174 protein-coding genes and 2 pseudogenes (2 of these 176 only partly in view) are annotated in these 230,686 nt (G+C 49.4%); 122 read left to right on the top strand and 54 right to left on the bottom strand.

What is annotated here, in order from left to right; all coding sequences use genetic code 11:
- Nucleotides 1–2,979, top strand: the 3' portion of a protein-coding gene (locus AC50Y5_RS18470) for a glycoside hydrolase family 9 protein (protein WP_494862750.1). 369 nt of this gene lie to the left of the window's left edge; only the last 2,979 of its 3,348 coding nucleotides appear in the window; the start codon falls outside the window, past its left edge; it ends in the stop codon at nt 2,977–2,979.
- 211 nt (nt 2,980–3,190) lie between these two features.
- Here the strand turns inward: AC50Y5_RS18470 and AC50Y5_RS18465 are convergent, their stop codons facing one another.
- From AC50Y5_RS18465 to AC50Y5_RS18445, 5 genes are all read right to left on the bottom strand, one after another.
- Nucleotides 3,191–4,297 (bottom strand): GerAB/ArcD/ProY family transporter, encoded by a 1,107-nt coding sequence (locus AC50Y5_RS18465; protein WP_056033320.1) that lies wholly within the window; start codon nt 4,295–4,297, stop codon nt 3,191–3,193.
- Nucleotides 4,298–4,325: 28 nt separating this feature from the next.
- Nucleotides 4,326–4,559 (bottom strand): hypothetical protein, encoded by a 234-nt coding sequence (locus AC50Y5_RS18460; RefSeq protein ID WP_056033322.1) that lies wholly within the window; start codon nt 4,557–4,559, stop codon nt 4,326–4,328.
- Nucleotides 4,560–4,573: 14 nt separating this feature from the next.
- Nucleotides 4,574–5,746: a Ger(x)C family spore germination protein gene (locus AC50Y5_RS18455; RefSeq protein WP_494862747.1), complete on the bottom strand. Its 1,173-nt coding sequence runs from the start codon at nt 5,744–5,746 to the stop codon at nt 4,574–4,576.
- A 30-nt stretch (nt 5,747–5,776) separates the two neighbouring features.
- On the bottom strand, nt 5,777–7,291 hold the full coding sequence (locus AC50Y5_RS18450; RefSeq protein ID WP_056033327.1) for a spore germination protein: 1,515 nt from the start codon (nt 7,289–7,291) through the stop codon (nt 5,777–5,779).
- A gap of 275 nt (nt 7,292–7,566) precedes the next feature.
- Nucleotides 7,567–8,271: a MerR family transcriptional regulator gene (locus AC50Y5_RS18445; protein ID WP_494862745.1), complete on the bottom strand. Its 705-nt coding sequence runs from the start codon at nt 8,269–8,271 to the stop codon at nt 7,567–7,569.
- 171 nt (nt 8,272–8,442) lie between these two features.
- On the opposite strand from AC50Y5_RS18445, the gene AC50Y5_RS18440 reads away from it, so the two are divergent.
- Nucleotides 8,443–9,171, top strand: coding sequence for a bleomycin resistance protein (locus AC50Y5_RS18440; protein WP_494862742.1), 729 nt, complete (start codon nt 8,443–8,445; stop codon nt 9,169–9,171).
- 72 nt (nt 9,172–9,243) lie between these two features.
- On the opposite strand, the gene AC50Y5_RS18435 is transcribed toward AC50Y5_RS18440, so the two are convergent.
- From AC50Y5_RS18435 to AC50Y5_RS18415, 5 genes are all read right to left on the bottom strand, one after another.
- On the bottom strand, nt 9,244–9,483 hold the full coding sequence (locus tag AC50Y5_RS18435; RefSeq protein WP_162241887.1) for a helix-turn-helix domain-containing protein: 240 nt from the start codon (nt 9,481–9,483) through the stop codon (nt 9,244–9,246).
- 192 nt (nt 9,484–9,675) lie between these two features.
- The gene (locus AC50Y5_RS18430) at nt 9,676–10,767 is read right to left on the bottom strand and encodes a protein kinase family protein (RefSeq protein ID WP_056033336.1); all 1,092 of its coding nucleotides are present in this window, start codon (nt 10,765–10,767) and stop codon (nt 9,676–9,678) included.
- A gap of 5 nt (nt 10,768–10,772) precedes the next feature.
- On the bottom strand, nt 10,773–12,029 hold the full coding sequence (locus AC50Y5_RS18425) for a glycosyltransferase family 4 protein (protein WP_063892530.1): 1,257 nt from the start codon (nt 12,027–12,029) through the stop codon (nt 10,773–10,775).
- 17 nt (nt 12,030–12,046) lie between these two features.
- Nucleotides 12,047–12,985, bottom strand: coding sequence for an NAD-dependent epimerase/dehydratase family protein (locus AC50Y5_RS18420; RefSeq protein ID WP_056033338.1), 939 nt, complete (start codon nt 12,983–12,985; stop codon nt 12,047–12,049).
- Nucleotides 12,982–14,265, bottom strand: coding sequence for a UDP-glucose dehydrogenase family protein (locus tag AC50Y5_RS18415; protein ID WP_494862734.1), 1,284 nt, complete (start codon nt 14,263–14,265; stop codon nt 12,982–12,984). Before AC50Y5_RS18415 ends, AC50Y5_RS18420 begins: the two co-directional genes overlap by 4 nt.
- 216 nt (nt 14,266–14,481) lie before the next feature.
- Between AC50Y5_RS18415 and AC50Y5_RS18410 the strand changes: the two genes are divergently transcribed.
- Nucleotides 14,482–15,294, top strand: coding sequence for a UTP--glucose-1-phosphate uridylyltransferase (locus AC50Y5_RS18410; protein ID WP_494862732.1), 813 nt, complete (start codon nt 14,482–14,484; stop codon nt 15,292–15,294).
- A 146-nt stretch (nt 15,295–15,440) separates the two neighbouring features.
- Here the strand turns inward: AC50Y5_RS18410 and AC50Y5_RS18405 are convergent, their stop codons facing one another.
- Complete coding sequence (locus AC50Y5_RS18405) at nt 15,441–15,773, bottom strand: hypothetical protein (protein ID WP_494862730.1); 333 nt, start codon at nt 15,771–15,773, stop codon at nt 15,441–15,443.
- Between the two features lie 234 nt (nt 15,774–16,007).
- Between AC50Y5_RS18405 and AC50Y5_RS18400 the strand changes: the two genes are divergently transcribed.
- From AC50Y5_RS18400 to AC50Y5_RS18360, 9 genes are all read left to right on the top strand, one after another.
- Nucleotides 16,008–17,573, top strand: a complete 1,566-nt coding sequence (locus AC50Y5_RS18400; protein WP_494862728.1) for a response regulator transcription factor — start codon at nt 16,008–16,010, stop codon at nt 17,571–17,573.
- A 14-nt stretch (nt 17,574–17,587) separates the two neighbouring features.
- Entirely contained in the window at nt 17,588–19,336 is a 1,749-nt protein-coding gene (locus tag AC50Y5_RS18395) for a sensor histidine kinase (protein ID WP_494862726.1), read from the top strand.
- A 123-nt stretch (nt 19,337–19,459) separates the two neighbouring features.
- Complete coding sequence (locus AC50Y5_RS18390) at nt 19,460–21,151, top strand: ABC transporter substrate-binding protein (RefSeq protein ID WP_056033352.1); 1,692 nt, start codon at nt 19,460–19,462, stop codon at nt 21,149–21,151.
- Nucleotides 21,152–21,351: 200 nt separating this feature from the next.
- On the top strand, nt 21,352–22,224 hold the full coding sequence (locus AC50Y5_RS18385) for an ABC transporter permease (protein ID WP_494862901.1): 873 nt from the start codon (nt 21,352–21,354) through the stop codon (nt 22,222–22,224).
- Between the two features lie 23 nt (nt 22,225–22,247).
- Nucleotides 22,248–23,174 carry a carbohydrate ABC transporter permease gene (locus tag AC50Y5_RS18380; RefSeq protein ID WP_056033355.1) on the top strand — a complete coding sequence of 309 codons (927 nt, stop codon included), beginning with the start codon at nt 22,248–22,250 and terminating at the stop codon, nt 23,172–23,174.
- A 179-nt stretch (nt 23,175–23,353) separates the two neighbouring features.
- Nucleotides 23,354–23,698, top strand: a complete 345-nt coding sequence (locus tag AC50Y5_RS18375; RefSeq protein WP_235533115.1) for an ArsR/SmtB family transcription factor — start codon at nt 23,354–23,356, stop codon at nt 23,696–23,698.
- A complete protein-coding gene (locus tag AC50Y5_RS18370) occupies nt 23,695–25,095 on the top strand; it encodes an arsenic transporter (protein ID WP_494862722.1) in 1,401 nt (466 codons plus the stop codon). Before AC50Y5_RS18375 ends, AC50Y5_RS18370 begins: the two co-directional genes overlap by 4 nt.
- Before the next feature lie 16 nt (nt 25,096–25,111).
- Nucleotides 25,112–25,537, top strand: coding sequence for an arsenate reductase (thioredoxin) (arsC, locus tag AC50Y5_RS18365; RefSeq protein WP_494862720.1), 426 nt, complete (start codon nt 25,112–25,114; stop codon nt 25,535–25,537).
- A gap of 38 nt (nt 25,538–25,575) precedes the next feature.
- Nucleotides 25,576–26,241, top strand: coding sequence for an oxidoreductase (locus AC50Y5_RS18360; protein WP_494862718.1), 666 nt, complete (start codon nt 25,576–25,578; stop codon nt 26,239–26,241).
- 12 nt (nt 26,242–26,253) lie between these two features.
- Here the strand turns inward: AC50Y5_RS18360 and AC50Y5_RS18355 are convergent, their stop codons facing one another.
- Nucleotides 26,254–27,273, bottom strand: coding sequence for an HD-GYP domain-containing protein (locus tag AC50Y5_RS18355; RefSeq protein WP_494862716.1), 1,020 nt, complete (start codon nt 27,271–27,273; stop codon nt 26,254–26,256).
- A 370-nt stretch (nt 27,274–27,643) separates the two neighbouring features.
- Between AC50Y5_RS18355 and AC50Y5_RS18350 the strand changes: the two genes are divergently transcribed.
- The 12 genes from AC50Y5_RS18350 (at nt 27,644) to AC50Y5_RS18295 (ending at nt 46,453) form a co-directional block, all read left to right on the top strand.
- Entirely contained in the window at nt 27,644–29,197 is a 1,554-nt protein-coding gene (locus AC50Y5_RS18350) for a response regulator (protein ID WP_494862714.1), read from the top strand.
- Nucleotides 29,198–29,208: 11 nt separating this feature from the next.
- A complete protein-coding gene (locus AC50Y5_RS18345; protein ID WP_494862712.1) occupies nt 29,209–30,939 on the top strand; it encodes a sensor histidine kinase in 1,731 nt (576 codons plus the stop codon).
- Nucleotides 30,940–31,064: 125 nt separating this feature from the next.
- Nucleotides 31,065–32,771 carry an ABC transporter substrate-binding protein gene (locus AC50Y5_RS18340; RefSeq protein WP_494862710.1) on the top strand — a complete coding sequence of 569 codons (1,707 nt, stop codon included), beginning with the start codon at nt 31,065–31,067 and terminating at the stop codon, nt 32,769–32,771.
- The gene (locus AC50Y5_RS18335; RefSeq protein WP_494862709.1) at nt 32,765–33,721 is read left to right on the top strand and encodes an ABC transporter permease; all 957 of its coding nucleotides are present in this window, start codon (nt 32,765–32,767) and stop codon (nt 33,719–33,721) included. The genes AC50Y5_RS18340 and AC50Y5_RS18335 overlap by 7 nt, the downstream gene beginning before the upstream one ends.
- Nucleotides 33,722–33,736: 15 nt before the next feature.
- The gene (locus AC50Y5_RS18330) at nt 33,737–34,657 is read left to right on the top strand and encodes a carbohydrate ABC transporter permease (protein WP_494862707.1); all 921 of its coding nucleotides are present in this window, start codon (nt 33,737–33,739) and stop codon (nt 34,655–34,657) included.
- A gap of 127 nt (nt 34,658–34,784) precedes the next feature.
- A complete protein-coding gene (gene xynC, locus AC50Y5_RS18325; protein ID WP_494862705.1) occupies nt 34,785–36,467 on the top strand; it encodes a glucuronoarabinoxylan endo-1,4-beta-xylanase XynC in 1,683 nt (560 codons plus the stop codon).
- A 148-nt stretch (nt 36,468–36,615) separates the two neighbouring features.
- Nucleotides 36,616–37,509 carry an ABC transporter permease gene (locus tag AC50Y5_RS18320; protein WP_056033390.1) on the top strand — a complete coding sequence of 298 codons (894 nt, stop codon included), beginning with the start codon at nt 36,616–36,618 and terminating at the stop codon, nt 37,507–37,509.
- A 6-nt stretch (nt 37,510–37,515) separates the two neighbouring features.
- Entirely contained in the window at nt 37,516–38,412 is an 897-nt protein-coding gene (locus AC50Y5_RS18315; RefSeq protein WP_494862702.1) for a carbohydrate ABC transporter permease, read from the top strand.
- 69 nt (nt 38,413–38,481) lie between these two features.
- A complete protein-coding gene (locus AC50Y5_RS18310; RefSeq protein WP_235533116.1) occupies nt 38,482–40,143 on the top strand; it encodes a type 2 periplasmic-binding domain-containing protein in 1,662 nt (553 codons plus the stop codon).
- 94 nt (nt 40,144–40,237) lie between these two features.
- Nucleotides 40,238–42,031, top strand: coding sequence for a cache domain-containing sensor histidine kinase (locus AC50Y5_RS18305; RefSeq protein WP_056033398.1), 1,794 nt, complete (start codon nt 40,238–40,240; stop codon nt 42,029–42,031).
- Nucleotides 42,028–43,641, top strand: a complete 1,614-nt coding sequence (locus tag AC50Y5_RS18300; protein ID WP_235533117.1) for a response regulator — start codon at nt 42,028–42,030, stop codon at nt 43,639–43,641. The genes AC50Y5_RS18305 and AC50Y5_RS18300 overlap by 4 nt, the downstream gene beginning before the upstream one ends.
- Complete coding sequence (locus AC50Y5_RS18295) at nt 43,631–46,453, top strand: DUF8487 domain-containing protein (protein ID WP_494862699.1); 2,823 nt, start codon at nt 43,631–43,633, stop codon at nt 46,451–46,453. Before AC50Y5_RS18300 ends, AC50Y5_RS18295 begins: the two co-directional genes overlap by 11 nt.
- Before the next feature lie 65 nt (nt 46,454–46,518).
- Here the strand turns inward: AC50Y5_RS18295 and AC50Y5_RS18290 are convergent, their stop codons facing one another.
- On the bottom strand, nt 46,519–47,127 hold the full coding sequence (locus AC50Y5_RS18290) for a TetR/AcrR family transcriptional regulator (RefSeq protein ID WP_494862698.1): 609 nt from the start codon (nt 47,125–47,127) through the stop codon (nt 46,519–46,521).
- 131 nt (nt 47,128–47,258) lie between these two features.
- On the opposite strand from AC50Y5_RS18290, the gene AC50Y5_RS18285 reads away from it, so the two are divergent.
- From AC50Y5_RS18285 to AC50Y5_RS18230, 12 genes and pseudogenes are all read left to right on the top strand, one after another.
- Nucleotides 47,259–47,834: a cysteine hydrolase family protein gene (locus tag AC50Y5_RS18285; RefSeq protein ID WP_494862696.1), complete on the top strand. Its 576-nt coding sequence runs from the start codon at nt 47,259–47,261 to the stop codon at nt 47,832–47,834.
- A 202-nt stretch (nt 47,835–48,036) separates the two neighbouring features.
- A complete protein-coding gene (locus tag AC50Y5_RS18280; protein ID WP_494862694.1) occupies nt 48,037–48,801 on the top strand; it encodes an AAC(3) family N-acetyltransferase in 765 nt (254 codons plus the stop codon).
- 283 nt (nt 48,802–49,084) lie between these two features.
- Entirely contained in the window at nt 49,085–50,797 is a 1,713-nt protein-coding gene (locus AC50Y5_RS18275; protein WP_494862692.1) for a histidine kinase N-terminal 7TM domain-containing diguanylate cyclase, read from the top strand.
- A gap of 482 nt (nt 50,798–51,279) precedes the next feature.
- The gene (locus AC50Y5_RS18270) at nt 51,280–52,470 is read left to right on the top strand and encodes a cytochrome P450 family protein (RefSeq protein WP_494862690.1); all 1,191 of its coding nucleotides are present in this window, start codon (nt 51,280–51,282) and stop codon (nt 52,468–52,470) included.
- Nucleotides 52,471–52,536: 66 nt separating this feature from the next.
- A pseudogene (locus AC50Y5_RS18265) lies at nt 52,537–52,623 on the top strand (VOC family protein); the annotation flags it as partial.
- A 204-nt stretch (nt 52,624–52,827) separates the two neighbouring features.
- The gene (locus AC50Y5_RS18260; RefSeq protein WP_494862688.1) at nt 52,828–54,630 is read left to right on the top strand and encodes a sensor histidine kinase; all 1,803 of its coding nucleotides are present in this window, start codon (nt 52,828–52,830) and stop codon (nt 54,628–54,630) included.
- Nucleotides 54,623–56,230: a response regulator transcription factor gene (locus AC50Y5_RS18255; protein ID WP_494862685.1), complete on the top strand. Its 1,608-nt coding sequence runs from the start codon at nt 54,623–54,625 to the stop codon at nt 56,228–56,230. The genes AC50Y5_RS18260 and AC50Y5_RS18255 overlap by 8 nt, the downstream gene beginning before the upstream one ends.
- Before the next feature lie 110 nt (nt 56,231–56,340).
- Nucleotides 56,341–57,786 (top strand): carbohydrate ABC transporter substrate-binding protein, encoded by a 1,446-nt coding sequence (locus AC50Y5_RS18250; RefSeq protein WP_494862681.1) that lies wholly within the window; start codon nt 56,341–56,343, stop codon nt 57,784–57,786.
- A gap of 384 nt (nt 57,787–58,170) precedes the next feature.
- Nucleotides 58,171–60,309, top strand: a complete 2,139-nt coding sequence (locus AC50Y5_RS18245; RefSeq protein ID WP_494862678.1) for a discoidin domain-containing protein — start codon at nt 58,171–58,173, stop codon at nt 60,307–60,309.
- A 243-nt stretch (nt 60,310–60,552) separates the two neighbouring features.
- The gene (locus AC50Y5_RS18240; protein WP_056033524.1) at nt 60,553–61,437 is read left to right on the top strand and encodes a carbohydrate ABC transporter permease; all 885 of its coding nucleotides are present in this window, start codon (nt 60,553–60,555) and stop codon (nt 61,435–61,437) included.
- Between the two features lies 1 nt (nt 61,438).
- A complete protein-coding gene (locus tag AC50Y5_RS18235; RefSeq protein ID WP_494862676.1) occupies nt 61,439–62,278 on the top strand; it encodes a carbohydrate ABC transporter permease in 840 nt (279 codons plus the stop codon).
- A gap of 78 nt (nt 62,279–62,356) precedes the next feature.
- Nucleotides 62,357–63,439: a peptidylprolyl isomerase gene (locus AC50Y5_RS18230; RefSeq protein ID WP_494862671.1), complete on the top strand. Its 1,083-nt coding sequence runs from the start codon at nt 62,357–62,359 to the stop codon at nt 63,437–63,439.
- 971 nt (nt 63,440–64,410) lie between these two features.
- Here the strand turns inward: AC50Y5_RS18230 and AC50Y5_RS18225 are convergent.
- Together AC50Y5_RS18225 and AC50Y5_RS18220 are read right to left on the bottom strand one after the other, a co-directional pair.
- A complete protein-coding gene (locus AC50Y5_RS18225; protein ID WP_494862667.1) occupies nt 64,411–65,268 on the bottom strand; it encodes an SDR family oxidoreductase in 858 nt (285 codons plus the stop codon).
- A gap of 157 nt (nt 65,269–65,425) precedes the next feature.
- On the bottom strand, nt 65,426–65,842 hold the full coding sequence (locus AC50Y5_RS18220) for an Rrf2 family transcriptional regulator (RefSeq protein ID WP_056033431.1): 417 nt from the start codon (nt 65,840–65,842) through the stop codon (nt 65,426–65,428).
- A gap of 210 nt (nt 65,843–66,052) precedes the next feature.
- Between AC50Y5_RS18220 and AC50Y5_RS18215 the strand changes: the two genes are divergently transcribed.
- From AC50Y5_RS18215 to AC50Y5_RS18180, 8 genes are all read left to right on the top strand, one after another.
- A complete protein-coding gene (locus AC50Y5_RS18215) occupies nt 66,053–67,219 on the top strand; it encodes a TerD family protein (protein WP_494862665.1) in 1,167 nt (388 codons plus the stop codon).
- Between the two features lie 475 nt (nt 67,220–67,694).
- Nucleotides 67,695–68,582, top strand: a complete 888-nt coding sequence (locus AC50Y5_RS18210; RefSeq protein ID WP_056033439.1) for a carbohydrate ABC transporter permease — start codon at nt 67,695–67,697, stop codon at nt 68,580–68,582.
- Between the two features lie 18 nt (nt 68,583–68,600).
- The gene (locus AC50Y5_RS18205) at nt 68,601–69,458 is read left to right on the top strand and encodes a carbohydrate ABC transporter permease (protein WP_494862662.1); all 858 of its coding nucleotides are present in this window, start codon (nt 68,601–68,603) and stop codon (nt 69,456–69,458) included.
- Nucleotides 69,459–69,514: 56 nt separating this feature from the next.
- On the top strand, nt 69,515–70,789 hold the full coding sequence (locus AC50Y5_RS18200; RefSeq protein ID WP_494862660.1) for an ABC transporter substrate-binding protein: 1,275 nt from the start codon (nt 69,515–69,517) through the stop codon (nt 70,787–70,789).
- Nucleotides 70,790–70,825: 36 nt separating this feature from the next.
- Complete coding sequence (locus AC50Y5_RS18195) at nt 70,826–72,427, top strand: glycoside hydrolase family 43 protein (protein WP_494862899.1); 1,602 nt, start codon at nt 70,826–70,828, stop codon at nt 72,425–72,427.
- Between the two features lie 37 nt (nt 72,428–72,464).
- Entirely contained in the window at nt 72,465–73,487 is a 1,023-nt protein-coding gene (locus AC50Y5_RS18190; RefSeq protein ID WP_494862658.1) for an NAD(P)-dependent alcohol dehydrogenase, read from the top strand.
- Nucleotides 73,488–73,539: 52 nt separating this feature from the next.
- Nucleotides 73,540–75,339 (top strand): sensor histidine kinase, encoded by a 1,800-nt coding sequence (locus tag AC50Y5_RS18185; RefSeq protein ID WP_494862656.1) that lies wholly within the window; start codon nt 73,540–73,542, stop codon nt 75,337–75,339.
- Complete coding sequence (locus AC50Y5_RS18180) at nt 75,314–76,084, top strand: response regulator transcription factor (protein ID WP_494862654.1); 771 nt, start codon at nt 75,314–75,316, stop codon at nt 76,082–76,084. Before AC50Y5_RS18185 ends, AC50Y5_RS18180 begins: the two co-directional genes overlap by 26 nt.
- 74 nt (nt 76,085–76,158) lie before the next feature.
- On the opposite strand, the gene AC50Y5_RS18175 is transcribed toward AC50Y5_RS18180, so the two are convergent.
- The 3 genes from AC50Y5_RS18175 to AC50Y5_RS18165 all read right to left on the bottom strand — a co-directional run bounded on the left by AC50Y5_RS18175 (nt 76,159) and on the right by AC50Y5_RS18165 (nt 79,561).
- On the bottom strand, nt 76,159–77,013 hold the full coding sequence (locus AC50Y5_RS18175; RefSeq protein WP_494862652.1) for an alpha/beta fold hydrolase: 855 nt from the start codon (nt 77,011–77,013) through the stop codon (nt 76,159–76,161).
- Between the two features lie 291 nt (nt 77,014–77,304).
- The gene (locus tag AC50Y5_RS18170) at nt 77,305–77,925 is read right to left on the bottom strand and encodes a TetR/AcrR family transcriptional regulator (RefSeq protein ID WP_494862650.1); all 621 of its coding nucleotides are present in this window, start codon (nt 77,923–77,925) and stop codon (nt 77,305–77,307) included.
- A 172-nt stretch (nt 77,926–78,097) separates the two neighbouring features.
- Nucleotides 78,098–79,561, bottom strand: a complete 1,464-nt coding sequence (locus AC50Y5_RS18165) for a DHA2 family efflux MFS transporter permease subunit (protein WP_056033463.1) — start codon at nt 79,559–79,561, stop codon at nt 78,098–78,100.
- Between the two features lie 285 nt (nt 79,562–79,846).
- Between AC50Y5_RS18165 and AC50Y5_RS18160 the strand changes: the two genes are divergently transcribed.
- The 9 genes from AC50Y5_RS18160 to AC50Y5_RS18120 all read left to right on the top strand — a co-directional run bounded on the left by AC50Y5_RS18160 (nt 79,847) and on the right by AC50Y5_RS18120 (nt 92,410).
- Nucleotides 79,847–80,737, top strand: coding sequence for a carbohydrate ABC transporter permease (locus AC50Y5_RS18160; RefSeq protein ID WP_494862647.1), 891 nt, complete (start codon nt 79,847–79,849; stop codon nt 80,735–80,737).
- A 15-nt stretch (nt 80,738–80,752) separates the two neighbouring features.
- Nucleotides 80,753–81,589, top strand: a complete 837-nt coding sequence (locus AC50Y5_RS18155; RefSeq protein WP_494862645.1) for a carbohydrate ABC transporter permease — start codon at nt 80,753–80,755, stop codon at nt 81,587–81,589.
- A gap of 32 nt (nt 81,590–81,621) precedes the next feature.
- Entirely contained in the window at nt 81,622–83,394 is a 1,773-nt protein-coding gene (locus AC50Y5_RS18150; RefSeq protein WP_494862643.1) for a sensor histidine kinase, read from the top strand.
- Nucleotides 83,391–85,016, top strand: a complete 1,626-nt coding sequence (locus AC50Y5_RS18145) for a helix-turn-helix domain-containing protein (protein ID WP_494862641.1) — start codon at nt 83,391–83,393, stop codon at nt 85,014–85,016. Before AC50Y5_RS18150 ends, AC50Y5_RS18145 begins: the two co-directional genes overlap by 4 nt.
- 143 nt (nt 85,017–85,159) lie before the next feature.
- Nucleotides 85,160–86,575, top strand: a complete 1,416-nt coding sequence (locus AC50Y5_RS18140; protein ID WP_494862639.1) for an ABC transporter substrate-binding protein — start codon at nt 85,160–85,162, stop codon at nt 86,573–86,575.
- A 77-nt stretch (nt 86,576–86,652) separates the two neighbouring features.
- The gene (locus tag AC50Y5_RS18135; RefSeq protein WP_494862637.1) at nt 86,653–88,650 is read left to right on the top strand and encodes a heparinase II/III family protein; all 1,998 of its coding nucleotides are present in this window, start codon (nt 86,653–86,655) and stop codon (nt 88,648–88,650) included.
- A 19-nt stretch (nt 88,651–88,669) separates the two neighbouring features.
- Entirely contained in the window at nt 88,670–91,078 is a 2,409-nt protein-coding gene (locus AC50Y5_RS18130) for a hypothetical protein (protein ID WP_494862635.1), read from the top strand.
- A 51-nt stretch (nt 91,079–91,129) separates the two neighbouring features.
- Nucleotides 91,130–91,444, top strand: coding sequence for a cupin domain-containing protein (locus AC50Y5_RS18125; RefSeq protein WP_056033534.1), 315 nt, complete (start codon nt 91,130–91,132; stop codon nt 91,442–91,444).
- Between the two features lie 180 nt (nt 91,445–91,624).
- Nucleotides 91,625–92,410, top strand: a complete 786-nt coding sequence (locus tag AC50Y5_RS18120; protein ID WP_494862633.1) for a hypothetical protein — start codon at nt 91,625–91,627, stop codon at nt 92,408–92,410.
- Nucleotides 92,411–92,557: 147 nt separating this feature from the next.
- On the opposite strand, the gene AC50Y5_RS18115 is transcribed toward AC50Y5_RS18120, so the two are convergent.
- A complete protein-coding gene (locus AC50Y5_RS18115) occupies nt 92,558–94,576 on the bottom strand; it encodes a methyl-accepting chemotaxis protein (RefSeq protein WP_494862631.1) in 2,019 nt (672 codons plus the stop codon).
- A 225-nt stretch (nt 94,577–94,801) separates the two neighbouring features.
- Between AC50Y5_RS18115 and AC50Y5_RS18110 the strand changes: the two genes are divergently transcribed.
- A complete protein-coding gene (locus AC50Y5_RS18110; RefSeq protein WP_494862629.1) occupies nt 94,802–95,566 on the top strand; it encodes an HAD-IIB family hydrolase in 765 nt (254 codons plus the stop codon).
- Nucleotides 95,556–95,714 carry a hypothetical protein gene (locus tag AC50Y5_RS18105; RefSeq protein ID WP_494862627.1) on the top strand — a complete coding sequence of 53 codons (159 nt, stop codon included), beginning with the start codon at nt 95,556–95,558 and terminating at the stop codon, nt 95,712–95,714. The genes AC50Y5_RS18110 and AC50Y5_RS18105 overlap by 11 nt, the downstream gene beginning before the upstream one ends.
- Nucleotides 95,715–95,725: 11 nt before the next feature.
- Here the strand turns inward: AC50Y5_RS18105 and msrA are convergent, their stop codons facing one another.
- A complete protein-coding gene (gene msrA / locus AC50Y5_RS18100; RefSeq protein WP_494862896.1) occupies nt 95,726–96,241 on the bottom strand; it encodes a peptide-methionine (S)-S-oxide reductase MsrA in 516 nt (171 codons plus the stop codon).
- A gap of 103 nt (nt 96,242–96,344) precedes the next feature.
- On the bottom strand, nt 96,345–97,595 hold the full coding sequence (locus tag AC50Y5_RS18095) for an MFS transporter (RefSeq protein ID WP_494862625.1): 1,251 nt from the start codon (nt 97,593–97,595) through the stop codon (nt 96,345–96,347).
- Between the two features lie 126 nt (nt 97,596–97,721).
- Between AC50Y5_RS18095 and AC50Y5_RS18090 the strand changes: the two genes are divergently transcribed.
- Complete coding sequence (locus tag AC50Y5_RS18090) at nt 97,722–99,527, top strand: ABC transporter substrate-binding protein (RefSeq protein ID WP_494862623.1); 1,806 nt, start codon at nt 97,722–97,724, stop codon at nt 99,525–99,527.
- Nucleotides 99,528–99,609: 82 nt separating this feature from the next.
- Here AC50Y5_RS18090 and AC50Y5_RS18085 read toward each other — a convergent pair whose 3' ends face one another.
- Complete coding sequence (locus tag AC50Y5_RS18085; protein ID WP_056033489.1) at nt 99,610–100,215, bottom strand: TetR/AcrR family transcriptional regulator; 606 nt, start codon at nt 100,213–100,215, stop codon at nt 99,610–99,612.
- 179 nt (nt 100,216–100,394) lie between these two features.
- On the opposite strand from AC50Y5_RS18085, the gene AC50Y5_RS18080 reads away from it, so the two are divergent.
- On the top strand, nt 100,395–101,153 hold the full coding sequence (locus AC50Y5_RS18080; RefSeq protein WP_494862620.1) for an SDR family oxidoreductase: 759 nt from the start codon (nt 100,395–100,397) through the stop codon (nt 101,151–101,153).
- A 111-nt stretch (nt 101,154–101,264) separates the two neighbouring features.
- Here the strand turns inward: AC50Y5_RS18080 and AC50Y5_RS18075 are convergent, their stop codons facing one another.
- A complete protein-coding gene (locus AC50Y5_RS18075) occupies nt 101,265–102,422 on the bottom strand; it encodes an S-layer homology domain-containing protein (RefSeq protein ID WP_494862618.1) in 1,158 nt (385 codons plus the stop codon).
- Nucleotides 102,423–102,667: 245 nt separating this feature from the next.
- On the opposite strand from AC50Y5_RS18075, the gene AC50Y5_RS18070 reads away from it, so the two are divergent.
- On the top strand, nt 102,668–103,075 hold the full coding sequence (locus AC50Y5_RS18070; RefSeq protein WP_494862616.1) for a MerR family transcriptional regulator: 408 nt from the start codon (nt 102,668–102,670) through the stop codon (nt 103,073–103,075).
- Between the two features lie 568 nt (nt 103,076–103,643).
- Here AC50Y5_RS18070 and AC50Y5_RS18065 read toward each other — a convergent pair.
- From AC50Y5_RS18065 to AC50Y5_RS18010, 12 genes and pseudogenes are all read right to left on the bottom strand, one after another.
- On the bottom strand, nt 103,644–104,546 hold the full coding sequence (locus tag AC50Y5_RS18065) for an ABC transporter permease (RefSeq protein ID WP_494862614.1): 903 nt from the start codon (nt 104,544–104,546) through the stop codon (nt 103,644–103,646).
- Nucleotides 104,536–105,249, bottom strand: a pseudogene (locus AC50Y5_RS18060) (response regulator transcription factor). The gene AC50Y5_RS18065 and the pseudogene AC50Y5_RS18060 overlap by 11 nt, the downstream one beginning before the upstream one ends.
- A gap of 170 nt (nt 105,250–105,419) precedes the next feature.
- The gene (locus AC50Y5_RS18055; protein WP_494862612.1) at nt 105,420–105,758 is read right to left on the bottom strand and encodes a L,D-transpeptidase; all 339 of its coding nucleotides are present in this window, start codon (nt 105,756–105,758) and stop codon (nt 105,420–105,422) included.
- 27 nt (nt 105,759–105,785) lie between these two features.
- Entirely contained in the window at nt 105,786–106,058 is a 273-nt protein-coding gene (locus tag AC50Y5_RS18050; protein ID WP_494862610.1) for a CPCC family cysteine-rich protein, read from the bottom strand.
- Nucleotides 106,059–106,165: 107 nt separating this feature from the next.
- Entirely contained in the window at nt 106,166–107,479 is a 1,314-nt protein-coding gene (gene uraA / locus AC50Y5_RS18045) for a uracil permease (RefSeq protein WP_494862608.1), read from the bottom strand.
- A 309-nt stretch (nt 107,480–107,788) separates the two neighbouring features.
- Nucleotides 107,789–110,632 (bottom strand): Ig-like domain-containing protein, encoded by a 2,844-nt coding sequence (locus AC50Y5_RS18040; protein ID WP_494862606.1) that lies wholly within the window; start codon nt 110,630–110,632, stop codon nt 107,789–107,791.
- A gap of 163 nt (nt 110,633–110,795) precedes the next feature.
- Nucleotides 110,796–112,730: an S-layer homology domain-containing protein gene (locus AC50Y5_RS18035; RefSeq protein WP_056033563.1), complete on the bottom strand. Its 1,935-nt coding sequence runs from the start codon at nt 112,728–112,730 to the stop codon at nt 110,796–110,798.
- A gap of 71 nt (nt 112,731–112,801) precedes the next feature.
- Nucleotides 112,802–114,142, bottom strand: coding sequence for an Ig-like domain-containing protein (locus AC50Y5_RS18030; RefSeq protein WP_494862604.1), 1,341 nt, complete (start codon nt 114,140–114,142; stop codon nt 112,802–112,804).
- 115 nt (nt 114,143–114,257) lie between these two features.
- Complete coding sequence (locus AC50Y5_RS18025) at nt 114,258–116,204, bottom strand: S-layer homology domain-containing protein (protein WP_494862602.1); 1,947 nt, start codon at nt 116,202–116,204, stop codon at nt 114,258–114,260.
- 72 nt (nt 116,205–116,276) lie between these two features.
- Nucleotides 116,277–117,611 (bottom strand): Ig-like domain-containing protein, encoded by a 1,335-nt coding sequence (locus AC50Y5_RS18020; RefSeq protein WP_494862600.1) that lies wholly within the window; start codon nt 117,609–117,611, stop codon nt 116,277–116,279.
- Between the two features lie 202 nt (nt 117,612–117,813).
- A complete protein-coding gene (locus AC50Y5_RS18015) occupies nt 117,814–118,569 on the bottom strand; it encodes an exodeoxyribonuclease III (RefSeq protein WP_494862598.1) in 756 nt (251 codons plus the stop codon).
- A gap of 57 nt (nt 118,570–118,626) precedes the next feature.
- Entirely contained in the window at nt 118,627–119,424 is a 798-nt protein-coding gene (locus tag AC50Y5_RS18010) for a metallophosphoesterase (protein ID WP_494862596.1), read from the bottom strand.
- Nucleotides 119,425–119,593: 169 nt separating this feature from the next.
- On the opposite strand from AC50Y5_RS18010, the gene AC50Y5_RS18005 reads away from it, so the two are divergent.
- From AC50Y5_RS18005 to AC50Y5_RS17955, 11 genes are all read left to right on the top strand, one after another.
- The gene (locus AC50Y5_RS18005; RefSeq protein ID WP_494862594.1) at nt 119,594–120,406 is read left to right on the top strand and encodes an undecaprenyl-diphosphate phosphatase; all 813 of its coding nucleotides are present in this window, start codon (nt 119,594–119,596) and stop codon (nt 120,404–120,406) included.
- Between the two features lie 667 nt (nt 120,407–121,073).
- Entirely contained in the window at nt 121,074–122,090 is a 1,017-nt protein-coding gene (locus tag AC50Y5_RS18000; RefSeq protein WP_494862592.1) for an ABC transporter ATP-binding protein, read from the top strand.
- A complete protein-coding gene (locus AC50Y5_RS17995; RefSeq protein WP_056033583.1) occupies nt 122,077–123,015 on the top strand; it encodes an ABC transporter ATP-binding protein in 939 nt (312 codons plus the stop codon). Before AC50Y5_RS18000 ends, AC50Y5_RS17995 begins: the two co-directional genes overlap by 14 nt.
- A 2-nt stretch (nt 123,016–123,017) precedes the next feature.
- Complete coding sequence (gene opp4B, locus AC50Y5_RS17990) at nt 123,018–123,980, top strand: oligopeptide ABC transporter permease (RefSeq protein ID WP_056033585.1); 963 nt, start codon at nt 123,018–123,020, stop codon at nt 123,978–123,980.
- A 21-nt stretch (nt 123,981–124,001) separates the two neighbouring features.
- The gene (locus tag AC50Y5_RS17985) at nt 124,002–124,892 is read left to right on the top strand and encodes an ABC transporter permease (RefSeq protein WP_056033588.1); all 891 of its coding nucleotides are present in this window, start codon (nt 124,002–124,004) and stop codon (nt 124,890–124,892) included.
- A gap of 20 nt (nt 124,893–124,912) precedes the next feature.
- On the top strand, nt 124,913–126,757 hold the full coding sequence (locus AC50Y5_RS17980) for an oligopeptide ABC transporter substrate-binding protein (protein ID WP_494862589.1): 1,845 nt from the start codon (nt 124,913–124,915) through the stop codon (nt 126,755–126,757).
- 325 nt (nt 126,758–127,082) lie between these two features.
- Nucleotides 127,083–127,601 carry a DinB family protein gene (locus AC50Y5_RS17975; protein ID WP_494862587.1) on the top strand — a complete coding sequence of 173 codons (519 nt, stop codon included), beginning with the start codon at nt 127,083–127,085 and terminating at the stop codon, nt 127,599–127,601.
- Nucleotides 127,602–127,632: 31 nt separating this feature from the next.
- Nucleotides 127,633–129,078 (top strand): DEAD/DEAH box helicase, encoded by a 1,446-nt coding sequence (locus tag AC50Y5_RS17970; protein ID WP_494862585.1) that lies wholly within the window; start codon nt 127,633–127,635, stop codon nt 129,076–129,078.
- A 209-nt stretch (nt 129,079–129,287) separates the two neighbouring features.
- Nucleotides 129,288–129,875 (top strand): TetR/AcrR family transcriptional regulator, encoded by a 588-nt coding sequence (locus AC50Y5_RS17965; RefSeq protein ID WP_494862584.1) that lies wholly within the window; start codon nt 129,288–129,290, stop codon nt 129,873–129,875.
- A gap of 240 nt (nt 129,876–130,115) precedes the next feature.
- On the top strand, nt 130,116–130,859 hold the full coding sequence (locus AC50Y5_RS17960) for an SDR family oxidoreductase (RefSeq protein ID WP_494862582.1): 744 nt from the start codon (nt 130,116–130,118) through the stop codon (nt 130,857–130,859).
- Nucleotides 130,860–130,917: 58 nt separating this feature from the next.
- Complete coding sequence (locus AC50Y5_RS17955; protein ID WP_494862581.1) at nt 130,918–131,754, top strand: GNAT family N-acetyltransferase; 837 nt, start codon at nt 130,918–130,920, stop codon at nt 131,752–131,754.
- A gap of 123 nt (nt 131,755–131,877) precedes the next feature.
- Here AC50Y5_RS17955 and AC50Y5_RS17950 read toward each other — a convergent pair whose 3' ends face one another.
- Nucleotides 131,878–134,271 carry a transglutaminase domain-containing protein gene (locus AC50Y5_RS17950; protein WP_494862579.1) on the bottom strand — a complete coding sequence of 798 codons (2,394 nt, stop codon included), beginning with the start codon at nt 134,269–134,271 and terminating at the stop codon, nt 131,878–131,880.
- Nucleotides 134,272–134,611: 340 nt separating this feature from the next.
- On the opposite strand from AC50Y5_RS17950, the gene AC50Y5_RS17945 reads away from it, so the two are divergent.
- Both AC50Y5_RS17945 and AC50Y5_RS17940 read left to right on the top strand, forming a co-directional pair.
- Complete coding sequence (locus AC50Y5_RS17945) at nt 134,612–141,076, top strand: immunoglobulin-like domain-containing protein (RefSeq protein WP_494862577.1); 6,465 nt, start codon at nt 134,612–134,614, stop codon at nt 141,074–141,076.
- A 252-nt stretch (nt 141,077–141,328) separates the two neighbouring features.
- A complete protein-coding gene (locus AC50Y5_RS17940) occupies nt 141,329–141,826 on the top strand; it encodes a DinB family protein (RefSeq protein WP_494862575.1) in 498 nt (165 codons plus the stop codon).
- A gap of 74 nt (nt 141,827–141,900) precedes the next feature.
- Here AC50Y5_RS17940 and ybaK read toward each other — a convergent pair whose 3' ends face one another.
- Both ybaK and AC50Y5_RS17930 read right to left on the bottom strand, forming a co-directional pair.
- On the bottom strand, nt 141,901–142,374 hold the full coding sequence (gene ybaK / locus AC50Y5_RS17935; protein ID WP_494862573.1) for a Cys-tRNA(Pro) deacylase: 474 nt from the start codon (nt 142,372–142,374) through the stop codon (nt 141,901–141,903).
- Entirely contained in the window at nt 142,365–143,087 is a 723-nt protein-coding gene (locus AC50Y5_RS17930; protein WP_494862571.1) for a MerR family DNA-binding transcriptional regulator, read from the bottom strand. Before AC50Y5_RS17930 ends, ybaK begins: the two co-directional genes overlap by 10 nt.
- A gap of 150 nt (nt 143,088–143,237) precedes the next feature.
- Between AC50Y5_RS17930 and AC50Y5_RS17925 the strand changes: the two genes are divergently transcribed.
- Nucleotides 143,238–144,107, top strand: a complete 870-nt coding sequence (locus tag AC50Y5_RS17925; RefSeq protein WP_494862569.1) for an alpha/beta fold hydrolase — start codon at nt 143,238–143,240, stop codon at nt 144,105–144,107.
- Nucleotides 144,108–144,116: 9 nt separating this feature from the next.
- On the opposite strand, the gene AC50Y5_RS17920 is transcribed toward AC50Y5_RS17925, so the two are convergent.
- The 4 genes from AC50Y5_RS17920 to AC50Y5_RS17905 form a co-directional block, all read right to left on the bottom strand.
- Nucleotides 144,117–147,257 (bottom strand): hybrid sensor histidine kinase/response regulator, encoded by a 3,141-nt coding sequence (locus AC50Y5_RS17920; protein WP_494862567.1) that lies wholly within the window; start codon nt 147,255–147,257, stop codon nt 144,117–144,119.
- 163 nt (nt 147,258–147,420) lie between these two features.
- Nucleotides 147,421–148,548, bottom strand: coding sequence for a sugar ABC transporter substrate-binding protein (locus AC50Y5_RS17915; RefSeq protein ID WP_056033623.1), 1,128 nt, complete (start codon nt 148,546–148,548; stop codon nt 147,421–147,423).
- Nucleotides 148,517–150,175 (bottom strand): response regulator transcription factor, encoded by a 1,659-nt coding sequence (locus AC50Y5_RS17910; protein WP_494862564.1) that lies wholly within the window; start codon nt 150,173–150,175, stop codon nt 148,517–148,519. The genes AC50Y5_RS17915 and AC50Y5_RS17910 overlap by 32 nt, the downstream gene beginning before the upstream one ends.
- Complete coding sequence (locus AC50Y5_RS17905; protein WP_494862562.1) at nt 150,153–151,982, bottom strand: sensor histidine kinase; 1,830 nt, start codon at nt 151,980–151,982, stop codon at nt 150,153–150,155. The genes AC50Y5_RS17910 and AC50Y5_RS17905 overlap by 23 nt, the downstream gene beginning before the upstream one ends.
- A 276-nt stretch (nt 151,983–152,258) precedes the next feature.
- On the opposite strand from AC50Y5_RS17905, the gene AC50Y5_RS17900 reads away from it, so the two are divergent.
- The 5 genes from AC50Y5_RS17900 (at nt 152,259) to AC50Y5_RS17880 (ending at nt 158,201) form a co-directional block, all read left to right on the top strand.
- Nucleotides 152,259–153,308, top strand: coding sequence for an ABC transporter substrate-binding protein (locus tag AC50Y5_RS17900; RefSeq protein WP_056033628.1), 1,050 nt, complete (start codon nt 152,259–152,261; stop codon nt 153,306–153,308).
- Nucleotides 153,309–153,434: 126 nt separating this feature from the next.
- Nucleotides 153,435–154,955, top strand: a complete 1,521-nt coding sequence (locus AC50Y5_RS17895) for a sugar ABC transporter ATP-binding protein (protein ID WP_494862560.1) — start codon at nt 153,435–153,437, stop codon at nt 154,953–154,955.
- Nucleotides 154,956–154,961: 6 nt separating this feature from the next.
- Nucleotides 154,962–155,990 (top strand): ABC transporter permease, encoded by a 1,029-nt coding sequence (locus AC50Y5_RS17890; protein WP_056033633.1) that lies wholly within the window; start codon nt 154,962–154,964, stop codon nt 155,988–155,990.
- Nucleotides 155,983–156,948, top strand: coding sequence for a galactofuranose ABC transporter, permease protein YjfF (yjfF, locus tag AC50Y5_RS17885; RefSeq protein ID WP_056033636.1), 966 nt, complete (start codon nt 155,983–155,985; stop codon nt 156,946–156,948). Before AC50Y5_RS17890 ends, yjfF begins: the two co-directional genes overlap by 8 nt.
- Nucleotides 156,949–157,115: 167 nt before the next feature.
- Nucleotides 157,116–158,201: an ABC transporter substrate-binding protein gene (locus AC50Y5_RS17880; protein ID WP_494862551.1), complete on the top strand. Its 1,086-nt coding sequence runs from the start codon at nt 157,116–157,118 to the stop codon at nt 158,199–158,201.
- Nucleotides 158,202–158,274: 73 nt separating this feature from the next.
- Here AC50Y5_RS17880 and AC50Y5_RS17875 read toward each other — a convergent pair whose 3' ends face one another.
- Nucleotides 158,275–158,688: a chemotaxis protein CheW gene (locus AC50Y5_RS17875; protein WP_056033639.1), complete on the bottom strand. Its 414-nt coding sequence runs from the start codon at nt 158,686–158,688 to the stop codon at nt 158,275–158,277.
- A 226-nt stretch (nt 158,689–158,914) separates the two neighbouring features.
- Here AC50Y5_RS17875 and AC50Y5_RS17870 point away from each other — a divergent pair, with 226 nt between their 5' ends.
- A complete protein-coding gene (locus AC50Y5_RS17870) occupies nt 158,915–159,556 on the top strand; it encodes an NAD(P)-dependent oxidoreductase (RefSeq protein WP_056033642.1) in 642 nt (213 codons plus the stop codon).
- A gap of 156 nt (nt 159,557–159,712) precedes the next feature.
- Here AC50Y5_RS17870 and AC50Y5_RS17865 read toward each other — a convergent pair whose 3' ends face one another.
- The 3 genes from AC50Y5_RS17865 to AC50Y5_RS17855 form a co-directional block, all read right to left on the bottom strand.
- Nucleotides 159,713–162,616 carry an S-layer homology domain-containing protein gene (locus tag AC50Y5_RS17865; RefSeq protein WP_494862548.1) on the bottom strand — a complete coding sequence of 968 codons (2,904 nt, stop codon included), beginning with the start codon at nt 162,614–162,616 and terminating at the stop codon, nt 159,713–159,715.
- 126 nt (nt 162,617–162,742) lie between these two features.
- Nucleotides 162,743–162,979 carry a hypothetical protein gene (locus AC50Y5_RS17860; protein ID WP_056033648.1) on the bottom strand — a complete coding sequence of 79 codons (237 nt, stop codon included), beginning with the start codon at nt 162,977–162,979 and terminating at the stop codon, nt 162,743–162,745.
- A gap of 111 nt (nt 162,980–163,090) precedes the next feature.
- Entirely contained in the window at nt 163,091–163,975 is an 885-nt protein-coding gene (locus AC50Y5_RS17855) for a YihY/virulence factor BrkB family protein (RefSeq protein WP_494862545.1), read from the bottom strand.
- Nucleotides 163,976–164,303: 328 nt separating this feature from the next.
- Between AC50Y5_RS17855 and AC50Y5_RS17850 the strand changes: the two genes are divergently transcribed.
- Entirely contained in the window at nt 164,304–164,528 is a 225-nt protein-coding gene (locus AC50Y5_RS17850; protein ID WP_056033654.1) for a hypothetical protein, read from the top strand.
- A 92-nt stretch (nt 164,529–164,620) separates the two neighbouring features.
- On the opposite strand, the gene AC50Y5_RS17845 is transcribed toward AC50Y5_RS17850, so the two are convergent.
- Nucleotides 164,621–165,982, bottom strand: coding sequence for an LLM class flavin-dependent oxidoreductase (locus AC50Y5_RS17845; protein WP_494862543.1), 1,362 nt, complete (start codon nt 165,980–165,982; stop codon nt 164,621–164,623).
- Nucleotides 165,983–166,125: 143 nt separating this feature from the next.
- Entirely contained in the window at nt 166,126–167,022 is an 897-nt protein-coding gene (locus AC50Y5_RS17840) for a LysR family transcriptional regulator (protein ID WP_056033665.1), read from the bottom strand.
- 154 nt (nt 167,023–167,176) lie between these two features.
- Here AC50Y5_RS17840 and AC50Y5_RS17835 point away from each other — a divergent pair, with 154 nt between their 5' ends.
- From AC50Y5_RS17835 to AC50Y5_RS17735, 21 genes are all read left to right on the top strand, one after another.
- Nucleotides 167,177–167,836, top strand: a complete 660-nt coding sequence (locus AC50Y5_RS17835; RefSeq protein WP_056033667.1) for a carboxymuconolactone decarboxylase family protein — start codon at nt 167,177–167,179, stop codon at nt 167,834–167,836.
- Between the two features lie 68 nt (nt 167,837–167,904).
- A complete protein-coding gene (locus AC50Y5_RS17830; protein ID WP_494862540.1) occupies nt 167,905–169,098 on the top strand; it encodes an amidohydrolase in 1,194 nt (397 codons plus the stop codon).
- Between the two features lie 28 nt (nt 169,099–169,126).
- Nucleotides 169,127–170,734, top strand: coding sequence for an ABC transporter substrate-binding protein (locus tag AC50Y5_RS17825; RefSeq protein ID WP_494862538.1), 1,608 nt, complete (start codon nt 169,127–169,129; stop codon nt 170,732–170,734).
- Between the two features lie 99 nt (nt 170,735–170,833).
- Nucleotides 170,834–171,781 (top strand): ABC transporter permease, encoded by a 948-nt coding sequence (locus AC50Y5_RS17820; protein WP_494862536.1) that lies wholly within the window; start codon nt 170,834–170,836, stop codon nt 171,779–171,781.
- Nucleotides 171,782–171,802: 21 nt separating this feature from the next.
- A complete protein-coding gene (locus AC50Y5_RS17815; RefSeq protein ID WP_494862532.1) occupies nt 171,803–172,705 on the top strand; it encodes an ABC transporter permease in 903 nt (300 codons plus the stop codon).
- Between the two features lie 47 nt (nt 172,706–172,752).
- Nucleotides 172,753–173,856 carry an ABC transporter ATP-binding protein gene (locus AC50Y5_RS17810; protein ID WP_494862530.1) on the top strand — a complete coding sequence of 368 codons (1,104 nt, stop codon included), beginning with the start codon at nt 172,753–172,755 and terminating at the stop codon, nt 173,854–173,856.
- A complete protein-coding gene (locus AC50Y5_RS17805; RefSeq protein WP_056033682.1) occupies nt 173,840–174,829 on the top strand; it encodes an ABC transporter ATP-binding protein in 990 nt (329 codons plus the stop codon). Before AC50Y5_RS17810 ends, AC50Y5_RS17805 begins: the two co-directional genes overlap by 17 nt.
- A 49-nt stretch (nt 174,830–174,878) precedes the next feature.
- Nucleotides 174,879–176,249: an LLM class flavin-dependent oxidoreductase gene (locus AC50Y5_RS17800; protein ID WP_056033685.1), complete on the top strand. Its 1,371-nt coding sequence runs from the start codon at nt 174,879–174,881 to the stop codon at nt 176,247–176,249.
- A gap of 20 nt (nt 176,250–176,269) precedes the next feature.
- A complete protein-coding gene (locus tag AC50Y5_RS17795; RefSeq protein WP_494862527.1) occupies nt 176,270–177,490 on the top strand; it encodes an acyl-CoA dehydrogenase family protein in 1,221 nt (406 codons plus the stop codon).
- 206 nt (nt 177,491–177,696) lie between these two features.
- Nucleotides 177,697–179,442 carry a sensor histidine kinase gene (locus AC50Y5_RS17790; protein WP_494862524.1) on the top strand — a complete coding sequence of 582 codons (1,746 nt, stop codon included), beginning with the start codon at nt 177,697–177,699 and terminating at the stop codon, nt 179,440–179,442.
- Nucleotides 179,439–181,067, top strand: a complete 1,629-nt coding sequence (locus AC50Y5_RS17785) for a response regulator transcription factor (protein ID WP_056033692.1) — start codon at nt 179,439–179,441, stop codon at nt 181,065–181,067. Before AC50Y5_RS17790 ends, AC50Y5_RS17785 begins: the two co-directional genes overlap by 4 nt.
- A gap of 207 nt (nt 181,068–181,274) precedes the next feature.
- Nucleotides 181,275–183,425, top strand: coding sequence for an ABC transporter transmembrane domain-containing protein (locus AC50Y5_RS17780; protein ID WP_494862522.1), 2,151 nt, complete (start codon nt 181,275–181,277; stop codon nt 183,423–183,425).
- Nucleotides 183,426–183,474: 49 nt separating this feature from the next.
- Nucleotides 183,475–183,993 (top strand): hypothetical protein, encoded by a 519-nt coding sequence (locus AC50Y5_RS17775; protein WP_494862517.1) that lies wholly within the window; start codon nt 183,475–183,477, stop codon nt 183,991–183,993.
- A gap of 143 nt (nt 183,994–184,136) precedes the next feature.
- On the top strand, nt 184,137–184,664 hold the full coding sequence (locus AC50Y5_RS17770; RefSeq protein WP_056033700.1) for a hypothetical protein: 528 nt from the start codon (nt 184,137–184,139) through the stop codon (nt 184,662–184,664).
- Between the two features lie 803 nt (nt 184,665–185,467).
- On the top strand, nt 185,468–186,337 hold the full coding sequence (locus AC50Y5_RS17765; RefSeq protein WP_056033917.1) for an ABC transporter permease: 870 nt from the start codon (nt 185,468–185,470) through the stop codon (nt 186,335–186,337).
- Nucleotides 186,338–186,349: 12 nt separating this feature from the next.
- Nucleotides 186,350–187,243 (top strand): carbohydrate ABC transporter permease, encoded by an 894-nt coding sequence (locus AC50Y5_RS17760; RefSeq protein ID WP_056033703.1) that lies wholly within the window; start codon nt 186,350–186,352, stop codon nt 187,241–187,243.
- A 76-nt stretch (nt 187,244–187,319) separates the two neighbouring features.
- Nucleotides 187,320–188,855 (top strand): ABC transporter substrate-binding protein, encoded by a 1,536-nt coding sequence (locus AC50Y5_RS17755; protein ID WP_056033706.1) that lies wholly within the window; start codon nt 187,320–187,322, stop codon nt 188,853–188,855.
- A gap of 24 nt (nt 188,856–188,879) precedes the next feature.
- On the top strand, nt 188,880–189,749 hold the full coding sequence (locus AC50Y5_RS17750) for a sugar phosphate isomerase/epimerase family protein (RefSeq protein ID WP_494862514.1): 870 nt from the start codon (nt 188,880–188,882) through the stop codon (nt 189,747–189,749).
- Between the two features lie 113 nt (nt 189,750–189,862).
- Nucleotides 189,863–190,954: a Gfo/Idh/MocA family protein gene (locus tag AC50Y5_RS17745; protein WP_494862512.1), complete on the top strand. Its 1,092-nt coding sequence runs from the start codon at nt 189,863–189,865 to the stop codon at nt 190,952–190,954.
- 177 nt (nt 190,955–191,131) lie between these two features.
- A complete protein-coding gene (locus AC50Y5_RS17740; RefSeq protein WP_494862510.1) occupies nt 191,132–193,108 on the top strand; it encodes an AraC family transcriptional regulator in 1,977 nt (658 codons plus the stop codon).
- Between the two features lie 266 nt (nt 193,109–193,374).
- Nucleotides 193,375–197,121 carry an S-layer homology domain-containing protein gene (locus AC50Y5_RS17735; RefSeq protein ID WP_494862508.1) on the top strand — a complete coding sequence of 1,249 codons (3,747 nt, stop codon included), beginning with the start codon at nt 193,375–193,377 and terminating at the stop codon, nt 197,119–197,121.
- A gap of 89 nt (nt 197,122–197,210) precedes the next feature.
- Here the strand turns inward: AC50Y5_RS17735 and AC50Y5_RS17730 are convergent, their stop codons facing one another.
- The gene (locus AC50Y5_RS17730; RefSeq protein WP_494862506.1) at nt 197,211–198,941 is read right to left on the bottom strand and encodes a methyl-accepting chemotaxis protein; all 1,731 of its coding nucleotides are present in this window, start codon (nt 198,939–198,941) and stop codon (nt 197,211–197,213) included.
- 415 nt (nt 198,942–199,356) lie between these two features.
- Between AC50Y5_RS17730 and AC50Y5_RS17725 the strand changes: the two genes are divergently transcribed.
- On the top strand, nt 199,357–199,914 hold the full coding sequence (locus AC50Y5_RS17725; RefSeq protein ID WP_494862504.1) for a stalk domain-containing protein: 558 nt from the start codon (nt 199,357–199,359) through the stop codon (nt 199,912–199,914).
- 132 nt (nt 199,915–200,046) lie between these two features.
- On the opposite strand, the gene AC50Y5_RS17720 is transcribed toward AC50Y5_RS17725, so the two are convergent.
- The 3 genes from AC50Y5_RS17720 to AC50Y5_RS17710 form a co-directional block, all read right to left on the bottom strand.
- Nucleotides 200,047–201,099, bottom strand: a complete 1,053-nt coding sequence (locus tag AC50Y5_RS17720; protein WP_235533120.1) for a hypothetical protein — start codon at nt 201,097–201,099, stop codon at nt 200,047–200,049.
- 72 nt (nt 201,100–201,171) lie between these two features.
- The gene (locus AC50Y5_RS17715) at nt 201,172–202,227 is read right to left on the bottom strand and encodes a hypothetical protein (protein ID WP_494862501.1); all 1,056 of its coding nucleotides are present in this window, start codon (nt 202,225–202,227) and stop codon (nt 201,172–201,174) included.
- Nucleotides 202,228–202,254: 27 nt separating this feature from the next.
- Nucleotides 202,255–204,069 (bottom strand): HSP90 family protein, encoded by a 1,815-nt coding sequence (locus AC50Y5_RS17710; protein ID WP_494862499.1) that lies wholly within the window; start codon nt 204,067–204,069, stop codon nt 202,255–202,257.
- Between the two features lie 1,054 nt (nt 204,070–205,123).
- Here AC50Y5_RS17710 and AC50Y5_RS17705 point away from each other — a divergent pair.
- From AC50Y5_RS17705 to AC50Y5_RS17620, 18 genes are all read left to right on the top strand, one after another.
- Nucleotides 205,124–205,570 (top strand): hypothetical protein, encoded by a 447-nt coding sequence (locus AC50Y5_RS17705; protein ID WP_494862497.1) that lies wholly within the window; start codon nt 205,124–205,126, stop codon nt 205,568–205,570.
- A 365-nt stretch (nt 205,571–205,935) separates the two neighbouring features.
- A complete protein-coding gene (locus tag AC50Y5_RS17700) occupies nt 205,936–206,688 on the top strand; it encodes a YveK family protein (protein ID WP_494862495.1) in 753 nt (250 codons plus the stop codon).
- Nucleotides 206,669–207,346, top strand: a complete 678-nt coding sequence (locus tag AC50Y5_RS17695) for a CpsD/CapB family tyrosine-protein kinase (RefSeq protein ID WP_056033748.1) — start codon at nt 206,669–206,671, stop codon at nt 207,344–207,346. Before AC50Y5_RS17700 ends, AC50Y5_RS17695 begins: the two co-directional genes overlap by 20 nt.
- Nucleotides 207,347–207,955: 609 nt before the next feature.
- Nucleotides 207,956–208,873, top strand: coding sequence for a UTP--glucose-1-phosphate uridylyltransferase GalU (gene galU, locus AC50Y5_RS17690; RefSeq protein ID WP_056033922.1), 918 nt, complete (start codon nt 207,956–207,958; stop codon nt 208,871–208,873).
- On the top strand, nt 208,870–209,535 hold the full coding sequence (locus tag AC50Y5_RS17685) for a sugar transferase (protein WP_494862493.1): 666 nt from the start codon (nt 208,870–208,872) through the stop codon (nt 209,533–209,535). Before galU ends, AC50Y5_RS17685 begins: the two co-directional genes overlap by 4 nt.
- A 199-nt stretch (nt 209,536–209,734) precedes the next feature.
- Complete coding sequence (locus AC50Y5_RS17680) at nt 209,735–210,874, top strand: glycosyltransferase family 4 protein (RefSeq protein WP_046233572.1); 1,140 nt, start codon at nt 209,735–209,737, stop codon at nt 210,872–210,874.
- A 4-nt stretch (nt 210,875–210,878) separates the two neighbouring features.
- Complete coding sequence (locus tag AC50Y5_RS17675; RefSeq protein ID WP_056033755.1) at nt 210,879–212,378, top strand: O-antigen ligase family protein; 1,500 nt, start codon at nt 210,879–210,881, stop codon at nt 212,376–212,378.
- Complete coding sequence (locus AC50Y5_RS17670; RefSeq protein WP_081418744.1) at nt 212,375–213,535, top strand: glycosyltransferase; 1,161 nt, start codon at nt 212,375–212,377, stop codon at nt 213,533–213,535. Before AC50Y5_RS17675 ends, AC50Y5_RS17670 begins: the two co-directional genes overlap by 4 nt.
- Entirely contained in the window at nt 213,528–214,829 is a 1,302-nt protein-coding gene (locus tag AC50Y5_RS17665; RefSeq protein WP_494862490.1) for a glycosyltransferase, read from the top strand. Before AC50Y5_RS17670 ends, AC50Y5_RS17665 begins: the two co-directional genes overlap by 8 nt.
- A 35-nt stretch (nt 214,830–214,864) precedes the next feature.
- The gene (murB, locus tag AC50Y5_RS17660) at nt 214,865–215,740 is read left to right on the top strand and encodes a UDP-N-acetylmuramate dehydrogenase (RefSeq protein ID WP_494862488.1); all 876 of its coding nucleotides are present in this window, start codon (nt 214,865–214,867) and stop codon (nt 215,738–215,740) included.
- Nucleotides 215,741–215,940: 200 nt separating this feature from the next.
- Entirely contained in the window at nt 215,941–217,278 is a 1,338-nt protein-coding gene (locus AC50Y5_RS17655; RefSeq protein ID WP_056033766.1) for a UDP-N-acetylglucosamine 1-carboxyvinyltransferase, read from the top strand.
- 1 nt (nt 217,279) lies between these two features.
- Nucleotides 217,280–218,587 carry an oligosaccharide flippase family protein gene (locus AC50Y5_RS17650; protein WP_494862485.1) on the top strand — a complete coding sequence of 436 codons (1,308 nt, stop codon included), beginning with the start codon at nt 217,280–217,282 and terminating at the stop codon, nt 218,585–218,587.
- A gap of 27 nt (nt 218,588–218,614) precedes the next feature.
- The gene (locus AC50Y5_RS17645; RefSeq protein WP_056033773.1) at nt 218,615–219,604 is read left to right on the top strand and encodes a glycosyltransferase; all 990 of its coding nucleotides are present in this window, start codon (nt 218,615–218,617) and stop codon (nt 219,602–219,604) included.
- A 325-nt stretch (nt 219,605–219,929) separates the two neighbouring features.
- The gene (locus AC50Y5_RS17640; protein WP_056033776.1) at nt 219,930–221,363 is read left to right on the top strand and encodes a sugar phosphate nucleotidyltransferase; all 1,434 of its coding nucleotides are present in this window, start codon (nt 219,930–219,932) and stop codon (nt 221,361–221,363) included.
- 13 nt (nt 221,364–221,376) lie between these two features.
- Nucleotides 221,377–223,131, top strand: coding sequence for a phospho-sugar mutase (locus AC50Y5_RS17635; protein ID WP_056033778.1), 1,755 nt, complete (start codon nt 221,377–221,379; stop codon nt 223,129–223,131).
- Nucleotides 223,132–223,169: 38 nt separating this feature from the next.
- On the top strand, nt 223,170–224,501 hold the full coding sequence (locus AC50Y5_RS17630) for a UDP-glucose dehydrogenase family protein (RefSeq protein WP_056033781.1): 1,332 nt from the start codon (nt 223,170–223,172) through the stop codon (nt 224,499–224,501).
- Between the two features lie 235 nt (nt 224,502–224,736).
- Nucleotides 224,737–226,866, top strand: coding sequence for an S-layer homology domain-containing protein (locus tag AC50Y5_RS17625; RefSeq protein ID WP_155973035.1), 2,130 nt, complete (start codon nt 224,737–224,739; stop codon nt 226,864–226,866).
- Between the two features lie 97 nt (nt 226,867–226,963).
- Nucleotides 226,964–228,046 (top strand): hypothetical protein, encoded by a 1,083-nt coding sequence (locus AC50Y5_RS17620; RefSeq protein WP_494862481.1) that lies wholly within the window; start codon nt 226,964–226,966, stop codon nt 228,044–228,046.
- 10 nt (nt 228,047–228,056) lie between these two features.
- On the opposite strand, the gene AC50Y5_RS17615 is transcribed toward AC50Y5_RS17620, so the two are convergent.
- Both AC50Y5_RS17615 and AC50Y5_RS17610 read right to left on the bottom strand, forming a co-directional pair.
- Nucleotides 228,057–228,425 (bottom strand): helix-turn-helix domain-containing protein, encoded by a 369-nt coding sequence (locus tag AC50Y5_RS17615; RefSeq protein ID WP_056033790.1) that lies wholly within the window; start codon nt 228,423–228,425, stop codon nt 228,057–228,059.
- Nucleotides 228,426–228,831: 406 nt separating this feature from the next.
- Nucleotides 228,832–229,086 (bottom strand): GlsB/YeaQ/YmgE family stress response membrane protein, encoded by a 255-nt coding sequence (locus AC50Y5_RS17610; protein WP_056033793.1) that lies wholly within the window; start codon nt 229,084–229,086, stop codon nt 228,832–228,834.
- 246 nt (nt 229,087–229,332) lie between these two features.
- On the opposite strand from AC50Y5_RS17610, the gene AC50Y5_RS17605 reads away from it, so the two are divergent.
- The 3 genes from AC50Y5_RS17605 to AC50Y5_RS17595 form a co-directional block, all read left to right on the top strand.
- The gene (locus tag AC50Y5_RS17605; protein ID WP_056033796.1) at nt 229,333–229,716 is read left to right on the top strand and encodes a hypothetical protein; all 384 of its coding nucleotides are present in this window, start codon (nt 229,333–229,335) and stop codon (nt 229,714–229,716) included.
- 409 nt (nt 229,717–230,125) lie between these two features.
- Nucleotides 230,126–230,554 (top strand): SRPBCC family protein, encoded by a 429-nt coding sequence (locus tag AC50Y5_RS17600; protein WP_056033799.1) that lies wholly within the window; start codon nt 230,126–230,128, stop codon nt 230,552–230,554.
- Nucleotides 230,538–230,686, top strand: partial view of an ArsR/SmtB family transcription factor gene (locus AC50Y5_RS17595; protein WP_494862477.1) — the 5' portion only. The gene runs 259 nt beyond the window's last position; 149 of the gene's 408 nt are visible here — the first part of the coding sequence; its start codon is at nt 230,538–230,540; its stop codon lies off the right edge, out of view. Before AC50Y5_RS17600 ends, AC50Y5_RS17595 begins: the two co-directional genes overlap by 17 nt.

The following is a 230,686-nucleotide window of genomic DNA, read 5'->3' as shown; positions in this document are numbered from 1 at the left end:
AATGCAGGCGGAGAGTCCTTCCTCCTTGGCTTTAAAGACAGAGTATTCGAAAGGGCTGCTGGCGAAGAAATTACCACTACAGTAAACATTAGCAGCTATGCCAGCATTACGACGAACTGGACCCATGTGAAGATACCGTTAAAGGATCTCATCCAGGTCTCGCAAGGAATTGACCCTTCTTCGATAGATACGTTATCTATCAAGAACAATGGTTTTCAACCTTTAAAGGTGTGGCTCAATGATATTAGGGTTACGTCTCCCGATAAGGAGAAAGAGTATGCACCTATTAAGGTCAATCAAGTGGGGTATCCTGTAAATGGCGTAAAGCAGGCGCTTGTGACAGGGTTTGAGGATGTTCTCACGGTCGATGAGGGGACTCCATTTAGCGTTATTAACGCGGGCAATCATTCCACAACCTACTCCGGAACGCTTGTCCTCACCGAAAACTATGATGCCATAGACAGTGGAGAGCGAATTTTCACGGCTGACTTTACTAATTTAACGGTACCGGGAAAATATTATGTGGCGCTGCAGGGACTTCAGAATTCTCCTGAATTCTCCATTGGCAATCCGAATGATATTTATGGGCCGTTTCTAGTTGACGTATCCAGATATTTTTATTACCAGCGGACAGGCATTAATATTACCAGCCCGTACACTCAAAATTATCAGAGAACGGACTTTACGCCAGACACCGCGGTCCCTCTAATGTCCAACCCTTCCATCAAGAAAGATGTTTCCAAGGGCTGGTATGATGCGGGCGATAAAGGCAAGTACGTAAACGCTGGAGCCAAAGCATTGTCCGATCTGTTCTGGGCCTATGAAATCATGCCGGAGAAATTTACCGACAGCCAATTTAATATTCCGGAGAGCGGAAACGGCATTCCTGATATTTTGGATGAGGCACGGTGGGAACTGGAATGGATGCTCAAAATGCAGGATGCAGCAAGCGGCGGTTTTTATGCGCGTGTAACTTATCAAGATGATGACAATTTACTGAACCGAGAAATTATTGATAAAGATACGGTAAGTCCACGGACAAATATCAAAACGACCTCAGATACGGCTACTGCGGCCGGCGCATTGGCACATGCCTATCTGATTTATCAAAATATCGATCCGACTTTTGCTCAGCAATGTTTAGATGCGGCAATAGCAGCATGGGGGTATTTGGAGGCGCACCCGGAGCTGATCAAAACGCCTAACACCGGCAGATGGCCTTACGATGTGACGGACGACTCGGCTAACCGACTTTGGGCTGCAGGCTCCCTGTATCGGTCGACCGGCGTTGCCAAATACAACGATTATTTTGTTGCAAACTACACGGAAATGGGACAGTTTTTCGAGCATCCCCTTGATTTCGCCAGCGGTTGGGAAAATACGTGGAATACGGGCTTCTTCAGCTATATGAAGGCTGCTAATAAAAATGCTGGAGTCGTAAGCTGGTATACGACCAAATTCCAGCAATGGTTCAATGATAAAGTGAACAGATACAACGAAAGCGCCTGGAAAAGTATCGTAAAAGACGGCAACTATTATTGGGGAATCACAATGCAGTATGCTGATACGCCGATGGAAATGATCATTGGCACCAAATTGCTGGGAACCTTCGAGACCAACCGCGCGATTATTAATGATATTACTTATAGCCAGTTAGGCTGGATCCTTGGCCAGAATCCGGTAGGCGTATCTTTCGTATCGGGGTATGGCGATAACAGCGTTAAGTATCCATTCAGCATTATGTTCAGAACAGATGGCTTGCCGGGGGTGCCGAAGGGGTATTTGGTCGGAGGACCGAATAGATACTCCAACGATGAGACGGTAGGGAATCAGATTTCGAGATTTGCAGCGAAAAACTATCACGATAACTTCCAAGAGTGGACGACAAACGAGCATACCGTCTATTGGAATTCGGGGCTGGTGTTTGTTGCTGCATTCGCAACGGGAAGCGGCAGCAGCTCGGTTATCAGTCCAACGACCGCTGCCTTTGACAAAAATACCGCCATGCAGGCGAACATCCCGGTGACGCTGACGCTGAACGGCAACACGCTCACCAGCATTAAGAACGGTACGGCGTCCCTCGTTGCGGGCACGGACTACATCGTTTCAGGCAGCACGGTCACTCTGCAAAAAAGCTATCTCGCTCAGCAAGCCATAGGAACGACGAATCTCACTTTCCTGTTTAACGCCGGTTCCTCTGCTTCGCTATCCATCGCAGTGAGTGATTCGTCGGTTAGCAACTCGGCTATCAGCCCGACGACAGCTAACTTCGACAAGAATACCGCCATACAGGCGAATATTCCGGTGACGCTGACGTTGAACGGCAACACGCTTGCTAGTATTAAGAATGGCACAGCTACCCTGATTGCCGGTACAGACTATACTGTATCGGGCACGACGGTGACGATTCAGAAGGCTTATCTAGCCGCCCAACCGGTGGGAACAACGACACTGACGTTCAACTTCAGCGCGGGAGCGAATGCGGCTCTAACGGTATCCGTGATAAATACCACCTCCAGCGGCAGCGGGGCCATCAAGGTGCAGCAGTATAATTCCACCGTTACAGCAACGAGCAATACGCTGAACCCGCGGATCAAGCTGACGAACACCGGCACTTCCGCTATCAATTTGTCGGACGTGAAGCTGCGTTATTATTATACGATCGATGGGGAGATCGCTCAGAACTTTTTCTGTGACTGGTCGCATGTTGGCAGCAGCAATGTAACGGGCACCTTCGTCAAGTTGGCGACTCCCCTGACCGGGGCCGACCACTATCTGGAGATTGGCTTTACGAGCGGAGCCGGAAGCTTGGCTGCGGGAGCCAGCATTGAGATTCAGCTGCGCGTGTCCAAATCCGATTGGTCGAATTACTCGCAGACGGGGGATTACTCCTTCGACCCGACCCATACGGCTTACGCTGATTGGAGCAAAACGACCGGCTACATCGCAGGTGCTCTCCAATGGGGAACGGAGCCGTGAACGGCGTAGGGCTAGGATATCTCTGGATGAAATGAATCGTGCAAAAGATGAAGATATTCTCCGCTTATTTAAATAGCCTCTCGGCATTCCCCGAGGCTAAATTCCTCCTACTTCTGTAGGGGGAATTTTTATTAAAACCGCAACTTGAATTGGAAAAAGCAATTCAAATTTAATGAGATATAGGTTCTATTGCCAAGAAATGCTGATCCTCTCATTTGGTTGGCGTCTTTTGAAAGCCAAGCATTTTCTTCAGCAGATGAATGGCAACCACGAGCAGCAAAGGAATTGTAAATCCGGTCAACTTCCAAATTGGAAGAATCACCGTGATGTGCTCGGTCAATTTTGCTTCGCTTCTTTGTAAAAGAAAAGCACTTATCATATTGATAAAAGTCAAAGGTAATATAAACACGTTCTCATCCTTTAATTTACATATACGTACAACTAAATGATTTAATATGAAAATTATAATGCAAGCCTTCATGTAGGAACCTACGATTAAAGCTATCCCAACAATGAATTCGACCCGTTGAATAGGTTGTAGATCAATCATTCGTGCAACCTCTACCATCGAATACTTTCTTTCCCCGGCCAAGGGTCCGAAAACAAGAATGGTTGCTATAGCGACCGCAATCAATAGGATGATGCTGATGCCAAACACAATAACCAGTTTTTTATGTAAATTCCGGGTCGGCTGACGAACAAAAGGCAGGAGTAGGGCGAGTAAAACCGGTTCTGCGTGGGTGAAACCATATGAAAGGTAGGCGCCATGTAATACAGGTTTTATTCCGTCAGGAAGAATAGGAAAAAGAAATTCTGTGTGATAATTAGGAATAGAAAACAACAAAGTCAAGACGATGAACAGCATCATGATAAAGATGAGAATGGTAAACATTCTACTCATGACTTCAATTCCTGCTCGTACTGTTATGGCCACTGTGGTGAAGATAAAGATATCAAATATGTACTGAGGAGTTTGCCTCATTAAAGAACTGTTAACATATTTACCTACTTCATGTACGATATCAGTACTCATTTCAAATAAGAGCGAAATAAACGGGATCACAATCACAATGGTGGGCCAGGTTCCCAAAACAGCTTGACTGTATTCACTAAATGATTTTCCGGGATATTCCTTATCCAAGTAAAGAACAAGCAGCAATTGAATCATGGCAACCGTGCCGGAGATCAGCAGAGATATCCACACACCGTTATGGGCGAATCCAATTAACGGACCGGGAAGGTTTACAATAACTGAGCCAGTCAAATAAACAAAAAACAATACGATCAATTGATCTTGACTAATGGTTTGTTTATTCATAAAGATTATGCTGCTCCTTTTCTGAATCTTAGTCTAAATACTCAACAATATGATGAGCCCAATCTTTATACAGCCATGATGCGATGTCATGAAGAAACGGCATTCCAAACCCTCCAACATACTCAACACAAAGATAAATAGAGACAAAAACGATCACGCCATATGCGACCTTGTCGCGCAGCACCATATTCTTTATTTTGGAAAGATTATAGAACGTCATTAACAAATAACTCGAAATCACAACAATCATTTTTTCAGCCATCCGTTCTTGCTCCCTCACTGCTGGTCTATGGAAAGCGGTTTTGGTATTGCAGTTCCGCTATTCTTTATTTCAACTTTTACTTTAATGTCGATTTGAGTATGAGCGAAACGCTCTCCCCAATTCTTCTTCCACCGTTTCCATAGGGCTGGATATTTACGATATATCCGATCTCCTAAACCAATTAGGTCTAATTCCTTTTTTTTCATTCGATTGAAAGTTTTTCTTAAAGCTTGTTCAACTGTCCGAGCCACGGCTTCGGTAATTTTTTTTTCATCTTCCGGTGTTTTTAATGTCATGCACCTCATCTCTCCAATAGCTCCTGACAACTGAACGACTACTTGAAGCTTGACTGCTTCACCTTCAATTTGTGGTTTTAGTTTGGAGTGGAAAGATAATATTTCCAGAGAATTATTGCTTGCATCGCTCGAATCGTTTTGAGTTTCGCACGGCACGCGGATAATTCCACTCTTGAACTTATTATTTAACATATGTATCATTTGCGAATCTTGAGGAGAAACGATTCCCTTCCATTTTCCCTTTTGTAAGACTGCCATTCCGGTGGCCACCAGATGCTCTCCTTTATCTCCGCCTTTAGTGATGTAAGGAGCTAACGAAATCCCCGTCTGGCTGCGTAGACCGATGAATAGTTCAAGTAACGAAGTGTTGGTCGTTTTGTAATTGTGCTGATCGGATTTTTTTGTAACTTGCCACAATTGTTGACTTACTGTTTTTTCGATTAAAGGCTTCATTTTTAAATATTGCGATGCTTTCCCGTGGGCAATAAAAAACGAAGAACTAAGTCTAGCCTCATGATCCCGGTAAAAGAAATCCAAAACCTCACCGATAGGATATAGTTGTACTAACTGATCTTCTACAATGATAGTCCGCAAATGGCTCCATTGTGCTTTGCGTCCAATTTGAAGGATAATATCACGAATCCCATCAAACATCGTATTACTCTTAGTTTGCACATTGATATAAGAAACATCTCCGCTTTGCTTTCCTTGTGAACCGCCGGAAAGTCCCGGCTTGTATATTTGCACAGTAAGCTCAATCATTCCTTTATCGGCCTTGTCGATGGCAAGGCCTAGGATTAAGGACCGATCCGTAAGTTCTGTCTTGTCCCAGCAACCCGGCAGCAATAGTAAGCAGACCATCATACAGGCGGCAAATGCGGTTTTTCGCATAAAAGAGCCTTCTCTCAAAAAAATTGCCTTTTATTTTTTAGATCCGAATAGCTTATTGCGCGGTGAACGCAGTAAAATTTTTAACGGCGCACGAATGAGTGTATCCAGTAATTGCTTAGGTTGAAGAGGAGCTAGAGGGGTTAGATACGGCTGCCCAAGGGATCTGAGACTTGTTAAATGCAGCAAGATCCAGAGAAAACCTATCATCAGACCGAATCCACCCAGGAATGTGCTTAAAATCATGAGCGGAATCTTTATAATTCTTAAAGCAGTAGCCATGTTATATTGAGGAATGGCAAATGAAGCAATTCCGGTTAAGGAAACGACCACGACCATCGATGGAGAGGCAATACCTGCAGATATGGCTGCTTCACCAATAACGAGAGCGCCAACAATACTTATAGTGGAGCCAATCTGTCTTGGCAATCGCGCTCCAGCTTCCCGAAGAAGTTCAAAGAAGAATTCCATTATCGCGGCTTCATAAAATGCAGGGAAAGGAATGCCCTCACGCGCATTCATAAGGGCAAGTAAAAGGACGGTAGGAATCAATTCTGGATGAAAAGTCGTTAAAGCAATATATATGCTGGGCAAGCTTAAAGCAATAAAAAATGCAATTATCCTCATTATGCGAACTAAGGAGGCAATTATACTTCTTTGGTAAAAGTCTTCCGAGGATTGATACATTTCTGTAAAAAGTCCCGGACATAGTAAAATCGAACCTGTGCCTTCGACGAGCACGATGATTTTACCATCCAACAAAGCTGCAGTAGCGGTATCCGGCCGTTCTGTATAGCGGTATTGAGGGAATGGGGAATAAGTCGAATCCTCAATCCACTCTTCAATAAAAGAGGTGTCAAGAACATTAATTTTCTTCATTCTCGAAATTCGCTCTTTTAACTCAGCTAAGACATCCAAGTTAACTGCATTTATCAAATAAGCGATATTGACTTCAGTTTTGGTTTCTACCCCAAGCGTGAACTTTTCTAATTTAAAATTAGGGGTTTTTAACCGCTGCCTTAACATACCGATATTCTTTTGCAAATTTTCAACTGTACTCTCACGTGGACCATGAACTACGGATTCTGCACTCGGTTCGCTTACTTGCCTGGTTGTTAGTGAAGCAACTTTGTAAGACAAAGCTTGATTCCAGCCATTAAAGAAGATAACAAGATGCCCTGTAACAATATCATCACTAGCTTCTATTAAATCGTTTACAAGCTTGGAGGATTGCGAGGAAACACCGTGGTTGCTGAAAAAGCGAATTACATCTTCAGGAGTGACAGAAATGGCAGGGCCTACTTCGTGGGGGACAAGGTCCTGAAGCGATGCTTTCATATAATTTAATGCTTTATTTTCAAATAACGAATCGAAATAAACGGAAAATGCTGTGGATTGGAGCTCTGGTCCAAAGTGCCACTGAAAGACGGACAAGTCTTCGCAGTATTCAAAATGAGTTTCGAGCCATTTTAAATTAGATTCCAATACGGGTGAAATCGGTTGGATATCCGTTTCTGAGCGGGTACTGGCAAAGCTCGTTTGGTTCATGCTGTTATCCTCCAGAAGTAAGAACTATGCTTTAATGGTTTTCAATTCTAATAAGATTTATTCATGCTTCGCAGTTTTTTATTCACAATGAGTATCACAACACATTCAGTTTCGCGATAGATCATGTCATTATATTGCGAATTTTAAAAAAGTGAGGATTTTCTTTCATTACATGACAATTCCTACAACATGACATTATTTTGGGGCTGCCTTCGGGCAGCCTCATTTGATTTTGATTTGGAGCAGGAAACAGATAACGTTAAAAGGATTTTTACCTACTGTTCTTCCATATTTGACACAACATCAAGAAGATTATGCAAATAAGCGATACCGCGCATCTGTTCCACCAATGCATTATCAATGTATTGAAGAGACTCGAGGGCAATTTGCTTAACTTGAGCAATGTTTTTTTTATCAAGACCTGACAATACTTCACGAACAATATCCAAGGAGTAAGCTACTTTTTGAACCGTTCGGATGATAAGCACCTTGCGAATATCAGAAGGGCTATATATACGGAATCCACTCTCCTTTTGGCGCTCGGGCCTAATTAACCCTTCCTTTTCCCAATGCCGAATTGCGGAAGCAGATACATTCGCTTCTTTAGCTACATCTCCAATCGTAAACGAATTTTTATTACGGTACTTTGGGAAATCTGTCCACTCTTTTAAATCAAGCATCTCAACTGTTCTTTGTACGGTTTCCTTTTCTGCATGAAGGTTTACTTGTGCCTTGTTAATTATCCATAAAGCATCAAGTTTTTCCCCATTTACGATGCGTGGCATAACCTCTCGAATTACATTCATTCCAAAACCAGCGTACATCGCACGTATACATTGAAAATAAGCCTCATGTTCCTTTGTATAATTGCGATACCCATTTGACATTCTCTCGACTTTAGGAATAAGTCCCCAAGCTTCATAATGCCTTAATGCACTCGTGCTTATCTTCAATTTCTTTGCTATCTCAATACCTTTCAACTCGATTCCCTTCTTTCAACCTGCAATTAATAGTTAAACCACATGACGGCTTTTTCTCTAAAATCAGTATAATACATGGATAAATCTAAATGAACATTAGCATTTGCAATAATGTTGTACGATAAGGGGGTAATTGGGTTAATAAGTCCTATAAACCAGGAGGTTGATCACTTGTCAACAAAACGCTTCGGAACCGCGATCCCGATTTTACCCAGCAGATCTATTGACGAGCAGTTGGATTTCTACCAAGCGCTAGGCTTCGAAGTGACCTATCGTCAAGCCAAACCAAACCTATACGCTTGCGTCCGCCACAGTATCGTGGAACTGCATTTCTTTGTACTCAAGCAATTGAATCCAGCAAATTCTTATAGCTTGTGCTACGTCCACATTCCTGACGTGGATGCCGTGTATAAGGAATTCAGCGAAAATTTAAAAAAAGCGTACCGGAAAATCCCCACCAAGGGATATCCCAGAATTTCTAAACCGAGCAACCTGATGGAAGATCGCAGATTCCATATCATCGATCCTGCCGGTAACCGCTTGTTGATTGGAACTAAGCATGCCTCCCCAAGGCTAATCGTGGAAGAGACCTCCAAATTTGCAAGCGCGTTCGAAACCTCATACCGATTGATGTACGCCAAAGACGAACCAGCGGCTGCGGCCAAAGTGCTGGATCTTGTTCTTCCAAAAGCCGAAGAAGCATCGGCAACGCTTCGATATAGAGCGTATGTATTACGTGCCGATATCGCCCTCTCCATGGATGAACGGGCTATTGTAAATACTTTCGTCCAAGAAGCAGACCGGATGTCGTTATCCGATACAGTACTTGGAGATGCGACGGAAGAATACGAAAAACTAAAGGAACTTAGAGCGTACTTGGAAGGTAGGGACAATTGCTAAGAGGAGGCGGAGGCGATTAGCCGCCAGTTTCATTCCAATCTAAGGGCAGCACTTAATCCGTTAAGTTGAGTATTAGCCGCGCCGCTGGCGCTTTCGGTACTGGAGAGGCGAGCAGCCATTCGTACTTTTGAACAGCTTGTGAAAATTCGCCACTGGATCTATTCCAACACAAGCAGCAACCTCAATAATTTTGAGGTCCGTCTCACGCAGCAGCCGTTGGGCCTCGCGAATACGCACCAATTGGACGTACTCCGAGAAACCGAAGCCTGTGCATTGCTTAAACTTTCGACTAAGGTAATATTGGCTGAACAACCGTAACGCTTGCGCTAAAGTAAAAGAAAGCTGCAGGTAATGAAACGATTGAAGGGGGATATCGAAAGGAGTATGAAGACGTTGCAGGAGAGAGGCCTCGTTATAAGCTAAGGCTTGCCTGAAAACGCCAGAGCAAGCCTGAAAGAAGCTTTGTGCTTAAGGCTAAAATTGACTAAGCCTGCTTAAGATTGCTTACGACTGTTTGACAATGCTGTCCCACGATGCAAGCATTTGCTGGCGCTCTCGATCAGACGTAATTAATGATTTTAGCTTCTGTATCGTTTGGGGAGCATTCCATTCCGTCCGCTTATTGAAGTATTTGCTGGATAAGCCATAGAAAAGATGAGGGAATAACAGATCCGCATAGATGACGCTGCATTCCTCCGCGCTTAGAGGATGAACCTCACGATAAGCCCGCAGCATGGATATGGCTTTAGCCGAGCTCCATCCATGCTTCTTCATCACCTTGTTGAATATTTTGCGAATATCTCTTGCAGGCAAGTCAAAGGTTAAGGAATCCATATCGATAATGGCAAGCCCTTGCCGGGTCTTAATCAAGTTAGCTGCTGCAAAATCCTGATGGCAAAGGTTTTTTTGCACGGCTACTTTATTAACCCAGTTGGTGTATGGGCTGCTTTGAATCAAATGCAGGGCAGCTTTTCCTTGGTCAATAAATTTGTCCACATGCAGAAGAAACAGCCTCTCAAATTCGCTGCTACTACTACTTCTAATGCTGCTGCTCTTACCGCTTCTACTTCTCTTACTGCTTTTCATGTTTTTAATGCTAATCCTATTGCTATTGCTACTGCTGAGAGCCATTCCCTTGAACCGCTCTAATTGATCGAGATGCTTCGCATAGCCCCGCCCCCAGCTTCCAAGATGCTCCCTTTCATCCGTTGTATAGGCGGATTGAAAACCTCGGGAAGCCATATGAAACTTCCCAAGCTCCTTCATAATGAGAAGGAGATCTCCCGTTACATAGGAGGGCGATACGCCTTCCGCTGCGTCTGATAAGACGTAGCAGCTGCCGCTGCTGTCCTCCGCATAATCGTTTCCATCCGTGGTAGCTACCATGCGAGGGATAGGCGCACCATTTTTCTGCAAATGTCTAATCGCTTGAAGGAGGAAGAGGAGCCGTTGCTTGGAGACGGGCGCCTTCTTCAAAATTTTAGTTCCCGCGCTTGTCGCAAGGCTCCAGGTCGCCTTCTTGCCTTTATCCGAGATGAGCTTAATGCTCTTCACTTGAAGCGGATATTGGGACATCAGTCCAGTTATCGTTTGCATAATCGTTACCTGCCCCTTTGCTGAGTTCGTTTGATGCTAGAGCGGCGCTTGAGTTTTTTGCGAAGAGGCCGCGTGAATCGGCTTTTAAGTTTGGTTATAGTAAGATTTGATAATGGGGTAGGCTCGCTTCTGTAAGCGTCCATGTAAATTTTATTTAAACGATCTGCAACATGCTTGAATGTGAAAAATCCTTCGACCATTTCCCTGCCTCTGAATGCCATCGTCCTGGCTTCATCCCTATAAGTAAGCATATAGTTAATGGCATCGGCAAATGAGTCTGCGCTGGTATAGGTTCGAACAATATAGCCATTGCGCTTATGTTGAACGACTTCGGCATTGCCGCCACGATCGGTTGTAATGACAGGGATTCCGGCGGCCATCGCTTCATAATGCACACGAGCTAGCGGTTCCTGCCATTGGGAGCTGCAAACAAATACGTCGCCCATGGAAAAATAATTTTGGATTTCGTCAGCTTGAACGAATTTGGTGAAGATGACTCTGCTGCGATAAGGCTCAGCCAGCTTCAGTAACCATTGTCCATAGTCATCAATAGTGTTATCACTGAACCATTTGCCGCCGACAATAACAAGGACCGCATCCGGATGCTCATCAAGGACACGGTCCATTGCCTGAATGAGCAGGTGAGGTCCTTTCTTGACGCTGAGCCGTCCAACAAACAAAATAACTTTCTTGTTCTGGACGCCATATCTTTCCCGCATTTGATTGCGTAATTGCAAGCCGCGGGAGGTCCAAATGGGATGGTAAGAATTAGGGTCAATTCCGGAGAAAATCGGTTCGGTTTTATCCTCTGCAGCGGGAACGCGCCTAGTAATCGTTGATTTAATATATTTGCTTACCGTCGTTATTTTGTGTACATATTCCACGCAAAGCTCGGCGTCAATATCGGATATTTTGTTGGGCTCAAACATTTCGTTATGCAGGCTGACGACAAAACGGCTAGTCGGGGAGGCTTCCTTATAAATAACGACGTTTTTAGGACGATTAAATACATGAACGACATCATAGGCGTGCTCCCTCAATGAACCCGCAACATCTTCAACGTAGCTATCTCTAGGAAAGCGGATATATTTAATATCACCACGCGTCTCCCTGTCTGGCAGCGCAGCATCGGTAATGGAGTAGATCGTTAATTGATGGTTCTGTGATAAAAAGGGAGATACTCCGTCCATCATAATTTGGATGGCTCCCCCTCTCACAGCGGGAGAAGGGAGCTTTTCCGTACATATGAATGCCAGTCTCATAAGGAGACAGCCTCCTGTCATTTATAAAAATCGATAAAATATTCGAGCTCCTTGGCTAAGCCGGCCTCCAAGCTGATTTTGGGCTCGTATTGCAATAGCCGTTTGGCTTTGGATATATCGGCCCAAGTGTGCATGGGCTCGCCGTGCATGCTGCCGCTAGGGGTAATTACCGGTTTTTTTCCAGTCAAAGTCTCCAGGGCTCGAATAACCTGTATGATAGCTGCCCGTTCTTTACCGCCGATGTTAATGGTTTCTCCTACGACATGGGGGGCGTCAGCTACAGCAGCGATAGCTTCTACGCAATCACTGATATACGTGAAATCCCGGGTTTGCGAGCCGTCGCCAAATAAAGTAATCGGATCATTCGCCAGCAGCTGTTTAATAAAACGATGAAACGCCATATCTGAGCGTTGACGAGGCCCATATACAGTGAAAAAGCGTAAAATAACGACGGGAACATTTTTGCTATAAACTCGGCATAAATGCTCGCCTGTTAGCTTGCTGACACCGTAGGGGGCGAGAGGAGCAAGCGGCGTGTCCTCAGATACTTGACCCGTCGTCTCTCCATAGACGGAAGAGGTGGACGCGAATACAAATTTTTTAATCGATGATTGACGGCAAGCTTCAAGGAGCTGCTGAGTAGCAAGAATGTTAGATTCGACGTAGCTGCTGAAATCAGCTCCCCAGCTGGAGCGAACGCCCGGTATGCCAGCCAAATGATAAATGATATCCACATCGTTAAGCAGTGTTTTCCAGTCCAAATGAAGCATATTGGCGGTAATCATGTTGAATCGCGGGTGATGAAGAAAGCTGTCCATGTTTTTAGTGCCAATCAGGTGCAATTCTTCACGAACGAATGCGTCAACGCCGATCACTTCATGCTCACCGCTTGCCAGCAAATATTCGCATAAATGAGATCCGATGAAGCCGGCAGCGCCAGTTACGAGGATTTTCATGGGCGACCAACTCCGATGTAAGCAAAGCCTTGCAATTCCAGATTTTTTTTGTCCAAAACATTTCGTCCGTCTACAATAACAGGCTGCCTCATTAACGTTTTGACCTTATGCCAATCGGCTTCCAGAAAGGAGTTCCAAGCTGTGGCGACTACCAGCACATCCGCTTGCTCCACGGCAACATAAGGACTGGAGCACCAAATAACGGAGGGAAGCTCGGGCGTTGCAAGCGGGTCGTAAGCATATACCGTATATCCTCTGTGCGTCAGCTTCTTCATTAAAGCGATGGATTGGGAATAGCGAATATCGTCTGTGTTTTCTTTAAAGGTTGCCCCCCATACGGCAATTCGCGGTTTTTCGGACCCTTCGCCTAAAGCATGGGTTATTTTATTCAGGTAAATGTCTATTTGTGAACGATTGATTTTCTTGACAGCCTGCAGCAGATCAAGCTTAACGCCTTTAGAGGCCGCCACAAAATCAAGGGCATTCACATCTTTAGGAAAGCACGAGCCGCCGTAGCCGAGGCCGGCTTGCAGAAATCTGCCTCCGATCCGTTCATCAAGACCAATGCCCTGCGATACCTCCGTAATGTCGGCACTGTAGGCCTCGCAAATCCGAGATATTTCATTAATGAAGGAAATTTTAGTGGCGAGGAAAGCATTGGATGCGTATTTGATCAGCTCGGCCTCCATTCGGTTCGTTAGCAAAAACGTGGTTTGAAGGGAAGCATACATTTCCTGGACCTTCATTGCAGGTTCTTTTCTCTTAGCGCCAATCACGATACGATCAGGGTGAACGGTATCCTCGATAGCGGTTCCTTCCCTAAGAAATTCAGGGTTCGAGACGATATCAAATAAGTCGGGGCGAGTCCCGTGCTGCTGGAGCTCCTCTTCAACCCAATCAGCCGTGCCGGGTGGCACGGTACTTTTCATAATAATAATTTTGTGCGTATGAATCGTTTCCGCAATAGCGGTGATGACATGCTTTACATATTTCATATCGGCGCTGCCATCCTTCGCTGAAGGGGTCCCAACTGCAATCATAATGACAGGACAATGAGCCATATGCTTTTTGCTGTCCGTATCAAAAAAAAGCGTTCCCCGCTGCTGATTGTCCGTAATCAGCTTGGCCAGCCCAGGCTCATAAATCGGAATAATCCCTTTCCGCAGCTTCGCAATTTTATCCGTATCAACATCCGTACAAAATACGGTATGACCCATATCTGCCAGAACAGCCGCTGTTGTCAAACCAACGTAGCCTGCTCCTACAACACAAATTTCCATTCCTATCGCTCCTCTCGAATTTACTACTACTACTAAAATATTGATTTTTGTTAAGAATGGTCACGGCTGCTGCATCTATTAAATCAAGCGGGGGGTCTATTGAAATGGGTTACCGCATTTGCCTTATTTTCATAGAGGACAAGCTTCAAAATCGATTTTCGCTAATATGCTGTTACTATATATTGGATGAAATTCCAATGGGAGTGGGTGATATTAGTGGTATTTAAAGCGATTATTCCTGCGGCGGGATACGGGACTCGCAACTTGCCGATTACTAAAGCGATTCCAAAGGAAATGTTCCCTATTAACAGCCGCCCTGTCATTGACTATATTGTTCAGGAAGCGATCGATGCCGGGATCAAAGAAATTTTAATTATTCTCTCGCGCAATAAGACAGAGATTATGGATTATTTTGATCGCTCCATTGAGCTGGAATGGTTTTTAAACACACATCAGAAAAGCAATATGCTTCAAGGAATTGAGCCGCCGAAGGTCAGTTTTCAATATGTAAGACAGCCGCAGGCTCTAGGGCTTGGCCAAGCTGTTCAGTTGGGACAAACATTCGCAGGGGACGATCCGTTTGTTGTTTTGCTGCCGGATCAGCTTTGCTTGAGGCAACCCCCTCCGCTGCGCAAAATGATTAAGCTGTACGAGCAGTTCAAGCACCCGGTTATCGGACTGCAGTCGGTGGAGAGGGAGCTGCTGCAAAACTATGGGGTCATTTCTGGAAAGCAGATTCAAGCCGGGGTATATCGACTTAATTCTATTGTCGAGAAACCCAAAATGAACCCGCCATCCCATATTGCGGTCATGGGCAGATATATTTTGACATCTAAAATATTTGCCGCTCTTGATCAATTGAATGCCGAAAGCGGGGTGGAGCTTCAGCTAACGGATGCGCTGAACGTTCTGTGCCAGCAGGATGAAGCGTATGGCTATGTTTTTAAGGAGAAATGGTATGATACTAGTATTGAAAGCGAGTATATTAATGCCCAGCGTTGTGCATACAGAATGAATAAGCAGACTTAAAGGAATGGGGAAGAACCTTCAAACGACGATGAAGCTCGTTTAAGGTTCTCTTTGCTCTCTTTTTTTCTGTTTTTTTGCGTAGACAAAAAGAGTCGCCTTCAGAAGAAGGCGACAGTCGGTACTTAGTACGTGAATGGTTTAGCTGCTTACTCGTAATCGTCGTCCGAGTTTCTATCGAATTGCTCAGCCCGTTTGCAGTTATCATGCGAGCGGTGATGTTGACCATGCGAACGATGGCCATGTGAACGATGACCATGTGAACGATGACCATGGCAATTGTCATGTGAACGATCCCCGCCCGTGCGGTTACCACGGGAACGATTGCCACCAGTGCGATTGCCACCAGTGCGATTGCCACCAGTGCGATTGCCGCCTGTACGGCTACCTCCCGTACGGCTGCCGCCAGTGCGATTGCCGCCCGTACGGTTACCACCTCTATGATTGCCGCAAGAGCAGGAGGATGAATTGAAGTTTGACATATGCAAACCCCCTTTCTCGTATATGCTACAATATATGACCGCAATCTATTATTTGTAACGAGGCATTTGATTGTTTTCATAGTCTACATACAGGAGCCGAACTCGAAAGCGGACTTTTGAAGCATACCGGGAGAAAGAGAACTTAAGACACGTGTTCTCAAGCAATGGACTAGTATCTTAAGCATGGTATCATAGGATAAAACGGACGGCTGCACATTAGGAGGAGGATCAGCTATGTATAAGGTGTTAATTGTGGATGACGAAATATTTGTGCGAAAGGGTCTGATCAATTTAATGAATTGGGCCGCAATGCAATTCGAAATATGCGGAGAAGCAGAGAACGGGAAGCAAGCGATTAAGCTAATTGAACGACTGAATCCTGATCTGGTTATTGTTGATATCAGAATGCCTATGCTGGATGGTCTCGAACTGATCAAGCATGTGAAGGAGGAGGGGGATCACCAGCCGTTATTTATTATTATAAGCGGCCATCATGATTTCACTTATGCGCAGCAAGCCTTGCGCTACAATGTGTCGGATTATATTTTGAAGCCAGTTGACAAGAAAGAGCTGGGTTCCACTTTGAAAAAGGTGGAAAATACACTGAATCAAATGCAGCTTTTGTCATATACAGGAGAAAAACCGCTTGCTCAGACCATAATCGCAACTTTGCTGCAGACAGAGCCCAACGAGCAGGTTATTCAGCAGATTTCCCATATATTGAAGCTTCCAGCCTCCTCTCCTTATACGTATGTAATTGCAGAAATACAGGATATGCAGACGTCGGGATCATTCGATTATTTACCGGCCATGCAGACAGCGCTTCAGCGGTATATGCAGCGCGAAGGGACGCTTCCGCTCGTTCATGTGCGCGAGAACAATCAGTATGGACTTATTGTCCCACAAGCATGGCTAATGCAATTGGGCGATAACGAGAATACGGCTTATGCATGGCTGCTGGATATGCTGGAGAAAGAGCTGGGAACTACGATAAGTTTATTCATCGGAAGCAGGGAGGAGCATCTTAAGCGCATTGACCAATCTGGGAGCAGCGCGGGCCAATGCTTGAATTACCGTTTTGCTGCAGGCTCGCGCGGTATTATAATGGCATCCGAGATGCTCCCGCTGTCCTTATATTATTTTGACGTAGATGAAGAATTGCACAGCAAATTGATTACCGAGATGGAAGAGAATGTGCGTGAGGGCTATGAGGCTGTCATCCATACTATTTTTAATCAATTTCAGGAATTGCGTTTTGCTCCAGACGCAGTCGCCAATACCATCAGACGGAGCATTATTGCGGTCATAAACACCATCAGACAATTTGAAGGGGACGAGAAGGAGCTGCTGCTGCTGAATGAACTGCTGGATTGGCCAAACAAATACCGCAACCTGAATCAGCTTCGGCATATATGCTTGCGTTTTATAGAAGAATCGGCTGGCTATATTGCCGCAAAGCGAAGTGAAAAAGGAAAGGGCAGCATTGAAAAAATAAAAAAATATATTGATGCTAATTTTACGGAAAATATAAATCTGAAAGGAATCGCAGCAAAATTTTATATGAATCCTGTTTATCTCGGCCAGCTCTTTCGCAAAAGCTATGGCATGTATTTTAATGAGTATTTGCTTTCACTGCGCATTGAAGAAGCCAAGCGGCTGCTGCGGCAAACGAACAACCGTATGTATAAAATCGCAGAGCTGGTTGGATTTCCGAATTCAGATTACTTTGCAACACAATTTGAAAAATTGGAAAAGATGACTCCGACAGATTATCGCAATAAGATCATTGGCAGAAAATAAGGAGGCTATGCGGGGTGTTCAAATTTAGTCTGCATCATTTGAAGCTGCGAAACAAGCTGATTTTCATCTATATCGTCTGCGTATTTATCCCCATTGTGCTGACGAACATTATGTTTTACAACGTCATGACCAATAAAATTAAAAATCAGAAAAAAGCAGACGCAGATCTGGCGATTACGCAGTTGAAAAAAGAACTTGGCGTTGCCATTGATGATGCGGCAGGCATTACCTATTTGTATTCCATTGATAAATCGCTCATCCATCATCTGAATACAGAATATAAAACCTACGATCAATATATCGAGTCGCTCGCGTCGATTTCCAACATTTTCAATCGTTCTGACAAGGAATATAAAATGTTGAGCTCGGCTGTAATCATGAGTGACAATCCGACTATTTTAGTCTCTGGCAATATAGTCAGACTTGATGAAGCAATCCTGGCCAGCGACTGGTATCAGCATGTGGAATATTACAACAATACGTATCCGTTTTTACATGTAACGCCGGACAAAATCAGTGTCATCCAGAAAATATCAGATCAGCGTTATCAAGCCTACGAGCATATGATAAAGATTGATCTAAACATGGAGTACATTGCTCAATTAATAGCATTGTCCAGCTTTGAGGGTGATATTTATATTTTGGACCCAAGCGGTCAGGTTCGCTACAGCCATCTGGTTAACGGGCAGTTGGGCGGCCAGCTAACAGCAGGCGGTGGATTAACGGTCAATGAGATTAATAAGCCGGATAAACCAATTGTCATCCAAAAGCAATATCATGACAGACGCTATATGGAAGGCTGGACGTTATATGGTGTAATGGATGAAAAGAAGATGCTGTATGAGGTGCGGCAGTCAGGCCAATTTATTCTGTGGTTCGCAATCATAAATTTCCTTGTCCCTACCCTCATCATTATGATGGTATCCCGTTCCATCCATACACGAATAAAAGATATTTTAGTGCACATGAAGTCAGTGAGGAATAAAACGATTGGAAGAATCCCCTATAATCGGGAAAGGGATGAGATAGGCGAGCTTGCTGTTGAATTTAATCGGATGAGCGAGCGAATAGAAAATTTAATTAATGATGTTTATGTAGCGGATATTCAAAAAAAAGAGCTGGAAATACGTCAAAGACAGGCACAGCTTCATGCGCTGCACAGCCAAATCAATCCTCATTTTTTGTTTAATGCACTGGAAACGGTCCGTATGCGAAGCCTGATGAAGGGAGAATCAGAAACGGCCAACACCATCCATAATATGGCTAAAATATTTCGCAAGTCGATTTCGTGGAAGCGCAGCTTCGTTACGATACGTGATGAACTGGAATTGATTGAAAGCTTCTTGGAAATCCAAAAGTATCGGTTTGACAATAAGCTTCAGTTTCAAATTGCTGTTGAACAATCCTTATTGGAATACGAAATACCGAAGATGACTTTGTTGCCATTCGTAGAAAATGCCAGCATTCACGGCATTGAAAGCAGTCCCGGAATAGGCTTTATTACCATTCAAATTGGACAAGATAAGGGACGAATATTATTTGTTATTGCCGACAATGGCGGCGGCATGAGCGAAGAAAAATTGGAGGAGCTGCATCATTACTTTTCCGAGGATGTTACAATGGGCGATTCAGTAGGCATGAAAAATGTGTTAACACGTTTGAAACTTTGCTACGGCGATGCGTTTGATTATACGATTAACAGTCATGCGGGGAAAGGCACACGTATTATGTTGCGCTTGCCAATGGGAAATGCAAGTCATTAAATCAGCCTATTAGATCCTTTACTTTACGAAGAATATTCTAAGGTTTGCGGTGTAACATTGCGCCCTCATTTCTTTTATAATGAAAGTGCTTACATTTATTGTGGCAAGAAAGGGGACAAAGTTATGATCAACAAGAAATGGCTAAAGACAAGTATGGCAATTATAATGGCTTCGGCAATGCTTATTGCAGGCTGCAGTAATGATGGAGAAAAGAACGCTGGAAACAAGGAGGCAGGTAAGGCGGAGGGCTCCGAAGTAAGTACAGAGCCGGTGACCTTTACTTACTTTGGCTTCGGTTCGAACAAGGATGTGCTTGCCAGCGACACGACCATTGGCAAGGTGCTTCAACAACAAACAGGTGTAGACTGGAAGATGGAATTTGTCGTCGGCGATGCGAGCACAAAATCTGGCGTTATGATTGCCGGAGGAGAATATCCCGACGTCATATCACCAGTTGCGGAGCTTGAAAAGCTGATTGATGCAGGAGCGCTTATTCCGCTAAATGATTTAATCGAGGAGCATGCCCCGAACATTAAGCGGGTATATGGCGATTACATGGATAAAATCAAGAGCGAGGACGGAAATATTTATATTCTTCCATATACCGCCAATGTCAACGGATATTTGACTGAGCCGGACGTTGGGCAAGGCGCTTTCTGGATTCAGCGCCGCGTATTGAAGGAATTTGGCTACCCAGAAGTGAAGACACTCGATCAATATTTTGAGCTGATTGAGAAATATCAAGCCAAATATCCTACGATGGACGGTAAAAGTACAATCGGATTCATAACATCCGCTGGTGTGTCAGGTGATTTCTACTCGATTACGAACGTGCCTATGCATTTAGCCGGATATCCAAACGACGGCAACGTAATGGTTGATATGAACACCCATGAAGCTAAAGTTTATGCAGCCTCGGATTACGAGAAGAAATGGCTGACTGCCTTGAACGATATAAACAGCAAAGGCTTGCTTGATCCAGAGACCTTTACAGCTAACAAGGACCAGTATCTTGCAAAGCTTACTTCCGGTCGTGTACTTGGATATTTCAACTATGGGTGGCAGACAGGAGATGCTACTAACAACCTTAAAGCTGCTGGCAATGACGATCTTCGTTATGTAGGGCTCCCAATCGTTTTCGACGAAAGTATTAAAGATGCTTACATCGATCCGCCTGCATTTGTCAACAATCGCGGGATCGGGATTTCCGTTAGTGCAAAGGACCCTGTCCGTATTATTAAATATTGGGACAACCTGTTGACCGAAGAAAATCAGAAGCTGGTTCAATGGGGGCAAGAAGGTGAAACCTATTCCGTGAATGAAGAAGGCCGCTTCGTAATGGATAAGGAACAGCTTGCCAATCGTAATGACAATGAGTTTAAACGTTCCTACGGATGGGCGTATTTTGATTATGAATGGCCGCGTTATGGCAGCAACTCTATATTTGAGGATGGCAATTCCTACACTGTAGGCAATCAGCCCGAAGTAGCGGCCGCGAATTATACAGAAGGTGATCTGTTATTGCTTGATGCCTATCATGTGGAAACCTTCTCCAAAATGTTTGCGCAGCCGATAGAACGACCATGGTATCCTGCGTGGAGTATTTTGAAAGAGCAAGGCTCTCCCGAACAGATTTTCAATCAAAAATCCGAAGATTTGCAAAAGAAATACTATCCGAAACTGGTGTTTGCATCTAAGTCAGCTTATGAATCCATCTGGAATGAGTATGTGAAAGAATTTGGCAAGCTGGACGTTGCTGGCTTTGAAGCATTTATTACAAACAAGGTGAAGGAACGTGTTGCAGGTAATTGGTAAGCTTGAATAGGTATCGAATATGAGATGAGGCTAGGAAAAGGTGGGGTTAACTCCGCCTTTTTATTCCAAAATTTTGTATTATTAGAAATTTATATATAAAGGAGACATCTGGAGTGGGGAAACAGACTGAGCTAATTGTAGCAACGGCTACTGGCCACTTGCACAAAACAAACTTATTGAAAAGACTATCCAAGCAGAAAATGCTAATGCTGATGTCTTTGCCATTTTTAGCTTGGGTCATTTTATTCAAGTACGTTCCGCTTTGGGGCTGGACGATCGCTTTTCAAAAGTTCAAGCCGGCTAAGGATATTTTTGATCAAACCTGGGTAGGGCTTGATAACTTCACGTTTTTATTTAAAGAAGAGGCCTTTTATCTCGTACTGCGCAACACGATTGTTATGAGTTCCATTAATCTCGTATTAGGATTTTTAACAGCCATTGTATTAGCACTGCTGCTTAATGAGCTGCGCAGCGTTTATTTCAAAAGAACGGTGCAAACGATTAGCTATTTACCCCATTTTATTTCCTGGGTTGTTGCGGCAAACATTGTGCAAACCGCACTTTCTCCCGAAGGTATTGTCAACATCCTGCTGCTGAAGCTGCAGTTGATTGACCAGCCTATTCTCTGGTTAGGTAAAGGAGAATATTTCTGGGGCATTCTTGGGATATCTGAAATTTGGAAAAATGTAGGCTGGAACACCATCATCTATCTCGCTGCCATTTTAACGATTGACCCTGCGCAATATGAAGCGGCAGAAATGGATGGAGCATCACGTTTTCAGCGTATTTGGCATATTACGCTTCCTGGCATGAGACCGGTTATTGTCATTTTATTAATTATGAATCTTGGATTTATTCTTGAATCCGGATTTGAGCCGCAATACTTGCTCGGCAATAGCATGAACGTGGACTATTCAGAAAATCTTGATATATTCGTTTTGAAATATGGCATGCAGATGAATAACTATGGTTTGGCAACTGCAGCCGGTATGTTTAAAACGGTTGTCAGCTTTATCTTTCTGATCGCAGCGAACCATATTGCGAAACGGTTGGGTCAAAGCAGGCTCTACTAATCATGTGCAAGGAGGCGATCACTATGAGTCAAGCCAAATCAACTCGTAAAGCATACTTTTCTTCCCCAGATAAAATATTCGATGTGTGCAATATCATTTTTATGCTATTGCTGATCGTTGTAACGCTGTATCCTTTTTTGAATATGTTTGCTCTTTCATTTAATGATGCCAATGATTCCATACGTGGGAATATCTATATTTGGCCTCGTGATTGGACGCTGCGAAATTATGAATACATCTTCAATGAGTCCTCTATTTTTCATGCGACCTTTATTTCTGTAGCGCGCACGATAGTGGGGACGGTAGTCTCTGTGTTTTGTACAGCGATGCTAGCCTATACAATCAGTCGCCCTGAATATGTTTTCAAAAAGTTTGTGACGATCATTTTTATTTTTACGATGTATTTTAGCGGAGGTTTAATTCCGAACTACTTGCTGACGAAAGAGCTGGACTTGCTGAACACCTTTTGGGTATATATTATTCCCGGAATTATCGGTGTGTTTAACATGATTGTCATTCGTTCCTTTATAGAAGGCTTGCCCGAAGGAATTATGGAGTCGGCAAGAATGGATGGCGCTGGGGACTTTACGACGTTTATGCGAATTGTTCTGCCACTTACAGTACCAGCCCTCGCGACGGTTTCGCTATTTGTAGCGGTTTATCAATGGAACTCCTGGTTTGATGTTTTTCTATATAATTCTTCCAGTATTAATCTAAGCACACTGCAATATGAACTGATGAAGGTACTCTCAACGTCAAGCACCACTACCAGCACGGGCGGATCAGCAGCTGATGCCTTTGCCAATGCGCAGGGCAATGTAACGATGGTGACACCGACTTCCATTCGAGCAACGATGACGATTGTTGCCAGTCTGCCGATTATTATCGTTTACCCATTTCTGCAAAAGTATTTTGTACAAGGGATGACAGTTGGCGGTGTGAAGGGATAACGGAAGATTTTTGACTGCAAGCCAAGTGAAATCAGGCATTCACGCCTGATTTCACTTGGCTGTTCTTTTTTTTCCGACTTTACAAAAGCTTAACATATTCGCCATTGATTATATAAGTGTTTGATTATATGATTACGCCATGAGGATTAGTTAATTAGACATATAGGGAGGTGCCGCATATGGAACAAAATATGGAACAAAAAATTCATCAGATGGCGGAAGCCTATAAATTGTTAGCGGATAAAACACGGTTAACCATCATTGCTTTGTTGAAAGAACGGGAGCTTTGTGTCTGTGATATAACCGAAATGATTGGGATGTCACAGCCGAACGCCAGCCAGCACCTTCGAAAGCTGAAAGCAGCAGGGCTGCTGAGTGAAAAGAAAAAGGGGCAGTGGGTCTATTATTCTTTAAACCCGGAAGCGGAAGCCTACGTACAATGTGTTTATGAATATTTACCTACCATGAAAGCACAAATAGCAGGCTTGAAAAATAACAGCTGCGGCATTCAGGGGGAGACATGACTGTCATTGCCGTTGTCATTTTTCTGCTCACCCTTGTATTTGTCATTTGGCAACCGAAGGGATTAAGCATTGGCTGGTCGGCAACGGCCGGAGCGGTGCTTGCACTTCTCATGGGAGTGGTGAGCTTCGCTGATGTTGGCGCGGTTGCAGGGCTTGTATGGAATGCTACCCTTGCCTTTGTAGCAATCATTTTAATTTCGCTGATTTTAGACGAAATTGGTCTTTTTGAATGGGCAGCGCTGCATATGGCCCGTCTCGCAAAAGGGAATGGCAAGCTTATGTTTGTGTATGTCATTTTGCTTGGAGCTGCTGTAGCTGCATTTTTTGCAAACGACGGTGCCGCATTAATTATTACCCCGATCGTGCTTTCCATGGTGAGGGCTTTGAAATTTGAACATAAAATGATTTTGCCTTTTATTATGGCGAGCGGGTTTATTGCAGACACTGCTTCTTTGCCTCTAGTTGTGAGTAATTTAGTTAATATCGTATCTGCCGATTATTTTGGAATCGGGTTTGCAGAGTATGCCAGCCGTATGATCGTTCCGGGCTTCTTCTCCATTATTGCAAGCTTAATCATGCTCTACCTGTTGTTTAGAAACAGCATACCGAAAAATTACGAGCTAGCTCAATTAAAGAAGCCAGTTGATGCCATCAAGGATAAGAGACTATTCAAGCTTTCCTGGATCATTTTAGCTGTATTACTGTTGGCGTATTTCGGCAGCGAATTCTTCTCCATTCCGGTTTCGATTGTAGCGGGTATAGCTGCTGGCGGATTTCTTATTGCAGCCCGCAACAGTCCAATCATTCATACGAAAAAGCTGATAAAGGAAGCTCCATGGACGGTCGTCATTTTCTCCTTGGGCATGTATGTTGTCGTATATGGCTTGCGAAATGCGGGACTGACGGATGCCCTTGGAAGTGTGCTTCAAACGGTTGCGGATAAGGGATTGTTTATGGCCACGGTGGGAATGGGCTTCATTGCCGCGATATTGTCTTCCTTAATGAATAATATGCCGACAGTCATGATTGACGCGTTAGCTATAAATGGAACCCAAACGGAAGGGATGCTCCGTGAAGCATTGATTTACGCTAATGTGATTGGCTCTGATTTAGGTCCGAAGATTACACCGATTGGTTCACTCGCCACTCTTCTATGGCTTCATGTGCTTTCGCGCAAAGAAGTGAAAATTAGCTGGGGGTACTATTTTAAGATCGGTATTTTATTAACGGTACCAACCCTATTTATTACGCTTGCGGGGTTGTCTGCATGGCTATATTTCATCTACACAGTAAACCTTAACATCTGGATTTCCACTGTTTTGGTAGCTGCCGTCATCGTGTTGCTTACAGCGGTCTTGATGAAATGGCTGGGTAAAAAAGCAAGCCATCCATATTGAAAAAGGGGATTAGAAAATGGGGAAAAAACCACTTATTTATTTTTTGTGCACAGGGAACTCTTGCAGAAGCCAAATGGCCGATGGTTTTTTGAAATTAGTGGGCGGGGATAAATATGAAGTGAAAAGCGCGGGGCTTGAAGCACATGGCTTAAATCCGGGTGCCGTTCAAGTGATGAAAGAAGCGGGTGTCGATATTAGCAGCCATACGTCCGATGTCATTGACCCTGGAATTCTAAATCATGCTGATTATGTCATTACTCTTTGTGGGCACGCAGACGAGCATTGTCCTGTCGTTTCCAATCCGAACGTGACCAAATGGCACTGGGGCTTTGATGATCCGGCAAAAGCAGCAGGAACAGAGGAAGAGATCATCGCTCAGTTCCGTATCGTTCGCGATTCAATTAAACAACGCATTGAACATTTCGTTCAAGAAGGCAAGTAATCGGTTTGATTGATCTTGAAAAAAAGGGGGGCAGTCAAATGAACAGAACAGCTGTAGTGGCGGGAGCCACAGGCTTAATTGGCAAAGAGCTGGTTCAATTGTTGCTTAACGATGTGGCATATAGGGCCGTAACGATTCTTGTTCGGCGGCCAACGGGCATGGTGCATCCAAAGCTCGTAGAGCAAATCATCGATTTTGACCAATTGCAGCAAGCTGATGTACAGATGGGCGGTGCAGATGTGTTTTGCACACTCGGTACCACAATCAAGAAGGCTGGGAGTCAGGATGCTTTTCGAAAAGTAGACTATCAATACCCGCTATCGCTTGGACAATTGGCGAGCAGGCAAGGAGCAAGACAGCTATTGCTTGTATCTGCAATCGGGGCAAATCCATCATCGCGAGCCTTCTATAATCGTGTGAAGGGGGAAGTGGAAGAAGCGCTGAGCAGTCTCAAGCTTCCGGTTTTGCATATACTCCGTCCTTCGCTGCTGCTTGGAGAGCGGGAGGAATTCCGGTTCGGGGAACGAATCGCCGCATCGTTGTCGGTCTTGCTTTCTCCATTGTTTTCGGGACCGCTCAGAAAATATGCTCCTGTGCAGGCCAGTACTGTTGCCAAAGCCATGATTTTTGCAGCGAAAAGCAATCAGGCAGGCATTCATATTCATGAGAATGAGCATATCGTAAAGCTAAAGCAGGAAAAATAAAACAGCTGCGGTCTAGGACGTTATTTTCAGGTCCGAGACTGCAGCTGTTTCTTTATTTAAGGGTTGCTCTATGGTTGGCTTAGCAGAATGCTTGGATAATAGTTTCGGACCTTCCCGCTTCCAGATGTTCATAAAGGCTTTGACTACATCGGGATCAAATTGGGTTCCAGCATTTTTCCGAATTTCCTCTATCGCAAACTCAACATCGAGCTCGCCTCTGTACACCCTCTTAGAGGTCATGGCATCGAACGTATCAGCAACAGCCATAATTCTAGCTGCAATCGGAATTTCGCTCTGTCCAATGCGGCTCGGATAGCCGCGGCCGTCAAATCTTTCATGATGATGAAGAATCATATCCAAAATGCCGGAGCGTTTAAGATGGGAAATATGACTTAGCATTTCATAACCCGTATTAGGATGCTCCTTAATAATTTCAAATTCTCCGTCCGTTAATCGGGATGGTTTGAGGAGAATATGCTCGGGTACACCGATCTTCCCAATATCGTGAAGAATTCCGCCAATATAAATGCGTTCGCATGCCAGCTTGGACATCTTCATTTCTTCAGCAATTTTCCTCGAGTAATAAGCCACGTTATCGGAGTGATCAGCCGTATAATGATCCCTTGAATCCAAGGCTTTAGCTAGTGTAAAGGTGAGCTGAAGCATATTTTGCTTCTGTCTATTGTAATACAAAATCATAAACGAAATAGAAGAGGAGGTTAAGAAATACGTAACGACTAAAGTGAAGACTCTCAAGAGGAATTCATCTTGAATGAGAAATGCCGGCTGCCGCTCCAAATAAACTCTAAAGAAAACGATAAGAACGACGAGCACGCTACGAATCCAGGCTTCCTTCCAAAAAGAAAGGCCTACCAGTAAGCTGAGCATTAAATAAGCAAACTGAAACAATATGTAATTTTCGAAACAAAAGTCGGCCGCAATGACAGCAAGAAATGCGATTCCGAATAAGAAGCGGCTTGTATATTTACTAAGAATAAAGGTTTCCGCTTGATGAGCGATGTAATTTTTCATAGGACTGAGGACCTCTGCAATCATTCGATTCATTTCTAAATTATGTATTTAAATAAATTAAATTATATCACATTCTAAAGCGCGACCTCCATATAAATTACTAGCGTTGCTTAAAAGAGCCTCTTGGAAGTTGTTTTTCTAATTGGATAAAATATGTAAATGTGTTAACATGAGTATGGTGTTGGGCAAGGCGCCCGCATTCACTTCGTCAACCATTTGTACCATTGCTATATACTGTGCCTCACTAAAACTCCCAAATCCGCGCATATCCGCAAAGATTATTTAGGGGGTTTTTTATCATTTTGATTTATTTGATAGCGCTTACAAATGAGAGGGCTTCTATTTTTAATGAAGGAAGGGATAATGGACAATGCTCAAAGTACTGCTGACAGACGATGAGGTGTTTGTTCGGAAAGGGCTGATGGAACTCATCCCATGGGAAGAAATGAAGTTCATTGTAGTAGGGGAGGCAAACAATGGCAAGGAAGCGCTGGAAATGATTGAGGATTTGGAGCCGGATTTAGTCATTACGGACATACGCATGCCGCTCGTGGATGGGCTTGACCTGATCCGAAGTGTGAAGGAGAATACCCAGCTTGACCCGGTCTTCATCATCATTAGCGGCTATAACGACTTTAAATATGCGCAGCAGGCTCTGCGCTATGGGGTACATGACTATATTATGAAGCCTATTGATGAAGAGGAAATAACGGCAGTTTTACGGAAGCTGACCTACAGCATCGGAGAGCGAAAAAAGGCTTTGCTGGCCGGAGACAAACAGGCAGGCAACCCCATTCTAGAAGCGCTGATGCAGGGAGCTTTGAATAGAAAGGAGGCGGAGCAATATTCTTCGATGCTGGGCATGCCAGAAGGGGCAAGCATGATGTATGTCTTGGTCGACGTTTATGCCGCTCCGCAGGAGCAGCTGGCCGATATGAGGACATTTCAGGAAGCACTGCACTCTCTTGAGGAGCAAAGAGGAGATATTCCCGTCATCGAGCTGCAGCCGGGCAAGTTTGGGCTGCTGTTAAACGTGGACTGGATGCATAACAGAGCTGGCGGAATCGGGCCGTTTCTGGAAAGGCTTCGCACAGCCCTTTCCCGTCGCCTGAGCGTCGACATCGGCATTTATGCGGGCAATTCCGTCGATCATGTAGCAGAGCTTCGCCGTTCCTTTCTGGAGGCTAGCGAAGCGGCCCGGCACAAGTATGCCGAACGCGGCGTAATTTGGTACGCAAAAATTAATAATAGGCCTTTGTATGTTTTTGATATTAGTCCAGACATTTCAAACAAGCTGATCTTGCAGCTGGAAGAAGGGAGCAGGGAAGCATACCGCCAAACGGCGGAGGGCATGTTTCGATTGTTCCGTGAGCAGCGTTTCACTCCGCAAGCCGTAACAGGGTCTCTCTCCCGATGCATCACCGGAATTATAGCCGTAATTAAGGAAATGGACGGCAGCGAGGAGGAAGTTCGGCGGCTAAAGGAACTGGCTGAACGGGAACACGGCAATTGGAGCTTACAGCTGTTGGAGGAGCATTTCATGCTGGCGCTTGCGGAAGCGGAGGAGTACATTGCGTTGCTGCGTCAGGAGTGGTCCAGGAGCAGCATCAAGCAGATTAAAAACTATATTGACGCCCATTATAGCGAAAATATCAGTCTTAAATGCATCGCAGCAAGGTTTTATATGAATGCCTTGTATCTAGGCCGGCTTTTTCGTAAAAACTATGGCGTTTATTTTAATGAATATGTATTGGAGCTTCGGGTAAAGGAAGCTAAAAAGCTGCTTCGGCAGACTGACCTGCGCATGTACGAAATTGCCGCCAGAGTCGGCTTTCAGAATGCGGATTATTTTGTCACCCAGTTCGAGAAGCTGGAAAAACGATCTCCGACAGAATATCGCAATATGCTGAATATTAAAGAATAGAGGTTGCCCCAATGATGAAATTCAATTTGAACTACATGAAACTGCGCGACAAGCTGCTGCTTATGTACATACTGTCGGTATTTATCCCTATCGTTGTCACTAATGTGGTGTTCTATAACGTGACCACAGTCAATATTCGCAGCCAAAAAAACCGGGATGCGGACATGGCGTTAAACAATCTCAAAAACGATTTGCGCGTAACGATTGACCAAGGCGTTGGTTTGTCCTATTCCCTATATGCTGATCCCATCTTTAACAAAACAGTTGCCAGACGTTTTTCCAGTCAGATGGATTACATTAATACTTATCAGTCTTATCTGAGTGGGGCGTTTTCTGATCAAAACGTACAAGGTGTCCGCTGGTATCAGGTGTATACAGATAACCCCACTGTTTTGTCTTCAGGCTATATTGATCGCTTGACCGAAACGCTTCGGCAGTCCGACTGGTATATCCAGTCTAAGTCCTCTTCCGCTCTTTATCCGGCTTTTGTTTATTCGGACAACAAACTCAGCCTCATTCAACAGTTAAACAATTACCACACCGGCGGTATTGAGCAGCTGGTGAAAATCGATTTGAACATGGACTTGCTCGCCCAAAAATTCGGGAGCAGCGCCTTTGGCGGCAAGGTTTATTTGGTCGACCCTGAGGGACGGGTGTGCTTTGGCAATGAACGGGGAGGACAATGGCAGCAGGCAAACGTCCGGTTTGAGGACATTGCGCTTCCAAGAAATTCCCGTTTGTTCGAAGCCTCTTACGATGGGATTAGTTATTTGGAGGGGTGGACGCTGCAAGGCGTAATAAATGAGGAGGTCTTTCTTAGAGAGGTCCGCCATTCGCGTTCCATTGTCATTTGGCTCGCATGCATTAATTTTGTGCTGCCCTCTATCATTATTGCTGTAATGTCGAGGTCTCTGCATGTACGGCTGGTGCAGATTTTAAAGCATATGAAGAAGGTGAAAACGCAAACCTTTCAGACGATTCCCTACGAAGATGCCAGAGACGAAATCGGCCAGCTAACGATGGAATTCAATCGAATGATGGAAACTATTAATAATTTAATTAATGAGGTTTATATTGCGGATATCCAAAAGAAGGATCTGGAGCTGAAGCAGCAGCAGGCGCAGCTTCATGCCTTGCACAGCCAGATCAATCCCCATTTTCTATTTAACGCCTTGGAATCTGTCCGCATGAGGAGCGTCATCAAGGGGGAGCGGGAAACAGCAAAAATCATCCATCATATGGCTCAAATGTTCCGCCAGTCCATCTCTTGGAGCCGAAAATACGTGACGGTGCGTGAGGAATTGGAGCTGATAGGCAGCTTTCTGGAAATTCAGCAATACCGCTTTGGCGGCAAGCTGGACTACAGCATAGTAGCAGATCCGACAGCACTTAACCGTCGAATTCCAAAGATGGTCATTTTGCCTTTTGTGGAGAATGCCAGTATCCATGGAATTGAATCGAGTCCCGACAAAGGCATCATTGCGATCTCTGTCACCGAGCGGGAGGACAAGCTTCATATCAGATTAGACGACAATGGTATCGGCATGTCCCAGGCCAAGCTCGATGAGCTGTTTCAGTATTTGGAGGAAAATGACGATATAGGCGAGCGAGTTGGCATGAAAAACGCCTATTACCGTCTAAAGCTGTGTTACCAGAATCGTTTTGACTTCGCCATTCGTGCGGGTGAAGGGACGGGAACGCGAATAGAAATCACTCTGCCGCTTGAAGCTGGGCAGCCATAACAGATTGAAAAGGATCGGTATGATTTTCAAAGAAGAAGGTATGCTTTGTCGGGTAATCAAGAAAGCGTTTTCTTGATATATTGAAAGGGCTTACAAATTTGTCAATGGAAGGGGAATTAGTTGAAATGTCCAAAAGCAAGGCAGTAATCGCTGGATTGGTTATTTTATTGGCGGCGACTTTTGGAGGATGCAGCAAGGCAGATAACGATATGCCTAACAGCGCCTCTAATAGCAAGTCCACATCCGATCCTTCCGCAGCAAGCGGAGAGGACCATACGGCGGCGACCTTTACGTATTATCATTTTTCGACAGGCAAGAAGGATACTCTGGCGAGTGAAACGGTCATCGGAAAAGAATTGCAGAAGCAAACCGGTGTCGACTGGAAGCTGGAATACGTCGTAGGCGACAGCACAACCAAAGCTGGAGTCATGATTGCCAGCGGAGATTATCCAGATGTGATTAGCTCTAGTGGCGAAATGGCGAAGCTGATGGACGCTGGAGCCTACATCCCGCTCGATGATTTGATTGAGGAGTATGGGCCCAACATCAAACGCGTATACGGACCTTACCTCGATAAGATGCGGCAGGAGGACGGGAAAGTTTACACCTTGCCGTATACGGCCAATCAGGGCGAGTATATCGGCAGTCCCAATATTGGCGGGGGAGCCTTCTGGATCCAGCGTTCGGTGCTGAAGGAGTTCAACTATCCGAAGATCACCACATTGGATGAATATTTTGATCTAATCAAGCAATACAGGGAGAAACATCCGACAATCGATGGCGCGGATACGATCGGATTCGTTTCCCTTGCCGGCGTCGCGAATAACTTCTTTACGCTGCAAAATCCTGCGATGCATCTTGCGGGATATCCTAACGACGGCAGTGTCATGGTCGATATGGAAACCCATGAGGCCAAGGTTGTGGCAGGAACCGACTATCAGAAAAGATGGATTCAGAAGCTGAACGAAGTGAACGCTGAAAAATTGTTTGATCCAGAATCTTTTACAATGAATAAGGATCAATACTTGGCCAAGCTGACCTCAGGACGTGTACTTGGCTACTTTAACTATGGATGGCAGGTGGGGGATGCTTCCAAAAACCTGTTGGCGGCTGGCATTGACGAGAAGCGTTATGCTCCGCTTCCGATTGTATTCGACAAAGGCATAAAAGATCAGTACATGGATCCGCCAGGATTTGTCGCCAACTACGCGGTCGGCATTTCCATCAAAGCCAAAGATCCCATTCGCATCATTAAATACTTCGATCATTTGCTGAAGGAAGAAAATCAAATCCTCGTTCAATGGGGGATCAAGGATCAAACCTATAGTGTAGATGACAATGGCCGTTTTTATTACGCGAGCGATGAGCAGCGCAAATACCATGATGATCTTGAGCTCAGTCGTACTTTTGGTTTTACCTACTTCGGAACAGACTGGCCGCGTTATGGCGGGGAGTCCACCCTATCAGACGGCAATGCCTTTAGCCCCGGCAATCAGCCAGAGGTAGCCTATGCCTCGTATACCGAAGGCGATAAAACGATTCTGAACGCTTATGGCGTCGAGACGTTCAGCGAGATGTTTTCCAAACCCGAAGCACGTCCATGGTTCCCGGCATGGTCCATCGCGCTGGAGCAAGGTTCTCCTGAACAAATTTTCACAATGAAGTCCGATGACCTGCAAAGAAGATATTTGCCTGCTCTGGTTATGGAGGTACCGTCCAATTTCGACAAGCTGTGGGAGGAGTATATCAGCGAGCTGAACAAGCTGGGCAAGAACACCTATGAGAATAGGATTACCAAGATTGTAAAAGATCGCGTTGCAGGCAAATGGTGAGTAGAGCTAAGCGAGGTGTTGATAGACCAGATAAAAATAAAATAAAGCTGTTTTATCATCGCCTTATTCAGCAGAAAACGCTAGCGTTTATGTGTATTCCGTTCGTCCTCTGGGCTTTTATTTTTAAATATTTACCGCTTTGGGGCTGGACTATGGCCTTTCAAAACTTCAAGCCGGCAAAATCCTTCGGGGAACAGGAATGGGTAGGATGGCATCATTTCAACCTCTTATTCGCGGACAGTACCTTCTATCGTGTGCTGCGAAATACTCTGGTGATGAGCTCTATCAAATTAGTACTGGGCTTCATTACGGCGATTACATTGGCTCTTCTGCTGAATGAGCTGAAAAATATTATTTTTAAACGGTTCGTTCAGACCGTCAGCTATTTGCCGCATTTTATTTCTTGGGTAGTGGCGTCAAGCATTGTTCTGACGGTTTTATCTCCGGATGGCATCATTAATTTGCTGCTGAAGAAGCTCCAACTCATGGATAGCCCGGTGCTGTGGATGGGCAAGGGGGAGTATTTCTGGGGAATTCTCGGGGCGACTGAGGTTTGGAAAGAGGTGGGCTGGAGCACGATTATTTATTTGGCCGCCATTAGTGCGATCGATCCTTCCCAATATGAAGCAGCTGAAATGGATGGAGCGGGTAGGCTTCAGCGCATAGTCAGCATAACGCTTCCCGGAATGAAGCCCGTAATCATCATTCTGCTAATCATGAACATGGGAAATATTCTTGAAGCTGGATTTGAGCCGCAATATTTGCTGGGCAACGGAATGAACATGGATTATTCGGAGAATCTCGACATATTCGTGCTGAAGTATGGGATGGGGACAGGCAACTTCTCCTTAGGAACGGCGGCCGGCATATTCAAAACGGTAGTCAGCTTCATCTTCCTTTTCTCCGCTAACTTTATTGCCAAGAAAATGGGGGAAAGCAGATTATTTTAAAAGGGGAGCTACGCCATGCAAAAAGGAAAAACGTCCCGTTTGCGCACTTCCAGCTTTGGGGACCGAGTGTTTGATAGCTGCAACATCCTATTTATGATAGGGCTGATGATTGTCACGATTTACCCGTTCGTCAATATGATTGCCGTTTCCTTTAATGATGCTAACGACGCCATTAGGGGCGGGATTTATTTATGGCCACGGGAATGGACGATGGATAATTACAAGTATATTTTCGGAGAATCCGACGTTTATCACGCTACGCTCATATCGGCGCTGCGTACGATTATTGGAACTGTGGTGGCCGTATTTTGCACAGCGATGCTCTCCTATACCGTCAGCCGACAGGGATTCGTGCTGCGCAAGTTTGTTACGATGTTTTTCGTGTTTACGATGTACTTCAGCGGAGGTTTGATTCCCGGTTATTTGCTTATTCGGGATTTGGGCCTGATTAACTCCTTTTGGGTTTATATTGTTCCGGGCGTGATTGGGGTGTTCAACATGATCGTCATCCGTTCTTTCATTGAAGGTCTGCCGGAAGGCATTCTTGAATCGGCACGGATCGACGGTGCAGGAGAATTCACTACTTTCGTCCGCGTCGTATTGCCGCTGACCGTTCCAGTCATGGCTACCGTATCGCTGTTTGTAGCGGTAGGGCAATGGAACTCCTGGTTTGATGTGTTTCTGTACAATTCCTCCAATATCCAATTAAGCACGCTGCAGTACGAACTGATGAAAATTTTGCAAACATCCACGACGGCGGCCACGGCCACGGCTGGGGATATCTATCAAGCGGCGGGCGACAGCGGAACGATGGTGACGCCGACTTCGATCCGGGCTACTATGACGATCATTGCCAGCATTCCCATTCTGATGGTCTATCCGTTCCTGCAGAAATATTTTGTTCAAGGGATGACCCTCGGCGGTGTTAAGGGCTGAATGATACGGATAATGACTGCTTAAGGCAAAATGCAGCTTCATAGCTGAAAAAGGGGGTGGTCAGACGGTTGTTTAAACAGCCAGAGAAGTTTATAGGAAAAATTAATATTATAAGGAGATGAAAACAATGATCTCAAGTCTGAAAAAATCAATGTTTGTCTTATTGGCATGTTTAACTGTGCTTCCGTTAGTATTAACCGTGCCAGCTCCTCCTAAGGTTTCAGCAGCAAGTGATGCAGTCATTAATTTATCGGCAGAAAAACAATTGATACGAGGCTTTGGAGGAATTAACCACCCGGCTTGGATTGGGGACCTGACAGCGGCCCAAAGAGAAACCGCATTTGGCAATGGACAAAATCAGTTGGGCTTTTCTGTTCTAAGAATCTTTGTAGACGGTGATAGCAATAATTGGTACAGAGAAGTGCCGACTGCCAAACGTGCGATAGAGCAAGGCGCACTCGTCTTTGCTTCGCCATGGAATCCTCCTAGCAGTATGATCGAGACCTTCAATAAAAATGGTGATACTGCAGCCAAACGGCTTAAATACGATAAGTACGCTGCGTATGCGCAGCATCTTAATGATTTTGTCACGTACATGAAAAATAACGGTGTGAACCTGTATGCGATTTCGGTCCAAAATGAGCCAGACTACGCGCATGACTGGACATGGTGGACCCCACAAGAGATGCTTCGCTTTATGAAAGAAAATGCGGGATCCATTCAAAATACGAAGGTCATGGCACCGGAGTCCTTTCAATACCTGAAAAATATGTCAGACCCTATTCTGAATGATCCGCAGGCTCTTGCCAATATGGACATTCTTGGTGCTCATCTTTATGGTACAAGCGTTAACAATTTCGCTTATCCTCTGTTCAAACAAAAAGGAGCGGGCAAAGAGCTCTGGATGACGGAAGTATACTATCCAAATAGTAACAACAACTCGGCGGATCTCTGGCCCGAGGCATTGGATGTTTCCCATCATATTCACAGTGCTATGGTTGAAGGAGATTTCCAAGCCTATGTATGGTGGTATATCCGCAGACAATACGGCCCGATGAAAGAGGACGGCACGATCAGCAAACGCGGTTATAACATGGCTCATTTTTCCAAATTCGTTCGTCCTGGCTATGTAAGGGTTGATGCATCGAAGAGCCCTGAAACAAACGTGTTCACCTCTGCATATAAAGGCGACAACAAGGTGGTTATTGTTGCCATCAACAAAGGCACCTCGGCAGTCAATCAGAAATTTGTCCTGCAGAACGGGAATGCATCGACGGTATCTTCATGGGTAACAGACAGCACTAGAAATCTTGCAGCCGGATCGTCGATTAATGTGTCGGCCGGTTCCTTTACAGGCCAGCTTCCGGCCCAGAGTGTTACAACCTTTGTAGCTGAATTAGGAAGCGGTGGAGGCAGCGGCAGCGGTACCACTTATGAAGCCGAGACGGGTACAACATTGACCAGCTCCGCAGTAGAAACTATCAATACAGGCTATAGCGGCAGCGGATATGTCAACTTTAATGCTGCAACCGATGCAGCCATTCAGTGGAACAGCATCTATGCTGCGGTAACGGGAACTAAAAATGTAAAGTTCCGGTATGCGCTGGAGTCAGGGATGAGAAATTTGGATATTTATGTTAATGGAACGAAAGTAATCAGCAATGCTGCCTTTACAGCGACAGGCGGCTGGACAACCTGGGGCGAGAAAACGATCCAGGTATCCATGAGCAGCGGGAACAATATTTTAAAAGTTGTAACGACGGGTACAGAGGGACCGAATATGGATAGTGTAAATGTTTCGGCTCAGTAGTAATAATTGCAAAAAGGCTTCGTCTCCTTTACATGGGGCGAAGCCTTTTCGTTATGAATTCTAATCAGAACGATAGATATCCAATCGCTGTTGCGTAGGAGTGCTCCGAATTTACCTTTATGATAGAAAGACCAAGGAGGGATGCAGATTGTACGCAAAGCTTTATAAGTATCGATGGCAATATTTAATGATTTTACCGGGCGTGGTCCTGCTGCTGCTTTTCAACTATATCCCTATGGTAGGGATACAGGTTGCATTCCGGGATTTCCAAATCGGAACATCCATATGGAATAGTGCTTGGGTTGGTTTAGATAATTTTTCCTTTATTCAAGACCCCCAGTTTTTGACCGTAGTCAAAAATACACTCTATATATCGGTGTTGAAGTTTGTATTCGGCTTTCCGGCGCCTATTCTGCTGGCTCTGCTGATTAATGAAGTGACCCGGCCAGTGTTCAAGCGCTTCGTTCAATCGGTCAGCTACCTGCCCCACTTCTTCTCATGGATTGTAGTAGCCTACATTCTTCAATCCTTTTTGACGCTCGACAGCGGCCTGGTCAACCAGTTTATCAATCAAGCGGGTGGGGACTCCATCTTCTTCTTGGGCTCGACGGAATGGTTCCGGCCGATGGTAGTGTTAAGCGGCTTGTGGAAAGAAACAGGCTGGAATACGATTCTTTATTTGGCAGCGATTACGACGATTGACCCGCAGCTCTATGAATCCGCCAAGGTAGAGGGCGCAGGCAAGCTATCCCAAATTCGCCACATTACGATTCCAGGCATGCTGCCGACGATCTCGATCGTCCTGATCTTGAGTATTCCAAGCTTGATTACCGTGGGCATGGATCAAATTTATCCGCTCATGAATTCGGCTAACCAGGAAGTGGCCGACGTGCTGGATACGTATATTTTACGCAGCGGCCTGCAGCAAGGCTACTTTGGCATGGCAACTGCGGTTGGTTTGCTCTCCTCGATTATCAGTCTGATTTTAGTTGTGGGGACGAATCAGTTTTCAAGAAAAATAAACGGCGAAGGATTATGGTGATGGCGTATGAAGATGAGCAAAGGTGAAAATATTGCCCAATACGTCATCGTAGCGCTGCTCGGCCTGCTGTGTGTATCCGTGCTTTATCCGTTTTTGTATATGCTCGCCATATCTTTGAATGACGGGGCGGATGCTGCCAAGGGCGGGGTTTACTTATGGCCGCGGAATTTCACCCTCATTAATTATGAGATCGTGCTTGGCAATGAGATTATTCGGAATTCTTATCTGATCACGATTGGCAGGACCGTCATTGGAACGGTTGGCGGACTGCTCGTTACGCTGCTTGTGGCGTATGGATTGTCCTATCGCGGACTTCCTTTTAGAGGCACCATTCTCGGCTATATTCTGATTACGATGCTGTTCAGCGGCGGCTTGGTTCCGTACTACATTCAGCTCAACAATCTGGGCTTGATTAATTCGTTCTGGGTATACGTTCTGCCGGGCCTCTTCTCTGTCTGGAACATGTTCGTCATGCTGAAATTTATTCAGGGCATACCGGAGGCGCTGGTGGAATCCGCTGAACTAGATGGAGCTGGACCGCTGCGGATTTTAATGCAGATGATTATTCCGCTATCCAAACCGATGCTGGCTGCACTAGGCTTGTTCACGGCAGTCGGCCATTGGAATGATTGGTTCGCGGGCGCCTTCTTCGTTACGAAGCAGGAATTGATTCCCGTTCAAACCTTCCTGCAGCAGCTCCTAGCTGCTTCGGATTTGTCTGCCGTACTCGGCTCCAACACGAATCAGGAGGCGCTGGCGAGAAGCTCGCAGCTGCAAAATATTACGCTGATGTCGATTAAAATGGCGGTTGTAATGGTCAGTGCAATTCCTATTCTTTGTGTTTATCCGTTTTTGCAAAAATACTTTGTCAAAGGAGTTCTTGTGGGCTCGGTCAAAGGCTGATTATTCGGGTATTAGAGCAACATTTATATACCGATTTGAAGTACAATCTTGTATAGGGGGAGTATGACAGTGAAATCTAAAAAGCGTTTCTTAACGGCATTAACCGTTGCCGTATCGCTGACCGTAATGGCGGGTTGTTCGAATTCTACAAACAATCAGCCAAGCAGCACCGATACAGGCAGCGCGGCAGCTGGCGGTTCAACCTCGTTCAATCTGTGGCTGGGATGGACGGCAACAACGAATAATGACAGCTTGGTCCAGAAGTATTGGCGCGAGAAAGAGCCGGGTGTTGATGTTAAGCTGGAGACGACACAGGGCGATGCAATGACAGCGCTTAATTTGAAAATTAACACAGGCGGCTTTGAGGATGCAGCGATTTTTGGCCGAAATGAAACGGTGAAGAGCGCCATGAACCGCTCGAAGCAGCTGATGTCTTTGGAGCAGTATTTCGATATGCCGGATAAATATCCGGGGCTGGCTGCGATTCCGAAGCAGTATCTCGAATTGATGAAGGATGCGGACGGACATATTTGGTCGATTCCGACCTGGTTTGACCAAAATCCTGAAGATCCATGGCCGGGCTGGGCATCGCAAGGATGGTCAGTCAGAACGGATGTGCTGGAAAGCGTTGGCATGACCATAGCTGATCTGGCTACTATTGAAGGCGTAGAGGCTTTTCTGAAAAAAGCGGCTGAGCAAAAGGATGCGTCAGGCAAAACGCTGCTTCCCCTTTCGTTTCTAATGGATACGAATGATACGCTCAGCTGGAGCGATGAGAACGCGATTCTCACCGCCTTTGGCGTCACGACGGGCGGCAGGGGAATCGAGAAAAAAGGCGATGATTTTGTATTCGCTTACGATGATCCGAACTTTAAGGCGGCTTATGCGTGGATGAACAAAATGTACGTCGCCAAGCTGATTGACCCAGAGGTCGTTACGAATAAAAAAGAGCAATATAACGAAAAAAATAAATCGGGACGTGTCGCTCTAAATGCGGGAAGCTTCTGGAATATTCCAACCTCCGTATGGGAGACGCTTGACGGTCCTACGGAGCCGGGATGGTTTTATGAAGTCGTTCCTTTCCCTAAAGTTCAAGGCGTAGAGAAAGTCGGCATCAACCAGGTCGTTAATCCGAATCCGGGTTACGATGTGTATGTCAGCTCCAATACAAAAAACCTGGAAGCGATTTTAAAGTTTTTTGATTACACGCTGCAGCCGAAGCCTGAACAACAGCATGTCATTAATGAAGGCCCAGTTGGACTGTATTGGGATTGGGTTGACCAGCCGCTTGGGAAATGGCAGTTCACGGATGAAGCTTATAAAACAAGCCGGAATTCGGGTGATGCGGCCCAAAAAGCGAAGGTTACGCCGGAGCTGTACATGGCTTCTTCCTACAGCAACGAGTGGTATCCATGGTGGAACACAGCGGATGGCGGGAAAGCGGGAGCAGCCAAAACGATCAAATTCACCGAGGCGATCGGCAAAATGGGAAGTATCCGGGTTGCCGAGCCGTATGATTTGATTGAAATGAAGGCTGGCGGCCTATGGGAGAAATATTCCCCTGAAATCGAAAATATTCGCAAGGAATATAGAGCCAAGCTGCTGATGGCGAAGGATAGCGGCCAATTTGAGACGGAATGGACGAAGTTCCAGGAAGCTCTGGAGAAGCGCGGCCACTGGAGCGAGGTCAAGCAGGAATGGCTTGCATCTTACAATGAGCAAGTAAAATGAGCAAGTAGAAGCGGGCAAATAAAATAAAGAATTTGCGGAGCATCCCTTCCTATTAGGAAGGGGGCTCCCTTTGCAGTTCATGGAGGAGTGGCAGATGAGGCTGAGACAACGTTTAGAGCAATGGATCATTCGTATGACCCGCTCCATGAATATGAGAAAGAAAATTGTGCTGTTTTATGGGGTTATTGTATTTCTTCCGACCGTCCTGCTGGCTATCGGAGCAGGCTATATGACGCTGCATATTGTCCGGGGCAACTATATGCTCACGATTAAGGAGGCTGTTCGCCAGAACGCCCAAAGCATTGAGTTCCGCAAGCAGAGCTATGATCTGCTTGCTACGCGGACAGCGACTGACGGTGAGCTGGTTTCCAGATTATCAAGAGACTATCAGGACATTTCCGAACAGTACGCTACCGTTCAATATGTGGATCGAGCTTTCTTATTTACGAGCAAATATTTGCCCGGAATCGAAAATTTCCGCATCTACCATACGAACGACACGCTGGTACAGGACGGCGGGCTTCTATGGAAACCAGGAGACCGAAAACTTTCGGGCTTAATCGAACAGGAATGGTATAAGGGAAGACTTCAATCGCCGGACAACCTCACCTGGACGAATGCGCTCGACGATAAAACCCGGCTCGTAGTTTCGCACAAAATTTTAAATACGTACGGGGACGTCTACGGCATCGTCTATTTGCGGCTTAATTATAATGAAGTATTTGCTGAGTCGTTTGACCATCCGTTTGACGGCGCGGGGGAAATGTTCATCGTAGACAGCGATGAGCAGATCATCGCCTCCTCAGAGTCCAATGAGATCGGCAGCCGTTTGTCAGAATCCTCCTTAAGCGAGTATTGGAGCAGTCCGGAAGGCTCGGCCGTAACTGTTGATGGCATGGTATTAATCAGGCAGAAAATCAATTCCGGCTGGACGGTCGCGGCGCTTGTGCATCTGGATCGGCTGGAGGAGCAGTCCAAACGAATTTTCTACTATATAGTGGGCGGCATCGCTTTTTTTCTCCTTTTATCGACCTTTCTCATTATGGTTGTGCTCAAAAACGTCATCTGGCGGATACGCAAGCTGGGAACCCGCATGATGGATATTTCCGAAGGTTATTTTGAAGCGACGGTGAGAAACCGGGACAACGATGAGCTGGGAGAGCTGGAGGTTCTATTTAATTCGATGTCTGGACGCCTCAGAAGGCTGGTGGAAGAGCATACAGAGGCGATTTTAAAAGAACGCGAGCAGTCCTTCAAAGCGCTGCAGGCGCAGATTAATCCGCATTTTATTTATAATTCCTTAAGCCTGATCCGCTGGCGTGCCATGGATGTGAAGGATGACATTCAAATTCGGACGATCGATGCCCTGACCACCTTTTATCGGCTGGCCCTCAATAACCGCGTTAATGTGACCCGTATTCGTGATGAGCTTGAGCATCTAAAGGCTTATGTCGAAATCCAGCAGCTGCGTTATCCCGATCAGGTGCACGTAGAATGGCAGGTGGAGACGGACGTTCTTGATTTGTATACGATTAAGCTCATTTTGCAGCCCATAGTGGAAAATTGCTATTTGCATGGCGGTATTACAACAAGGAAGGGTGCCTTTATACAGATCATGATCAACAAAACAGAGGATGCCATTGCGTTTCAGATTTTTGATAATGGGAAGGGCATTGCGCGCGAGAAGCTGGAGCGAATCAAGACAGGCAGCTATATCGGTACGAAAAACGGATTCGGAATGAACAATATACGCGAGCGGCTGGCGCTCTATTTTGGCCAAGAGGGACGTTTTGAAATTGAAAGCATGGAGGATGAGTGGACGGCCGTGACCATTCATATTCCGATCTGCAAGGAAGCTCCTGAAATTAAAAAGGGGGATGGAGCATGATGCAAGCACTGATCGTTGATGACGAGCCGATGCAGATTCAAGGACTTGTCCGCCACATCGACTGGGAAGCGCTAGGGTATGAACAGCCAATGACCGCACAATCGGGTGAAGAGGCGATTGCCATACTGGCAGAAGCTCATGTGGATGTTCTGATCACCGACGTGTCGATGCCAGGAATGACGGGGATAGAGCTGCTCGCCAAGTGCAAGTCGGACTATCCGAAGCTTGCGTCCCTGCAGACGGTGATGATAAGCGGGTACGACGAATTCGAATTTGTCCAGGAAGCGATTCATTTAGGGGCAAAGGCCTACGTTCTCAAGCCGATTAAGACGGATGAATTGGAAGCGAAGCTTGCTGCATTTCGCGATTCGCTTGAGAAGAGAAACCATATCGAGCTGGAGACAAGCAAGCTTAAAGAAAAAATGACGGAAAGCTATGAGGTGCTGCAGGAGCATTACGTCAAGGATTTGATAGAAGGTGCGATTCAAAGTGACGAGCTGCTCGAATCCTGGTGCCGTCTGCTCGATTTGCCGTCGGAGGACTGGCAGGCTACGCTGTTCCTGTTCGGCTATGACCGTCTGTTTCCGTCCAATCCGCATGACGCCAAGGAGCGAATTATGCTCAGCGAAGGGCTCATCAAATGTGTCAAAATGGGCCTGTCCGAGTTTGCAGGCACGTATATCGGCAAGACCGGAGCGGACGAAGTGGCGGTCATTTTATTGAACGCCTCTCCAATTGACCGTGTGAAGCTGGAGAAGCAGCTTTCTTTTATCCAGGATGTTCTGAAGGAGCAGTACAACGCTTCCGTTACCGTCGGAATCAGCAGGGAATGCCAAACTTGGTCGGAAATCCCCCTGTTATATAAAGAAATCAAGCATATGATGGCAAGCGCCAGAATGGCCGGCTATGGGCAAATTTTGTATTTCGACCACGTTGAAATGAATGAATATCACGATTTTCGATTGTACGAGGAATATTTTCCGGAAATTTTAAAGCTGCTTGATAGCGGGGAAAGCGAGAACGCCGTCGTTTATTTCAACCATGCGTTTGAGATGCTGCTGGCGCAGAAGCCCGTGTCCTTTTCATATGTGCAGGCCTTTGGCATGGGATTAATTAGTGAGCTGATCCGCAAATTGAAGCGTACAAAGGAAACGGACGCCGAGATGAATATTTTGATGTGGCAGCGGATGATTGACTGTACGGATGTGGAGGAAATAAGAACGGTCGTAATGGCCTTCCTCGCCCAGTATATCCAGCTGAAGCAGAAGGAGCAAACCGTTCAGCAGCATAACCTGATCCAGAAAGTGGCCCGTTATTTGGAGGAGCATCTGCATAATAACGTAACGGTGAAGCAGCTGGCGGAGCAGTTTCATTTGAACTCCAGCTATTTGAGCGTATTATTCAAAAAAGAAATGGGCCGAACGATATCTGATTTTGTCCAGGAAGCGCGTATGAACAAGGCCAAGGAGCTGCTCCGGGACCCAAGCATCAAGGTATATGAAGTGTCGGAGCAGGTTGGATTTCAAACGGCGGCCTACTTCACCTTTTTATTCAAGAAGCTGACCGGAACGACTCCGCAGGAGTTTAGAGATTATTATTATGAGGAGTGATATTTTGCTGACCAAAATCAACCTAGAGGGCGAATGGAAGCTGCAGCTGGACAAGGACAAGAGCGGGTTGTCGCAGCCGTTTACAGATTCGATTAAGCTGCCCGGAACGACATCCTACGCCCGGAAAGGGCCGAAGAACGAAACGAAATTAGTAGGGGCCTTGACCGATGAGTATGCGTTCGAAGGGTATGCATGGTATTCGAGAGAGGTAGAAATTCCCACGGGGCTTGCTGAAAAAACGTGTTTTCTCTATTTGGAAAGAACGAGAATGACGACGGTATGGGTGGGCGACCGCGAGGTAGGCTCGCGGGACAGCTTGAATACGCCGCATCTCTACGAATTGACAGGACTGCTTCAGAGCGGCCCGCAGACGATTACCGTCCGTGTCGACAATACGGATTATCCAACGAAGGGCGGCCATATGACTTCCCCTGATACACAGACCAATTGGAACGGGATTACAGGCCGCATCGAGCTTCATTTATATAACGCTTCGTATTTGACCGATATCCAGCTCTATCCGAATTTGTCCGCGCGCTCCGTGAAGGTGGAAGCTGGTGTGCAGGGAGCGCTCAGCGGCAGCCTAACGGTATCCGCAGCCAGTTGGAACTCTGAAAACGTGCATACTGTGGCGGAGAAGGAATATAGCTTCACTTCGCAGACCATTTCGCTTGAATATGCTTTGGGGCAGGACGCGCTGCTATGGAGCGAAGCCACTCCTCATTTGTATACCGTAAGCATCTGTTTGAAGGATGAGACAGGCGAAATCGTTGACCAGCAGCAGCGGAGCTTCGGCCTGCGGGAATTTAGAACGGATGGAAATAAATTTACAATTAACGGCAGCAAAACGTTCCTTCGGGGCAAGCATGACGGATTGATTTTTCCGCTGACGGGTTATGCGCCGACGGATGTCGAGGAATGGCTGAGAATTCTTGGCATTTCCAAGTCCTATGGCATTAACCATTATCGTTTTCATACGTGCTGCCCGCCTGAGGCTGCGTTTACCGCAGCGGACATGCTGGGGATTTACATGGAACCGGAGCTGCCTTTCTGGGGAACGATTACCGAAGCAGCAGATGAGCGCCATAACCAGGCGGAGCAAGACTACTTGATTAGCGAGGGGTATGCTATTCTCAAGGCATTCGGCAATCATCCGTCCTTTGTCATGATGTCGCTGGGCAATGAGCTGTGGGGCAGCAGAGCCAAAATCGATGCGATTTTGCAAGCCTATAAAGCGTTCGACAGCAGGCCGTTGTATACACAAGGCTCCAATAATCATCAATTTTCTCCTGCTATTCTTGAACATGATGATTTCTTCTGCGGGGTGCGTTTCTCGAAGGAGCGGCTGTTCAGAGGTTCTTATGCAATGTGTGATGCTCCGCTAGGCCATGTTCAGACCGACGTTCCAGGTACGTTAAAGGATTATGACGATCAAATTGTGCCGCCAGATTTTCATCATAACGAGGGCGCGTCGGGTGATGCAGGGGGCGTTATTCAAATCCAGTACGGCACGGAAGCGAAAGCTGTCCAGCTCGGCGACGCCTCGGGGGAATGGATTCCCCACATTCCGGTCATTTCCCATGAGATTGGGCAATACGCAACGTATCCGAACTATGGAGAAATAGAGAAGTATACAGGCTCGCTGAAAGCGGAAAATTTCATCATTTTCCAAGAGCGCCTCAGGGAGAAAGGGCTGGATCATCTGGCCAGCCCATACTTTGAAAGCTCAGGGCAGCTGGCAGTAGCCTGTTATAAGGAAGAGCTGGAAGCTGCTTTTCGCTCCAGAAAGCTTGCCGGCTTTCAATTGCTCGATCTTCAGGATTTCAGTGGACAAGGGACGGCGCTCGTTGGCATATTAGATGCCTTTATGGATTCCAAGGGGTTGATTACGCCTGAGGAATGGCGGACCTTCTGCAGCGATGCCGTCCTTATGGCGAGGTTTGCTAAATACAACTATACGTCGACCGAACGCTTCGAGGCTCATGTGGAATTGTGCTGGTATAGAAATCAGCCGCCCGGTGCAATCAAGCTCCAGTGGGAGCTGGCGGATGGACAGGGGGTACTGGCGTCCGGTACGGCTGAGGTGGAAATATGGGAGGAGCAAAATGACATTGATATTTGCGACCTGAGCATTGAAATGCCCGCTGTTGATGTGATGACCAAAGCTGTGCTTTCCCTGCGGATTTTGGAGACGGATATTCGCAAGTCCTATGACCTCTGGATTTATCCGCAGCAGGTTGAAGCGGAGCTGTCCAAAGTCCATCGTTTTGAGTCGCTTACGGCTGAGGCTCTTGCTTTATTAAAGCAAGGAGAGAAGGTATGGCTGATGCCGAAGCCGGAGCATATAAGCCATGGTATCGAAGGCTTCTATAGTACCGATTTCTGGTGCTACCCGATGTTTCGGTCCATCTCGGAGAGCATGAACCGTCCGGTTCCCGTCGGAACAATGGGGCTTCTAGTCGACAACAGCCACCCGGTCTTCCGGGACTTTCCGTGCGAGCCGCATTCAACTTATCCTTGGTGGAGCATCGTATCCCATTCAAAGTCGATTATTATGGACGGTACGAGCAAAGAATGGAGCCCTATCGTACAGACCATCGACAATTTTGAGCGCAATCACAAATTAGGTTTTCTGTTCGAATGCCGCGTAGGAAATGGCAAGCTGCTTATTTGCTCGCTCGACGCGGATAAGGTGCTAGATACACCGGAAGGAAAACAGTTTTTGTCCAGTGTAATCAAATATATGGAATCAGAGCAGTTCAAGCCGCAGTACGAAGCCAGCGTGACAGAGCTGCTGGAGCTTATTCAATAAAAGTAGTTTAGGGTAAAAAGAATAACCGCTTGCCTTCTCTGGAATGGCAAGCGGTTATTTTTTGCTTACCCGCGAAGACCGTCGCATAGAATCGACACGACACGGTCTGGAAAAGTACCGCCGTCCCCGGTCGCTTGCAAAATGCCAATAAGCAGCATTTTGATATCCTCAAGGCGAGCATCCGCCCGAACGGAGCCGTTTTGCTTGGCACGGGCGAGCAGCTTGTCGATCCCTTGCCAAAAATCTCGCGCAACGTCCGAACGACCAGCCTCTACATTCAGACTGCTGACAAGGGCATCGGTGATCGCCTTGTTTGCAATCCCCTCGCGTATAATGGTTGCAAAATATTGAAAGAACGCTTCGCCCGGATCGTCGTGGTCAAGCCATTGCTGGGCTTCTTCCATAAGCCGCGCCTTGTGGCTGACAATGACGGCCCCAAACAAATCTTCCTTCCTTGGAAAATGCCGATAGACGGTTCCTACCCCCACACCGGCACGCCTTGCGATTTCATCCATCGAGACGGAGATGCCTTCGGTCATAAAAACCTGATGGGCGATATGGAGCAGATGATCCCGATTTTTTTTGGCATCTGCCCGCAATGCCTTCTCGGGGGGAGCGGCGATGAAGGACACTGTAGGGTCAGCGTCTCCAGCTGGAATATTTTTTTTAGACATTTTTGAATAACACCTCTTTATAAATATTACATCAATAGCGATTTGTTGACAAACGGAGAATGTTCTCCGTATAATAATAAAAACGGAATACATCCTCCGTTTATGATGAGAAAGTGGGAGATTAAAAACATATGCAAAATTCACCGAGCAAAAGCGCGCTGTTGGTCATGGATATGCAAAATAGCGTTGTGTCGCGGTACGCAGCTGGCGCGGGGGCACTGCTTCCGTTCCAAAAAGCGATTGAAGCGGCACGCAGCCACGCTATTCCTGTTATTTACGTACGTGTTGCTTTTCGTGCAGGTTATCCCGAGATTAGTGCTAGAAACAAAATGTTTGGGGGCATTGCCAGTCGATCCGGAGGTGTGGCGGCTCCAGAAGCGATGATGCAGATTCATGAAGCCGTGCAGCCTCAAGAAGGCGAGCCGATTGTGACGAAGGTTCGAGTGAGCGCGTTCGCCGGAAGCGACCTTGAGGTCATCCTTCGCTCCCAACAAATCGACACACTCATTCTCAGCGGTATTGCCACAAGCGGCGTCGTTCTATCGACATTGCGGGAAGCGGCAGATAAAGATTTTGCCCTTACGGTGCTTTCCGACGCCTGTATCGATGCCGACACCGAGGTTCATCGCGTGTTAACCGAGAAGGTGTTCCCCCAACAGGCCGAGGTAATATCTGTCGAGACGTGGGTGGCTTCTTTAACCAACTAATGTTCATAAGCAGGAGAACAAGCTATGCTTTATAAGGTATTTATTGCCATATAACTTGTGGATTGCGGTTTTCAAAAACCCAACCCCAAACTGCGAAGGGCGCCCGGATGGGTGCCCTTTGCTTTCGCTTTATAGAGGAAACGTTAAATCGTATCCTAAGTAAGGGCAAGTTTTGATATAATGAGCCCAGGAGGGGGAGAACATGCACACAATAGAGAGCTTAATGAAGCAATTAGAGCAGCTGGGCATTGACGGCCAAGGAACGCTGCTCGTCCATTCATCGATGAAAAGCATGGGGCCAGTCGAGGGTGGCGCAGACACCGTCCTGGATGCTTTCACCGCCTATATGAAGGCTGGGCTGTTGGTGCTGCCCACCCATACTTGGTCCTACATCAATGCGGATAATCCGAAATTTTACGTAGATCAGTCGCCTTCCTGCGTCGGAATTTTGCCCGAGCTTTTTCGCAAGCGGCCTGGTGTGGTGCGTTCATTGCATCCCACTCATTCGGTGGCAGCATTAGGCCTGGATTCAATAGAGTTCACAAACGATGATCATCATTTCGATACTCCCTGCGCTAGAGGCTCTGCATGGGGAAAGCTGCTTGACCGAAGAGCGACGATATTGCTGGTTGGAGTCGATTTAAAGCGCAACACCTTTATTCATGGCGTCGAGGAATGGGTGGACATACCGGGCAGAATGACCGATAGCCATGAGATGCTGTTCACGGTATTGCCCGATGGAACAGAAATTTCTGTCCCTTCCCGCCGGCATTGCGGGCTGTCGTGGTCGCAGCATTTTTGGAAGGTAGACGATGTGCTTGAAAGTAAAGGCGCCATGCATAAAGGGCGGCTAGGCGATGCCGATGTAAGGGTCTGTGATGCGGCTGCGCTAGCGGAAGTAATAACGGAAATGCTCAAGGAAAATCCGGATTTGTTCTCGGATAATCATCCATTGGATCATGAATAGGATTGAAAGAAAGGGCCGTCCGGCAACGGCTGGCCCTAAGGCAAGACCCTCGTAACACTTTCGGAATTTCTCCCCAAAACAACGTTTTCTCTTCCCATAGCTCAAATATGAAACGTTCAAGCATCGGCAATACAAAGGAATGTATGAAGAAATAGGACAGAGGTTGGCTGGACTGCCATTGTGTGGGCTAGCTCACGGTCTTGACTGTATGATAAGATGTGGTTAATTTAACCAAACCTATTTGATAATATCGTAGCTGTCGAATCAAAAAAGGAGAAAATTTGTGAGCCCATTAGCATGGTATGATCTCTTTTTATTCATCCTCTTGTTTGTCGTATATATTTATGTTTTTGCTACCGTTAGGATTACGAACTTACATAAGGTATATTTCTTATTTCATTTTTTAATGATGCTTTGGCCGGTGTGCCAATTTGCTACAGATCTGACTGACGATCCGCAGTTACAGTTGTTTTACGTAAATATGTCTTTTGTGGCCCTCTCCTTGTTGGGAAGCGGTTGGCTTCTGCTCACGATCTTTCTTACCGGGAATGCAGACAAGCTGGGAAATAGGAGACTATTTTTATTATTTGCGCCTGCGGTTATTGCAGCAGTTGGTGTCATTATAAATCCGTTTAATCTTTTTGTAGCTCCGATGAGGGGCGGTTACGTCGATAGAGCATATGGCATATGGTTCTGGATTGTGATCGCTATTCTATTGAGCTACTTTTTTGCTTCTCTCTTTGTTTTGTTTGGGGCATTACATTCTTCAAGAACGTCACCCATGATCAAAAATCAAGTGAAGATTACGCTGTGGGGCATATTCGTGCTGGCCACTTTTGCCGGTATTGACGCTATTCTTAATGTGGTGTTAAAGCAGTGGCTGCCGATCATTCCAGGATTTACTTCTCTAGGCATTTTTCTTTCAGATTTATTTTTCGTATATGTCATTAAAAAATACAATGTGTTTGATCTTGTTTCCATCGCCCATGAGGACGTCATCAATACGATTCCATATGGAATCCTTGTATTAGATGAGAATGAATCCATTATTGAAGTTAACAAAGCTTTACGATCGTCTATGGATTTAAATGTGGGTGACTATTTTGATATGGAGACGTTTCTTGGCACTGTTCATGTAGAGGGCAGCAGCAAGGAATTTCTGGAGCGTTATAAGCAAAAGGAAAATACGTTGTCTCAAATTGAAATCGTCGCCCAGCGCGATATCGAACGTCATTTTATTGTACAAGCTTCCCCAATTGTTGATTCTTACCCGATGCAAATCGGCCATATTATTACGTTCCAGGATGTCTCGCAAGAGCGCTTTTATGTTCAAGAAATGAATCGGCAAAATGAGATCCTCCAGGAGCGCAATCATTCACTGGATCGCATCCGTAATGAGTTATCTGAAGCTAATCGAAAGCTTGAAGAATTAGTTCTTACGGACAGTTTAACCAACTGCTACAATCGCCGTTATTTGACCCAACAGTTGACTCATGAGGTTATAACCAATATTCAATATAAAACGCCATTTTCACTCATCCTGTTTGATATTGATTTCTTTAAAGCGATCAATGACCGCTTTGGGCATGTAATAGGGGATGAAGTTCTTTATCGTACGGCTCAAGCCGTCAAACAATCCATTCGCGGTACCGATATTTTAGCCCGATATGGGGGGGAAGAATTTATGATCTACCTTCCGCATACTGAACGCCAGTTGGCAGAGCAATTAGCGGAACGAGTGAGATTAGCGGTAGAGTCGAACTACATTTTGGTAGAGCATGAAGTCAAGCAGGTTTCGATCACGGTAAGCGTGGGCATTTTATCCATTGAGGACTTTGATCATGAGCATGTGCCGGACAATCCGGAAGGCTATTTAATTCAACTTTTTGCTGCAGTAGATAAAGCCCTTTACCAAGCGAAGCAAAATGGACGCAATCGGATCGAATTCGCAGATTTCCAAAGTGTTTCTAATCCTAAGCTGAAGCAATTGTATTGAATAATTATTTGATTTAATTGGGAGAATCAACAGCAGGGCGTTTCGGATATTATATTGAAATAGATGCCTTCGACGGGACACTATAGCAAAAAAATGAGATCGCTGCCTTCGCAGATGGTCTCATTTTTTTGCTATAGTAACGGGCAGTATTCTGTGGGGGACCATAAATATTAGAACTGATGAAGAACAGAGAAAAGGAATATTGGAATGTAGAAAAGTTCCAACGAGGAGGCAAAAGTACAACAATAGTCTTCAGGGTGGAATGATTTTTTCGCGTTTATGGCACGAATTGACTTTGATTCTGTAGGTGAGGTATACTTTTCGTGTATCAGAAAAAGGGTTTTTTATTAAAATTTGGATGAATTAGGCTTAGATTGATTTCGGAATGAGCGGGTTTCTCTTCGTCAATTTTCACTAGTTTTGTCCCTGGCCGAATCGTAGATTACCACACGTATTCTATATGTTGGAAGGAGATGGTGGCATTGAATTCAAGAGACACGATAGAACAGAAGATGTTTACACCGGAGTTTAAGCAGAATCCCTACCCCGTCTATGAAAAATTACGAGCAAGCAATCCTATTTTTAAGCAGTTTTTCCCGAATGGCCAATATGGCTGGATCGTAACCAAATATGAAGATGCTGTGGAAGTGCTCAAGGACCCGCGTTTTATTAAAGATATAGCTAAAGTCAGCAGTATTGAGCAAAAGAGTGTAATAGGAAAAAATATGCTGTTCTCGGATCTGCCGGATCATAAACGCTTACGTAGCTTTGTGCAAAAAGGCTTCACTCCCCAAATCATTGCGGGGAAGCGAGAACACATCCAGAAAATAGCCGATGAGCTTCTCGATGCGGTGGCCGCTGGACATACCATGAATCTGATTGACGATTATGCGTTCCATCTTCCTATTATTGTCATTTGCGAAATACTAGGTATTCCTGCTGAGGATCGTGAGCAATTTCGAAGCTGGTCAAATACCATTATTGAAGCCTCCTTTGAGGAGAGCAGCCGGGAAGCCTCTTTGCAGGCCCAAGATGAATTCGTAGCTTATCTTAAAGAGCGGTTTGACTTTGTACGGGAAAACCCTTCAGATGACTTGATCAGCCAACTGGTGGTCGCGGATGAAAGTGGGGATCAGTTAACGGAAGGAGAATTATATGGGGTCATTACCCTGCTCATTATTGCTGGTCATGAAACAACGGTCAACCTGATCGGCAATGGCGTGCTTGCCCTGTTGGAACACCCGGAGCAGCGCGAGCGGCTGTTGCAGCATCCTGAATACATTCATGGCGCTATTGAAGAAATGCTCCGCTACAACGGGCCTGTCGAATTCAGTACGGGCCGCTGGGCAAGCGAGGATCTGGAATTCAAAGGCCATATGATGAATAAAAATGACATGGTCATCGTAGCGCTTGATTCTGCGAACCGTGATCCCGAGCATTTTAATCAGCCCGATGTATTCGATATATCCCGGGGCAAAAGCCAGCACCTGGCGTTTGGCAAAGGAATTCATCTTTGTCTGGGCGCGCCTCTCGCAAGGCTGGAAGGAGAAATCGCCATTAATACGCTGCTCCGGCGCTTCCCGAGGCTTGAGCTTCAGGCTAATATTGCCGAATTGGAATGGAGACCGGGGATGATTGTGCGCGGAGTTAAAGAAATACCGTTGTCCATTTAGAGCGGCTAACCACATGTTATGTTTTCACGGCTGCCTGCGGGCAGCTTTATTCTTTTTTCACATTTCGGCCCTTTAGTAGAAATGCCATCCGGACGGGTATTTAACTTTGCGGATCATGAAGAAAATGACTTCGCTGTCATGGGAAAAAAGTAAATAAGGCTCAATAGAGCTGAACCGACACCACTTAAGGTGGCCGACTATAATAGTCGGTCGCCTTTTTTATTCCTTTTTTGGAACTCCCCAAAAGTTATTGTTGTTTGGTTGTATAGACGGCTATGCCATTTGCCCTTAAGATAAAGCTATTCTATTCATGAACAGATGCACGCTTTGAGTTTGAGCAACAAACGGGGGTGTAGGATGAACGGAAATTTTAAGCTGAACCCTATACGGGCTTCAACATTTTTACGGAAATTATCTATTAAGCATCGACTGTTAATTGCCTTCCTGATTACCTCGCTTCTGCCTGTCGTCTCCGTTGCGCTTTATTCGAACCTTAGATACGAGGCGTCCATTTCAGAAAAATTAAGCACATCCACCCTTCAAGTGTTGTCCGAATCCGCGACGAATGCATCCAGAGAACTTGCGCAATACGAGACCCTTAGTGAATCCATTATTATAAACAGCCTGATACAAAGCGGGCTCCAGCATATGAACAGCATGACGGATTTTGAGAAATACGGCTTGCAGACCGATATTAAAGATGCTCTGGGGGAGCAAGTGTTTCGCCTAAGCAATATTTCGAATGTCGTGATTTTGACTAATGAGGGCGATATCTTTTTTGATCTGGGGTATGAATGGTATCCGAAAAACCAAATCGCGGATTCCCTGCAAGGCATAACGGAAACGGCTGGCAACATAAAGTGGACGTATCTGCATTCCAACCGGGGCTCGGATAAAATTGCTTTGAGCCGCATTATTTTTTCCCAGGATAATCTGAATCAAACGTTGGGCTACCTCGTTATCGTCATTGATGAGAAGGTGTTCTCGCGCAATACTTTTGAGCATGTGGACCTTGGGAAAGGAGGCAGGCTCTACATTACGGATCATAGCGGCGTCGTCGTGTCCTCCGTGTCGCCTTCGATTCCCCATGGGCAGACGTATAACCAGCAAGAGGTATTTAGCGCCATGATGTCCAATGGGCCCAGCAAAACCTTTTATGCGAAAGTCGATGGGGAACGCGTACTTGTAGGCAGCGCCTATATCCGGTCAGCAGACTGGCATATGATTGGCCTGATTCCGCATTCGTATATCATTTCGGAGCTTTCTGCGATTAGAGGAAGCTTGCTGTATATTTGCTTGTTCATCCTGCTGCTAGCCGGACTGCTGGCCATGTGGATTTATCGCAGCATTAATCGGCCGATGCGCGATTTGCTCCAATATGCGACCCAAATTAAGCTTGGCAGGCTGGAAACCCGGCTCGGTCCGACACATTCCGACGAAATGGGGCGGTTATCCGAAACGATCAATCAAATGGTCGCACGGCTCAAAATGCTGATTTATCAAGTCGAAGAGGAGCAGCAGGCGAAGCGCGAGGCAGAGCTGAAGATGCTTCAAGCTCAAATCAATCCTCACTTTCTGTTCAACACGTTAAATTCCTTGAAATGGAGCGCAATGATGAGCGGGAACGAAAATGTGGAGCAAGGGATCGCGTCTTTATCCGAGCTGCTTCATAATACGATTTTGGATACGGAAGAAATGATTACGCTGGAGAAGGAAATCGACAACTTAATGCATTATGCCGTCATCCAGCGCATGAGATATGGCGACTCGTTTAAACTCGCATGCCGCATGAGCGATGATCAGCTTTATCAGTGCCAAGTTCCGCGCTTCATTCTTCAGCCGATTGTAGAAAATTCAATCTTGCATGCGGGCAGCGGGGAAGGCCGCAGAGTACATATTACCGTAGACGGCTCGATTAACGAGGGCAGGCTGCTGCTTCAAATTTCCGATGATGGCAAAGGCTTCGATATGGCCGAGGTGCAGGAGCGGAAGCATTCCCATGACAAGCTGTCAGGGATAGGGATGAGCAATGTAGAAGAGAGAATACGCCTTCATGTAGGAAAGCAATACGGGATTAAAATCTCAAGCGAGCCAGGTCGCGGGACGCAAACGTTAATCAGCTTGCCAATGACGATGAAGGAAGGGGTAGAACATGTATAAAGTCATTATCGTAGATGATGAGATGATCGTTCGTCATGCTGTCAAAACCATCATTAAATGGGAGGATAGCCGCTTCGAATACGCAGGCTCTGCTTCGAGCGGGGTATCGGCGATGGAGCTCGTAAGAAGAACCAAGGCGGATATCGTCATTACCGATATTAAAATGGCTGAAATGGATGGCCTTAAGCTGATTAAAAGCTTGCTGGCGGACGGATTTAAAGGCGAAGTTCTCGTCTTAAGCAACTATAATGATTTTGATCTCGTGCGCGAGGCGCTCAAGTTCGGCGCCTACGATTATATGCTCAAGCTTACGTTGAAGACCGAAACGTTTATGCAGACGCTTGAAGAAATGGCGGCTAAGCTGGATGCCAAACAGAGTTATTTTCAACCCCAGACAACGACTGTAGAGCAGGCCGATGATGAGCTGGCGCAGCTGTATGATTTGTTGAAAAAGCATGATCAAGCTGAGCAGCCTCAGCTGAACGGGAATATTTTTAATCAAAAGGAAAGGCAAGCGATCTCTCGGCTACAAGGCTTATGCTGTTATACATTTACGCTAAATATGCTAGAAGGCGAGCGCGCTAATCATCAGGTGATAGACTTTCATGAAACGTTAGAGAAGCTTGCCGAGGGGCTGTTCCCGAACAAGCATTTTTTATTTGTATTTCATCCCCGCCCGAACCGTTACACCCTAATCATCTCCACTCCCTTGCTCCAAAATATTGTCGATCCTGAAGAAATAGCTCAACGTTTGATTAAGCTGTCGGAAATGTATTATGGCCAAGTGATTAGCGTCATTTATGGGCAGCCGGCAACGTCATTTAAACATCTCATCGAGCAAATGAGCTTAAATAGGCAGGCCGAGGCGCTTCGCTTTTATACGGCGTATCAAGCAGGGTGCCAGTCCAATGCCAGGCTAGCCGCAGATACGAATGAGCGGTTTCGTGAAGCAGAAGCCCAGCTGCGGGAGTGCTTGCGCGGCCCTGGCGACGGCGCGATTGAACGGTGGGTGGAAAAAGCTTTTTTATTGATGGAATCCGCCGCCGAGCATGGCATTCATTCGAAATCGCTGAAGCGCATAGTAGCAGGGGGCATTTGGGGGCTTTCTAATGCGGCAGCCTTGCAAATGGACACGCCTTGGAACGAGAAGGGCTGGATTGAAAAAGTCGAAGCAGCGGACTCTGATTCCAGCTTAAAGCTGATCATTAAAGAGCTTTCGGATGAAATTCTGGACTCTTTAGGACAAGGAACGCAGCTTGCTGCATCCACTTCTACCTTGCGCCAGGAAATACGGCAAGCGTTGGCCTACTTAAATAAACATTTTGCGGATCGCGTGTCGATTTCGGATGTAGCGTCCTATGTGGGACTGTCTGAGCCGTATCTTTGCCAGCTGTTCAAGGCAGAAACGGGGAGCAGCATTTTGACCAGGCTCAATGAAATCCGCATGAACAGAGCCTATGACATGCTCCTGTCTGGCAAGTATCTCGTGAAGCAGGTTGCCATTGAGGTGGGCATTCCAGATCCGTTTTATTTTAATCGCCTATTTCGAAAACGCTACGGCCATCCCCCGAAAAATGTAAAAAGCATGCCGCCCGTCTAATCATGAAAATCTTAAAATTGTCCATACTCATCCGCTCTTTTGTTCATTTAGCGACGCTCCTTGCGAACTTATAATGAAGTTCATTACAAATGAAAGGGGTCACTAAATCAATGAAAAAAAACAATGGGTTTGCTTTTGCAGCTGTAGCGATCGCCCTTACTACGACGTTAGCCGGCTGCGGATCGGGCAACAGTCCGAGCAATGAAGCGACACCGCCATCCTCTGCCGCCCCATCGGCTTCGGATACAGCTGCTGCATCCCCGTCTGAGGGTGCTTCGCCAGCAAGCGGCAAAACGTTTGAAAATCCAGAGCTGGACGTTGCCGTCTTCCAAGGCGGCTATGGCCGGGAATTTTGGGATAGCGCTGCCGAAGCGTTTATGCAGGATTACCCCGGCACTAAAATCAACATTACCGCCAGCCCGAAAATCGGCGAGCTCATTCGGCCAAAAATCGTTGCGGGCAATCCGCCCGATTTTATGTACATTTCCGGCAGCGACAATACGCCGCTTGTAAATGGGCTGATTAAAGACAAAGCGCTGCTTGATTTGACGGAAGTATTCGAGGAATTGACGCCAGACGGTACCCCGCTTAAGGATAAAATTCTCGATGGCGTTCTGAATTCCCGGGCAACGTCCCCATATGATGATGGCAAAGTGTATTTGGCCCCTTATAACTTTGGCGTCATGGGCCTGTGGTATAACAAAGCGCTGTTTGAGGCGAAAGGGATGACGCCGCCTAAAACATGGGATGATTTCTTTGCGGCAAATGCGGCGGCTAAAGAGAATGGACGCGCTTTATTTACGTACCAAGGCATTTATCCAGGCTACCTGGAGGAAATGATCGTTCCTGCCATTTATGCAGCGGGCGGCACGGAAGCGCTGAACCAATTTTTCGACTACGATCCTGAGTTTTGGAAAAGCGATACGTATAAGCAGGTATGGGGGCTCTTGGAGAAAATCGCAACCGAAGACAATGCATTGATGACGGGCACCGTTGCGCTTAACCATACGCAATCGCAGACGGCGTTCCTTCAAGGCAAAGCGATGTTTATTCCAAACGGCAGCTGGTTTGAGGATGAAATGAAGGATGCGCCGCGCGAGGAAGGGTTCAGCTTCGGTTATTTAGGCGTTCCTTCGTTTGGATCAGACAAACCGGTATCCGCCCTGACGAATGTGGAAACGGTAGTCATTCCGGCGAAGGCTAAAAATCCAGAGCTTGCCAAAGAATTCCTCAAGTACTTGTACACAGATAAGATCGTCCAGCTCAATGGCGACAAGGCTAAAGCAGTTATGGCGGTCAAAGGCGCGCCGGATCTCGTTAAAGCGTATATTACGGAGACAACCTACAACGTTTATAAGGCGGCGGATGACGGCATGCTTGCGGTTAATGGCGCCTTTAAGCCGGTGGCCAAAGGCAGCAAGTTCAACCCTAGTGATGAAGTTTATAAGCCATTTTCCTCGATTATGAGCAAGCAGATGACCTTGGATGAATATGCTGCCAAGCTGTATAAGGTGTATTCGGAAATTCAGAAGGAGCTTGAGGCTGCTGGAGCATAACAGTTGACAGGCGGTAGGCAGGATGAGATGAGGGTTTACCTCAGGCTCATCCTTTTTTATACCTCATGATTCATAAACCTGAAGGATTTTATGATTTCCTGCATTTTTCGATGAACAGCTAAAAATCCTCTATATAAATCTGCCCTTTTGTTCATTTGGTTAACTCCCTTATGAATTTATACTGAAGCTAAGCTGGCAAACCCAGCTGGTAAACCAGCTTGCGCTCCAAATGATGTGGCTTCGCCGTCTCATTCAAAGATCGACAGATTTTCGATTGGAGAGGGGCTGATTAGCATGTAGCGATATTCGGAATCAAAAGGCAATCCATTGCTCCATTGCTCAGCTTTGCGTCTGAATCAAATACATGTGGGAGGAAGCAATAGAATGAAAAAACGCATGTCAGGCTTATTGGTATTGCTGATTTTATGTTCCTCTATTTTCATGATTGGGCCGGTGGCGGTAAGTGCAGCAAATACGACGTATTATATTGATTCTGCTGGTGGGAATGATGCGAATAATGGCACCTCGACCACTACTGCTTGGAAAACGTTAACGAAAGTGAACGCGACGACGTTCCAGCCTGGTGACCAAATTTTGTTTAAATCGGGCGGGGTATGGAACGGGCAGCTGTGGCCTAAAGGCTCAGGAGCAGCAGGGTCTCCTATCAAAATCGATAAATATGGCGGAACCGCAAAGCCGATTATCAACGGCGGCGGAACGCAGAGAGATTATCAAGCGACAGGCGCCGTCATGCTGCGCAACCAGCAGTATTGGGAAATCAGCAATCTTGAAGTGACGAATGACGACAACTTTAACGTAGATTTGGTAACGACTACTTATGCAAACAGCAAGCCTACCAACATAAGAGACGGCATTCTGGTTGTGCTGGATACGAATCAAGTGGCGGCAGGCGGCGACACGATCATGGATCATATTTATATTCATGATAATTACGTGCATGATGTCGATAGTCCGAACGAATGGCCGAACCAATATGGCAACGCCTCGTTCAATGGCGGCATTATGTTTTATGTCATTGGCGCTTTAAAGGCCAACATGACGTTCAATGATGTCAGGATTGAAAATAACACCATCGAGAAGGTCGATCTGCTCGCCATTGCCAATTTCAATTACACGACGACAACGGCGTTCCAAGACGAAATCGAACCGTATAACTTGTGGCAAACGAATATTTATATCGGGCACAACTACATGCGCAATATAGGCCAAGGTGCCATTGACGTATGTGATGCGAAGGGGGCAATAATCGAATACAACGTCGTAGATGGCTGGTCCAAGCGATATAACGCGGAAAGCGCAGGTATTTATCCGTGGAAATCTCAAAATGTAACGTTCCAAAACAACGAGGTTTACGGCGGACCAACGACGACGGGAGCTAATAACGGAGATGGAACCGCCTTTGATTTTGATTCGCCGAACAGCAATATCGTCTATCAATTCAACTATACCCATAACAACCCTATGGGCTGGATGTCTTATCTGGGCCGAAGCAGCAATAATATTGCCAGATACAACATTAGTGACGATAACGCTGCCTATTTGATCAAATTTGGCTGGTTCGACGTCGATAGCTCGGCTACGTATTTCCTGAACAACGTCTTTATTTATAATGGCGGCGTAACGAAATTTACGAATTCCAACGCTAACCTTGCCTCTACTTATTTCAAAAGTGTGCCGTATTATTTTTACAATAATGTTTTTTATGACAAAAATACCCCTTCCTCCAGCTTTTGGCCGAGTAGCTCCGGCAGCTATGGAACGGCTGTATTTAGAAACAATGCGTTTTATGTAACTACCGGCAGCCATGCGGCTGGCGAACCGAATGATCCGGCAAAGGTGATTGCGCCGCCTCAAATGGTTAACCCGGGGCAAGCGCCGACTTTAGGAGCCAATGGCTTTACAAGCGGCGCCACCGTATGGGATGGCTACAAGCTGCAAGCCACTTCTCCACTCATAAATGCCGGTTATAATGTTCCGCAATTAGGAACGACCGACTTTTATGGAAATGCCTTATTTAATGGGGCAGCTCCGGATATAGGCGCTTTTGAATCGACCGTCACAGGCGGCGGAGGCGGTGGACCGACATCGGTCACGGTAGGTGGAACGGTAACAGCGAGCTCCACAAGCAGCCCGTCAGGAGAAGAGAAGGAGAAGGCCTTCGATGCGAATATTTCGACCAAATGGCTCATCACAACCGGAACAGGCTGGATTCAGTACAAATTTGTAACCGGTGTCTCTCATATCGTGACCTCGTATGCGATAACGTCCGCTAACGATGTGCCGGCGAGGGACCCGAAAAACTGGACGCTGCAAGGCTCGAACGACGGAACGAACTGGACGACGCTGGATACACGCACGAATGAAGCATTTGCCACCCGTTTCTTGACCAAGACGTATACGTTCAGCAATTCAACTGCTTACTCGTATTATCGCTTGAACGTAACGGCGAATAGCGGCGGTGCAGCACAGCTGCAGCTCGCTGAGATCGGTTTATTCACTTAAAAAGGAAGGCAGTGGCCGCCGTTTATCGTTCAAATATAGGAAAGGATATGATTTTCCCATCCATTCTCTATATTTCTCGGAATGAAACGAGCTGCGCCGCCAAAGGACGGCGACAGCCGTTTCACCTTAGCACGGCGGCTTCTGCAAATCAATAATACGCCCATAGTAGACCATTGTGCTGCAAAAGCAAAAGGACAGCAAGCATGAGCGCAGTACGTGCAGCAAGGGGAAGGAATGAAAACGATGACCATGAAAACCAAAAGAACCTTTTTCATCCTCGTATGTTTATTGCCAGGACTATTGCTGTTCTCCTTGTTTAAGGTGTACCCTACGTTTCAAATTTTTCAAAAGTCGCTGTACCTGTGGACGGGGTTAAGTGATGAGCCGAAATATATCGGGCTTAAAAATTTTACGGATATGCTTCACGATGAGACGTTTCTGCTGTCTATGCGCAATACGGGCTTCTTAATGCTGGTCGTGCCAATTATTACGATTATGATCGCTTTAATTAATGCCTCCATTTTAACGCAATCGAAGCTCAAGGAACGCGGCTTTTACCGCACCGTTTTCTTTTTTCCAAGCATCTTGTCATTCGTTGTTATCGCCATTCTGTGGTCCTTTATTTATCACCCTACGATGGGCTTTGTGAACACTGGCCTAGAGATGATTGGACTTGGGGAGTGGGCGAAGCCGTGGCTGGGCGACCAGCGCACCGTCCTTTGGGCATTGGCGATTACCTTGATCTGGCAGGCGGCCGGGTATTACATGGTCATGTATATGGCAGGGATCGACAGCATTTCGCCGGAGCTTTATGAAGCTGCCGACCTTGATGGGGCAACCCGCATACAGCAATTTTTCCGCATTACGATTCCGATGCTGTGGGAGATTATTCGCGTCACGATTATTTTCAGCATTAATGGGGTCCTTAGCATTAGCTTTATCATTGTTTCGATTATGACGGGGGGCGGGCCCGATCGGCATTCGGAAGTTGTGATGACTTATTTATATGCCCAAGCTTTCACGAACTCGAATTTTGGCTATGCGATGGCGATCGGGGTTGTCGTATTTGTCATATCGATGCTTCTCGCGCTTGTAAGCAATAAATTAACGGAAAGGGGATCGTATTAACATGCCCTCTTTAACAGCCATTCCGGGGAAAATCGTTCTTCGCCTCTTTCTGCTCGTGCAGGCGCTCTTAGTCGTCTATCCGCTTGTCTGGAATGTACTGGCGTCCTTCAAAACCAATACGGAGGTTATGGGAAGCCCTTGGCGGCTGCCGTCGAGCCTAAATTGGAGCAATTACGTTCATGCTTTTACGACGGCGAAAATGGGCGACTACATGATCAACTCCGTTATTATCGTTCTATTATCGATGGCGGTGCTGCTGCTTGCGGCGGTTCCCTCTGCCTATGTGCTGGGGAGGATGAAATTCCGCTTGCGTGGATTTATTGCGCAATTTTATATGGCAGGGCTGTTTATTGGGGGCGTTTATATTATTGTGCCGCTGTTCATTTTAATGAATGAATGGCATATGCTCGATAATCGCTTTTGGTTAAGCACCGTTTATGCGACAGGCAGCTTGCCATTTTCTATTTATTTGCTTACCGGCTTTATGAAGTCGATTCCGCACGATTACGAGGAAGCCGCCATGATGGATGGCTGCGGCTATTTTGGCATATTGCTGCGCATTATTGTGCCGATGGCCCGGCCGGGCATTATTACGCTGACCGTCTTCAGCTTCTTCGATTTTTGGAATGAATACGTGCTGGCTATGACCTTCATTACGAGCGACAGCAAGAAAACGATTCCGGTTGGCTTGTCTAATTTGATGCAAATCCAGCAATTTGCTACCGATTGGGGCTCTCTTTTCGCCGGCCTAGTCATTGTGCTTGCACCTACCATTATTGTATACGCGCTGCTGCAAAAAAAATTAACGAATGGCATGTCGCTTGGCGGAGTGAAGGGTTGAGTGAAGGGCCGAGTGAAAGGCGGAGTGCAGCTTTAACTGAGAGGAACAGGGGATATCGGATGCGAATGGAGGAGACGGATGAATCGGAGAGGGTCTAACCAAATGTTTTTCAACACAGCTAAGTCTCGAATTGTGCTATTTGCTGTCGTTGTTGGAGTAGTGGCGGTTATTTCAGTCGCAGGGTTCGCAGCCTTGTTGCCCTCCGAGCCTCAAGGAGAGGAGATCATCCTAGAGGTGGGCGGCTTGCCTGTCACCGAAGCCGAATTTCTGCTTTATATGGAGAAGGAAAAAGGGGCCGTCACCAACTATTTCAACGTAACCTATGGGGCCGAAGATAGTGAAGCCTACTGGACGGAAACGTTCGGAGCAGAGCGTCCAATTGATAAGCTTAGACAGCAAGCAATGGACGAGGCTGTCAAAGGAAAAACCTTGCAGCTGCTGGCCGTAGAGCATGGGCTTGTGGCAGACAGCTCCTTTCGAAGCTTCGTTGAACGTTGGGAGAAAAACAATGCAGAGCGGGGCGAAAGCAAAGAGCAGGGGAAGGCAATTTTTGGCCTGGCCCAATACGATCTCAGCCAATATTATTTCTACTCCTTAAGCCAATTAAGGCTGGACCTTGAGGAGAAGCTGGGAGAAGGGGCATTAAAGGTAACGAAGGACGAAGTGAAGGACCGTTATCAATTCCATGCTGCAAAGTTTGAAAATCAAACCCAAATTACCTTTAATGAACTGTCCGTCTCCTACAGCAAGGAAGAACGGGAAGCGGCAGGCGAGAAAATAAAGCTGGCTCTTAAGCAGCTAGACTCCGGCACGCCTTTTGCAGAAGTGGGGAGGAAGTACGGCAAAGACGGCATACGCCAGAGCTCGCTCATTCTAGAGCAGCAAGCCTCTCCGCTCAAGGCCGACACCTTGCTGAAGCAGGCCGCTGAAACATTAAAGGTTGGCGAGCATTCTGCCATTATTGATCAGGGCAGCAGCTTCTCCATTATTCAGCTGATCGACAAAAATGAACAGTATGCGGTTCCCCTTGCGAGCCTGGAGTCCCAGCTGCAAAGCGAAGTGCTTCATCATAAATTCGAGCGTTATTTTGAGGAAAAGGTAAAAGCGGTGGACATTACGGTAAATCAAGAGGCCTTTGATCGGTTGAAGGCAGGAGCGTGAACAGCCAAATAGGAGTAGGAACAGCTGCGAAAGGACATGAATAGCCAGAAAGGAGTAGGAACAGCCGCGAAGGGACATGGATATCCAGACAGGAGTAGGAACAGCCGCGAAGGGACATGGATAGCCAGACAGGAGTAGGAACAGCCGCGAAGGGACATGGATAGCCGCACAGGAGCATGAATTGCTAAACAGGAACATGAACAGCCACACAGGTGTTTAAAACGCCAAATAGGAGCACGGACAGCCAAACTTGAGTAACTAGGTGTGTATGTAAACCGGAGCTGGGGTGCAACTCCTTGCTGCGTGTTTATTCAAGACTAATCTCATCTGATGATTCAAGGAAAGGGGAACCTTAATTTGCGATTGTAACTGAGAGCACTGTAGCTCAGAGCGCTTTAGCTGAAGCACTGTAGCTGAGAGCACTGTAGCTGAGAGCACTGTAGCTGAGAGCAAGTTAGCTGAAGCACTGTAGTTGAGAATTCGAAGCTCGGGATGCTCACTGCTTTTTTGGAGGACTGAGGTTCCGCTATTCTGGCTTTTGACCCGATTTCTGGCCTTAAGCGGACAGGAAATCCGTTATTGCCCTCCGTACCCCGCCAAAATGGCCGATTGTGGAGCATTAGCGTCTCCTGAGTCCGCAGCCTGTGCCATAACCCTGATTTTGTTGAAATAGCGTCTGCTGTGTCCGCCGAGTCTAGCTTTGTGCCGGGTGCAAACCCCGAATCCCCGAATCCCCGAATCTCCGAATCCCCGAATCCCCGAATCCCCGAATCCCCGAATCCCCGAATCCCTGAAACGAAGAGCATGAAGCTGCCTTTCGGTATGTATGATCGCCTTGACAAGGGGGGCACATATCCAAGTCCGGTTTCAAGCCGTTGTATTTAAAACGAGGCTGTCCGGAGGTCATTTCTGACCTTTCGAGACAGCCTCGCTTCATTTTTTACCATAAATATCCTATTATCCGCGATAGCTTAACGTCCAGATAGAGCTGTAACAAATGCGCTCAAAGGAGCAGCCGGACGTCCAAGCAGCGTTTCCAGATCATTGCTCTCTACATCGAGGGAGCCTTCACGGATTGCGCCTTGCATATCCACAAACATCGCTACGACAAAATCAGGCAATCCGGCTTGAGTCAATGCTTGGCCGAATGCAGCATCGTCTACATCCACGACGTTGATCTCTTTGCCCAACGCTTCGCCAGTGATAGCTGCCAGCTCAGCTTGCGTACGAGGCTTGCCCGACAGCTCGTAAACAGTATTGTCATGTCCTTCGCCAGCTAGAACAGCCGCCGCCGCTTCGGCATAATCACTGCGCAAGGCCCAGCCTGTGCGAGCAGTTCCTGCGGCATTCAGCCATGGAGCGCCATGAATGGCGCCCTGCACGCTGCCTGCTTCATTTTCAACATACCAATTGTTCCGCAGCAGCGAATAGGGAATGCCCGTCGCCAGAATGGCTGCTTCCGCAGCGCGATGTACTTCTGCGAGCGAAAGCGTGCTCTTATCGGCTTTGGCAACACTTGTATAAGCGATGAAGCCTACTCCTGCTTTTTTAGCTGCATCGATAGCAGCTTGATGCTGGCGAATACGTGTAGCATTATCTGCATCAGCGGAAACGATCAGCAAACGGTCTACACCGGCAAAAGCTTTATCGAGGGTTTCGGGCTGATCGAAATCACCGTAGCGAACGTCAACGCCTAGTGCCTGCAAATGCGCGGCTTTTTCTGGTGTACGCACACTTACCGCGAGCTGTTCAGCGGGCAGCTTTTTCAACAGGGAATCGATTACGTGAGAGCCAAATTGTCCAGTTGCGCCAGTTACTAAAATTTTCATGATTCATTCCTCCATTAGGTGGTTTTGTGTGTAATAAAACGGAACTCCACTATCGAATTCCCCTTGTAGCCTAGATTTATTTACTATTGAAACTTTCAATGTTATAACTCAAGTGGTTACAACGAGCGCATAAAAAAAGCTGCTGCAAGAGCTTTTTTCAACCTACTTGTCCCATCATCTTCGCGATGCTCACGCTGCTTAATTTCTGCTCCATAGCAGCTTGGGCTTCAGCCAGTTCTGCCGTAAGCGAGGCTTCAATGGTTCTGCCTACAGGGCAGCGCGGACTAGAATTTTGATGAAAATTGAACAAGGGCCCCTCATCAATGACTTCAACCGCATGATACACTTCCAATAAGCTAATAGATGCGGGGTCTTTCAAAAGAGTAGCACCCCCAACACCGGGCCGGACGCTAATCAAGCGGGCTTTTTTCAGCTGGGCCATAATTCTTCGGATGACGACGGGATTCGTATTCACGCTGCCAGCAATAATATCCCCTGTGCAATCTCCCGGCATAACAGCAATCAACGTCAAAATATGGACTCCCATCGAGAAGCGGCTGCTGAGTTGTTTCATTGTTATCACCACCGTTGTAACTATCATAGTTACTTCTGAGCAGAAAGTCAATCCTGTTATTTTATTTTTTGTGTTTGGTTCATTGCTTTTGCATGACTTGGGTGAAGAGAAATCTAAGAAGCTGTTACGATGTCTATAGTCATTAATTCGTGTGATATACTAAAAATGTGTCATTTTGTAAAATAGGAGATTGATAAGGAGGGGTTATCCATGATCCTCACAAAAGGTCAAAAAATCGATGTTACAAAAGGTCGCGGGATTACTGATATTGCAATTGGGCTTTCTTGGCAGGCGGCAGATCCAGCAATCGATATAAATGCATCAGCTTTTCTCTTAAATCAAGCAGGTGTATGTGCCCAGGATGAAGATATGATCTTCTACAATCAACAGTCCAGCCGGCAGCATGCCGTTGCACACTCAGGTCCGGCGAATGGTGATCGAGAGCTTATAAAAATTTCGGTAGGAAAGATACCGAGTGATATACATAAAATCGCGGTAACACTCACCATTCATGATGGGGAATTGAACGGCCAAGCCTTTTCGCAAGTTCGTAGCGCTGTCGGGCGAATCTATAACCCGATCAACGGAGAAGAGATAGGAAGATTTAACTTCGGAGAAGGCCTTAGCAAAGAAACAGCCATCGTTGTTGGCGAATTTTATCTCCATAAAGGGGAGTGGAAGTTTAGCGCCGTCGGAAGCGGTTTTGAGGGAGGGCTCGCCGCTCTTGTTAGCAACTTTGGACTCAAAGTATACAGCGAATCACATGCGGAAGTGGCTGCTGCTGCTGAACCCGCTGTTTCCCCTGCAAAGCCAAACCAATTGCTAAAAATAGAGCTCAAGAAGAAAGAGAGCATTAGCATTCAAAAGTCATCCAAGGTTACGGCGACTCTGGAATGGCAAACGGATAAGGATTTGGATTTGTATTGTTTTTATGTAACAAAGGACAGGCAGGTTGGCAAAATCTATTATCGCAACCTTGGATCGCCTCATACTGCTCCGTACATTCAACTGGATGGGGATGCTGCGGGGCATGGTAAAGAAACGATAGTTATTCATCGTCCGGAAGCGTTAAAATTCGTTTTATTTGCCGCCTATAGCGCAATAAGCAATGGATCGGGTAGCTTTAGATCGATGAAGGTTCGTGCAGTTGTTGATAATCATCAGGGCCAAACCGTAACAGCACCACTGCTCGAAAAAAACGATTACGCTTATTGGGTGGCAATTGCCCACATCGATTTCACAAATGCCAAGAAAATGCGAGTCAGCCACGTTGAAAAATATTCCAATGACGGGGTGGAGCGCAGTCCGCTTCTTTATGAAAAAGGCGATTTTAAAATGGATGTTGGCCCAGAAGAGTTTAAGGATGATTGGGACTGAGGTTCCGCTATTCTGGCTTTTTATGCGATTTCGGGCAGTATGCGGACAGGAGATCTGTTATCGTCCTCATTATCCCTTCAAAATGGTGATTGGCATCGCAATAGCTGCTCCTGAGTCCGCGAACTATGCCATAACCCGTTATTCGATAGAAATAGGGTCTTCTGTGTCCACCAAGCCTATCGATCGGGAATACGTTTGACGCGGGCTGCTTCTAGCAGGATTTGGGGGTATTATGTTCCCATTCACGTCCTACTACAATAGTCGGCACAAACTAAAAGCTTCCTCTCAAAAGAACCGCATTCAGACGAATGCGGTTTTTTTTGTTTTATTCCATCGCCCGACCGGACGAACCAATGAAAGTGCTATTTTACCTAATCAACGTGTCATTACAATGATTTATGTCATTGATAAAATAATGAAAACGGATACAACGCAACAGGCATCATGCGCATTAAGCTAGGAGAGGGTGTTACGGATGAACGAGACAGGCGTCAGACGCTTGGGCAGCAGACTGTTTTTCATGGGTCCCGCGCTGTTGATTTTTTTGGCAATCGTAGTTGTGCCGATCAGTATGAGCATTTATTATAGCTTCTTCCAATGGGACGGAGTTTCGGCAAAGATTTTTAATGGAGGGGACAATTTCAATCGGCTGATTCATGATCCGATTCTATGGACCTCGCTCAAAAATTCCGTGTACTTAACTTTGGGAGCGCTTTTAATTCAGCTGCCTGTCGGTTTGTTCTTTGCCATTGTGCTTAGCTACAAGCTGAGAGGGTCGAATTTTTTGAAAACGATTTATTTCACGCCGGTTATGCTGTCTACAGCCGTGCTTGGCATTTTGTGGGGGCAAATTTACGACCCGAATTTCGGGCTGCTGAATAATTTGCTTATGCAGCTTGGGCTCGACAACTGGGCACATGCCTGGCTCGGAGAGGAAGCGACGGCGCTAGGGTCGGTAATCGCAGTTGTTGCTTGGCAGTTTATCGGCTTTTATATTATCGTCTATTTCGGAGCGCTTCAGGGCATTTCCGAAGAGGTGCTGGAATCGGCACGAGTAGAGGGCGCAGGAGAGTGGAGAATTATTTTCAGCATCCAAATCCCGCTGATCTGGCCGACCATTACGTTCACGGTGCTGAACTGTGTGATTAATTCTTTGAAATATTTCGACCTGATTTATATTATGACGGGCGGCGGGCCGAATAATAGCAGTGAAGTGCTAGCAAGCTATATGATGAAAAATGCATTCCGCATGATGGACTTCGGATATGGCAGCACCATCTCTACTTTCCTGCTGCTGTTCGGGCTGTGCCTCGCATTTATTATTTCCAAGCTTCTGAGCCGTACAGGCGCCAGATTCGAATAAGAGAAAGGAGAGATGAAGGTGAGCGCGACTCAAACAATGCAGCCGGCGGGGACGCGTGGCAAAGGTTTTTCCCGATTGCTGCTGTATGTGCTGTTACTGGTGCATCTCGTATTTACAGGATATCCGTTCGTATGGATGGTCATTTCCTCATTCAAAACCAACAAAGAGTATTTCGCCAACCCTTGGGGGCTGCCGGAATCGTGGCATTTCGATAATTTTGTGCAGGCCTGGAACCAAGGAATCAACGGCTATTTGTTCAACAGCTTGTACATTACTTTCTTCTCGGTTATCGGGCTGCTGGTCGTATCGACGCTGATTGGCTTTTACTTATCGATTCGGCCGTTTAAAGGCTCGAAGCTGCTGCTGGGGGCATTTTTTCTCGGCATGATGATTCCGATCCACAGCACCTTGATTCCATTGTTTACGATGGCGAACAAGCTGGGCATGTATGATTCGTTCTGGGCGTTGTTTTTCCCTTATGTCGCCTTTAATCTTCCGGTCGCTGTCTTTATTGCCCATGGTTTCTTTCAAGGGGTGCCGAAGGAGCTGGAGGAGGCGGCCATGATTGACGGCTGCTCGATCTACCAGACGTTTTTCAAAGTGTATTTTCCAATTGCGAAGCCTGTGCTGGCGACGATTACGATTCTTTCCTTTTTCAACATTATGAATGATTTCGTCTTTCCGCTCGTTATGGTATCCAAAGAATCGCTCAAAACACTGCCGCTCGGCCTTATGATGTTCAAAGGCAACTTCAGTGCCGATTATTCGCTCATCAGCGCGGCATTGGTCATTACGACAGCTCCGATCATTATTTTATATATGTTTCTGCAAAAGTATATTCAAAAGGGGGTTGTAGCGGGCTCGGTTAAAGGTTGATCGAAACATCTATTTATGAGCTGCGGCATTCGACACTATTCAAGGGGGAAACAAACATGAAAAAGGGTCTTATTTTATTGTTGGCAATGATGATGGTAGTAATGGCAGGCTGCTCTAACGCCGGAAACAAGGCGGAAGGCGAAGCGACGGAGGCAGCATCGGGCGATGTAACGAAGCTGACCATGTGGAGCATGGAGACGAGAAACAAAGATATTATTGAAAAGTCGATCAAGCAATTCAACGATGAGCATCCAAATGTTGAGCTTACGGCTGAGTTTTTTGAAGACGAGGCTTTGAAAACAAAAATGAAAGTAGCCATTACAGGCAACCAGGTGCCGGATATTATTACGTATTGGAGCGGTGAAACTTTCGACACGCTCGTATCCAACAGCATGCTGGGCGATATTACCGAGCCGCTTAACAAGGATGAAGCATTCAAAAACGATGTGCTTAACGGCGGATTGGAAACGTTCTCTTACGACGGCAAAAACTACGGTATTCCCGTTCTGTTCAGCGGAGTATCCCTGTGGTACAACAAGCAAATTTTTGAGGAAAATGGCCTGACTCCTCCGACAACCTACGAGGAGCTGCTAAGCGTTGTAGACCAACTGAACGCTAAAAATATCGTTCCGATTACAGTTGCAGGCAAAGACCGCTGGCCGGTTCTGCACTGGTTCTCTTATCTGGCACAGCGCATCGGCGGCATGGAGCCGTTCGAGAAAGCGAAAAAAGGCGAAGCCGATTTCACTCAGGACAGCTTTGTGAAAGCGGGCGAAATGCTGCGTGAGCTTGCTGTCGATCATAAAGGCTTCATCAATGGCTTCCTTGGCCTTGATTATGCAGCGGCTGAATCACTGTTCACGAACGGCAAAGCTGCGATGTATTTGCAAGGCGAATGGGCAATGAACTCCTTCCTGGATGGCGACTTTGCCGATAAAGTAGGCTTTGTGCCATTCCCGACAGTTGATGGCGGCCAAGGCGGCATTAACATTTACCAAGGCGGCTTCGGCGCCGGCATGGCGATTTCCTCGAAGACGAACCAAGAAGCTGCTTATGAGGCGATCCGTTTCCTCACAGACTCGCTGCAACGGAAAGAAATTAACGAGGGCGCGAACATCAGCCCGATGAAAAACCCTGGACTTGACGAGGCGAAAATGAACCCACTGGCGTTTGCCTACGACAGCTCGATCAGCAGCAGCCTGGAAGGCTTCTTCAGCTACTACGACCAAGCGCTTGACGCGAAGCGTGCGGAGCAGTTTTTGAACTCGGTCGGTGCGATCGTCGGTCAAAACGCAAGCAGCGTAAAAGACGAGCTGGCGAAAATCAAGTAATAGCAGCTAGAACTTACGAGACAGGAGGCGTTTACGATTAACGTAATTAACAATCCGATACTTCGGGGCTTCAACCCCGATCCTTCGATCATTCGTGTCGGAGACGATTATTATATTGCGACCTCGACTTTCGAATGGTTTCCCGGTGTCCAAATTCATCATTCTCGCGATTTGAAAAACTGGCGGGTGCTCACGCACCCGCTTACCCGGGCGAGCCAGCTCGATATGATCGGCAATCCCGACTCCGGCGGAGTATGGGCGCCGTGCCTGAGCTACCATAACGGCATCTTCTACCTGGTGTTTACCGATGTGAAGAGCCATATGGGGCCTTTCAAGGACACGCATAACTATGTCGTTACAGCAACCGAGATTATGGGGCCTTGGTCAGAGCCGATTTATTTGAACAGCAGCGGCTTTGACCCTTCCCTGTTCCATGATGAGGATGGCACCAAATGGCTGGTCAATTTGACATGGGATCACCGCAAAGGGAAAAACCCGTTTGGCGGCATCGTTATTCAGCAGTATTCCGAGGAATTAAAGGCGCTGACGGGGCCGATTCAAACGATATTCGACGGCACGCCGCTTGGCTTGACCGAAGGTCCTCACATTTACCGCCATGACGGCTATTATTATTTGATTACCGCCGAGGGCGGCACGCGTTTTGGCCATGCGGCTACGGTTGCTCGCTCCCGGACGCTGCTTGGCACCTACGAGGCCGATCCGGCTGGGCCGCTCCTTACGTCGGCGGACCGCCCAGAGCTTGAACTGCAAAAGGCGGGTCATGTCAGTCTGGTTGAGACGCAGGCTGGGCAGCTGTACATTGCCCATCTGTGCGCGCGGCCGCTCAGCCCTTCGGGAAGCTGCACGCTTGGACGGGAAACGGCCCTTCAGAGGGTCGTTTGGACGGAGGACGGCTGGCTGCGCCTTATCAGCGGAGGCCATTCTCCAGAAGTTCAGGTGAGCGCGTCTGCGCTTCCGGAGCATCGTTTTGCGGCGGAGCCGGAGATCGAGCATTTTGACGGGGATGCGATCAGCATTCATCTTCATACGCTGCGCGAGCCGCGGAGCGAGCAATGGGCAACGCTGAAGGAGCGTCCGGGCCATATGAGGCTGAAGGGAAGAGAATCGCTGTATTCCTCCCACCGGCAGAGCCTGATCGCACGCCGCCAGCAATCGTTCACAGTAGATGCTGAAACGGTCGTTGAATTTGAGCCAGATACTTATCAGCAGCTTGCTGGGCTTGTATACTATTACAATACAAAGAATTATTATTACTTATGGATCAGCCGCGATGAGCAGCTGGGCAAATGCCTTGGCATTATGTCGAGCGACCGCTCTGTCTATGATGAGCCGCTTGAGCAGCCCGTATCGATTGATGGGGCCGAGCGCTGCTATTTAAAGGCGGAAGTCCGCCATGAGGCGCTGCAATTCTATTATTCGCTGGATGGAGCGGCTTGGCAGCCAATTGGCCCTGTTCTGGATGCCAGCAAAATATCGGATGAAAACGCCGAGCTGGTGAAGGATGGCATTGCGCTTGATCAAGGCTTCACCGGGGCATTTATCGGCATTTGCGTACAGGATTTAAGCGGGCGAGGCAAGTATGCGGACTTTGATTATTTCAAGTATTCTGAAAGGTGAGCTGATGATGAGCATAAACGTAATGGATGCAGCCGTAATGAACAAACCGCTGGATATCGAGATTCAAAAAGTACCCGTCCCGACGCCGAAAGACGATGAGGCGCTCGTCAAAGTATATTGTATTGGCGTATGCGGCTCGGACGTTCATTATTATGAGCACGGAAGAATTGGCCGCTACGTCGTGGAAAAACCGATTATTCTCGGCCATGAGCTGGCTGGCGAGGTAGTAGCTGTCGGCGCAAGTGTATCCAATGTCGCGATTGGCGACCGGGTAGCGGTAGAGCCGGGCGTAGCCTGCGGCCGCTGTGAATATTGCAAGTCGGGCCGTTACAATTTGTGCCCAGACGTTGTTTTCATGGCAACGCCGCCGGTTGACGGCGCATGGGCTGAGTATGTGGCGGTGCGCAGCGATTTCCTATTCAAGCTGCCGGGTGAAATCAGCTTTGAGCAGGGCGCGCTTCTGGAGCCGTTGTCGGTAGGTCTTCACGCGATGAATCGCGCAAAGGTTACTCCCGCAGACCGTCTGCTCGTAACCGGGCTTGGTCCGATCGGCTTGCTTGCGATTCAGGCAGCAAAGGTGTTTGGCGTAAGTGAAATTTATGCGACGGACGTTGTGCCCTTCCGCCAGGAGCTGGCGAAGGAAATGGGCGTTACGGCGGTTATTGATCCGATGAAGGAAGATGTGCAGGCGCGCATTGCCGAATTGACCGGCGGAAAAGGCGTTACCGTTATCGTTGAGACATCGGGGAACGGAAGGGCTATCGCCGATGCGGTTCGCACCGTCAAGCGCGGCGGACGCATTGTGCTTGTCGGTATGCCGGCAGCCTCCGAAATTCCGGTTGATGTGAACGCGATCATCGATGCTGAGGTAGATGTGCTCGGATTGTTCCGTTATGCGAACACCTACCCGGGCGCCATTCAAGCACTCAGCCAGTCCAGCGTGGACATCGAGAAGGTCATTACCCATAAATATGCGCTGCGGGATACGAAGGAAGCGGTTGAAATGGCCCGCACGCAGAAGGACACGAGTATAAAAATCATGATCTATCCTAATAAATAATCGTATGCGGACAAAGCCTATCCTTTCATGAACTTTCGAGAGGATAGGTTTTGTGCAAGTTTTACTGGAGGAAGACGAAGTGGGCTATTTCAAAAAAATAGGGCTGGATCAGACGAGAGGCCAAATTTTTGTCAGCTTTATTTTGACCATGTCCATTGTCCTGCTCATTACGGTAAGCAGCCTCTATGTGCTGCTGTCCAAGGTGCAGCGGGAAAATGCGGCACTGTACATTGACGAGATTGCGCTGCAAGCAAGCGGGAGGCTGGAATCGCAGCTTAACGAGGTTAACGTTCTGACGCTGCAGCTCGCCATGGATGACCGGATACAAGAAGCGCTCGGCCTCGAGAAGCAGGGGCACTTGGCGGTTTATGACGAACGAATGAAGCTGAGGAGGCTGCTCATCGAGAAGACGGCCTACTCAGATACGATAAAGGATATTGAGCTTTACAGCTTGTCTCGCAGCCTCTACCCCATCGTGGAGAAGAGCATCGCAGAGCGGGTAGAGGAGCGTTATTTAAAGCAGGCGGATGAAATTCATCAGGCCGGAGCCATTATATGGATCGGACGTGATCCGGATAATCCGGAATATTTGCTGGCTGTCAGGCAGGTCAAGCTGGAGAAAGAGAAATATGCGAAGGGCGGCTATTTGCTCATTCGGCTTAAGCCTTCGATTATTGAGCTGGCCACTACGGACAAGGCGAAGGATAAAGGCCGGGTGATGCGTCTTCTTGACGAGAACAATAACAGCATGAACGTGGGGGAAGACAGCGGCCTGCTTCTGTCTGTCGGCGCACTTGAAGGGGAGAGCGGCGATTATGTAACGGTAGAGCGGGCGATACGGTCGACAGGCTGGAAGCTGCAAATAATGATTCCCAAACAAACGCTGACCGCCGACATTTACTTTTTGCGTGATGTGCTGCTGTGGGCGAGCGTGCTGAGCATTTTCGTATTTGCCCTGCTGTCTTATTATTTGTCCAAGTTTATTACCTCGCCGATCCGAAGCCTGACGCGCATCATTCAGGGCGGCAAGCACGGCAGTCCGCGGGAAAATCCCGACCAGTATTTCAACCGCGAGGTTAATCAGCTGAATATGACGTATAACCAGATGGTTAAGCAGATTAATTATTTGATTAAATCCGTATACGAGATTGAAATTGTGAAGAGCAAAAGTGAAATTAAAGCGCTTCATTCCCAAATCAATCCGCATTTTCTATTCAATACGCTCGATTCGCTCTACTGGGATCATATCCGCAAAGGAGAGCAGGAGCTGGCGCAAACCGTCATTCAGCTGGCCGATTTGTTCCGGTATACGATTCATTCAAGCACCCAGGACGGATTTGTCACCATCGATGAGGAGCTGGAGCAGGTCAAGCGGTATGGCGATATTATGAAAATGCGCTGGCGCGACAGGCTCGCCATTGAAATCGACTGCGAGCAGCAGCTCGGCAGCGTGCGAATTCCCAAGCTCGCGATTCAGCCGCTGGTTGAAAATGCTATTGTGCATGGCATAGAGCCTATGGAGCATGGCGGCACGATCAAGCTGCGCGTAAGGGAGGAAGCGGGCGTCATTTCCTTTACGGTGCACGATAATGGCATTGGCATAGACCCGGACCAGCTGCATCAAATAAGAGAACGCTTACAGAATGATTTGAGCATTGCCTTTGTTACGGGCAAAAACGGGATCGGCCTGTTCAATGTATGCAAGCTGATCCAGCTTCATTACGGCAAGCAATACGGCTTAACCATTGACAGCGCGCCGGGCGCCGGGACGACGATCGTATTGAAAATTCCGCTAAAGCCCGAGCCGGAGAGGGGAGCTTCTGACGATGAATCACAGCATATTGGTCGTTGATGATGAATACAACTCGCGCATGGGGGTGGCCTTCACTCTGGAGCAGTGGGGGGAGGACAAGGTGCAGGTCGATATGGCCGACAATGGAAAGCAGGCGATCCGTCTGCTTCGGGAGAAGCCGTATGATCTGCTCATAACTGATATTCGGATGCCGATCATGACGGGCATCGAGCTGCTTGAGGCGCTGCGCGGCGAGCAGAATGGCATAAATACGATTTTGCTCACTGGCTTTGCAGAATTTGAGTATGCCCAGAAAGGGCTGAAGCTTGGCGCCGTCGATTATTTGCTGAAGCCGATTCGGCAGGAGCAGCTCATTCAGGCGGTCGGAAAAGCGTTTCAATCCAAGTCGGAGGAAGCGGCAAACGGGCTTTCCTATGGCGTGCCATCGACCAATGCTTATATTCTTAGTGCCGTTAAGTATATCCATGAAAGTATCGGCATGCCTTTGTCCATCAAGGAGGTCGCCCAGCATGTCCATCTGAATCCGAGCTATCTCAGCGTGTTATTCAAGGAGGAGACGGGCGTAAGCTTCAGTGACTATGTCATCCGGCTGCGGATGAAGCGGGCCAAGGAGCTGCTTTATCATTCTCCGCTCAGCCTGGATGGCATTTCAGAGCAAATCGGCCTGCAGACGGCGAGCTATTTTATACGGATTTTCAAAAAATATGAAGGCATTACGCCGAAGCAGTACCGGGAGCAGCTTAAGCTGATGGCAGCTCACGGGAGCCAAGGGCCGCTGTCTTAGCTTCTAAAAGCTGCCCGAACAGCCCTCTTCCTTCTTATTCCGACTGTCTTAAGGAAGAAGAAGGAAGAGGGCTGTTATTGATTTTCAGCTAAAAAGGCAATCTGCTTACGATCAAATTCGGCAGCGTGCTTGCCTATCCAGATCAGGTGGCCCCATGCATCCAGCATAAAAGCTTCAGAATGTACAATATGGGCTTCGGCATACTCAGCATGGCTGGGAGCAACGCAGCGATCATTTTTGCTATGCATAATTAGTGTAGGAGCTTTAATGGAACGTAACTCTCTCGTATAATCTTTCTGGGTGTGCTCGAGATCAATAAGAAAGCCTTTATATGAACGCTGTCTGTTGTTCATTTCGCGAAATAATTCTACAGCAAGATTATCCAGCCTGGCATACGCCTCAGCTGGTGTTAGGGTGGAAAAGGAAGAAAGCAGCATCCTAAACGTGAGCCGCGGCAGAAGATTATTCATCCTAGCTAGGATGAGCCAAGTTCCTTTTTCCACTCCGGGTTTGAAAATCAGCCTTCCAATGCGATAGGCTGTATCGTTTGAAGAGAGCCAGGGCTTGGTGATTGCACATTGCAAGGTCAGGCTTGCCACTCGTTTAGGAAATTGCGCACAAAAAAGGATGCCTGTCGGCCCACCCGCTGAAACGGCAATAACATGTGCTTTTGCAATATGCAGGTGATCCAGCAGAGCCAAGTATAAATCACAGGCTTGCTGCAGCTCGGCAACAGGGGAGGTCTGACTATAGCCTGCTCGGGATGGGGTGATAATGGAATACCCTGAAGCGACAAGGTTCTGGTAGCCGAACTCTTCATAGCAGTTGGAGTGCCCGCCATGAAAAAGCAGCAGCGGCGTACCTTCGCCCACAATGGAGTATTCAAGCACATATTCACCTACTTGTATGGTGCTCACTTGGCGATCCATGACGTCCCATCCTTCCCAGCTGCTGCTCGTAATTTGTAACCGTGCACACGGATTTTTTTCGCAGCACAGAAGATCACCTCTATTGTTAAAAGTAATGCCCTGCCCAGCCGTTTTTCATGTAGAGCTTCGGCGGGTTCTAACGGAACAAGGACATAAAATACAATAAGCTCATATAAACCATCTTATATAACAGAAAGAGGGTGTCCACGGCCATTTAGGCCGATAGGACACCCTCTTATTTGATAATAAGGATATACGTACATTTCTTAGCTGGGCTGGCGAAGGAGCAAATCAATTGCCGTCCTTGCCCGCCTCTGGCGCTTCTATAAACATTGGCTCAATAAAGGTCGCTCTATATTGCTCAGAAATAAATTCCTTACTGTAGCCCTGTTCTGCGAAATGGGCCATCAGCTCTGGTGAAAATGAGGAAATGAGCAGGGATGCGGCGATGGTTGGCAAAATTTGCGGTCGCAGCTGCCCTGCTGCTGCGGCTTCCTCCAACAGTCCGCTGACCGTCGCATGCATGAAGGTATATGGCTCAGCTAGGAACCATTCTTGGTTGTTCTTCTCTTCGGCGCAAATAGCGGAAAGAATAGGACGTATATATTCACGCAGCTCAAGAGAAAAGAACAGCAGGCTTTGTATAAAGGCCGAAAGGCGTATGACGACGGGCTGCGCGGCTTTTTCCGTTAGGTCCCGCATCGTATTCGCCATGAACTGCTCGAATTGGCTATCCAAAACGGACATGCACAGCGCGCCCTTGTTTGGAAAACGCCGATAAAGCGTGCCCTGACCGATGCCTGCCTTTTTCGCAATTTGGTGCATATTGACCGCTTCAACGCCATGCTCGTTAAAAAGCTGGCGGGCCTTCTCGATAATATCCCGGCCCACCTCATCCATTTCAAAATTCAACTAGCTTTCACTTCCTTTATGCTCACTGCGAAGCCGCTCCGAGGGAGCAACACAAAACCGACTTTCTAGGAAAAATGCTTCGGAGGGGAATAACAAAAAAACGAAAAGGCCCGTTTTTTTGTTATTCCTGGGTCGTAAATTAAAACTGAAAACCCCAGTTTTAATTTACTCCCTAAGCCGCTCTTTTCTCCTCCACATCAGGTGCTTTGGTGCGCCGGATGAACAAGCCAAGCCCAAAGGCGATGAAGGCAATAATAAGCCCAACCAGAAACGCGCTGTGCATGCCGGATACAAAGCCTTTGACCTGCTCAAGCGGAGAGCCCGGATCAGTGGAGCTTTCCAAATATTTTTTTGTGCCGGATGACATAATGCTGATGAATAAAGCAGTACCGATTGCGCCGGCAACCTGCTGCAAAGTATTCAAAATTGCTGTGCCATGCGGGTACAGCTTGCGTGGCAGCTGATTGAGCGCCGTCGTCTGCGCAGGCATCATCACCATGGAAACGCCGATTAGCAGCACAACATGGATAAAGATAATATAACCTATACTTGTCAGCTCGTCGATGCCGTTAAACATCCATACCGCTGCCGCTGTAATAGCGAGCCCCGGAATGACGAGCACCCGTGGTCCAAACTTGTCGAACAGCACGCCGGAAACCGGAGCCATCAGGCCGTTGATAATGCCGCCCGGAAGCAAAATAAGTCCAGCAGCCAGAGCGGTTTTGCCAAGCGCGTTTTGCAGGAAAAGCGGCAGCAAAATCATCGTGGAAAACAGCGTCATCATCATCACCAGCATGAGCAAGGCGACAAGGCTGAACATCGGATATTTAAAGGCGCGCAAATCCAGCAGCGGCTGGCTCGACATGAGCTGCTTCACAATGAACAGCAGCAAGGCGATTGCGCCGACGACGATAGACCAAATGACGATGGAACTGCCCCAGCCATCCTCACCTGCTTTACTAAAGCCGTAAATCAGACCGCCAAAGCCGATGGATGACAATAAAATCGATACCAGGTCAACCTTTGGACGAGTGATATCCGAAACATTTTTCAAATAAACCGCCGCAAACACAATGGAGAAAACGGCGAGCGGAATAACTAAGAAAAACAACCAGCGCCAATTGAAGGATTCAATAATAAGCCCCGACAGCGTCGGACCGATAGCTGGCGCGCTCATAATAACGAGGCCGATCATGCCCATGGCGCCGCCACGTTTTTCCGGCGGGAAAATAACCAAAATCGTATTCATCATGACCGGAAGCATTAAGCCGGTGCCAAGCGCCTGAATGACGCGGCCGACAAGCAGCATCGGGAAGACGGTTGCCGTGCCGCAGACGACGGTTCCGACAAGAAATAAAATCATCGCCGACAAAAACATTTGCCGGGTGGTAAACCATTGCTGAAGCAATGCCGTAATCGGAACCAAAATGCCGACTACGAGCAAATATGCCGTCGACAACCATTGAATAGTCGCGTAGCTAATATCAAACTCCTTCATTAAATCGGGGAAAGCAATATTAAGCAGGGTTTCGTTCAGTATTGCGACAAATGCGCCTATAATAAGTGCCGCTACAATAGGTCCTCTTTTTATTCCACTCAAATCCTTGGGTGCTGTATCTAGACTTCCTGTGTTCAAAATCGTTCCTCCTCATGCCTTTCGTTTGTGTGCCAATGCTGCTAACGCTCTAAAATCAGTATGTCCCCGCTCCCGCTGGTTCACTCAGCCTCCATTCAGGCAGCCTATGCCGCTCCTTACGTGCGGACAATTGTCCGCACTGCTGAAAACCATTTTAGCGGACAATTGTCCGCAAGTCAACAGCGACAATAGTCGTTTCGTCCCCCCAGCATCATTGATTGCCCCATCCCGTATGAAAGGCGCCATCCTATACAATGAAGCTACAAAAGAAGGGGAGATGAAGGCATGCATAAAAATCGAATCGGGGCGTATTTGTTCAGCTTTCCAAGCTTTTTTCTAACCATAGCGCTCGGCATTTATCCGGTTGTATGGGCGCTTCGATATATGTTTTTTGATTATCAAGGGTTTGGGACACCGAAGTTTATCGGACTTGAGAACTTTGCGCGAGTGGGAAGGGATGCTGAATTTTGGCACTCCGTTCTGAATACTTTCATCTATGCGGGTGGAAAATTAATTATTACGCTGCCGCTATCGCTCATATTGGCGGTTATATTGAATCGGAAGCTGCGGGGACGGCATGCGTTTCGGGCGATTTTTTTCCTGCCAACGATTTTCAGCGCCTCTGTCATGTCCATCGTTTTCTATATTGTGTTCAACTCCTACAACGGCATTATTAATCAGTATTTAATGAAGCTGAACATCGTATCCGCTCCAGTGGACTGGCTGGGCGCTGCACATGCCATGACGACGATCGTCATTATTGCGGTGTGGGGAGCAGTCGGCAACTATATGCTGCTATTTATCGCCGGTCTTCAGAACATTCCAGAGGATGTGTATGAAGCGGCATCGCTGGATGGCGTAAACCCGGTGCAGCGGATGTGGTACATTACGATTCCAATGCTCGGTCCTGTTTTGCAAATGATTATTATGCTTGCGATTACAACGTCGCTTAAAGGCTACGAGAGCATTATGGTATTGACGGAGGGCGGTCCTTTCGGCAAAACCGAGGTTATGTATTTGTACCTGTACAAACTGTTCTTCCCGCTGACGACGTCTGGCACATCCGTGCAAAATATTGGCTACGGCAGCGCGGTCGGCTTTACAACGGCTGTTATTGTCGGTATTGTCACATGGCTGTATTTCTGGATGTCGAAAAAGCTTAATAACGTTTATTAAAAAGGGGGAACGATCATGACCATTCGTAAAATAGTACTTCGTACACCAGTATGGCTGCTTCTTCTTGTTACGGCAGCACTGATGCTTTTTCCAATCGTAATCGCGCTATTCGGCTCCTTCAAGACGAACCTGGAGCTGACAACGGGAGCGACGTTTCTCCCTTCTACCTGGCAGTTTAAAAACTATTTGCAGGCGTGGAATCAAGCTGATTTCTCCGCTTATACCTTCAATAGCTTATATGTAGCTGTGTTCGCTACGGTCGGCACTTTGCTCGTATCTTCCATGGCTGCTTATGCGGTCGATCGCGTTGCTTTCAGAGGAAAGAAACTGTTTATTCTGCTTCAATCGTTCACTTTGTTTATTTCGATCGGTGCGGTTGTGCTGCGTCCGCAATTTGATTTAATGGTATCCATTGGTTTGCAGAAATCGCTGTGGGGCGTCATAATTATTCTAATTAGTGCGCATGCAACTGCCTTCTTTATGGTAATCGGCTTTTTCCGCGGCATTCCGCGGGAGCTGGATGAAGCGGCGCTCATTGATGGCTGTAATTTCTACTCCACCTTCTGGCTCATTATTTTGCCGCTCCTGCGCCCGGCGCTGGCTGTCGTATCGCTATTCACATTCCGTAATGCATGGAATGAATATATATTGCCGCTCGTCTTTTCCCTTTCGCGCCCTGATCTGCAAACCTTGCCCGTGGGACTTGCGAACTTGCGCTACGGGGCGGGAGCCGCAGTTGAAAATCAACTGATGCTCGCCGGCGCATGTATTTCGATTTTCCCTATGCTCATCGTATATATTTTCGCTAACCGTTCATTTATGCAAGTTACGGCTGGCTCGGTTAAAGGCTAACAAACTCCATATGCATTGAGGCGATGAACAGCATGAAACGTATATTTCGAAAAATGTCGCTTAAAAGACGTCTGTGGGTTTCGTTCGTTTTATTGACCGTCGTTTGTATATCCGTCACGGGAACTTATGTTTCCGTGTTTTTTTCTCGTGAAATGGAATCACAGGCAACGAAGACGAGCCAGGATACGCTCAATAAGTCGGCGAGGGTGCTGGATGAGCGATTGAAAAATATCGTTGTGCTCGTATCTACGCTCATGATGGGCGAGCCCTTCCAGCGCACGCTGAAAGATGTGCAGTCGAGCAGCAAGAAGGAATATTATAATCGGCTGTCTGAGCTGCAAACGCCTTTTGCCCAGCTCATGCTGGCTGAGCAGTCGATTGACTCGGTGCTGGTGCATACGCCAATCGGGGATTTTTATCCGACGGGAAATCGGCGCAGCCCGAAAAGCGATTTTGAGAGCACGATTATTAATCAGAAAATAACGGAAACGCAGGAAAAATGGAGCAAGCTATGGGTGCCGGGACATGCCGATGAGCTGTTCAGCCGGAAAAGCTCCGTTATTACCTTAATTCTTAAACCGTTTTTTGATATCCAGCTGCCGGGTGTATATGTCATTGTCAACATTCGTGAGGATCACCTGCTGGATTTGATTCAGGCGGATATGCAGAGCGCCAGCCTCAGCCAGCTTGTGGTTGACCGTACGGGGAAAAACGTTCTTGCTTCCACTGAGGGCATGCCGCAAAGCAATCAGCAAATTTATGAGCGTGTCGGTTCCAGCGCAAGAGGGAACTTCGAATATACAAGCCAGAGCGGGGAAGCTTATCTGCTCAATTACGCGGCGCTAGGGATGAATCCCGACTGGATATTGCTTGGCTATCAGTCCAAGTCAGAGCTGCTGAAGCCTGTTCAGCACATGAACTGGACGATTCTGACGATTATGGGCGGCTGCGTCCTGCTCGCGCTGGTTATGTCCAGCATGCTGTCGGAGCTGCTGCTTAAGCCGCTGTTCAAACTGCGCAATCTTATGGTGAAGGTGGAGCAGAATAAGCTGGACGTTAGGTTCGAGAGCGTATTTGAGGATGAAATCAGCCAGGTCGGCCACAAGTTCAACCGGATGCTGGAGCAAATCGGCGAATTAATCGAAGAGGTGAAAGCATCCGAGCAGGACAAGCGCAAATCAGAAATCAAAGCGCTGCAGGCGCAAATTGATCCCCATTTTTTATACAACACGTTGAATACGATTTATTGGAAAAGCGAGATGGAGGAGCAGCAGGCGGTCAGCGGCATGATCGTTTCGCTATCGCTGCTGTTCCGGCTGGGCCTGAACAATGGCCGGGAAATTACGACGCTGCGGCAGGAGCTGGAGCATGTGGCGCAATATTTGAGTTTGCAGCAAATGTGCTATCCGGATTTGTTTAGGTACAGCATACAGACGGTCGATGAGAAGCTGCTGGATACGCCCGTGCTCAAAATTTTACTGCAGCCGCTAGTGGAAAATTCGATTTTGCACGGTTTTCAGGAGCTGCCTCATGAAGGGGTTATCCGCATTGAGGTGGAAGCCGATGCTGCCAAGAGCTTGCTCATGCTAACCGTTACAGACAATGGTACTGGGATGGAGGCCGAGCGTGTGGAGAAAATGCTGAATGGTCCGGAAGTGGAGCGGACGAGCTACGCACTGGCGAACGTACGAACAAGACTATCCCTGTATTACGGATATAAAGCTTCCATGGAGCTTGAAAGCGAGCCTGGCGTGCAGACTTCTGTTAAGCTAATTATTCCCATTCAAGAGGTGATAAGCGAATGAGCGAAATTACGATGTGCATTATAGACGATGTAAAGACGGTCATCGATGGCATAGTGACCAAAATCCCTTGGGGGGAGCATGGCATCAAAATTGTAGGAACGGCCGCAAATGGCCATGATGGCTTGCAGCTTATTAAAGTGAAGCATCCGCATATTGTGCTGACCGACATTCGGATGCCGATGCGCAGCGGCATTGATATGGTCCGTGAGATGAAGGAAAGCGGAGAACCGGAGGCTAAGGTTATTTTTTTCAGCGGCTTTACCGATTTCACCTATGCCCAGGAATCCGTTCGGCTTGGGGCATTCGATTATTTGGTCAAGCCGTTTACGACGCAGCAAATTGTCGAGGTCGTGCTGCGCGCTAAAGCGAAGATTGAAACGCAGCGCCTGGAGCAGCTGGACCGGATGACGCTGGAGCGCAAAGTAAGGGAAAGCCTGCCTTATTTGCGCCAGGAGTATTTTCGGCTGCTGATCCGGCATGATGAGCTGCCCGAGCGGGCCTATGACAAATGGGAGTTTCTCAGCATCGATATGGATACCCGACGTTTCGTTGCAATGTCTGTGCAGATTGAGGGGCTAATGGACGAGCATTCCCCGCTGTCCGTGCGGGAAGTGGAGCTAACCCGCTTCGCTGTGCAAAACATTATGGAGGAAACGATTAAAAAACAGGCGAAAGGTGTCGTTTTTCGGGAGCATCTGGGCCAATTTGTCATATTGCTGAATCCGAATGAGGAAGAGGAAATGCTGGCGCTGGCAGAGGCGTGCCGGGACAATGTGAATCGCTATGCCAAGCGGGACATTTCCATTGGCGTCGGAAGCTGCGTGGAAGGAATCAGCGAAATCGCCCTTTCCTATAATCAGGCGAAAACAGCGCTCAGCTATCAGTTTTATTCCGGCAGCGGCTGTGTTATCTCGTATAGCGATATTGAACGGCAAAATCATATTTCCCCGCATTATTCCGCAGACAAGGAAGTGGAGCTGCTTTATTGCTTGCGCTCAGGCAACCGGGAAGGGACGGAGAAGCTGCTGGTGAGCATTGCCGAGGAAAGCCTGCGTTATCCGACGCCGCCTGATCCCGATGTGATGACCAATTTGTTTTATGGACTGGCCTTCTCCATTTACCGCGTCATAGCCGAGAAGGCGGATAGCAAGCAGCGCATGTGGCTTGACGAACGGCTGAGCGTCATCAAGAAAGGCCGGTATTCATCGACCTCCGAGCTGATTAAAGATGTGAAGGAATTAGGACTGACTGGCTGCGACTGGCTCCAGAAGCGCCAGAAAAACAATGTCGGCCAGCTCATCCATCAAGCTATGAATTATGTGGGCGGACGGCTCGGCACCGATTTGACAGTTCAGGAATGCGCGAATGTCGTGCATTTGAGCCCGAGCTATTTTTCCAATTTGTTTAAAAAAGAGACTGGGATGACGTTTATGCAATACGTCACGTCTGCAAGGATGGACAAAGCGAAGGAGCTGCTGCTGGAAGGCATGCAGGTGCAGGATATTACGTATGAGCTAGGTTATCGGGATCGTCCATATTTCACCGAGCTGTTCAAAAAACATACGGGGCTGACGCCTACGGAATTCCGCAGCAAATATGAAAGCTCGGAGCCGGAAGCGTAATCATAGTGATTTTGCCCTCCCAGAATCGTGTTTTTGTCCTTCATGGGCAAGAGTGCAACGGTGCTACAATGAGGTCAGCAGGAGGGGCTGGGTGGTAGACACCGCTTGAACGCCGCTTGCCAAACAAAGGGGAGGTACGACAGATGAAAAAAAGATTCGCAACGAAACGCTCGTTTTTGCTTTGCAGCTTGCTTGTAATGGCTTTAATGCTGGGGGCATGCTCGACGGGTAACGGAACGAACGCCGCACCAGAAGCAAGCGCTGGCACAAACGGTGCAAGCAGCGCAGCAAAGACGAAAATTTCCTATTGGACAATAGATCGTCATGATATGGATTATATGCAGGAGCAGGTAGACAAATATAACGCAACGAATACAGATAACATTGAAGTAGAAATGAAGGTTATGGCGGATAACTACAATCAGGCGGTTGAGGTTGCGTTTGCGAGCAATCAGGCTCCGGATATTTTCCGCAGCGGAGACTTCCAAACTTATGTGAACAAAGGCTATTTTGCTCCACTTGATACGCTGCTTAGCAAAGAGTTTCTGGCGAAATTCGACGGTTTGCTGGTAGAGGATGTATATACAAAAGACGGACATGTGTATACGCTTCCAAACACGGGCCAATTTTGGCGCCTGCTGTACAATGTAGACCTGCTCAAAAAAGCGGGTTACACAGAGCCTCCTAAGACGCTCGACGAAATGGTAGAAATCGCGAAAAAAGTGACAGAGCAAGGCAAGGCTGAAGGCGTATACGGCTTCGCTAGCAATTTCAAAAATGGCTCCGGCTTTACGCGTCCGGCTTTTGCATCGGGCTCGCTAAGCTCAGATACAAGCCATGAGGGCTTTAACTACCAAACCGGTGAATTCGACTTCGGCATGTACGCCGACATTGCAAAAGCGCTGCACCAAATGAAAACAGATGGCAGCATGATCCCAGGCGCTGAATCGCTGGATATTGATCCGCTTCGCGCACAGTTTGCCCAAGGTAAAATCGCGATGTATGTGAACCACTCCAGCGAGCCAGCTGTTTACACTTCGCAATTCCCGACGGAAATCAATTGGTCATCGACGCTTGTACCGACTAAAGATGGTCAAATCAATGGTGTAACATGGGTTAATGCAGGCGGTTATATCGGAATCAACGCACAATCGGACAAGCAGGCAGCAGCTGTGAAGTTCTTAGAATACTTGTATAACACGGAGCTTCGTACGGAATATCAAGAGAAAGGTCTTGGACTATCCGTTCTGCCTTACGTCAATGAAGCGGCAGGCAAGCCAGAGCTGAAAGGCATCGAAGGCTTCCTTCCAACGAAATATGATGGCATCTATCCAGCAACTCCGATTTCGGTTACCGAAACGAAGCTGGAAGGCAAAAAAGCAAGCGACGTATTTATTGAATATATTTTGACCAGCAATCAGGACTTGGATGCTGCGATTAAGGATTTGAATACGAGATACAACAAAGCGCTAGCAGCGGCTCGTACGGAAGGGCTGACTAATATTCAGGCTAATCCGTCGTTCAGCGCCAAGAGCCTGCAAGGCTCGCTCGGCCAGTAGCCGTATAGCTGAAGGAAAAGAGAGGCTGCCTGCGGGCAGCCTCTGCTTTTATGGATGGGAGAGGAGCGAGTGCTTAAATGGATCATTTGTATTTTAGGCCGAAGCAGAGAAGCGAGTGGGGAGCAAGCTTTCAGCAGCATTTTCCCAAGCAGGCGGCCGCTGCAATGGCTCAGGCAGATCGTTGGTGCGAGAATAAGCCTATTATTTGGAAAGGTTTTGAAATCGATCTGGGCCAGCCTATCAATTGGCTTTACAACCCAACTGGAGACAAGGAATTTACTTGGGGCATTAACCGCTTTAAGCATCTTCGCTCCTTAGGCACCGCCTATGCGTGCACCGGAGACGAGAAATATGCGGCTAAAGCGCTGGAGCATATTTTAGGCTGGATCGATACGCAGCCATGCCCGCGGAATTTGCCGGCAGAGGAGCTGACCTATTTTCAAAGGCCCGGCCCGTGGCGCCTGCTGGAAACTGGACTTAGGCTGCGCCAATGGATATATGCCTATCATTTTTTCGATCAATCGGAAAGCTGGAATGCTGAAGCGAAGCAGCGGTTCCTCCAATCGGTAAAAGAGCATGCTTGGTTTCTCTCCACCTACAAAGCGAGCATTGAAATCAATCATTCGATTATGCATATGATTGGGCTGCTGGGCGCGGGGCTGACCTTTGTGACGTGGGAGGAAAGCGCGGAATGGCGCAGCACCGCGATGAAGCGGCTGGAGGAATGCATACGCGTGCAGGTGCTGCAGGGTGGCGTCCATTCGGAGCTTACGCCGCACTACCATATGGTATCGCTGGAGCTGTTCGTCGATTGTGCCGTTATGGCGAAAAAGCGCGGGCTTGCGTTCTCAGGCGAATACGAGCGCATTGTAGCCGGCATGACGCGTTTCGCAAGCCTGATGATCAGACAGGACGGCAGCATGGCGCCGTTTGCCGATTCCTTCGCGAACCAGCCGCCCGATTTGAATGCGGCGGCGCTGTATTATGATCGTCCAGGACTGCTGCTGGAAGATCAGCTGTATGAGCAGTTTTGGACGGTCGGCCCTGAGGCTATCGACCGCCTGCTGGCAGCGGCAGCTAAGATGCCGGAAGCGACAGCTAAGTCGCCAGAATCAGCAGTATCGCGGGCGGCTTCAATGGCAGGCGAAGCAGAAGCGACGAGTGTCCATATGGAGGAGCGGCTGCCCTTTGCATTCCCTGCGGCAGGCTATTACGGGCTTGGCGATACGGAGCAGCAGCTCATCTTCGATGCAGCTGCGCTTGGAGGCCCTCATGGCCATGCCGATGCGTTGTCCTTCGAATGGTGCGCCTTTGGCGAAGCGCTGTTCGTCGATCCGGGAACGTACACGTATATGGAAAATCCATGGCGCCGTTATTTCAAAAGCACATCTGCCCATAATACTGTTCTTGTGGACGGGCAGGATCAGACGCCTTATTTGCGCACCCAAAGATGGGGCGTGCCGGAGGCTGCCGTTTCCTTAATCGCTTGGGAGCCGGCTCAGCAAATGATTTGCGCGGAGCATGACGGATATGCTTCCCGCGGCGTTGCGCACAGGCGCGCCCTATGGTTTTTGGACAGCGGAGAATGGGTCATTTATGACCGCCTGACGGGTACTGGCGAGCATACGTATCAGCACCGGCTGCACACTAGGCTGCTGGAGTGGGAGACACACAAACGGGCAGCGGGCAGCGCTGCTGCGGCTAATGAAACAGGCTCCAATGTTGAGCCTGCCTGCTACTATGCGAAAGGCGGCGGCTTGGCCAATGGAGCAGAAGCTGCTTCCGCTTCGCCGCTCGCCTGCGAGCTGCTCGTATTTGGACCACCGGAGCTGGAGCTTGACGTGGAGGATAGCTGGGAATCCGTGCACCAAATGAAGATGCAGCCGCTGAAGGTGCTTCAAGGTTTGCTGACAACGGAAAATGAAGGTGCATGGTTTATTACCGTGATGAAGCCATCACTTGGCACGCAGCAGCTGGCGATCTCTGAATGGAGCGTCGCAATGGACGAGCAGGGCCGCCCTGTTCTGAGCTTAAACCGTGACGGGCGTCTTACCGTGTTCGCAATGCCTGAATGAATCGATTGGAGTGAAGCATGTGGATAAGCAAAACGGATTTATTACTCATTATCTAACTTCAGGACTGCGTTTGAGTGATTTTATATCGGACAAATCCGATAAAAACCAAATACGCTACGAGCAATATTTGCGCTCGATTGTCGCGGACAGGGAGCTTCCAGCGCCAGCGGGATCAGAAGCCATCCAAATCGGCGCTGAGAGCGAGCTGGGGCTGCCTTGGGAATATCTTTACCCGTGCAGCGGCTTCGTTAATTTCAGCCAGTTTTCGTTTACGCCCCAAAAAGTAGAGCTGCTCGCCGCTACCGTGCTTGTGGCGGAAGAAGACCTTGTCGTCTTGGCAAATCTATGGACTTATACGGCGATTGAAGTATGGCTTAATGGAGAGAAGGTAAGCTCCGTTGCCGTGCCGGTGTATAAGCCGATTAATAAGCAGGAAATACAGCTGCCTTTGCGCAAAGGCAGCAACACGATGGTCATCCGCATGCAAAATTTGGCAGTGCGTGATACGCGGAACATATTCGGCATCCAACTATTGGAGCATTTGGACCAGATTACGGTGACGCTGCCGGATGCGGAGCAGGCCGAGCCATTTCTTGCGCTGGACCGCTTTTTGTCGGGCATTACGCTGAAGGGCAATGAGCTTTGCTTCCCGGCGGAAGCGCCTTGCAGCATCTATCTGGCATATGGAGAAGAAGTAAATGACAGCCTGATCGCCGAGGACATTAGCGGCAAGCGCAGCGTGAAGCTTGACGAGGGTGCGCCAATGGCAATCGTATATGGTGAAATCGGACAAAGAAAGCTGGTTCGCAAAATCGAGCTGCTGCAAAACAAAAAGCCGGTTTATCGCAAAGGAGCGGCAGCGGCCGAGGTTAAAGGCGCCATGTTCGAGGAGATTGCCGCCATAGGCACGGAGAAGGCGTTTCAACCGCTGCGTTTTGGTTTATTTTATGTGCTGGCGCGCTGGAACTTGGGACAACCCGCTGTTAATGATGAACAGCATATTCTGCACGCGCTTGGACAAATTGAGCGGCGCGAGGATTGCTCGGACTTTATCCTCGCGGGCCTGCTTCGCTTCATGCAGCAGCAAGAGCTTCCGGCCCATTTAACCGAACGGACCAAGCAGGCGATTTTAGACTACCGCTTCTGGATGACGGAGAACGGCTCAGATGGCATGTGCTTCTGGAGCGAAAATCACGCGCTGATGTTCTATATTTGCGCTTATATGGCGGGCCGCGAGTACCCGGATCAGCTATTCGCAAGATCGGGCCGCACGGGCGTTCAGGCAAGCAATGTGGCGCTCGGCAAAATCCGCGAGTGGCTGGATGATGTCGAGGAATATGGCTTTGAGGAGTTTCTCAGCGCGGATTACATGTGCGTGACGCTAGGTGCGCTCCTAAATGTCGTCGATTATATGGAGGAAGAGGAGTCTGCTCGGGCAAGCCGGTTAATTGACGAGATGCTGAAATCCTTCGCTTATCATACGTTCCGCGGTTCAATCGTCGCGCCGCAAGCGCGCATTTACCGCTCCGTCATTTTGCCATTCACCCAGTCGGCCCAGTCTTTAATTCATCTGCTGAATCCGGATACGCCAATGGGCAACAGCGAATGGATCGTTTTTCTGATGAACAGCAAATACGTGATGCCGCAGCATTTCACAAGCCTGATGGATGAATCCTTGGAGCTGGAGTACCAGACCGGGAACGCATGGGTGAAGCTCAACAAGCAGCCTGATTATATGCTGACCTCGGTTCAATCACCGAGATATGATGCCAGCCCGTCCTTCTGGCAAAATATTAGCTTTGACGAGTCCGTTGACATTGAATCGGGCCATTATGTTAAATCGTTTAATGAGCGTTTTCACGGCACATCGCGTTTCGAGCCGGGCGTGTACGGGTATCAGCAGCATATGTGGTATGCGGCGCTGGACAACGATACGGTGCTGTATACGAACCATCCGGGAGAGCTGGCTGACGATGGCGGCATGCGGCCGGGCTACTGGTATGGAAATGGCATCATGCCAGCGGTTAAGCAGCAGGGCAGCGCGCTGGGCGCGATTTATGAAATCGGGGAGGAGCATCCGGTCGCGTTTACGCATCTCTTTTTCCCAGAGGCGAAGTTTGATGATTTCGTCCAGGACGGACAATGGCTGTTTGGGCAAAAAGGCAGCGGCTACGCCGCGATCTGGTGCAGCGAGCCGATGGTTCCCCATCACGACCGCCTATTCCATTGCGAATACCGGGCATACAGCCGCAAAAATGCGTATTTCTGCAAGCTGGGCTCGGAGCAGGAGTTCGGCAGCTGGGAGCAGTTTAAAGCGGAATGCTACCGGCTTGCTCCGGCCTTCGATTCATCGGCGCTCAAGCTGACCGCAGCGGATGATTATGAGCTGAGCTTCGTCCGCAGCAGCAACAAGTCGCAATATGTGTAACCGCAAGTAGATGTAATCTAATCCAATAATAGTTGAGAGGATTGACGAATGATGAGCAGATTGAACAATTGGGAAAATGCCGAGCCAGGCGTAAAACGGAAAATTTTCACACCGGGCGAGACGATTATGATGATGGAGGTGCATTTTGAGGAAGGAGCGGAAGGTTATTTGCACAGCCATGTGCATGAGCAGTTTTCCTACTGCCTGGAAGGGCAGCTGGAGTTTTCGATAAATGGGGAGAAGACCGTCATTTCCGCAGGCGAGACGATCTTTATTCCTAGCAATGCCGAGCATGGCTGCCGCGCCTTGAAAGCAAGCAAGCTGCTCGATACCTTCACGCCGCTTCGGCAGGATTTGATCAATTAATGAAATAAGGTCAGTATAGACGGCTGAGCTGAGCAAGCTATGCTGTGAGGGTTGTCCCAAAGCCATAATTAATGGCTGGGGGCAGCCCTTTTTTTATGGAGCGAAGGTCAGCGCGGCCTTTCCCGGTTTTCTGTAACATTGTGATTCGCGGGAGCGTCTAGGGAAGGGAGGTGATTGGCGATGAATGGAATAAAACGGACGGGCCAGGCTTTAATCGTGCTGCTCCTTATGCTGACAGCTGTCGGCTGCGGGAGTAGTGCGATGGAACGTGAAGCGCCCGAGGCAACCGAAAATCAGGTTAAGGCTGCGGGTCCAGAACCCGAGGAACCGGCTGAAACTTGTAATGCAATTATCGAGTGGGTCGATTTTCTGATGATTAATGGCATCAAATATCAATACAACTACGAGGGAAGCGGGAAGGTATCTGACGACCAGCTTGGTGAAAAAGTAGGCGAGGTAACTTATATGCTGAACGATCATGCTTGCACGGATTATGTGGAGAAGGATGGGAATGCCGCCTTTTTGCCTATCGGCACAGAAATTTATGCGATAAAGGGCTACAAGTCGGAGTTCCGTGTCGTAGCATTCAACAAGGTTTATGAGGTGATGGATAATCCAAAGGCGGCAACGCTGGGACAATTGCTCGATATCGAAGGCAAAGTTGATAAAGTAGGTCTGGAAAGTGCCGAGGATGGCAGTCCGATCGGCGACTTTAGTGCAGAAGCGTCTGCACAATTTATTCAGGAGCTGCTTCCTCTGCAGCATGTAGGGTTTAAACAGGTTTATGAAAAAACGAAGCATGAATCCGGTATTTTTCTAAGGGTATACTTGCTGGATGGCAGCTCTTTCCGGCTCGTGTATTATCCTGAGGGTAACGCTTTTACAGCTGGGGCCTTCGGAACAGACAGCCTGAAAAAATTGATTATGGAGCAGCGGGCCCAAATCAAAGCAGCAGCAGGCTTATAGAGCTGCGTGGCCGAAATGGCATAAGCGCTGCTGGAAAGCTTTTTGAATGGATGGGAAGCTAAAAAATCCCGATGAATCGTCAGCAGCAAAAGCAAGAGGCTTTTGCTGTTTTTGACGATGCACCGGGACGGTTCGTTCAACTTAAGGCTACAGCTTGAATTTATTAATTTGAATACGCAGCTTCTCGGCCATATTAGCAAGCTCTGCGGAAGACGACGCTACTTCCTCCATCGAAGCCATTTGCTCCTCTGCCGCAGCGGACACGTTTTGTGATTCGGCCGCCGTTTCACTGGCCGAGTCGGAGATGAGGCGAATGGATTCCACCAACGTAGTTGTACCGGACACCATCTCGCCGGATGCGGTTGATACGCCTTGAATGCTCACGGCTACCTCCTGAATGGAAGAGCGAATGCGGGCGAACAGCTCACGGGCTTCTTCACCTGTATGTCTGCCTTCAGCCGCTTGGGTGACGGTCTGTTCAGAGGCTTGCAGCGTCCGATCAATTTCGAGGCGGATACTTCCGATAAAGCCAGCAATTTGCTCGGCTGATTCCATTGACTGGCCGGCAAGCTTGCGAATTTCATCCGCTACAACCGCAAAGCCGCGTCCTGCTTCTCCCGAGCGTGAAGCCTCAATGGCTGCATTCAACGACAAAATATTCGTTTGGCGGGCGATTTGGCTGATGCTGCTTACGACATCGCCGATTTTGCCGGACAAGCCGCTGAGCGCATGAATCGTTTGGGCAAGCTCGCCGATGCCCTGCTCCATCGCGACCATTTTTCCATTAAGCTGATCCATGGAAGCTGCTCCGTCATCGGAGAGGTTGGAGGCTTCGGAAGCAATGTCAGCCGCATTTGTACTATAAGAGGCGATACCATCAATTTGCACAGCGATGCTGTCGGCTGCTTGGCTTCCATCCTGCAGACTGGACGTTTGGCGCTCCGAGCTTTCGGCTACGACGAGAATCGCTTCGGAAATGCTTTGCGCGGCACGTGCGCCTTGATCCGCTCCCTCAGCAAGCTGCTTCGCAGAATCCGTCAACTGCTCGGATAAGCCATTAACCTCCTTCATCAACAGCTGCATTTGATCGCCAGCGGTATTAAAGGAATGCAGCGCCTTGCTAATATCGGTTTTGCCTTTCACCGGAATGCGATACGTTAAATCGCCTTGCGCCAAAACATCAATGCCATGTGTCAACTGACGAATCGGATACACAATCCGCAGAGCAATGAGAACCGTCATAATCAGGGCAAGGATGATAATGCCTGAGCCGACCAACATAATCAAGTTTAGCAAAGTATCGACAGGCTTTAAAATTTCGCTTTCGTCTGCGAACATCGTAATGACCCAGCCCAGGCCAGTCACACTCATAAACCCAATTTTATTAACGCCATTTTCCTTATAATGAATCGGGGCGGTATGGCCTTGGGTCGCATTGGCGAGCGCTTGATCAAGTGCAGCGATACCTAGATCGGATAGTTTTTTGTTTAACACAAACGATTCATCCGTGTACGAAAGGAATGTTCCGTCAGCTAAGGTCATATAAGCTTTTCCGGTCTCGCCGAATTGAGCTTTGCTGACGCTTTCTACCGCTTGGCTAATCGAATAGGAGGCTCCGTAAAAGCCATAAGCTTTGCCATCTTTGATTAGTGGAGCACCGACAACAACAACCATCGTGCCCATCGTTTTGGAAATAACCGGCTCAGAAATGAACGGTTTGCCTTCCTGAGCAAGCTTGATGTAAGGCCGATCAGCTAAATCGACGTCCGTATTTTTAATGTTAACGGCGTTGGCGCCGATTAAATCAAGCGAGAAAAAAATCGATTCAAATTCGGGATGCTGATTATGGGCTTGGACGAGAAAATCAAGCTGCTGCTGCCGTTCGGCTTCCACCTTGGAGCCCTGCTCCGCAATGACCTGCATAATCGCCTGCTTTTCAACTAAATTGGCATCAATTTCTTTGGCTAGAAGGCTTGAGTAGAGCTCCATTTGTTTTTCGGCTTGGGTTTGGACTTCTCTGGAGGTTGGAACGTAGAAGGTGTAGGAGAGCACGGAGACACAAACGACGATAATAAGCAGGGTGGACAAAACAATTCGACCCGCTGTCTGACGAATCGAACCAAGAATGAGCAAATTACGAATAAAACGCGAGTTCTTTAATGGCATTACTATTCTCCTTTTGATAAAATGTGTGTACTTCTAATATCGGTTGCAGCTTGCAAATTTATTACTATTATTTTCATTTTATTTTGAAAATTTTTCATTTTTAATGAATTGGGAATGAAATCGCTTGCAAAATAGTTGGCGATAGTCAATTTAAATATTATTTTTTACGTAGGAATTATTATTTAATAAAATTTAGTTGAAATGCAGCTAAAGTGGAGGCTGAGGATGCAATTTGTATTTGATTTGGATGGAACAATTTGTTTTAAAGGAAAACCGATATCGGAACGTTTGCTTTGCGCGTTGGAGGGTTTAATCGAGGCAGGACATGAGGTTGTATTTGCTTCAGCCCGCCCAATCAGGGACATGCTTCCTGTGGTGGACCAGAGATTTCATCATCTTCTATTCATTGGCGGCAATGGCTCGCTGATTTCTCGAGCGGGAAAGACACTGCCTGGAGAAGCGTTTACCACCGAACAAGTAAGTAAAATAATGGAATTAATTATAGCGTATCAGGGTACATACTTAATCGATATCGAGTGGGATTATGCTTATACAGGAGCAAGCGACCATCCTATTTTGAACAATGTAGATCCTTTAAAGCTGGCTAAAAAGGTGTCCGTCGAGTCGCTTAACACAATCGTAAAAATCCTCATCCTGTCGTCGGTGAATATGGAGCGCTTGTTTGCAGAATTAGCCGCACTTGAGCTAGTGGTCCACCAGCATAGCCGGGAAAATGTGCTTGATCTGGGCCCGCAGAACATCCATAAATGGAGCGCCCTGCAAAAAGCGGGACTGCAAGCGAAGCAGTTCATCGCCTTCGGCAACGATGCCAATGACATCAGCATGTTCCAGGCGGCGCTTTATGCGGTAAGAATCGGCGATCATGCGGAGCTGGGACCATATGCGACGGCAAGCATCGCAGTGGAAGGGGATTACGAAGGCGCGATTATTGAAAAAATAAAGCAGCTTTCCCAAGCGTATGCTGTATAACAAGGTGAAGTTCCCGACAAAAGCAAATGCAAAAGCAAATGCAAAAGCAAATGCAAAAGCAAATGCAAAAGCAAATGCAAAAGCAAATGCAAAAACAAAAGCAAAAGCAAAAGCAAAAGCAGCCCTAATTGCGGGCTGCCTTTATTAAATGGATTCGTTTTATTTCCAATACTTCTCGATAATCGCTTCGCGGCCGGAATAAATACGCGATTCCTTATAAAATTCCGGGTTTTTGCGATGATAGTTTTGATGGTATTCCTCCGCCGGATAGAAGACGGAAGCTTCTTCGATCGCTGTTACGACAGGCTTGTCAAAGCGGCCGCTGCCCGCGAGAGCTTCTCTGGACTGCAAGGCCAGCTCGCGCTGCTCCTCCGTATGATAGAGGATCGCCGCCCGATATTGGCTCTTCTGATCATTGCCTTGTCCGACTGCATCGGTCGGATCAATTTGCGGCCAATAAAGCTCTAGCAGCTTTTCATATGGGAAAATGTCATCGTCATACGTTATTTGTACAACCACCAAATGCCCGGTCTCTCCTGTCAATACTTGCTCATACGTAGGGTTCTCCAGCTCTCCGCCCATATAACCGGACAAAATGCCGTGAATGCCGGGCTGCTCTTCAAACGGACTGACCATGCACCAGAAGCAGCCTCCGGCAAACGTTGCTTTTTGTATCATATGATTTCCTCATTTCCTATTGCGGCTAAATATATTTATTTATATCTAATTATATTTAATTTTATTATAAACACTTGCTCCTCACAAGTATAATCCGATTTTAAAGCAAGCTTCGCTGCTTTTCCCATAGCGGGCTAAAGCGGCAGCAGACGAACAAAATCAAGTTGATGAGCATTGCCACAAGAAAGACGATGGATGGCGCAGTAAACACGGAAATCCAGCCAGCCGCCGCGACGGCGAAGGGCATGCCAAGCTTGAACAGCGAGCCGGTAATGCCGCTAATTCTCCCGATCAAGTGCTGCGGCGTCGTTTCCTGGCGGAACGTCCAAATGCAGACGACGCTGATCGTTTCGAACCAGCCATTCAGAAACAGCGACACGCCCAGCATGGCAGCAGAATGGGAAAGATACATCATGAAATAAGTGACGGCTAGACATAAAGTCGTTAGCGTAATTAACGTTCCAACCTTAAGCCTGCGGCGCAGCCAGCCGATGATGAAGCTGCCTAGCAGGCCGCCAACCCCAGCCGCTGACCATACGAGTCCCAGCTCGAAATTGCTCAGCAGCAATGCGTCCTTGGCATAAAAAATGACCGTTGTATCGACCATGCCGGAGGCGCAATTGAGGAAAATAACCGTTAACGTAATCAGCCATAATAAGCGGTTGCGGCGCAGCTCGCGCCAGCCCTCCAGCAGCTCCTTCCAAAAGCTTGATTCCCGCTGCGCCCGCGGCTGCTCATTCGATTGCAGAAATAATAGCAAAATGAAAGCAAAGCCGAACGCCACCGCCGTCACGAACAAACCGTCATGAAGCCGCGGCAGCATGAGCAAAAGCCCCGTCAGTACAGGCCCAATGATGCCGATCAGCGTCGTAACGAAATTGAGCGATACGTTGGCCGAGGTGAGCAGCTCGGTAGGAATCGCCTGCTTGACGATCGCTACCCGCGCATTGGAGAAGGCATAGCCGAAGGCCATCAGCAGAAATCCGCCTGCGTAGAGGATATACAGCGAAGGGTCGCCATAGGCAAGTGCGGCATACAAGCCGAGCAGAACGAGCATTTGCAGCAAAATCGAAGCGAGCGACCAATTCTTTTTATGCACCCGATCCACTAATACGCCAATGAACACGGCCAGCAATAAATTCGGCAGAAACTCGATGCCCTTCATCGTCGACATAGCGACAGCCGACTGCGTCAAATCATATAAAATGAGCGGCAGCGCCAGCTCATAGATTTTATTGCCGAAGGCTATGATGCCGCTAGTAAAGAAAAGAATAAGAAAGTTCCGATGGCCCCATATTGCCGTGTGCGACTGCTGCCGTGATAGGGGAAGACGATTAGTTTTTATGAACATGTGGGGCTGCTCCTCTTGACCGTATTTATGGATCAAAGTATACTTTCGAAAAAGACGAAGGAAAAGCGAAAGGTGAGGATTTTATTTTTCGCCTTTTAGCATTTGCCTATTGGAAAAGGAGTCTAAATGGACGTCCACGACTATTACGGCCAGTTAAGGAAGCATTATATTGACATGCCGAAGCGGCAGCGGTTTGCTGTATCGATGGAGGAGCTAAGCGAGCTGCTTGCCTGCACACGCCGCAACACGCAAATGCTTTTGCACAAAATGACGGAGCTTGGGCTTGTGGAATGGACGCCAGGGCGCGGACGGGGAAATTTATCGCAGCTGGCATTTCTGAAATCCTATAGAGAGCTGGCGTTCGCCAAAGCGCAGGAGCTGGTTGAAAAGGGAAAAATCAATGAGGCATGGAAGCTCATGGAGCCATTTGAGGATCAAGCGATTAAAGCCGAGTTCATGGCATGGCTGACCCGGCAGTTTGGCTTGCAGCAGGATACGGAGGAGAAGGATGTGCTGCGCTTCCCGTTCTATCGTCCTGTCTTAAGGCTGGACCCTGCCTATGTGTTCCGGCGTACGGAGTCGCATTGGGTTGAACAGATTTTTAATACGCTGGTCAAGTTTTCGCGGGGGACGTTTCAACCGCAGCTGGCCCACTATTGGGAAAGCAATGAGGAGCATACGCAGTGGTCTTTTTTTCTGCGCAAGGGCGTGCGTTTCCATCATGGGAAGCGGCTGACCGCGCGTGATGTTGCTTTTACCTTTCAGCGGCTGATGGCAAGCTCTCCTTCGGAGTGGCTGACCTCGATGATTGCAGCGATCAACATAACCGGAACGTACAGCCTCACCATTGCGCTGAAGGAGCCGAATGCTTTGTTTATGCACAGCTTGTGCACGGAGCGCTTCAGCATTGTGCCGGAGCATGCGGGCGAGCTGGGGGGAGCAGAGGAATTTGCTAGAATGCCGATTGGGACAGGGCCCTTCCGCATGCTCCGAAATGATGAATCGATGCTCATTGTGGAGGCGAATGAGCTGTATTTCGAAGGCTGCCCCCATCTGGACCGCATTGAAATGTGGGTGTGGCCAAACTATGAGTCAAGCGAAGGGTGGTCTGTTCCAGAGCAGCAGTCGCAGCTGGCCTATTTTGAAGCACAGCTAAAGCAGCAGGCGGATGGGAAGAAGGAGCAGTTGGAGCAAGTGGAGCAGTTGGAGCAGGGCAGTACGTATTTAGCCTTTAATCTTGCGAGAAAAGGAGCGCTGCAGTCGCTGAAGCTGCGCCAAGCGATTCATTACGGCTTGAACCGCCAGCAGATGATTGCCGATCTGGGCGGCATTCGCGAGCAGGCGTCAACGGGCTTCTTGGAAGAGGGGATAGATGCTGACGATTGCACCAGCTATGATTTCTCCTATGCGGTGCAGCTGGTAAGCGAATCGGGTTACGCAGGCGAAACGCTCAAGCTGTACACGTATGAGATGCCCAGCAATGAGCAAAGTGCGGAATGGACCCGGAAGGCATGCGAGAAGCTGGGTATTCGAATCGAAATGGGGGTGTTCCCAATTGAGGAGCTGGTGGCGTGCGCTGAGCATCGGAAGGAAGCTGATATTATTTTAGGCGGAGAGGTGCTGGGGGAGCAGCCGGATATGACGCTAATTGAGCTGTATAAGTCGGAGACGAGCTTCGTAGCTAGCGGTCTTTGCCTTGAAGACCGCGCCTTTGTCGATGAGCATATTTCATTATGTTTGCGGGAGCAGCAGCAGGAGGCCCGATTGGACATTTTAATGCGTATTCAAGAGCGGCTCAAGCAGCAGTTCAGCCTGTTGTTTCTGCATCATAGCCGGCAGCTGGTTGGGCATCACCAGTCCTTGCAGGGCATTGCCTTGAATGCCTGGGGCAACATCAATTATAAGGATGTCTGGGTTCGGAGAACGACATGACAGATGCAAGGGGCATGCAGTTCGAATGCTCCTGCAGTTAGGTCGAAATTTGGAATGGGGGAGCGTATTATTAAGACAGCTATTAGGGCCGCTTTCCTGGACGCGCCATATTTGCATCATTGGGATTCATATTAACGATCTTAACGAGCTGTTCCTGCATATATTCAGGCGGATGCTTAAAGCCGGTTTCAATCCAGTGCCATACGAGGCCAAGCACAGAACTCATGCTATAGGTGGCTAACAGCTCCGGATCAATATCATCCGTAGGATTCAAAAGCTCCGCCATCGAAATTTGTTTAAGGACATGAAGCATTTTTTCCTTCATATTGGGCAGCACATCATTTTTCATTAGAATCGTGTAGACGCCCGAATGCTCGTAAATATGTCTGAAAATCGTGACTGCATGGGCAGGAAGCTCGCTAACGTTAAAGACCTCGACATGCTCGTAGGGTTCCCGAAACGATTGCAGCAGCTTATCGAGCAGCTCATTCGTAATCTCATCTAGCAGCGCTTCTTTACTATCATAATTGGCATAAAAGGTTCCCCGGTTGTAGCCAGCGCATTCTACAATCTCCGTAATGGAGATTGCTTGGAATGGCTTATTCGCCATTAGAGTGAGCAGTGCTTCCCGCATGGCACGTCTGCTGCGCAAAGTTCGGCGGTCGATTTTTGGATTGTTTTCAGACATTATGCTCCACCTTCTTGACGTGTTTATATACAAAAAACCGCATTGTGTCTGTTACCGGGCAAATGTGGTTTTTTTGCTGATTGTCTCTTAACCTTACGTTTTATTATACTCGAAGTAACAGATGTTCTGTAATGAGCATGTGTTTATTGTATCCTTGATTTCAAATGGAGGAATGAACCGTGAGACTAACAGGAAAAGTAGCTGTCGTAACTGGCGCAGCTTCAGGTATGGGGAAAGCGATTGCCGAGCTGTTCGCAGCAGAAGGAGCTAAAGTCGTCGTTTCCGATCTTCGCGTAGATGCTGCTCAAACGGTTGTTTCCGCTATTGAAGCAAGCGGCGGACAAGCCATTGCAATCGCTGCCAATGTAGCGAAGGAAGAGGATGTTCAGCAATTAATCGATACGACCGTAGCAACATACGGCACAGTGGATATTTTAGTTAATAATGCGGGAATTATGGATAACTTTGTTCCGGCAGGGGACTTAACGGATGAGCTATGGGAGCGGGTATTCGCTATTAATACAACGGGACCGATGCGTACGATTCGGAAAGTGCTCCCTCTTTTCACCGAGAAGAAGAGTGGGGTTATCGTCAATATCGCTTCTGCTGGAGGTTTGCAAGGCTCTAGAGCGGGCGCTGCTTATACAGCTTCCAAGCATGCTGTCGTGGGCCTCACGAAAAATATTGGTTTCCAATATGCCGACCTCGGCATTCGCTGCAATGCGATTGCACCTGGCGGTGTGAAAACGAACATTGCGGCGTCGCTAACGGAGCCTAACGCTTTCGGAGCTTCGCGTGCGATGGCAGGCATGGGCCTCAACCCGCGTACGGGCGAGCCGGAGGAAATTGCGAAGGTTGCTCTGTTCCTGGCCTCCGATGATGCAAGCTTCGTCAACGGCACGGTTGTAACCGCCGATGCGGGCTGGCTGGCTTACTAAAGCTTTACAATCACAAGCAGAAGCAGTAATCCCCACTGGTTGACCCGTTTCCCATACAAATCGTGGGGGAGGGGGAACTGGAGGGGATTTTTTTACTGCAAGCATTAAGAGTTAATTGTAGTCATAGTTCCCCATTATATACGGCAGCCAATTAACCATTATAAAATCGACTTTTGAAGTTTCTTCGTTGAAGCTAAAGTAGATGGTGTAGGTCTTCTTTTCGTTTTTAATTTGTGATCTATTGAATAAGGGGTCCAACTGCATATAGCTGCCATCTTCCGCTTCTTCATAATAATAAAAGGCGCTACCCGTTTTTAAATATCCGGCTGTTCCATATTGCTGTAGAACATCCGTTATCGTACTTTTCTCCAATACAATGCCTTTATAAGTTGAGAAGAGCTTGCTCGCTTCCAAATGATCTTTATCGCTAGCTATATCCCACGAGTCCACTTGGCCTGCTTTATTATAATGAACCGTGAAAGTGGAATATTGGTTGCGTTTAAACGTACCGGCTTGATATGATTCACCGAAGCGGGAGTCAATGGCCTGTTTACTTTCCCAAAGCTTTACTCCCATAGCTGGATTATTTCCAATTAAATCAAAATCTGCTCTTGTAACAGGTTGTGTACTGAATAAAGGCAGCGGCTTGGGAGCAGTTGCAAGATCCGGCAGCTTGCCGATATCAGAAAGTGCTTTTGGCCGTTCTTTAATGTCAAGCATACCTGCTACAGTCAACTGTCTAATCCACTGGATTGCTTCTGCGCGTGTTAAATTAGCATCGGATTTAAAGGTTGATAATGTAGCATCAGGGCTGCTTCCCATGCCATTTCCGAGTAAATAAACAATATTATCGTTGCCTTCGTAGTGAACTCCTCTGGCCGATGCTATAATGGCTGCTGCTTGACCTTGAGTTATAGGCACTGACCTCAGGGCTGGTTTGGTGTAACCTTGTATGGGGTGATTCCAGCTTTTCGCAAGCTGATATGCTGTGCTCATCCGATTATTTATTTTTCCATCGGTGTCTCTTTTGTCTAACTGGACATCAAACGCTCGATACAAAACGACTAAAAACTCTGCCTCGCTTATAAGCCTGTCCGGCTGAAAACTTCCGTCTGAATAACCTCCTATAATATTTTCTTGGCTCGCCCATTGAAATAACGTATCTGCCCAATGACCTGTTGGCTCATACGATTCAGCATAAGCCGACATTCCTCCGGTCATAGTCGAAATCAGCAAAAGACAAATGAATGTGCGTTGAATGATAGACATTTTCCCCAGCCCTTCTCTTTTTTTAGATACTGCAGCTATAAAATGTGTTTAAAAAATATCCATGTTTATTTAATCGGTTGAAGTGTAGCTTAATGTAAGAGATAGCCTTTAGTAGACCAAAACCTCGCATTTATAATAGTAATTTATACACAATCGGGAAGTTATCTCTTTGTTAATCGGAAGTAGCAATACCTGTGAAATCTTGTTACGATTGCTCTATAAGTATAGAGCGGGAGGGACGCACGATGCTGGAAACGCAGGATGCAAAGGGAATGAAGGAAAAATACACGATTAAAGAGGCAGCTGGGTTGGGAGGATTATCAGAGGATACAATCCGTTATTATGAGAAAATCGGCGTTTTGCCGCAGGCGGAGCGTAAAAACAACACCCATCGTTTTTACCGGATGAAGGATATTGAAACGATGAAGATGCTGGTCTGCCTGAAGAAAACAGGCATGTCGCTTGACGAGATTAGACCGTTTATAGGTGTGTCCTTCATCAATAAACCGTCGGATTACCCCGAGCTGGTGCAATTAATGCTGAATCATAAGCAGCAAATTCGGCAGCAAATAGCGGATTTGCAGCAGGTGCTGGACTTTATTGATGACAAGCTGAAAATCACCTCTTTTGAGCAAGGGGGCTGTCCTCAGTAGCTGCAACAACTAGGGCAACCCCTTGACTCAAATCAAAATGAAGAGGTTGAGCAAGGGGAATTAATTTTGGGCAGCTCGGGTGGGGTGGGGTAGGGTAGGACAGGGTAAGGAAGGGGGAAGTGAAGGGCACCTTGCATTTTGAAGGACTGAGAAGCCGCTATTTTAGCATTTAAGGCGATTTCAGCCTCTGAGCGGACAGGAAAGCCGTTATTGTCTCCATAATCACATGAAAATGAGTATGAGGCGCTCATTAGCGTCTCCTGAGTCCGCAAGTACCGCCAAAAACCCTGATTTGGTTAAAATAGCGTCGTCTGTGTCCGCCAAATTTCAGCTGCCGACTTTGCTCGGTTATTAAGCCACTTCATATCGTCTCCGCATAATCATCTCGACTCCGCACACATATCCGAACGAGTAAGCCTACAGCTTTGATGCATCTATTCCTATCTAAGTCTATTTGCAATTATCTGTGCCTATTTATGTCTATCTAAATCTATCTAAATCTATCTAAATCTATCTAAATCTATTTAAATCTATCTATATTTGTCTATACCTGTCTATGCCCAAACGTCTACTCCGTCACGAGAATACGTGGGGTAGCATGTTTAATAGCTTTCGACGAGGCCCATGAGCCAAGCGCCGCCGAGAAAATGCTCAGGCACGAGACGACGAGCACGCCAGCCCAGCTGAAGGTCAGCGGTATAGCGACGATGCCGTAGCCGGACAAAATCGTTTCAAGCAGTAGCGGCAGCGCATAAACGCCTGCGAGTAGTCCGATCAAGGCACCAAGCGTCGATAAAATCCCGATACCGAGAGTGATGGAGAGTCGGATGCGAAATGAGGTCAGGCCGAGGGATTTGTAAATCCCGTAGGTTTTGCCCTCTTTCCGCATATGAATGCGGCAGGTGCTGTACGTTATGAGAAAGGTGACCACCATAAACAAGAGACCCATAAGGCTCATCGGGTAGATGAGAATAGCGGTTGCTTCTTTGAACACGGAGTCGAGCAGCATCTGCTGTGTCACAACCGTAGCCGAGGCTTTATAACGCGTATTCAAATCCTGGGCAAGCGCTTCTGACTGTGCAGGGTTTATGGCATTAATGAAATACACATCCATATCGGAAAAAGCAGGCTCGGCAGCTCTTACCGCATCGGCTGTCACTCTTGCTGAATTGGACATATTGGCAATCGCTTGATAAATGCCGGTGACGGTTAGCGTCTGTTTATGTCCCGCGATATACGCATCGACCGTATCCCTTACACTTTTGCCTAGATTGCGGGCGGCGTTTACACCGAGGGCAATTTCATTTTTTTGCCGCGGATTGTAGCCAGAAATCGTTTCAAAACCAAGCTGCTCGTACCCCCCTTGAACAATCGTCAGATTGAGGCTGATGGAGGATGAAGCCGCACTAAAACTGCCATTATCGTTGCCATCTATGTAGTAGATTGCGTAAAGGCATGCTTCATCTCCCATCGTCCTGGCTGAATTTATAGCCCACGCCCCATACGGTTTTCAGATAGACGGGAGCGGAGGGCTTAGCTTCAAATTTCTCGCGGAGGCGGCGGATGTAAACGGTGACGGTGCTTTCCTCTCCATAGGAGGTATAGCCCCAGACGGCATCAAGCAGCTGTGTTTTGGAAAATACCTGATTTTTATGACTGGCTAAGTAATGAAGCAGCTCAAACTCCTTAGCGGAGAGGGAGATCGTCTGTCCATCCACTGTCACAAGGTAAGCCCGCTTATCGATGGTAATCGCTCCTAATTAGAGCAGGTCCTTGTTTTCTGGTGCTGGCGGGAGAAGCATGCTGTCATAGCGGCGAAAATGAGCATTTATGCGGGCGAGCAGCTCGCTTAATGAAAAAGGCTTCGTCATGTAATCATCGGCACCGAAGCCAAGTCCCAGAACCTTATCGGTATCGCTGCCGCGGGCGCTTAAAATTAGAATGGGAACATTGCTGCGGCTGCGAATTTCCCGGCACAAATCAATGCCATCCATGTCGGGCAGCATCATGTCCAAAATTATATAATCAGGCTGCAGCAGCTTCAGCATTAGCAGCCCATCGCGGGCATTTTCGGCAATAGCAATCTCGTAGCCATGCTTGGACAAATAATCCTTCTGAATACGCGAAATCGCGGGTTCATCTTCAATAATGAGTATTTTACGGGTTTCCTTGATCATGTTTGTCTCCATTCTAAAGACTATTGGGAACAGGGCTATGTTCAGTGGTTACTGTAGGTAATTAAGTCTTCTTCATACACTTCAATTATAGATACGGTCTCTTGCAGCTGCAATCGCCAGATCGCTTGCGCCGCAGCTGCGCTAATGGAGACCGGCTAGGTCAGCCGTTATTCCCGAATGGTCACACGGGTATTGATCGGAACCAAATGGGCGAGAGCGACAACATCGTCATTGTACATGCGGATGCAGCCATGCGACACCATGCGCCCGATAGAGGAAGGATCATTGTTGCCATGAATGCCGTAATGCGGCTTGGATAATCCCATCCAGAAAGCGCCAAACGGTCCGCCGGGATTGGCTTGTTTATTGATTATCGTAAATTCGCCGAGTGGCGATTGCGTCAGCATTTTGCCGATGCCAACAGGATAGGCGTTTACAACCGTATTGCCATCAAGCAAATACAGCCTGCGGTCAGATAGATCAACGATAATGCGGTATGAAGGCATGAAAGGTTTCCCTCCTTTGCTTCTATCCTATGTAAGAGGGGGAGCAGGGGCATTAGGCATTGGTAGGGGGCTCCATTTTTCATCTCGTTTATCTTTATCTGTTGGCTTTCGGTTAGTTCTTCCTAATAAAAAAGCTTTTTGATATTGTCTTAAAGACTCAATATTAGCTCCGCCTTCAAAGTCAGGGTCATTAAATTGGACAGCGTCATCCTCCCAAAAACAAATTTCACATATGTCATATGTGCCTGGCGGTTCATAGTCTAAAGTCATGTAACCACAACAAGGACATGCGAATTTCATAGTCATTTCTCCTCTATAAAAATTTTGATGTTACAGTAAAAATGACGCATCAAACTATGGTTAGTTTGTGCGTCATTTTATAGTTAATTCGAGCTTTGCTGCTTGTTCTAGTGCCCCGATGCCTCATGATCGTTGGACAGCTTCAGCACATCAAACAGCTTGAACAGCAGGCTTAGCAAAATCGCTACGACTGTCGCAAGCGCCATGCCGGAGATGGAGAAATCGCCCAGCTTGATGGTGACGCCGCTGAGTCCGGTTACCATGACAACCGTTGTCAGAAACAGATTTGTCGGCTTGCTGTAATCGACCTTCGATTCCACAAGCATCCGAAAGCCGGATGCGGCGATAACGCCGAACAGAAGCAGGGAAACGCCGCCCATGACAGGAGTCGGAATGCCCGAAATGAGCGCCGAGAATTTTCCTGAAAAAGAGAGCACAATGGCGATGACGGCAGCGCCGCCAATGACAAAGGTCGAATATACCTTCGTAATCGCGAGTACGCCAATGTTTTCGCCGTAGGTCGTATTAGGCGTGGAGCCGACGAAGCCGGAGATCATCGTTGAAATACCGTTGCCCAGCATGGAGCGGCTCAGCCCCGGGTCCTTCGACAAATCCTTTTCGACGATATTGCTCGTCACGACCAAATGGCCGATATGCTCGGCAATGACGACGAGCGCAGCGGGAGCGATGGCAAGAATGGCTGCCCACTGGAAGACTGGCATTGTAAACTGAGGAGACTGCAGCCAGCCGCTTTCACTAACGCCGGAAAAGTCAGTCATGCCCATAAATTGAGCAAGAACATAGCCGGACACGATTCCAATTAGAATCGGAATAATCTTCATAAACCCGCGGAACAGCACCGAGCCAAACACGGTTATAGCCAGCGTAATGGTAGACAATGCGACCGTTGAACCGTCCATCGTCCAGTTTGCCGGGTCCTTATAGTTGTCAGGCATAATCCAGCCCGCCATTTTCGCTGCGACCGGAATGAGCTCCAGCCCGATAATCGCGACAATCGCGCCCATCGCCGCAGGAGGGAAAACGACGTTAATCCAGCCCGTTCCCGCATAATGAATAATCAAGGCGACAAGTGTGAAAATAACGCCTGCGGCAATAAAGCCGCCCAAAGCTGCGGCGTAATTGCCCGGCTCACCAGCTGCATGCTGGCCGATTACCGCTCCGGCAGGAGTGATAAAGGCAAAGCTGGAGCCCAGATAAGCGGGGATTTTGCCTTTGCAAATCCATAAATAAAGCAAGGTGCCGATTCCGTTCATAAGCAGGCACACAGCCGGATCGACGCCGAGCAAATTCGGCACAAGCACGGTGGAGCCGAACATGGCGAATAGATGCTGCAAGCTCAGCATCAGGCTCTGCCCTAGCGGAGGGCGATCCATAATTCCAATTGCATGACGGTTTTTCATAAACCAATGATCCTCCCGAGTGTTCTATGTCTATAATCCTTGTCGATTCTACCTAGTTCGGTGAAGGTTGGCAAGCTTTTTTTCAAAATATAGAGAAAGTATGATTTTTCCATCCTTCCTCTCTATTTCTCGGAATGAAACGCGCCGCGCCGCCAAAGGACGGCCACAGCCGTTTCACCTTGGGCGGAGCAAAAAAAGAGACCGGAGCCGTCCCCAGAACGGACTCCAGTCTGATGCCGTTAGCTATACGAGCCTTGCACCGTGTTGTTTTTCAAGGCAATGCCAGCCATCTTTTAGTGTTATCGTTATTTACGGTGTGTGATGCCCCATATACTGGTACGTCCCTTTAGGATAAAACGACCACTGGCTCGTATCGTACAAGCTCCTGCCGATTTCCCCCGATTTGCGGACCATAGTACCACCGCTTGGGAACAGGGTGCTGGTTAAAGCTCCGTTTGAGCTGATATCGCCAGCTACATCAACGACCACGCCATTTTTCTTAAGAGCAAGGCCGCTCACCGTAATATTCCATTCTGGAGCAAACTTATCTTCAAAATTAAAATAAACAGCTGAAGTTATATCCATAAAATCATAAAATGCTGTGTCTATAATAACGGTAATATTGTTGGGCATGAGGAAAGGAAACGCTAGCTCCTTCTCGTAGTACTGCCCATTGGTAGAATTGCGGCCGTAAACAAACAAGCTATAGCCTGTAAGGTCACTGTTGTCGCTATAAATTTCGACGGCTGACCGGTATTCATCCTCAAGTAAAAACTCGGCAATGTAAACAGGCGAGGTTGTAAAGCTCGGAGCGTCGGCAGCGGTTGTAAACGTCCACTGTGTCTTCGAGGTCATTCCCGTCGATGCCAGACCATTGCTGTCTTTAAAGCTTCCGGCAGCAAACTTTACATAATAGGCGGTCGCGCCTGAGAGCCCGGCAACTTGGACATTTGCCATATTGGCGCTGAACGTCACCTGGGATGGGTCATTGAGGGCGATGCTGGCGGCAACGGTATCGTCTGATGCTTTATACACGGTAAGCGTTTGGCCTGCTGCCGCTGTAACGGGCCGATTAAACGTAAGCGAAAGCGTCAAATTTTTATTCGTATTTAGCTCATGGTTAGCAGGAGACAGGCTGGTAATTTCCAGCTCATTCGTTGCGCTAATGAGCATGTCAATAGTCTTAAGTGTGCGTCCGCTGGTCAAAGCGCTTGCCTTGGCTGTAATGCTGAAGTTTGTAATATCCGTATCAAAGTCGGTGCCATCGTAATCTACCGATAGCCAAATCTCATTGGGGGATAAATGCGACACATCGAGTATGGTCATGCCTTGTGGAGCATGGTTCAACTCAAAGTCGCCCGTGTTTGCCGCCGAATCGAACGTATCCTCCTCTAATGCGACAGCGAAAATAGCCCCGCCGGAAGCTCGCAGTTGATCCTCCGTCAAATCCTCAAGATCGACAGCAGTTAACGTCCGCGCATCTGCGGTCAGGAACGTCCAGGCTGCATCATCGCTGATGCCTGCAAATGCATTGCCATGCACATCTGTAAATGCGCCTTCCTCAACCTCTACGTAATAAGCAGTTATGCTCGTGAATTGAAAAAGTTGTGATGAGGGATGGAGAATCGCTTTACCGCCTTGAATCGTAACCTGATCTGATTCAGATACGATGTAGGTTTGCACGACCGTATCGTCTGAGGCCTGCCGAATCGTAATTTTTTTGCCTGTGACCGGAACAATATCCTCGTTAAAGGACAGGGAAGGCTCGGCTGACAAAGCATAGTTCGGCTCCTGATTTGCAGGAGAGGTCTGCACGAGCAGAGGAGCGGCGACATCGGCAGTTGCAAAGCTCCAAGCTGAAGAACTGCTGATGCCTTCAAAGGTATTGCCCGCCTGATCGATGAATGCGCCAGCGTCTATCGTGACGGAATAGCTTGTCTCGCTGCCTAGATCGGCATGCTTAATCGATATATTTTTGCCATCTATGATGATATGACTAGCATCGTCTGCATCGTAGGCCAAAACATCAAGCGGATTCGCCGTATTTGTAATATAGATTTTTTTACCGGAAACAGCTGTAACGGGCCTATTCATTGTCAGCTCCAAATCGGCAGCTACGCTAATGTCGCCCGCGGAATGAGCTGGAACCCGGCTCTGAATATAGGGTGCGGACGTATCTGGCACTACCGTGCTGGTGGCCAGCAAGAAGGATTGCCCATCGATTGTGCCTGCCGCCGCAACTGGTGTAGCTTCTACAAATAAGTAGAAGCCGACGTCTTCAGACGCAACGGGATAGGCTGGCGAAGTTGCGCCGGCAATGGCCGTGCGGTCCGAGCCATCTGCCTGCGTGCCGCGGTACCATTGGAAGCGGGAAGCGGCTTCGGCGTCATTTTCAGCATCAAAATAATTATATTGCACCGTCATCATTTCGCCTGCTTTCAGCAAGCCAGCGAGCGAAGCGCCGTGCAGCACAGGAGCATCGTTGATAGAACTGAGCGTGATGATGTAATTGGAGCTGGTTGCCGAGGAGCCTTTGCCCGCATAGCTGCTTAGCAGCTTGGTTGCGTCCGCAGCGGTGACAACGCCGTCACGGTTAATATCGAGCAGATTAATCTCTTCCGGCGTCAGTACAGCGCCGCTGTTCACGACCTTCATAATGTACAGGGCGTCCGCAGCAGTGACAACACCGTCGCCAGTCGTATCCCCGATGCGGGTTACGGTCAACTGGAACTGCTCCGTCAGTTTTTCAAGCGTTGGGGTTTGCGCTTCAAGCGTAATCGTAGTTGTCCCCGCCAATATAATCTCTAATTCTGTATAAAGCTGATAAGCATTTGCCGTAGCAACGGCGGAATCGCTGGACGAGGCTGTCAGCTGGGAAAGGCCAGCAACACCGGAGAACAGCACACTTGCATCCAAGGAAATACGGGAGCCGTGATGCTCGATAGCCGCACCAAATGGGGTGGTAGAATCCGAGGAAGGCTTAATCCAGGGAATATCCTTGTTGACGATCGGGGTGAAAAAGTTGGAGGTGGCCGGAGTGGCATTCGCTCCATTTGGCAGTGGCAGAGCGGTCCCCAGCATAGTCGCGCACAAAATAATCGCAGGTCCTTTGCTGCGGGAGAAATGAGTCATTTTACGCCAATAATTATTCATTCGTCCAGTTCTCCTTATAAGAGGGTTGATGAGATATTGCCTTTATTGTAAAACAAGCGGTTGAACGGATTCTGAATCTTATTGTCGAAATAAGTCGAAGGAAAAGGCTGCAAAATTCTAGCGATAGAATTTTGCAGCCGGATTGAAATCATGCAGATCAAGCTTAACCGTTAATTAGACCAGCTTTGACAAGCAGGCGTTTCACGATAGCAGCGGTCTCTGCCCGGGTTACATTGGAATCCGGGTTCAGAGCGCCATCGGCGCCTTGGACAATGCCGTTTTTCAAAGCAGCAGCAACTGCGGCTTTAGCCGAAGCTGATACCGATGCGCTGTCTTGGTAGGCTGCCAGCAGGCTGTCGATTTCAGCGGTATCGCTGACTTGTGCTAGTGAGGTAAGCGCAAGGGCGCGGTTCAAAATAATCATCGCTTCTTCACGAGTGATCAAGCCGTTTGGACGGAAGGTGCCGTCCGAATAGCCGCTGATCAGCTTGCTCGAAACCGCGAGCTTCACTTCATTTTCGTACCAGCTGCCTGCCTTCACATCGGAGAAGGAAACCGCTGTGCTGCCGGAAGCGGCATGGATGCCGAGCGCGCGCAGCAAGGTTGCTGTAAACTCAGCGCGAGTAATGGAAGCGTTCGGTGCAAATTCAGTTCCCGATACGCCCTTCATGATCAGGCGGGAGCCGAGATCGATGACGTCATTTTTGCTCCAGTGATTTTCAACATCCTTGAACGAAGCCGGGGTATAAACGACCGCATAGCTGCTGTTCGTCAAGCTGTTGATGCTCGCCCAATACGTGCTGCCCGTAACGGAAATATGGGTCGGTACATGGTGCAAGGTGCCATCAGAACCAAGCACTACGCCCGTTGTAATCGCTGTGCCGTCAGAGCCGGCAGGAAGAGCGATCGCACGTTCTACATAATGATTAAACTGGTTAACGACAATGCTTTTGCCGTTGTAATGCGCGATGACTTCAAAGTCAACTGGCGTTCCAACAACGCTCAGCCCTTGCTTGGAGGCTTGGGATTTTACTGCGCTTGCCGCGGAGCCATCGGCTGTTGTGATGGAAATCGTGATTTTAATATCCGACAGGGCAACCGAAGCGCCAACCTGTGCGGAAATGCTGTCAATGTTGATATCGCTCGCAGGCAGCGTATAAGTAGCCGTAGGCGTTTGAATTTTAACGGAAGCTCCACGACCTTCCAGCTCTTTCACCAGTTGGCCGTTCAGCTCGCCGGTCACGATAGCGGCAGTTGTATCCTGAACCGGAAGCACCAGCTCTTTAATGCCGGAAGTGCTGATTTGCTTGATTACTTTATCGTTGTCTACTTCAAGCAGTACCGATTTGCGTCCATTTTGTACAGAAGACTTCGAAGTCGCAAATTGCGGCTGCTCCTTGCCATCGATGTAGACGATGACCGGTGTCGATGTTGTTGTCGGCGCCGGTGTGCTTGTAGCAGGTGCCGGTGTTGTGGAACCGCCGCCTGAGCCCGATCCGGAGCCTGGATCTGGATTGTTCGGAGAATCCTTGTAAACGACAATTTCTCCGCCTGCCAGTGTAGACGGCACCTTATAAGAGGAACTGCGGTAAATGGCCCAATTTTCATCTTTGGACGTATCTACAGTCAAATTATAAGTTCCTGTCGTTTCGCTGCTAAGCGCTTTAATTTCAATAGTAAACAGCTGCTGCGGGTCATGAATACGCGAGTTTCCGCCAGTGGAATCGATCCAGATCGCCCGGACCCAGCCAGCCGTATTGTCGAAGTTGGACTGGAAATAGCCCGTATCAGAGGGGCTGCCGTCTTCTGGAGCAACTTCACCATAGGTAGGCGTGATGCTGACGATGCTGAAAATAGCAGGATCGAAATCGAGCTGCATGTTATAAGCACCAACGCCATCGCCAGCACTCGTCAGCATGACAGGCACGCTTCCTGATTGTCCAGCTGCAACTCGGGTATTCGTAATCGTAACCTGCGCAGGGGCGCTAGATTCAGCGTGTGCGGCAGTTGGAAGAAGAACGGCTGGCAATACGAGCAGGCAGCTCAGTATGAGCAGCAGAAGGCGTCTTGCAGGAGCTTGCTTCAATAATGGTTGCATAATAACCTCCATGATAGTAAGGGTAGATGTGTGGGGCCTGGGTATTTTGATCTTCGATAGTCTTGACACTGTTAACCTACATATTGGGTTGTGAACATCCATTCAGAAAGTGAGACGCCTGCAAAATCATTTCCGTCGATATCTTCGAAGGCGCCATCATCGATGATAATGCTGAATTGTGTATCGGATGGCAGGAAAATGGTTAAACCGCTAAGGGTAACCGTATTTCCGCTAATGATAACGTGAGCCGGATAGTCGGCTGGAAAGCTCAGCACTTCACTGTTAGTTGAGGTATCAATAAATTTGATCTCTTTACCAGCAACGGCGGAAATGTCTCTATTAAATGTAAAAACAATATCGTCATATTGATTGACATTGACGCTTCCGTTTACAGGGGTGCGGCTTACAATGAAAGGAGCAGCGCTTGCTACGGCAGCATTTGACTTCAAGAGGACGGCCTGGCCCGTCAGCAGATCGCCTGATGCGGCAACCGGCGTTACCTCTGCGAACACATAATAATTGACATCGTCTTGCTGAAGGCTGTAAGTAGTCGCCGTTTCACCGATGATTTCCACCCGGTCAGAGCCGTCAGCTTGAGTACCGCGGAACCATTTCGTGCGGGTATTGCCCTCGGCATCATTTTCGGCGTCAAAATAACTGTATTGCGCAGTAGCCGTCTTGCCAGACACCCATGAGTCGACACTTAAGGAAGTGTTGTACACAGCAGGAGCATCGTCAATGGCGCTTAAAGTGACGATATATTTTTCAGTTGAGTTAAGGGCGGTTTTCCCGGTGTAGAGATTCATCAGAGCCGCGACATCTGCCATGGAGATGCTGCCATCGCGGTCGATATCGTACAGATTGGCGTCGCCTGGGGTCAGGACGGTATTCCGGTCTATCTCTCTAGCGATCAGGAACGCATCCGCTGCTGTAACCATGCCATCCTTGTTCGTATCCGCAAAGCGGTCTACCGTCACGCGGAAATGCTCGGTCAGCTTTTCATTTCCGGCTGTAACGCCTTCAATTCTGATTTCAGTCGTTCCAGCAGCTAAAATTTCAACGTCTATATAAGGCAGCTGCACATTAACCGATGCGACATTTGTATCACTGGACCAAGCGGTTAACGTAGTGATGATGGCTGCCTGAGGGAACAGCTTCGTCGTATCCAGCATAATGGAGGAGTCGTACGTAATAATCTGCGATCCCGAGCTAGGGACAGGACTGTAATTAGAAGTAGGCTTGACCCATTGAATATCGTTGTTTACAACAGGTAGGAAGTAGTTCGATGGTCCAGATGCTGCATGCGCCAGGGTTGACAATGACAAGCTTGTTCCTAGTACAGCGGTGCACAACAATAGCGAGGGACCTTTGCTTCGTGAAAAACCAGCCATTTTACGCAAAGAATGCTTCATTTGTCTTAAGTCTCCTTTATTCCGAATAGCTTGTCTAATTCAAGCGGCTGAGTTTGAAAAGCTGTAAGATTCCAAGCTCAGAATCTTACAGCTTTATAACAAGCTTGCTAGCAGCTTAGCCGTTAATCAGGCCAGCCTTGACGAGCAGGCGCTTCACAATAGCAGCCGTTTCGGCACGGGTCACGTTGGAATCTGGGTTCAGGGAACCGTCAGCTCCCTGCACAATGCCGTTTTTCAAAGCGCTGGCAACAGCGGCTTTCGCATATCCCGACACCGAGGAGCTGTCCTCGTAAACAGCCAGCAGGCTGTCGATTTCAGCAGCATCGCTGACGGTTGGCAAAGTTGTAATCGCAAGAGCGCGGTTTAAAATAATCATCGCTTCTTCACGGGTAATCAAACCGTTTGGACGGAAGGTTCCGTCCGAATAGCCGCTGATCAGCTTGTTTGCTACAGCAAGCTTCACTTCATTTTCATACCAGCTGCCTGTCTTTACATCGGAGAAGGAAACCGAAGTGCTGCCGGAAGCCTTGTGAATACCAAGTGCGCGCAGCAGGGTTGCTGTAAACTCAGCGCGTGTAATGGAAGCATTCGGTGCGAACTCCGTGCTCGATACGCCCTTCATGATCAGGCGGGAGCCGAGATCGTTGACGTCATTTTTGCTCCAGTGATTTTCAACATCCTTGAACGAAGCAGGCGCATAGACGACCGCATAGCTGCTGTTCGTCAAGCTGTTGATGTTTGCAAAATACGTGCTGCCCGTTACGGAAATATAGGTTGGCACATGACGCAGCGTACCATCTTCGCCAAGCACGACGCCCGTTGTCATCTTCGAGCCGCCTGCGCCGGCAGGCAGAGCGATCGAGCGTTCTACATAATGATTAAATTGGCCAATGCTGATGTTTTGTCCATTGTACTGCGCAATGACTTCAAAGTTTACCGGAGCGCCAACGACGCTTACGCCTTGCTTGGACGCTTGGCTTTGTACAGTATTGATGGTTGCATTGTCTGCTGCGGTAATAGAGATGATGATTTTAATATCGGACAGCTTCACCGTTGTACCGACCTGTGCGGAAATCGCATCAATGTTGATGTCGCTCGCAGGCAAGGTGTAGCTAGCTGCAGGCGTCTCGATTTTAACAGTTGCGCCGCGTTTCTCCAGCTCCTTCACCAGTTGGCCGTTCAAGCCTCCGTTGACGACAGCGACTGTGCTGTCTTGAATCGGAAGCACGAGCTCTTTAATGCCTGCTGTGTCGATTTGCTTAAGAACCTTGTCATTGTCTACGTCCAGCTGTACCGTTTTGCGGCCGTTCTGCACAGAGGTTTGAGCCGTTGCATATTGCTGCTCCTTGCCGTCGATGTATACAATAACCGGAGTTGTTGTAGTTGTCGGAGCTGGCGTGCTTGTAGCAGGAGTCGTAGTGAAACCTCCGCCTGAAGAGCCTGAACCTGAACCTGAACCTGAACCTGAACCTGAACCAGATCCTGAGTTGGCCTTCGAAATGACGATTTCTCCGCCATCAACGGTAGAAGGCGTCGTATACGATGGGCTGCGGTAGAACGCCCATTTCTCAGCGTTCGTCGTATCTACAGTCAGGTGATACGTTCCTGTCGTTTCGCTGCTGAGCGATTTAACCTCAATAGCGAACAGTTGGATAGGATCGTTAATGCGCGAGTCTCCGCCCGTAGAGTCTATCCAGATGGCGCGTGCCCAGCCCGCCGTATTGTCAAAGTTGGACTGAAAATAGCCTGTAGCTGATGGAGCGCCGTTTTCTGGCGCCACTTCACCATGTGTAGGCGTAATGCTGACGATGCTTAACACGGAAGGATCGAAGTCGATTTGCATATTGTAAGCGCCGACGCCGTCCCCTGGATCTGTGAGCATGACGGGCACGGTTGCTGATTGTCCGGCTGTCACATTGGTATTCGTAATGGTAACCTTCGCAGGGGCATCTGATGCAGCGTGTGCGGCAGAAGGGACAAAAAAAGCTGGCAATACGAGCAGGCAGCTCAGCATGAGCAGCAGAAAGCGTTTAGCAGGAGCTTGTCTCAAGAATGGTTGCATAATAACCTCCATGAAAGTAAGTAGATGGATGAAACTTGATTATTTGTTGAAAAATCAATGGCTAATGCAGAGTTAGCTCGGGTAGTTGGTAGTGAATTCCCATTCTCCTTGATCGAAGCCTGCATAATCATTACCGTTTGCATCTTTAAAGGCACCATGATCAATGAAAAGAACAAAGTGCGTACCGTATGACAGTTTTCCAGCTAGGTGTTTAATAGTGACGGTTTTCCCAACAACCTCAATATTGTAATCATCATTGGCAAGATAGTCTAATACAAAGCTGTCTATTCCAGAATGATAAAAACGAATGTGCTTACCAGGAACAGCCGTAACCTCTCTATCAAAAGTGAAGACAATATCAGCATTTCTATCGACATTTACACTGTAATTTTCGGGTGTAAGGCTAACAATGATAGGAGTAGCACTCAATACGATAGAATCGGGCTTCAATAGGACAGTTTCGCCCGTCAGCAGATCGCCGGATTCGGCAACTGGCGTCACTTCTGCGAAAACATAATAATTGAGATCGGTTTGCTGAAGAGTATAGCTGTTCGACGTTGCGCCTATGATTTCCGTACGGTCCGAGCCATCTGCTTGCAGGCCGCGGAACCATTTAAAGCGGCTATTGCCTTCGAAGTCATTTTCAGGATCAAAATAACTGTATTCCGCGGTCACCGTTTGGCCTGGTGCCCATGTATCCGCGCTTAAAGAGCCGTTATATATAGCTGGAGCATCGTCAATGGCGCTTAAGGTGACGATATATTTTTTAGACGAGTCTAGAACGGTTTTGCCAGTGTAGAGGTCCATTAAGGCGGAAGCGTCCGCTGCCGTTACGGATCTGTCGCGGTCGATATCATATAAATTGAAGTCTCCGGGAGTAAGGGTGGAATTTCTATTGAGCTCCCGAACGATGTGAAAGGCATCCGCTGACGTAATCATGCCGTCTTTATTCGTATCGGCGAAGAGGTCTACCGTCACGCGAAAGTGTTCGGTCAGCTTTTCATTTTCAGAGGTAACGCCTTCAACCCTGATTTCAGTCGTTCCCGGGCCGAATATTTCCATCTCAAAGTTGGGCAAATAAGCGTTCGCAGACGCGACGCTTGTATCGCTGGAAGTAGCAGTTAACATCGTTATGACGGTTGATGGGGGGAAGAGCTTCTGTGAATCCAATGAGAAGTAGCTGCCATAAACGTTAATGGTTGATCCCATTCCCGCATTCGCATTGGAATCATTTTTAACCCAGTGCAGATCATTGTTTACTACAGGAAGAAAGTAGTTCGAAGGTTCTGGAATTGCATATGCCGGAGCAGATAGTGACAAGGTGGTTCCCAATACTGCAGCACAAACAAAAAGAGTGGGGCCCTTTTTCAGGGATAATGCGGTCATTTTGCGCCAATTATCGTTCATTTGTCCGAGTCTCCTTGTTACGAATAGTAAGATGCTTAGCTTCATTTTACTTTTTAGGGCTGAACCGATTCTGAACGGATGTGTCTAATTGAAAAGAATGAAGTAGCAAAACGTCGAATAATGTTGAAATAAAAAAGAAAAACACAAAAAAACCGTCAATATCTGCAAGCAGAATTTGACGGCTCAAACTATTATTTCTTCATTAAAGGTCAATGCTTAGCAGTACCGGACAATGATCGCTACCCATAATAGCGGAATCAATAGCCGCATCCTTCAGCAGCGGAGCTAGTCGCTCTGAGATCAGAAAATAGTCAATCCGCCAGCCGACGTTCCGTTCGCGAACCTTGGGCATGTAGGACCACCATGTATAGGCATCGGTACGGTCTGGGTAGAGGTGGCGAAAGCTGTCGATAAAACCGGCCGCCAGCAGCTCGGTCATTTTGCCGCGTTCTTCCGGGGTAAAGCCGGAATTGCCGTGGTTGGCTTTGGCGTTTTTGAGATCGATTTCCTGATGGGCGACGTTGAGATCGCCGCAGACAATGACGGGCTTCACCGCATCAAGCTGCTGCAAATAAGTGCGGAAGCGATCCTCCCATTCCAGTCGATAGTCCAGCCGCAGCAAATCGCGCTTGGCATTAGGCGTATATACATTAACTAAATAGAAGTCTTCAAATTCCAGCGTCAAAATGCGGCCTTCCGGCTCTTCGTTTTCTTCAATGCCGTAGCGGACGGAAAGCGGCGGTTTTTTCGTAAACACAGCCGTACCGGAATAGCCCTTCTTCACGGCATAGTTCCAGTAGTCCGAATACGCCTCGCCAAGCTCCAGCGAAATTTGCCCCTCCTGAAGCTTCGTCTCCTGCAGGCAGAAAATATCCGCGTCCATCTCGGCAAAATAATCATTAAACCCTTTATTCACACAGGCTCTCAGCCCGTTAACATTCCATGAAACCAGCTTCAATGCGAAACCTCTCCTCTGTTGGCATTAATATAAAAATAGCTAAAAGCAGTGCTTCTACTAGACGGGCAGCAGGATGAAAACCTTGCCATCCGCATTCAAAATCTGGCTTCCATTGCTAAGCGTGGCATAGGGAAGCTCCCAGTGCGAGTGCCCGCAAAACACGAGCGTCTCCGGCAGCTGCTCAAGCGCAGCGCGAATGGCGCTGTTCCCCTCAAGCCCAAGTGCCGGCTCATCCGGTCCCTGATGCAAAAGCAAAGCGTGGGGCTGCTTCATAATAAGCTTGCGAAGCCACTTCACATAATCGTGCTGGGACATGCGATTAGGCTTGTCCGCTCGTCCGATAATGCCGCCTAGACCGGCAAGGCGGAGTCCTAATATTTCGGTCAAAGCTGGCAGGTCCATGAGATGCATGCAATCGCTAGCGGCGAGCATATTCATATGCGCAGACTCCATTATATCATGGTTGCCGGGTACACCTGCGACCCAGCCGAATGTTTCACCGAAAGCGAGCCAGACGGGAAGGGGGTTGCCGCTGCTGCCCCTTTTGCCAGCATCTCCATATAAATCGCCGCACAACAGGGCGACCATACGCTGTAGGGAAAGATGGGGAAATTCAATCGCTATTAATAACGCTAAATATTCGGGCAGCAGCTCGCCCAGCTGAACCTCGCATCCATCATCGATGGCAACGCCCTGCAAATCGGAGGTGACTATCAGGGCATCTATACGCTCTGGCAGTCCAGATACAAAGCCCTGATAGACGGGCAGCAGCGCAGGGAAGGTCCCGCCGCCAGCCGCCGCTGTTTGATAGGGAAAGCTTTCAATAGGCTCGGGAAGTATTCGCTCGATTTTCATAGTCGTTGAGGCTGCCCCCTTTTGCAACTAAAAATGACTCATGCCGTTTCATTGGAAATTAGGGTCAATATACCATGATTGCGAGTAGCGGGCAACTTAGGAGATTTGATCATTTTTACTAGGGTGCGTTATGATAGGGGAGGTAAATACAAGCAAAAAAGGAGACGGTATGGACAATTTCGTATTATGGCTGAAGTATTTGATTCTCGGTATTATTCAGGGCTTTACAGAGCCTATCCCTGTATCATCAAGCGGACATTTAATTATTGCCCAGCAGTTGCTCGGCGTTGAACAGCGAGGGCTGGCATTTGAAATTTTAACGAACACGGCATCGCTGATTGCGATTGGCTACATTTTTCGCCAAGATATTAATCGGCTAGTTGTTAACACTATCAAATATATGAGAACATGGGACAAGGCTTACAAAAGCGACTTCCTGTTCGCTGTGTATGTCGTCATTGGGACGGTGCCTGCCGTCATTATCGGGCTGCTGTTCAAGGATCAAATTGAGTCTTATTTCTCCTCTGTCCGCACAGTGGCGATATCACTGCTCATAACCGGTGTGGCGCTCTGGCTCATCCGCAATTTGCGAGGGCGCAAGCGGGATGGCGACCTGACGGTCAAGGACGCTTTAATTGTAGGCTTGGCGCAGGCGGTCGCGCTCATTCCCGGTATTAGCCGCTCAGGTTCTACCGTCATTACATCCATTGCGGTCGGCATGAAGCAGGAGACGGCGCTGCGGTTTTCTTTTATGCTGTACATACCCATTAGCTTGGGCGGCTTGGTGCTGGGCATCTCGGACATTGCGAATGATCCTAACCGAACATCGCTGATGATTCCTTATCTCATTGCCTTTATAGCTACTTTAATCGTTACCTACTATTCTATGCGCTGGTTCATGAACATTATGGCGCGCGGCAATTTAAAATATTTCTCCTATTATTGTTTTGTCGCAGGCATCCTGCTGCTCATTTTCCTCTAGAACGACTGCTGGAGGAGAGGGAGCACAGATCCGGGAAAAAAGGGTTTGAGAGGCTGGTATCCAAACAGGGATGCCAGCTTTTTTTGTAAATATAAGCATAGAAAAATTTCACCCTCGAAACGGAAGCTTTGCCGCTAGAGGACGGTGACAGCCGTTTGCGTTTAGCTGCTTCGCTAGAGATGGGGGTTTATGCAGGCCTTCGAATAAAAAAAGAGAATAGTGCAGCGTGATTTTGTTGCTTTCAGTAGAATTTACAACTTTTTCCTGTATGGGCTAAGCAGAAAATCGTAATTTCTTTATGAAAAACGCACAATATCTAAATTCAGGAAGAATTATAATTAAAAAATATATTGAATTAATTATTTAATTAAATGACAGGTGTGAATATTTATTTAAGGATTTAAATAAATATTATCCCCTCTTATATGTTAATACTTGACTAACATTATCTCTTAAATCGAACTAGATGTTAAAAAAAGAGAGAAAGATAAATAAAAAGTATTGTAACTCTTTTCTTAATGATATAAAATGTGACATAGATTGAGTCTCATGATGTCACATTCGAACAGCTAGATTCGCCTGATAATGCCGAGCTAAGTCCGTCATTATTTTCAGAATTATCAATTTAATTAACGCTCGAAATTATAATTCGTTAGGGTGATTAAATGTGAGTGAGGAATTGCTGAGAATGGAGCATTTAACGACGTCCTTTCGGATCGCTGACCGCTATTATGCAGCAGTGGATGACGTTACGTTAACGGTCAGAAAAAATGAAATTTTAGCGATTGTTGGCGAATCCGGCTCGGGGAAAAGCGCATTGGCCTTTTCGATTATGGGGCTCCATACGCGGGCGAAAATCGAAGGGCATATTTATTATAAGGGGCAGGACTTGGCTCATCTGCCTCCAAGCAAATTAAACAAGCTGCGGGGTAAGGAGATGGGCATGATTTTTCAGGACCCGCTGTCTGCCCTCAATCCGCTCATGATTGTTGGCAGCCAGATTGAGGAGGCTTTGCTGCTCCATAACGACAAGCTGACGGCGGAGCAGCGCAAGGCGAAGGTGCTGGAATTGCTTGATAAGGTAGGCATTCCCCGCCCTGAGCACACGTATCAGCAATATCCGCATGAGTTGTCCGGCGGAATGAGGCAGCGCGTCGTCATTGCGATTGCGATTGCCAATGAGCCGAAGCTGCTCATTGCCGATGAGCCGACGACGGCGCTTGATGTGACGATCCAGCTGCAAATTTTGGAGCTGATCCGCAAGCTGAAGAGTGATATTGGCGCAGGCATTATCCTCATCACCCATGATCTTGGAGTTGTGGCGGAAATGGCGGATCGCGTAGCCGTTATGTATGCGGGACAGATCGTGGAAATCGCCGATATTTATACGCTCATTTCAAATGCGCAGCATCCCTATACGAAGTCGCTGCTCAGCTCGATCCCGGCGGCCAGTGCTGAGAAGTCTCGGCTGCATGTCATTCAGGGCATTGTGCCCTCCTTGCAGAAGCTGCCCCGCGAGGGCTGCCGCTTCCGCTCCCGCATTCCATGGATGGAGGAGGCGGCACATGAGGCGGAGCCTGCGATGCACGAAGTAAGTCCCGGTCATTTCGTCCGCTGTACCTGCTATCGGACTTTTTATTTTCCTAAAGTGGACGGGAAGGGGGCTGACTATGGCGCTTCTTGATATTAAGGATTTAAAGGTGCATTTTCCGATTCGCGGCGGCTTATTCGGCAGAACGGTTGGCGAGGTCAAAGCGGTAGATGGCGTAAGCTTGTCCATTGAGCAGGGCAGCACCTACGGACTCGTTGGCGAGTCCGGCTCGGGCAAGACGACGACGGGGCGGGCGGTTATCGGCCTGAATGCGATTACGTCCGGCAGCGTCATATTCGAAGGCAAGGACTTGAACGAAGGCGGCAAGCGCGGCTTGCTGAATGCCCGCCGCGATATTCAAATGATTTTTCAAGATCCGTATTCCTCGCTTAACCCGAAGAAGCGCGTCATCGACATTGTGGCGGAGCCGCTGCGCAACTTCGAGCGGCTGTCTGAGCAGGAGGAGAAGCGACGCGTGCGCGAGCTGCTGGAGCAAGTGGGCTTAAGCGCAGAGACGATCTACAAATATCCGCATGAGTTTTCCGGCGGCCAGCGGCAGCGGATCGGCATCGCCAGGGCGATTGCCTTAAAGCCGAAGCTGATCATTGCCGACGAGCCCGTATCGGCGCTGGACGTATCCGTACAGGCGCAGGTGCTTAATTTTATGCAGGACATCCAGAAGCAATTAAACCTCACGTACTTGTTTATCAGCCATGACCTTGGCATTATCCGGCATATGTGCGATCACATCGGCATTATGTACAAGGGCAGACATGTTGAGCAAGGCACAACCTCAGATATTTTTCATAACCCTCAGCATATTTACACCAAGAGGCTCCTTGCAGCCATTCCTGATATCGACCCTACACAAAGAGAGAAACAGCGACAGTTTAGAGCAGAGGTAAAAGCCGAATATGATCAAGCCTACAGAGACTATTTTGACGAAGAGGGCCTGGCCTATTCATTAAGGCCGATCTCAAGCACGCATCTAGTAGCTCTGCCTGGGAAAGGTGGATAGCGATGTGGAAAACGATTGTTCGCCGTATATTCATTATGATTCCGCAATTATTTTTGCTTAGCATTCTCGTCTTTTTGCTCGCTAAAGCGATGCCGGGCGATGCGCTCACAGGCCTTGTTGATCCGAGCCTTGATCCTGCGGCGCTGGAAGCGCAGCGAGAGCGGCTTGGTCTGAACGATCCGTGGCATGTGCAGTACTGGAACTGGATGGTCCATGCGCTCCAGGGCGACTTTGGACAATCGTTCCGCTTCAAAATGCCTGTGTCCGAGCTCATTGGCCAGCGCATATCCAATACGATCTGGCTGTCGGTCGCGACGCTGATTTTGACTTATCTAATCGCGATTCCGCTTGGTATTACGAGCGGCCGCTACAACGATACTTGGGCGGACCGCCTAATTACGGGCTATACCTATTTGGGCTTTGCTGCGCCGCTGTTTATTTTTGGCTTGGTTATGCTGTGGCTGTTCGGCTTCCACTTTGACTGGTTCCCTACAGGCGGCAGCGTTAAGCCGGGAGTAGAGCCTGGCACAGCTGCTTATGTATTTAGCAAAATTTATCATTTGCTGCTCCCGGCTCTATCGATGGCGCTGATTACGACCGTGACGACGGTGCAGCTGCTGCGCAGCGAAATTATTGATACGAAGCAGCGCGATTTTATTTTGACCGCAAGGGCTAAGGGGGCTTCGGAGTCCCGCGTCTACAACCGCCATATTTTGCGCAACTCGCTGCTGCCGATTGCCGCCTTTTTCGGCTATGAGATTACGGGCTTGATCGGCGGCACTGTATTTATCGAGAGCATCTTCAGCTATCCCGGCATGGGCCAGCTGTTTCTAAGCTCCATCTCCTTACGGGATTTCAGCGTCGTGACGGCGCTGGTGCTGCTGTATGGGCTCGCATCGATTTTGGGAGCTTTAATATCGGATTTGATTTTGAGCATCGTCGATCCCCGGATTCGGATCAAATAAGCGCGTTGGGAGGCTTAAACTATGAGCAAGCTTGCAACCGCCGAGGCGGACCGAAGCCCCTCCGGCTGGAAAATCATCTGGCGGGAAATTGTCCGCGACAAGGTGGCGTTTGCTTCCTTTCTTTTTCTAGGACTCGTTATCGTCTTTGTGTACGGCATTTCACTTGTGCTGGATCAGAAGCAGATCGTAACCGTCGATTTGTTCTCGCTGTACAAGCCGCCTTCCGCCGATTTTTGGCTGGGGACGGACTATGGCGGGCGGGATGTATTCGGGCAGCTGATTATCGGCACGCGCAACTCCTTGTCCATCGGCATTATTGTGACGCTGATGACGGGGATTATCGGCATTCTGATTGGTCTGCTGTCGGGTTATTTTGGCGGCAGCGTAGACAATGTATTTATGCGCTTCGTCGATTTCTTTATGATTTTGCCGACGCTCATGATTGTAATTGCGTTCGTGACCGCCGTGCCTAAATACAGCATTGTTTCGTTCTCGCTCATTATGACGGCATTTCTGTGGATGGGCATTGCCCGGCTGATTCGGTCGAAGGCGCTGCAGGAGCGGGAGCTGGATTACATTCAAGCGTCCAGAACGCTCGGTTCCTCCCATTTGAAAATCATGTTTACGCAGCTGCTGCCGAATCTCAGCTCCATCATTATTGTGACGATGACGCTGAATCTGGCAGCGAACATCGGTCTTGAATCCGGCCTTTCCTTTCTTGGCTTTGGCTTTCCTGAAAGTACGCCGAGCCTCGGTACCTTAGTCAGCTATGCGAGAAACCCGCAAACCCTGGAGAGCAGATGGTGGATCTGGTTACCCGCGTCAGTGCTGATCTTGGTATTGATGTTGAGTATAAATAATGTTGGTCAAGCGCTAAAGCGTGCGACGGACGCAAGACAAAGAAAAGGTTAATAAAAGGAGGAGATGGTGTAATGGGAAAGGGTAAGGGGACAAAGTATGTATTCGTTTCGCTGATGCTTGTGCTCGCGCTAATGCTGGGGGCATGTACATCAAATGGTGGAAGCGGGGCAGCCGAGAGCGCAAGTCCTGGGGCGAGTGCCGAACCTGCGGCTAGTGCAAGTGCAGCTCCAGCTGAAGATGACGGTCTTTATTCCATTGAGGATTTTAACAAGGTGAAAATTAATGAAGGTACGGCGCTGAAGGGCGGCTCCGTCACTTACGGCTTGGTGTCCGATACGCCATTTGAAGGTACGCTGAACTACAATTTCTATTCGGGCAACCCGGATGCGATGGTTTTGCAGTGGTTCGATGAAGGGCTGCTGACTTGGGATGCCAACTACGTCTATACGAATGACGGCGCAGCAACCTATGAGGTTTCCGAGGATGGGCGCACGTTTACCTTCACCATTCGCGACAATGTCAATTGGCAGGATGGCGAGCCGGTGACGGCGGAGGATTGGCTGTTCGCGCATGAAATCATCGGAAATAAAGCTTATGATGGCCCGCGTTACGATTCCAATTTTACGAATATTGAAGGCATGGAGGAGTTTCATGCTGGCAAGGCAAAGACGATTTCCGGCATTAAGGTGCTGAGTGAAAAACAATTGCAAATTACGTACATTCAATCCACCCCTTCCCTGTTAACGGGCGGTGTATGGAATTATCCGCTGGCGAAGCATATTTTTGGCGATATGGATGTAGCGAAAATTTCCGCTTCCAAGGAAGTGCGCGAGAAGCCGATCGGCTTCGGACCTTTTAAAGTGAAATCAATTGTACCAGGCGAGTCGGTTGTATTTGAGAAAAATACCGATTACTGGCGCGGGGAGCCCGCTCTTGATGAGGTTGTGCTGAAGGTCATCAACCCAACGACGGTTGTGCAGCAGCTTGAGAGCGGCGGCGTTGATCTCGTCGATTCCTTCCCGGTTGACCAATATCCGGACAATGCGGGCATGTCGAACGTCGAATTCCTCGGCACGATCGATCGCGCGTATACGTATGTCGGCTTTAAGCTTGGTACATGGGATAAAGAAGCAAAAGTCGTTAAGCCGAATGACAAGGCGAAAATGGGCGATGTGAATTTGCGCAAGGCGATGTGGCAGGCAGTGGACAATGATGCGGTTGGCAAAAAGTTCTATCACGGCCTGCGCTGGAATGCGACGACGCTTATTCCGCCGTCCCACCCAGAGTTCCATGATTCCACCAATAAAGGCGTAACCTACGATCCAGAAGCGGCGAAAAAGCTGCTGGACGACGCGGGCTATAAATTAAACGGCGAATTCCGTACAAATCCAGATGGCAGCGAGCTGGTTATCAATTTTATTTCGATGACAGGCGGAGATATTGCTGAGCCGTTGGCCCGTTATTATGTGCAATCATGGGCGGCAATCGGCCTTAATGTCAATCTGGAAATGGTCGAGTTCAACTCCTTCTATGACCGTGTAGGCAACAATGGGGACGACGATCCTGCGGTTGATGTTTATCAGGCGGCGTGGTCTGTTGGCATCGATGTAGACCCTGCTGGTCTATATGGCAAAGATGCGATTTATAACTTCCCGCGTTTTGAGACGGAGGAGAATAGCAGGCTGCTTGCCGAGGGCGTCTCGGAGAAAGCCTTTGATGTAGAGGTACGCAAAGGCATTTATAAAGAATGGCAGCAATATATGGTTGATCAGGTTCCGGTATTCCCGACTCTATACCGCTCCGAGCTTGTTCCGGTGAATAAGCGCATTATGAACTATGCAATCGGCGATGGCACCGGCATTTATTTGCATCAGCTGGCTGTCTCGCAAGATAAACCGTTTGTAGCAGTGAAATAGCGTATAATAGAGCTTAGAGACTGCGACGAAATAAAGTACCGCTAATTTATTGACAAAACTCCCAAAACCGTGGAGATTTTGTCAACAAAAGCGGGTACTAATTTCCTCGCAGCTCCTTAGAGTAGCAAACAAGATAATCGGCGGGCCTCAGTTGCCCACCCGTTAGACAAGGGCTGTTCACTAGGGCGGAGGACTTCGCCTTGGGGAACAGCCCGCTTTGCGGTTGCAGCGGGTAGGACGCGGCTGCGCTCTTTTCAAACGGGGGCGGGAATGCTACAATCTCTGAAACTATAGCTTTGAAAATGGGGAAAGGCAGGAAACGATTATGAGCAATCGACCTTCTAGAAATGACTTTAATCCTTACTATGAAACGTATATTGAAAAAGTGCCCGAAGGCAGCATTAAGGATGTGCTGCTAGAGGCACAGCAGGCGACAAGCGAGCTGCTGGCAAGCATTCCGGAGGAGCGCGGCAGTTTTAAATACGCGGAAGGCAAATGGAGCATTAAGGAAGTTATTGGCCATATTAATGATACCGAGCGCGTGATGAGCTATCGCCTGCTGCGGATTTCACGGGGCGATTCGACGCCGCTGCCTGGTTTTGAGCAGGATGTGTTTGTAGCGGGTGCGCGGTTTGATGAGTATACGATCGAGGAGCTTGCTGAAGATTATCGGGCGATCAGGCAATCGACGCTGAAGCTGGTTAGCAAGCTTTCCGATGAGGCGCTGTCACGGCGCGGCAACGCAAGCGATTCCGAGGTAACGGCATTGGCGCTAGCCTACATTATCGCCGGTCACGAGCTTCACCATTTGAACGTATTGAAGGAACGATATTTAATTGACTAGCTAATATAACAGTCACCAAAGGAGCTCTATGATGAGTGAAGCAAGCTTTAAGGATTATCAATTAAGTGAAGACATTACCCGGGCGCTGGACAGCTTAGGCTACAAGCAGCCGACCATTGTACAACGCGAAGTCATTCCGATTGCACTGAGCAAGCGCGATCTTACGGTCAAGTCGCATACCGGCAGCGGCAAGACGGCGGCCTATGGCATTCCCATTTGCGAAATGGTGGATTGGGACGAAAATCGCCCGCAGGCGCTCATTCTAACACCGACACGCGAGCTTGCTGATCAAGTAACCGAGGACATCACGAATATAGGCCGTTACAAAAGAATTAAAGCGACAGCGATTTATGGCAAGCAGCCCTTTGCCCCACAGCGCATGCAGCTGACGCAAAAAAATCATGTGGTCGTCGGTACGCCTGGCCGCATTATGGATCATATCGAAAAAGATACGATCGATCTGGAGAAGCTGCGCTTCCTCGTCATTGACGAGGCAGACGAAATGCTGAGCATGGGCTTCATCGAGCAGCTGGAAATGATTATTCAGGAGCTGCCGAAGGATCGGGTGACGCTGCTATTCTCCGCTACGCTGCCGAAGGATGTAGAGCGGCTGTGCCATCGCTATATGAATGATCCGGTGGATATTGCGATTAAAGCTGAGGGCGCCGCGAAGGCCGAAATCGATCATTCGTTGTATATCGTGCGGGATAACCGCAAGCTGCAATTGCTGCAGGACGTGACGGTGATGGAAAACCCGGACAGCTGCATCATTTTTTGCCGGACGCAGGTGAATGTCGATGAGGTGCATCATGAGCTGACCCTGCTCGGTTACCCGATTGGCAAAATCCATGGCGGCATGGAACAGGATGATCGCAATCGCGTAATGGGCGAATACCGCAGAGGCGAGTTCCGTTATTTGGTGGCGACTGATGTAGCAGCGCGAGGCATTGATATTGATCGGATTACCCATGTGATCAACTACGATTTTCCGATGGAGAAGGAAAGCTTTGTCCACCGCGCAGGCCGAACTGGACGAGCAGGCAACAAAGGCAAGGCGATCTCATTCGTGACGCCAAATGAGGATTCTTTTCTCGCTAATGTTGAGGCGTACATCGGGTTTAAAATCCGGCAGGCGGAAGCTCCGCCTGAAGATGTCGTGAACAGCCGCAGGGAAAGCTTTGAGCTGAAGCTGAAAGCAAGTCCAGAATTGAAGCAGGACAAGAAGTTACAGCTCAGCGCAGACATCCTCAAGCTTCATTTCAACGGAGGCAAGAAAAATAAGCTCAGAGCGGTTGATTTCGTCGGCACCATTGCGAAAATCGAGGGCATGACGGCCGTAGATATCGGCATCATTACGATTGAGGACAATAAGACGTATGTGGAAATTTTGAATGGCAAAGGCAGCCTCGTGCTGCAAGCGATGAAAAACACGACGGTCAAAGGCAAGCTTCTAAAAGTACAGCCTGCTCGGAAATAACAGGTAAAACCGATGGCGATCAGCAGTAAAGGTAGCGGGAAGGGTGTACTAAGCAACGCGCTTCTCCCAACCTCTGTGCTGCATCGTTATCGGTTTTTTTATGGAGAAAGCAAAAAGCCTGGACTGACAAAGTTGAGCTTTTGACATTTGTATTGGGCTGGACCATATGATATGGTTGAAGCAGCAAAACGAACAAAGAGGGGATAACAATGGCAAATGAAACGCCGCTAACGAAGGAAGCCATATTGGACGCAGCGGAACAGGTGCTTCGGAGATATGGCCCCGATAAAACGTCGGTTACGGACATCGCGAAGTTTCTCCAGGTTAGTCATGGCACCTTATATCGGCATTTTGCGAGCAAGGCTGCGCTTCGAGAGACAGTTACCGAGAGATGGCTGGATAAAAGCGTATCCGAGCCTCTAGAAGGGATTGCGACTGCAACGGACGGCAGCGCTGCTATGCAATTGCGCTCATGGCTTGACGCGCTTATGCAGAAGAAGCAGATGTATGCGCTTGAGGATGCGGAGATGTTTGCAATGTACTCAGCGGTAACGCTGGAAGCCGTTGATTTAATTGCGGCGCATGTCGATCACTTGGTCAAGCAGATTGCCATCATTGTAGAACGCGGCATGCACAGCGGCGAGTTTAAGCCGGGTGATGCGCATGCGACGGCAAGGGCTATTTTTCTGGCGACGACGAAATTTCATCATCCGGCTTTTGTGCGCGAATGGTCGAGCAAGGAAATCGATCAGGATTTTGATGCCGTGTGGAGCTTGCTGCTTGCCGGATTACAATAAATACGCCTTTAGAAACAGATCGGAGCACTCCGGCAGCCGTTTCTAACAGGCGTATTTTTTTGCGTTCAATAGGGAAAAAACAGAGGAAAACGTGAAATCATTTCACGGTGATTTTAAAAGATTGTCAATACACAAATGACAAAAAATAATATTTGTTATTTGACAGTTGTAACATGCCAGTATATACTCTATTCAATAACAACGAGGCACAGCACCTCGCGACAAAGGATGGGACCACAGATGGAGAAAAGTTTAACGGGCAAAGTGGCATTAGTTACGGGCGCATCGAGAGGCATTGGGCAGAAAATCGCTGAGGATTTGGCACAGTATGGAGCCAAGGTAGTGGTCAATTATGCAAGCAGCCCAGCAAAGGCGGACGAGGTAGTCGCTGGAATTAAACGCGATGGCGGGGAAGCAACAGCAATTAGAGCGGATATCAGCAAGGTAGCAGAGATCGAAGAGCTATTCCACAAAACATTGGAAGCCTATGGTCAGATAGACATTTTGGTTAACAACGCAGGCATTATGATCAACAAGCCGCTAGCAAGCATAACGGAAGAGGATTTTGACAAGCAATTTGAGATTAATGTCAAAGGCACCTTTTTTGCCATCCAGCAGGCAGCGCTGCATATGAAGGAAAACGGGCGCATCATTAATTTTTCAACGTCAGTGGCGGGCCATATGTTCAAGGCTTACAGCACCTACGCAGGAACGAAAGGCGCGGTGGAGCAGTTTACCCGCCAGCTTGCGAAGGAGCTTGGTCCGAAAGGCATTACGATCAATGCCATTGCACCGGGACCTGTAAACACGGAGCTGTTCAAGGCAGGGAAGACGGAGGAGCAGATAACGGCGATCAGCAATGCCAATTCCTTTGGACGGCTGGGCGAGCCGGAGGACATTTCACAGGTAGTGCTGTTTCTGGCAAGCAAGGAGTCGCAGTGGGTAACCGGGCAAACGCTGCGCGTGAATGGCGGATTTATTTAAAAGGATGGTTTGAAGCCCTCTCGCAGCTATGTTATGGTTCGTATAAAAGGAGAGGAAGATGATGCAGCATCTGAATCAAATAGTGCCGCTTCTGGAACAGGACACGCTTACGAACATTACGCTGCTGAAAATGATCGAGGCTTATGAGGGGGCCATCAGCAGCAAGCTCATCGAGGGCTCTGAACCATCGCGATGGGGGCTGCTCCTGCTGCTTCCAATCGAAGCGTATCCTTATGATCAGCAAACGTATCCCGAAGCTGACTATATCGCTTTTGTCGCGTATACGGAGCAGTCGCTGCTGCCCGAACTGCTCACAGCTGTTCCCACAGGTGCCCGCCTCGTATTCAAGCTCCAGAAGGATGAGTATCGGGAACAGCTTGCCCAATACTACGAGTTGGAGCAGGCCAGAGCATATATTTCCTATACGAGCCAAGACGAGCTTACCAGCAGCAACGTGCAGCAGCATAAGCAGCATAAGGCGATTAATAATGAAGACGTTGTGAAGCAAGAGACGCTGACAGAGGAACTGCTGCCGCTGCTTTGCAGCAACGGCTATACGCCGGAGGAGCTGCGAGGCTATTTTGCCGAACGCGCCTATGCCTTCGTGATTTACCGGGACGGCGAGGCTGCTGCCGGCTGCTTTATTTTTTGCAATTATAAAGACATTTGGGAAATTGCAGGCGTCCATACCCGGGAGCGCTGGCGTGGGCAAGGCTTGGCAAGGCAGCTTGTAGCTGCCGCGTTGGAGCATTTGAGGCAGAGAGGGCTGAGGCCTAGATACCATGTGCTGGAGACGAATGCCGCCTCAATCGGGCTCGCCGAGTCGCTAGGCCTCCACCCCTTCATGAAGCTGACGCATCATACGATGCGAAGCCCCGCCGCGATACCGCAGTAAATTTAGGCGAATCAACAAAAGCCCGCCCTTCAACGCTAGCTGAAGGGCGGGCTTTGCTGCAAATATAGGAAAGTATATAATTTTTCTATCCTTACTCTTACCGTATTTGTGCCTCGTCAAATCTTATAATTCCAGCAGCACGTAGCTGCCCATATAGAACAATTCAGCATCGTCATATTGATCAGGTACCTCTTCCCATACGATATCCCAGGTGTCATCCAGCATTTCCGAATAATCGACCTCAGGGGAAAGGCGCAAAATAATTTGATCCTGCCCGCTTTGCACGAGCTTCGTCAGCTCCATGCGATATTGCTTATTGGAGGTGACTTCGAGACCATTTTTCACATAGTAGTCGTATTTATTGCTATCGCCGGTATATTGGCCGAGCTCATCGTCCAGCCAATAAGACACATCCTCTACATATTCCTCGTTAATGGCGGTCGCATCGCTCGCGTTATAGAGCATATAAGGAACATCTGAATTGGTCGCATTGTTGGTCGGATCGACGTTCAGCCATTCTTCGCCAATTTTGACCTTGTTCCATGCATGGGGAACGCCATCCAAATAGCCGGTTACGACAATCGTCTCCACGCCAGCGAGCTCGTTCAGCAGCTTGTAGGTGTAGGCATAGCTCATACAGACGCCGAGTTTATTGACCATTATGCCGTAGGTGCTGTAAGCATCATAAAACTCCGGGTCCACCTTGCGAAAATCATATTTATACGCATTATCCAGCGCATCATCATCGTATACCGTCGTATCGTTCAAATAATCATAGATCGCCAGCCGTTTTTCCTCGTCGTTCATATCTGGCGTAATCGTGGCTGCAATAATGCGTTCGGCCTCCTGCATAATTTCCCGCTGCTTCGCGCGCATCTCCTTGACCGGATTCTCGTAGGACACATAAAGCGAAAGTGTGCGGTAATCGTAGCCGTAGCTTGCCAGCCCGATAATATATGGGTTTTGGTACATGACCTTCTCGACGACGTCAATGAGAACCTCGGTATTTTGCGCTTCGGGAAAGGACATGAGCGAAATGTCTTCCTCTCCGGTCATCAAGTTGCGGGCCAAATATTCCTCTAGCGCCGAGTCGGCAGAAATATTTAGCTTCTCCAGCAGCTTGTCGGTTGGAACCTTTGCTTTATCGCCCTTGGCGACGACCAGTCGCGTATTTTCGATTTGCCGATCAATCAGGTTGTCGGTAGTCGAAGCCGCTTTGGTGTAGCGGGTAATAATAGTCGGCACATTGGCATCCGGTATAAAATAGGTCGTATTTTCCGGCTGGACGTAGCCGGTATTAGCTGTATTATCGGCTTCGTCATCCTCGTCCTCATACCAGGAGGCTACATAATCAATATCCTCAAGGGTGACGTCTTCGACCCAGACGACGCCTGTCAGCGCTGTACCTTTAATGGAATAAGGAATGCGCAGGGGGCTGGACGGCTCAAGGACAAGGGCATCCGTTTCATACACGATGTCCTTAAAGCTGATAGAGCCATCCGTATGCTTGACCTCGACGCTGTATGGCAGATCATCTACGTATTCATAGGTATTGCCGAACAATTCTCCTTCATATTCGTCGGTAACCTCCGTCGGAAGCTGGCTCGACAAATCGGCCGTCACGACGGGGGCGCTGAAGTTGGATTCCTTGCCGTTGGCAACGGCTGTGACATAAAAGTTGCCCTGTACCCCGGTATTTTGCGCGAGTGTAAAGCTCTCGCCCGTATCCAGCTCTAATTGCTCGTAAGTGGTATCGCCAAAATCTTCGAGCTCCGTTCCTTTGACCCGCTCAATCAGGACAGGGGTCTCCAAATAAAAGGCGGATTTTTTGCCCGGAGCGCTTGTCGTTCCATCCGTTTTCCGAGCTTTGGGGAAGGTCTGGTACACCTTGTATTCGCTGACCCCGGTTATTTTATCCCATAGGAGCTTTAGCCTGCCATCCTCGCTTATTTCATAGGTGAGATTCGGAACGGGCAGCTTGGACTCCACCGTGAATGGGATAATGAGCGGCTCCTCCAGCTTTTTGGGCGTAGTGGAAGCCATGTCATAATCAATGCGGAGATAATAAATCGGCGCATTTCCCCAGCCTAATGGATCAGAGGAGGAAGCGGAAGGAAGCGGCAGCACACCTGAATCCAGCGGCTCGACCGTGATTATGCTTTTGCTGCCTTCCACAGGGGTGACCCGGTTGAATGAAGCCATTTGGCTGGAGGGCAGCGCCTGCCGGTCTGTATGAACCGTAATCGTTTCTTCCCACTTTAAATTATCGAGCTGCGTCAAATCGGATTGAAAATGAAAATCGAATTTCATATCTTTGGCTACATTGTAGAGCGGCATAATCGGCTTATTGCTCGTTTCGCCGTATTTTTGCTTTAATTGCTGCACGGAAAGCTTCTCCGGCGTCTGCCAAGCATATTTAAGCAGCTTAATGCTGGAATTGAAGCCATTTGCCGCATCTGACATGCAGCCCGTCAGCAGCAGGCTCATGAGCAGCAGGCTGAGCAGCATTTTTTTCATTGCGCAGGTCTCCTCCGGGAAGTGATGAAATCGTATAGTTAGCAATATGAAAATTTTACCTTGTTAAATTAAATTATTCAATTCATTTCATAGTCATGACAAAAAGGGCCGATCCCATTTGTGCCAAACGCAGCGTATTGATGGGCCCTATACGCAGTGTTAGCCGTGAGAAAAGGTGAAAAACGTACTTTTCAGCCTGCTTATTCTATTTTTGATATCGCGAGGCCGGAATTGAACAAAAAATTAAACGACTGGCATAAATAATCCCATTGTGTAGCGGGGCGCTATGCTATTTAATTATTACGAACCAATGAAAACGCATACATTTAGGAGGGGGAACATGAAGCGAAGAAAAATAGCAGCGGTGCTGCTGGTTGCAGCTATGCTGCTCAGCACGCTGACGGGGCTTGCGCCACGAGCGGTTTGGGCAACGGAGGAGGAGCCTGCTTATTTGGATGAAGGGGTGTCGGCAGCGGAGTCGGTGTACCAGCCCGGCCTGATTTTACACTATGATATGAAGACGACGGCAACCGATGCAGGGCAGACCATTGTGAAAAATGTAGCTGGCGGAACAGCCGTATATGACGGCATTTTCCGCAATCCATCGAATGGCCAGCTTGTGGCGAATGGCACTGCTGGTTTTGCTGGCTTTAACGGAGGCGCGGCTTCCGCGAACAGCGGCTATATTGAAATACCGAAAGGCGCAGGCGGCGAGGATCTGCTGAGCGGCTTAACCGATGTCACGATTTCCTCGCTCGTCAACTGGGAGAACGACGGCACGAACCGTTGGATATTCGGATTCGGTGCCACGACAAGCGATCCCGAGAATGGTAACAAATATTTGTTTGCTACGCCGCGTCATGGCAGCACGGGTAATTATGCGGCTGCCGGCATATCGAAAAGCGGCTGGCGCAATGAAGCGCTGTGGAAAGGGGCTGCTACACTTGCAGCGGGAGCTTGGAAGCAGGTGACGGTCGTTTTTTCCGGTGCAGCGGATACGATAACGCTGTATATTGACGGCGTGAAGGCATCCTCCGGCTCGGCGAAGGGCATTAAGCTTGCCGATATTATTAATACGGGGACGAACTACTCCGGCTATATCGGCAAATCTATTTTCGCGGGCGATGCGTTCTATCGCGGCTTGGTAGGCGACTTCCGCGTCTACAATTATGCGCTGAACGATCAGCAGGCGGCTGATCTGTATACGCAGGCTTCCGGCACAATCACGGACCTCAAGCAGCTTGTGCTGACAGCGGCAGCGGATGCACTCGCTCCAGCGACTATGCTTGCCTCAGGCGATTCGAGCGCTGATGCGGTTACGAAAAATTTGACGCTGCCGGCAGCTGGCCGCAATGGCGTAGCGATTGCATGGAGCTCCAGCGATGCGGCGGTCATTGCCGCAGATGGAAAGGTGACGCGTCCAGCGGCGTCAGAAGCGGATAAGTCGGTGCAGCTAACCGCGAGCCTGACGTATCAGGGGCTTTCCATGCAGCGGGTACTGAGCTTTAAAGTATTGAAGGAATTTTCTGAAAGCGCTATCGCGGAGGCGGATGCGGCGGCGCTAATCGTCCGTAATCTAGATCAGGTTAAGGGCCATTTGACGCTGCCTCAGCTTGGAGGGAACGGCTCCAGCATTGAGTGGGAATCGAGTGATCCGGCGGTTGTGAAAGGCTCAGCGCAGGCGGCAGGCGATGCGGCGCAGCTGGGCAGAGTGCTGCGTCCCGCAGATAAGGATGCCGTCGTTACGCTCAAGGCCACGGTGAAAAAAGGCAGCGCAAGCACACAGCGGCTGTTCCAGCTGACCGTGAAGCAGGCTCCGCCGAGCCTCGATTATGACGCTTATTTCTTTGCTTATTTTACCGGGGAGTATGAGGGCGGAGAAGAAATTTCCTTTGCGACAGCCGAAGACCCGCTCAAATGGCGGGCGCTGAATAACGGCCAGTCAATTATTCAATCGACGCTGGGCGAGAAGGGGCTGCGCGACCCGTTCATTATGCGCTCGCATGAGGGCGATAAGTTTTATTTGCTGGCGACGGATTTGCGCATGGGCGAAAGCACAAATTTTGACCAGGCGCAAATAACGGGCAGCCATTCGATTATGATTTGGGAATCTGACGATCTCGTCAACTGGAGCGAGCAGCGGATGGTCGAGGTCGCGCCGAAAAACGGCGGCAACACGTGGGCGCCTGAGGCAATCTATGACGAGAAAACCGGACAATACGTCGTATTCTGGGCTTCTTCCATGAAGGATGCCGATACGTATGGCAAATACGCCAGCGGCCGACCATCGGGGCAGTACAACGTTATGTATTACGCGACGACGCGGGATTTTTATACGTTTTCCGAGCCAAAGGTATATATGGATGAAGCGTTCCCGACGATCGATACGACGATGCTTCAGGAGGGCACCGACCTGTATCGTTTTACGAAATCGGAAATCGGCTACAAAGTGTTTTATGAGAAGGCAGCTAACGTCTTTGACGATGTTGACGGCATTGCGGCTAATGGCTACCAGTTTACAGCGATTGCCGGTACGAAAAATGGCAGCCAGGGACGCATCGGCCATGGCAGCAACAATGAAGGGCCAACCGTATTCAAGGATATTCGGGAGGACAAATGGTATATGTTCCTCGATTCTTGGCCTTATCATGTACGTGTATCAACCAATCTGGAGGACGGAGCGCAGTTTAGGGATAATCTGCTCGCTGCTGATCAATATGCCCTTCCGCCAGGGCCGCGCCATGGCACGGTCATTCCGGTAACGCGGACGGAATATGATGCGCTGCAAGCGAAATACGGCTTGCCTGGTCCAGCGGAAAAGGAGCAGCCAGTTGTGCATTATACGTTCGACAGCAGCAGCGTAACCGGCACGCTTGTGAAGGATATGTCCGGGCAGGGGCACAATGCGACGCTCGTTGGCGGAGCTACCATTAACGAGTCGGATAAAATAGGCAGCTCTGGCAGCTCGGTGGAGCTGGACGGCGCAACAGGCTATGTAAAGCTGCCAGACAATCTGGTGCGCGACTTGAATTTGGAGAAGACGACGATCGCCACTTGGGTGAAGACTGATCAGAACAAGCTGAACCAGCGGATTTTCGACTTTGCTTCGGATACGGGCAGAGCGGCTAACCGCAATACGATGTATTTGAGCACTACAGGCGATACTGGCGGTCTTGAATTCGCTATCGTGACGCCATTCACGGAGAAATTCGGAAGCGATTCGACGCTGCTTGGCGCGAGCTATAAATATGCGCTTCGCGCTGCGACCCCAGCGGCAAATGCTTGGCATCATGTAGCAATATCCATCGACGGCTTCGAGGCGGTCATGTATGTGGACGGGAAAGAAGTGTCGCGCAGCAGTACCTTTAACGTAGAGCCACGCATGCTGCTGCAAACTTCGATGAACGATATTGGCAAATCCCGAAATGCGAGCCACGGCTTGTTTGACGGCAAGCTGGACGACTTCCGCATTTACAATCGGGCGCTGACGAAGGAGCAGGTTGCTGCGCTTGCAGCGGACTTGCCGGAAACGCCGGGAGGCGGCGAGCAGCCGGAAACGCCGAAGGCGATCGTCCATTATGATATGGGCCAAGTCGACGGTACGACGGTGAAGGATTTGGCTGGAAGCTTTAATGGCACATGGGTCAATTCGCAAAATGCAGAGTGGATACATGCCGGGCAGACGGGCGTTATCAGCTTCACAGGCGGCACGACCAACTCCTATATTGAGCTGCCAAAAGGGGTAACCGATGGCCTGACCGATACGACGGTATCGATGCTGATGAACTGGAGCGGCAAGGCTGGGGCCGAATGGGCTTTCGCATTAGGGCAGAACAGCACCAAATACATGTATTTTACACCACGCTATAATACATCGGCGGCGAATGCGCGGGCAGGCATTGCGACAAATTCATGGAGCAACGAGGTAGCCGCGCAGCACACAGCTGGTCTGACGACCAATCAGTGGAAGCTGGTAACAGCGGTTTTATCTGAAAAGGAGCAGACGCTAACGCTTTATATTGACGGTGTAATGGTAGGAGCAACCGCAACGGGCGGCAAAACCATGGCCCAGATTCAAAATGCAGGCGGCATCAGCGGCTATATCGGCAAATCCTTTTATACGTCCGATCCCTATTTCGGCGGCATGGTCGCTGATTTTAAACTGTTCAACGGCGCTTTGAGCGGGGCAGAGGTTGGGGCTCTACAGCGGGAGGCTGCGGCGAAGATCGCTGCACTTGACGGGCTCACGCTGGAATATGCGGCGAACCATTTGGATTACAGCGCTTTTCTGAACGGCAATGCGAGCAAGGACAGCATTCGCACGAATTTGAAGCTTCCGGCAAGCGGCGGACATGGCACAACGATTACTTGGGTGTCTGGCACGCCGAGCGTCATATCGAATACGGGTGCTGTCACGCGTCCTGCCAACGAAGCAGGCAACCAGAGCGTCACGCTGACAGCTACGATTACAGATGGAGCCAAATCGGTGACTCGCAGCTTCACGGTCATCGTGGAGAAGGATGCGAGCCTCATGGAGAAAGCGCTGCTGGATGCGCAAAGCCTAATCGTCCATAACTTGGCCGATGTTCGCGGACATTTGACGCTGCAAGTGAAGGGCGCGAATGGATCGGCCATTGCCTGGGCCAGCGAGCAGCCTCATGTTATAACGGCGACAGGCGAGGTTACACGTCCCGCGCATGGCGCAGAGAGCGTAACCGTTAAGCTGACCGCCATCATTACGAATGGCGAAACCTCGATTTCGAAAGCGTTTCTAGCGACGGTGAAGCCGCTGCCTGCGCCAGCCGACTATAAAGGCTATGCGTTCACCTATTTTACGGGGGAAGGCTCGGCGAGCGGCGAGCAAATTTATTTTGCACTGAGCAAAGGTAATGATGCCTTGCACTGGCAGGAGCTGAATGGCGGGCAACCAGCGATTACGTCGAATTTGGGTGAAAAGGGTCTGCGAGATCCGTTCATTATCCGTTCCCCAGAGGGCGACAAATTTTATCTGATCGCAACCGATTTGAAAATTTACGGCAATGGCGATTGGGGAGCCGCCCAGACGAGCGGAAGCCGCTCGATTATGGTATGGGAATCGACGGATCTAGTGAATTGGTCGAACCAGCGAATGGTAGAGGTCTCTCCGCCGGAGGCCGGGAATACTTGGGCTCCAGAAGCGTTCTATGACGAGGAGACCGGTGAATATGCCGTATTTTGGGCATCGAAAATGTATGCCGACGAAAGCCACAGCACAGGTACGCATCAGCGCATGATGGTGGCGAAAACACGCGACTTCTATACGTTCTCGGAGCCGGTCGAGTATATGAACGATGGCTACTCGATTATTGATACGACGATGATTGGACATGATGGCAAAGTTTATCGTTTTACGAAGGATGAGCGCAGCAATAACAGTGCGACGCCGAATGGAAAGTTTATTTTTCAGGAGTCAGGCAGCAGCGTCTTTGACAGCAGCTTTAAGGTAATCAAGGAGGGCATCGGGCGCGGACAAATTTCACAAGGCGAAGGGCCGACCGTATTTAAGTCCAACACCGAGGAAAAATGGTATATGTTCATTGATGAATTTGGCGGCAGAGGTTATGTGCCGTTCGAGACAACGGATCTCGATTCGGGCGAGTGGAAAATATCGACGAATTATGAGCTCCCGTCACGGCCGCGCCACGGCACGGTCATTCCAGTTACGCAAGCGGAATATGACCGCCTGCTTGTAAGCGTACCGAAGGCTGGGCAGTCCGAGTCTGGAACGAAAGTAACCGGTGTGCAGCTTGCGCCTTCAGCACTTGCACTGAAAGCAGGGGAAGGAGCGCAAATGTCAGCGAATGTCGCGCCTCTGGCTGCGACGAATAAGTCTGTCGTCTGGTCGAGCAGCAATCCGGCTGTGGCAATGGTGGATGCAGCAGGTTATGTGCGCGGGGTTGGAAAAGGTGCCGCCTATATTAGCGTGGCAACCGTAGATGGCGGATTTATTGCCGTATCGGCAGTGAAGGTAAGCGCAGGTGAAGATAACGGTGGAGGAACGACGCCAACGCCGACACCAACGCCAGGAACGACGCCAACACCGACACCTAGCCCAACACCAGCAGAACCGACACCGACCGTACCAAGCCCAAGTCCAACACCGACCATACCGGGCTCGACGACTGGTCCAACACCGACGCCGGTCATATCGATTCCGTCGACGGCACCGGGTACAACGCCAACGACACCGAGTCCAAAACCGAGTACGGAGCCTAGCCCAACACCGTCTGGCGCTTTTAGCGATACAGCGAACCATTGGGCGAGCGCTTCGATTGCAAAGCTGACGGAAAAAGGACTGATGAAGGGTTATCCGGACGACAGCTTCAAGCCGAATGCCGCGATGAGCCGCGCTGAATTTGTGACGGTCATCTATCGCATGCTTGGCATGGATTCAGTTGGAGGAGCTAGCAAAAACTTCAGCGATGTTCCGGCAGATGCGTGGTACAGCGGAGCGGTTCATGCCTTGCGTGAAGCGGGAGTCGTTAGCGGCGATGCCGCAGGCACATTCAGGCCTAACGATTCCATTACGCGGGAGGAAGCTTTTGTGCTCGTATACCGCATTGTGAAGGAAAAGCTTGCGCTCAGTGGTGATAGCGATGAACCTTTATTCACTGACGATGCAGCGATTTCAGACTGGGCGAAGGAGGCGATAGCTGCTTTGTCCGCAGCAAATGTACTGAGCGGCTACGATGATGGCACGCTCAAACCGAAGGGCAGCATTACTCGAGCGGAGGTCGCGACGATTTTGGCGGCATTCGTAGAATGAGCAATGGATGCTAGCTGAAAAACCAGCGAAATAAAAATACGGCGGAAGCTCCCGAATGTTTGCCCGGGAGCCTCCGCCGTTTTATTTTCAAAAGTGCTATCGCTGAAAATTCCTCGCATGATTGTAGAGTTCAATATATTACGACTAAGGCGAAACTTCCGCTGCTAGACATCGCTTTTCACAAAGAGGTACAATTTAAAACAGATCCTTTATGCTCGCAGCATAACGGTCTACAAGAGAGGATGACGACACATGCCAAATTCAAATCATTTATTTGGACAAGCCCTTGTCAAATCGCTGGTGGGGGAACGAGGTCATATTCGCATCGCCCGTGCTTTGCCCGACATGGATGCCGAGTTGGCGGGACGTATTCATCAAGCTATGCCTTACAGCATTTATCAGCTGTTGAAACATATGCATTACTGGCAGCAATTCATGCTGGAGCATTTGGAAGGACGGAAGCCGCAGCTTCCTGCAAACGTTATGGAAAGCTGGCCAGAAGAGACTGCCCCGCAAGACGAGCTGTCCTGGCAGGCGGATATTCAGGCCTTTCTGGCTGGAGTCGATCAAGCGGTAGCTATTGCCGAAACCGCGCAGCTGGATGAGCCGCTTCTGTATTTTCCCGGCGAGACCAAGGCGGGGCTGCTGCGCAATATTGCGTCCCACAATTCGTACCATCTGGGCGAAATTGTGCTGCTGCGCCGCTTTTACGGTGCTTGGCCTCCTCCAGGAGGCGGATTTCCGGCGTAACGGATAGAGACACCCTTTACAGTTGCTTAGGGGCATAGGGGCAACCGCTATTAATATTAGCAGCCCCTAGCCCTTTATTTTATGACCTCAGTAAATAATGCAGCGACAGTAGCGGCGAGCTGTTCAGGGGGAAGCTCCAGCTGCAGACCAACTTTCCCGGCGCTGACGACGATCGTCTCCTGCAGCTCAGCGCTGCTGTCGATAAAGGTAGGATACCGCTTTTTCATGCCAATTGGAGAACAGCCGCCGCGTATGTAGCCCGTCCACTTTTGCAAATCCTTCACTGGAAGCATTTCAAGCTTCTTCTCCCCGGCCGCTTTGGCCGCTTTCTTCATATCCAGCTCAGCCCCAACCGGAATGACAAAAATGTAGAGGCTGTTTCCGCTATGCGTGACCAGCGTTTTGAACACGCAATCCGGCGCTTTTCCAATTTTCTCAGCTACAGCACTGCCGTGGATTTTCCCATCCTCGTTATCATAGGTGTGCACCTCATAAGAAATATGGTCGGCATCCAGCATTCGCATGGCATTCGTTTTGGTTACTTGCATGTGTGGTCCTCCTCTGTGTAGAAATCGACGTATTTCATAAGCTGGGCAGCTCCTTTAAATTGTGTGATCAGCTTTTCGTTTAAGTTTTGAAGGGCAAGGTGAAACGCCTGATCGATTTTTGAATAGCTTTGCAGCTCGAAGGCTTTTAAGAGCTCCTTCATATTTTCGATATAATAGATCGTTTTTCTTAAGCTGCTAATGACTAAAATTTTTCTTAATTCCGGTACATTGAAAATGCGATAGCCATTTTCTTTATCCCTTTCGGAAACGATCAATCCCTCTTTTTCCCAATGCCTTATTGCGGAGGTGTTCACCCCAGCCATTTCGGCAACTTTGCCAATCGTCATGGCATTCGTCATTTTAATATTTCGATATTTGCTAAAATCAGTATTTTTAATCAGCATAAGAATTTCTTCAACTCTTTGTTTTTCTACTTGGTTGAGGTACAGCTGGTTGTTCACCAGCCAAAGCGCCTGCACCTGATCGCCGTTTTTTATTTTTCGCATGACCTCATAAACGGTTGGTATATCATAGCCTTGCAGCAACGAGCGAATCGTTATAAAAGCTTGAAAATGGATGGGCAAATAAGACCTATGGTTGCCTATTGTTCTCGGTACATCCGGGAGCAAGCCCTGCTCCTCATATCTTCTTAAAGTAGTCGTACTTATGTTCAGCTCATTGGCAATTTGTACAGGGGTAAATGTATTTGTCATGCGCCTGCTCCTCATTAAAGTAAAACCTTCAAGTGCTACGATAACATAAAAATGCCTGCATCGAAATCCTGCCGCTGTCTCATGATGAAAAACTGGAATATTGCATGAATGTTGTATGGTATTCATATAAGCGGATTAGGAGTGGTAATCATGAAAAAAATCGTAACTTTAAATGACGGTTCAAAAATGGAGGCGGGTCTAACCGGGAACCCTACCGGTAAAGTCATCATGCTGCCAATAGCCAAAAAATCGGTTTATGGCCAGCAGGCTGAAAGCTTGAAAAGGTGGGGGGTAGACCCCGAGCTGGGGGAGCATTTTATCGATGGACTATCCGATCAGTTTCAGGTTTTGTATTTTGATTATGAAGGCCATCTTTTTGAAAATCCTCAGCCGGATCAGCTCACGCCTGACCATATGACAAAGGATTTTCTGCTCATAGCTGATGAAATGAAGGTGGATACCTTTAGTTATTATGGCTACTCATGGCTTGCATTAGCTGGCTTGCAACTGGCAATTCGAACTCCCAGATTGGAAAGCTTGATGATGGGTGGATTCCCGCCATACGAAGGGCCTTATAAAGAAATGATGATCGTAACGGAAAAGACTCATGGGCAAGCTTTAAAAGATCCAAGCAGCTCTAAGGCTGCTAAATATGAAGAAAATACGAATCCGGATGAAATCGATTGGGATCATGTCCAAATCACTCTCGATCCAAAGCAAACCCAACAATTTTTCACCTTGTATCAAAATTTAATGGATTTTGATGATACGTCCATTCATAAAGCTTTGGACTTTCCTAAACTAGCCTTCGCTGGAGAACAGGATACGATTGTTTACGGCGAAAGCTTCGGCAGTGTAACGGTTGATATGATTGGTATATTGCAAAAGAATAAACAGCAGCTAGAACAATGGGGCTGGGATGTGGCTATCCTCGAAGGAGGAGGAATGGACCATACCCAAGCGATGCAGCCTAATGCTGTTCTGCCCTTGATTAAACCCTGGTTGATGGAGCATTTGTAAATGATCTATCTACCGATCTGGAATAACAAACGACACGGTTGTTCCTTCATTAACGCTGCTCACAATCGACAAGCCCTGGCCGTACAGCTGCTGTAATCGTCGATTCGTATTAGGGATGCCAATTCCAGCTTTTTCACTCAAAGCAGCATTTTGCAATTGAGCGACCTTCTCCTGATCCATTCCCTTGCCATTATCTTTTACTTCAATCAGGGTGAAGCCCTCCCGGCGAGTGATGGAAAGCTGAATCGTACCGCCTGCGTTTCGGCTGAGGAGACCGTGCTTGACGGCATTTTCGATCAGCGGCTGAATAGAGAGCGGGGGCAGCAGCAGGCTAATGCCCGGCTCCACCTCCCATTCAATCGACAACCGATTCCCGAACCGCGTTTTTTCAATATAGAGATAGGCTTCAACGAGCGCGAGCTCATGAGACAGCTCTACCAACTCTCCTGTATTCAGATAATCAAAGCTAATTCGTAAAAAGGACGAGAAGGCCTGACCCAGCTTGCGCATGCTTTCCGTATCAATATCACTTAACGCCATTAACGAATTAAGGGTGTTGAATAGGAAGTGGGGCTGGATTTGCGCTTGCAAATAGGCGGCCTCCATACGCAGACGCTCATTAATGGATAGCTTTAGCGCTATCAATGCTCTGATCCGATATTTTAACTCCAGAGCATCTACGGGCTTCGTCACGTAGTCGCTTGCTCCCGCTGAAAATCCGGTGTAAATGTCGGCTTGCTGGCTGCGTGCGGTTAGAAGCAATACGGGCAGCTCCGACATGGAAAACTGCTCTCTTACTTTCTGCGTTAATTCATAGCCGGACATTTGTGGCATCATGACGTCAGCGATAAGCAAATCCCACTGCCGTGTCCCAAGCAATTGCAGCGCTTCCCGGCCGGAACGGGCGGTTGTAAGGGTGTACGGCTCGGTCGAAAGAATGCTCGCGAGGACATTCAGATTGATCGGATCGTCATCAACGGCAAGAATATGGGCGAACTCTTCCTTAAGCAGCGGCGCAAGGGTGGCGGCAGCCTCCATTTCCCCTGAGAAATGATGCGGGAGTAGGAAGCCAGCGGGCGTCTCCTCGATGATTTCTGGCACTTGTCCAGAAGTTTTCGGGAACTTTGCTAGCGGAAGCTTGGCCTCATCTGCCAAAGGCAGATTAAAGCTGAATACAGAGCCTTTGCCCAATTCAGAGCGAACCGTCAATGCTCCGCCGTGCAGCTCGACAAGCTGCTTGCAAATGCTTAAGCCCAGTCCAATGCCTTGCCCATCGCTTATTCCAAAAGAACCTTGCTCATAAGGGAGAAAAATTTTCTCCTGCGTTTCTTTATCTATACCGAGTCCCGTATCGGAAATATGAATAATCGCTTGCTTGTCTCTCATTTCGGCCGAGACGGTAATGCTTCCTTCCTCCGTATACTTGAGGGCATTATGCAGCAGGTTATATAAAATTTGAACGAGCCTTTTCTCATCGGCCAAAACCAAGGGCAGCGATTCGGATATATCCATATGCAGGTTGATTGGCTTGTGCTCCTTCATGAATTGCAGCATCGCGATAACACCGGGTGCAATAGCCTGAATGCTCAGGGGCTCCCGCTGCAAAACGATGCGTTGTTCCTGAAGCCGGGCAACATCGAGAAGATCGCCAAGCAGCTGTGACATTCGCCTGCTGATCGTAATGAGGAGCTGCATATCCTCAAGACTGCTTTTCGCAAGCCTGGTCTTCTCTTTGGTGACAACGTTATAAGCGATATTCATAATACCGTGCAGCGGCGTACGGAGCTCATGAGACGTATTTGCTAAAAACTGGTCTTTAATTTTATCGGCTTTTTGTAACTGCTTGTTCAAATCTCTGTTTTCCCTCGCATTTCGAAAATACTTTTTAAACCAATAGGCCGAAAAACCAATAATGGCAAAAATAATGTCAATAGGATAGTAGACGGTGGTAACATCTCTTGCATTCTCAGCAATACTCCATAATAAGTTGGAAAGGATGCCTGCTGCGGACAACAGCAAGAAAATGATGTCATTATCTTTATTTTTTTGCAAAATCATCGTTCCGACTATGTATATAAACCAGGCGAATGAGATGAAATTTATCGTATTCAATATATTGTAATGAATAAGCCCATAAGCCATATAGACTGGCGAAATCAGAAAAATGACGGTAAAAACTACAATGGCCGCATTGTGCGTTCGGAACCAGTTTTCCCGCAGAGGAGTCGCGTTGAAGCTTTTGAATAGCAGAAGCAGGAGCACATTTTGCCACAGCAGAGAAATCATTCTAATCTTGAAACTCCAAGTATAGTTGATCGGCAGCCACAATAAGAGTACATTGTCGTGGCCTATTAGAATTGTAATGCCCACGGATAACGTTAACAGCGCTGCGATCAACAATCTCTTCTCTTGCGGACTGAATAGGTAGAGAATGCAAGCATATACGCAATGAAGCAGCAGAATAAGAAAAATGAGCATCTGAAACCCAATCGAGTACCAGCGTACAAAATCAATAGTGGCCGCAGTGCCAAAGCGAATCGGCGTTACAATACCGCCCTTATAAGGGCTGTCGAAATTGGCCGCATGAATGACCAATTCGATCTCTGTCGCTCCTTCAATGCCATAAGTAGAGGTGAAAGAGGCGCTTTTCGGCGTATATTCATAGGCAGAGTCGGCAAGCTTGCCCATGCCCCCATTATCTTTTCCGTTAAGTTCAATTTCTGATGCCGCCTGAATGGTTCTAAACCAAAATGAAACAGGAGTCTGAAGCGGATCGATCAAAATGCGAAGACGATACGTTCCATATCCGTACGAGTTGCTAGATTGGTGCGGCAACGCGCTGCTCCAATCGCCTGGAACGACAACGTAGCTTGCATCGGATTCCGTCTCCAAAAGCTCGCTGCCCGTTAGAAATTTTTCAGGATAAAACTGCCATTCTCCATTCAAATTAAGCACGGGGGAATTTTCTAAATCGATACCGCGAAGGTCAAGTACACCGCCAACGGCATGCGGTTGCTGGTCTGACATGGGAAAGAGGACAGACCATGCCCATCTCATGCTGACTAATGCAGCAAAAATTAAAAGCATGATCGTTATATATTTAAAACGTGTAATATGTTTTGCCTGCAGGACGTTCATCAATTTTGTCATAAATGAATAAAACCTCTTTTGACCGCTCTTTATTGTTAATCCTTTACATTATAGCATAGGATTTAGCCATTCTCTTGCTTGGCTGCTAAAGAGAGCAGGTAACGATTAGCAAAAAGCCCTTAGAATAAACATTGGGGACCTGTGAAGGTTTGCCAGTGCTATGCTAAGGGGCGTTTAAAAGGGAGATGTCCTCCTGCGTAATTTCCAGCGTGCCTGTGTCATCGAACAGAGGTAGCGTCTCGCCAGCGAATGCTTGCAGCAGCCGCTCGATAATGCGTGTACCCCATAATTGCTCATTTTGCGACAGTGACGCTGTAATTTGTCCATTCTGAATCGCTTCCTGAATTTCCGGCATCATGCCGAACGTTAGGGAATAGCGGTTTAGACCTTGCGCTTTCCAGACGAGCACCGAGGCGGAGCCGGAGAGGGCATCCATCGATACGAGCGCGTCAAAATGCGGATGGTCATCGATCATTTTTTCCAGCTGCGCCAGCGCGCGGGTTTCGTTGCCTTCGTTATACAACACATCGAGCACTTGAATGTCGGTCTGCTCATTAATATAGGTCAGCATGCCTTCGAGGCGCTCGCTTAAGCTTTTCATCCGCGCCATTCCGTTCTCGACAATAACCATTCCCCGCCCGCCCAGCAGCTCGGACAGCATATGCCCCATTTGGGCACCCGCAGCAGCATGATCCGTTCCAATGAAGGCAGCGCGCTTGCTGCTGGGTGAATCGGATTCAAAGCAAATGACCGTAATGCCCGCCTGTACGGCTTTGTTAATGACGGGAACGAGCGCTTCCTCATCAATTGGATCAAGCGCTATGCCGTCAACCTGCGACGCGATCATCGTCTCCATCATTCGGATTTGCTGCTCCAGATTCGCTTCATCCGGCGCCTTCACTATGAGCTTGACGCCGTGCAGAGCTGCTGCTGCTTTGGCGGATTCCGTCACCGTCTCATAATACGGATGCGCCATCGGATATATAATGCCAAAGGTAGCGATGTCGGGTGCTGCTGTTGAAGCACTTGAAGCAAAAGGGGAGGGTGAGGGAGAGCCGCCATCCTGGCTGCTGGATGAGACGATGCGGGTATCGCCTGCGGTCTCTTTACGACTATCGCCGCTGCTAGAGCTTCCAGCGGCAGTGCCTGCTGCTTCATCATTTGTACAGCCTGTCATTAGCAGATTGAGCATGAGCAAAGCTATAAGCAAAGTAGCGAGCAGGGGCCTTTGCCACAAAACCGATAGCCCATGGGCCAGCTTATGGAAAAACAATGCTGCCTGAGCTCGCATGGTGATGCACCCCTCCTGCCGCTTGCGCGCTGCCATCCTGTTCTTGCTGCTTGCGAAACTGCGTTGTCGTCATGCCGGTTACCCGCTTGAACAAATTGGAAAAATAATGGGCATCATTATAGCCGACCTGATGGGCGATTTCATACGACTTTGCATTCGACGCCTGCAGCAGCTCCATCGCTTTGCGGATGCGCGTGTGGGTTAGAAATTCAATAAAGGTTTGCCCCGTCTCTTGGCTGAACACTTTGCTAAGATGGCTGGGGCTGACGCGCACATGCTCCGCCGCATCATTCAGCGACAAATGATCATCGCCATAATACTTCAAAATGTAGTCTTTCACCTGGCTTAGCATTTCGGCGTATTTATCCGCGGCTCCAGCACGCCATTGCCAGAACTGTGCCAGCAGCGTTTGGAGATAACAGCAGGCATCCTCTTGGCTGCGTACCTCGCTCATGGCCCGCTGCAGCTTATCCAGCTGCTCCTTCGGCATATCCGGATTCCGCTGAATGGATTTGGCGATATGAACTGCTTCAATCGTCAAGTCATTGAGTAAATAATAGCCGTAAAAAGCGCCGCGCCAGTCAAGCTGCTGAAGCCCAGCTGCAAAGCTGGCAATGAAAGACTCCGTCTTGGCGGGCGTGCCAAGCTTGAGGAAGTCGATGAAGCGCTGGCGCTGGGCGACCACCGATTGCTCGGATAAGCCGGAGGCAGCATCGCGCAGCGCTTTGCGGTTTTGCCCGGAGAGCCTGCGCCAATGCTTGTCATCCTCCGCCTCCAGATAGGAGGAATGGATACCTTGCAGGCGATCCTGAATGCTGCCGATGCCGACGGCTATCGTGCAGCTGGCACTGCGCTCCGCCTGCTCCTTCCAGCTGGAGGCGAACCGCGCCAGCACCTCTTGCAGCTGCGGCAGCGAATCGCTCTTGAGCAGCCAGATCGTCTCCGTCTGGCTGCGCTTATAGGACAGCGTGCCCGGCAGAAGGGAGCTGACCGCTTCGTGCAGCAGCAGCTCCGTCTGCTGCTGGGTCGCCATATGAACGCTGACGGAGCCTTCCGGGCAGCGAATGTCCGAGATGGCGGCTGCGTAATAGCTGGCCGTCAGTCCAATCGAAAGCGAGCCGGCCTGATGGATCGCTTCGGCCGTTGTAATAAAGCCGCTGCATAAATCGCTGAGCAGCTTATGCCGCATCTGTTCTGCGCTACCGCCTTGGGCGAGCTGCTTCTTCTCCAGCAGCTCGCGCTCATAGCGCTCGCGGTCAATGCTGCGGCTGACGTCATGGAGCGTCCGCACGATATCGGCAGCGCTGACCGGCTTGAGGCAATATTCCTCTACGCCGACGCGGAGAGCGGCTCTTGCATATTCAAATTCGTCATGCCCGCTGAGAATAATGATTTTGATGTCCGGCATCCGCTCGCGGACGATGGCGCTCAGCTCCAAGCCATCCATAAACGGCATCTTGATATCGGTAATGAGGATATCCGGCTGGCGCTGCTCAATGAGCGGCAGCGCCAGCTCGCCATCAGAGGCGTCCCCGCAAAACATAAAGCCTTCTTGCTCCCAATTGATACAGTCCCGAATGCTTTCCCTGACAAGAATTTCGTCGTCAACGAGCATAACCTTTTTCATTCGGCTTCATCCTCTCCATTGGAATGCGGATCGTAACCTTGGTTCCGAGCTGGTCTTCGCTTTCTACGATAACGGTATAGGCTTCCCCGTAATAGAGGCGCAGCCGCTGCTGGACGTTATGCAGGCCGAAGCCGCCGGATACCTCCGAGCCTGTCTCCTCGGGAATATGCTGCATGCGCAGCGCCTCGCGCAGCTCGGCAAGGCGCTCCGGCTTCATGCCGATGCCATTGTCCTCAATCATCAAATACAAGTCCGAATCTTGGCTGGCATAAGCATGTATGCGGATTAAACCTTTACCGCGTTTATTTTTAATGCCGTGATATAAGGCATTTTCAACGATGGGCTGGAGCGTCATTTTCAAAATCGGCAAGTCCTTCAGCTCCTCCGGCACATCCAGCTCATATTCCAAAATGTCGCGATAGCGCATCTGCTGGATGATCAAATAGCTTTGCACATGCTCCAGCTCATCCCTCAGGGCAATCCAGTCCCGCCCCCGATTGAGGCTAATGCGGAAAAAGCGCGACAGCGCCTGTACGAGCTGGATAACCTGCGCGCTGCGCCCGGCTTCCGCCATCCAGACGATGGAATCGAGCGTATTATAGAGAAAATGCGGATTAATTTGCGCTTGCAGCGTCCGCAGCTCTGCCTTCTGCAAATGCTCCTGCTCCTCAATGCTTTGCTTGAGCAGCTGCTTGATTTTCTCCAGCATTATGTTGAAGCTGTTGCCCAAATCGGCAATTTCGTCATGGCCGCTCGGCTGTACCTTGACCTCAAGAAAGCCGCCTGCTGCCAGCCGCATCTTGCTCTTCAGCAGCTGAATCGGCCGCGTCAGGCGGGCTGTAATGAAATAATGCAGCGTAATCGCAAACACGATGCTGAGCAGCACGCTGATAATGATTAGCTGGCGAATTTCATTCGCCTCGGCAACAATTTCCTGCAGCGGCACGGAGCCGACGATTTTCCAGCCCGTTGTAGACGAGGTTGTGAAGGCGACGAACTTCGGCCTGCCGATGCTATAATCCACAAAGCTGTTTTGCTGCAGAGCGAGCTGCGCGCTTAGGTCGGCTGGCGGCTGTACCTTCGCCAAGCTCGTCATGGCCGAGGGGAGGAAGATGGGATTTCCCGCCTGATCAAGGACATAGACGTAGCCGCTTTCGCCAAGCGTAATATTTTCACAGTAACGCTCGATGATGGAATCATCCAAATCTATGACGATAAAACCGATCACCTCATGGGTAATTTGCTGCTTGACCGTTGCCATGATGGAGATGACGTTATGCTGCGAATAATGAAAGCCATCGAGACGGTCCAGCGGTGAGGCGTCCGGCGGGGGAATGTTCAATACCTCATCCGGATGGTTCAGCAAATATTGAAAATGCGGATTGCGCAGCGGATTCCTATCTAGTTGGAACACGCCTTTACGCTCGCTTAAGCCCCGTCCATACAGGTTGACGACCGTAATGTTGAGCACGCTTTCGTATTTATACGTTTCCCGGTACAAATTCATCGTTTGAATAATGGCTTTGGCATCCTCATACGTATCCGTTTGCGAAAATAAATAATGCAGCACCTGCGGGTTGTTTTCCAGCTCCAGCAGCCTTCCCGTATCCTCAAGCAGCGCATCAATGTCATTGCCAAGCTGGCCCACGACGAGCATGGTCGCTGCTTTGCTGTGATCGGATACCGCATTGTACGATTTTTGATAGGAAATGAGGCCAACGGCAATCAGCGGGACGGAGGTCAAAATAATGAACATCAGCAGCAGCTTAGCCCGAAGGCTTGAGAAAATCCAGCGCATCAGCTTCATAGGTTTATAGGAACCTTTCAAATTGGAAATGTATGCGATTTCAAATCTATCCAACCTTCACTATACCAAATTGCCCCAAACCTCGCTACGCACAGATGAAGGATCGACGAAATTTCCACCTTTCGCACAAAAAATCAAACCATTTGCCGCCGTTGCTGGAAAATTACCCAAAAAATCAAATCGAACGGCTATCGGACTCCGTATCCCGGTCTTTTGAAAGCGTTCTATAATGAGGGCACGCCAAAGTTGGTGAATGACAGGGGAGGTAATACAAAGATGAAAAAAGCAGGAAAACTAGGCATGTCGCTGTTGATGGCGACGATGCTGCTCGTCACATCCGCTTGTGGAAGCGGCAATGGAGGAACGAATACGGCAGGAGCTGGCAATACCGGTGGGACGAGTGCTCCGGCAGCGGCGAGCAGTGAGCCAGCGGCAGCGCCGGCGGATAAAAAAGTGACGCTCGGCTTCGCACAGGTTGGTGCAGAAAGCGGCTGGCGTACAGCGAATACGAATTCGATTAAGGAATCGGCGGCAGCGGTCGGCTATGACTTGAAGTTTTCCGATGCCCAGCAAAAACAAGAAAATCAAATTAAAGCGATCCGCTCCTACATTCAGCAAAAGGTGGACGTGATCGCGTTTTCCCCGGTTGTGGAATCCGGCTGGGATACGGTATTGAAGGAAGCGAAGGATGCGGGCATTCCGGTTATATTGACAGACCGCGCCGTTGATTCGTCGGATACGTCGCTGTACGAGACGTTTATTGGCTCCGACTTCGTAGAAGAGGGCCGCCGCGCTGGACAATGGCTAGTAGATAAATATAAGGATTCGACTGACGAAATTAACATTGTCGAGCTTCAGGGCACAACCGGCTCGGCGCCAGCGATTGATCGCAAAACAGGCTTTGAGGAAATCATTAAAGACCATGCCAACCTGAAGGTTATCGCTTCCCAAACGGGCGATTTCACCCGTGCGAAAGGCAATGAGGTTATGCAATCCTTCTTAAAAGCGAATAAGAAAATCGACGTTCTGTATGCTCATAATGACGACATGGCGCTAGGCGCGATTCAAGCGATTGAAGCAGCAGGCCTCAAGCCGGGCGAGGACATTGTCATCATTTCAGTCGATGGCGTTAAAGACGGCTTTGTTGCGGCAAGCGAAGGCAAAATCAACTTTATCGTCGAATGCAATCCGCTGCTCGGGCCGCAATTGATGCAGGCGGTACAGGATGTACTGGATGGCAAAACGATTGAGAAGCGTATCGTGACGGAGGAAGGCGTCTTTACTTCGGAGCAGGCGAAGGCCGCGCTGCCTGACCGGAAATACTAGAAGCAGAGCTTAAAGCCAGCGAAGGAAGCCGAACAAGGCTGGTCCACGTACCAGGCGGACGGCTTCCTTTTTCATCTTTTATCGTTCATCGCACAGGCGAAATTCCAAACCAAAGGGGAGAAGAAGATGGAGCGGGAACGCGAACCTATCCTGCAAATGAGCAATATCCATAAAGGCTTTCCAGGCGTAAAGGCTTTATCCGGCGTGAGCTTTCGCCTCTTTCCCGGCGAGATCCATGCGCTGATGGGCGAAAATGGGGCGGGCAAGTCAACCTTGATTAAGGTGCTGACTGGCGTGTATTCCATTGATCACGGCACGGTGGAGCTTGCGCATCAGCGTATGGCTATTGATAGTCCTCAAGCGGCGCAAACGGCCGGTATTAGTACGGTTTATCAGGAAGTAAATTTATGTCCGAATTTGACGGTTGCTGAAAATATTTTTATCGGCCGCGAGCCGCGCCGTTTTGGCCGTATTTTATGGAAAGAAATGAATGCGGCAGCCGAGAAGCTGCTGCTCGAACGCTTGCAAATTCGTTTGGATGTAAAGCTGCCGTTATCGGCTTATTCCGTCGCCATTCAGCAGCTTGTTGCGATTGCTCGGGCGCTGAATATTTCGGCGAAGGTGCTCATCTTGGATGAGCCGACGTCGAGTTTGGACCGCAATGAGGTGAAGCAGCTGTTTGAGGTCATGAACAAGCTGAAGGTGGAAGGGCTGGCCATTTTGTTCGTCACGCATTTTCTGGATCAGGTATATGAGGTGTCCGATCGAATAACCATTCTCCGGGGCGGAGAATTTGTAGGGGAGTATTTGGCGAAGGAGCTTCCCCGGATAGAGCTCGTATCGAAAATGATCGGCAAGGAGCTGCAGCAGCTTGATGCGCTGCCGCGTGAGAAAGAGGCGGCTGCGGCAGCCGAGTCTTCGCAGCAATTGGTTATTGAAGCGAAGGCGCTTGGCCGCAAAGGGGCAATTGAGCCGTTCGACCTCCATATTCGCAAGGGAGAGGTCGTTGGCCTAGCAGGCTTGCTCGGCTCAGGAAGGACGGAGCTGGCACGGCTGTTCTTCGGCGCAGATAAGCCTGATGAGGGCGCGCTGCGGGTGAACGGAGTGAAGGAGGGCATCGCTTCGCCGCGCGAGGCGATCGACCAGGGAATTGCCTTTTGCCCGGAAAACCGCAAAACAGAGGGCATAATCGACGAGTTGACGGTGCGTGAAAATATGATTCTCGCCCTGCAGGCGACGCGCGGCTGGTTCCGCGCCATTCCCCGCAAGCGGCAGGATGAGCTGGCTGATGAATATATCAAGGCGCTCAACATTAATCCGCCGAACCCGGAGCAGTTGATTAAAAACCTTAGCGGCGGCAACCAGCAGAAGGTCATTCTTGGCCGCTGGCTGCTGACGCAGCCGAAGCTGCTCATTCTTGATGAGCCGACGCGCGGCATTGATGTCGGCGCAAAGGCGGAAATTCAGAAGCTTGTGCTGAAGCTGTCGGGCCAAGGCATGTCGGTGCTGTTCGTCTCCTCGGAGCTGGAGGAGGTGCTGCGGGTCAGCGACCGGATCGCCGTGCTGCGGGACCATGTCGTAGTCAAGGAAATAGAAGAAGATGAAATGAGCCAGCAGCAGCTTATGCAGGCGATGGCAGGGGAGTGAGCAAGCATGGTGAAGCACCATTTATTTTGGCCGCTGGTGATGCTGGGGGCGCTGTTATTATTTAATTTGCTGTATGAGCCGGATTTTTTCTCCGTGCAGATGCGGGCTGGCAAGCTGTACGGCAGCTTGATTGATATTTTGAATTTTGGCGCGCCGCTTATTCTCGTTGCTATCGGCATGACGCTCGTCATTGCCACGAAGGGCATCGACCTGTCGGTCGGCTCGATCGTGGCCATTGCAGGCGCCATGGCGTGCATGACGCTCAGCAAGGGCACGGATCAGAACATGCTGGGCCTTGTGCTCAGCGCAGTCGGCATTGCTCTTGTGCTGGCGCTTGTGCTGGGCCTATGGAACGGGATGCTTGTGGCGGCCTTCGGCATTCAGCCGATTATTGCCACGCTTATTCTAATGGTCGCCGGGCGCGGCGTCGCCCAGCTCATTACGGGCGGGCAGATTATTACCGTATCGAGCAGCGCCTATAAATTCATCGGCGCAGGCTCGCTGCTCACGCTGCCCTTCTCCATCTTTATCGCTGGCGCCGTGCTGCTGATCGCAGCGCTGCTGACGCGCAAAACCGCCCTCGGCCTGTTCATTGAGTCCGTCGGCTGCAACCCCGAAGCGAGCCGCCTGGCCGGCATTCGCTCGCGAGTTGTCATGATCGCCGTTTATATGTTTTGCGGCTTATGTGCCGGCATCGCCGGTTTGCTGCTCAGCGCAAATGTATCCAGCGCCGACGGCAACAACGCCGGGCTATGGTATGAGCTTGACGCGATTCTTGCCGTCGTCATTGGGGGCACCTCGCTCAGCGGCGGACGCTTTTATTTGCTCGGTACGGTCGTCGGCGCACTCATTATTCAGACGCTGACGACGACGATCTACATGATCGGCGTTCCGCCGGAAATTACGCTTGTGGTCAAAGCGTTTGTCGTGCTGCTCGTCTGCCTTATTCAATCGGAGACGTTCCGCAAGACGCTGGTACATCGCTTTAAAACTCGCCGCTATCCGGCAGAGAGGGAGGTTAAACGCCATGCTTAAACGGCAGTATATCCCGATCGTAGTAACGGCTGCGCTGCTCGCTTTCATGTTTGCGGCTGGCTCGTTCCGCTACACCGGCTTTTTCTCGCTGCAGGTGCTGCTCAATCTGCTCATTGACAACGCCTTTCTGCTTATCGTCGCGGTCGGCATGACCTTCGTCCTCGTTTCCGGCGGCATTGACCTGTCGGTCGGCTCGGTCATTGCGCTGACGACGATGATTTCGGCAAGCCTTGTCCAGCAGCAGGGCTGGCCGCCCGCCGTCGTCATTCCGCTGGTGCTCGTGCTTGGCGCCGCCTTTGGCTGGCTGATGGGAGCCATCATCCATTATTTTAAAATCCAGCCGTTCATCGTCACGCTCGCCGGCATGTTTCTGGCGCGGGGACTATGCTACGTCATTAGCATCAATACGATTACGATTGACCACCCGTTCTATACGAGCATGGCGCAGACGAAAATCAAGCTGCCGGGCGGCTTTTTCATCTCGATCAGCGTCATTATCGCATTGGTTGTAGTGGCCGCAGCAATTTATTTGGCGCATTACACCCGCTTCGGCCGCAATACGTATGCGCTTGGCGGCAGCGAATCGTCCGCGCTGTTAATGGGGCTGCCCGTCGCCCGCACGAAAATTCTCGTGTACACCTTTAGCGGACTTTGCTCCGCGCTTGCGGGCGTCGTCTTTACATTCTATATGCTGTCGGGCTACGGCCTGCATGCGGTAGGCTTGGAGCTGGATGCCATCGCGGCGGTCGTCATTGGCGGCACGCTGCTGACTGGCGGCGTCGGCTACATCCTCGGCACCTTTTTCGGCGTATTGATTCAAGGGGTTATCCAAACGATTATCAGCTTTGAAGGCACGCTCAGCTCGTGGTGGACCAAAATCGTCATCGGCCTGCTGCTGCTGCTGTTCATCGTCCTGCAGCGCCTGCTCAGTGCAAGGCGGCAAATGCAAAAAGCTTAATAGTCCGTAATAGAACGCGGTTCAAGGGTGCAGCACAACGATTCGACGTTGTTCGCGGCACCCCCTGAGTCGTTACGATCATGACAAAGCGCCCTGTATCCATTACAATACGATCAGCAAGCTGGAAGGGCATGGACGCTTTTACTGGCTGAACCGGAGGGAGCCTTATGCGAAGACAAGCTGTATTTGTGAAAATGATTTATGCAATCGCTTTCTTATTGCTGTTAAGCAGCTGCCAGCTTTCAGCCCCAGCTCCTTCATCCTCGGGGATAGGCCATTCGCTCCAGTCTGGAACAGGTATAGGAGAGGGCGCGATAGCAGAAGGCGGCACGCTGCCTGAAGCAACGGGAATCGAGCTCATTCAGCCAGTGAGGCCGATTGTTCTGGGTTTCTCCCAGCTTGGTTCAGAGAGCGAATGGCGAATGGCCAACACCAATTCGGTCAAAGAGGCGGCAAAAGAGGCCGGAATCGAGCTGTTGTTCGAAAATGCGGAGCAATCACAGGAAAAGCAGTTTGAAGCGATTCGTTCCTTCATTAAGCGCAAGGTCGATGTCATTGCCATTGCTCCGGTCGTGCATTCGGGCTGGGATGAGATTTTAACCGAGGTGAAGCAGGCGGGTATTCCGCTTATAATATCCGACCGATCCGTTGATGTGGGCGATACCTCGCTTTATGTGACGCATATTGGGGCGGATTTATATGAAGAAGGACGCAAAGCGGGCAAATATTTGGTCGATAAAATGCGGGATGCTGCCGAGACGGTTCAAATTGTCGAGCTGCGGGGAACGGAAGGCTCATCCCCCTCGATTCAGCGCGGACAGGGCTTTCGGGATATTGTGCTGAAGCAGCCGGGCTATAAAATTATGGCCAGCGTCGACGCTGATTTTACTTTTGAACGGGGCAAGGAAGCGATGGGCACGCTTCTTGAACAATATGGCGGTGAAATGGACGTGCTGTTCGCCCAAAACGATGATATGGCGCTTGGCGCAATTGAAGCGATTGAGGAATATGGACTGCGGCCAGGCGTCGATATTGTCATTATTTCAGTGGATGGGACGCGGCGGGCGTTCATGATGCTGGGGGAGGGTAAAATTAACTGCATCGTTGAATGCAATCCGCTGCTTGGCCCGAACATGATGCAGGCGGTGCAGGAGCTCGTTGCCGGGCGCACGCTGCCGAAGCGAATCGTGCCCCAGGAAAGCGTCTATACCGAGCAAATGGCGAAGAAGGAAACCCCGTTTCGGAAATATTAGATCTATCATATACAGCACAAGGCAGTTCCCGTCAGCGTAAAAGCTGCGCGGAAACTGCCTTGTGCCCTTTTCCCTATATGGTTTTGGTAGAGGCGAGGAACAGCTTTACATGCAGAATCGGAATAACCCGGTTATCCAGCCTGAAAGCTTGGTGGAAAATGTCCTTCTCGGAAGAATCCGGCACAGGTTCAATGTCGGCTTCTTCAATCGAAGCGGTATTTTCGATATCATCGACGAGCAGGGCTACTTTGGCTTGCCTGAGCAAAATGATTTTTTGATAGCTGTCTGGGGCCTGTCCAAACAGATTAAATTTTTTGCGCAAGTTAATAATAGTGTAGAGGCCGCCACGAATGTTGGCCACGCCACCATGCCACGGCTCGGCGAAAGGAAGTGGTGTTCCTTCTACGGCTGCTTGAATTTCATCAATTTCCGAAAAATGGACAGCAAAAGATTTGTTGGCCACGTTGAAAATAATAAAGTCGCTCATTAGAGATGGTCTCCTTGCCGTGTTTGGTATGCTTCGAGCAATTCCTATCTCTATTATATTATATCGTTCGACAAGCTGCATATAGCTTTCAAAATAATGATTTGACATTACGGGCAACCTGTAACTATAATAGTTACATTAAGCGGATCGCTTTTTCGGAAATATAGGAAAGGATATCCTAACGCTATCCTTTCTCACCTTATTTTATATTCAGGAGGAATAGACAATGAAAATAGCAGTTATTGGCGCAACAGGCAAAGCAGGAAGCTTGATTATTCAAGAGGCGGCAGCAAGAGGACATGAGGTGACGGCAATTGTCAGAACGGCATCGAAGTTTGCACAGTCCGATGCAGCCGTATTGGAGAAAGATGCGTTCCAGCTGACAGCAGCAGATTTGAAAGCTTTTGACATCGTCGTCAACGCATTCGGCGCACCGCAAGGCGAGGAAACAAAGCATGTAGAGCTCGGCAAAGTGCTGATTGAAGCACTCAAAGGCGCAACAGAAACCCGCTTGATCGTAGTCGGCGGTGCGGGCAGCCTGTTCGTGGATGAAGCGAAGACAACGCGTTTGTTCGAAACGGAGCAGTTCCCGAAAGAATATTATGCGACAGCCTTCAACCAAGGCAGCAACTTGAATGACCTGGAAAGCTCGACCGGCATCAAATGGACGTTCGTTAGCCCGGCGGCCTTTTTCAACCCGGATGGCAAACGCACAGGCTCTTACACAAAAGGCAAAGACAACTTCTTCTTTAACGCCAAAGGCGACAGCTATGTAAGCTATGCGGATTATGCGATTGCAATTGTGGATGAGGCTGAGCAGGCAAACCATGTAAATGAGCGTTTCGCAGTTGTAGCGGAAGCGGAATAAGCAAGAGTCGTTATAGCTTGAATAGGCAAAAGGAATAGACCATTCCGACATTTTAATAGGTAATAGCTTCTCTAGAAAAAACAGCCCGAACGGACGCATCCGTTCGGGCTGTTTGCATGTCTCTAGCAGCTGCGAAAGCAGATTGACGCTTCACGGCTAGCCTTCGAGTCCGTCGATTTTGCCGAGCACGATCAGCGTGCGAATGAGCACAGCCCCCGCTTGCGCACGCGAGGTTTCTCGCTGCGGCTCGTAGCGGCTGCCGCCAGTGCCTGTCATAATGCCAAGCTCGGCCATGCTGCGTACCGCCTCCAAATACGCCGGCTTCACGCTGGCAATATCTTTGTAGCCGTTGACATTGATAAAGCCGCCGTCTGCATGGCCGGCAGGGAGCTCCTCAGTTTTCGAAATAGCTGCCGCAACCATGCCCGCCATTTGCTCGCGTGTAAGCGGCTGGCTGTCCACGGCATAGGACGCCGGCAGCGCATTTGCGCCGAGCGCCCGAGTCAGCATCGCTGCGAATTCCGCTCGCGTTACAGTCCGCTCCGGAGCAAACTTGCCGCCGCCGATGCCGTTTACCAGCCCCTTCGCTGCGGCCAGCCGGGCAAGCGGTTCACCCCAATGCTTAGACATGTCACTGAAGACGACTTTATTCTCCGCAATGACATACGTGCCGTCCGCCGCAGAACGGATCGCTGCGAACCAGACGCCGCCGATATTAAGCTTGCGGGCAGGAACGAATGCGAGCTGCTTAGTTGCTTCGTCAAAGCGGAAGGCCCCCCAATACTTCGGTATCGCCTTCGGTTCGGCTGATAGCGGAATAAGCTTTGTCATTTCAGAGCTATATGTGTCCACTGATCGCAGCACCGCACCAGTCCCGGCATTGACAATGTCAACGCGTGCATGGACGGGAGCTCCGATTACCTTGCCGTCAGGCAAGCCGCTCGTAAGTGCATCCCGCAGCGAAGGATCGCCGGATTTATCGGTCAAAGTAAGTTTAAAGCTAATATCATTAGCGCCAAGCTTGCTTTCAGCAAGCAACTCCTGCAGTCCCGGTATTAGCGAAGCGAGCTGAACCGGGATGCGGTAGCTGCCGTATGGCGCCTTAATCTCAAGAAGGATAGCTCCATTTTTGCTCGCAAAACCTGCAAGCACGCTTGCCGGAATGCTGGCATAGACGGCGCTGCTGCCAGTATGCGGCGAAGCCTCCAGCACAGCAATCGGCTTCGTCGTGTCGATGGTGCTCGCTGGAACGAGAGTACCGTTCAGGTTGATGCCTGCCACGGCAGCAGGTGAGGACGTGCCCCCGCTGCTGCCGCCTCCGCTTATCGGTGAAGGGGTGGGCGCAGGAGTAACTGTTGGAGTGGGACTAGCAGTTGGAGTAGGGCTAGCCGTTGGACTTGGCGTGGCCGCTGCTCTGGTCACAGTTACAGTGTACGTCTTCGTTGTTCCAATTTGCGCAGTCACTTTTACTTCAATAATATTATTGCCGTCAGTCAAGGGCAGCGGGCCGAAAGGCGAGCCGCTGGCGGCAGCCGCACCGTTAATCGTGACCGTTGCTGCGCTGGTCGATACCTCTGGCGTAACCGTAATCTCGCTCACATTGCTGCCTACAGCTGCTGTATAAACCGTCGTACTCTCTTCAAACAATGGATTAAGAGAGCCGTCTGACAACGCAAGATGGCTAAGGTTCGCGTCGGTGGACAGTGGAACAGCGCTCACTTCATTGGACGCGGAGCTGTCCCGTCCGGCAAAAGCGGCTTTAACTGAATAATAATAGGTCATGCCGTTGGTCAATCCGGTTACTGTTCGGGAATAGACGGAGCTGCCGACAGTAGCGACCTCGGCTCCGCTGCTCCCCAGCGTCTGGCTCTGATAAATTTTATAACCGATTGCACCGTTTACCGGCTCCCAGGCCAAATCAGCCTGCATATCTCCGGCTATAGCAGGCTGCATAACAGGCACACTGGACACCCGAATGACTTGAGTGGAAGCCGTAGGAATAAGCCAAACGTTGAGGCCGTCAAACATGGCGGAATACATGGGATTGGCATTAACGCCTGCTGGCCAATTCGAGAAGCTCTCCATTTCGCCAGTCGTTGTGTCAATTCTGAATAATGGGCTGAAGGAGCTAGCCTTTACCCAAATATATCGCCCGTCAAAGGTGCTTTTGCCCAATAGGCTTCCGGATTTATTGAAGCCAGCCGGCCAATCGTCATAACCGGTCATTTCGCCAGTGCTCGTATCCAACTTCACGACCTGATTTGCGTTATAGGGTATCATCCACATGCTGCGTCCGTCAAATATGCCTCCGTTGAATGCATAAAACCCTTTCGCGAAGCCGCTAGGCCAGTTGTCGTAGGCGGTCATATCTCCCGTAGCTGTATCGACCTTGATGACACTGCTCGCCGTATTAGGAACGAGCCACAAATTTTGCCCGTCAAAAATACCGTCGGTAAAAGCATAATTCGGCAGCGTAAAGCCGCTAGGCCAATCATTATAGCTGGCCATGCTGCCAGTTGCCGGATCGAGGCGAATCAGGGCATTGGCACTGGAAGGAACGAGCCAAATATATTGCCCGTCAAAAATGCCTCCACTGAATCGGGGAGAAGTGTTGTTAAAGCCGGCTGGCCAGCTGTTGTAGCCGGTCATGACCCCGCTTGCCGGGTCAAGTTTAATAATCCGGTCAGCTAATGCCGGGATCATCCATAGCGATTGCCCGTCAAATACGATGTCGCTGAATGCCCCGTACCCCTTCGTGAAGCCTGCTGGCCAATTGTTATAGCTGGTCATGGCTCCCGTTACAGGATCCAGCTTGACTACCTTATCCGTTTCTTGCGGGGCCAACCATATGGCTTGGCCGTCCGAAGCACCGCCTGCAAAAAGCGTGTAGTTCAGGCTCACGTCGCTTGGCAGCTCGTAAGCCGCCATCTCGATAGCGGGGCCGAGAGCGGTTGCCGCGGCTCCTGATGCCGCTGTTGACGTGGCTGCTGGCCAGAAGCCTGATGTCAGCAGCAGAGCGGCGAGACATACCAAGATTTGGTGCTGTATTTTGCTAAGCATCTAATCCTCCTATTCGTTTCCCTGATTGGAAAGGCTGTAATCTATATTCTACTATCTATATTTTACTTATTTTAGCAGCAAAAAAAATCCCCCTATAGGGGGATTTAGCGAAAAACAACATCTATTTTAGGCAAGCTGTACGTTTTTGCCGTTCATGGACGAAGGAAGCAGCGAATAAACGTTTTGCAGGTGAAATACGCGCGGGCTAAGCTTGAAGCTGGAGCCCTTGAAGGTGCAGCGGTCATAGTTGAAATGCAGGGACGATATTGTAATGGTGCAGTTGTTGAACGTGCAGCCAATGTAGTGGTTTCCATCGAAGCAAATATGCTCCCCGTCAAAGCGTTTGTTTATTATATAGTCCATCCTATATTCCTCCTCGAAATGTGTATCGAATTACTTTGTATTTACCCTAGTAAACAGATATGAAACAGGCATTAAGTGATATTGATTTCAGATATCAGCTAGCCCTCTCCTTTATTTGACGAAAAAGGAGCCTGTCCGGTTTTGCGGCGGGCGCTCTTGCAGACTGGGCTTAGCTGGGCGTGAACGAGCCAGGCACGCATTCATTTCCCCGCCTAATATAATGATATGCGACGTAATGAATAACCAGACCAGCAAAATAATAATGCCGCCTATGCTGCCGTACGTTTTGGAATAGTTGCCGAAATTATTAATGTAGAACTGGAACAGCATCGAGGCTGCAACCCAGCCAATTGTCGTAAACAGCACGCCGGGCAGCACTTCATTGATGGTCAGCCTGCGGTTAGGAGCAATCCAATACAGCATCGTAAATACGATAAGCATAGCGGCGAGCGGAATCGCATATTTCACCAAATTCCATACCCACTCGCTTTCACTTGGCACATGAAGCAGGTTGAACAAATAGCTGCTGATCGTCTGGCCAAATACGAGCATAAGCATGACGAGCGTAATGACAAGGCCAAGCACGAGCGTGGCGATCAGTGCAATGCCGCGTATTTTCCAGAGGGGGCGGCTTTCCTGCTCCTCATAGGCTGTATTCAGGCCTTTAATAATGGCATTCATGCCATTGGATGCCGACCAGATCGTCGCCAGCATTCCGACCGACAGCAGCGTCCCATTGCTGCCCTGCGTAATTTCTTCAAGCACCTTGCTGATTGCCTCGCCCGTCTCGGCAGGAAGCAGGCGAATAAGCTCGGCCACGAGGCTGTCCCCAGATAACTGAACGAAGCCGAGCAGGCTGACGACAAACAGCAGAAAAGGGAAGAAGGCCAAAATCAAATAAAAAGTCAGCTGCGCCGCTACCCCCGGCACATCATCATCGCGGAAACGGACATACATATCGAGGAAAAATCGCATCGTTTTTGATTTAGGTGCCATAAGCAGCTACCTCCGTTTATGATCTATTTTTTTAAGTTATTCATATATGGTCATGCAGGCTGGTTAAGCCCCGACATTGCCTGTCGTTTATGCTGTTGCTTATGCTTACCCGCACAGGAGGCAGCTCAAGCGAAATAGGACGTATGCTATTCCAAAAACTAGTAGACAAACTGGATTAGTAAGGAAGTGGGTGTCAAGGAAATGAATTGATGGAGAGAAGAGAGAGGAGCTGGAGCAAGATGATTCGTACAATTAATCGCGCAGCAGGTACAACTTTTTCCAAATGATCATCGTCTATAGAATAAATGGGCGGACAGGAAGTGATCGTTTGGACGTATATTTGCAAGCAAGCGTCGTCATAGCGCTGCTGCTAGGAGTGGGCCTATTGTTTATTGCTTCTACTAAAAAACGTCATGGGCAGGGCGAGCATATGAGCGAGCGTCAAAAAACGCTGCGGCGAATCGGTGCCTGTATCGTGATTTTCACAACGCTGCTGATCGTATTCGGCTTGTTGTCTTATAACGCCGATGAAGTGCATCAGATGGGGCATTGAATACTGACGCACAAAGGGGTTATCGTTAAGCCGCGCTTGAATAAGGCGACTTAACGATAACCCCTTCTATTGGTTGCGGCTCAGCTATTGGGTCAGCTATTGGGAAAACGGTAGGCTGCGCCCGCATGAGTATCCGGCAGGCGTGTATTTCCTTTGCCGAACAGGCGCTCGCGAAGCGTATCCTCCTCGTATTGTTGTCTGAACATGCCGCGCCGCTGAAGCTCTGGCACAACGAGATCGACAAAGTCGACATGCGTCCCAGGCAGCACATAACGCTCCAAATTAAAGCCGTCAATACCGGTTTCCTCTACCCAATATTGCATTTGGTCCGCAATTTCCTCAGCTGTTCCGGCTATTACAATACCGCGAAATTCCTTCTCGGCAAAATTATCGCTCACTTCTCGGACGCTCTGAACTTTGCCGCTATACTTCGTATAGCGCTCGGTATGCGTGCGTCCTTGCTCGGTTTTTATCTGTTCGAACGGCGCATCGGGAGCGAGCGCGGACAAATCAATGCCCGTCGCATTCTCATAGGTGAGCAAAGCCGCCTCCCGGCTGCGATGGGCTTTGTATTCGGCAAGCTTGCCCTCAGCCTCCTCGCGCGTACGGCCAACCACAGCCGACAGTCCCGTGAAAATTTTAATTTCCCCGGCTCCTCTGCCATAAGCGACAGCCCGCTTGCGAATATCCTGCACCTGAGCCCTCAGCGCTTCTACAGTCGGGGCTTTCAGAAAAACACCCTCGGCATGCTTGGCGGCAAAATCTCGCCCACGATCCGAGCTGCCCGCCTGAAACAGGACGGGCGTTCGTTGAATAGAAGGCTCACTGGCATGGGAGGCCTTCATTTTATAATATTTGCCGCTGTGCTCAATGACATGAACCTTGTCCGCATCAGCGTAAATGCGGCGCTCGCGATCGGCGATGACAGCGTCATCCTCCCAGCTGCCCTCCAGCAGCTTATAGCTGGCTTCCATAAATTCCTCGGCCTGCTCATAGCGTTCATCATGCGGCAATATGCCGCTGCGGCCAAAGCTTTCCGCGCCGCTGATGCCGCCTGTAGCCACGACATTCCAGCCAATGCGGCCGCTTGTCAAATGGTCAAGCGTCGAGAAGCGGCGGGCGTTGGGAAATGGCAGCTCATACACAGGCGAGGCCGTCGTGACGAATGCGAGATGCTTCGTGCTGGCAGCGAGTGCAGAAATGACCAGCATCGGATCGTTGGAGGGTGTGTACACAGCTTCGCGATACGAAAGCTCGCGCTTATGATGGGGGTAGCCATAGGAATCGGCAAAAAACATAAAATCGAATTTGCCGCGCTCCAGCACCTGCGCCAGCTCAATCCAGAAAGCCAGCTCCTTGTAGCGTGTAGATTGATTGGCGGGATGGGTCCATAAGCCCTGGGTCATTTGATTAGGGGTATGAATATCGAAAATGCCTAAATGGATTTTTTTCATCGCAAGCAGCGCTCCGTTCCACTATTTAAATGTCAAGTTATTCACTCGGAATAATAGTTATAAGTGAGCATAGCGGAAGGGGCAGCGTTTGTACAATTGAAAATGCTAAAGCGCCGCTTTAATAAACCTAAAGCATCGACGCGCTACCAATCTGGATCAGGAGTGAGCGCCTGCTTAATATCGGCAATCAGCTCTTTATTAATTTGGCTCAGCGTCGTGCTGTTCCGCTTAATGAGGATGCCGAGCTCAGGCCCCTCGGCCATATCAATAACCTGCTTAATGATTGTCCCCGGCAGCGGCGGTGAAATGGCGACGATGGGCGACAGGGCAATGCCAAGCTGAGCCTGTACATAATATTTGAGCGCGGAGATGCTGGCGACCTCAATGCTGTTATGCCGCAGCTTGCCGATTTTTTTCGTAATCATTTCCTCGATGCGAATCCGAAACGAGCATGTTCCTGGTGTGAACAGAAACTTTTCATTCCGCAAATCCTTCATCCGTATTTCCGCGCGTTCAGCAAAGGGATGCCCAGCAGGGAGCAGCAATGAAAATTGTTCCTTCATTAAACGGTGAAATTCAAGCTCGATATGCGGTTCAGGCTGATTGCAAAGCGCCAGATCAATTTCATCGTCGATGACCATCTGCATCAGCTCTTTGGTCGTGCCGACCTTGACTTTAATTTGCACCTTCGGCTTTTTTTGCGTATACGCGGACAGAATGCCAGGCAGGCGACTGCTGGCGGAAGGCTCCGAAGCGCCTACCCGCACAACGCCAGCGTCCCCTTGAATGAAATCCGTTAAGGAGCTGTTCAGCTCGTCGTATTCCCGCAGCAGCATATCGGCCCGTTCATGGAACAGCCGTCCGGCGCTGGTGAGCGTTATCGTTTTGCCCCGCTCGAACAGCTTCATGCCGAGCTCCTCTTCCAGCTTCTTGATTTGTATCGTAATGGTAGGCTGCGAATATTGCAGTGCCTCGGCAGCACGCTGGAAATTACCGAGCTTAACAATGGTCTGGAACGTTTTAATTAACCGAATTTCCATGCGATTTCACCCCTATGCTTAAAAAATACTAAATTGGCTATTTAAATCTTTCAATTATACACGTTCAGCTTTATGCCCTATTATAACAGATATAAACCCGATTAAATCAAGTGGATTACACATATTTAAAATGGAAAATGGAGGTTTTACCCTAATGTCGAACGAAAGCTTGTACACCAGACACGCCCCTAGCTTCTCATCCAAAATATTCAGCTATGCCCCTGATGCCTTTAAGGCGTTCGGCGAATTTAACAAGGAAGCACTTGCTGATGGCGTAATTTCAGTGAAAGTTAAAGAGTTTATAGCCGTTGCCGTTGCCCATGTTACAGGCTGCCCTTATTGTATTGAAGCCCATGTCGGCAAAGCGAAGGCGCTAAACGCATCGTTCGAGGAATTGTTCGAAGCGGCGGCTGTCGGTGCTGCGGTCAATGCTCATTCCGCCTTCTATCAGTCGGTCAATGCGCTTAATGCGTTCAACGACAGCAAGGAAACGGATTTGTACAGCAGAAGCAATATCGAGCTGGTCGAGCAGCTGGAGGACGTAAATGAGGGGCTGTACAATGCTTTCTTCGAATATTTGCATAAGTCGCTTAAGCCGCAGCATATCGAAGCGAAGGAAAAGCTGCTCATCGCAGTAGGCTCGGCCCATGTGACGGGAAGTGCTTACAGCATTGAGATTTTTACAAGGCAGGCGAAGGAAGCGGGAGCAACACTGGAGGAGCTGGCTGAGACGATTGTTGTGGCAACGGTGTTGAAGGCAGGCTCTGCGATGGCACACCGGGTGAATGCCCTGCAAGCCTACGAGCGGGAGTAGCAGCCGATTTCTAGCCATTAATAGCCTGATAATCGAATGAATATAAGAGGAAGAAGGGGGAAGCAAGCATGTCAGATGAAAATAAAGGCTGGAGCGGACAGCTCCCTGAGTGGGTTCATGAGCAGGTTGTCGCATGGCGAAGGCATTTGCATCAGCATCCGGAGCTGTCCTTTGAAGAGACGGAGACGGCGCAGTTTGTCGAAGATACGCTGCGCAGCTTTGGCGGGCTCATCATCAGCCGCCCAACGAAGACGAGTGTGCTGGCGAGGCTTGTCGGTGCTTATCCGGGCAAAACGCTGGCGCTGCGGGCGGATATGGATGCCCTGCCGATAGCGGAAGAAAACACGTTTGATTATGTTTCGCAAAATCCGGGCGTCATGCATGCCTGCGGGCATGATGGCCATACCGCTGTGCTGCTCGCGACAGCGCGTCTGCTGGTAGAGCAGAAGGAGCGGCTGCACGGCGAAATCCGGTTTATTTTTCAGCATGCAGAGGAGCTTCCTCCGGGGGGAGCGCGCGAGCTGGTCGAAGCTGGCGTACTGGACGGCGTGGATTGGATCGTTGGCGAGCATCTGGCCGCCCAATTGCCGGTTGGACAAATCGGCATCGTCTATGGTCAGATGTCGGCATCGCCGGATAATTTCACCATTACCGTTAATGGGGTTGGCGGCCATGCCGGCTTCCCTCATCGCTCGGTCGATACGATTGCGATTGGCGCCCAGATCGTGACGAATATTCAGCATATTGTGGCGCGTTATACCGATCCGTTGGAGCGGCTGGTCGTCTCCGTGACCCAATTCACGGCGGGAGCCTCCCATAATGTCATACCCGATAAGGTAACCCTGAAAGGAACGGTTCGGAGCTTCAGCGAGCAGGTGCGCAAGCAGGCGGAGGAGCAGCTGCAGCGCATTGTCGCAGGTATTGTTTCGGCACATAATGCGCAATTCGAGTTCCAGTATGTGTACGGCTATGATCCCGTGGTTAATGACGAAGCATTGACCCGAATCGTGGAGGAGGCGGCGATTGAAGTCGTCGGCAAGGAGCGTGTCGTTCACAACCCGCCGGGCATGGGCGGCGAAGATTTCTCCGCCTACCAGCGCAAGGTGCCTGGCACATTCATTAATATAGGCGCGGGCAACGTCGAGAAAGGCATCGTTTATCCGCATCACCATCCACGATTTGAGATTGATGAGGATGCGTTGGCAAACGGAGTGGCCTTATTCGTAAAAGCAGCAGAAAAGCTAGTGGATTGGCAGTCATAATGCACAATAACAGGGAGGCACTTTATTTATGAAGCAATATCAAAAGTTGGGAATAATCGGATTGCTCGGCGCATTGCTCATCGTTTTCGGCTGCTCCAGCAACAGCTCTGCACCTGCAAGCTCGAATGGAGCGGCTTCGCCAGCCGAGTCGGCAGCAGCTGGCACATCGGGAGGCGAGAAGCTGGCAACCGAACTGAAATATCCGCTCGCTCAAACGATTCCGACGCTGGACCCGCATCTGTCGCTTGGCGGAAGCAATTCCACGATAGCGGTCAATATTTACGAGGGACTATTCGCCTTTAATGCCAAGTATGAGCCTGTTCCAATGCTCGCCGAGTCCTATGAGCTGAGTGAAGATGGGAAAGTGTACACCTTTCACCTTCGTAAAGGCGTCAAGTTTCACAATGGCAAGGAGATGAAGGCAGAGGATGTAGCAGCCTCGCTCAATCGCTGGAAAAATACGGCGCCGCGCGCGAAAAGCTCTTTTTCCGATCGCGAGTTTGAGGTGAAGGATGACTATACGGTCGTGCTCAGCTCGGACGTGCCGAGAAATGATACATTGGCGCAGCTTAGCCATGTGCTTAATTTTGCAGCGATAATGCCGAAGGAGGTCGTGGATGCGGCTGGTCCGGATGGCGTAACCGAGTATATTGGAACCGGGCCGTTCAAGTTTGTGGAGTACAAAACCGACCAATACGTGCATCTGCAAAAATTTGCGGATTACCAGCCTGTCGATGCGCCAGCTGACGGTTTTTCCGGCAAGAAGGAAGCGCTCGTGAACGATTTGTATTTCACTTTGGCTACGGATAATGCGACGCGTTTCTCCTCTTTCCTCGCGAAGGACTTTAACAATGTCGATGTCAGTCTGGATAATTTGCCGCAGGTTGAAAATGACCCTGACGTGGAAATCATCAAAAACCTGTCCACTGATTTCAATTTGGTTTTCAATAAAAAAGGTCCGCTGTTCTCGCAGCTGAAATACCGCCAGGCTGTCGCATCGGTGCTCGATGTTGACCAAGTTCTGCTCGGCATCGTGTCCACACCGGAGCTGTACCGCTTGAACCCGAGCTACATGTACAAGGAAAATGCGAAATGGTACAGCGAGGCAGGCAGCGAAGCCTATAACCAGAAAAATCCGGACAAGGCGAAGCAGCTTCTCCAGGAAGCGGGCTACAATGGCGAGGAAGTTACCCTTCTGACGACCAAGGATACAGGCACCTTCTATAATGCAACGTTGATGGTGCAGGCACAGCTGGAGCAAATCGGCATCAAGACGAAAATCGACATTTCCGATTACGCCACGATGCTGACGAAGCGGGCTGACCCGAATGGCTGGGATATTTATGTCGGTCCATTCCTCGTGCCTTCAACGCCTTCACAGCTGCTTTATTTGAACCCGACCTATGGCTTTGCTGATGATGCCAAGCTTGCGGAGCTGCTTGAAGCTTCTACCTCGGCTATTAGCGACGATGCGATAAAAGCGGCGAATGATGCGCTGCAAGCCTATGAGTGGGAGTATTTGGCGGCGATTAAAATCGGCGATATTTACAACTACAATGCGGTTCGCAAAAATCTCGTCGGCTTGACGTACCTCAGCAACATTCCGAATTTGGCAAATACGAAGCTGGTTGAATAATAGCATTGCACAGCACTATACAGCATTGGAGCGGGCCTAAAGCAGGCATACAGCAGCTGCACGCCGTGCGGAATTTTACTTTGGAGGGAGGTAAACGGTTTGACCGCTTTTATAGTAAAACGGGTGCTATCGTTGATCCCTATTCTTTTCTTTATGTCGGTTATTGTCTTTCTGATCATTTACCTCATTCCGGGTGATCCCGCACGCGTCATGCTGGGTGATGGAGCAGACGAAGCGACGATTCAGCAGCTGCGTGCCAATATGGGGCTTGATCAGCCGCTTATTATGCAATATGGCCAGTGGATCGGATCGGCGCTGCGCGGGGATTTAGGCGATTCTTATTTTTTGAAAAAATCGGTGTCTGCCGTCATAGGCGAACATCTTCAGCCTACCCTGTCGCTCGCGCTGCTTGCCGAGCTGATTGCGATTGCCATTGCGCTGCCCTTCGGCATATGGGCGGCAGTCAATCGCGGGGGCTGGGCGGATAAAGCATTGACCGCCTATACGCTGCTCGGCATAACGATTCCCGGCTTCCTGCTCAGCATGTTTCTGGTGCTTCTGTTTGCCGTGCAGCTGAAATGGCTGCCGGTATCCGGCTATGCGCCGATCAATGATGGACTTTGGAATTTCTTAAAATTTTTAATTTTACCCGGCATTTCAGTTGGCGTCGTCATGTCGTCGGTTATTGCCCGAATCGTTCGCTCCTCCTTTCTGGAGGTGATGAACCAAGGGTATGTGAAGACGGCGCGCTCAAAGGGGCTGCGTGAGCGGAGCATCGTATACAAGCATATTTTGCGCAATGCGCTCATTCCCATTTTGACGGTCATTGGCGGGACGTTCGGTACGCTGCTCGCTGGCGCGGCGGTTGTAGAGAGCATTTTTAACATTCCGGGACTGGGGCAGCTTCTGGTCCATTCGGTATCGCGCCGGGACTATACCGTCATTCAAGGCTTGGTGCTGTTCATCGCGTTCACCTATGTGCTAGTGAATTTGGTCGTTGACCTGCTTTATGCGGTCGTCGATCCCCGGATTCGGTTGAATAAATAACAGAAAGGAGGCTGGGCGCGGATGGAAAAAACACAGCCCTCGCTGCATCTGGCAAAGCGCAAGCGCACGATAGGCAATCGAAGGCGCGGACTGCTCAAGAGGCTGCTGGCAAGCAAAACAGCGTCGGCGGGCAGCGTGCTGATGATAGTGGTCGCCTTCATTTCTTTTTTTGCGCCATGGATTTCGGTTTATGGCCCGCTGGACGTCGATATCATGAATCGCTTGTCACCACCGGGCGCGCAGCACTGGTTTGGCACGGATAATTTGGGCCGGGACATTTTCAGCAGAGTGATGCATGGCACGCAAATATCGGCGCAGGTTGGCTTTGCCGTCGCTTTGTCGGTCGCCGTTCTAGGTCTTGTTATCGGTTTGTATGCAAGCATGTACAAGTGGCTGGATCAATTGCTGATGAGGACGATGGATGCTTTGTTTGCTTTCCCGGCGATTTTGCTGGCGATTGCCATTATGGCCGCGCTCGGGCCAAGCGTTTCCAATCTGATTATTTGCCTGATTATCGTGTTCATTCCTTCGGTAGCCCGAATCGTCCGTTCAGCCGCGCTCGTCGCGAAGGAGCAAACCTATGTGGAAGCGATGCACGCCTTAGGCGCGTCACAGACGAGGATTTTGTGGCAGCATATTATGCCCAGCACGATTTCGCCGCTTATTGTGCAGAGCTCCTTTATTTTTGCCGAGGCGATTATTGTGGAAGCTGCACTTAGCTTTCTGGGGGCAGGCATTCCGGCTCCGATGGCAAGTCTCGGCAATTTGCTGGCCGATGGAAAAATGTATATATACAACTCCTGGTGGATGACGCTGTTTCCCGGCTTTGCGCTCATTATTTCGGTACTGGCGATGAATTTGTTTGGGGATGGAATCAGGGACTTGCTCGATCCTCATGTTAGACAGGGTAAAGGGAAAAAATAGGGCATCGCAGCCGGCGGGTTGGAGTCCGACTAAGGAGGGTGGAAGAAATGCCGGAGGAGCTTTTACTTGAGGTTAAAGCTTTACGAACTTATTTTCATACAGCACGCGGGAAGCTGGCCGCAGTCGATGGCGTTTCCTTTGATGTTAGGCGTGGGGAAATCGTCGGCGTTGTCGGAGAATCCGGATGCGGCAAAAGCGTCACTGCCCAGTCCGTGCTGCGGCTGCTCGATGAGAAGCATGACGTGAGCTATGAAGGGGAAATCCGATTTGCAGGCAGCAATCTGCTTGAGCTGAAGCAGCGGCAAATGCGGGAAATTCGGGGCAATGAAATTGCGATGATCTTCCAAGACCCGCTTAGCTCGCTCAATCCGGTATACACCATTGGCGAGCAAATTATCGAGGCTATAGTGCTGCATCAGAAAATCAGACGCAAGGAGGCGGTTCGCAAAGCGATCGAGCTGCTAAAGCTGACGGGCATTCCTTCGCCGGAGCAGCGGGTGTGGGAGTATCCCCACCAGCTTTCTGGAGGCATGCGCCAGCGCGTCATGATTGCGATTGCACTGGCCTGCGAGCCGCAGCTGCTTATTGCCGACGAGCCGACGACAGCGCTGGATGTGACGATTCAAGCGCAAATTATGGAGCTGATAACAGAGCTGAATCGCAAGCTGGCAATGAGTGTTCTGCTCATCACCCATGATCTGGGTGTCGTCGCGGAAACATGCCAGCGCGTCGTTGTCATGTATTTGGGGCAGGTCGTTGAAATGGCTGATGTCGCCACCTTATTCGCCCGTCCGCTGCATCCGTATACGATTGGTCTGATGGGGGCCATACCGCGAATGGATGGAGACAGAACGCAGGATTTGCAAGTGATTGAAGGCAGTGTGCCTTCGCTATCGAATGTACCGACGGGCTGCCGCTTTGCGCCGCGCTGCGCCTATGCAGACGACCAGTGCCGCAAGCATGTGCCGGAATTAACGCGCGATGCTGCCAGTGGAACGATGGTGCGCTGCTGGCATGCCGGTACTTTGGCTGAAGCGTTCGAAGCAACTGAAGCAGCTAGAGCAGTCGTAGCAGCTGAAACAGCTGAGTCAGCCGAAGCATCCGAAAGAGTCGAAGCGAAAGGAGGCGTGCAGCATGCCATCTATCCATGAACAGGAAGGCGGGCCCATGCCGCTGCTGGAAGTGAAAGGCTTATCCAAGCATTATAGTACGAAGCGTCCGGCATCCTTTCGCAAAAGTCTCGTTAAAGCCGTTGATGATGTTTCCTTTCACATTTATGAAGGAGAAACCTACGGGCTGGTCGGGGAATCGGGCTGCGGCAAAAGCACGCTCGGCAAGGCGCTGCTGCGTCTCGTTGAGCCTACTGCCGGAGAAGCGCTGTACCAGGGCGAGGATTTAAACCGCATGCCGAGCCGCCAGCTTCGGGCCAGCCGCCGGCAGCTCCAGATGGTTTTTCAGGACCCGTATTCCTCGCTGAATCCCCGCAAGACCATCGGCAGAACGCTGGAAGAGCCGCTCATCATTCACGGAATAGGCAGCCCGCAGGAACGAACGGAGCTTGCGCTGCGGATGCTGGAGACGGTGGGCTTGCAGGAGGAGCATTATGACCGGCTGCCGCATGAGCTGTCCGGCGGCCAGCGCCAGCGGATTGGACTCGCCCGGGCTCTTATTCTTGAGCCGCGGCTCGTCATCTGCGATGAGCCCGTTTCGGCGCTGGACGTCATCATTCAATCGCAAATCATTAACCTGATGCGCAAGCTGCAGCGGGAATTAAAGCTGACGTATTTATTTATCGCCCACGATATTGGCGTCATCCGCCATATATCTGATCGCATTGGCGTCATGTATTTAGGCAAAATGGTCGAGGAGGCCAGAACGGACGACCTGTTCGCCCAGCCGCTGCATCCTTACACGCAGGTGCTGCTGTCCGCTGTGCCGATTCCCGACCCTGCAATAAAGAAGGAGCGGATGATTTTGCAGGGCGACATTCCATCTCCGCTGGAGACGGTCAGCGGCTGTGCTTTTCATCCGCGCTGCCCGTATGCGGTTGAGACCTGCCGGAAGCAGGTGCCGCTCAAACGGGAGGTTGCGCCGGGCCATTTTGCAGCGTGCCATCTTGCGTAAGGCCACTTGCACACAAGCTAAGCTATTGAGGGATAGGAGAGAGTAGACGATGAAGAAAAAAATTCATTTGGGCGTATTTGAGGTGAATGCCGTCAATCATTTGACCCAAGGCATCTGGACGCATCCCGAGCAAAATCGCATTCATTATAACAGCATTGATTATTGGATCGACATCGCCCGGACTTTGGAGCGGGGCAAGTTTGATTTTATGTTTTTCGCTGACAGCTACGGCTATCCGAAGGAGAGGACCGAGCTTGCGTTCCGCGAGGCATCGGGTGCAGTAGGCAATGACCCGATGCTGCTCATTCCAGCGCTTGCGCAGGCGACTGAGCACCTCGCTTTTACGATGACGACCTCGACGACGTATGAGGCTCCTTATGCGAATGCGCGCAGATTTTCAACGCTGGATCATATTACGAAGGGGAGAATCGGCTGGAACGTCGTGACGACGAGCAGCAAATCGGCCGCCGATTTGTTCGGCAGAAGCGAGTTTCTGCCGCATGATGAGCGTTACGATATGGCTGATGAATATATGGATGTCAGCTATAAGTATTGGGAGGGCAGCTGGCAGGACGATGCGCTGCTCGTTGATCGCGAGAAGCGGATATTTGCTGATCCGCAGAAGGTTCATAAGGTGAAGCATGAAGGGAAATATTTCAAGTCGGAGGGGTACCATGCTTCGACGCCTTCCCCGCAGCGGACGCCGGTTATTTTTCAGGCGGGCAGCTCCGGAAGGGGACGCGCTTTCGCCGCGAGGCACGCGGAGGGCATCTTCCTCAAGGCGCCGACGACGGAGGTGCTTCGGGACCAGATCGCTGATATTCGCAGGCGGGCCGCAGAATATGGACGCGATCCGGCAGCAGTGAAAGTGTTCACCGGGCTGTCGGTTGTAGTGGCAAAGACGCGCGAGGAGGCGCAGCGCAAATTCGACGAGTATATGCAGCATCAGAGCGCAGAAGCGACGTTATCCAGCTACGCTGGTGTGACGGGAATCGACCTGACGCAGCTTGATCCGAACGCCTATTTTGAAAATATTCATACCGAAATGGGCCAAACGCATACCGACCGTTTTACGAAGCACAGCAAGACGAAGAAGACGGTGCAGGAGGTCATGGACGATTTTGTGCAAAAGGGCTTCCGCGGACTGACCGTTGTCGGTACGCCAGAAGACGTTGCCGATCAAATCGAACGCTGGACGGAGGAAACGGACGTGGACGGCTTTAATCTGGAGCCGTATGTGCTGCCAGGCTCCTATGTCGATTTTGTCGACCTGGTCATCCCGGAGCTGCAAAAACGCGGGCTGTTCAAAACCGATTACGAAGCAGGCACGCTCCGCGAGCGGTTGTTCGGCAAGGGTGAGGCGCGACTGCCGGAGCATCATCCAGGCGCTTCGTTCCGCACGCCGGCCGCCCTTGTCTAATCGAAGGAAAGTAGGAGACGATGATGTTTAACGACGAGGTGCTCCTCCAGCTTGTGGAGCAGACCGAATACACGCAGCGCCAAGCGGAGCTTCTCGCCCAGCTTCGCCGAATAGGCAAGCAAAGCATTGGGCCCGCCGCCAAGCAGGTGGATAACGAAGGCGCGTATCCTTATTCCTCGCTCGCTGCGCTTAAGAGCGAAGGCTTGCAAAATCTGTCTGTTCCTGAGGCGTTCGGCGGCTTCGGCGCTGGCTACAAGGGAGATGCTGTGCTGCTCGTATTGGCGCTGATGGAGCTGGCTTCCTGGTGCTCGTCCACCTCGCAAGTATTTGCCTTGCACAATACGGGGGTACAGCTGGTGCATGCGATGGGGGATGCGGGGCAGCAGCGATTTTTTTTCGAGGAAGTCCAGCGCGGCCACCTATTTGGGAGTTTTGGGAGTGAGGCAGGGGCGAATCGTTTCGTACTGGCTAATACGCTTCGTAAAGTAGAGGGCGGCTACCGGCTGAATGGAAAAAAGATTTTTGCAACCGGCTCGCCCGGCGCAAAATGGGCGTTCTGGCGCTCGGTGTCCGAGGATGCGCCGGGCAATCAGGATGAACGGTATATGATGCCTATAGCGGAGCTTAATGGAGCGGGCATTACGATCCATGATGATTGGGACGGCATCGGGCAGCGCGGCACCGGAAGCGGCACCGTCATTGCGGAGGACGCTTTTATTCCAGAAGCGCATGTAATGGGAGGGCCAGGCGCTTATGCCGCCCATGCTCCTTTTTTTGCAGCACAGTTTCATATTCATTTTGCGGCCCAATATGTCGGGATTGCGATTGGCGCTTTTCGGGAGGCTGTTGACTATTTGAAGGAGAAAGCAAGGCCTTGGTCAGAGGCCAAGACGGCAGCTGAGGACCCGATTGCGCAGCTCCGTGTAGGCGAAATGGCGGCCAAGCTGGCCTCCGCACAGCAGCTGGTAGTTCGCGGCGCACGTCTGCTGCAAGCAGTCAATGAACGGCAAGGAGAGCCGGAACTGCACAGGGCTGTTCAAGCAGCGGCGTCCCATGCCAAAATCATCGCGACTGACACCGCGCTCGACGTAACGAATGCGATTTTTCAAATTATGGGTGCCCGCTCAGCGACTAGAAGCTGCAATTTCGACCGCTATTACCGCAACGCCAGAACGCTCACGCTGCATGACCCGGTAGACAAGCAGCGCGAGGCGGCGGGAAGGCATGAGCTGGGACTATAGCTTGGAGATACAATCAATCGCAATGAAGCACGAACAAGCATAAACAAGGAAGCACTCCGAATGTCCCATTTGGAAGGTCTTCCTTATTTGTGTTCAGCTAGTGTTTAGCTAGGCCTGAAGAAGCAAGCAGGAATAATGATATTATTGAAAACGCTTGCAAAAAATACTATACTTTGAACAAGCGGCAGAAGAGAGAGGGGTAAAGCATGAAAATCAGACATCCGTTTTTTTATCGCACGCTCCGCTTTAAGCTCTTGTTCGGTTTCCTGCTGCTTGTCATTCCGATTGTATCCTTCATGATCTACAACAACCTGTATGCGATTAATGTCGTACGGAATCAGGTCGCCCAGTCCAATAAAAATCTGATCAGCCTCTATATGGGCCAAATTGACCGCAATTTGGAGGATGTGGAGAAATATTTGTTTAATATAGCGGCGATGGAGACTGGTCTGCTCGTACTGGAGCAGCCGCGGGAGCAAAATCCCGACGGCTATGCGTTCGAGAAAATCCAGCTGAGAAACCAATTGAGGAATGAATTGCCCAATTATAAGTCGATGGATATGTTCTTCATTTATTCGCCGGAGAATGATGATTTGATGAGCGTGTTTGGCGTTGCGCCGGAATATGCCACCGGAACCGTGATGGAGCAGAACATTGTAGAAATGATCAAGCTTGCCAAGAAGCCGCTGCAGAAGGACTGGTTCGTCCAGCATATGGCGGACGGTGATTATTTAGCTTATGTCATTCAATACGGCGACATTTATATAGGCGCGATGGGCAATGTAGATCAGCTAATGGTGCCGCTGCATTTAATTGATTTGGGTGAAAAGGGCCGGGCCTTTCTGACGGATGACCGTATGAAGCCCATTATTGATACGCCGCTGGATGGCGGCATCTCGATTGAACCTAGCGGCAGCGGGAACGAAGGCTATCAGCTTACGGGAAGCGATGACCAATTTATCGCAGTCGGCGAGCGCTCCTCACGAGGCCGCTTTGGGCTGGTCGCCCTCATTCCCGACAGCGTTGTGCTGGAGAAGCTTCCCTTTTTGCGCAGCATCGTCTCTCTCATCTCCTTTGGGGCCATTATCATTTTGCCGATTATTTTGCTGCTGCTGCGCAAGCTGGTGCTTGTTCCAGTCAATCGTATTATTATGGCGATGCGCCGCATCGAAGACGGCAATCTCGATGTGCGGATCACGAAACCGTCCTCCACATTTGAATTTGAGGTGATGAACGAATCGTTCAACCGCATGATTACGCAAATTAAGGAGCTCAAGGTTAATGTGCTGGAGGAGCAGCTGAATAACAAAAAAGCACAGCTTAAGCATTTACAGCTGCAAATCAATCCTCATTTTTTTCTTAACTCGCTTAACATTGTTTATAATTTGGCCCAAGTGAAGGATTATCACCTTATTCAGGAAATGACGCATTGCCTGGTCCAATATTTCCGGTTTATGTTCCGCAGCAATCTGTCGTTCGTGTCTCTATCTGATGAGCTTGCCCATACGATGAATTATTTACGCATTCAGGAAATGCGCTTTCCGGGCGATTTGACCTTCGCTTTCCATACGGATGACAGTCTTGGCAGGGTGCCTATCCCGCCGCTAGTCATTCAATCGTTTGTGGAAAATACAATTAAGCATGCGGTAAATACGGATACGCAGGTTCACATTGCCGTTACTGCCAAAGCGCACAATGAAGATACGCTTTATGTCCGCATCGAGGATACGGGGGAAGGCTTCCCGCCGCAGGTGCTGGCACTTCTCCAGCGAGATATGGAGCTGAGCAATGAAGAAGGCGATCATATCGGCATTCAAAATGTGAAGCAGCGGCTGGGACTGCTTTATCAAGATGCTGCACGCATGGCACTAAGCGGCAGCTCAGGTCAAGGGGCGATCGTAGAGCTGTGGCTGCCGATGCAACCAGAAGAGACAGGGGGACGACGAGGATGAGACAGCTGTTAATTGTCGATGATGAGCGGCATGCGGTGCGGGGCATTAAGGCAGGCGTCGAATGGGAGGAGCTTGGCATATCGGTTGTGCATGAAGCTTACAATATCCGAACGGCTAAGGAAATTATGAGCGACAGCAAAATCGATGTGCTTATTTGCGATATTGAAATGCCGCAGGGCAACGGCTTCGAGCTGCTCGATTGGGTGAAAATCCATTACCCGCAGACAGAGGCTATGTTTCTTACTTGCCATGCTGATTTCTCCTATGCGCAAAAAGCAATTCAGCTAGGCAGCTGCGATTATATGCTCAAGCCCGTCCGCTACCCCGAGCTGGCCAGCACGGTCAAGCGCGCGCTGGACAAGCTGGCGAAAGCCGATCTTGATCGCGAGAAGCTGCAATTTGCAGACATGTACGAGCATTATTACCGGCTATGGGAATCTTATCAGCCGATGTTTATGGAGCGCTTCTGGCAGGATTTGCTGAGCCGCTCGATCCCTTCGACGAAGGACGGCATACGAGAGGCGCTGGCGAAGCATAACATTGCTTATGAGGAGCTGCCGCTCTATAAGCCGGTGCTCATTAGCGTCCAGCGCTGGCACAAGGAGCTGACGCTGCGCGAGGAGAAGATCATGGAATATGCGCTGCGCAATTCCTTTGAGGAAATGATACTCGCGAGGTCCGGACTCGGGCGAATTGTTCAGGTGCGCAGCGGGGCGCTGCTCGCGCTGCTGCCTATTCGCCAGGAGGGGGAAGGCGAGCAGCTGCATGAGCAGATCGATTCCTATATCGAGGCGTGCAATCGTTATTTTTTCTGCGACTTGTGCTGCTATATGGGAAGCTCAGTACCAGTAGAGGAAATATGCGAGATGTACGAGCAGCTTGTTGAGATGGAGTCGCGCAATGTAACGCGCACGAACGAAAGGCTTAGCCCCGTCAATTGCGACGTCAGCACGGATGTTGCCCCGCTTCCTGTGATGAGCGGCTGGGCGGAAATGCTCAAGCTTGGTTGCGGGAAGGAAATGCTGGAGGAAATCGCTCAATACTTGGACGGCGTTAAGCAGTCGGGGCAGGCGGATGCCAGGTGGCTGCGCAGCTTTTATGAGGATTTTCTGCAAATGGTGCATCAGGTGCTGCATGCCAAGGGACTGCGGGCGCATCAGGTATTTTCCGCGATGGTATTGATGAAGCGGGTAGATGCCGTAACCCGGTCTATTACTGATTTGTCGGAGTGGGTAGCTGTGCTTATCCATGAGGTCAGCGGCAATCTGAATAGCGTAGACGAGACGCAGACCGTCGTCGACAAGGTCAAGCATTACATCGCCAAGCATATGAGCGATGATCTATCGCGTGAGGATATTGCCAGCCATGTATGCCTGCATCCGGATTATTTGGCCCGCCTGTTCAAGAAGGATACAGGGCTGACGATTTCCGAATATTTGCTGCAGGAGCGGGTAGCGCTCGCCAAGCAAATGCTGGCGAAGACGGAGCTGGCGATAACAAGCATTGCCTATGAGCTGGGCTACGGCAACTATTCGCATTTTTCGAAAATGTTCAAAAAAGCGACCTCGGTCGGGCCGCAGGAATATCGCAAGCTCCAGCAAAGTGGGCAGGCCAAGGGAAGCTGAATTTTCCCCTTCTCCTCTTACGAATCTAAAATAACCCTTCAGTTCCACGGGTAGCGAGGCGCCTGGCAAGCAGTAAGCCATCGTCCATCCGCTGTGGAATGGAGGGTTTTGTGCGTTTACCAAAAAGCATCCGGGCGAGCGCGAATTAGTATTGCTTTTTTTCCAGTATTCAACTATAAATAGATCAGACTTAGGGCGGAGGTGCTGGTGGATTTGCAAGCAATGATCAAAATAATGCGCCGATTTGCCGAATACAAGCTGCTGAGCAGCGTATTCTTATTCACACTATTAATAGAAGTAGCCTATACAGTGGCTTCGCCGCTTAGCTTGAAATATTTGGTGGATGAAGCTTTTACACCGCGAAACTTACAGGCGTTTATTATCATTTTGCTTATTCTGCTCGGCGGGGGCATCTTGAATGTCATTGCCGGTGCAGTGTCGGACTATTCATTAGGCAGGCTGGCTGGAGAGGTCGTTCGCAAGCTGCGAACAGAGCTGTTTGCTCATATCCAGCTCCAGTCCTTGCCCTTCTACGAGCGTTATCGGGTTGGTGATTTGGTGACCCGCTTCTCGGCTGATATGGGCTCCATTGAACGGGTGATTCGCGGCTCCAGCCCGATGCTGCTCAAAGAATTGCTTGCTGTAGCGCTGGGGCTCATGATGCTGTTTACGCTGGAATGGAGGCTGACGCTTGCCATGCTCGCGGGCTCGGTTCTCATGTTTGTGCTGCCGCAGCTTGTGCAGAAGCGCTCGGAGCGGGCGAATCGGGAGTACAAGGAGGCGCAGGAGCGCTTCTCCAATATGATCGATGAGATGGCCAAGGGGCACAAAACGATTCGGGGCCTGCATCAGCAAAACCGGTTTCGCATAAGGGGCGACAACAAAATTACGGCTTTGTTTAAGACAGGCATGAATCTTCATATGAGCAATTCTTTAATGGAACGGCTGCCTTTAACGGCTTTGCTGCTGCTCAACGGAATTATGATGGGCTTCGGCGGTTATTTAATTTTTCATGATGCGATGACTGTTGGCGGTTTTATCGCCTTCTTCACCTTGTTTATGAGCGTGGGGCAGTCGGGCTCGAATTTGGCCTTTCTCCTTCCCCAATTAATCGAATCAAACATCAGCTTCCAGCGCATCGATGAAATGATGGCCTGCAAGCCAGATTTGCCAGCAGCTGAGCATCCTGCATTACTGCCGGATACGAGCTTGTCCCTGCGCATGGAGCAGGTCACCTTTGGCTACAACGCGGGCATTCCGCAGCTGAAAGACGTCAGCCTCCAGATCGAAGCTGGCAGCTATGTTGCTTTCGTTGGCCCCAGCGGATCGGGCAAAAGCACAGCGCTCCAGCTGCTCTCCCGCTTTTATGATCCCCAGCAGGGAAATATATTTATCCAAGATGTTCCCCTTCAGGACATTAGCGAAGCCTCGCTTAGACAGCGTGCTGCGCTTGTTTCGCAGGACACGTTTTTGTTCCATATGACGGTGAGGGAAAACCTGCTGCTTGGCGACGATATCGCGGAAGCGGACATGATTGCAGCTGCAAAGCAGGCGGGCATCCACGATACCATAGCAGGCTGGCCGGATGGCTACGACACCTGGATTCGCCATGAAGGCGGCTCCTTATCAGGCGGGGAGCGGCAGCGCATTGCCATTGCACGCGCTCTGCTTCGCAGGCCGCAGCTGCTGCTGCTGGATGAAGTAACATCGGCGCTGGACCCGGCAGCTGAGGCGGACATTAACCACCTTATTGAACAATTAAAGGGTACTCGCACGATCGTAGCAGTTACCCATCGCCTCTCCTCTGTCGTAAATGCGGATCAAATTTATGTATTTCAGGGCGGTCAAGTGGCAGAGAGCGGTTCCCATCAGCAGCTGCTTAGGGAGCAAGGGCTTTACAGCAGCCTATGGGAGAAGCAGCACGGCTTCCATGTATCGGGAGATGGACGATATGCCTCGGTGAGAGGAGAACGGCTTGCGAAGCTGCCGTTTTTTGCCGGAATGGCTCCCGAGCTGCTGGAAGGCGCAGCTGAATTATTCACCTCCGAAACGTGCAGGGAAGGCGAAGCGGTTGTACGGGAAGGCGAGGAGGGCGATAAGTTTTATATTATCGTTCGCGGCATTTTTGAAATATGGAAGGCGTTTGAGGGTCAAGAGGACAAGAAGGTAGCGGTATTGCAGGACGGCGACCATTTCGGAGAAATTGCCCTGCTGCGGAACATTCCGCGCACCGCCACGGTAAAGGCAGCCGGTTCCGGCGTCCTGCTGTCGATGCGCCGCGAAGCGTTCCATCGGCTGACGAAGGAGCATCCGCAGCTGCTGCATATGCTGGAGCAAACGCTTCAGCAAAGAATGTAGCGCAGCGGCAGAGCAGGAACATTTTCAGGTGAAGAGAGGGGGATTTTAGGTGGAAATGGCGTATTTTAAACGGTGTGAAAATGATGAGGATTATGCAAAGGCCAGCTTGTTTCTGTTGAAGCACAGGCGGGATTTGCATCCCGCTTATACGACAATGGACACGTTGTCGCTGCTGTACGCTTATTTGACGGAGGGGCAGATCATTGTAGGATTGGATGAGCTGCACCAGGTAAATAGCATTTCCGGTTTTTATTATGGGACGCAGGAGCAGGATTTTCAGAATAAGGAAGTTGTTTTTGTGGATATGGTCATTGTTGAGCAAATGCATCGGGGAACGCGCTTGTTTGCAGAAGGGCTTCATTTTCTGGTCCATACAGTGCTGGAAAACCATCCGGAGGTTCGGGAGCTGAGTCTTGCAGCCTTGTCGGAAAATAAACGGCTTTGCCGGATGTATGCCAAGTTTGTACAAGAGAAGTACAAGCGCGAGGGAGCGCTTGGAGAAGAAACGGTTTTTAGCGGTGAAATTAGAAAAATTGGTACTATGCTAAGAAAAACCAATCCAGTATAATCGTTTTTGTAGGAAAAATTAACTAAGAATGGAGGCGGACAAATGATTCCACCACGCGGATTTGGCAACAAAGACATTAAAAAAGGCAGCGGTTTCGGCAAGATTGTTAAGGTTAATGAAGCATTGAGAGCCCAAGCGAACTAATGTCGTTTATATTTCGTCCCTGTGCGCTTGAAATGGATGAAGAGGCGTACGCTGCATTTCTGATTCAGCATCATGCTGAACTGAATCTGCCATATTCCTTCCCGATGAAGCTGAGCTTTATGGGAGGGCCGCTCATTTTGGGCAAAGGCCTGCTGCTTTTTAGGGAGGAGCCTTACGAGATTGCCGGCGCTGCGGGCTTCGTCTGCGGGACGGGCGAGCATGATTATGAGGATCAGCATATTTGCCAGATCGAGATTGCTTTTATCCGCAAGGAATATCGTGGCACCAGGCTGTTTGCGCACGGCTTGAATGCGCTCATTGAATTAATGAAGGAATCGAGCCCTGGCGTCCAACAGGTACAGTTTTGGGTGAGGGCGGATGATCGCCAGCTTGACAGGCTGCTGTCCAAATTTACAGCGCTGCAAGGCGCATCGAAGTCACCCGTAAATCATCTTATGCTTTACAAAATCCCCTTTAGCGAGCTCGAAGGCTACGTTCAGAAACGAGCTGCTAGGACTCGCCCCTAACCTTTGATAATGAAGGTTATCCGTATGTATTACTTTCCCAAACAGCTAATCTATCATGCAGCAAGCTTTTGATTATTTAGCGCTCACAGAGGCGCTCTACAAGTGATAGTGAAATGAATCATGAACGGAGGCGAGCACATGATCCCACCAATTGGATTTGGTAAGAAAGATATCAAGAAAGGCAGCGGTTTTGGCAAAATCGTTCAAGCAAATGAAGCCTTGAGAGCACAAGCATAAGGCTGCTCATCCTTTTTTGGCCAGAGAAGCTTGCGATAGCTAGAAATTATAGAACCATATAGAGGCCTAGAAGAAGCCTGCTCTGTACGCGCAATCGTATAGGGCAGGCTTTTTAGCTATTTATTAAAAGCAGATGCCTTTGTTCAAATATAGGAAAGGATATGTTTTTTTCATCCCTTCTCTATATTTCTCGGACTGAAACGCGCCGCGCCGCCAAAGGACAGCGACAGCCGTTTCACCTTGAAATATAGGAAAGGATGTCCTAACGCGATCCCTTCTCTATATTTCTCGGACTGAAACGCGCCGCGCCGCCGAAGGACGTCGACAACCGTTTCACCTTGTTCCGCTCTATCAAGATGTCGGAAGATGACAACGAAGAAGTCGGTTTAGTCGTAGTGTGCTTGCCCGCGAAAAACTAAGATAGAGGTAGAAGAAGTGAAGGGGGAACCGCGATGGCGACGACTGCAAGCACAGCGACAGCAAAACCAGCGGAGCAGCAGACGGAAGTAAGACGGGCACAAAATCCCGTATTGAAAAGGCTGAAACGTTACGCACCATTATTCATTATGATTATTCCCGGAGTCATCTATTTGTTCATTAACAATTACTTGCCGATGCTGGGGCTCATTATTGCTTTCAAGGATGTCAACTTTGCCAAAGGCATTTTGGCCAGCGATTGGATCGGCCTTAAAAACTTTGAATACTTGTTCAAAACCGAAGATGCTTGGATTATTACCCGCAATACGCTGCTCTACAACATATCTTTTATCATACTAAACCTGATTATAGCGGTGGGCATTGCCATCTTGCTTAATGAAGTGAAGAAAAAAGTGGCCGCCCGTTTTTATCAAAGTATCGTGCTCATTCCTTATTTGATCTCAATGGTTATTGTCGGTTATTTGGTACTCGCCATGCTGAGTGGTGAAACCGGATTCATAAATAAACAGATTCTTCCGCTCTTCGGAATTGATCCTATCTCATGGTATAGCGAGCCTAAATATTGGCCGGTCATTCTAGTCATCGTTAACGTTTGGAAAAATGTCGGCTACCTCTGCATCATCTATCTTGCAGCGATCATCGGCATTGATCCGGAATATTATGAAGCCGCTACCATCGACGGAGCAGGCAAATGGCGCCAAATTACGCAAATTACGATTCCGCTTATAGCACCTGTTATTACGATCATGACGCTGCTGCAAATTGGACGTATTTTCTACTCGGATTTTGGTTTATTCTATCAAGTACCGCTCAATACCGGCGAGCTGCTTTCCACAACGAACGTTGTTGATACGTATGTGTACCGTGCGCTCATTAATCTTGGCGATATCGGGATGTCCTCAGCTGCAGGCTTGTACCAATCCGTTGTTGGCTTCGTGCTCGTGCTGCTGTCCAACTATATTGTAAGTAAACGAAACCGCGACAATGCGCTGTTCTAGGAGGTTAGGGCCATGGTAAATACGAAGGAAAAAATATTTCAAGTCGCGATTCATATTTTCTTTATCGCTGTAGTGCTCATGTGTCTTATGCCATTCGTGCTGCTGCTGACAACTTCCTTTACGAGCGAAGCTTCCATTGTCAAAGACGGTTATTCCTTATTCCCTAGCGAGTGGAGTCTGGATGCTTACAAGTTTTTATGGAATGATGCTGAAAATATTACGCGTTCATACGGCATTACGATCTTCGTCACGTTAATTGGAACGTTCATCGGGCTGTCGATATCCGCGCTGTTGTCCTACCCGATGTCGCGCAGCGATATGCCAATGAAAAAGCAGCTCGCCTTTTACGTCTTTTTCACGATGCTGTTCAATGGCGGACTCGTACCGACTTATCTGATTTACACGCAAGTATTCGATATGAAAAACTCTCTGCTGGCGCTAATTATTCCAGGCTTGCTGACGAATGGTTTCTTCGTCCTCATTATGCGGACGTTTTTCCAAAATTCGATCCCGCATGCGATTATTGAATCCGCTTCTATTGACGGCGCTGGAGAATTCAAAATTTTCTTCAAGATGATTTTGCCGCTGTCGCTGCCGATCCTCGCAACGATTGGCCTTATGCAGACGATTGGCTATTGGAATGACTGGTTTAACGGGCTCATTTATATTACCGACAGCAAGCTGTTCAGTTTGCAAAACCTGCTGAACCGGATTTTGCTCAACGCCCAGTTTATTCAGAACAACGCCTCAACGCTAAATGCGGGGGAAGTAGCGAGTGCGCAAATTCCGCTGGAAACGGTAAGGATGGCCATGGCGGTTATCGGCGTAGTGCCGCTGCTGTGCGCATACCCTTTTTTCCAAAAATATTTCGTCAAAGGGCTTGTTATTGGTGCCGTTAAAGGTTGATGATGTTAAACGTCTGGCTACTCACGGCTTTCAGCCGGTTAGCATACAAGCTTGAACAAACAGGGAGGTTGCAGAGATGAGAAAACGGACAAATGGAATAGTGGCGCTGCTGCTGACGGTTATGCTGGTGCTTGCAGCATGTGGCGGCAACAGCGGCGGTTCAACATCGAATGCCGGAGCAACGAATGCTGCAGGTGGAGAAACAGGCGGAGCGTCTGAACTCAAGCCTTATGAAATGACGGTGGCTTTCTTAAGCATCGGCAATACGAAGGATTTGGCTGAGGTTCAAGCCGAAGTCAATAAAATTACCCAAGCTAAAATCAATGCAACCGTTAAATTCCTTCCTATTGATATCGGGGCATGGCAGCAGCAGATGAACCTGATGCTTGCGGGCAATGAGCCGCTGGATATTCTCGTAACGGGCACAGGACTTAACTTTGGCACACAGGCTGCTAAAGGCCAGCTCGTAGAGATGGATGACCTCCTGGCAAAATACGGACAAGATATTCAAAAGGTTGTTGGCGGAGATGTCATTAAAGCCGGCTCCTCGAATGGAAAAATTTACGCTATTCCAAGTGTGCGCGACTGGGCAGCAGATTATGGCCTCGTTATGCGCCAAGACATCGTAGACAAATACAAAATCGATGTTAATGCGATTAAGACGATGGATGATTTGACGGCTGTTTACCAAACGATTAAAGACAATGAGCCGGGCATGGCAGCTGTATTGCCAGAAGGCCCAAGCTTCTCGGTTATCCAATCCATGGTGGGCAGCGTCATCGACCCGCTTGGCGACGAGAATGGTGTACTGGTCGGCTTTGATGGCGAGCTGAAAGTCGTAAACTGGTATGAAACGCCTGAATATGCGAGCTTGGTGAAAAAAGCAAGAGATTGGTACAACGCGGGCTTTATTCCTAAAGATATTTCGACGAATCAAACGACTTCGGAGCAGTTGATCAAGGCTAACAAGGCGTTTGCTTTCATGGCGCATATGAAGCCTGGCTATGAGAGCAAGGAGTCGCTGCTTACAGGTACACCTCTCGTTGCAGCACGTATTTCCCCAGCGATTTCGACGACTTCCTCGATCGCTAACATTATGTTCGGCATTGCAAGAAACTCCGAGGACCCTGAGCGCGCGATGATGTTCCTGAACCTGCTTTACTCGGACGCTGACCTCGTGAACCTGATCGACTACGGCATTAAAGGCAAGCACTATGAAGTGAAAGAGGGCAATATTATCGGCTTCCCGGCAGGCGTAGATTCCTCCAGCTCGACTTACAACCCGACGCATGGCTGGATGTGGGGCAATCAGCTGCTTTCCCATATTTGGGAAGGGGACAGCGCAGATCTGTGGACGAAGCTTGATGAGTTCAATAAATCGGCGGTTAAATCGAAAGCGCTTGGCTTCAGCTTTACAGCAGACCCTGTCAAAACAGAAGTGGCGGCTGTTCAGAACGTGAAGGAGCAATTCAAGATTGGTTTGGAAAATGGTACGCTTGACCCGGACAAATATTTGCCGGAGTACATTGCGAAGCTGAAATCTGCAGGCATGGATAAAATCGTTGCCGAAAAACAAAAGCAGCTGGATGAGTGGGCGGCAGCCAATAAATAATATTCGAAGGAGTGAAGGTCTGGCATGAGCATTCAAGCAGGCATTAACATTTATTCCGTCCATGAGCAGCTTGCTCAAGATTATTACGGCACTTTGCGCAAGCTTGCGGAAGCAGGCTATACCCATCTGGAAATGCTAGGCTTCAATATGGTGAAAATGTCGCGGTTCAGCGATGAATTCCCGGCCAAGGAGGTTGCCGCCGAGCTGGCGGCCTCCGGCCTAAAGGCCATCGCAGCCCATGAGGGGCCGATGCCTGGCGAGGAGCTGCTCGCCCATCGTTGGGATGAGCTGATGGATTATTACGAACAGCTTGGCTGTACGTCGCTGGTGCTGCCATCCGTATGGATGGACGACCGTGACAGCACGCTGCGTCTCGCCGAGCAGCTGGAGCAGCTTGGCGGCAAGCTTGCACAGCGCGGCTTCCAGCTTTACCTCCATAATCACGCCCATGAATTTAAGGCGGATGGCGATACGACGCTGTTTGATATCCTCGCCGCACATACCGATCCGTTGCATTTAAAATTCGAGCTTGATCTCGTGTGGGTGATGCGGGCCGGGGTTGACCCCATTGCAGTAATGGAGCGAGTCGGCGACCGCTGCGATATGATTCATCAGAAGGATTTCAGCAAGCAGCTGTCCGGCCCGCTTAATTTATTCGAATCGATTCAAGCGAACGGCGACGAGGGGCTTGGGCTGATGGATGTTTACCGCAAATATATCGTGCCTTCGGACTTTGTCGATCTCGGTACAGGAGCTTTCGATTTTGCCCATGTGTATGGGAGGATTAAGGAGCTTGGCCATGTGAAATACGCATTGGTTGAAAATGAAGGTAAATCAGCGGATAAGCTTGCCAGCGTCCGCAACGATCTGGAGTATTTGCGCACATTTATTTAAAATATAAGAATTTATATGCTCACTTTTATAACTATGCTTATATTTCATCGCGAAACGGTTGCTTTGCCGCCAAAGGACGGCGACAGCCGTTTCACCTTAGGAGGCTGCAAACGATGGGGAAATTGAAAGCAGGTATTATAGGCTGTGGAGGCATCGCCTTTCAGAAGCATATGCCGTCACTGAAAAACAATAGCGATTTGGTTGATATGGTTGCATTCTGTGATATTATCCCGGAGCAGGCAGAGAAAGCGGCACAGCAGTTCGGCACAGAGGATGCCAAAACGTATACCGACTATAAACAGATGCTCGAAGATAGCTCTATTGATATCATCCATGTGCTGACGCCAAATTTGCAGCATTCATTTATTACAGTAGATGCGCTGGAGGCGGGCAAGCATGTAATGTGCGAGAAGCCGATGGCGATTAATTCGGCAGAAGCGCGTAAAATGCTGGATGCGGCAGAGCGGACAGGCAAAAAGCTGACGATTGGCTATCAAAACCGCTGGAATGATGATTCGCAAACGCTGCATCAAGCTTGCCGGGAAGGCGCGCTCGGTGAAGTGTATATGGCGAAAGCCCATGCGATCCGCAGGCGGGCGCTCCCGACATGGGGCGTATTTGCCGACAAGGAGCAGCAAGGTGGCGGCTGCCTGATCGATATTGGGACGCATGCGCTTGATTTGGCGTTATGGTTTATGGACAATTACAAGCCGAAGTCCGTCAGCGGCTCGGTGTTCTACAAGCTGCGGGATAAGCCAGAGGGCAATATGTTCGGTCCGTGGAAGCCAGAGGAATTGGAGGTAGAAGATTCCGCATTTGGCCTCATTAAGATGGAAAATGGCGCAACGATTTTCCTTGAAAGCTCCTGGGCTTTGAATACGACGGATGTGAAGGAAGCGAAGGCATCGCTCTACGGCACGAACGGCGGTGCAGAGATGAAGCAAGGCGCAGATTACGCTGGAGAGCTGATCTTCAACAACGTCCAGTTCGGCAAGCTGATGGAAACGAAGGCGGCTGCAGGTCCCGGCATCGCATATTTCGGCCCCGGCTCGAACGATCCGGGAACGAAGGAAGCTCGGCAGTGGCTGGAGGCGGTTATCCATGATAGGGAGCCGCTTGTGAAGCCGGAGCAGGCTTTCGTGGTGACGCAAATTTTGGAAGCGATCTACGAATCGGCAGCGACAGGCAAAGAAATTTATTTGTAAAAGCATGAAAAGAAGCCCGCAGCGATATCGGCCTAGCCGAAGCTGCGGGCTTTTTTGCATATTAATGAAGCTTATAGTTATTTTCATTGTAAATGAGAAGGTTTATCAATTATAATAAAGGGACTAAGGGATTGATCGAGCGGTTCTTTTAAGGCAGGAAGTGGGGAGGTTGGGGAATTGAAGCTGGACGAACATATAAAATTATGGAACCAGGCGGCTATAAAAATATGGGATATTCGCCATGTCGTCATGCAGCCAGGGGAGCTGTTGGAGGATTATTTGCTGCCGTCAAGCGGCTTCATTTACAGTGTGCGCGGTGCTGGGCATTTGAAGCTGGACGGCGACGAGCATGAGGCTCAGCGGTTTCATATTCTGCATGGCGGCAAGGGCATGCGGCTGGATGTGTGGGCGGAGGAAGAGTTTGAATATTATTTGCTTTTATACCGTGCGGTGTATGCATTGCCGGGCAATAAAGAGCTGGCGCGGCTAATGGAACGGCATCAGCCATTTGCGCTGCAATATGGTTTTCAGCCGCAGGAGCCGCTGCCCTTGCTTCGCCCGCTGGATTTGATTCGGAAAGCGTGGCAGCAAGCGGATGATCTGGATCGCATCCAGATCAAGGGGCTATTTTATCAATTTATCCATGAGCTGCTCCGGCAAATGAAGACGCAGGGCATTAAAGTAAGCAAGCCGGACCTCGTTACGCAGGCCATCCGCTACATAGAGGATCATTTTCAGGAGGCCATTACGCTGGAGTCGCTGGGTGAAAAGCTGAATTACAGCTCCCGGCATCTATCGATGCGCTTTAAAGAGCATACGGGAGCAAGCCCGATCCATTATTTGATTCAAATCCGGGTGAAGCGTGCGGCAGAGCTGCTCATTGGAACGGATGCGGCACTGAATGAAATTGCGCTTGAGGTTGGTTACGCGGATGTGTATTATTTCAGCCGAATTTTCAAAAAACATACCGGCTTATCGCCCGTTCGTTTTCAGGAGCGGGAACGCAACAAGCGGCTTTCAGAAGATCGTCCATTCATCATATCTGAAAAATCCATTGGAATGGGCAAGGTGCGGCGTTATATTGGTAATTATGATAATCATTATCAATATAAACGTGGAGGGTCTGTACGAATGAAAAGAAATACAACATCGGGTCTTGCTATTAGCTTGTTGCTTACGTTAACGCTATTGCTAGGTGCCTGCTCATCAGGCACTGCGAATACGAGCACGAACAGCGCAGCTTCTGCTTCGCCAAGCAATGCGACGGAATCAGCGTCACCCGCGCAAAATGACGGCGGCCAAGCGTCGCCTGCGGAAGCAGCAACACGCATCGTCAGCACGGAGAAAGGCGATGTGGAAGTACCTGCCGAGCCGAAGCGCGTCGTCGCGCTTTATATGCTGGGCGATGTGGTGGCAATGGGCGTAAAGCCGGTCGGTATTTCCGATGTGTACGAGGGAGCGGCATTCGAGCAGGAGCTTGCGGGTATTGAAACGCTTGGCCAATGGTTTGAGCCGAATCAGGAGGCAGTGCTGGCGCTTGATCCAGACTTGATTATTGCTCCTTCTGAGGATACGTATAACAAGCTGCATGATATTGCTCCGACGGTGTACATTCCGTTTGACAAAATGACTACGGATGAGCGAATGAAAATGCTGGGCAAGGTGTTCGGCAAGGAGCAGGAAGTAAATACGCTGATGGAAAACTTCAATAAGAAAGTAGAAGAGAGCAAGGAGAAGCTGAAAGCAGCAGGCGTTTATGACAAAACGGTTTCCATTATTGAAGGCGGCAAGAAGGAAATGTCGGTCATCGCCAGCAAGCAGTACGGCCGCGGCTCGCAAATTATTTATGAGTACCTGGGAATGAAAGCTCCGAAAGTTATTCAGGATAAAATCGATGTCGCAACAGTTGGCGATGGCGAAAATGTATCGCTGGAGGTGCTGCCGGAATATATGGGCGATTATATTTTCCGCTCCTCTTGGATGGGTATGGATGATTTATCCGACAACTCGATCTGGAACAGCATCCCGGCGGTAAAAGAAGGCCGTTTGGTTGAAATAGAATTTGGGCTTGCGTATTACAGTGATATTTATTCGCTGGACAAGCAGCTTGATTTTATCGTGGAGAAGCTGCTCGAGGGTGCGCCGAAGGCATAGCAACTTTATATTAAAGCTAGCCAGCTGTTCTACAACAGCTGGCTTTTTGATGAGTGAATGCCCGTTCACATGCGCGAATAGCGCAGTGTGAACAAATGAAACTTGGGTGAACAAATTGCGGGAACAGCAGTGGTTCAGCTTGCTCCGAATTGTTCAATTGAAGGATTGCGAATGGTTGGTTACAATCCATTGTGACGCTCCAGCACTTTTTGTGTAAACGCATACATGCTTGGGGTGATCTATATACAGAGAGGGGATTCATCGTATTGAACAAGCGAAAATGGCTTTCGGCCGCATGCTCCTGTTTATTGGTGCTGTCCATGCTCATGTCTGCTGTTCCTGCCTATGCGGCAGATGAGCTGCAAAATGGGGACAATTCGGCTAGTGTGAGCGCAGCGGTACGTGATGATTTTACTGAGCAGCAATTGAAGGATAACGACTATATTCTTTATTTTGTGAATGCAGGGGACACAACGCCATCTACAGTAGAAGGCACCGATAAGTTTGGGCTGTATTCCTCCGTAACCGAGCAGGTATATGGAGTGGATGCTGTAACTGGTAAAAAATGGGGGTTAGTGACGACTACAACAGCTGCAAGAACAGGCGATGCTTCTACGAAACTGGGGACGCTGCGTTATTATAATGGCACGCAAGTAAGGGATAAGGCGATCGAATACAAATTCGAGCTGCCGGAAGACCGCTATGATATTACGTTTGGATACAAAAATCCGTGGAGCGGCCGCAGCGTCAATATGGTTGTGAACGGAACAAATCTCTCTGGTGAATACAGCATTGGCGAGTATGACGCAGTGAAGGAGGTTACTTATCGAAATGTAAGCCTAACGGGCAATGAAATGCAGGTTCGCGTTCAAGGTCCGGCTACTGCAGCATTAAGCAATTATAATGATCCAATGCTTAGCTATATTATTGTCCGTCTGAATGTCACGATCCCATTGTCCGATCTGGGAGATAAGCTGGATGAGGCAAAAAGCGAGGCGGTGGATGTGAAATACACACGCTATAGCGTACAGGTGCTGAATGATGCAATCGCTGCTGCTTCGGATGTGTTTGATGCACTATCTGCGAATGGCACAGACATGCAGGACCCGGCGGTGCAGGAGCAGATTCGCTCGGCTATCGCTTCATTGAATGCGGCGCTTGCCCAGCTATCGCTGGATGTGCCGAATACATCGTTTAAGCCGGGCGCGGTATGGAATGATACGAGCGGTGCGCTTATTCAAGCGCATGGCGGCGGCATCATCTATGATGAGCATACGCAAAAATATTATTGGTATGGCGAGGATAAAACCAATGGCTATTTGCCGGCACGCGGCGTTCGGGTATACTCCTCAACCGATTTATACAATTGGGAGAATCATGGTCTGGCGTTGACTGCGATTGAGTCGATGGATGATTTTACGAATGATCCGCTTATTTCCCAGCTTTATGCAGGGAGAACCGATCAAGCCAGCATTTTCAATGATATTGGGACGAATCGCATTATCGAGCGTCCAAAGGTCATTTACAATGATGCAACCGGGAAATACGTGATGTGGATGCATACGGATGGCCCGTCTGAAACGTCGACAGCCAACTATGCGAAGGCGGAAGCTGGGTATGCTTTGAGCGATTCGCCAACAGGACCATTCGTCTATGGCGAAAGCCACCGGATGGACCGTGCTCCTGCGGATGCCACCTACAATGGGCAGCCTAATCAGCCGGGAATGGCGCGGGACATGACGCTGTTCAAAGATGATGATGGCACAGCTTACCTCGTGTATTCCAGCGAGGAAAATATGACGATGTACATCTCCAAGCTCAATGAAGAGTACACCGATATTGTCGGTTGGCATAAAGACGGCAATGTCGAGCGCGATACCGTATACAAAGCCGAATATGGTGTCGATTACGTCCGGGTATTTCCGGGAGGACAGCGCGAGGCGCCTGCCTTGTTCAAATATCAAGGCAAATATTATATGATTACGTCCGGCGCAACCGGTTGGGATCCAAACCTTGGCAAATACACCGTTGCCGATGATATTTTCGGCGAATGGAAGCCTATGCGCGATGTAGCGCCGGGCAGCTCTACAACGTTTGGCTCGCAAAGCACGCATGTCCTTCCGATTGATCCAGCAGCGGGCAAGTTCCTCTATATGGGTGATCGCTGGGACAAAAATGACCTGAAAAATTCGCGTTACATTTGGCTGCCGATCGAATTTGGCCAAAATGATGAAATCGCGCTGCGCTGGCGCGATGAATGGACGCTGGATGAGCTGAGTGCAATGGGACGTATTACGATTGATACGCCATTGCCTACACAAACCTCGATTGGCAAAGTGCCTGTACTGCCCGATACGGTGCAAATTACAGTGTCTGGCGGTTCGCAAACGACGGCTGCAATTGCTTGGAATGCAACGCCGGAGCTATTCGCCAAGCCGGGCATCGTGACGCTGAAGGGTACGCTTAGCGGGGCGAGCACCAAAACGATTGAACAGCAAATTTATGTGGTGCCAGATCGCAGCGCTTATTTCGTTCATGCCGGAGGCGCGGCGACAGCCGATTATAACGACATGATTTCCTACATGGAAGATACGCTTATTAATAAAGAAGCGATCGATCAGCAATATGACCCGGATAATGGCCGGAATTGGGGTTATGTTGGTAACAATACATTAACCTCTGGTACGGCTAGTGGCGATTTGTTCGCTTCGCTGCGTTATTTAAAGTCTGGAACAGGCGATGATTTGCCGTACCGTTTTGATATTGCGAATGGCGAATACGATGTTTATGTCGGCTTGTATGATCCATGGTCGCAATATAATCCTGGCACTCGCAAAGCTCAAATCATTATTAATGATGAAATTAAAACGAACAGCTATACATTCAGCGCTTCGCGAGATGTACTTGGCTACGAAGATGTGAATGTGTCTGACGGCAAGCTGGCGCTGACGATTCGTCGGGCGGTCAGCGGCGCTCCTGATCCGCAAATTAGCTGGATTATGATTGTTGCTAAGGAGCAGACAGCAGTGCAGGCGGCAAACCGTCTGGGCGAAATAGCGGCACCAGCGCAAGGAGCGGTACAGTTGACGCTGCCGGAAGCCCCAGAAGGCTTCACAGTGGCAATCAAATCCTCCAACAGTGCGGTAATTGGTACCGATGGTACGATTACGCCGCCAGAGCAAGCGACAACGGTTCAATTGGAGCTGGAAGTGACGCGGCTGTCGGATCAGACGAGCGCTGTCATCGTACGTTCCGTTATCGTGCCTGCCAAAGCAAGCAGCGGCGGCGGAACGGATCCGGGAACGAACCCTGGGACGGATCCGGGTACGAATCCGGGTACGAATCCAGGCTCGGGGTCTGGCAGTAATCCAGGCTCAGGCTCAGGAAGCGGCTCAGGCAATGGGACGAATCCAGGCACTACGCCGGGCACAGGAACGGATCCGGGAACAAATCCAGGAACAGGTACGAATCCGCCGTCATTCCCGGATGTCAGCAATCACTGGGCAGGAGCGGCAATTGGCAAGCTGACGGCCCAAGGCCTTATGAAAGGTTATCCAGATGGTACATTCCAGCCGGATAGAAAGATGAATCGTGCAGAGTTTATGACGATTATTTTCCGCTTATTGAAGCTGGATGCGGCTGCGGGCTCATCGAAGTTTAACGATGTGTCAGAAGGAGCTTGGTATGCAGGTTCGGTAAATGCTTTGGTCAATGAAGGAATTGTGAGCGGATTTGCTGATGGCAGCTTTAAGCCAAATCAGGAAATTACCCGCGAGGAAGCTTTTGTCATTTTGTATCGTGCGATTAAGGGGCAGCTTGCTGCTGGCACGGCTAGCGGCGAGGGCAGCTTCAAGGATAGCGACAGCGTTTCAGCTTGGGCAGCGGAAGCGGTTCAAGCGCTTTCAGAGCATGGGCTGATCAGCGGTTATAAAGATGGTTCCATCAAACCGGAGCAATCGATCAATCGGGCTGAAATAGCTACAATTATTGCCAAGCTTTTGCAAGAGCAATAGAAAAAGAAAAGAGCAAGGTTCCCGTGATTGTGGGGGAGCCTTGCTCTTTTTGCTTTATTTTTCAACGATTCTGTTTAACGCAGCCTTCGTTAGTTCACTTTAAAGCTGGAAATTGCCGCCTCTAGATCGCCGACAATGCGATTCAGCGATTGGGCCGATGATGCGATATGCTCCATCTGTGCAAGCTGCTCCTCTGTTGCGGCCGCCACGTCATCGGTTTTCTCCAAATTGGAGGCAGCGCCTGCCGCAGCTGATTCTGTCGAAGCGCTAATTTGCTGGGAGCCTGCGGATAATTGCTCAGCAATAGCCGAATTATCATGGAGCTGATTCGCAATTTGCTCAATCGCGATCGAGACGGCATCAAGCCGCTCCCGCACAACGTTCAGCTGTCCGCCGCCATTTTCGACCTCTTGAACGGTTGTCGCCATATAGCTCGATGCACTGGCAATTTCACTGCGCGTGCCAGCTACGAGCGTATTGATGCCTTCCGCTGATTCCAGCGAGGCCGCTGCCAGCTTGCGGATTTCCTCTGCCACAACGGCAAACCCTTTGCCTTGATCCCCTGCACGTGCAGCCTCAATGGAGGCGTTCAGTGATAAAATATTCGTTTGACCGGCGAATGCGGTAATATTTTGAGCGATTTTGCCGATTTGCTGCGAGCGATGCTCAAGGGAATGAATGCTTTCGGACAGCTTCGTTATGACGGCGCGAATGTCCTCCATCTGGTTAACGAGCATATTCAATGCCTGCTGGCTTTGCTCGGTTTGCTCCGACGTTCCAGAGGAATGCATCGCAATGGAAGTTGTATTTTCGGCAATCCGCTGAATGCCCACCGCCATCTCTTCAATCGCACGGGACGTCTCCTGCGCCGTTCTTGCTTGAACCATCGAGCTTTGAGCAACCTCCTGAATCCGAATCGCGGTATGCTCTGCCGCCTCAGTCGATTCCTGGGATGCGGCTGTCAGCTGGGAGGAGGCAGCGCTTACCTCGATCGCGGACTCCGAAATGCCGCTAATGAGCTTGCGCATCGTGTCAATCATATGATCGACGGCGGCTGATATGCGGCCAAGCTCATCGGTTCCAGGATTTTTATCCCGCTGCACGGTCAAATCTCCCGCCGCTACTTGGTTGGATTTGGCGACAATCGTGCGGACTGTCCGCATAATTTGACGGACGGTGATGATAACAACGACGACTAAAAGAAGCGTAACTAAAGTAGTTGCTATGAAAGCTACAAGCTGATTTTGCTCTACTTGCTTGTTGATGGCCGCTATTGTCAGCTCCGAATGCTTGTCTAAGCTTTCTCCAATCTCGTCAATACCGGAGCGGCTGGATTTAAAAGCGTCGTCAATTTCGGCATTGCGGAACTGGTGCTGGTCCCCGGCAGCAGCCTGTACGGCAGCAGAGGACCATAATTCAAATTTCGGCTGAAACTGGCCCAGAATATCTTCAATCGTGCGGCCAGACTCACCATATGCCAATTTTTGCAAAGATTGCGCTTCAATAATAACGTTTGCTTTTCCAACACGTTCGGATACCTGCGCGATATTCTCGGACAACTCTTTGCGGGCTTCCTCCGTTTCAGCCGCGTTCAACGTACCAGACTCCACTTTTAAATACGCTTGAAAAGCTTGATACATGTCACGGTCTGCGTTCAAAATCAGTGAATTGACCTGATTGGATGTGTCATAAATCTCCTCTGTCATCGTACGCACAATTTGCTGCTGCCCGTTCAGGTAATACAAGCTCGACAGCACATACGCAATAAGCGGAATTGCAGCAAGCAGAGCAAGCCGCCAGCGTAAAGATAGTTTTAACATAGAATCCCGCCCTCTTTTCTAAAAGTTAACCTAATATGTTTTATATATCGGTGAAAATCACGTTTTCCATAACGATTTTATAGAGCGTTTTAAAAATAATTGTATCGAAGCCTTAGGGAAAAAGAGGTGGGGAAAATGATAGGCTGTTTTCTTGAATGAAGCCTTGCTGGACGCGGTTTACGGCCGATTGAAGATTCGACACATTTCGATAAAAATTTAGGTCGTAATCCGTCTTTTTATTGGAGTAATATGTTGTAATTTGTCGAATTTAATTGCAGCTAGAAATTTCCTGACTCCTTTATAGCTTAGAAGCTGCTGGGTGGCGTCATCAGAGAGAGTATAAATGAAGCATAGAGGAGTGTGAATCCGGCGGGATGCATGGCCTGCATCGATATGGCCACGAATAGGAATTTTTATGCTCGCTTTACTCATCATGCTTCAAGTTAGTCCCCCTTCCATTTATGCAGCTCCTGCGCCGGATACATTTACAACGAAGAGCTGGGAGGATTTGCCCGCAGGCGCAATCAAAGACGCTGCTTACGGAAACAATGTTTATATAGCCGTAGGAGATTATGGCGCCATTATTAACTCAGCAAATGAAGAAGGGAAGGCTTACTTCACAACGAATGGATCGTCTTGGACGAATACTCAGCCGGTGTATACAGAGCCATTCATCTGGAGCGGCATGACTTATATTCCGCTTCGCTACCTGAGCGAAGGCATTGGCGCTGACGTGAAATGGGATAAAAAAGCGCAGCTGGTTACGATCAAAGCAGGCAGCGACACACTGAAATTTTGGATGAACAAAGACTTCATGGAAGTAAACGGCATGAAAAAATCCGTAGGCGCTAAAGTATTTGTCAACTCCGACAACAGGACGGTCGTGCCGCTTCGCTTCATTACGGAACTGCTTGGCTGGAACGTACATTGGGGCAAAGCCGATCATTCCATTACGTTGACCAAAGCAATGTAAGACAAACCGTCCACAAATACAAATCCCCGCAAGCCGATCACTTGAAAAAGTGTCCGCTTGCGGGGATTTTTTTGAAATATAAGCATTATAAGTTTCACACTTATTGTGCACTAGGCAGCTTCGCCAGACACCTTATAAGAGCAGCTTATCGGCTACCTTTTTACTATAAAAGTCATTGCCATTGCGTGCATCATAACGTTGTGCCGCCGCAGTGGCGAGGTTTTCAAAATAAGCGGCGAGCGCTGGAAGGCTGGTATCTTCATGCGCCGCAAGAAAGGAGGCGGGAAGCCGAAGCATCACATTCGATCCTTCTTGAACCAGTTTCTTCAGCAGGCGTGCCGTACATAGATTAAACAGCATCACTTCATAAGGGTTCTCATGATCAAGTGCGAAAGCCAAATGCAGCTCTACAGCCTCAATCGCTTTAGCTGGCTTGGTTGCCGTCAAATATTCAATATGCTGGGCGACGCTTTCCAGCAGATCGCGTTTGCCTTTGACGAGGCGATAGCCTTTCGTATGCGCTTTTTTCGCTTCCTCATGGAGGTTTAGGCGCTGCATAGGCAGGAGCAGCTCCGGCAGCGTAATATGAGGTACCTCAGCACATTTCATGTTCCCTGATAAAATCGGCTCCGCTGCCTTTAATGCTTGCTCATCCTCGCCCAGTCTTGAATATAGCATGACAATATAATGCTGCTCACAGGCGATGCAATCGCTCATATGGTCCCGAAATGCTTTCATAAATTGCTGGAGATAATCTTTGGCTTCATCAAGCTTGCCATGGTCAAGGGCGAGCCGGGAACGGAAATATAAATAAGTGCGATTGCTGTAGCCATGCTCCTTATAACGCTTGCCCAAATCCTCCAGCAGCTCCTGAATTTGCGACATTGGAATTTCTGGGAAATTCGAAATGGTGCCGATGATCCATTTATATCGCCATAACAAGCTTCTGCCATCATATTCCTCAGGGTTTTGATCATATTGGCCTAGCTGCCAGGAGAAGGCGATAATCGCCTTCAGCGGGAAGCCATGAAATCCAGCAGTTTTCACGATTTGGTGGCGCGCATAAAAACCATTTTCGATATCACCCTCGGCATCTGCGAGCCGAACGGCAGCCTCCAGCACCTCGAGCTGGGCAGCGCCGGGAGGGAGGTCATACGCCTGGTTCATTAAATCCTCAAAATCCATTTCCATAGATGCTCCTCTGTTTATTTGTTAAATACATGGCAATAGAAGCGCCAAGAGGCCTCATCAGGCGAGTTAAACGAGCAAGCTCGCGGCATTATTACTATAATAATCATTGCCATTGCGAGCATCAAAACGTTTTGCTGCCGATAGCGCGAGTGCTTCAAAGTGCGCAGCAAGCGCGGGCAGACTTGTATCTTCATGCAACGCGAGGAAGGAGGCTGGCAGACGCAGCTTTACTTCAGCTCCCTCGCTAATTAGCTTCTTTAGCAGCCGTGCTGTGAACAGATTAAATCGCATGACCTCATAAGGATTCTCATGGTCAAGGATAAATGCCAAATGCAGCTCGACGGCCTCTACCGCCTTCGCCGGATTCACATCCGTCAAATAATGAATATGCTGTGCGACGCTAGCGAGCAGATCGCGCTTGCCTTTGACCAGTCGATAGCCTTTCGTATGAAGCTTTTGGGCTTCTTCTGGCGAGCCTTGACGCAGCAAAGGCGAAAGCAGGTGCGGCAGTGTAATATGAGGAACCTCAGCGCATTTCATTTTGCCGGATAAAATCGGCTCTGCCGCCTTTAAAGCTTGTTCATCTTCGCCCAATTGCGCGTAAAGCTCCACGATATGATTTTGCTCGCAGGCGATACAGTCAGTCATATAGTCCCGATCGACCTTCACCATCTGCTCGAGAAAATCCTTGGCTTCATTCAGCTTTCCATGGCTTAAGGCAAGGCGAGAGCGGTAATACAAATAAGTGCGGCGGCTGTAGCCATGCTCCTTATAGCGTTTGCCCAAATCCTCCAGCAGCTCCTGAATTTGCGGCATCGGGATTTCCGGGAAATTCGAAATGTTGCCGACGATCCATTTGTAGGACCACATTAAATCGCTGCTATCGTAATGATCGGGTTGATGGTCAGATTGTCCCAGCTGCCAAGAGAAAGCGATAATCGCTTTGAGCGGGTAACCGTGAAAAATAGCCGTCTCCACAATTTCGCCTCTCGCCTCAAAGGCGTTATCGATATCGCCCTCTGCATCTGCGATTCTCACGGCAGCCTCCAGCACCTCAAGCTTAGCTGCGCCAGGGGGCAGATCGTAGGCCTGATCCATTAAATCTTCAAAATCGAGTTCCATTCATGTTCCTCCTTCTGCATCTAGCATTTAAGCGTTCGACGATAGTCCCCAGTCGATAAATTTAACCATGCCTTGGCCCAGTACACCAAGCTCCTGGCGCGTCATCGGATAATGACCCATCAGCAAAGCATTCGTATACAGCATTTGGGCAGCGGTTGTGAACATTTGGTTGTCGGCACTGGTGAAAATTTTCTGGACGAGCGGATTGTTTAAGTTAAAATAAAGCGTCGAATACGCCGATTCCGTAAAGCTCGCGCCAAGGTTGCCGAGTACGGAAGCGAGCAGGTCCGAGCTGTTTTCCTTCGCTTTCTCCAAGGAGCGCAGCGACGATGATTCCTTCGACAGCGTATAAAGGGCAGGAAGCTCTGCTGGAGCAAAACGTTTGAGCTGAATTTGACAGCGGAAGCGCTGCAATGCCCCATCTGCAAGGCGAATTCGCTCGTAAAATTGATTGCGCTCCTCATTCGTTAAGTCCTCGAAGGACAGCGATACATCTTCCGGCAGCAGCCTTTCCATATCCAGCTCAGGAAGAAGGATCGACAAGCGCTCAAGCAATTCATGGTTATAAATATAGCCGCCATTGAGGACGAGCATCGATTGTGCTGCGGCCACATGGGTAATTTGACGGTATTCATCAACAGATAACGTGTAAAATATTTTTTTATTATCGGCCATCAGCTCGCCAAATGTTCGTTCTCCGTAGGTGCTTTCAAATGTAATCCAGCGGTAAATGGTTTGCAGGAAATCCTCATCCTGCGCAGCGAGTGCCTTCATCGACAAAGCATGCAGCTGAATGATGCGCTGCAAGCGGTCAGGCTCATATTCGCCTATGCGCATAAGCTCATTGCGGATCGATTGTCCAAGCTCCTCGCGCACCGATTCCAGCCGTTCATCCTCATAGAAATGCTCGCGTGATGCCGTCGGCTGAAGCTCATCTGTCCAGATGAGGCATTTGACGAAAAACGCCCATTCCGGCAAAATATTTTCGGCTTTATCGGAGACAAGCATTTGCTTCAGATATACTTTATGGGAACGGCGGGCATTCAGATTCACACTATGCGGCAAAATAAAGGCGATTCCGCCCGTACGGCCATTCGCTGTTTGGAGCGGGATGAAATCCTGCAGCGGCTCGCCCAGCAGCTTTTCGCCGAAGGCAAGCACCTCGCGGCGACGGCCGCGCGCCAGCTCCGGCTGCAAAATCCAGTCAGGTCGCGACTCGTTAATCGTCTTCGCGTCTCCATTTGCATGCAGCCTAACCGGATAGGGCAGCAGAGCGCCATAATAGAATAGTAAATCCTCAACCATTTGCGGCTCGTAATAAGGCTCGCTATCTGGCTTGCAGCGCAAATAAATTTTCGTTCCCGGTGCCAGCTGGGTGCTCAGCTGGCGGATCGTATACGTTCCGTCCGGCTTGCCGCGCCATTCCATGGATGGCCCGCCCTTCACCGATTGGGTAAGAACGACAATTTCGTCGCTGACCATAAAGCAGGACAGCAGACCGATGCCGAAGCGGCCGATAAACGAGGTTTCTTTTGCAATAAAATCTTGACCAACCTTGGAGGAATGTCCGATCATCGCTAGAAACTGATGAATATCCTCCTCGGTCAGCCCTACGCCGTTGTCTTCAACCGTCATCGTCGCTCCACTGCCGCTGCCTGAAATTTCTACCGTCACATTTCCGGTAAAACCAGGCTCAAGCTGTCCTCGTGCTGTAATAGCATCCGTCGCATTTTGCAGAAGCTCGCGCAAATAAACATTAGGGCTGCTATATAAATGGTTGGAAAGTATATTAATCATTCCGCTTAAATTAACTTGAAAGCGATACTCTTGTTCGTTGCTCATCGGATTCTCCTTTATTATAGAAGGATTTTAGTTTTTATCGTCCTAACTATTCTACTATTTTCCATACATGCAATTCCAATATTTATAGCATAATGAGCCGTTTGGCCCATAAGCATATACCCTAAATTCCTATCTTTCAAACAGCTATAGTCGCAGAGGTGGACACTAGAATAGAAGAAGCGAGAAGGAAGCTTTATTTTTTTGTAAAATAGGGAACAAAGTTTTCGGTGCGTCTCCTCCCTGATAGGATGACAAAAAAGCGCCGTTTTAGCATAATGAGTCAAGAGGCCCATACGCCTATCCCCTTAATGACTACCTAAAGTTTCCAAATAGTCACGCATGCTGATTGGATCGGTATAGGAGGAAAGGAATGGGGTATAATAAAACTATACAGTATAATAGAAGGAGGCGGCATACAATGTTCTTTCGCAAAGGAAGCCTAAAAGTCGGCATATTAAACGGTATTCTTCTCGCGCTGCCCTTCTGGATCCTCTTAATTTGGTTAATATTAAAGCTAATTAACTAGCCTTATGCGGCTATTGAATCAGACAATTCGGGATAGATTATTGAAACATTAGAACGCTTGCAAAGCTTAGAACATTCGTTCAGAGCGCAAGCGTTTTTTTGTTCATTTTTCTGAAAATAAAGCGAAGGCCAAAACGCCGTCATGCCGCATGGCGCCTATAAAATAAACTGACATGCCGCTCCGCCTGCCGTTAGCGAATCAACGTCTGTTTGTTGCGTCTAAAAAGCGCAATAAAGTTCTCATTTTGCCTGATGCAGCTTAACCGCTGTACCTATGCTGAAAGTGGCCTTTTGTAGACAATAAAGCACGGTTATACAATACCTCAACAATTTACTGAATTTGGATATAGGACGCGTGGGGTAGTTAATGGGCTAAATGATCAATTTATTTAATTCGACACAAACTGACACTCTTTTCGGTTTTCTTCTTTTATACTTATTCAATACGCATAATATACGACATACTAAAAAGAGCGCATTGGATAGGTTGCCTGCTTATATTTTCAAAAAAAAGTGTGGAGGGATTAGGATGGTAACGAATCAACAATCACTCAGACGGGTGAATGATTACGGCGTTGTGGGAGAGCAGCCCGATCAAATCGCTGATGATCTCCACGAGCTTGTGCAGCAGAAGCAGCGCTCTCTGAAAGCGAAGGCCTTTTTCAAAAAGCTTGCTGACGATCCAATGTTTGCGCCCGAACCAGGGAGAACCGCAGGAAGAAGCCTGACGGAATGGCTGCTTATGGCGCAATATCCAATGAAGCAGGAAATGGTATTCGATTATGAAGAGCAGCGTTATGTGCCTTCCGAGGCAAGGCCTCGTATTGATTTAGCCGAGTTGCTGACGCTGCTGCTGCGTAAAAAAGGAATTAATGGCACGTTTGAAGATATGATGGATCATGTCCTTGAGGGTGGTTCGTTCCAACAGTTTTTGTCGGAGAACAGACTCTCGAAAAGGGCCTCTATGCAAGCGTAAACAGCCGAAAGCCGTCCTCTGGTGGCAAAGCTACTGTTTCGCGTTGAAATATAGAGAAAGGATGGGGAAAATCAGATCCTTTCCTAATATTTTAAATGAATGTTTTGAAAATTCAGAAAACTAATTTTCAAAACACCTTGAAAAAGTTATTCTTTATGAATATAATCAAGTCGAAAAAGCTCATATTGAGTATTTTCGCAAAAGGATAAAACTGTCGAATCATAGAGAAAGGTGTAAAATGGCTGCCTGCCCGATGCTGAAAGTTGCTTAAAAGGGCCGGGCAGCTGGGCGGCGAAAATGGTAGGTACCTCTTTTTTTTACCCAATAGGTCGCGTTTTGAATAATTTTTTATGGAGGTATACGCATTGGAATTAAAACAATATTGGCACGTTGTGAAGAAAAGAATCTGGTTGATAACAGCGCTCGTCTGCATGGCAGGGATCGCCACAGGCATCTATTCTTATTATTTTCAACAGCCGGAATATGAGGCGTCGACCAAGCTGATCGTTAATCAGACAGGCAGTCAAAACGATATTATCGCCAAGCTGGATCTAAGCACGATCAACTCCAACATTCAACTGGTGAAGACGTACAAGGAAATTATAAGAACGCCGAGGGTGATGGGCAAGGTTGCCCAGAAGTATCCTGAGCTTGGCCTTACGACAGGCGAGCTGATTGAACGGATTAGCGTAACCTCAGTCAACGACACGCAGGTGATGTCCGTCACTGCAAAGGATTCCTCTTACAGCCGGGCCGCGAACATTGCGAATGCGGTATCGGAGGTGTTCATGCAGGAGCTGCCGAGCTTGATGCAGGTTGATAATGTGTCGATTTTGTACGAAGCCGATCATACGCTCACACCGCCTCCTGTGTCGCCTAAGCCGACGATGAATATTGCGATTGCGATTGCACTCTCTATGCTGGTAGGCATTGGATTCGCGCTGCTGCTCGATTATCTCGACGATACGATTAAGACGGAGGAGGACATTCAGGCGGTGCTTGGCTTGCCGACGCTGTCGCTCATTCCGAAAATTCGCGAGGTTGATCTAGGCAAGCACAAGGACAATTCCATAGACCGACCGATGAGGGGGAAAAATAATGTCACGTACGAAACCTAATTGGCCGCTCATTACGGAAACGAACCCGAAGTCGCCGATATCGGAGGCTTACCGCATCCTTAGAACGAATATTGATTTCTCCAATTTGGAGGAAGAAATTCGTACCCTGATGGTCACCTCCACGAAGATGAATGAAGGCAAAAGCACAACCTCGGCCAACATTGCTGTCACTTATGCGCAGTCGAACAAGAGGGTGCTGTTGATTGACGCCGATATGCGCAAGCCGACGCAGCATCAGCTGTTCCGGGTATCCAATCAAATTGGCCTAACCTCGGTGCTGAGCAATCAGAAGGAATGGGAGACCGCGATTCAAGCCACCTCGGTGAGCGGGCTCAGCATTTTACCGGCAGGACCAGTTCCGCCGAACCCGTCAGAGATGCTGGCATCCAAGCGAATGGACCAGCTACTGGAAAAAATGAAGGAGCATTACGACATTATCATTGTCGATACCCCGCCGATCATGGTCGTGACGGATGCGCAAATCGTAGCATCCAAGTCCGACGGCGTCGTCCTCGTCATCGATTCCGGCACAGTCAAGAAGGAGGTCGCCATCAAAGCGAAGGCGAGCCTGGAGCATGTGAAAGCGAGGATTTTAGGGGTAGTGCTCAATAAAATCAAGCGGAGCAGCTCGGAAGGGTATTTATATTACTACCAATGAGTGTGAGGTTTCATTTTGAGTAGTTGTAATCTCTTTATCGGATGATTAAAAGCGTGAATGAAAAAAGCTCCACTGCATGAAAGGCTTGGCTTCCGATCGCCATTACCCTTGCATTCCTCGAAATAGCCCCTAATAGGGGGGGACGCAAGGGTAAAAGCGAACGCTACGCTTCTCCAGCTCAAGCCTTTCATTCCGCTTCGCCATTTTCATCACCATTTTTTTAAACCACAAGTAAAGAGAATTAACGTTTTTAAAGGTAATGTCTCCTGCACCTATATCACTGGAGGCACTCGATCATGCTGTGGGCCGCGAACGGCCTTAGACGTAGAGCGTCGGTGGTGTGGGGTGAGGAGGGGTTAGATGCCCTTTAATTTAGTGAGGAGTTTAGGTGAAAGGGGCAAGCGCAGCGCCGATCCCCTTTCACCGAGCTCCTCCACACTATTACGTGCAGAAAAACGGGCGAAAAGGAGTGAAAGCATTTAGAAGTTCGAGCTATACGATCATGTATAGGAGAGGAGCAAGGCACACGAGAGTATAGCTGGAACTTTTAACTCCCATGAACTGCTTCCAATTAAAGAAAAAAAACGAAGAAGGATAGGGTGATGGATGATGAAAAAAGTGACAAAAGCAATTATTCCTGCAGCTGGACTTGGAACGCGCTTCTTGCCTGCAACGAAAGCAATGCCGAAGGAGATGCTGCCGATTGTCGACAAGCCGACGATTCAATACATCGTCGAGGAAGCCATCGCATCCGGTATCGAAGACATTATTATCGTAACAGGTAAAGGGAAGCGAGCTATTGAGGACCATTTTGATATCGCATTTGAACTGGAGCACACGTTGATTGAGAAAGGCAAGCTGGAGCTGCTGCAAGCCGTGCAGCGTTCCTCCAATGTAACAATCCATTATATTCGTCAAAAAGAAGCAAAAGGGCTGGGACATGCTGTATGGTGCGCCCGTAAATTTATCGGCAATGAGCCATTCGCTGTTTTGCTCGGCGATGACATCGTCGAATCCGAGGTGCCTTGCACAAGGCAGCTCATTGAACAATATGATGCGACGGGCAAATCGGTCATCGGCGTTCAGACCGTTTCCGTCGATCAGACGCAGCGTTACGGCATTGTCGATCCGGTAGGGATGGATGTAGAAGGCAGCCGGCTCGTACAGGTTAACCGTTTCGTCGAGAAGCCGAAGCCGGGACATGCCCCGTCCAATTTGGCGATTATGGGCCGTTACGTGCTGACGCCGGAAATTTTTGATTTTCTGGAGCTGCAGGAGAAGGGCGCAGGCGATGAGATTCAATTAACCGATGCGATTCAAAAGCTGAATGAAAGCGAAGGCGTTTTTGCTTATGATTTTGAAGGCAAACGTTACGATGTCGGAGAAAAGCTTGGCTTTATTTTAACGACGATTGATTTCGCCCTGCGCAATAAGGAGCTTAAGCTTCCGCTCATGACGGCACTTGAGGAAATTGTTGAGCAGCAGCAGGCTAGCCAGCTCAAAGCACTGAGGAGGGATAGCGTATGAGTGTAAATCGGCCACAATACAAATCGGAAGCCCGCACGCTGACTCTCTCGCTGCAAGCCGCAGCGAAGCGGATCATTGATGTCTTATGCTCGCTCGCGGGCATTATTTTTCTGCTTCCGGTGTTCATGCTAGTCGCTTTGCTGATTAAGATCAGCGATCCGAAGGGCACGGTTTTTTTCAAGCAGAAGCGGATTGGACATAAGGGCAATACGTTCAGCATCATCAAGTTTCGCTCTATGCTGCATGATGCCGAGCAGCGGCTGAGCGCCGACCCGGTATTGTACAAAAAATATATCGACAACAGCTACAAGCTTGATCCATCCGAAGACCCGCGCGTCACGAAAATCGGCAGCTTCCTGCGCAAAACGAGCCTGGACGAGCTCCCCCAGCTCATCAATGTGCTGAAAGGCGAGATGAGCCTGGTGGGACCGCGCCCAATCGTGCGTGACGAGCTGAAGGAATATGGAGAGAAGGCGGTCCCCTTCCTATCGGTCAAGCCGGGAGTAACCGGCTATTGGCAAGTAAGCGGCCGCAGCGACGTCGGGTATCCTGAGCGCGTCGATCTTGAGCTGTTCTACGTCTACAACCAGTCCGTATGGCTGGATCTGAAAATATTGTATCGCACGGTCATTATCGTGCTGCTGCGCAAAGGCGCTTATTGAAATCAAAAAATGGCAAAAAGGATTAGCGGAGTGAAAAGGTTGGTTGGAGGAGCGGTAGCGTCCGATTTTTGCAGCTTCATTTTACCGCAAAGGCGGTTTATTCAAAAAATGAAGCTGCAACAGCGGCCGGAGACCAACCTTTTCACGCAGCTTTCCCCTATATGCCATAAGACACTACGCACGAAGAAGGAGTTGCCCTATGAGAGTGGCTATCGTTCATGAATGGCTGGTAACCTATGCAGGTTCAGAGAAGGTAGTAGAACAACTGCTGAATATTTACCCTGACGCGGACCTGTTCTGTGTAATTGATTTTCTGGAAGAAAAGGACCGCCATATGCTGAAGGGAAAAAAGCCGATTACAACTTTTATTCAGCAGCTGCCTTTTGCGAAAAAAATGTACAAAACGTATCTTCCTTTTATGCCGCTGGCGGTCGAGCAGTTTGACTTATCCGGCTATGATGTCATCATATCCAGCTCGCATGCGGTCGCGAAAGGCATTATTACGGGCCCTGATCAAATTCATATTTCCTATGTGCATACGCCGATCCGTTATGCCTGGGATTTGCAGCATCAATATTTAAGCGAGCTGGGCAAGCTGAAGCAGCTCGTATCCAAGCTGCTGCTGCACCAAATTCGCATGTGGGATGTGCGGACAGCGAACGGCGTAGATGTGTTTCTTGCGAACTCGTCCTACATCGCCCGGCGCATTCACAAAATTTATCGCCGCCAGGCACAGGTTGTGTATCCGCCGGTTGAAGTGAAGGCGTTCGGCAATCACTCCAATCAGGATCGGAAAGAGTATTATTTTACTGCCTCGCGGCTTGTGCCGTATAAGCGGATTGATCTCGTTGTCGAGGCTTTTGCCAAAATGCCGGACAAGGAGCTGATCGTCATCGGCGACGGCCCGGAGATGAAGACGCTGAAGCAGCTGGCAACGCCGAACGTCAAGCTGCTCGGCTACCAGCCGAATGCCGTGCTGCTTAAGCATATGCAGCAGGCTAAAGCTTTTATTTTCGCAGGTGAAGAGGACTTCGGCATTAGCATGGTGGAGGCTCAGGCAGCGGGAACGCCGGTTATTGCTTACGGCAAGGGTGGTGCCCAGGATATCGTCAAAGGGCTGGGCGAGAACAATCCAACCGGTTTGTTCTTTGAGAAGCAGGATGCGGAATCGGTCATTGATGCGGTACGGCAGTTTGAGCTGCTGTCCTGGATGATGACGGATGCGAACTGCCGCCAAAATGCACAGCAGTTTTCGGTGGAGGCGTTTCTGTACCACATTTCCAGCATCGTCAGCGGTAGCTTCAATGAACGGTTTAACCCGATGAAAGTGCAGGCCTAGCTCGATGCTTGCCCGTTTGCCGAACAAGCTGGCGCTTTATGCCGCGATGCTGCTGTCTCTGGGCGTTATATGCCTCGCTTCCGTACAGCATGTTTACGTGCTGCTGTTCGTTGCTGCTGGAGCGCTCGCTTATGTCGCGATTAGGAAAGACGCCATTTATTATGTCGTCATTCCTGCGCTGCTGGCCTACCAGTTGTATTTGCCGCTTGCGGTTTCGGTGACGCTGTCGAGCCTCGTGCTCGTTATACTTTTGCTGCGCTCGGCTTCGCAAGGAAAGCTGATGCATTATTTTCGCACACAGCGGCTTGTTCGTTATTATGTTGCCTTGCTTATCGCGATGGCGGTGGGCATTATTTATGCCCCGGACCGGGTGCTCGGCTTTAAGCTGATTGCTTATTCCATCATAGGTTTGCTCGCTTTGCTGGCGGGCTACTATTACCGGGCTCGCGGGCTTTCCGTTGAACAGACGCTTCGCGGCATCCAGCATGTGTATTTGCCGATTGGCCTGCTGAACATTTATTTTATTATTGTTCCTGATCAGGAGCTGCAATTTTTAAGGTCGAAAATCGCGAGCTTCCTGATCGAGCCGAATACGCTGGCGGCGTTAATTAATGTAGATATTAAAGCTAACATTTTGGACCCCTTTAAGGCGGGAACGTTGTTCGTTAATACGAATGTGGCTTCGGTTTTTTTCGGGATGATGCTTTGTATTGCACTGTCGCTGCTGCTTCGCAAGGGCGGCCTGCTGCAGCTCGGCATCTGCTTCATTTATTTAGGCGCTATGCTGGCGACGCAATCACGCGCTGGCGTTCTCGCGCTTGGCATTGTGGTGCTGGCTTATGTGTGCATCCGGTTCCGCGTGCAAAAGCTGTTCAAGCTGTCGCTGCTGATCGTCATACCGGCAGCGATCATTCCTTTTGTCGTGACGGGCGATATTATTACGAATTTGACGAGCAGGCTGAATGCCGATGCGATCGAAGGCGATCCCCGGGCTTATATTTGGAAGTTCACCTTCCAAAACTTTGCCGAGCATCCGCTGCTGGGCCTTGGCTATGGCGGCTGGGAGCGGATTTTTCCATTTTACGCAGCGACGGTCGGCTTTAGCAGCAAGTATCCGCCGCATAACTTGTTTGTCATTATGTGGACGTGGAGCGGCCTGTTTGGACTGATTGCCCTCATTTTGCTGCTGTTCGGCATTTTATGGCGCGGCATTTGCCTTTATTATCGCACAGGCTCGGCACTCGATAGCTGTGTAATAGGAGCAGCGTTATTCGTTATCGTGCAGGGAATGTTTGATAACTTTTTCCTGCATGATCTGCGGGTCGCTTCTGTGTTCTTCTTTCTTGCGGGGCTTATCTTGTACGAGCAGCGCGAGGATAGCGAGGAAGAGCGAAGCAGCAACGATAGCAGAAGCCAGAGCGAAAATCTGGCGGGCAGCGGCGATGGGCAAGTGATTCAGGAGCGGGCTTTGATGCCGCAGACGGCAGAAGTTGGAGGAAAATGATGAGGATTGGCGTACTGAGAAATACCTTTTTGCCTGCATCGGAAACGTTTATTTATGAGCAGTTGAATCAATATCGGAATGTGCAGGTGGAGGTCATTACCCGGGAAGTCGCGAATCGCGATAAATTCCCTAATCAATGGAGCATCAACACCATTGTTGGCGCGGCAGGATCATCGCTTCAGAAGAAGCTGACGAAGCTGCTTTACACGCTGACCGTTACCTCCACGCGCCATATTAACCGAATCGTTGAGCAGCGCGAGATTGAGCTTGTGCATGCCCACTTCGGGGTAGATGCGGTCTATGCGGTTCCCGTCTGCAAGGAGCGCGGCATTCCGCTGTTCGCTACGTTTCACGGGTACGATATTACACGGCTGCCGAAGCTGATGCCTGGGCCGCTTTCCTGGCTCGTCTACTATATGAAGTTTAAGCGGCTTGTACGGGACACAACGTTGTTCCTTGCCGTTTCAAACCATATTAAGCAGAAGCTGATGGCGCATGGCGTACCTGAACAAAAAATCAAAATCCATTATATCGGCATCGATTTGGCTAAAGTTTTTTATCGGGAAGCACCGGATCGTGACACGATTACGATTATGACCGTTGGCCGGCTGACCGAGAAGAAGGGCATCGCTTATTTAATTGAAGCGTTCCACCGATTGGCAGCCCGGCGCGAGCATGTGCGCCTCGTCATTGCCGGAGACGGGCCGCTGAGGCAGGCACTGACTGAGCTTGCTGCATCGGGAGCTGGGAGCGGGCGAATTACGTTCCTCGGCAGCATTCCCCACCATGAGGTGCTGAAGCGGCTCAGCGATTCGGATATTTTCTGCTTGCCAAGCGTAACAGCGAAGGATGGCGATCAGGAAGGGCTCGGCATGGTCATTTTGGAAGCTTCCGGAACGGGACTTCCCGTTGTTGCCACCAGCAGCGGCGGCATTAAGGACGCAGTGCAAAATGGCAAAACCGGCTATTTGGTAGAGGAGCGCAGCGCCGCCCAGCTGGAAGAAAAGCTCGATATGCTCGTAACCAGCCAGCCGCTGCGCGCAGCCATTGGACAAAATGGCCGCGCCTTTGTTGAGCAGCAGTTCGATCTGCGCTTGCAGACGGAGAAGCTGGAGCAGCTCTATAAACAATATATTGGAGAGAAGCAGCATGTCTAAGCCATTTATTATTGTGTCAACCGCCGATTGGGATAACCCCTTCTGGACGAATAAGCAGCATATTGCCGACAGGCTCGCGGGCCGCGGACATCAGGTGCTGTATCTGAATTCGCTTGGCCTTCGCAAGCCGTCAAGCAATGGCAAGGATATTAAGCGCATTATAAAGCGGCTCAGTCAATTTTTTAGCGGGCTGCAGCACAAAAAAACAAATCTATGGGTATGGTCGCCAGTCGTCATCCCTTATCAGCGGTTCAGCTTCGTTCGGAAGCTGAACTTTTTTATTGTCCGGCAGTATGTGAAGCATTTCGCCCGGAAGCTTGGGATGGAGGATTACGTGCTGTGGACATACAATCCGCTGACGCAGCCGCTGCTGAATATGAGCGAGCAGCTGTCGGTTTACCACTGCGTAGACGAAATTTCCGCGCAGCCCGGCATGCCCGAGCAAATTATTAAGGAGCAGGAAGCGCGGCTGGTGGAGGATGTCGATGTTGTTTTTGCTACGGCACCCAATCTGTATGAGACGCGCAAGGCGATCAACGAAAGCACTTATTACAGCCCGAATGTAGCGGAATTCAATCATTTTAACAAGGCGTTGTCGCCAGACACGGCCATTCCTGCGGAGCTTTTGCGGATGAAGGGTCCCAAGGTCGGCTTCATTGGTGCTATAAGCGGCTACAAGCTGGATTTGGCATTAATCGAAACGGTCGCGTCCCGCAACCCTCATGTGCATTTTGTGTTCATTGGACAGGTGGGAGAGGGCGACCCATGGACCGATGCAGATCGGCTTGGCCAGACGCCGAACATTCATTTGATCGGGCCGAAGCCGTATAGCGAGCTGCCGGGTTATTTGAAAGGCTTCGATGCCTGCCTGCTGCCTAACGTCATTAACGAATACACGACGAATATGTTTCCGATGAAATTTTTTGAATATTTATCAGCAGGCAAGCCGGTTGTCATGACGCCGCTGCCAGCGGTCAGGGATTACTATTCCTACTGCTATGTTGCCGCAGATGCTGATGCCTTCGACAAACAGCTGGGGCTGGCGTTGAATGAGGGGCTGCTAGACAATTACGAGCAGTTAATCCTGGATCGTGTTGCCGAAGCGAAAAAGCATGACTGGGAGTCGCGTATTGATACGATGCTCGCCGTCGTGGATGCGCATATCAAAGGCGCAGGCGCACCTGAGGCGCTGCGGGCAGCGAACTTGCCAGGAGAAGCGGCGCTGGACGCAGCCGTTTCACCAAGAAGCAGCACAACTAGTAAAGCCGCTCGAAGCGTGGGCAGCAAAGCTTAGTATCGATAAAGACGAAGATAGAGGAGTGGAGGAGCTTGTTCGAACATATTGTGCACGAAGCTAATGTTCCGCTAAGCCGCATTACGACGATGAGCGTGGGCGGCCCTTGCCGTTATTACGTCATTCCGAAAAGCGTGGAGGACATTCGTTTTGTAACGGCGATTTGCGAGCGTTTCGGCTGGAAGCTGCTCATTATCGGCAATGGCTCGAATGTGCTTGTGGGTGACGAGGGCTTTGACGGTATCGTCATGCATGTCGGCAAAGGCATGAAGGAATATGGCCTTCAAGGCGGCGAGCTGTATGCGGAAGCGGGCGTAGCGCTGCCAAGGCTGGCGTATTCCATGGCGAATGAAGGCATCGCCGGATTCGATTTTATGGCAGGCATTCCCGGCAGCGTAGGCGGGGGGCTCGTTATGAATGCTGGCTGCATCGGCAAGGAAATCGGCGATGTCGTCAGCAGCGTCACGCATGTCAGCGACACGGGCGAGGTGATTACGAGCAGCGCCGAGGAGCTGCAGTTTTCCTTCCGCCGGAGCTGGTTTCTGGATCGGCGCCACATTATTGTGAGCGCGCGTTTCCGGGCTGAGGCGGCAAGCGATCCCGCGCAGGTGATGGAAGCGACGAAGCGGGCGGCGGACATCCGCAAGGGCAAGTTCCCCATCAATGTCAAAACAGTGGGCAGCACCTTCAAAAGCCCTCCCGAAGGCCCGCATCCCGGCAGACTGATCGAAGAGGTCGGACTGAAGGGCTTTGTTATTGGCGGCGCACAGATTAGTACGGTGCACGCGAACTGGATTATTAATCAAGGCAGTGCCACAGCCAGCGACGTAAAGCGGCTCATTGAGCTGATGCAAACGACAGTAGCCAAGCAGCTCGGCATCCTTATGGAGCCCGAAGTGCTGTTCGTATAAATAAAAAACAAAAGGGTGAGGAAAAAGGCGAGCGGAGTGAAAAGGCTGGTTGGAGAAGTGGAACGTCCGATTTTTGCAGCATGATTTATACCGCTAGAGCGGTTGATCCAATAAATGAAGTTGCAACAGCGGTCGGAAACTAGCCTTTTCGCGCAGCGATGTTCCTTTTTCTGCCCCCTTTAAAAAGGGAGAGAAAGCATATGGTACAAGCTCATTCAAGAGTGCTCGGCACAAAAAGGATTTCAGAGCCTTATTTATTAATTGAGGGAGGTTATCCCCTTTCAGGTGAAGTGTCGCTTCCCGGTGCCAAAAACTCGGCGCTGCCCGCTATTGTGGCTGCCTGCCTCTCCGATGAGGAGGTCGTGCTGCATAATGTGCCGCTTGAGCTGAATGACGTAGCGAAGCTCATCAAGCTGTTGAACGACTCCGGCGCAAACGTCGAGATTAAAGGCGACGAGCTTCACTGCAAGGGCAGCGCGTGGATGGGCGGCACGCTGAATGCGGAGCTGGCGGGCAAAATCCGCCACTCCCTGCTGCTGCTTGGAGCGGCAGCGCACTGGCGCAGCTCGCTATTCCTGCCGCTGCCGGGCGGCTGCAACATTGGCAGCCGCAAGCATGACATGCACGTAAGCGCGCTGCAGGAGCTTGGCTTTGCGATGGAGGAGAGCGAGCTCGGGCTTCACTTGCGCGAAAGCCAGCCGAAGGAGCGGACGGTCATTACGTTCCCGTATCCAACCTTTGGCGGCACGCTGAACGTTCTATTCGCTTCCGTTCGTTCGAATGCGGTTGTTGAGCTGCATAACGCGGCCCGCAATCCTGAGGTGCTGGACGTCATCAAGCTGCTGAACGATATGGGGGCAAATATTGAATGGCTGTCTTCGAACAGCCTGCAAATTACAGGCGTAGCGCGTCTTCACCGTGCAGACTTTACGGTAATGAGCGACCGCATTATCGCCTCGACGATTATTTCAGCGGTCGGTGCGACGAAAGGCTCGGCAACGATTCGCAATGCAACGACCCGCATTCTGGAGTCCGAAGTAGCCGTATGGCGGCAGGCGGGCCTGAAAATAGAAGAAATCGACAATGGCATTTATGTGGAATGGAATCGTCCACTGGAAGCGGTGAACGTCACGACGGCTGCTTATCCGGGCTTCCATACCGATATTCAACCGCTGCATACCGTATTGATGATGAATGCAAGTGGAACGAGCGAGCTGAAGGAGACGATTCTCGACGGACGCTTCTCCTACTGCTACGAGCTGAACAAGCTGGGCGCAAACATCGAGGTGAAGGATGGCGGCTTCCTTTGCGTCAATGGGGCAGCGGGACAGACAGCTGTCATTCATGGCGTAGATGAGCTGTATGGCACCGATCTGGTTGCCACCGATATTCGCGGCGGAGCGGCGGTTGCGGTTGCTGCGCTGGCGGCTGTTGGGACAAGCCGGATTACGAATTTGTACCAGCTGGAGCGGGGCTACGGCAACTTCACTGAAATTTTCACAGCGCTGGGCGCGCAGATCATGAAGGTGAACCACTAGCATGCTGTTTCAGATTTTAACAACGATCGGCACCCGGCTGCTTGTATTATTCGGAGCTTTTATCGTTTCGGTACTGACAGCCAGACTGCTGGGTCCTGAAGGCAAGGGGATGATAACGGCCATACTCGTCATCCCTACGCTCGTTGTGACGATCGCCGATCTTGGCATCCGGCAGGCGGCTGCTTATCTCATCGGTAAAAAATTATTTAACTATAACGATATTGTATCGACCTTATTATTCATGTGGTTAATCTCATCCTCCCTCAGCGTGGCTGTCGTGATGGGCATTTTGCTGCTCCAGTATGGAGGAGAGTACAGCTGGGAGCTGCTTGTCATTTGTACACTGACCGTGCCAGTCAATCTAGCGATTCAATATTTACGCGGCATTATGCAGGGCAAAGGCAATATTGGCAGCATTAATAAGGTGGAAATTATTAAGACGGCACTTAATTTCATCATTTTGCTTATTCTCGTCTGGGCGCTTGGCATGGGCGTTCTCGGAGCGGCGCTGACACAGCTGCTGATGGCGGCGTTCACGCTAGGCTACTCTATGAAACTGCTGCTTGGCGAAGTGAAATTCAAGTTCAAATATATTCACCCCATTCCGCAGCAGATGATGCGGCAGGGCTTTTCCTTTGCGCTTGCGCTGTTCATTATTCAGCTTAATTACCGGGTGGACGTCATTATTTTGGAGCGGTTCACGAATGTCATCGAGGTCGGCATCTATTCGGTTGGCACGAATCTCGCCGAGCTGATCTGGCAGCTGCCAGCTGCCATTGGGCTCATTTTATTTTCACGCAGCGCAAGCTCAAGCAGCAGTCAGGCGGCGGTCGAACGGACAGCGAAGCTGATACGCGTCATTATGCCTGTGCTTCTCGTATTCGGCGTCTTCTTCTGGTTCATGTCGCCGCTATTTATTCGTCTGCTATATGGAGCAGATTTTGCCGAATCGGGACAGGTTATCCGCTACTTGCTGCCGGGCATCATCGCGATGGTGCTGTTCAAGCTGATCCATTCCGACCTGTCGGGCAGAGGCGCGCCGCTGTTCTCGCTGCGGGTATCGGTTATTGCGCTCATTATGAATGTCGTGCTCAATTTCATTCTCGTTCCCAAATACGGCGCGGTAGGGGCATCGATTTCGTCCAGCATTAGCTACATGTATGCGGGCGTTGCTTTTATTATTTTTTACGCACGGCGTGAATCCATTAGCTTGTCCAGGCTTTTAATTTTGAACAAAGAGGACTGGGCGCAAATCAAAAGTAAAATCGGCTCGATCGGCCTTCGTTTCATGAAGCTGCGAAGCCGCTAAAGGGCCCGAAATAACGGAGGTGAGGACATGCTGGTATCGATCATCACGGTGTATTACAACCGGGTCAATCAAGTGAAGGAGTCGATTCAAAGCCTGCTTGACCAAACGTATGCGAATACGGAAATAATTTTGGTCGATGACGGTTCGACGGACGGCACGCTGCAGGCGCTGGAAGCTTTTCAAGATCCGCGCATTCGGCTGATCAGCCACAGCAATCGCGGCTTCACCCGTTCGGTCATTGAAGCGGTGAAGCAGAGCAGGGGAGAGGTTGTAGCCATTCACGGCTCCGGCGATATTTCGTTCCCGCAGCGTATTGAGGAGCAGGTAAAGGTGCTTCAAAGCAGGCCAGATGTCGGCGTCGTAGGCTGTATCGTCGAGAACGTCAACAAGGTGACGAATACAACGACGATCTATAACAAGTACAAGCAGGGCATTAAGGGCATCGATCAGCTGCTGCAAAATAACTTCTACACCCACGGCGAGGTTATGTTCCGCCGCGATGCTTACGAGCAGGCGGGCGGCTACCGCGAGCTGTTCAAGTTCACGCAGGATTACGATTTATGGCTGCGGATGGGGCTCGTCACGGAGTTTGCGCTTGTCGAGAAGCTGCTGTATCGCAGATACACATTACCTGACGGCGTAAGCGGCTCCGTTGAAAAAATGATGGTGCAGCAATATCTTGCTGAACTGGGCAGACAGTGCGCCGAGCTTCGTATTCGCGAAGGGCGCGACCTGATTGACCGCTACGGCGTGCACGCCCTATTTTTTCTGAAAAGATCGAAGCGCCTGGCGCTCAAGCTGTTTAATCTCGGCGTTTCCGCCATTGTGAATGAGCGGGACATGGATAAAGCGAAGCGGCTCGTGCAGCTCAGCCTCGAACAAAATTGGACGGCAAGAGGCAGCGTGCTATCGGGGCTGCTAGCTGTGCTGACCCGTTTCGAGGGCGGCAAAAAAGCGATGCTGTCGATGCTGCTATTGCTGCGTCAGGTGAAGAAAAAGGTAGAGAAAGCGGCGTAAAGCTAGTGCCGCTATATTCTTGAGGTTTTAGAAGCGTGGTGAAAAAGCGGAGCGGAATGAAAAGCTTGGACTGGAGAAGCGACAGCGCTCGCTTTTACCCTTGAATTTCCGCCTATATAGGCGATTCAAAGAAATTCAAGGGTAATGGCGATCGGAAGCCAAGCTTTTCAAAATATAAGAAAGTATAAGTATTCTCTTTATACTTGGCTTATATTTCACCGCGAAACGTTAGCATTACCGCCAGAGGACGGCAAAGTCGTTTACGCTTGTGCAGCGCAGCTTTTCTTTCACCACAGTTTCAATTGCAAAAGGAGGAGCAAAACCAATGAAGCTGATTCTTTTATCCGGCGGTTCAGGTAAACGGCTGTGGCCGCTATCTAATGATGCAAGGTCGAAGCAATTTTTGCGTATTTTGGATGGGCCCGGCGGGCTAAAGGAATCGATGGTCGAGCGGGTATGGCGCCAGCTGGGCGAGACGGGCCTGCAAAGCTCATCCTATATCGCCGCAGGCAAGGCGCAGGAGGAAATGATTCGGGTGCATGCCGGCTTGTCGGTGCCGCTCATTATTGAACCAGAGCGGCGGGATACGTTCCCGGCTATCGCTTTATCGGCGGTTTATTTGTACTCCGTTGCCGGAGTCAGCCTGGATGAGGTCGTGACGATTCTCCCGGTTGACCCCTATGTGGAGGATGCCTTCTTCCATAAAATAAGCGAGCTTGAGCAGGTCATTCGCGATTCTGGCTGCGATATGGCGCTGATGGGCGTCAAACCGACCTTCCCATCGGAAAAATACGGCTACATCGTGCCGGAGACTGACGAGCCTAAGCTGATTATTAATGCGGCAGGCGACGTCACGGAAGCGGAAGTGAATGACGCAGAAACAGGCAATGCCCGCTCGTACAGGCTTGTTCGGCACTTCACTGAAAAGCCGCGCGAGGATGCGGCATCCGAGCTAATGCAGCGCGGAGCGCTTTGGAACTGTGGCGTGTTCGCCTTCAAGCTCGGCTATTTGATTAATCTGCTCATCGAGAAGCGGATTCCAATTCAATACGACGAGCTCGTCAATCAATACAGCACGCTGGTGAAAACAAGCTTCGATTACGAGGTCGTTGAGCGGGCCAAGCAGGTTGCTGTGCTTCCTTTTGACGGCTGCTGGAAAGACCTTGGCACCTGGAACACGCTGACAGAAGAAATGGGAACGTCGGAGCTTGGCGAGCATATTACGACAGAGCTTGCAACGGATACGCATGTCATTAACGAGCTGGGTATTCCGATTACGATTCTGGGCATCAAAAATGCTATCGTCGCTGCTAGCCCCGACGGCATTCTCGTTTCCGACAAAGCGTCCAGCCCGCGCATTAAAGAAGTGCTGAAAAATAGCGATAAGCGCCCGATGTACGAGGAACGCAGATGGGGCTACTACATCGTGCTTGATTATTTGAAATATCCGGACGGCAGCGAGGTCATGACGAAGCGCGTCTGCCTCGATAGAGGGAAAAACTTCAGCTATCACTATCATAACAATCGCTGCGAGGTGTGGACGATTTTGTCCGGTGAAGGCGAAATGATGCTCGATGACCAGCTGCGGACCGTAAAGGCTGGCGACATTATTAACATCCCTCTAGGCAGTAGACACTGCCTGCTTGCCCTTACACCGATGGAAATGATCGAGGTTATGAGAGGAACGCAGCTTGTAGAAGAGGAGAGCGTCAGGCTGGAAGCGGATTGGAATGACATTATGCAATATTGCATGATTTGAAGGAGCTAACAGGATGAGGAATGCTATTGCAGAGCAGCTGGATTATGCGATTGATCGGAGATACGAGCGCTGGAGGGAAGCAGAACTGCCCTTTTACCTTCGAAAAGAGCTCGGAGAGCTTGGAGCAGGCGATTTGACCGACCGCTTCTACAAGCATCTTCACCTTGGGCCGGAAGGCGTGCGGGAGAAGGTAGGCGCAGGAACGAACCGGATGAACATCTACACGGTGCGCCGCATCGCGCTGGCGCTTGCTGGGGAAATTCGCAGCGGCGGCGAGGAGGCGAAGCAGCGCGGTGTTGCGATTGCTTTTGACAGCCGAATTTTATCGCGGGTGTTCGCGGAACAGGCAGCGCTCGTGCTGGCCAAAAACCGCGTGAAGGTTTATCTTTTCGAGCAGGCCCGGCCTACGCCGGAGCTCTCCTTCGCTGTCCGTTTTCTGCAAGCGGCAGCCGGGCTGATGATTACAGCCGGCCATTATCCTTATGATTACAACGGCGTCAAGCTGTTCAGCTCAGATGGCGCTGTCATGGCGCCGGAATACAATCAACTCGTAGCAAGGCGCATGGAGGGCATTGAGGAGGAGGTTGCCATTCCGCTGATGGATGCGGAGGAGGCGGTGCGGCAAAGGCTGCTTGTACTTGTCGGTACAGAGGTGGACAAGGCTTACCACAGCAAGCTAGCGGACATTATCGTTCGCCCGACAGCCTTTCGAGCTGGGCGCTCGCGGCTGCGCGTTATATATACGCCGCTGCATGGCAGCGGAGGGCAGACGCTGCTGGAGCTGCTGAAGCAAATGGGCTATCGCGATGTGGAAAGCGTGCCGGAGCAGTCCCAGCCAGACCCGCTTTTTCCGACCATTGATGAGCCAGACCCTAACAATTCCAATTCTTACGGGCGGGCGCTGCTGCTCGCCGAGCGGAAGCAGACGGATCTGATTATGGCGACCGATCCCGAATCGCAGCAGCTGGGTGCAATGGCTCGGGACAAAAGCAGGGAGTTCCGCTTGCTGTCCGCGAACCAGCTAGGCAGCTTGCTGCTTGAATATCTTTGCGCGCAGAAGCGTGCCAATGAGCCGGTTTACCCGGCAGCCTTCTACAAGTCACTGCTGACGACGGAGCTTAGCACAGCGATAGCAAGACGCTACGGTCTTCACATCGTAGAGACGCCGCCGGGCTTCCGCCATATTGCCGCTCGCATAGCGGAGGAGGAGCAGCTTGGGGCGAGAAAATATTTTTTCGCCTTTGATGAGACGGGCGGCTGCTTGCCGCAGGCGTTCGTCAGAGATAAGGATGCCATGCAGACGCTGCTGCTCACAACAGAGATGGCGGCTTTTTATAAAAGCCGCGGCCTGACACTATGGGATCAGCTGCACAAGCTTTATGAGGCATATGGCTTTTATTTGGAGGATCAGGTCAGCCTGTCCTTTCCCGGCCTTGAAGGCTCGCAGCGGCTGCGCAATGTGATGCGCAAGCTGCGGGGCGAAGTGCCGGAGAAGCTTTCCTCGCTGCGGATTCGCAGCATTTACGATTCCGAGGAGCACGGCGTGCGAGCGCTCGGCTTCAGCAAGGAAGCTGCGAATCAGGAGCTGGGGGCGAATGTGATCAAATATGTTTTCGAGGATGGAGCTTGGTGCGCGCTTCAGCCTACCGGGGCAGGCACGTCGCTGCGGCTTTACTACGGAGCGAAGGATTGGAGCGAGGTGCGCTGCAGGCGCAGGCTGGCAGCTATTCGTACGGCGCTGCTCTACGATGTGGAGACCATTTTATAATAGAAAATTTCAAAATAAATGATAGGAGCTGGAGCTTGATGAACGTAACAGTGATAGGAACGGGATATGTAGGATTGGTATCGGGCGTATGTTATGCGGAGAAAGGCAATCATGTCATCTGTGTCGATAAGGATGTAAGCAAAATTGAGCGCCTGCGCAGCGGTGAAATTCCCATTTATGAGCCAGGGCTCAAAGAGCTGGCCGATAGCAATACGGCGGCAGGACGCCTCTCCTTCACCGATGATTTGACCGAAGCGATGGCTCTGGCGGATGTTGTCATTATTGCGGTAGGCACGCCGCCGCTGCCGAATGGCGAAGCGGATATGCGATTTGTCGAGCTGGTAGCACGTGAAATCGGCTACGCGCTTAACGGCTATAAGGTTGTTGTTGTGAAAAGCACAGTGCCGGTCGGCACGAACGAACGCGTTCGCGGCATTGTGGCAGCGATCAGCGATTACCCGTTCGATATCGCCTCCGTTCCTGAGTTTCTGCGCGAAGGCTCGGCAGTCAAGGATACTTTAAATCCAGACCGCATCGTTATCGGCTCGGAGAGCACGCGTGCAGCAGAGGTACTGACAAGCCTGCACAAGCCGTTTACCGACCAGCTCATTATGACGGATATCCGCAGCGCCGAGATGATCAAATACGCCTCCAATGCGTTTCTAGCTACGAAAATATCGTTCATCAATGAAATTGCCAACATTTGCGAAAAAGTAGGCGCGGACGTGACGGAGGTTGCCCACGGCATGGGGCTCGACCGCCGGATAGGTTCCTCCTTCCTGCGCGCTGGCATTGGCTATGGCGGCTCCTGCTTTCCGAAAGATACGAAGGCATTAATTCAAATTGCCGGCAATGTGGAATACGACTTCAAGCTGCTCAAGTCGGTCGTAGAGGTCAATCAGCATCAGCGCTACGGCGTCATCGACAAGCTCAAGCGGGCGCTAGGCAGCATGCATGGCAGACGCGTTGCGATTTGGGGCCTTGCGTTTAAGCCGGAAACCGATGATGTAAGAGAAGCGCCTGCGATTGAAATTATTGAATCGCTGCTTGCGCTTGGCGCAATTCCACGGGTAACGGACCCCATTGCGGTCGAAAATTTCCGTTCCCTGCTGAACCACCCTTCTATTGAATGGTGCGATTCCGCGCTTGATGCGGCGAAGCATTGCGACGCTGTCTGCCTGCTCACGGAGTGGGAGGACTACACGAAGCTTGATCTCAAGGAAGTGGAGCGCGTCATGGCGAGCCCCATTCTCATTGACGGCCGCAATGCGATCAGCAAAGAGCAGCTGGAAGGCACGCTGTTCGCCTACTATCCGGTGGGCAGACCTATGATGAACATAGAAGACATTGCGATACATGAATTGATTTAGGCAGCTAAGAAAAAAATGCTAGAAGGATTTTTGAAAAGGCAAGCGGAGTGGGAGGGTTGAGTTGGAGAAGCGGGAGCGTTCGTATTTGCCCCATGATTTTGACCGCTTAAGCGGATTAATTCAAGGAAATCAGGGGGCAATAACGATCGGAAACCAAGCCTTCCACGCAGTGCAGTTCCTTTTCAACAGCCTTCTACATCGATTTTCCATTTTCGAAAGAAGAGGTGAGGACGTAATGAGGTTTACGAAAAAAATCGTCTCCGCTGCCCTGGCGGCAGCTGTTGCGGGTACGGCGCTGTCCGGATTGCCGCTCAGCGAGCGGGGCTTGCTGGAGAAGCTCGGCATTGTTCAGACGGCGCATGCGGGTGCAGCCGAATCCTTTTACAGCAGTGAGTTTGTTAAACGCCTGCTGGAGCTGCATCAATATTTGCAAATGGGCGATCCGGCTGACGTACAGGAGGTCAGAGACCTGCGGGACGAAATTGCAACGCTCAGCTTTGAAGCCAATGGCCAATTGATTGCTCCAATATGGAATAAGCTGGCTGGCAAAATAGACCCTTCTGTTCAGCAGCCGCTTTTCGACTTTATGGTAGCGGCGGGAAGCCTGCAATATGATCCTTCTTTTGATAATTTAGAGGCGATTCGCAAAAACCCGGCCTATAGCGGCGCTTTGCAGGCAGTAGCAGCACTTGCGAGGCAAAATCATCTCACGGTGGATGACGCCATGCAGTTTATGAATGCGCTGGAGCAAAAAACGACGTCGCTAGTTTCGGAGAAAAGCAATACCGAGCTGCTGCTTCTAATGGCGAGCGAAAGTGAGCAGACGAAGCTGCTTGGCGATGCGCTGGAAACGGTTCTTTCCGATACCTCGACCTACAAAGTGAGTGCTGTATTAGCCAAGCTGGACATTACGAAAAAAGACATGGTAGATACCGTCACCAATTTCCGCAACCAGCTTAAGAAGGAGGTTCCAGCCATCCGCTCCATGATGATTGCTTATATGCGATCGGGTGCGAAGGAGACGGTGGACATCGACCATGAGGGCCGCAAGCATACGTACAAGCTTTCGATTTTTGGTCGTGAGGTTCCCAAAGAATTGCTGGTCTGGTCCAAAACGTCAGGCAGCAAAGATGTAAAAGTTGCGCAGTCGGGCGTAGTAACGATACCGGGCTCGGTCGTTTCGGCGAAAGCGACGCTGCGGGCAAGCCTGCTCGGCAAAGTGCTTTTCGAGAAGGAAGTGACGCTCGGCAAGGAGGAGCCTGAAGTACCAGAGGACGACCTTCTAGCCGAATACCACAAGGAAATGAATACGATCATTTCGCAGTGGTCGCAGTCGTCGTCCGAGCAGAAGCAAGTGCTGCTAGGCCAGGCGGTAGAACTGCTGCAGACGACCTGGAAGCAGGAAAATACATTCGACGTTACACCGTATGTGACGGTCGATAAGGGCTATATCATTTTCAAGCCGCCGGTTGAAGCGATGCAAAACTATTTGACTCGGCGCGAAGCGGTATGGAAGGTGCTCGGCGAAAGCTTCGCCAAGCTGGGAACGGGCAGCAGCATTGACCAGTATATTGTGAATATGCCTTATTTCAATTTTAGCGAATATTTGAGCGGCTCGACATTGACAGCGGGAGCCCAGGAGGGGATTTTGCCTGCTGAAACGCCCAGTCTTGTAAATCCGGACGTCGGTCAGGCAGTTGCCGAGGCTGCGACAGATGCTGTAACAGAAGCGGTGCTGGAGGATACGCTTGAAACGGAGGTTTCGATTGTTTATCCGGTAGATCAAGCGGCCGCAATCGTAAATCCTGCCCCCTCATCCTTTCAAGATCTGGACAGCGTATATGCATGGGCAGGCAAGGAAATTGAAGCGATAGCAGCCAAAGGCATTATTGACGGTGTGGAGGATTTGCATTTTGATCCAAACAAAATGGTGACGCGGGCGGAGTTTGCCAAAATGCTCATTCGGTCGCTGGATTTGAAAAATGCATCGTCAGACAGCACGTTCAAAGACGTGCCAGCCAGCCAATGGTATGCGCCATATGTGAGCGCAGCTGTGAAGAACGGCCTTGTACAAGGCCGAAGCGGCAATCGCTTCGAGCCGGAGGCAACCATTACGCATGCTGAAATGGCAACGATGATTGCAAGGGCGGCGAAGCTGTCGAAGGGATTAGAAGTGCCATCCGACGTAAAAGCCGCACTTGCCGATATGAAAGATGCGGACAACCTGCATCCATCGTTGAAGGCGGGCGTTGCCTTCGCGGCAGCGAACAGCCTGCTTCCACTGGAGCAGGGCAGCTTTCCGGTCAATGCCAATACGACACGCGCCGAAGCAGCGGTCATGCTGTATCGTTTGATTAATCTATAGCTCAAGTTTTTAACCTGCAGCATAATGGCCCAAATGCCGGATAAAGGTGATAACACCTTTATCCGGCTCTTTTCGCGTAAGAAAGGATGGATACAGGATGAAAAAACGCATTTGGAAGACGATTTTAATAACCGCTGCAACGATCGCTGTTCTGCTTATCGGTACGGTCGGTTTCTTCTATTGGAAAATCAGCTCGATCAGCTTGGAGGATATCCAGCAGCGGCGTGCCGCTTTAGTGGCTGAGCAGGATGGCACGGCACCAGCCTCTGGCGGGGCGGCCAATCAGGCGGAGCTGCCGTCCTCACTCGATAGTGCGGTTGGCAAAGCGGAGCAAATCGCAGGCAAGACTATCAAATCCGATGACGCGCTGGACGTTGCTGCTATTTTGCTGAACTCCGGGCTTTCATTCCGCGAAATGTATATTTTGCTGGGGCAATCGGATGAGGAGCTGACGACGGAGGAAAAGCAGGCCATACGCGATTTGCTGCTGGCTAAGCTGACGACGGAGGAAATTGACGCCCTGCGTTCCATTACGAAGCAATATGGTAAATATTTGGCGATCGTGGACACGAACTATCCGATAGAAGCGGTTGGCGAGAAGGATGATGCGAAGCGCAAGGCGATTTTGGAAAAAGCGAAGCAGGCCAAGGAGGAAGAAGAGGGCAAGCAAGCTGCGGAGGCGAACGGTCAAGAGACGGCTTCCTCCCAGGCAAGCTCGGCTGGCAAGACGGACGGAACTGCAATAACGGATGAGCCAGGCAAGCCGTCAGGCGGGAAAGCAAGTACGGCTACGGACAACAAGACAGCCAGCCAGACGAAGGATACTCAAAGCAAGACCAAATCTCTCAACAGCAAATATGAGTCACAGCTTTCGGCATTAAAAGGAAAATGCGTCAGCAATGCCAATCAGCTAATGACACAGGTTGTTGCGGCAATAAACAAAAGCTCGGAACTGGATGAAAAGGCGTTGCAAGGGGAGCTGCTGGGGAAAATTGCTGCTGCAGAGGCTTCTTGCGATAAACAATACCAAGCATTAATTAACAAGGCTGAAACAGAATATAAGGAAGCTGGTATAGCCTTTGCTAAAAAATCAACGTGGACGCAGGAATATCAATCCATTAAAGCGGAAATTCGCAGCAGCGCCATCAACAAACTGAACGCTGTTCAAGCAAGCGGATAAGGGTCACCGACTAGGAAGGATTTTGTGAAGGGTCGCCGGATGAAGTGCGGTCGCGCACAACGCGTTCAAGCAGCATCCGGACAAGCTCTAAATCCTCCTGCTCCAGCGGAACGCCGTCCCAATGAAGCTGCTCATGATTGAAAAACTCCTTGGCGTTGTTGCTCGGTTCCTGTTGATCAGGATAGTCCGTTAATCCTAGCAAATAATCGGATGTCGTATTCAATTTCTTCGCAATGCTTTGAATGGTCTCCAAAGTAGGCTGCCGATAGCCGGATTCATAGCCTGCATAGGTACTCTTAGCCACGCCTACGGTATCCGCTAGTTGCTGCATGGAGTACTTTCTTTTTTTTCTGAGTTGTTTAAGGCGTTTAGCAAACATGAGGACCTCCTATTAACCTTCGGTAACTACAAACATTTTACAGATATTAAAAACCAATTACAACCGATGCCAGCACGGCCGAAAGGCGTAAAATGCTAGATTTTTCAACGGCTGATCATTTAGGCCTATGTCTAGATTAACAACCTCAGAGCAGCAACACAAGTCTTGTAATTTGAACAATTTCTTGAATAAATATATTTTTTGAGCATAGTGAAAAATAAAGTATATATTATTACAAATTATGACACGATATTCGATTTTCGACATGGCTTTTTGTCGCTAATGGTCGTTTAATGCTTGCGAAAAAAATAGCCTGAAAAACCAAACAACCTGACATTATGCCTTCTGGCGTCAGGTTGTTTAGTTATTCTACATTTATTTATTCAAAAAATATTGGTGAAAAAAATTATGCTCGTCTTCTTCGTCCAGCCAAGATCAGGCTAAGAATGAACACCAATACGACTGCGCCAATTAACGCTGGAATGAAATAGAAGCCGCCGATGACCGGACCAAGCTCGCCGAAGATTAAGCCTCCGAGCCATGCGCCGATAAAACCTGCAATAATATTTCCAATGATGCCTCCGGGAACATCACGCCCAACGATCATTCCTGCGAGCCAACCGATAATGCCTCCTATAATTAACGTCCATAAAAAACCCATATTGATCACTGCCTTTCTCTTTGTGTTTTTGCTGTTCACCAATGTGTAGCTTGTGTCAGCTGTTGTAGTGTCTCATGTTATCTATGTAACCATAATTACGCGTCGCTAATCACAAATCATACAGGAAGGTTTTGGTTACTCTAATCAGTGCCTAGTCTATTGACATGAAACCAAAAGGTTTCGTATAATCCAAAAGGAAACCAAAAGGTTTCGCATGTGCAGGCATGACTTGAAGGAGGAAGCGGGATGGCGGATGAAGGACTGCTGAAAAAGCTGCGTTATAAAGAGGGACAGGCTGCGAAGGTATGGAATGCCCCGGAGGGCTATGCGCCTGGGATCGCTGAAGATACGAGTGGTGCAGGCCCATATGGCTTCGCCCAGCTTTTTGTTCATCATGCAGCGCAGGTGAGGGAACAGCTGCCGATCGTATTGCCGCAGCTTGAAGAAGACGCGGTATTCTGGATCACGTATCCTAAGCAAAGCGCGAAGGCTGGGGCAGATATTAACCGCGACAGCTTGGCGGCGCTAGTCATGGAGCTTACACCGTATAGACCTGTGAGCAATGCCGCTGTGGACGAGGTGTGGTCAGCGCTGCGATTTCGCCATACGGACAAAGTAAAGAAGAAATAACTGCTGACGGCATAACTGAAGGCGTAACTAGCACCATAACTGACGGTGTAACTAGCTGCAAAACGAATTGCATAACTGACGGAGTAACTAGCACAATAACTGAGGGCATAACTAGCTGCGTAACTGGCGGCATACATGAGGCCGCTAATGAAAGAAAAACGGCAATCAAATGCCTGTCCGTCTTCACGGACACAGAATCCGCTATTTGTTATAGAAAGTGAACTTATTTTAGGCGGCGGACAGGAGAGCCGTTATTTGCCCGACAGAGCCATAAAATGAGGCTTAAAAGCACAAATAAGCGCGCTGGTGTCCGACAGAATAGGGAAATGCAATGATTTTGCGTATATAACGGATCTGGTGTCCGCAAGAACTTAGAGAATAAAGCGATTAGAAGAGGAGACGATTGACAATGAGCAGCGAAGCGGCAAATACGCTGCCGGATATCCGGCAGACGCTGGTGCTTAAGGCGCCGATAGACAAAGTGTGGAAGGCGGTAGCGACGTCAGAGGGCATCGCCGCATGGTTTATGCCCAATGATTTTCAGCCGGAGGAAGGTTATGAGTTTCAGCTGGAAGCTGGCGCGTTCGGAAAGTCTCCCTGCAAGGTGACGGTCATCGATCCGCCGAATCGCCTCTCCTTCAAATGGGGCAAGGACTGGACGCTCTCCTTCGAGTTAAAGGCTGTAGGAGCAGACACGGAATTTACGCTTATTCATAGCGGCTGGAATGCGGATACGGTGACGGAGTTCGGTCAGCCGCATGAAATCGTGCGCGGCAATATGGACAAGGGCTGGACTGGCATTCAGCAAAGGCTGGCTTCGTATGTCGAGGCACAATAGCAGCGAGGCGTCGGAGCCGAAGGCTGAGGTGTTCCAAGCGATTGCCGATCCGACGCGCCGCAGCCTGCTTCGGCTGCTTGTCGATGAGGAGATGCCAGTCACGGTCATCAGCAGCCATTATGAGATGAGCCG

The organism is Paenibacillus sp. JT22N7 (assembly GCF_059383875.1).
The sequence above is the reverse complement of the archived record's forward strand: the minus strand, read 5'-3'. Positions and strand labels throughout refer to the sequence as shown.

Bases quoted from the DNA above. Each gene is read 5' to 3' on its own strand.
- AC50Y5_RS18285 (WP_494862696.1), top strand. From the start codon at position 47,259: ATGCAAAATTCACCGAGCAAAAGCGCGCTGTTGGTCATGGATATGCAA.
- AC50Y5_RS18010 (WP_494862596.1), bottom strand. From the start codon at position 119,424: ATGAAAATCGAGCGAATACTTCCCGAGCCTATTGAAAGCTTTCCCTAT.
- AC50Y5_RS18075 (WP_494862618.1), bottom strand. From the start codon at position 102,422: ATGTCTATCATTCAACGCACATTCATTTGTCTTTTGCTGATTTCGACT.
- AC50Y5_RS17790 (WP_494862524.1), top strand. From the start codon at position 177,697: ATGAAAATCAGACATCCGTTTTTTTATCGCACGCTCCGCTTTAAGCTC.
- AC50Y5_RS18260 (WP_494862688.1), top strand. From the start codon at position 52,828: ATGAACGGAAATTTTAAGCTGAACCCTATACGGGCTTCAACATTTTTA.
- AC50Y5_RS18350 (WP_494862714.1), top strand. From the start codon at position 27,644: ATGCTCAAAGTACTGCTGACAGACGATGAGGTGTTTGTTCGGAAAGGG.
- AC50Y5_RS18175 (WP_494862652.1), bottom strand. From the start codon at position 77,013: ATGGATCGCCAAGTGAGCACCATACAAGTAGGTGAATATGTGCTTGAA.
- AC50Y5_RS17785 (WP_056033692.1), top strand. From the start codon at position 179,439: ATGAGACAGCTGTTAATTGTCGATGATGAGCGGCATGCGGTGCGGGGC.
- AC50Y5_RS18355 (WP_494862716.1), bottom strand. From the start codon at position 27,273: ATGAAAAATTACATCGCTCATCAAGCGGAAACCTTTATTCTTAGTAAA.
- AC50Y5_RS17995 (WP_056033583.1), top strand. From the start codon at position 122,077: ATGGCGCTTCTTGATATTAAGGATTTAAAGGTGCATTTTCCGATTCGC.
- AC50Y5_RS17895 (WP_494862560.1), top strand. From the start codon at position 153,435: ATGGAGCGGGAACGCGAACCTATCCTGCAAATGAGCAATATCCATAAA.
- AC50Y5_RS17600 (WP_056033799.1), top strand. From the start codon at position 230,126: ATGAGCAGCGAAGCGGCAAATACGCTGCCGGATATCCGGCAGACGCTG.
- AC50Y5_RS17865 (WP_494862548.1), bottom strand. From the start codon at position 162,616: ATGCTTAGCAAAATACAGCACCAAATCTTGGTATGTCTCGCCGCTCTG.
- AC50Y5_RS17970 (WP_494862585.1), top strand. From the start codon at position 127,633: ATGAGTGAAGCAAGCTTTAAGGATTATCAATTAAGTGAAGACATTACC.
- AC50Y5_RS18220 (WP_056033431.1), bottom strand. From the start codon at position 65,842: ATGAAACAACTCAGCAGCCGCTTCTCGATGGGAGTCCATATTTTGACG.
- AC50Y5_RS18460 (WP_056033322.1), bottom strand. From the start codon at position 4,559: ATGGCTGAAAAAATGATTGTTGTGATTTCGAGTTATTTGTTAATGACG.
- AC50Y5_RS18250 (WP_494862681.1), top strand. From the start codon at position 56,341: ATGAAAAAAAACAATGGGTTTGCTTTTGCAGCTGTAGCGATCGCCCTT.
- AC50Y5_RS18135 (WP_494862637.1), top strand. From the start codon at position 86,653: ATGGATCATTTGTATTTTAGGCCGAAGCAGAGAAGCGAGTGGGGAGCA.
- AC50Y5_RS17630 (WP_056033781.1), top strand. From the start codon at position 223,170: ATGAACGTAACAGTGATAGGAACGGGATATGTAGGATTGGTATCGGGC.
- AC50Y5_RS17910 (WP_494862564.1), bottom strand. From the start codon at position 150,175: ATGAAAAAGGTTATGCTCGTTGACGACGAAATTCTTGTCAGGGAAAGC.
- AC50Y5_RS18230 (WP_494862671.1), top strand. From the start codon at position 62,357: ATGAATCGGAGAGGGTCTAACCAAATGTTTTTCAACACAGCTAAGTCT.
- AC50Y5_RS17705 (WP_494862497.1), top strand. From the start codon at position 205,124: ATGGTAACGAATCAACAATCACTCAGACGGGTGAATGATTACGGCGTT.
- AC50Y5_RS17840 (WP_056033665.1), bottom strand. From the start codon at position 167,022: ATGGAAATTCGGTTAATTAAAACGTTCCAGACCATTGTTAAGCTCGGT.
- AC50Y5_RS17795 (WP_494862527.1), top strand. From the start codon at position 176,270: ATGATGTTTAACGACGAGGTGCTCCTCCAGCTTGTGGAGCAGACCGAA.
- AC50Y5_RS17675 (WP_056033755.1), top strand. From the start codon at position 210,879: ATGCTTGCCCGTTTGCCGAACAAGCTGGCGCTTTATGCCGCGATGCTG.
- AC50Y5_RS18235 (WP_494862676.1), top strand. From the start codon at position 61,439: ATGCCCTCTTTAACAGCCATTCCGGGGAAAATCGTTCTTCGCCTCTTT.
- AC50Y5_RS18055 (WP_494862612.1), bottom strand. From the start codon at position 105,758: ATGCCTTCATACCGCATTATCGTTGATCTATCTGACCGCAGGCTGTAT.
- AC50Y5_RS18405 (WP_494862730.1), bottom strand. From the start codon at position 15,773: ATGTCAAACTTCAATTCATCCTCCTGCTCTTGCGGCAATCATAGAGGT.
- AC50Y5_RS18430 (WP_056033336.1), bottom strand. From the start codon at position 10,767: ATGCAAACGATAACTGGACTGATGTCCCAATATCCGCTTCAAGTGAAG.
- AC50Y5_RS17685 (WP_494862493.1), top strand. From the start codon at position 208,870: ATGAGTGTAAATCGGCCACAATACAAATCGGAAGCCCGCACGCTGACT.
- AC50Y5_RS18110 (WP_494862629.1), top strand. From the start codon at position 94,802: ATGCAATTTGTATTTGATTTGGATGGAACAATTTGTTTTAAAGGAAAA.
- AC50Y5_RS17695 (WP_056033748.1), top strand. From the start codon at position 206,669: ATGTCACGTACGAAACCTAATTGGCCGCTCATTACGGAAACGAACCCG.
- AC50Y5_RS17650 (WP_494862485.1), top strand. From the start codon at position 217,280: ATGCTGTTTCAGATTTTAACAACGATCGGCACCCGGCTGCTTGTATTA.
- AC50Y5_RS17835 (WP_056033667.1), top strand. From the start codon at position 167,177: ATGTCGAACGAAAGCTTGTACACCAGACACGCCCCTAGCTTCTCATCC.
- AC50Y5_RS17810 (WP_494862530.1), top strand. From the start codon at position 172,753: ATGCCGGAGGAGCTTTTACTTGAGGTTAAAGCTTTACGAACTTATTTT.
- AC50Y5_RS17925 (WP_494862569.1), top strand. From the start codon at position 143,238: ATGAAAAAAATCGTAACTTTAAATGACGGTTCAAAAATGGAGGCGGGT.
- AC50Y5_RS17725 (WP_494862504.1), top strand. From the start codon at position 199,357: ATGCTCGCTTTACTCATCATGCTTCAAGTTAGTCCCCCTTCCATTTAT.
- AC50Y5_RS17860 (WP_056033648.1), bottom strand. From the start codon at position 162,979: ATGGACTATATAATAAACAAACGCTTTGACGGGGAGCATATTTGCTTC.
- AC50Y5_RS18380 (WP_056033355.1), top strand. From the start codon at position 22,248: ATGAGTCAAGCCAAATCAACTCGTAAAGCATACTTTTCTTCCCCAGAT.
- AC50Y5_RS17975 (WP_494862587.1), top strand. From the start codon at position 127,083: ATGAGCAATCGACCTTCTAGAAATGACTTTAATCCTTACTATGAAACG.
- AC50Y5_RS17605 (WP_056033796.1), top strand. From the start codon at position 229,333: ATGGCGGATGAAGGACTGCTGAAAAAGCTGCGTTATAAAGAGGGACAG.
- AC50Y5_RS18340 (WP_494862710.1), top strand. From the start codon at position 31,065: ATGTCCAAAAGCAAGGCAGTAATCGCTGGATTGGTTATTTTATTGGCG.
- AC50Y5_RS18140 (WP_494862639.1), top strand. From the start codon at position 85,160: ATGAAAAAAAGATTCGCAACGAAACGCTCGTTTTTGCTTTGCAGCTTG.
- AC50Y5_RS17625 (WP_155973035.1), top strand. From the start codon at position 224,737: ATGAGGTTTACGAAAAAAATCGTCTCCGCTGCCCTGGCGGCAGCTGTT.
- AC50Y5_RS18455 (WP_494862747.1), bottom strand. From the start codon at position 5,746: ATGCGAAAAACCGCATTTGCCGCCTGTATGATGGTCTGCTTACTATTG.
- AC50Y5_RS18215 (WP_494862665.1), top strand. From the start codon at position 66,053: ATGATCCTCACAAAAGGTCAAAAAATCGATGTTACAAAAGGTCGCGGG.
- AC50Y5_RS17640 (WP_056033776.1), top strand. From the start codon at position 219,930: ATGAAGCTGATTCTTTTATCCGGCGGTTCAGGTAAACGGCTGTGGCCG.
- AC50Y5_RS17635 (WP_056033778.1), top strand. From the start codon at position 221,377: ATGAGGAATGCTATTGCAGAGCAGCTGGATTATGCGATTGATCGGAGA.
- AC50Y5_RS17755 (WP_056033706.1), top strand. From the start codon at position 187,320: ATGAGAAAACGGACAAATGGAATAGTGGCGCTGCTGCTGACGGTTATG.
- AC50Y5_RS17610 (WP_056033793.1), bottom strand. From the start codon at position 229,086: ATGGGTTTTTTATGGACGTTAATTATAGGAGGCATTATCGGTTGGCTC.
- AC50Y5_RS18225 (WP_494862667.1), bottom strand. From the start codon at position 65,268: ATGAAAATTTTAGTAACTGGCGCAACTGGACAATTTGGCTCTCACGTA.
- AC50Y5_RS18400 (WP_494862728.1), top strand. From the start codon at position 16,008: ATGTATAAGGTGTTAATTGTGGATGACGAAATATTTGTGCGAAAGGGT.
- AC50Y5_RS17855 (WP_494862545.1), bottom strand. From the start codon at position 163,975: ATGGCACCTAAATCAAAAACGATGCGATTTTTCCTCGATATGTATGTC.
- AC50Y5_RS17765 (WP_056033917.1), top strand. From the start codon at position 185,468: ATGATTATTCCCGGAGTCATCTATTTGTTCATTAACAATTACTTGCCG.
- AC50Y5_RS18095 (WP_494862625.1), bottom strand. From the start codon at position 97,595: ATGTTCATAAAAACTAATCGTCTTCCCCTATCACGGCAGCAGTCGCAC.
- AC50Y5_RS17920 (WP_494862567.1), bottom strand. From the start codon at position 147,257: ATGACAAAATTGATGAACGTCCTGCAGGCAAAACATATTACACGTTTT.
- AC50Y5_RS18240 (WP_056033524.1), top strand. From the start codon at position 60,553: ATGACCATGAAAACCAAAAGAACCTTTTTCATCCTCGTATGTTTATTG.
- AC50Y5_RS17900 (WP_056033628.1), top strand. From the start codon at position 152,259: ATGAAAAAAGCAGGAAAACTAGGCATGTCGCTGTTGATGGCGACGATG.
- AC50Y5_RS17880 (WP_494862551.1), top strand. From the start codon at position 157,116: ATGCGAAGACAAGCTGTATTTGTGAAAATGATTTATGCAATCGCTTTC.
- AC50Y5_RS17770 (WP_056033700.1), top strand. From the start codon at position 184,137: ATGTCGTTTATATTTCGTCCCTGTGCGCTTGAAATGGATGAAGAGGCG.
- AC50Y5_RS18065 (WP_494862614.1), bottom strand. From the start codon at position 104,546: ATGGGAGATGAAGCATGCCTTTACGCAATCTACTACATAGATGGCAAC.
- yjfF (WP_056033636.1), top strand. From the start codon at position 155,983: ATGCTTAAACGGCAGTATATCCCGATCGTAGTAACGGCTGCGCTGCTC.
- AC50Y5_RS18040 (WP_494862606.1), bottom strand. From the start codon at position 110,632: ATGAATAATTATTGGCGTAAAATGACTCATTTCTCCCGCAGCAAAGGA.
- AC50Y5_RS18035 (WP_056033563.1), bottom strand. From the start codon at position 112,730: ATGCAACCATTATTGAAGCAAGCTCCTGCAAGACGCCTTCTGCTGCTC.
- AC50Y5_RS17805 (WP_056033682.1), top strand. From the start codon at position 173,840: ATGCCATCTATCCATGAACAGGAAGGCGGGCCCATGCCGCTGCTGGAA.
- AC50Y5_RS17955 (WP_494862581.1), top strand. From the start codon at position 130,918: ATGATGCAGCATCTGAATCAAATAGTGCCGCTTCTGGAACAGGACACG.
- uraA (WP_494862608.1), bottom strand. From the start codon at position 107,479: ATGAAAAACCGTCATGCAATTGGAATTATGGATCGCCCTCCGCTAGGG.
- AC50Y5_RS17930 (WP_494862571.1), bottom strand. From the start codon at position 143,087: ATGACAAATACATTTACCCCTGTACAAATTGCCAATGAGCTGAACATA.
- AC50Y5_RS18295 (WP_494862699.1), top strand. From the start codon at position 43,631: ATGAGGAGTGATATTTTGCTGACCAAAATCAACCTAGAGGGCGAATGG.
- AC50Y5_RS18425 (WP_063892530.1), bottom strand. From the start codon at position 12,029: ATGAGACTGGCATTCATATGTACGGAAAAGCTCCCTTCTCCCGCTGTG.
- AC50Y5_RS18360 (WP_494862718.1), top strand. From the start codon at position 25,576: ATGAACAGAACAGCTGTAGTGGCGGGAGCCACAGGCTTAATTGGCAAA.
- ybaK (WP_494862573.1), bottom strand. From the start codon at position 142,374: ATGCAAGTAACCAAAACGAATGCCATGCGAATGCTGGATGCCGACCAT.
- AC50Y5_RS18180 (WP_494862654.1), top strand. From the start codon at position 75,314: ATGAATCACAGCATATTGGTCGTTGATGATGAATACAACTCGCGCATG.
- AC50Y5_RS17730 (WP_494862506.1), bottom strand. From the start codon at position 198,941: ATGTTAAAACTATCTTTACGCTGGCGGCTTGCTCTGCTTGCTGCAATT.
- AC50Y5_RS17950 (WP_494862579.1), bottom strand. From the start codon at position 134,271: ATGAAAAAAATGCTGCTCAGCCTGCTGCTCATGAGCCTGCTGCTGACG.
- AC50Y5_RS17760 (WP_056033703.1), top strand. From the start codon at position 186,350: ATGGTAAATACGAAGGAAAAAATATTTCAAGTCGCGATTCATATTTTC.
- AC50Y5_RS17940 (WP_494862575.1), top strand. From the start codon at position 141,329: ATGCCAAATTCAAATCATTTATTTGGACAAGCCCTTGTCAAATCGCTG.
- galU (WP_056033922.1), top strand. From the start codon at position 207,956: ATGAAAAAAGTGACAAAAGCAATTATTCCTGCAGCTGGACTTGGAACG.
- AC50Y5_RS17720 (WP_235533120.1), bottom strand. From the start codon at position 201,099: ATGGATTTTGAGGATTTAATGAACCAGGCGTATGACCTCCCTCCCGGC.
- AC50Y5_RS18415 (WP_494862734.1), bottom strand. From the start codon at position 14,265: ATGGAAATTTGTGTTGTAGGAGCAGGCTACGTTGGTTTGACAACAGCG.
- AC50Y5_RS18090 (WP_494862623.1), top strand. From the start codon at position 97,722: ATGGACGTCCACGACTATTACGGCCAGTTAAGGAAGCATTATATTGAC.
- AC50Y5_RS18085 (WP_056033489.1), bottom strand. From the start codon at position 100,215: ATGTCTGAAAACAATCCAAAAATCGACCGCCGAACTTTGCGCAGCAGA.
- AC50Y5_RS17800 (WP_056033685.1), top strand. From the start codon at position 174,879: ATGAAGAAAAAAATTCATTTGGGCGTATTTGAGGTGAATGCCGTCAAT.
- AC50Y5_RS18385 (WP_494862901.1), top strand. From the start codon at position 21,352: ATGCTAATGCTGATGTCTTTGCCATTTTTAGCTTGGGTCATTTTATTC.
- AC50Y5_RS17710 (WP_494862499.1), bottom strand. From the start codon at position 204,069: ATGAGCAACGAACAAGAGTATCGCTTTCAAGTTAATTTAAGCGGAATG.
- AC50Y5_RS18245 (WP_494862678.1), top strand. From the start codon at position 58,171: ATGAAAAAACGCATGTCAGGCTTATTGGTATTGCTGATTTTATGTTCC.
- AC50Y5_RS18315 (WP_494862702.1), top strand. From the start codon at position 37,516: ATGAAGATGAGCAAAGGTGAAAATATTGCCCAATACGTCATCGTAGCG.
- AC50Y5_RS18025 (WP_494862602.1), bottom strand. From the start codon at position 116,204: ATGCAACCATTCTTGAGACAAGCTCCTGCTAAACGCTTTCTGCTGCTC.
- AC50Y5_RS18120 (WP_494862633.1), top strand. From the start codon at position 91,625: ATGAATGGAATAAAACGGACGGGCCAGGCTTTAATCGTGCTGCTCCTT.
- arsC (WP_494862720.1), top strand. From the start codon at position 25,112: ATGGGGAAAAAACCACTTATTTATTTTTTGTGCACAGGGAACTCTTGC.
- AC50Y5_RS18125 (WP_056033534.1), top strand. From the start codon at position 91,130: ATGAGCAGATTGAACAATTGGGAAAATGCCGAGCCAGGCGTAAAACGG.
- AC50Y5_RS17870 (WP_056033642.1), top strand. From the start codon at position 158,915: ATGAAAATAGCAGTTATTGGCGCAACAGGCAAAGCAGGAAGCTTGATT.
- AC50Y5_RS17655 (WP_056033766.1), top strand. From the start codon at position 215,941: ATGGTACAAGCTCATTCAAGAGTGCTCGGCACAAAAAGGATTTCAGAG.
- AC50Y5_RS18155 (WP_494862645.1), top strand. From the start codon at position 80,753: ATGACCATTCGTAAAATAGTACTTCGTACACCAGTATGGCTGCTTCTT.
- AC50Y5_RS17715 (WP_494862501.1), bottom strand. From the start codon at position 202,227: ATGGAACTCGATTTTGAAGATTTAATGGATCAGGCCTACGATCTGCCC.
- AC50Y5_RS18200 (WP_494862660.1), top strand. From the start codon at position 69,515: ATGAAAAAGGGTCTTATTTTATTGTTGGCAATGATGATGGTAGTAATG.
- AC50Y5_RS17620 (WP_494862481.1), top strand. From the start codon at position 226,964: ATGAAAAAACGCATTTGGAAGACGATTTTAATAACCGCTGCAACGATC.
- AC50Y5_RS18375 (WP_235533115.1), top strand. From the start codon at position 23,354: ATGGAACAAAATATGGAACAAAAAATTCATCAGATGGCGGAAGCCTAT.
- AC50Y5_RS17985 (WP_056033588.1), top strand. From the start codon at position 124,002: ATGAGCAAGCTTGCAACCGCCGAGGCGGACCGAAGCCCCTCCGGCTGG.
- AC50Y5_RS18050 (WP_494862610.1), bottom strand. From the start codon at position 106,058: ATGAAATTCGCATGTCCTTGTTGTGGTTACATGACTTTAGACTATGAA.
- AC50Y5_RS18300 (WP_235533117.1), top strand. From the start codon at position 42,028: ATGATGCAAGCACTGATCGTTGATGACGAGCCGATGCAGATTCAAGGA.
- AC50Y5_RS18105 (WP_494862627.1), top strand. From the start codon at position 95,556: ATGCTGTATAACAAGGTGAAGTTCCCGACAAAAGCAAATGCAAAAGCA.
- AC50Y5_RS17830 (WP_494862540.1), top strand. From the start codon at position 167,905: ATGTCAGATGAAAATAAAGGCTGGAGCGGACAGCTCCCTGAGTGGGTT.
- AC50Y5_RS17745 (WP_494862512.1), top strand. From the start codon at position 189,863: ATGGGGAAATTGAAAGCAGGTATTATAGGCTGTGGAGGCATCGCCTTT.
- AC50Y5_RS18370 (WP_494862722.1), top strand. From the start codon at position 23,695: ATGACTGTCATTGCCGTTGTCATTTTTCTGCTCACCCTTGTATTTGTC.
- AC50Y5_RS18190 (WP_494862658.1), top strand. From the start codon at position 72,465: ATGAACAAACCGCTGGATATCGAGATTCAAAAAGTACCCGTCCCGACG.
- AC50Y5_RS18160 (WP_494862647.1), top strand. From the start codon at position 79,847: ATGCATAAAAATCGAATCGGGGCGTATTTGTTCAGCTTTCCAAGCTTT.
- AC50Y5_RS18290 (WP_494862698.1), bottom strand. From the start codon at position 47,127: ATGTCTAAAAAAAATATTCCAGCTGGAGACGCTGACCCTACAGTGTCC.
- AC50Y5_RS18145 (WP_494862641.1), top strand. From the start codon at position 83,391: ATGAGCGAAATTACGATGTGCATTATAGACGATGTAAAGACGGTCATC.
- AC50Y5_RS17960 (WP_494862582.1), top strand. From the start codon at position 130,116: ATGGAGAAAAGTTTAACGGGCAAAGTGGCATTAGTTACGGGCGCATCG.
- AC50Y5_RS18390 (WP_056033352.1), top strand. From the start codon at position 19,460: ATGATCAACAAGAAATGGCTAAAGACAAGTATGGCAATTATAATGGCT.
- AC50Y5_RS17665 (WP_494862490.1), top strand. From the start codon at position 213,528: ATGTCTAAGCCATTTATTATTGTGTCAACCGCCGATTGGGATAACCCC.
- AC50Y5_RS18005 (WP_494862594.1), top strand. From the start codon at position 119,594: ATGGACAATTTCGTATTATGGCTGAAGTATTTGATTCTCGGTATTATT.
- AC50Y5_RS17845 (WP_494862543.1), bottom strand. From the start codon at position 165,982: ATGAAAAAAATCCATTTAGGCATTTTCGATATTCATACCCCTAATCAA.
- AC50Y5_RS17645 (WP_056033773.1), top strand. From the start codon at position 218,615: ATGCTGGTATCGATCATCACGGTGTATTACAACCGGGTCAATCAAGTG.
- AC50Y5_RS18070 (WP_494862616.1), top strand. From the start codon at position 102,668: ATGCTGGAAACGCAGGATGCAAAGGGAATGAAGGAAAAATACACGATT.
- AC50Y5_RS17615 (WP_056033790.1), bottom strand. From the start codon at position 228,425: ATGTTTGCTAAACGCCTTAAACAACTCAGAAAAAAAAGAAAGTACTCC.
- AC50Y5_RS18255 (WP_494862685.1), top strand. From the start codon at position 54,623: ATGTATAAAGTCATTATCGTAGATGATGAGATGATCGTTCGTCATGCT.
- AC50Y5_RS18280 (WP_494862694.1), top strand. From the start codon at position 48,037: ATGCACACAATAGAGAGCTTAATGAAGCAATTAGAGCAGCTGGGCATT.
- AC50Y5_RS18305 (WP_056033398.1), top strand. From the start codon at position 40,238: ATGAGGCTGAGACAACGTTTAGAGCAATGGATCATTCGTATGACCCGC.
- AC50Y5_RS18030 (WP_494862604.1), bottom strand. From the start codon at position 114,142: ATGAAGCATTCTTTGCGTAAAATGGCTGGTTTTTCACGAAGCAAAGGT.
- AC50Y5_RS17965 (WP_494862584.1), top strand. From the start codon at position 129,288: ATGGCAAATGAAACGCCGCTAACGAAGGAAGCCATATTGGACGCAGCG.
- AC50Y5_RS18020 (WP_494862600.1), bottom strand. From the start codon at position 117,611: ATGAACGATAATTGGCGCAAAATGACCGCATTATCCCTGAAAAAGGGC.
- AC50Y5_RS17890 (WP_056033633.1), top strand. From the start codon at position 154,962: ATGGTGAAGCACCATTTATTTTGGCCGCTGGTGATGCTGGGGGCGCTG.
- AC50Y5_RS18335 (WP_494862709.1), top strand. From the start codon at position 32,765: ATGGTGAGTAGAGCTAAGCGAGGTGTTGATAGACCAGATAAAAATAAA.
- AC50Y5_RS18450 (WP_056033327.1), bottom strand. From the start codon at position 7,291: ATGAACCAAACGAGCTTTGCCAGTACCCGCTCAGAAACGGATATCCAA.
- opp4B (WP_056033585.1), top strand. From the start codon at position 123,018: ATGTGGAAAACGATTGTTCGCCGTATATTCATTATGATTCCGCAATTA.
- AC50Y5_RS17680 (WP_046233572.1), top strand. From the start codon at position 209,735: ATGAGAGTGGCTATCGTTCATGAATGGCTGGTAACCTATGCAGGTTCA.
- xynC (WP_494862705.1), top strand. From the start codon at position 34,785: ATGATCTCAAGTCTGAAAAAATCAATGTTTGTCTTATTGGCATGTTTA.
- AC50Y5_RS17750 (WP_494862514.1), top strand. From the start codon at position 188,880: ATGAGCATTCAAGCAGGCATTAACATTTATTCCGTCCATGAGCAGCTT.
- AC50Y5_RS17905 (WP_494862562.1), bottom strand. From the start codon at position 151,982: ATGAAGCTGATGCGCTGGATTTTCTCAAGCCTTCGGGCTAAGCTGCTG.
- AC50Y5_RS18330 (WP_494862707.1), top strand. From the start codon at position 33,737: ATGCAAAAAGGAAAAACGTCCCGTTTGCGCACTTCCAGCTTTGGGGAC.
- AC50Y5_RS18150 (WP_494862643.1), top strand. From the start codon at position 81,622: ATGAAACGTATATTTCGAAAAATGTCGCTTAAAAGACGTCTGTGGGTT.
- AC50Y5_RS17915 (WP_056033623.1), bottom strand. From the start codon at position 148,548: ATGCGAGCTCAGGCAGCATTGTTTTTCCATAAGCTGGCCCATGGGCTA.
- AC50Y5_RS18210 (WP_056033439.1), top strand. From the start codon at position 67,695: ATGAACGAGACAGGCGTCAGACGCTTGGGCAGCAGACTGTTTTTCATG.
- AC50Y5_RS17815 (WP_494862532.1), top strand. From the start codon at position 171,803: ATGGAAAAAACACAGCCCTCGCTGCATCTGGCAAAGCGCAAGCGCACG.
- AC50Y5_RS17670 (WP_081418744.1), top strand. From the start codon at position 212,375: ATGATGAGGATTGGCGTACTGAGAAATACCTTTTTGCCTGCATCGGAA.
- AC50Y5_RS17825 (WP_494862538.1), top strand. From the start codon at position 169,127: ATGAAGCAATATCAAAAGTTGGGAATAATCGGATTGCTCGGCGCATTG.
- AC50Y5_RS18420 (WP_056033338.1), bottom strand. From the start codon at position 12,985: ATGAAAATCCTCGTAACTGGCGCTGCCGGCTTCATCGGATCTCATTTA.
- AC50Y5_RS18115 (WP_494862631.1), bottom strand. From the start codon at position 94,576: ATGCCATTAAAGAACTCGCGTTTTATTCGTAATTTGCTCATTCTTGGT.
- AC50Y5_RS18465 (WP_056033320.1), bottom strand. From the start codon at position 4,297: ATGAATAAACAAACCATTAGTCAAGATCAATTGATCGTATTGTTTTTT.
- AC50Y5_RS17945 (WP_494862577.1), top strand. From the start codon at position 134,612: ATGAAGCGAAGAAAAATAGCAGCGGTGCTGCTGGTTGCAGCTATGCTG.
- AC50Y5_RS17980 (WP_494862589.1), top strand. From the start codon at position 124,913: ATGGGAAAGGGTAAGGGGACAAAGTATGTATTCGTTTCGCTGATGCTT.
- AC50Y5_RS18345 (WP_494862712.1), top strand. From the start codon at position 29,209: ATGATGAAATTCAATTTGAACTACATGAAACTGCGCGACAAGCTGCTG.
- AC50Y5_RS17875 (WP_056033639.1), bottom strand. From the start codon at position 158,688: ATGAGCGACTTTATTATTTTCAACGTGGCCAACAAATCTTTTGCTGTC.